The sequence below is a fragment of the Blochmannia endosymbiont of Camponotus pudorosus genome, assembly GCF_059934925.1.
This window is the reverse complement of sequence record NZ_CP011793.1, coordinates 230,686-461,371: the sequence shown is the minus strand read 5'-3', so window position 1 is coordinate 461,371 and position 230,686 is coordinate 230,686. Positions and strand designations below refer to the sequence as shown.

Here is a 230,686-nt window from a genome sequence, read left to right as displayed (position 1 = left end):
GTTATATCGGCAATACATTTTTCTAAAATAATTTTAATGATATTTATTAAAAAAGATTGTGCTAATTCAATGATATCATTTAGATTTGAAAAAGCAATTTCTGGCTCTAACATCCAAAATTCTGATAAATGTCGATTAGTATCGGAATGTTCTGCTCGAAATGTTGGTCCAAAAGTATAAACTTTAGACAATGCACAAGCATGAGTTTCTATATTTAATTGACCAGATACTGTCAAAAAGGCTTTTTTTCCAAAAAAAAATTGTTTCAAATTTTTATTTGAAGCAGAAGAATGATTAGGTTTTTTTTCATCATCTAAGGCCTCTGAAACACAAAACATTCTACTATTTCCTTCTGTATCTAATGAAGTAATTATTGGAGTAGGTATCCATAAAAATTCTTTTTTATGCATAAAATTATGAATAGATTGAAATAAAATATGTCTAATACGTGTAATAGATCCAAAAATGTGTGTTCTTGCTCTTAAATGCGCAAAATTCCTTAAATGTTGCATAGAGTGTTTTTTAGGTGCGATGGGATAAGTATCAGGTTGATCTATCCATCCTAATACTGCTATATGTGAGGCAATAAGCTCTATATTTTGTTTATTGCCAATAGATTTTACTATTTTACCACAAACCATTATAGAACAGCCACTAGTTAAATGTAATATTTCTTTTTTATAATTATGTAAGTTTTCTCCAGCAATTACTTGTAAAGTGTCTAAACAAGATCCGTCATTCAAGTTAAGAAAAGAAATTTTAGATTTAGAATGTCGTTGAGTTCGAATCCAACCACATACAGTAATTTTAGTATTTTCTGGAACAAGTTGTTGTAATATATTTGAAATAGATGTTTTTTTCATAAGAATTCCTATGTATTTGGTATTATAACTATCTTACTAAGATGTGATATAAAATTATATAGTTTAAAAAATAATATTATTAATTTTTTGTTATAAAAATTGCATATAAAATAATTCAATGATTATTTTATATGCAAAATATTGAGTGTTATGTACTAAAAGTTGCAATGTTTTTGAATAATCCAACTTTTAAATCAGTTGCAGTGTAAATTATTTTTTTGTCACATAAAACTTCTCCATCTGCCATTCCCATAATTAATGTTCTATTGATAATTTTTCGGAAATGAATAAAGTAGGTAACTTTTTTTGATGTTGGTAAAATTTGTCCAGTAAATTTTACTTCTTTTACTCCTAAAGCACGTCCTTTACCTTCTCCTCCCATCCAACCTAAATAGAATCCTACTAATTGCCACATTGCATCTAATCCTAAACATCCTGGCATAACAGGATCATTAATGAAATGACAATTAAAAAACCACATGTCTGATCGAATATCTAATTCTGCTGATACAAAACCTTTATTATAATTTCCTCCATTTGTAGTCATTTTTGTTATTCGATCTAACATTAGCATATTAGGAGCAGGTAATACTGGTCCTTTATTTCCGAATAGCTTGCCTTGACTTGAATTTAATAAATCTTCTTTTGTATAAAATTTACGTTTATTTAACATATAAACATTTGTCCTATTGAATATGGCATTTAAATTGTTTTTCATTTTTAATGATTTTAAATAAAATAGTTCTTATATTATTTTGAATGATTATAAATTAATGAATATTTTTATATAAAACTATATATATTTTTATTATTTGTGATAAATATTATTTTTTAAAATTAAATAGTGCTTTATAAACAATAATAGTTAAGATATTAAATTTAATCGAATAAAATTAAGTGTATAATACGAAAATTGTTTTATATGATTTATTAAATATTTGTAAAGATATAAAATTAATTTCTTAATCGGGGAGATTTTAATTGTAGTCTAATAGATTCAGAAAGATCATCTAAGGTAGATTGTTCTGGATGTATAGGAGTATCTTCATAACTTAGTTGAACTTCTGATAAATAAGTATGAATGGGTTTACCATCTTCATCTTCCATGACTACATGATACCATGGGAATTTTCTTAAAGAATCATCTCCAGTAATTTCATCTAAAGTTGGTTTTTCTAAAGAATATTCTGGATCTACATCTATTATTACTCCTAAATATCCTAATAGTTTATGTCGAACTTGTTGTCCTATTCCGAATTTACTAAAAACCATTGTAACATACTCCGATATTACTAATCATATAATTATTATAAATATGGGATAATTATTGTAAAATCAAGAGTTAATGAATAGATAAATTCTTTATAATTATAATTTTTATAGATTAAAGAAAAAATTAGAAAGTATTACATTGATAGTATTATAAACATTTTTTAGGTTTTGGAAGACCAGAAATTTTTGAAATTTGTTGAATAACAGATTTTTTGGGAAATAATTGAATTAAGTATCTACTATTTCCTTTTTTTTGGCCGTATTTTAATGTTATTATATTAATAATTGTTTGAATTTTTGGTAACATTTTGTATTCCTTATAAAACATTCGTACAAAATGAATGATTTCCCAATGTATTTTGTGTAGTGTAATTTTTTCTGAATCAGCCAATTTAGTAGCTACTGTTATGTTCCAATCTTCAAAATTTGTTAAATATCCTTCTAGATCGGTATTAATATTGAGTTGGTTTTTTTTCATAAATAAATTGTTAAATAAAAAAACAATTGAAATGATTTTAAATAATTATTATTATAATATAGTTCATGATACAATGTATACATTATAATATATATTTTTGTATTTTATAAAAATTTAAATTCTGAAATACATCTATTCATAAAAGATTCATTTTTGGAGGAGTGGCCGAGTGGATGAAGGTGCTGGTCTTGAAAACCGGTAATGTGTATAACATTCTAGAGTTCGAATCTCTACTCCTCCAAAAATGAATCTTTTATGAATAGATGTATTATAATGTTTTATACTATGTGTTATATTTTAAATTAACTGAAAATTCTCATTGGGTCGTATAGGATTCGAACCTATAACCAATTGATTAAGAGTCAACTGCTCTACCAGTTAAGCTAACGACCCATATTTTATTAGTAAACTGAAGTGAATAAAATATATAAAACAATTCTTCTGAGTTCCCAAATAAAAGGTTTTGAGTATTTTAAAATTATGTATAATAACTATTAGTTTATTTATAATCAAATATTATAAATATAGAAAATTAATGTTTATTATATATGATATTTTAAAATATTGTAAATTTTCTAATGTGCCAATGTTTTTAACGTTGTTAAGATTAATTATGGTACCATGTTTTACAATAGTATTTTATTTGCCAGTATATTGGGGACCAATGCTTTGTGCTATTATATTTTTTATTGCTGCTGTTACAGATTGGTTTGATGGATTTTTAGCGAGACGATGGAAACAAACTAGTAAATTTGGTAAATTTTTAGATCCGGTAGCGGATAAAATTATGATTGTTACGGCATGCATTTTGGTATCTGAATATTTTCATGTATGGTGGATAACTTTGCCTATATCTACTATGATTATTAGAGAAATTATTATTTCAGCATTACGAGAGTGGATAGCTAAAATTTATAATTTTCAAGATCTTTCTGTTTATTGGTTAAGTAAAATAAAAACTTTTATACAAATGTCTTCATTACTTGCGTTATTATGTAGATTTAATGAATGGACGGTGATAATAGGAATAATAGCTTTATATATTGCAGTGTTATTGACATTGTGGTCAATGTGTTATTATTTATATATTGCGTGTAGTATGATTATGAAATTATAATTTTAATTTAAGTATTATTAATTATTTTTTGATATTTAGAATTTTAAATAAAAAAATATTAATAAAAATTGATAAAGTTTTTTGAGTTATAACTATTTATAGTCATTAAGGCGCGTTGACAGAGTGGTGATGTAGCGGACTGCAAATCCGTTTAGCTCGGTTCAAGTCCGAGACGCGCCTGTTTTGTGAATGATTATTTAATGTACTAATTAGAGTTAGTATGTATTATATTTATTTTAATGAATAACGCCCGGGTGGTGGAATAGGTAGACACAAGGGACTTAAAATCCCTCGGCTTTGTGCTGTACGAGTTCAAATCTCGTCCCGGGTATTATAGATATAATCTTATATGAACTTATTAATATATATTAAATATGTTTTATTTTATATTATTCTTAATAATTGATTATTAAGTTTTAAAGGAAGAAGTTACAATTTAATAAATTATTATTGTAAATTGTAAAGAAACTCAGACATTATTATTTAATAGTTATTGGGTGATAACAATTGGCACTCCTAAGCGTTCTTCTGTAATTTGATTAACTTTTGAAAAATTGATGTTTTTAGAATTTTGATTTATTAGTGAATATGTATATGATTTTAAGTTATGTGTATTTATTATATTATTTGTTTTATTGCTGGTTTTTTTAGTAAACAAAGGAGTATGTATTTCTAAATATTGAATTCCATTTGAATCAATAGCCGTTTTTACTGGTTCGTTTATAAATTCTACTCTAGTTCCAATTGGAACTAGAGTATATAGGGTTTTTATATCTTCTATTCTCAGTCTGATACATCCTCTTGTTACTCTTAATCCAATTCCAAGATTTGTGTTTGATCCGTGTATTGCATAACTATTTCCTAAATATAGAGCGTAAGATCCAAGAGGATTATTAGGACCAGATAAAACCATTGTTGGCAATATTTCAGCATGCTTTATGTATTCATCACGCATATTTTGAGTTGGTATCCAGATAGGGTTTTTTTTTTACATTTTACTGACGTTATCCATTTCGATGGGGTTTCATGATCAATAGTACCAATAGATATAGGGAACACCATAACAATATTATTATTTTTCATATTGGTATAGTAATATAATCTCATTTCAGCACTATTTATAATAATTCCTGTGTGAAGAGTATTTGGTAAAATAAGTTTTTTAGGAATAAGAATTGATTGTCCTGGGTCTGGTAAATATAAATCAATAGTAGGATTAGCAGCTAATATATTACGTAAACCTATTTTAAATTTTTCAGCGAAATATTCTAAAGAGTGTGTATTATGTTTAGGGATAATATATTTTAAGTTCTCCCCAATAATTTTATTATTGTCAGATAAAAAATAAATATCTGCAAAAACATAACAAAAATTCATGCTTATAATAATATATATTAGTATTTTCAATGATTTATTCTCTGATCAAATCTCGTATTAGCAAAAAAATTTAAGCAGAATAACGTTTATTTTAAAATTGTTATATATTTAAAACTAAGTATATCATAATAATGGGAAACAAAATTTATAATTAAATCAATTTAATTATAAAAATGATTTTTTATTATTTAATGGTGTTAATCAAAACGATTTTTCTAAAACGAAAAATAGATTGAAATGTATTTATTTGAAATTTTTATTTTAAATTTATATAAGTAATGTATTAAATTATATTTATGTAAGTGATTTTTATAAAATTTACATGAGAATTTTTTATTTGTAAGTAAAAATTAAATATATGTCTAATAGTTTTTTAAATTGTTAATAATATTTTATAAAATACTTATAGTCTTTTATTAAGGAAAGATTTTTTTAATTTACTTATTTTCCAAAAATGTTAATTGTTATAATTTTTTATATTCTAGTTTAATAGAAGTTTTTATTTTTATATTGATTGTTCTCTTCTTTTAAATTTTTTTTCGATTGATGTGCAGGTTTTTTTATATTTACAATAGAAAAATTATCAATAGAATGGTTTATATTATTTTTAGTACGTTTTGAAAAATATATATTACTATATATATTTTTTTCATAATATAAATTTGATGAATCCCGATAACTATAATTATTTTTGTTGTTTTTGTAGTTAATGTTGGAATTGTTTTTTTTTCTATTATTTATATTGCGTTTATTCTCCATGCAAGTATTATATTGAAATAATTTTTTAGGATTTTTATTATATTTGATATCTTTTTTTTTGTTAAAATAAAAAATATATTTTTTGAAAAATGAATGAAAGTTAATTATTTTAATTATTTTTATAATATTTTTGCTAAATTTTAATTGTAATAGATGATTTAAAAAATATAATATTTTTTGATAATATTTAACTAAATATGTTGTAATGTATGTTATTTGCATTAATTTCTTTTGATTGATGGCAATATCATAGTTTTTTATAGTAGCACTTCCTTCAAAGGAAGTTAAGTTATTATTTTGATACGTTGCTAATAAATAGCTTGGTTTGTTGTTATTATTATTTATTTCTCCTTTACGTATACGACGTACCTCATAATTTGGTGTCTTCATTTGTTCATGTGGCACTATAATTGCTCGTACTCCTGTTTGGCGTTGTTCGATATTACTAATAGCTTTTCTTTTTTCGTTAAGTAAATATGATGCAATAGCTACTGGAACAATTGCATGTACTTCACAAGTATTTTCTTTTAATGCTTCTTCTTCAATGACACGTAAAATAGATAACGAAAGTGACGCATTATCTCGAATACTGCCTGTTCCACTGCAGCGAGGACAAACATGATGACTAGATTCATCCAATGAAGGTCTTAATCGTTGTCTAGATAGTTCCAATAATCCAAATTTAGAAATACGACCGACTTGAATGCGCGCTCTGTCTTGCCGAACTACTGTACGAAGAGTATTTTCAATTTCTCGTTGATGGCGATTTGATATCATGTCTATGAAGTCTATTACTACCAATCCACCTATATCTCGAAGACGTAATTGTCGAGCTATTTCATCTGTTGCTTCTAAATTTGTATTAAAAGCTGTATCTTCAATATCGATACCTTTTGTAGATCGAGAGGAATTAATATCAATCGCTGTTAATGCTTCAGTAGTATCAATTACAATCGACCCTCCAGATGGTAAACGTACTTCATGTTGAAATGCAGATTCAATTTGAGATTCAATTTGATAATGACTAAACAAAGGAATATCTCCATTATATAATTTAATTTTTTTTACAAAATCCGGTTTACCTAAAGAGGTAATGTGTTCTTTTGCTATATTTAAGATATTTGGATTATCAATTAAAATTTCTCCTATATCTGGTCGTAAATAATCTCGAAATGCTCTAACAATTACATTGCTATCTTGATGGATTAGAAACGGAGCTAATCGAGCAGATGCAGTATTTTTGATAGTTTTCCAGTGTTGTAATCGAGAAGTTAAATCCCACTCTAATGCTTCTGTAGATTTTCCAACTCCAGCTGTACGGATAATTAAACTCATACCTTCTGGCAATTCTAATGAGGATAAAGTTTCTTTTAATTCTATTCGATCATTTCCTTCAATTCTTCGTGAAATACCTCCAGCTTTAGGGTTATTTGGCATTAAAACTAAATAGCTTCCGGCTAAACTAATAAAAGTAGTTAGTGCAGCACCTTTATTTCCTCTTTCTTCTTTACTTATTTGTACAATTAATTCTTGCCCTTCTCGTAATGTATCTTTAGCGTTGGATTTATTTTGCAAACATGATGACGAAAGAAAATATTCTCGAGCAATTTCTTTCATCGGTAAAAATCCGTGTCGTTCTGATCCGTAATCTACAAATACTGCTTCCAAACTGGGTTCTATTCGAATAATTTTTCCTTTATAAATGTTAGATTTTTTTTGGGCATGTCCGATTATTTCAATATCTAAATCATATAAACGTTGCCCATCTACCAATGCTACTCGAAGTTCTTCTTTTTGAGTAGCGTTAATTAGCATTCTTTTCATTATAATTTACTCAATGTTAATATTATTTTATATTTTGTAATATAAATATATTTTTTAAAACTTAAGTATGTTTTAAAAATTAATATTTTTGTAATATTGTAAATAATAAAATTTATTATTAATTTAGTAATTTTAATTATTATTTTTATTTTATATCATTAATATATTATTGTTTTTTATTTCGATTTATTTTTTAGTTAAAAATAACGTTTTAAATATCAAATGTATTATATTTCAGCATAACTATATGGTGGTTGAATTGTATTATATAGTTAAAATATATTGCGCTATTATAATAATATTTATGAAATATTGAGTATATTTTTGTATTAAGATATTGTGATTAATTTAAGGTTTTTATTAATTATAATGTTTATAATTAATAGCTTTATTATATTAAAACAATTCACGAATTACTATTCTCTCATAAAAGAAAATAATATTATTTATATGTATTTTGAATTTTTGAAAATTTTTTAGAGAAAAATAATTGATAATATTGCTAGTATATGTGCTTTTAATAATATGAAACTCATGATATATTTTTCATATTGCATATGTAAATTCAATATTAATCCTAAAGATAAAAGTAAATTAATATCAATAAATCACTAATATATTTAAAAAATATCTAATTAAATGTAATTAATATAATTAAATTTTTTATATGTTTAGATATATAAATCTTTGTAGGAATATAATTCTATATTTATTATAATAAAGCTTCAATATTATGATTAAACAGCAAGTTTTATTAATATCATTAATTTTTTAGTTAATGTATTTAAAAATTTTAAAATCAGGCATATTTAAAATTCTATCAATTATTAGAGACAGATATTAGCATCTTTTATATTGTTGATATAAATAGGTAGTTAATTTTTAAAACATTTCAATGAAATTATTATTCATATAATATGAATTATGAACGATGAAATTTATTGTAGAGTTATAGTAAATTTTTTATTTTATTATTAGTTACATTAATTTTTTTAATCTACAGAGTAATATATAAAATATAGTTATCATGTTTTGGTTGTTTAGTATGTCTATTTATTATATATTATTACAACAAATAATATATAATAATTTTAAAAATAATTTTTTAGTATCTAAGCATTAGAAAATACTTTTATATGTTTCGTTCATTTACATGTATTTTCGATACTGTATCAGTTATAGCTAAGAAAACATTATTAATATAATAATACAAAAAAAAGAGTAATTATATATTTTAATTTGTAATTATGAAAGTTATAACTTTCATATTAAAAGTGATAATTGTTGTAATAATCAATTATATATATAAAATTTAGTTTTATTTATAAAATTATTTTATTTAATATCGGTTAAGTTTTAGTAGTTTGTTGTGAATTTGATGTATTTAGTACAAAAATATTTATTTTTGATTATAAAATAATGTTTCATTACTTTTAATAAGAAATATCAAAAAAAATTAAAAGAGGTGTATTATGGCAGTTCAACAGAATAAATCCACTCGCTCTAAACGAGGTATGCGTCGTTCTCATCATGCTTTGAAATTAGCAAATCTATCAATAGATCAAATATCTAAAGAAATTCATCGTCGGCATCATGTCACTGACAGTGGTTTTTATAAAGGATTAAAAGTGATTAAAAAATTAACTTCACATAACATATAGTTTTGAAAAATTTAGTTCTTGCTTTAGATGCGATGGGTGGGGATTTTGGTCCGGAGGTGACTGTACCTGCTTCTTTGAGGGCTTTGAATTTATATCCAAAACTTAAGCTGTTGTTGGTTGGTAATCCTAATAAAATTAAGCTTGTTTTAAAAAAAAATAACATTAAATATGTTGACAGATTAATTATAGTGCCCTCAAAATCTGTAATTAACGACAATGACAGACCATCTCAAGCTATCAGAGTAAGTAAAGATACATCAATGCGAGTTGCATTGGAATTGATTAAGTCAGGTCATGCTCAAGCTTGTGTTAGCGCAGGAAATACTGGCGCTCTTATGGGATTAGCAAAATTAGTTCTGAAATCTATTCATGGAATAGATCGACCTGCTTTAACAGCATTTTTGCCAAATCAAAATAAAGGAAAGACGGTAATTTTGGATTTAGGCGCTAATATTTTATGTAATGACTTGATGTTAGTGCAGTTTGCTATTATGGGAACAGTATTATCAGAACAAATTATAGGAATAAATAATCCTAAAGTAGCTTTATTAAATATAGGGTCAGAAGAGTCTAAGGGTTTAGATAATATTCGTCAGGCATCAAAAATATTGCATACTATTTCCTCAATTCAGTATATTGGTTATATTGAAGCTAATGATTTATTAATGGGGAAAACAGATGTTTTAGTTTGTGATGGGTTTTCTGGAAATATTACGTTGAAAACTATGGAGGGAGTTATAAGAGTTATTTTGTCTTTACTTCAAAAGTCAGAAGGAAAAAATAAGATATATTGTTATTTTATTAAAAATATCAAATATTGGTTTAGTAAAATTCTTTTTAAAAGATTTATTCAATTAAATCCAGATCAATATAATGGAGCGTATTTGGTAGGATTGCGTAGCACGGTAATAAAGAGTCATGGGGGGGCTAATCAGTATGCATTTGCTAAAGCCATAATTCAAGCTATTCATGCAGTGGAAAGAAAAATACCAGAAAAAATTGCTGATCGATTAAGTAAGATGATTTTATCTCAAAATAATTAGCACTGATAATATATTATATGTTTACTAGAATTTTTGGAACAGGTAGTTATTTGCCTGAACATATTAGATCGAATATTGTATTAGAAAAAATGGTAGATACTTCAAATGAATGGATTATAGCTCGTACTGGTATTCAGGAACGTCGTATATCTAATTCTTATGAAACTGTTGCTAAAATGGGTTATTTTGCATCTAAACAGGCGTTAGATATGTCGAATATTCACCCTAGTAAAATAGGTGTGATTATTGTTGCGACAACATCTTCGAGTCATGCGTTTCCTAGTTCAGCTTGCCAAATTCAACGTGATTTAAATATACGAGATACTATTGCTTTTGATTTAGCAGCAGCTTGTTCTGGTTTTATATATGCATTAAATGTAGCAGATCAATATATTAAGAATGGTACTGTTGAATACGCCCTAATTGTGGGATCAGATATTTTAAGTCACTCTTTAAATCCTAAAGATCGAGGTACACTAATCTTATTTGGAGATGGAGCTGGAGCAGTAATATTAGGTCGTTCAAATGATCCAGGGATTATTTCTACGCATTTACATGCTAATGGTAAACATGGAGATTTATTAACTTTGCCAAATTGTAACAGATGTTTAAATTCTTGTTCATCTATTTATTTAACAATGTCTGGTAATAAAGTATTTAAAATGGCTATTTCTATATTAACACATGCTGTCCAAGAATCTTTAAGAGCAAATAATTTACATCAAGATGAGTTAGATTGGTTAATACCTCATCAAGCCAATTTAAGAATTATTTCTGCTGCTGCTAAACGATTAAATATAGATATGAAAAAAATAATAATTACTCTTGATAAACATGGGAATACTTCAGCAGCTTCTATTCCTTTAGCGTTAGACGAAGCTGTTCGAGATGGACGTATTAAATTGAACCAATTATTATTATTGGAAGCATTTGGTGCAGGATTTACTTGGGGGTCGGTTTTATTACGTTTATAAATAATATATTGAAAAGGAATATATATATGAATATTTTAAATAAAACTTTAGCTGTAATGTTTCCTGGTCAATCATCGCAACATTTAGGTATGTTATCAGATTTTGCTATTCGTTATAAATTAGTAAAAAATATTTTTTCTGATGTGTCTGAGATTTTGAATTATAATATCTGGAAATTAATACAATGCGGACCTATCGATGAATTGAATAAGACATATTACGCTCAGCCAGCTATTTTAACAGCTTCAGTAATTATTTGGAAAATTTGGAGAGACCAAGGAGGTCAAATTCCAAATATTATGGCTGGTCATAGTTTAGGAGAATATTCTGCGTTAGTATGTGCAGAAAGCATAGATTTATTATCTGCAGTGAAATTAGTAATGCTTCGAGGTAAATTGATGCAAGAAGTGTCTCCACCTGGATATGGAGCGATGTCTGTCATTATTGGATTAAATGATGATGTTGTGATGAAGTTGTGTAAAATAACTACTGAATCTTTGTGTAATCAAATTGTATCTCCTTCTGGGTTTAATGCTTCTGGAAATATAGTTATTTCAGGTCATATAAAGGCGGTAGAGAAAGTAAATTTGCTTTGTAAAAACGCAGGAGCAAAGTATGTTGCATTTCTTCCAATTAGTGTGCCATCACATTGTGTTATAATGAAACCAATAATTGATGAATTTAGGAAAGCTTTAGAAAAAGTGAGAATTTATTCTCCTAAAATACCAATAATAAATAATACTGATGTATCTATTGAAATGGATCCATTAGCTATTCGTGATGCATTAATACGTCAATTATATACTCCGGTACGTTGGAGAGAAATTGTTCATAAAATTATTAATGACAATATTAAAATTTTTTTAGAAATGGGCCCTGGCAAAGTATTAACTCAATTAATACATAGATCTATGTATGATAATGTACTTAGTTTGTCAATAAATGATACTAATGGATTAATAACTGCAATAGATACATGCTCGAAAAATTAATTATACATTCATAATAATGAGTTTTATAACGGGAATATGTGAATAAAATGATTTTTACAAAAAAAAATGTTTTAGTAACTGGAGCTAGAAGAGGTATTGGAAAAGTTATTGCTGAATTATTTATAAGTTATGGAGCTACAGTAATAGGCACTGCAACTGATGAATATGGTGTAAAAGATATTAATACGTATTTGGGTAACAAGGGAAAAGGTATTTGTTTAAATGTTATTGAACAACATTCAATTAACTTTTGTTTGCAGACAATACGTAAGGAATTTGGTAATGTAGATATATTAATAAATAATGCTGGTATTACAAAAGATAAAATTTTAGTATATATGCAAGATGATGAGTGGCAGTCAGTAATAGATGTTAATTTAAATGCAGTATATCGAATGTCTAAAGCAGTAATAAGATCGATGATTAAAAGTCATTATGGTAGGATTATTAATATAGGTTCTGTAGTAAGCATGACAGGAAATATTGGTCAAGTAAATTATTCAGCAGCTAAATCAGGTTTAATTGGGTTTACAAAATCATTAGCTAGGGAAGTAGCATCTTGGGGAATTACTGTAAATTTAGTGACACCTGGGTTTATACATACTGATATGACAAAAAATTTGACTGATAAACAAAAAGAGAATATTTTATCTAACATTCCTGCTCATCGATTTGGAGAGCCTAAAGATATAGCAAATGCAGTAGTGTTTCTTGCTTCTGATGATTCTAGTTATATTACTGGTCAAACTATTCACGTAAATGGAGGAATGTATATGGGGTAAAATAGATTATTATTGATATATAATATTGCTGCGTAATAAATTAATAATAATATTTGGTTTATTGTTAATAGTCTTTGTTAAGAATAAGAAGCGGATAATTTAGTTATTTTTTGTTTTTAGTTAATTTGTTTGATATATGACTGTGATATAATTTAATAGGATAATTAGTATGAGTACTGTTGCTGAAAAAGTGAAAGCTATAATTGTTGAACAATTGGGAATAAAAAAAGAAGAAGTAGTTAATCATGCTTCATTTATTGAAGATTTAGGAGCAGATTCATTGGATACTGTAGAATTGGTAATGGCATTAGAGGAAGAGTTTAATATAGAAATTCCAGATGAAGAAGCAGAAAAAATTACTACTGTTCAATCAGCTATAGATTTTATTAATCTTAATAAAAATAAGATAATTTAATGAAACTACAAATTTTAATGTATTATATATAATAATATATTACTTTATTTTTAATAAAAATAACTGTGTGTATTTGAATGAATTAGTTATTTATTTTTTTAAAAAATTAAAGACATAAATATTTTTGAATTTTTTATTATTTTGTATGTTTAGTGCCATTAAAATATTAATCTGTATTTTTATTTGATACTTATTTTGCAATAAAAGGACATTTTAATGATGTGTTTATATTAGATGATATTAAAGTAGGTGTATTGTTTTATGTCTGATATTTACTTTTATATTAATATTGTATATTTATTAAAATAATGTATTGGGTTAATGGAAGTTTAAAGAAAAATATATCGTTAGATAATCGTGCTTTGCATTTTGGAGATGGTTTTTTTACAACTTCCAAGATTCAAAATGGAAAAGTAAAGTGGCTTAATTACCATATGGATAGGTTAATTTTATCAGCTCGACGATTAATGTTTAATAACATAGATTTTAATCTTTTATATACAGAAATTTTGAAAATAGCTTCTTACAGAACGCAAGGAATAATAAAAGTTATTATAAGCCGAATGAATCATGATAGAAAAATTCATGGATATAGATTTGATGATAAATCAGAAATCTTACGTATTATTCGTGTTGTTCCATTTCCTAAATATTATAAGAAATTATATGATTCCGGTGTGTGTTTAAAAATCAGCTCGATACGATTAGCTCGTAATTCGATATTTTCTGGAATTAAACACTTAAATCGTTTAGAGCAAGTCTTAATTTCATCAGAAATATATAATAATAAACCAAGGGTTGATGAAGCTTTAGTGTTAGATACTGAAAATAATATTATTGAATGTTGTAATTCTAATATTTTTTGGCGTAAAAAAGATAAAGTGTTTACTCCTTGTTTGTATCATTCTGGAGTAAATGGGATAATTAGGCAATTAATATTAAAATTATTACCTAAATTGGGTTATTTTGTGCGAGAAGTAATGGTAGGAATAGAGCATTTAAAAGAAATGGATGAAATTTTTATTACTAATTCTTTATTACCAATAGCTTCTGTTAATACTATTAATAATTATTGTTATTCAGATAAAACATTATTAAATTTGTTAAAACTTCATATAGTAAATTAATTATTTTATGATATTTCAGTTGAATGTTTTTCATATAAGTATTAATAATAAATTAATGATATTTATTGCATGAATATTTTGAAAAGGTTTTTATATACTAAATTATTTTTGTATAATCAATTAGTTATAAAGTGTATGTTAAAACATTTAAATTTAAAGAGATTCTTTATTTTATAAAGTTATAATAATTATGAATTTTTGATTTGATATAATATGAATAGTAAATTTATTGTGGTTGAAGGATTAGATGGATCAGGGAAGACTACTATTGTTGCTAAATTAGTTAAATACTTTAATGATCATTATAATATTATTGATGTTATCACTACACATGAACCAGGAGGTACGAAAGTTTCAGATACATTACGATCATTAATTAAAGATAATGCTATAAATGAATCTATTACTAATATTTCAGAAGTGTTGATGTTATATGCTGCTCGTTCTCAATTATTAGAAAATATTATAAAACCAGCTTTGATTGAAGGAAATTGGGTTATTGGAGATAGATGTGATTTGTCTTCTTTTGCATATCAAGGTGGAGGTCGTGGGGTTGATGAACTTTTATTACGTTCTTTATCTCAAAGTGTAATAGATAGCAATTTTTTATCTCCAAAGTTAATATTTTATCTTGACATTACTCCAGAAGTTGGTTTTTTACGTATAAAAAAAAGAGACAAATTAGATCGTATTGAATTGGAATCTCTAAATTTTTTTCATAAAGTGCGTGATTATTACAAAAGAGCTGCTGCTGTTCAAAAAAATATTATTACAATTAATGCTAATCAAAGTTTAGAAACAGTATTTAAGTCTGTTTGTCAGTATTTAGATATATGGCTAGTCGATTCTCGACATCATTTAATATGATTATATTAAATTATCCATGGTTAAAAAACACTTATTATCAAATTTTAAATGCTTATTGTTTTGGAAAAGGACATCATGCATTACTATTTAGCAGTAAATGGAATAATGGAGAAGATATATTAATTGATTGTCTTGCTCGTTGGTTAATTTGCAAAAATCCTCATAATATGAAGTTTTGTGGTGTTTGTCATCATTGTCATTTAATGAATATTAATCAATACCCTAATTATTATCGATTATATTTAAAAAATAATTCTCAATCTATAAATACAAATTTAATAAAAATTTGTATAAATTCTCTTTATAAATATACTACATATAGTGGGGTAAAAATTATTTTTATAAAATACATAGAACATTTAAATGATGAATCTATACATTTGCTTCTTAAGGTTATAGAAGCACCTCCTTTAAATACTTATTTTATTTTAAAGACTAGAGAATACATGCATATCGCTTTAACTATAAGAAGTCGATGTATAAAATGGTTCGTTTATCCGCCTGAAGAAAAATTAGGATTAGAGTGGTTAATAAAACATCAAAAAGTAAGTAATAATAATGATATCGTATCAATTAAAACTGCATTAAGATTGAATTATGGATCCCCTATATTAGCAGAACGCATGTTGAAATTAAATATATGGAATTGCCGTTTAGAATTATGTAGAATTCTTGATAGTGTTGTTATTAAAAACAAAAATTTTTTACAACTTTTGTCACCTTTAAGTATAGAAGGGTATATAGATATTTCTGTGTGTTGGTTAATCACTTTACTTTTAGATTCATTAAAACGACAACAAGATATTAAAGAGAGGTTTTTTATAAATCTAGATCAATTACCATTAATTTGTACTATATCTATGAAGTGGAATAAATGCTATTTGCTTGATCAATTAACACAATGGTTAACCTTATTTTATTATTTTAAAAAATTTGATAATATTAACCATAAATTGTTGTTAACTTGTCGTTTATTAGACTGGGAACAGGGTAGAACAGAGCCTCATCCCCAATTATGGAGTGTGTAACATTATGTTTTTGATTGATTCTCATTGTCATCTTAATAAATTAAACTATACAAATATTCATCAGGATGTAACAGATGTTTTAAATAAAGCGTATCAAAAAGGAATAAAATTAGTTTTATCAGTGAGCACTGATTTAAAGGATTATGAAGGTATGACGGAATTGATTGGGTTTAGAAAAGATGTTGTATTTTCTTGTGGAGTTCATCCACTTAATATATGTAATGTCACTAATAAAATAGATTTTAATAAATTATATAGTTATGCTTCTAGTACGAATGTAGTAGCTGTTGGAGAAACTGGATTAGATTATTATAAAATGAATAATAGAAATGTACAAAAAGAAATATTTTGTCAACATATAGATATTGCTAAGAATTTAAATAAACCTCTTATTATACATAGTCGTAATGCTATTGAAGATATTTTAATTTTATTAAATAAAGAAGGTGCTGATAAATGTAAAGGAGTACTTCATTGTTTTTGTGAAGATACATATGTTGCTAAAATTTTGCTAAACATGAATTTTTATATATCTTTTTCTGGAATGATAACATTTAAAGATTTTGATAATTTTAAAAAGGTTATTCGATATGTACCAAAAGATAGAATGTTATTAGAAACAGATTCCCCTTATCTTACTCCTGTTCCACATAGAGGTCAAGAAAATCAACCTGCTTATGTATATGATATTGCTAAATATATTTCCAATATCAAAAAAATCACTTTAGACGAGATAGCGTCTATTACTACATCGAATTTTTGTAAATTATTTCGAATTACATTATGACATATATAATAATACAATTAAATTTTAGTACTAAATTGTATATAATTCATTGTTATTATATATAAGTGATTGTATTCCATAAAGGAAATCAATGAAAAAAAAGAACCCATTTATAGATATTATTCAAAAGAACATTAAAGTTGATCTTATATATCAGGATGATTTAGTTACTGCATTTTATGATTTATATCCACAAGCTCCTGTGCATATTTTGATCGTTCCAAATATATTAATTCCAACTGTTAATGATGTTACAGATAAACATGAAGTGACGTTAGGTAGATTATTTTTAGTGGCGTCAAAAATAGCAATACAAAAAAATATAGATATTTCAGGATATAGGTTAATAGTGAACTGTAACAAAAATGCTGGTCAGGAAATTTATCATTTACATATGCATTTGTTAGGGGGTAAATTACTTGGCCCTTTATTACATAAAGATTATTAATATAAATAATTTTTATATTGTGTTTCGTATAGTAATTATTAATTATGGATGCAGATGGGGTTATTTTTTGTAATATTTTATTAAAAATAAATTTAAAAGGATATTATAGAAATTTTATAACGATATGTTATTTAACACATGGGAAAAAATATTGGGGTTATCGTTGTTTTAATTTTTTTGGTTGATCTAAGTGTATGTATTAATAATATATTCACTGAAACTGTTACCGAAATATTAGCAGAGGAGTTGTTTAGTAACATTTCTGATAATACAGGAATAATAAATTGGAATATTGTTTTATATACAATGTTGCAAGATGTGTTTTTTTTTCAAAAAAATATTCCTGCACATAGTTCTGTTTTAGTAAATATTATTAAAAATAATAGTAGTAATCATGCATTGCAAACGACAAAAATTACAAATATTTTAATTGACTTAATTTTAAAAAATAGTAATACATATACTGTTATAAGTTTAGATGAATTACATCATATATACCGAGAATTAGAAATTTCTTCTGAAGATATCTTTAATTCTTATGAATATTCATTAAAAATAGCACATTATCTAAAGGCTGATTATATAATTTATGGTAATATTTATGGAGATTTAAAAGAACTTAGTATAGAATTGCAATTATTAACATCCAGCACTGGTGAAATTATATGTGTCATTAATAAAACATTAAATGATAGATATAGTTGTTTTTAATATATCATAAATATTAATTTATTATATTTTTTATAATAAATTAAATAATTGTGATTCTAAAAATCTCATAAAATTGAATACTTTGGTATCTTTATGTTATTAGAATGATTTTTTAACATTAGATAATTTTAAATGAAAATACTATGAATACTTCAATAATATGGTTTATTGCATTACGGTATATATGTGGAAAAACAATAAGCCAGTTTAGTCAATTCATTTATTGGGTTTCTAGTATTTTTATCATGTTAAGTTTAACAGTAATGATCACAATATTGTCCGTAATGAATGGATTTGAATATGAATTAAAAAAAAATATTTTATATTTTACTCCTCATATTTTAATTACTTCTACTAAAGGATATATGCATATAAAAAATATTCCTAATTTTTTATTTCATGAGATGTCAAATAATATAGAATATTTTAAACCATTAGTTATTTCTAATATAATATTACAAAGTTTTAAAGATATATCGTTAGGAGTAATGTTAGGAGTTGACCCTAATCATTTTGAACCGTTATCTAAATACTTAATTCATAATAACATAAATAAATTAGTTGCTGGGAAGTACAATATTATTATTGGATCGGAATTGGCTCAGAAATTGTCAGTTAAAATAAATGATCAAATTCGTGTTATTGTTCCATCTATTACACAACTTACTCCTGTTGGATATTTTCCTAGTCAACGATTATTCACAATATCAGACATTTATTTTGCCAACAACGAAGAATTTAGTTCTCCTAAAGTATTAATGCATAAAGATGATGCAGCGGCTTTAATGAATTATCCTGATCAATGTATTACAGGATGGAGAATATGGGTATATGAACCATGTAAACTTGATAAATTTAATCGTTTAAATATTCCTAAAGATTGGATTTGGATAGATTGGCGTGAATATAATGGATCATTATTTCAAGCTATAAAGATGGAAAAAAATGTAATGTCTTTTTTATTCATTTTAATAACAATTGTAGCTGGATGTAATATTGTTTCATTTTTGATTTTATTAATAACAGAAAAACAAAAAGAAATAGCAATATTACGAACATATGGATTTAATCGCAGTCAAGTTTTGGTATTGTTTGTCATACAAGGTATGAGTAATAGTATTATAGGAATAATATTAGGCATTGGTATGGGAGTATTATTTGCTAAAAGTTTAAATCCAATATTATCTTTTTTTGATGTTTTCCAAAAAATACATTTTCCTATAGAAATACAGTATATTCAAATATTCAGTATAAGTATAATAATTTATATTTTGATTATATTGATAATATTATTTCCTGCTTGGAAAATATCGTCTATTCATTCAATTCAGGTGTTACGTCATGATTAAAAGGGATTATAGTATTGCTTCTTCACTATTATTAAATTGTACGCAGTTAGTCAAATATTATGAATTTTCTAACTTTTCAATAAAAGTATTAAATAGTATTACTATTACTGTTAAATATAATGAAATTATTGCTATAATAGGTGAATCTGGATCAGGAAAGAGCACTTTATTACATTTAATGGGAGGCTTAGATAAACCTAATTCAGGTGATGTTTTTTTTGAAGGGAGTGCGTTAAATAAATTATCTGATAAAGATTGTTCGTTTATACGGAATAAACGTATGGGATTTATATATCAGTTTCATCATTTATTATCAGATTTTTCTGTTTTAGAAAATGTTGCAATGCCGTTGTTGATTGGAGGAATGAAATTAAATATAGCTAAAAAAAAAGCTCAATTTTTATTAGAATTAGTTGGATTACATGATCGTCATAATCATTATCCTTATGAATTATCTGGAGGAGAAAGTCAAAGAGTTGCAATAATACGATCTGTTATTAATAGCCCTGTTTTGGTTTTAGCAGATGAGCCTACTGGAAATTTAGATCAAAAAAATTCGGATAAGTTTTTTAATTTATTAAAAAAATTGAATTTAAATTATAAAACAACTTTTATTATAGCGACTCATGACTTAAATTTAGCTCGGAAATGCCATAAAATCTATATAATAGCAAACGGAGTATTAAAACAATATATAAAATGATTTTTTGTTTTTGGCAATATATTTAAGCATATGTTATTTTCTGTAAGAATTGCATTACGTTTTTATCAAAATTTTAAACAAAATATTTTAGCTTGTTTGGTATCTTTGATTTCTATTATTATCATTACTATAAGCATTGCTATATCTATAATTGTTTTAAGTATAATCAACGGTTTTGAATATGAATTAAGTAGGCGTGTTTTATCAATTATTCCACATGGAGAAATTGTTTCAGTAAACGATAGTCCGTTTATAGAGTGGAGGGAAATATTAGCGCATATAATAACAATACCTAATGTAATTAATGTAAACCCTTATATTCGACTTTCTGGAATTATTGAGTTTCGTAATAAATGGCACCTAGTTTATATAAAAAGTATAAATTTGGTGGATAATATAAATGTGTATAATCATAAATTTACTTATTTTATAGAAAAAAATTCTTGGAAATATTTTTGTGAAAATAAAAATCAAATTATTATAGGACAAGGAGTATCAAATGAACTCAATATTAAAGCAGGTGATTGGATTACTGTGTTATTAGCTGATAACTTTAATTTAAGTAATAAGAAATTAGTATTTCCACCTAAGAAAATGAGTTTACAAGTATCTGGAGTATTAAAATTACACAGCCAATTAGATAATAATCTTGCTCTTATATCTTTGTTAGATGCTCAGAATTATTGTAATAATAGATTGGATGTAGATGGAATAGAATTTTCAGTAAATAATGTGTTTCGGGTAAAAGAAATCATAAAAAATATGAAATCTTTAATAAATAAAAATATAAAAATATATAATTGGATGGATATGTATGGTTATATTTATCATGATATTCAAATAATTCGTGTAATTATATATTTATCCATAATGTTAATTATAGGGATTTCTTGTTTTAGTATAATTACTATATTTATTTTATTAATAAAACATAAAAATTATGATATTGCTGTATTAAGAGCATTAGGAGTTCGAACTGTTTTGATTCAATATATATTTTTATGGTATGGATTTATTATTTATTGTATTTCTAGTGTTTTTGGAGTTATATTGGGAATATTAATTTCTGTAAATTTGAATAAAATTAGTGCTAAATGTGCTGATTTATTTAATATTAATATTGATTCTAAGTCGGTTTATTTTATTGATTTTTTACCAATGAGACTTCATATATTAGATATATGTTTGATATTAGGTATAGCATTATTATCAGGGTTGTTAATTAGTTGGTATGGATCATTAAAAGCAAGAAAGATTAATTTATCTCAAGTGCTAAAATAGTCGAAATAAAAAATTATATAAATTTTTTTCAAGAAAGTTTTTTCAATTGTTATTGTCATGTTATTTATGATTGAAATAATATTGTTTTAATTTTTATTCTATTTTTTCTATATCTGATGCTAAATTAGGTGCCAATCCAATATAATCGGATGGAGTAATTTTTTGAAGTTTTATTTTTTCTGTTATTGGTAATGGTAATGATTCAATAAATATTTTTATTGTATCAGCATTTATATTTGTATTAAAGATAAAATCTTTTGTACGTTCATATGCATTATGAATATTATATTTTCTCATTATTGTTTGTAATGCTTCACCTAATATTACCCAATTTTTGTTTAGGTCTTGAGATAAGTATGTATTATTAATTTCTAATTTTTCTATTCCTTGTAATGCATTTTGATAAGCAATTAGTGCATATCCTACAGCTACTCCTAAATTTCTTAAAACAGTAGAGTCACTTAAGTCCCGTTGCCAACGAGATATAGGTAATTTTACAGAAAAATGTTTTAAGAGGGCATTAGATAAACCTAAATTTCCTTCAGAATTTTCAAAATTTATGGGATTAATTTTATGAGGCATAGTGGATGAACCGATTTCAGTATTTTTATATTTTTGAGTAAAATAATTTAAAGAAATATATCCCCATACATTTTGATTAAAGTTTATTAAAATAGTATTAAAACGGGCAATACAATCAGATATCTCGGCAATATAGTCATGTGGTTCTATTTGTGTTGTATATGGATTCCATGACATTCCTAAAGATGTAACAAATTCTTCATCAAATCGTCTCCAATTTATATGTGGATATGCTATAACATGAGCATTATAATTTCCTACTGCTCCATTTATTTTGCCTAAAACTTTAATTGATTGTAATTGATGATATTGTCGAATTAATCGATATGCTGTATTAGCCATTTCTTTTCCCATAGTGGATGGGCTAGCTGGTTGTCCATGTGTTCTAGAGAGTATTGGAATATCTTTATAATAAATACTTAATTGTTTTATTGAATTAATAATTTTTTTCCATATTGGTAATATAATTGTATTTTTAGTGCGAATTAACATTAATCCATATGCAAGATTATTAATATCTTCTGATGTACAAGCAAAATGAATAAATTCATTTACCTTTTTTTTTAATCTTGGAAACTCATTAATTTTTTTTTTTAAAAAATATTCTATAGATTTTAAATCATGATGTGTAGTTTTTTCTATTTTTTTTATATTTTCTGCATCTGTAATACTAAAGTTAATAATTAAATTGTTTAAAAAATTACGTTCAATGTCAGTAAATATAGGAACTTCTATAATTTCTTTCGTATTCGATATTTTTTGTAACCATAAAATTTCGATTTTCACTCGAGATTTTAATAATCCAAATTCACTAAAAATTTTTTTTAGTGGATGAGTAAGATCATAATAACGTCCATCAATTGGAGATATTGCAGTTAAAGGAGAATATTTTATCATTGATATACCTATTATTTTATTAAAAATTAAAATTAGTGCTAATTTATATACTATTCAATGATTAATTAATATTAATCATTGAATATATGTGTACGCATTAAAGGAAATCTTTTTGTAATTATTCCTCCTCCTAAGCAACGTTCTTTTAAATAAAATACTGCTGATTGTCCAGGAGTAATTGCTGTCATGGGATATTTTAAAATAATTTTTAAAATATTTTTTGATATAGGATATATACAGCATTTTGCATCTGGTTGACGATGTCTAGTTTTAACAAGACATCGTAAAGGTGATGTCAATATATCTTCTTCTATCCAAAATACTTGTTGTACAATAAATTGATTGGACATAAGGCATGGATGATTAATTCCTTGAGCTACAATTAATAAATTACTTTTAATTTTTTTTTCGACTACATACCATGGTTTTCCATTATTATTTTTTATTCCTCCTATATTTAATCCTTTTCTTTGTCCTATTGTATAAAATGGAACACCTTGATGTGTCCCAATTTTATATCCATCTATATTTACTATAGGTCCTGATTGTGTTGATATGTAATTACTAAGAAATTTTTTGAAATTACGTTTTCCAATAAAGCAAATGCCCATTGAATCTTTTTTATCAGCTGTAATTAAATTTAATTGTTTGGCAATATTTCTAACCTTTAATTTTGTGAAGTTTCCTACAGGAAATAAACAATGTTTAAGCTGTTGTTGAGTAAGAGTATATAAAAAATAACTCTGATCTTTATTAAGATCAATTCCTCTCATCAAGCTAATTTTTTTGTTAAAACGCACACAACGTACGTAATGTCCAGTTGCTATAAAATCCGCCTTTAAATCTTCCAGTGCAAATTCTAAGAAATATTTAAATTTAATTTCTTTGTTGCATAAAACATCTGGGTTCGGTGTAAGCCCAATATTATATGAGTTTAAAAATATTTTAAATACATTATTCCAATATTCTTGTGAAAAATTTACGGTGTGTAAGGGGATTTTTAGAGTATTGCAAACAGATGTTGCATCTAACAAGTCAAATTTTGCTGCGCAATACTCTTGAGAATCATCATGTTCCCAGTTTTTCATAAATAATCCTTCAACTGTATATCCTTTTTTTTTTAATAACCAAGCTGATACTGATGAATCTACGCCTCCGGATATGGCTACAATAACTTTCTTCATAGAATGTACAAAATATTATAGTTTTTTAAATAGCTAATTGACAAGATTTAGAATACTTTACATTTATATGTTATAACATTTAAATATTTTTAAATGACTTATCATTAACGATATTAATCATATTTTAATATATTAAAATTTATTATATGTATTTATATCGTTTACATAAAATCCTGTATAGTATAATAAAATTATTTGTTTGGCAAGGATGATATAAAATTATCAATGTATTTTAGTGATTATAATAAATATTTTTAGATTTTTTATATTATAGTTGAATGAATTATAAATAAGTATTTAAAATATATTATTTTATTATTTAATTAGTTTCTGTAATTATCAAAATTGTTAAAAATTTATTTTTAGATATTTATTATATTATTTTTAATTGTTATTTATTATGTAAATATAAAATTAGTTTTTTATTGTATAGAAAATGATAAAATAAAACATTAATTAAGATTTTTGATTTTAGCATTATATTATGTGAATTGATTAATTATATTACTTCTGTAGTAAAATTATTGTTGATGATAATCATTTAATTAGAATTTTAAATATATATATGTAAAGATGAAATCATATTTAGTATATTTTATTATTTTGATAAAAATGACTGGTTGTATAATTAAATCAAATTATATTTACAATAGTAAAGGTACTTTATCTATGTTAAATCAAAAAGACAATTATTCTTATACAAAAAAACAAATGCACTCACCAGAAATATATGATGTACATATAAATCATTATTCTAAGTCTTATGGGGTAGATGCATCATTAATAAAAGCTATTATTCAAGTAGAATCTAATTACAATCCAAATGTTATTAGTAAATCTAATGCCGTTGGATTGATGCAAATTAAAGCTGATACTGCTGGTAAAGATGCATATCGTTTAAAAGGCTGGACTGGACAACCTAGTACTTTAGAATTAAAAAATGCAATTATCAATATTGAATTAGGTACTGCTTATTTATTTATACTACAAACTCAATTAGAAGGTATAGTGAATTTGAAAACTAGGCAGTACGCTATGATAGTAGCATATGTAAATGGCCTAGGAGCATTGTTAAAACTTTTTTCTAAAGTAGATAAAGTTCAAGCTATAAAAAACATTAATAAACTTAATCCAAAACAGTTTTGTCAATATATTCAATATCATCATCCTTCTGATCAAGCTTACCGTTATTTACTCAAAGTTAATTCTGTTTATATTTTACATGATAAAAGTTGCGCTAAAAATTAAGATATTCTAGAATATTGTAATCAATGGAGTAGATATATAAATAGATTTAAACTTTAAGAATGAATTAGTGAAAAATTTATATATGTGTTAATAAACATGATAAGTTTTATGTGATAATTAGTTTTTGATTTATAGCAAATGGATATTTTTGATATTACAAGAACACATGTTTAAATTGGTTTGTAAATATAATAAAGCGAAATCATTAAATTCAAATTCTGATATAATTGGAAAAGTACAAATATCACATGGGTTTATTTCTTTAAAACAATACAATTTGATATTGTTAGTTTGATTATATAAGTATATAAAACCTATAGTAAATATAAAGAATAATGTAATTATTAAAGTAATAATATATTTGATGTAAGTTTTAGTGTGTAGTGTGTTAATAGAATTATGTGATGTTATATTATTGTTGTTATTAATATTAGAAATATCATAATGAGCTGATTGCTTTGTAGAAAGATGGTTATTTTCTGTTTTATCTTGTATTTTTTGTATTATTAGTTTACTATTTAATTTTAATCCACGCTTAGGGATAGTTAAAATAGAAGACGAATCTAAACCAAAAGAAACTAAATTTTTTCTTATTAGACTAATTTGTTGATTTAGATTGCCATGTGATGGTTCTAGACCATACGTTTTCCAAACAATTGTAAATAAATGTTCTCGGGTTACTGGAAATCCAGTATTACGATTTTTAATCAATTCTTCTAAAATTCGACCAGCAGAATTAGATAATTTTATTAAATTAGTATCATCATGAGTTGATTTTAATATATATTCTGCGGTATCAAAAATTACATTTGAATGAATAATATATTTCATTTAAAGATTCTCATATTACATATAAATAAGTAAATTTATGTATATGTATATATAACGCATTTGTATTGCTATTTTTAACAATATAGATACATAAAATTATATTTAATATTTGATAAATAAAAAATCAATTAAAAGGATACAATAAGATATTTTAAAAATCTAGTATATATCGCATTTTTTGAAAAAATTTATGAATATATGATATCTACGATATAGATCACAAGATGATCTTTTCATAAAATGAATATTATGATATAATAATTACCGTAAAATTAATAACAATACTTTATGTTTTTAAATTTTAATAGATTATTATATATAATTTAATGATCGTAATCGTACAAAAAAAGAATATGTAATGGTATTTAAATATAGATCTGGTTATTTTTTAAAAGAAATAATTCGTTTTATTTTATGTTTTATTATAATATGCGCGTTTATTTTATATTTAATTAATGATGCTGATAGTAATGATAAATTAAATGGTTCATCTAAAACTGATTTGTTTTCTATATCTAATGAAAATAAATTGTCTTTATTCTCGGAATTAGAAAGAAATAATGATAAAATAATTACTGTTACTGCTGATATAAATACCCCATTTATTTCTTCTTCTGTATCTGATTCTATAAAATTGTCACAATATTCTTCATGTATAAGTGATTCTGTAGATTATTTAAAAAATATTCCAGGATTTTCTATAATTCGTAATGGAGGAACTAATAATAATTTTATATTTAGAGGTATAATTGGATCTAAAATACGAGTGTTAACAGATACTAATGAAATAGTTGGTGCGTGTTGCTCTCGTATGGATCCTTCTACTGCTTATATTGATCCAGAAACTTTTGATATTTTAAATATTACTAAAGGACCTCAAACAGTATTATGGGGACCAGTGAGTGCAGGAGGGATACTACGATTTCAACGTTATCACCCTCATTTTAATTCATCACAAATTAAAACACGTAGTAATGTAATAATTGGATCAAATGATAGTGTATATAGAAATATAGATAGTATATTTGGAAATCAATATGGTTATGTCAGATTGATAGGTAATTGTAATTATTCTAGTGATTATTACGATGGTAATAATTTTCAGGTTCATTCTTCTTGGTATAAATGGAATGCAGATACTGTTTTATCATTGAATTTGAGATCTAACACATTTTTAGATATTAATTTAGGACAGGGAAATGCTAATGTAGATTATTTAAATAAAGGTATGGATGGGTTATGTTTTGCTAGAGAAAGTTATGGATTAAAAATAGAAACTTCAGATATTAGTGATATTTTAAATACGATAGAAATTCAATCTTGGCACCATCATATACATCATATTATGGTTGATTCTACTTGTTCTAAGATAAAGAATTTATCAATGTTAACAACATCCGTTACAAAAAAATATTGTTGCTGTAACATTGACGAATCTAATACTGGCATTAATGATGTAGAACGATCTGTATGGGGATCTCGTGGTCTTGTTACATGTCAATGGAGGAATTTTCAATCTTATAGCGGTATTGATATTCAAATCAATCAACATAAAAAAAATAATAAATTTTGTTGTGATTCACAAATAGATAATTATTCTTTAGATACAGGAATATTTAATGAATTTGTTTTGTATATGTTATCAAGTAAAAAAATTATTGGAGGAATTAGAATAGAACATAGCATTATGGATGTATATGATAAGTATAATCGTGTATTTTATAAAAATAATATTACATATCCTGCTGGTTTTATACGATATGAAAGTATTGTACGTCCTTCGTTATTGTATTATCTTGGCGTAGGTATATGTCAACGTCTTCCTGATTATTGGGAAATTTTATTAAATAAATTTAATGCAAATGATATAGAAGAGAAGAATTTGGTTTTTTTTCAATTGAAACCTGAAAAAACTTTACAAATGGATATAGGTGCTCATTTTCAAAAGTCAAAAATAAATGGATGGGTAACATCTTATGTTGGACATATAAAAGATTTTATTTATTATAATTATCATAACAATGATAGTGATATTATGTCAATTTCAAGGAATATAAATAACGTAAATGCTAATATATGCGGCGCTGAAATGGGATTAAGTTGTAAATTTAATGATTATTGGTATGGAGAAAGTAATGTATCATGGTCTTGGGGAATTAATTCAGATAATAATCGTATATTATCAACAATACCTCCTTTAGAAGGCAAACTTACATGTCAATTTAAAAAACAAAATTATAATTTAGGAATATCATGGAGATTAGTGTCTTCATCGAGATATATAGAAAGGTTTTTCCCTATTTTTTGTTATTTACCTCATAATTTTTTATCAAATAATCACATCAATACATCGAATACTGCTGGTTTTGGAGTATTGTCTGCATATTTATCATGGAAGATATCTAATTATTGCACATATAGTATTGGTGTTGATAATTTATTTAATAAAGTTTATAGGGAACATGTAATCAATACAATAAATAATTGTAATCTTTTTAAAGAAAATTATGAAAAACCCGTTTATGAACCAGGTCGAACTTGGTGGATTAAAACAGAAATTGTATTATAAAATAAGTTAACCATTATCTGCTACGAAAAGTAATACGTCCTTTACTTAAATCGTATGGAGTTAATTCTACAGTAACTTTATCTCCAGTGAGAATTCTAATGTAATTTTTTCTAATTTTCCCAGAAATATGCGCCATAACTATATGACCATTTTCTAAGCGTACTCTAAACATGGTATTAGGTAAAGTATCTAATACAGTACCGTTCATTTCAATATTGTCTTCTTTTATCATAGAATTATTCTCATTGTAATAGTAAAAATTATTATGCGGCATAACTATATAATTTAGTGATTATGCATTTTCTGTATAGAAAAAATAAATTTTTTTATTTCAAAATTTATTTTGATTCAATTAGATTAATGAGTTTGTGTAGTAGACAAAAATTTTTCTGCATCTATCGCAGCCATGCATCCTGTTCCTGCAGCAGTAATTGCTTGTCGATAAGTATAATCCATGACGTCCCCTGCTGCAAATATACCAGATACGGAGGTAGCAGTAGAGCTTCCATTGCTATTATTTTTAGGATTTACGCAAATATATCCGTTATTATTTAATGATAATTGATGACTAAAAATATCGGTATTTGGTCGATATCCAATTGCAACAAATACTCCTTTCAAATTAAGGGTATATTTTTGTAGAAGCATTGTATTTTTTATAAGTAATCCGGTCACTCCTAAATCATCACCTAATATTTCTTTTACAATACAGTTAGTATGTAATATAATGTTTTGTGTTTGTACTTTTTCCATTAATCTATCAATTAGTATTTTTTCTGCTGTAAATTGAGAACGTCTGTGTATCAGATGTACCGTACTAGCGATATTTGATAAGTATAAACTCTCTTCTACTGCAGTATTACCTCCTCCAATTACTGCGACAACTTCTTTATTAAAAAAAAATCCATCACAAGTAGCGCATGAGGATACACCTTTGCCTTTATATTTTTTTTCAGAAGGTATATCTAAATTTCTAGCAGACCCTCCGGTGCTTATGATTAAAGCGTTACATGTATATTGATTTATGTTGCCATATAATACAAAAGGATATTGTTTAAAATTGACTTTAATGATATTATCGTTGATAATTTTAGTATTGAATTTTATTGCATGAACTTTCATGCGGTTCATAAGGTCTGGTCCTGTTAAATTCTCTGGTGTTCCAGGCCAATTTTCTATGTTCAAGGTAGAACTTAATTGTCCACCTATTTCTAATCCTGAAATTAATACAGGATTTAAGTTGGCACGAGCGGAATAAATTGCTGCTGTGTATCCAGCTGGTCCAGAACCTAATATAAGTAATTTACAATGTTTAATTTTATTATTATGCATAATAGATATATTCCTTTTTGATCTTTTTTTTTATTTATTTAATTATAAATTTATATTTTAGTATAACATTAGTATGTATATAAAATATATTTTATGTGGTTAAATATTTTTTGTTATTATATATAATATAAGTTTTATAATAAAAAACATAATTTTAAAAATTATAGTTCGTATACTAACTACAATACTTAAATATAAATGAAATATAATATATTTCATTTATATTTAAGTATTGTAGTTATTAGTTTTAATATAGTATTAAGTAAGTTTGTTTTTAAAAATTTTACGTCAGATTTAATTAAAAATAATTTTAATGATTAGTTTGATATTAATATATATTATTTTAAGTGTTATATTTTTGTATATAACGATCATATTATTTAGTTTTGATCCATCAGATCCTAGTTGGCTGCAGTCTGTCGATTGTAATGAATTAATTTGTAATAATGTAGGAGGTATATTAGGCGCTCAAATTTCTGATTTTTTATTTTTTATATTTGGTATAGTAGCTTATGTTATTCCATTATTTATTTTATTTAATTTATGGAAAATTTTCTTCAGAACTAATAAAATCACGGTTTTTACGTTTCTTTTAGAATTAATATTAATATTCATATTTTTACCAATATGTTGTGCATTGGCTGCATTTATTATTGATGATATTTTTTATTTTCCGCCTGGAGGGCTTTTAGGTAGTATATTATTTGATATTCTTATAGTTCCTCAATATTTTTCATATTGTGTTATTTCTAGTTTATGTTTAATAAGTGTAATTGGTTATATATATTTTTTTAATCAATATTTTTTGGATTTAATAAAAATAATGTATAAAAAAATAGTATATATTATTTTTATTAAATTTACAGATTATATAAGTAATTGGAATAATAATGTGCAACAGGCATTTTTTCATTCTCATATATTTCAGTATATTTTTTTAATAAAAAAATATACTGTATATGCAAGATTTTTTAGTAAAAAAAATAAAATCAATCAATTACACAATAAACGTTATAATACAAATATTAATTCTGTTCAAGTAATGAACTCATTAATACCTAAAAATAATATTTCGGTTTCTTCTGTAGTTAACGATTCATTTTTAGATTGGAATAGATCAAATAAAAAATCTCAAAATATAGTTTCAGTTTCATATAAGTTCAGTCAAGCTTTATCTTTAGTAAATATTAATCAAGACAAACAACAGCATTTTACTCATACTATTAAATGTATAGATACAATTAATAGTATCAGTAATAACCATAAAAATTTAGATACTAAAATCAACGAATTCTCAAAAAAAATTGTTCATAAAAACGATTATATGTCATCTAATAGAGGTATAAATAAAGAACTAAATTTTTTAGGGTTAGATTGCCACAAATCAAATAATAATTTGCATAATTATCATGATTTTGAAAAAATGCAGTCTATTAATCCAAATTTAAACAAATACTTTTCACCTAAAACTAAAGTTATTCATTCTAATAATACTATAGGTACTAAAAAATATAGTAGTAATACATATTTAGTTTTACCTGATATAAATTTTTTAATATCCAATCCTGAAAAGAAATCGGTCAATTATTCTAAATTTACAAAAAATGCTAAATTAATAGAAGAAAAATTATTAGAGTATCGTATCAAAGCGAAGGTGGTAAAAATTACTTCAGGTCCAATAGTTACTTTTTTTGAATTAAATTTATCTTCTGGAATAAAATCATCTAAAATTTCTAGCTTATCGCGTGATTTAGCTCGCTCTTTATCTGTAAATTCTGTTCGGGTAGTAGAAATAATTCCGGGTACACCATATGTTGGATTGGAAATTCCTAATATTAATCGAGATGTAGTATATTTAAAGGAGATAATTAGCTCAAGTAGCTTTCGCAATATGAATTCTCCATTAGCATTAGCATTAGGAAAGGATATTTTTGGTCATTCTGTGATTGCAGATTTAAGAAATATGCCTCATTTATTAGTTGCAGGAACTACTGGTTCTGGAAAATCTATAGGAATTAATTCAATGATTATCAGTATATTATATAAATCTACCCCAAAAGAAGTACGTTTTATTATGATCGATCCTAAAATTTTGGAATTATCAGTATACTCAAATATTCCGCATCTTTTAAAAGAAGTAGTTACAGATATGCAAGATGTTAGATCTGTATTACAGTGGTGTATCGAAGAAATGGAACGTCGATATAAAATAATGTCTATACTTGGTGTTCGAAATTTAGAAAATTATAATTATCAAATAAAAAAAATTATTTCCACATCCCACCTTATTAAAAATAATATATTTTTATTTAAAACAACTGAAAAACTTCCTTATATTGTGATTATTATAGATGAATTGTCTGATTTAATAATGACTGATAAAAAAGTAGAAATATTAATTACTAGATTAACTCAAAAAGCACGTGCAGCTGGAATTCATTTAATCTTATCTACACAAAGACCTTCGGTAGATGTAATAACTGGATTAATTAAAGCAAATATTCCAGCTCGGGTAGCTTTTACTGTATCTAGCAAAATAGATTCTCGTACTATCCTTGGACAGTCCGGAGCTGAATCTTTATTAGGAATGGGAGATATGTTATACTTACCTGCTAATTCTTCTATGTTAATTAGAGTGCATGGAGCGTATGTACAAGATGAAGAAATATATGCAGTTGTTAAATTTTGGAAAACTAAGAAAAATGATTACCTTGTATGAATTATATTTAATATTTTTATTTAAAATTACAATGGAATTTCAAAATTTGGTGTGTTTTTAAGTATACATGGTGGTTTTTGTGAATAAAAAATATTTTTATATTATTCAATTATTAATATATATTTCTTTTTTTCATGTTTTTGTATTGCAGTTAGCGCAAACTGAAATTGAATCACCATCCTCTATTCTACAGAACAGATTAAGTTTAATAAATAATTTGTATGTTCGTTTCGTTCAAAAAGTTTATTCTGTTGATTGCAAATCAAATATACATATATCGAAAGGTGAGTTGTGGATAAAGCGACCCAAATTGTTTCATTGGCATTTTAATAATCCTGATGAGTGTTTTTTAATTTCTGATGGTCAGACGATTTGGTTTTATATACCTAAACTTAATCAAGTTACAGCATATTGTTTAGAAGATCAAATTTCTGGTAATATCTTTTTAGAGTTATTGTTAAATATTAATTCCTTTGTGTATTATGATTATACTATCATTCAAAAAAAAGATTGGTTTTTTTTAACTCCAGTTATAAATAATTCTTTTAATTTAAAGAAGTATAAAATACAAATTACTAAGGATGGAATAATTAATCAAATTGATATTTTGGAAGAAAATGGACAACATATCAGTTATTATTTATCCGATCAGTGCATTGAATCGATTAGTTTAGATAAGTTTAAATTTTTTATTTCTAAAGATATTCAATTAGATGATCAAAGAAGATAAAGTTTATATTTTATTATATTAGAAATAATATTAGAATATAGTATATATATTTTATATAAAATTAATTATTATACAACTATTTATCATAGTGTATGGAAATATTACACATTAAATTTTTATTAAACTTAAAGTTTATTTATGAAAGAATAAATTTATTATTATATATTCTTTATTTTTATACCAATTATGGTATCCTGTATAGGTTTAAGTGTATATTTAAATTTGAATTAAGTAATCAAGGTAAAATTTTAAAAGTTATTAAATTACATAAAAATATTTTATGTAAAACAGTGAGTGTGATTTAGTAATAAAAAATGTTATTAATTTTAAGTGTGTATATTAATATATGAAGAGTGTTTTGCATTAAGAGTAAAATTATATATTTATTTAGATTAGTATTTATTAATTAATAATGATTAATTATAGTTTAAACATAAAAGAAGTTTCTTAATTTTAGTAATTATATATTATTAGTATTATATAGTATAAAATAATTTTTATATATGTTAGATCCGAAATTGTTGTATAAAAATACAGATTGGGTTTTCGAGAAGTTAGCTCGAAAACAATTTTTGTTGGATATAGAAAAATTGAAGCAACAAAATGATTTACGTAAGGTTTTACAAAAAAAAATAGAGAAAATACAAACTGATAAAAAGATCATTTCTAAAATTATTGGAGAAGTTAAAAGTCAAGAAAAAGATGCTCAATCTTTATGTAAAAAAGTTGATTTGTTAAATGCCGATTTAATATTAATTAAATCAAAAATGAGAGTTTTAAAAGAAAAAATAAAAAAATATCAATTGTCTTTACCTAATATTCCTGATGATAGTATTCCTAATGGTTCAACAGATCAGGATAACGTGGAAGTTATGCGTTGGGGTAATTTATATCATCATGATTTTAATTTACTTGATCATATAACATTAGGAAAATTAATTGGAGAAATAGATTTATCTAGCGCATCAAAAATTACTGGCAGCCGTTTTTTTGTATTAAAGGGAAAAATAGCGCGTTTATATAGAGCTTTATCTCAATTTATGATAGATACACATATTAAAAATCATGGATATGAGGAGTATTATGTTCCTTATTTAGTAAATGTAGAATCTTTATATGGTTCAGGTCAGCTACCTAAATTTGATAAAGATTTATTTCATATGAAGTCAAAGTCTATTACTAACAATAATTGTAATAAAATTAAGGATAAATTATATACATTAATACCTACAGGAGAAGTTCCGTTAATTAATTTAATGAGAGATATCGTTATTAATGAGGATAAATTACCTATTAAAATAGTGGCAAATACTCCATGTTTTCGATCAGAAGCTGGAACATATGGATATAGTACACATGGATTGATTCGTACTCATCAGTTTGATAAAATTGAATTAGTACAAGCAGTGCATCCAAATCAATCTACTCAAGCGTTAGAAGAAATTACTAATCATTCAGAACAAGTATTACAACTGCTTGAATTGCCTTATAGAAAAATGTTATTGTGCGCAGGTAATGTTAGTTTTGCATCATGTAAAACATATGATTTAGAAGTTTGGTTACCAGCTCATAATACTTATTGTGAAATTGCTTCTTGTTCGAATGTAACAGATTTTCAAGCACGTCGTATAAAAGCTCGATTTAGAAATAAAACCCACAGGAAAACGACTTTATTGCATACATTAAATGCATCTGGAGTAGCTGTAGGTAGAGCGTTAGTAGCAATTTTAGAAAATTTTCAGTTAAAAAATAGATGTATTAAAATACCTTCAGTATTGCATTCATATATGAATGGAGTTACTCATATTTATTATTAATAATAGTTTATTTTATAAATTTTATACTTTTAAATAACTAAGAGAGAGTTATACGATGTCGTTATTTATAGTAGTAAATAAAAAATTAAACATGTATTTTATTTATTTTTTAAAAAACATAAATAATTTTATTTTGAAAAAGAAAAATAAAATTATTATTTGTTGATTTAATTATATATTGGTGTTCTTAATTATTAAGATTATTAAAACAATCATATGAAAAAAAAATTTAATTTTAGTGCAGGTCCGTCAATGTTACCAGAACCGGTATTAAATCAAATAAAAGAGGAGTTACTTAATTGGAATAATCTTGGAATATCAGTCATGGAGATTAGTCATCGTAGTACTGAATTTATGGAATTAGCACAAGTAGCACAGAATAATTTAAGAATAATTCTTAATATACCTAGTAGTTATGTTGTTCTTTTTTGTCAGGGAGGAGCTCGTGCTCAGTTTTCAGCAATTCCTATGAATTTATTAAAAAAATCTACAGACAGTATTGACTATATAAATACAGGTTATTGGGGATATAGCGCAGCAATAGAAGCTCAAAAGTATTGTAATACTAATATCATAGATGTTCTTGATAAAAATTCTGATAAACAGTGTGTTATTCTCCCTATTAGTAAATGGAATATTTCTACAAGTAATTCTTATGTTCATTATTGTCCTAATGAAACAATTTCTGGAATATTTATTAAAGATATTCCAGATTTTTTTGGAAAAAAGATAGTAATTGCTGATTGTTCTTCAATGTTATTGTCATGTCCTATAGATATTAGTCGTTTTGGAATAATTTATGCATCAGCTCAAAAAAATATTGGTATTTCTGGTTTAACGGTAGTTATTATTCGAAAAGATTTAATTCAAAATACTGTTTTTAGTTATCAACAAATACCAACTATTTTAAATTATCAAGTTCTTTTGAAAAATAATTCAATGTTTAATACTCCAGTAACTATATCTTGGTATATAGCGAATTTAGTTTTTGAATGGATAAAAGAATTAGGAGGACTAGAAAAAATTAATGAACTTAATACAATAAAATCGACTTTATTGTATAGAGCTATAGATAGTAGCAATTTTTATCATAACAATATTAGTCATAAGTATCGATCTAAAATGAATATCCCCTTTTTTTTAAAAAAAGAAAAATTAAATCATTTATTTTTAGAAGAATCTAAATCTTTTGGATTATATGGATTAAAAGGACATAAAATTTGTGGAGGGATGCGAGCGTCTCTATACAATGCTATGCCATTAGAAGGGGTATATAATTTAATTGAGTTTATGAATTTTTTTGAAAAAAAATATAATTGAAATAATAAAGAAGTATTGTAATAATAAGTTCATTTAATAAAATTGATAAAAATTTATTTTTCAATAAAATAATTTAAGTTAATTTATCATATAAAGTTAATAAAAAATGAATAATTTTATTAAATTAAATCCCATAAAAAAAATAAATGGTACTATATGTCTTCCTGGATCAAAAAGTATCTCTAATAGAGCATTACTATTAGCAGCTCAATCTGTTGGAACCACTCGATTAATTAATTTACTTGATAGTGATGATATTCGGTATATGTTAAATGCATTATATATTTTAGGGATAAAATATCGGTTATCTACTGATCGTAAAATTTGTGAAATTGACGGAATAGGTGGTCCATTACAATTACAAAATAAACATAACAATAATCAGTTAACTTTATTTTTGGGTAATGCTGGAACTGTTGTTAGACCTCTTGTTGCGGCGTTATCTATAAAACCACAAAATATTATCGTGACTGGAGATATTCGGATGCGAGAAAGACCTATTCATCATTTAATAGATGCTTTACGGCAAGGGGGAGGAAAAATAGATTATATACAAAAAAATTATTATATCCCGGTTCATTTAAATGGTGGTTATTATGGCGGAGAAATTGTTCTTCAAGGAAATATTTCAAGTCAATTTTTATCTGCTATATTAATGATGACTCCGTTGGCTCCAAACAATACATGTATTAAAGTTGATGGGGTATTAGTATCTAAACCATATATCGATATGACTTTATCAGTCATGAAAACTTTTGGTATTACTATACAACATCAAGATTATCGAGTTTTTTATTGTGAAGGAAATAGAATATATCAATCTCCAAAAGAGTATATAATTGAAGGCGATGCATCTAGTGCTTCTTATTTTTTAGCAGCAGCAGCTATTAAAGGTGGTACTATAAAAGTTCTAGGAATAAATAAATATAGTAAGCAAGGAGATATTTATTTTGCTGATGTATTAAAAAAAATGGGAGCTCTTGTTTATTGGGGAAATAATTATATAGAATGCACTCGAGGAGTAACTTTAAATTCCATTGATATTGATGTTAATCATATACCTGATTCAGCAATGACTCTTGCTGTAGTTGCATTGTTCTCTGCAAATAAAAAAATTCCTATGATATTACGTAATATTTATAATTGGAGAGTTAAAGAGAGTGATCGGTTATATGCGATGACTACTGAATTAAGAAAAGTAGGAGCAAAAGTAATAGAAGGTTATGATTACTTGTACGTTTTTGCTCCACAGAAAATACAATCAGCTTACATTAATACTTATCATGATCATCGTATAGCAATGTGTTTTTCTTTAATTGCTTTGTCTGGTGTGCCAGTAACTATTGATGATCCTAAATGTGTTTGTAAGACTTTTCCAGATTTTTTTCATCAATTTTTTAGTGTTAGTAATATAAAATAAATTTTTTTGTTATACGGTCAAATAAGGTTATTGAATTTATTTTATCATACTTAGTCAGTAATATATTAATATATTTATTTTAAGTGATTGAATGAACAATAGTACTAAAAATATTGAAATAATTCCTGTGATTACTATTGATGGTCCTAATGGAACAGGAAAATCAACATTGTCTAGAAAATTGGCAAGTACTTTAGGATGGAATTTATTAGATTCTGGGATAATTTATAGAATTTTAGCATTAGAAGCTTTAGATAAAAATATAAACATAAATGATGAAATAAAATTAACTATGCTTGTTTCTTGCATACAGGTTGATTTTTTAAAAGAAAAAGATCAATTTGTTGTGTTATTTAATAAAAAAGAAATAAAAACAAATATTTATGAAGAAATTATAGGAAACTTTGCTTCGAAAATTGCGTTATTTCCAAAAGTTCGTTCTGCTTTGTTAGCTTATCAACGTAAGTATTGTATGTTGCCGGGCTTGATTGCTGATGGTAGAGACATGGGAACAATCGTTTTTCCTAATGCAATAGCGAAAATATTTCTTTATGCTTCTATGCAAGAAAGAGAACGAAGACGGTTAGAACAGTTGCAGAAAATAAATTTTAATGTTAATTTTAATTGTATTTTATCTAAAATAAGAGAACGCAATAATAGAGATTATAATCGAAAGATTGCTCCACTGATTCCATCAGTTGATTCATTAATATTAGATTCAACAGGATTATCTGAAAATGAAGTTAAAAACAAAGCGTTATTATATATAAATAAAAAATTAGAACGCCGTTAATTAACAAATAAGCTAAAAATCATGCATAATCACGGATTGATCATGAAAAAATTATTTAAGCTGCATCAGATACGGATTTTTGATGGGTATTATTAAAAATGAAGATGAAATAATGATAGAATCTTTTGCTCAATTATTTAAAGAATCTTTGAAAAAAATTAAAACTCAACCTGGTTCTGTTATACAAGGAATTGTTGTATCTATATTTAAAGATGTAGTTTTGGTAGATGCTGGTTTAAAATCTGAATCTGCTATACCTATTGATCAATTTTATAATGCTCAGGGAAAGTTAGAAATAGAAATTGGAGATCCTGTTGATGTAGTATTAGATGCAATAGAGGATGGGTTTGGTGAGACCATATTATCTAGGGAAAAGGCAAAGCGTAGGGAATCTTGGTTATATTTAGAAAAAGCATATAAAGATGTTACTACAGTTACGGGTATTGTTAATGGAAAAGTAAAAGGAGGATTTACTGTTGAACTTAATGGAATACGTGCTTTTTTGCCTGGTTCTTTAGTAGATATTAGACCAATTAAAGAGATTATAGATTTAGAAGGCCAAACATGTGAATTTAAAGTGATAAAATTAGATCATAAGCGTAATAATGTAGTAGTTTCTCGTAGAGCTGCTATTGAATCTGAAAATAGCGCTGAGCGTGATCAATTATTGAATAAACTGCACGAAGGAATAGTGTTAAAAGGGTTAGTAAAAAATTTAACAGATTACGGAGCTTTTATTGATTTAGGAGGAATTGATGGATTATTACATATTACTGATATTTCGTGGAAAAGAGTTAAACATCCAAGTGATATAATTAATATAGGAGATTCTGTTACTGTAAAGGTATTAAAATTTGATAAAGAGCGTATTAGAGTATCGTTGGGATTGAAACAATTACAGGATGATCCATGGATATCTGTAGCTCAAAATTATAAAGAAGGAGATAAATTAGTAGGAAAAGTAACTAATTTAACTGATTATGGGTGTTTTATTGAAATTAATGGAGGTATAGAAGGATTAGTGCATATTTCTGAAATGGATTGGACCAATAAAAATATCCAGCCTTCTAAAGTAGTATCAATAGGAGATTCAGTTGAAGTTATAGTATTAGATATAGATAAAGATAGAAGAAGAATATCATTAGGATTAAAGCAATGCAAAATTAATCCTTGGAAAAAATTTTCAGAAATGCATACTCGAGGAGATCGGGTTTCAGGAAAAATTAAATCAATAACTGATTTTGGTATTTTTATTGGATTAGAAGGAGGAATTGATGGATTGGTACATCTTTCAGATATTTCTTGGCATATGTCTTATGAGGAATCTATAAATAAATACAAAAAAGGAGATGAAATTGAAGCTATAGTTCTTCAAGTAGATACAGATCGAGAGCGTATTTCTTTGAGTATAAAACAATTGACAGAAGATCCCTTAAATGTTTTTTTGTCTATCCATAAAAAAGACAGTGTTGTTTCTGGGAAGATTATTTCTGTGGATAGTATTAAAAAAAATGTAGTTGTTGAATTGGATGATACTGGATCTGTGATTGGTCATTTAAATTTTGAAGATCATTTACATAATGAATCTAATTTATTAACGAAAAAACAATCATCTTTGATAAAATTTTCCTCCTTAAAGGTAGGTAGTAATATACAAGCAAAATTAGATAGTATAGATAGAAAAAACAGAATAATTAATTTAACTGCATATTATATTCATGAAACTCAAAAAAAATCTGAAATTAATACAACAAATAATGAAAAATTAGAAAAAGATAAAAATAGTTTTTCCAGCGTTATGATTGAAGCATTTAAAGCAGCTACTAAACATGATTGATCTTTGATTGTTTTTTGTATTGTAGTTATGATGTTAGTTGTATATAACTTGCATATTAGATAACTTATTTTTAATATTTGAATCACATGATAGTTTATATTAAATACTTATAAATAAGTATTTAATATATAGGTTGATTTTAATAAATGTATTTTTATGCATATAAAGTAATAATATTCTTAAAAATAGTTATTTTATAAATTATTTTTTAATTTGTTTATATTTTTATAATTTTTTGTATACACGATATTATTCTGATTTTTTTGTTAAAAATAGATTTTTAAATAAGTAATGTATTTGTATCAAATACTTATTGCAATAGTACATAGCGTTATCATTATTAAATGTTATAATAGAATTTTATAATTAAGTTAGATTAATTTTATATATTACAATTATTGTTATACATGATAATATAAATTATTTAATTAATGAGTATGTTGTTTATATGACACTAATGTACAAAAAATTGTAATTCAGGTGTATAAATGTATTACTATAATAATGGTTGTTCATCAACTTGGCAAACTTTTCGTCGTCTTTGGCCTGTGATTTTTCCTTTTAAAATAGGATTAATTGCGGCATCAATTACTTTAGTTATAAATGCAATGAGTGATGCTTTGATGTTAGCTTTATTAAAACCATTATTGGATGATGGGTTTGGTAAAGCTAATAAAGATATATTTGTATGGATGTCATTAGCTTTAGTAGGTTTAATGAGTATTCGTGGGCTAAGTGGATTTATATCAACTTATTGTATATCTTGGGTATCTGGGAAAGTAGTAATGAAAATCAGACGACTTTTATTTAAGCATGTTATGAATATGCCAGTTTCATTTTTTGTAAAACAATCTACTGCTACTTTAGTATCTCGTATTACTTACGATGCAGATCAAGTTGCTTCCTCTTCTTCTGGAGCTTTAATTACCGTTATTCGAGAAGGAGCATCTGTTGTCGGATTATGTGTTGTGATGTTTTATTATAGTTGGCAATTATCGTTAATTTTAATTGTGATTATGCCAATAATATCTTTTAGTATTAAATTAGTGTTTAATAAATTCTTGGAGATTAGCAAAAAAATTCAAAATTCTATGGGTCAAATTGCCAATAGAGTTGAACAAATGCTTAAAGGTCATAAGGAAATATTAATATTTGGAGGGCAAAATATTGAGCAAGAACGGTTTAATTATTTAAGTAATCAAATGAGACAATATAGCATGAAAATGGTGCAAATCTCATCTATTTTTGAGCCATTAATTCAATTTGTTGCATCTTTAGCATTAGCTTGTGTATTATATATTGCTAGCATTCCTAGAATTATGGAAATTCTTAGCGCAGGGACAATTACTGTTATTTTTTCTTCTATGATAGCCTTAATGAGACCTCTTAAATCTTTAACTAATGTTAGCGCCCAGTTTCAAAAAGGAATGGCAGCTTGTCAAACTTTATTTTCTATTTTGGATTTAAAAACGGAAAAAAATGTAGGCACTTTGAATACTCATAGAGTAAAAGGTAATTTGATTTTTGATAATGTTACTTTTTTTTATCCTGAAAGCAATACACCTTCTTTATTAAATATTAATTTAAATATTGAACCAGGAAAAACTATAGCATTAGTTGGTAGATCTGGATCTGGAAAATCTACTATTGTTAATTTATTAACTCGATTTTATAATGTTTATCAAGGTCGAATATTACTAGATGGTTTTAATTTAAATGATTATACGCTTTCTTCTTTACGTGATCAAGTAGCTGTAGTTACTCAAAATGTATATTTATTTAATGATACTATTGCTAATAATATTGCATATGCTCGGGAAAATTTTTATTCAAGAGACTCTATTGAAACAGCAGCTCAAATGGCATACGCTATGGACTTTATTTCTGAAATGAAACACGGATTAGATACTATCGTAGGAGAAAATGGGATATTGTTATCTAGTGGACAACGTCAACGTATTGCTATTGCTCGTGCATTATTAAGAGATTGTCCAATTTTAATTTTAGACGAAGCTACTTCTGCTTTAGATCCTGAATCCGAGCATATTATTCATAAATCCCTTAACATATTTAAAAAAAATGAAACTTTATTAATTATTATAGCACATAGATTATCTACTATTGAAAAAGCAGATAAAATTTTAGTTGTTGAAAATGGTTGTATCGTAGAACAAGGAATACATATAGACTTATTAAGCCTACAAGGGGTTTATGCACAATTGTATAAATTGCAGTTTTCTTAATGTTTTTTAGAATTTGGTTTAGTTCATTATCATTATATTTTTTATTTTTATTACCATTATCTTGGATATATGGTTTGTTTAGTGTTTTAAATCGTATCAGTTATCAATATGGTTGGCGTAAAGTATATAAATTTAAAGTACCAGTAGTAGTAATAGGAAATTTAACTATAGGAGGAAATGGAAAAACACCAATGGTGTTGTGGTTAATAAAGCAATTAGTGACTCGTGGTTGGAAAGTTGGAGTAGTGTCTAGAGGATATGGAGGGCAATCTCATAGGTATCCAATTATAGTTAATGAGTTTATTAGTAGTGATGAGTGTGGTGATGAACCAATGTTAATTTGGAGACGTACTGGAGTGTTAGTTGCTGTCTCTCCTAAAAGACCGGATGCTGTATCTGCTTTATTAAAAATACAACCTACATTAAATATTATAATTAGTGATGATGGATTGCAACATTATGCACTTTTTAGAGATATAGAATGGGTAATTATTAATAATACTTTTCGATTTGGAAATGGATATTGGTTGCCTGCAGGACCCATGCGAGAAAGAGCAGATAGACTGAATACAGTACAAGCAGTTATTATAAATGGAGGAATGAAAAATAATAATTGCATAAAATCTGGAGAGATATTAATGCAACTACATCCTGTTGCAGTAATAAATATTTTAACTGGAGAAAAAAAATCTATTAAATCTGTAAAAAATGTTGTAGCTATGGCAGGAATTGGATATCCTAATCAATTTTTTGATACATTAAAAAAAAATGGAATCATTCCTATTAAAACTATTCCATTTTCTGATCATCATAAATATTCTGAACAAATGTTGACTGCTCTTGTTGCATATAATGAAATATTATTAATGACTGAAAAAGATGCTGTAAAATGTTTAAATTTTGCTCAAAAAAATTGGTGGTATGTGCATATAGATGTGGAAATAAATTCTTTAGATACTAAAAAATTATTATATAATGTAGAAGATAAAATTAAACAGTTTAATAGAAAATAAAAAATTTTGATATTTTTATTTTTGGTTTCGTTGAAATTTTTAATAATTAATAATTAAATTAAGTATGTATAAATTATTTAATACAATAGAGTTATTGCAGGTTATTGCATGTCCTATTTGTCGATCAAAATTATCTATAAACTTAAAAAAAAATAAATTAATTTGTTGGGCTGATGGTGTTTATTTTCCAATTAGAGAAGGAATTCCAGTCCTTTTAAAGAATTCAGCTAATAAAATAAATAAAAATTGTGAGTATTAAATGAATTTCATAATTATAATACCAGCTCGATTTTTTTCATCGCGTTTTCCTGGAAAGTTATTAGCTGATATTCAAGGAAAACCTATGATTATTCGAGTTATAGAAAGGGCTTTAACTAGTAAGGCAACTAAAATAATTGTAGCAACTGATCATATTTTAATTCTACAAGCAATTGAATCAGAGTACTTTTTGTTAAAAGATAAAGTTGAAGTGTGTTTAACTAAGTCTACACATCAATCTGGTACAGAACGTTTACTAGAAGTAGTTAACTTATATAAATTTAAAAGTAATCAAATTATTGTACATCTTCAAGGTGATGAACCTTTGATTGTATCTTCTATGATTCATCAAGTAGTTAAATCTATATATTCATCATCTAATAATAATATTAGAGTAGCAACTTTAGCTGTACCTATACAATCTTATGAAGAAGCTATAAATAGTAACATTGTTAAAGTAGTAATTAATATGTATAATAATGCTCTTTATTTTTCTAGATCTATTATTCCTTGGATTAAAATTAATGATTATTCATCAAGAAAGATAATTAATTCATTATGGTTAAAGCATATTGGAATTTATGCATATCGAGTTGATTTTCTTTATCAATATTCAAAATGGAATAAGAGCCCTTTGGAAGAATTTGAAAATCTTGAACAATTACGAGTTTTGTGGATTGGAGAGACCATACATGTATCTATAATTAATAATTGCACATCAAATATTATTAGTGTAGATACTGTAGAGTCGTTAAAATATGTAAATAAATTATTTTTTAAAAGTAAATTTTAATAAAATAGATAATACGTCTTTAATAAAGTAATTTTTAAAAATTATTTATAATTTTATTTCGTTATTAATTGTTATTTAGATTTTACAATAATTATTGGTGATTATAATATGAATCAAAAATTGCGTTTGATTGTAGGAATATCAGGAGCATCTGGAGGTATTTATGGCATAAAAACATTGTTTATATTAAAACAGTGTAATATAGAATCTCATCTTGTATTAACTCGTAACGCTTTAATTACCTTGCGTTATGAGATGAACATTACTAGACAAGAAATACAAAAATTAGCAGATTTTGTGTATTTTTCTCAAGATATTGGTGCAGCTATATCAAGTGGATCTTATAAAACTTTGGGAATGTTGATAGCACCTTGTTCTGTTAAGACTATGTCAGAAATTCAATCAGGAATAACATCTTCTTTAATTAGTCGAGCGGCAGATGTAGTATTAAAAGAAAATAGGAAATTAGTTTTAGTAATTAGAGAAACTCCATTGCACTTAGGACATTTGCGAACTATGGTTAAACTTTCTGAAATTGGAGCAATAATTATGCCTCCAATTCCTGCGTATTATACTCACCCAAAGACTATAGATGATATTATTTCTTATAGTGTGAAAAGAGCTATAAATTTATTTGATATTTATAATGATGATTTTGAAAGTAATCATACTTGGTCAGGAATGAATAAAAATATTTTTCATGACAAATGAAAATATAATAAATACATTTAAAATTATGTAGTGTTATTAAAATGAATGTGGATATAAATTAGTATTTGTTAGATTTAGAACTAAAATTATCAGAACTATCATCAGTTTCTGAAGCATCTTCATCGATAGAAGAATTTGATGATGCAATGTGTAGTTTATTAAATATTTTTTCTATTTCATTTACACATTTACTTTTTTTACGTTCTCGTATAGAATGTTCTAATTTTTTAATATATTCATCCGTATTAGTTGATGAGAATTTAGATTGTTTGTGTATAGGTATAAGGTAAGATAAACTTTTATTTATATTACACGATTTCGATTTATTATAATTTGATTCATCTTGTGGACACAAATTACTACTAGTTGATGGATTTCTAATATCAATCTCTTCAGATTGGTCATTTCTGTTTTTGTTTAAATTTTTGTTAAACTGAATTTCCTTTTCTTTTGATAAAGGATTATTATGTTGTTCTATTGTTGTAATATAAGGTTTAAGCAACATTGGAGGTGGAGGAGGAGGTAAAAAATCGATATTTTCTTTTTTTTCCTCCTCTTGTTGATTAAGATCTGTTTTGTTTGAAATAGTAATGGGTTGAGGATCAATTTGTTGTGGATATTTTTTTTTAGAATAGTTGATGATTTGACTATTATCAGTTATTTGATCATTTGTTGTGTAAATTAATTGAAGAGTATTATCTGATAGTTCTGGTGGATTATTTATAGAATCAGATAAATGAGTTTGTTGAGTATTACTAACAATATTTGAAAATAATTGATTATTTATTTGAATATTTGATAATTGTTTTTGAATGTAATTATTGGTTAGAATACGTATTTTTTGTTTAGTAGTATAAATTGATGAATTATTTGTATTATTGTGAATATTTGATTGAGAAAATAAAATATACATTTCTTCTTCTGAAAGAATTTTAGGAAACGAAATTGCATATATATTATTCTTTATATGTAACATTCGACCTCCTTGATTATAAAAATTTTTAATATCCCACTTTATATTTGATTCGTTATTTCCCGTTATTTTAATTAATTTTATTTCTCCAGGATATCCAGTAATTTCCTGAACAGATTGGGATAAATCAATAATATTACAATTATTAGATGGATTAATAGCAAGATGTGTGAAAGAAGGTATAAGAGGTTCTATAATAGTATTTAAGTTATTTGAAATTGATGATGATTTACTATAATGATGTTGTTTGTTATTAATCTGGTGTTTCAATGATATATTAAATTGATAGTTTAATGATATTGTACAAACAGTATTATGATATTTTTTATGTATGAATAAATTATTAATGCTAATATCAAATAAAGGAATAGGTGTATAAATAAAATTTATATATGTAATATAATTATTATTATTAATTTTATTTAATAATTCATCACTTTTTTTTTCGTAAAAAAATTTTTCTAATTTTATTTGACTTTTTAATTCTGAAATGTATGGAAATTTATTTTCTATGCATATTTGGTATCCAGCTTTCGGGTATATATAATTAGTGTAATAATAAAACGGAGAACAAGAATTGTTAATATTGCTAATGTTATAATAACTTTTAAATAAAAAGATTAGATTATTGTACCAGTATTCTCCTCCTAAATTTAAAGCATAAAGTTGTTTATTTCTATTTAATATAGGATAATGGATAAAAGAGTTATATCCGAAAACATGTTTATTGTTATGGATATGTCTTTTACCAATTCCTAAAATTAAAATTTTCTTTGATAAAAAATTTTTTACTCCTGTCTGAATAAACAATAATGTTTTTTCATATGCAAAATCCCATAAATGTTCATGAATTACATGAAATATATTCATTGAATCGTTTGTAAATTGTATTTTAAATTTACTATTATTTTTAGAGTAATAGTAAAGAGGTAAAATTTTATAGTTGCATTGAAGTATATTTATAGTTTTATTTTTATGTGCACAACTCATTATAAAATTATTATAGTTGTGAATATTATTAGGATATTTATTGATATTAGTAGAGTATATAGATTTTTTTAAAAATGTTATTTCTTTATTTAAATTATTAAGATGATAATTTACATCAGTAAATACAGTATAATCAATAAAATTATTGTGTATGTTTATTTTATTTGCATTGCATATTTCTATAATAGCTGAAGATATAGCAAAAATGTATATATAAAATTTCATATAAAATTATTTTTAAATAAATATTTTAATTTTCTGATAGTCTATTTTATAATATATTATTATATTAATAATAAGAATTCATATTATCAAAACATAATTTAATATTTTATAACCATGAAAAAATGTATTAATTCTCTTCAAACGTCTTTAAAATCTCATAATAATTTATGGGGATTTCAAACACAACTTTCATTAAAATATTTTAATATTTCTTCAGAAAAAATTCCTTTGGAATTAATCCAAGCTTTAGCTTTAATTAAACGTGCTTCTGCACAAGTAAATTTTGATTTAAAACTGCTTGATTTTAACAGATCTGAAGCAATTATTAAAGCAGCAGATGAAGTATTATCTGGAATTCATGAGAATGAATTTCCATTATCAGTATGGCAAACTGGTTCTGGTACTCAGAGTAACATGAACATAAATGAAGTTTTATCTAATAGAGCTACTGCACTACTACAAAAAAAATTAGGAAATAAACAAAAGTTACTAATACATCCAAATGATCATGTTAATAAAAGTCAAAGTTCTAATGATGTATTTCCTAGTGCTATGCATATAGCAACGGTTATCAGCTTAAAGGAAAAGTTAATACCTGCAATAAAGATATTACAAACAACTTTGTCGAAAAAATCGATTCAGTTTCATAATCTTATTAAGATTGGTCGTACTCATCTTCAAGATGCTATTCCACTTACTTTAGGGCAAGAAATTTCTGGATGGGATTTTATGTTAAGAAACAACCTAAAACATATTGAATTACATATTCCTTGTTTAAGTAAATTAGCATTAGGAGGAACAGCAGTAGGCACAGGATTTGGAGCACATTCAGAATATGCTGAACGTGTTGCTCTTGAATTATCTCAATTAATTAATCATACCTTTACAAGCGCTCCAAATAAATTTGAATCTTTATCTACATGTGATTCATTAGTTCGTAGTCATGGAGCATTAAAAGGATTAGCAGTATCTATGATGAAAATTGCAAATGATATACGTTTATTAGCTTCTGGCCCCAGATGTGGAATTGGAGAATTAATTATTCCTGCTAATGAGCCTGGGAGTTCGATGATGCCTGGTAAGATTAATCCTACTCAATGTGAATCTATGACTATGTTATGTTGTCAAGTAATGGGTAATGATGTGAGTGTAGGAATGGGAGGAGCGTCTGGAAATTTAGAATTAAATGTTTATAAACCATTAATTATTTATAATGTTTTACAATCAATACGATTACTTTCTGATGGTATGAAAAATTTTCATGATTATTGTATTAAAGGTTTGCGTCCAAATGTAAAAAGAATAAAAGAACTGTTAGATAAATCATTAATGCTAGTAACAGCACTAAGTTTACATATTGGGTACGAAAAATCGGCTCAAATTGCTAAAGAGGCTGAATTAACAGGAGTAACTTTAAAAAAATCGGCTATAAAATCAGGCTATGTTACTGAAGAACAATTTAATGAGTGGGTTTGTCCTGAAAATATGATTCATCCTATTGATTTGTAAGTTTTATGATAAAATATTATTTTTTTATTATATTATAATGACACAATATTCTATTAATATAAAATGAATCGTGTTAAACGTTATCAGATTTTATGTAAATTACGAGATTATAATTCTGATGTTTTTCGGACTACCGAATTGATATATCATTCGCCATTTGAATTACTTATTGCGGTTCTTTTATCAGCAAAAACAAGGGATGCACAAGTTAATAAAGTAACTAGTAGTTTGTTTAAAGTTGCTAGAACTCCTCAATCTATGTTATTTCTTGGGGTTTGCGGAATTAAATACTACATTAAATCTATTGGATTATTTAATTCTAAAGCAATAAATATAATAAAAACTTGCCAATTATTAATAGAAAAATATGATAATGTTTTACCAGAAAGTCGTGAAGAATTAGAATCATTACCAGGAGTAGGTCGAAAAACTGCTAATATTATTTTAAATATAATTTTCGGATGGTCTACTATTGCGGTAGATACGCATGTGTTTAGATTATGTAATAGAAGTAGATTTGCAGTTGGCAACAATGTCATTGCTGTGGAACGTAAATTAATGTCAGTTGTTCCACAAAAATTTAAAAAAAATTGTCACTTATGGTTAATGCGACATGGTAGATATACGTGCCATGCTAAAACCCCTCGTTGTCACAGTTGTATTATCAAAAATTTATGTGAATTTGATATGAAAAATATAAATAATACTTAATTTTTTATTAACAATTTAGAAGAATCTATTTATAATTATTGATTATAATTATAAATAATTTTGAAAATTTATTTCCATTGAATTAAACAGTAGTGTTTTTTCCCTTTTTTTAACAAAGTATAATGATTAAATAATCTGTCATTATTAGTAAAAATGTATTTAGTATTCAATTGTTTAATTTTATTAATTGTAATAGCATGTGATTCGATAAGATATCGAGCTTGAGATCTAGAAGTGGCTAGTTTTGATTCTACCAGTGCTTGTTGTAATGTAATATTTTCTTTAAATATAATAGTAGGAATTCCATCTTTAGCTAATTGATGAAAATCGTTTAAACTTAAATCGAGTGAATTATCATAAAAAAGGTTTTGCGTAATACGTTGTGCAGATTTTAATCCATTTTTCCCATGTACTAAATTAGTAATTTTTTCTGCTAGTATAACTTTGGATGCAGGGATAGTATTATTAATATTGTTTATATTTTTTTCAAAAAAATTAATTTGTTCTATATCAATATTAGTGAAAATTTTCAGAAAATAAGATACTTGTTTATCATCAGTATTTATCCAATATTGATAGAATTTATATGGACTGGTTTTATTTGGATCTATCCAAATTGTATTTTTTTCTGTTTTTCCGAATTTTATGTTATTTGTAGTTGTTAATAAAGGCACTGTAATACCATAAGTTGTTTTTTTATACATACGTTTAATTAAATCAATACCAGATACAATATTTCCCCATTGATCTGAACCTCCAACTTGTAATATTACGCCATAATTTTTATATAAATACGAGAAATCATAACTTTGCATTAAATTATATGAAAATTCAGTATAAGAAATTCCATGATTATCTTTTTGTAATCGTTTTTTTATAATATCTTTGCGTATCATTTTGTTTACTGAAAAAAATTTTCCTATATTCCTTAAGAAAGTTAAAATATTTATAGAAGAAAACCATGTGTAATTATTGATAATACGTGCTTTTCTGAAATTTTTTTCATTATCACATTCAATAAATGAAGCAATTTGAGATTTAATTTTTTCAATCCATTTTTGAGTCATGTGTATTGAATGTAATTGCCGTTCTAAATTTTTAAAACTAGGATCTCCGATTAATCCTGTAGCTCCTCCTAATAATATTATTGGTTTATGTCCAAAAGTTTGAAATTTTCTTAAACATAATAGAGGAATTAAATGTCCAATATGTAAACTGTCAGAAGTAGGATCAAATCCACAGTATAATGTTATTAATTGTGATTGTAATATTGAATTTAATACGTGCTTATTGCTAATTTGTGCTATAAATCCTCGTTTATATAAATGATTTATAACATTAACATTAGCGATTGAATTATGAGCATTCATTATTTATTCCATACAAAAATTTAATAAAACAAAATTGCATATTATATAGTACATTGTTCTAGAGAATACTTAGAATATTATTCTATTATAATAATAATTTATTTTAAGGAGATAGTCGGTGAATATGCCATTTTTTTTTATGTCTTATATATATAAAACGATCATGTAATCGATATGATCCTCCTTGCCAAAATTCAATACTGTTAATTTTGATTTTATATCCTCCCCAAAATTTAGGAAAAGGAACAGTTTTATTTAAGTATTTTTTTTTTAATTTTAAAAATTTATTTTCAAATATACTTCTTGAAGAAATAACAGAGGATTGTTTAGATGCCCAGGTACTAATTTGATTATTTTTAGGTCTTGTATAGAAATATTCTGAAACTTTAATTGCTGGAAGTTGATTAACATTACCTGTGACAATAACTTGTCTATCTATTATATTCCAAGGAAAGCATAAACTTATTTTAGCATTATTAATTAAGTGTATAGATTTATGACTTTTTAAATTAGTAAAAAACATCATCGTCTTATTATTAAAAGATTTCAATAATACTAATCGTTGAAATGGTTGCCCTGTATGATCTACTGTTGCAACACACATTGCGTTTGGATCAGGTATTTTTTTTAAATAAGCTTCATATAGCCATTTAGAGAATAAATGCATAGGATTTTTTGTTAAATTTGATTTATGTAGTTTTCCTGAATTATATTCTCTTCTTATATGAGAAATTTTAAATAAATTAATTATCATTGTTAATACTATCTTATATATTCTATATATACAATATTCTCTTTATTGAGAATAATATCGCATTAATTATAACATACGTAGTAATATGATAAAATTATTGATACATTAAAATTGTAATTAATTTTGTTTAAGTATATTGTTGACATGTTATATATTTATTATTTTATATGATATATCGTATTGTTGATGATTTAGTATCGCAAATAAATAATGAAAATAGTGTATTTTTAATGAATTACAAAAATAATTAGGAGTTATTGTATAAATTTATTATGTTTTTTTCTAATTTAAATAAAATATTGTTGAGTTTCTGTATTTCTTCATGACTAAATCCATTGAAAACTTCAACTCGGGTTGTATCAATAACTTGATTTACTTTTACAATGATAGGTTTAGCATCGGGGGTTAATGTAATACGTTTTGCTCTTCGATCATTAGGACATATATTTCTTACAATCAATCCTTTCAACTCGAGTTGATCTAATGTTCTGACTAAAGATGGTTGTTCAATTCCTATAGCTTTTGCCAGTTGAATTTGAGATTGATCTGGAGGTAGTTGATATATATTGTATAATGTAATCCAGTGTGTTTGTGTAAGTTTTAATGGTTTTAATCGATAATCAATTAATGTACGCCACATTTTAACAAGACGAGCTAAATTTGATCCTAATGATGATTCCAATCTATTCTCTCCTTTCTTATAATGACTTTAATTGCTTATTAAATAATTTTTGATTATTTTATTTGTTAATGTAGATATATTTAAAAATATTTATTTAAAACAAATATTTTTAAATATGATTAAATTATACGTATTATATATATGGTATAACTTATAAAATATAATTATAACATATATTTATTATTATAAATAATTATTTTAAATTTAGATAGTATTAGTATTAATATATAAAAATTAATTATTTAGAATAAAATAAAAATATTTATTATTAATAAATAATAATATGTTTAAAAATAAAATTTTAATTATTTTATATATTTTATAAGCTTTAGAGTATGATAATAATGAGTTTTATAAAAGAATTAGTTGTTATAATAAAATAAGCGATATTAATAGTTTTGTTGTAATATAAATAAGTAAGAATTTTAATTAAAATAAAAAAATTGTGTATGGCCAATATATGATATACGATATATGATATATGATCAATAAAGACAATAAAAATAATAGTTTAAAAGCAAGGTTTAGAGGATTTTATCCTGTTGTTATTGATGTAGAAACAGCAGGTTTAAATGCGAATACAGATGCTTTGTTAGAAATTGCAGTAATTACTTTAAAAATGGATGCAGATGGCTGGTTATGTATAGATAATTCTCTTCATTTTAATATTCAATCTTTTCCTGGAGCCAACTTGCATCCTGCAGCATTGGCTCTTAATAAAATTGATCCAAATAATCCTATGCGTTCTGCAGTTACAGAGCAAAAAGCTTTAAACGAAATTTTTAAAATGGTGCATATAGGCATTAAAACACATAAATGTCATAGAGCTATAATAGTAGCACATAACGCTTATTTTGATCATAGTTTTGTGATGGCTGCAATAGATCGTATTAGTAATACTTGTACTCAAGTCAATCCATTTCATCCATTTGTTACATTTGATACTGCTGCTTTAAGTGGATTGGTGTTTGGTCAAACAGTGTTAGCTAAAGCTTGTAAATGTGCAGGAATTGTTTTTGATCGAAGTAAAGCTCATTCTGCATTATATGATACTGAAAAAACTGCTATATTATTTTGTGAATTAGTAAATATTTGGAAAAGATTAGGAGGATGGCCACTACCAAGAGTTCATGTAGATCAAGGTAGTGACATATTTAAATAATAATTATATATAATTTTGTTTATTTTCTCTAATTTGGTTAGATTAGATTATGTTTTATTTTCACTGGATCAATAATTTTCTTTAAACTGCCGTTTTTATGCATATCAGAGATAATATCAAATCCTCCTATTAATTTTTCTTCTATCCATAATTGCGGAAAAGTTGGCCAATTAGAAAAGCTTGGTAAAGTTGATCGAATATCTGCATGTACTAACACATCTATATAAGTGAAAGATTTTATATAAATAGATAATATCTGAGAAGCTTTTGAAGAAAATCCACATTTAAATATGTGTGGGGTTCCTTTCATATATAAGAGAATTGGATATTTTTTAATTTGTTGTTCTATTTTTATTATTGTATCGTTCATTGTTATATTTCCAATTATGTTATGTTTAATATATGTTAGTTATAAATCTACAATTAATTAATTTGTATTATAATATTTGTTATTTTTTTGGATAGTTTTTGTTGATTTTTTGTTTAAGATAGTTATCAAAAAACATTTTTTCTGCAATATTAGAGATAGTTTTAGTCATAAAATCAATTTCAATATTTACTATATTTCCTATTTTCTTTATTCCAAGTGTGGTATGATTTATAGTATATGGAGTTAAACAAATACGTATATAATCATTTAATACTTTATTAATTGTTAAACTTACTCCTTCTATACCAATAGATCCTCGTTGTATTATATATTTTTGAAGGTGATTATTATTTAATTTTATCCATATTATTTTATTTTTTTTGGAGTTAATTACCTTTTTTATTTCTCCTGTACCATCAATATGTCCAGTCATTAAATGACCTCCAATTTTTTCATTATAACGTATTGATTCTTCTATATTAATTAAATTTCCTATTTCTAATGTATTCATATTAGTTAGTTTTAATGTATCATGTATTAAGTGAAAACTAATTAAATTTTGATTAATATCAATTACTGTTAAACAACATCCATTATTGGAAATAGAAGAACCAATTGTTACATTGAAAAGAGGATTTATAGGAAATCGAACTATGTATCTTGTGAAATGAGTTGCTTTATAAATTTTATGTACAGGAACTACAGTTTGTATAATACCTGAAAACATATTTTTTAAGTTTATTTTACATTAGTTAGTAAAATTGATACATGCTGTAGTGTAACAGATTTTTTTTATTAAATAAAATTAATTTTTTTGTTATTATGATATAGAATTATTAATTTTATTAAATATAAGAACAATTAATTTATTATTATGTATTTATTTTGGTATTTAATATAGTACAATATTATATTATGTGATATAATTTCGGGCTGAGCTATAATATTTTTTATTAATAAAATGTATATTATTGTATTGTTATACATGCGTTCTTAGCTCAGGTGGATAGAGCGCTACCGTGACATGGTAGAGGTCGATGGTTCGAGTCCATTAGAACGCATATAATAGAATAAAAATTGCAGTATTATGTAGTAAATATTTAAATTAAAAAATTAGCAACTTTATGTTTTTAATTTATTTATTAAATGAACTTTATATAGGTTAAATAAGTTTAATTTTTATTGTTTTTGGAGATAAATTAAAGATGAATAATAAAATATTAATGTATTCCATAATGACTTTCAGTTGTGTATTTCTAGTTAATTGTGCAAGTACTACTAAAGTAACAGAATTATCTTCAGAAATACAGGAATTAAGCACTAAAATTGATCAGATTAATACTAATATTAGTGTTTTAAAACCAGAAGTAGAACAAGCTAAAAATGAAGCATATAAAGCTAATAAGCGTCTTGATAACCAAATATCTATTTATCGTAAGTAAGGAGAATTTTTTTCAAAATATATTTTTATATCATTGTATTTGAATAATTTTATTTATGATAAATAATTATTTATTTAAATTATTTTGTTAGTTTTTATGCTGTTGTTTGGCAATGATAATAATATGTCATTAGATTGATTTCGAATGAAAATTAGTATAGAGTTTATTCCTTGTGATCTGGACATAGTTAAGTGTTGATTTAATTTTAATTGATTAAATATAGGTTCTATATCAAAATCTAAAATAGATGTAATACTTAGATTTTGATATAGAATGAATATTATTGCAATAATTCCTTTAACTATAGCGGAGTTACTGTCTCCATAAAATTTTACGGTAGGGGGTTCATTTTTATTAAAAATATTTTGATTATTGATACTGTCAAAAATTGGAACTAGAACGATCCAAGTATCACTTTGACAGTTTTTGATTAGATATTTTTCCTTTCGAAATTTTTTAGGGAATGTTGGTAACATTTTTCCTAGATCTATGAGATACAGATATTTCTCTTCCCAATTACTACAACTGCAAAAATTTTTTAATAAAAAGTCTATTGTAGGTAACATACTAAATTAGTATTAATAATAGAATATAAATGATAAAATTAATAAATACAATAACAATCCTTCCTTATTTATTACTGACATACTAGTAGATTTTGTATACAAACTAAGCCGTTTATGAATCGATCTATATCTGCTTTATTAGTATACATGGCAAAAGATGCTCTACACATGCCAGATACTTTAAAATGATTCATTAATGGAATAGCGCAATGATGTCCTGTTCTAATGGCAATACCATATTGATTTAACAATGTACCTATATCGTAAGAATTATTTGATTTAACATTAAAAGCCATGATGCTTGATTTATTATTTTTATTATATAAAATTACATGTAAATTTTTTTTTAATAAAGTTTTTATTGCATAAGACATTAATTGATTTTCGTGTTTAAAAATATTTTCTATACCTATAGAATTAATGTATTTAATGGCACTACCTAAAGCTACAATTCCACTAACATTAGAAGAACCTGATTCAAATTTCCAAGGAGAATCAATAAACGTAGGATTTTGGGTTAAACTAACACTTTTAACTATTCCTCCTCCTACAATCCATGGATTCATTTTTTTTAATAATTTTTCTTTTCCGTACATTACTCCAATGCCAGATGGAGCATATACTTTGTGTCCAGAAAATACGTAAAAATCACAATTTAATTTTTGAACATCTACTACTTGATGGGCAATTCCTTGAGCTCCATCTATTAATATTATTGCATTACTTTTTTCACGAGCAATATTAATTATTTCAGTTAATGGATTAATTATTCCTAAAACGTTAGACATATGTGATATCGATAACAATCGAGTACGGTTATTTATTAATTTTGATAATTTAGATAAATCTAGAGATCCATCACATAATAATGGTATGTAATTTAATGTAATCTTCTTTTTTTTTGATAAAACTTGCCAAGGTAAAATATTAGAATGATGTTCCATTTCGCTTATTATAATATTATCTCCATAATTTATAAAATTATCTCCCCAGCTATTAGCAATTAAATTAATAGCATCAGTTGTACCTTTTACAAAAACTATTTCTTCTGATTTAGATGCATTAATAAAACTTGCTATATATGCTCGAGTTTTCTCCATATTATCAGTTGATAAAATACTTAAATCGTGTACACTTCTATGAGCAGAAGAGCATTCATGTTTATAATAATGAGCTTGTGTATTAATAACAATATTAGGTTTTTGGGTAGTAGCAGCGTTATCTAAATAAGTTAATGGGTGTTGATTAATTAGACTATTTAATATAGGAAAATTTGATCTTATTTTTTCTATGGGGTAATCGATAGTCATATTAAATTCCTGATAAAACATGATGAATTTTGTTTATTATTATATCTCTTAATAATGAATTTTTAATTTCTTTTGTAACGTTTATAGTAAATGAATAAATTAACATATTAATTGCATCTTTTTTTGGAATACCGCGTGTATTTAGATAAAAAATATGAGCTATATCAACATAACCTATAGTTGCGCCATGACCGCATTGAACAGAATCAGAATAAATTTCAAGTTTCGGTGTACTATATATCGATGCAGATTTATCTAATAGTAAATTATTATTAGTCATTTTGCTATCAGTTTTTATAGAATTTTTATTAACTTTAATTAAACCATGAAATATTCCGGTACTATTTTTACCTGATATTATTTTATGTAATTGTTTACTTGTTGCATAATTTAAATTGTTGTGTTCTAAATATGTTTGTATATTGCCAATTTTTTTATTTAATAAAATGGTTAAACTATTTAAAGATAAAGATGATTGTGTATGATTTATTTTAGAATTTATTTGATGAGATAAAAATTTAGGACTTATAATAATAAAAGTTTTACTATTTGCATGAGAAAATTTATTGAGATTAATGTCCTGATTCGATATATGGTAGCTAGAGTTATTTTCAAATATTAATTTAGTATGATCAAATTGAGATTGTTTTCCTATAGAGAAATAGGTTCGAGTTCCACAAAAATAACTGTATTCATTTCCATTAATAAAGTGTTCTATGACAGATGTGTTGGTATTTTGCTCTGTTTCTAAATAATGATAAGAATTTGATAAAACTAATTGATTAGGAATTTTAGATCCTAAGTTAATGTACAATAAGTACAGTGGTTTTTTTGTTGTTGTTGATTTAGGTAATTTTATATGTATAATAACGTCACTTAAACATTCAGTTAAATATGAGAACATTGTTGGGTAAATAGGAGGATTAGATATATTATATTTATTAGAATTTTGATAAATGCTTAATATCCATGGATCAATTTTTTTGTCACTTAATTTAAAAGAAAATTGTCCATTAATAAATACTAATTGATAGCAATCTATAGGTAATTTAATAGAGTTATATATGGGAATATCTATCTGAGGATTTGTATTAAATATAAAATCATATTGCAATAGCTCGTCAAAAAAATTATAATTCTTAAGATTATACAGGTCATCTATTGATTTGTATTTTTCTACGCACTTCCAATATTTATTATCTAAATCAGAAAGACAGTTATTACGTTGTTGTTTAAATAATTGACGCCATTGATATAGTACTTGTGTTTTACTATCATTAACATACCCAACCATAACCTTTTTCCTCAAGTTGTTTAACTAATGTAAAGTCTCCAGATTTCACAATATGACCTTTATGTAAAATATGTACATAATCAGGTTTGATATATTCTAAAATTCTTTCATAATGCGTAATAATAATAAATGCTCGTGTTTTATTACGTAATAAATTAAGTCCATTATAAACAATTTTTATAGCATCAATATCTAATCCAGAGTCAGTTTCATCTAAAATACATAATGTGGGTTCTAACATCATCATTTGTAATATATCATTTCTTTTTTTTTCTCCCCCTGAAAATCCAACATTTACTGATCTAGATAATAAATCTTCGGGCATTTTTAATAATTTCATTTTTTCTTTAACAGAATTAAGAAATTGAAAACGTTCTATAGTAGGTTGTTTTCTATATTTTCGTAATGCATTAACAGCACTATATAAAAATAATTGATTACTGATTCCTGGAATTTCTACTGGATATTGAAAAGCTACAAAAATCCCTTCTCCAGCCCGTTCTTCTGGTTTTAATAAAAGTAAGTTTTTTTCTTTAAATAGTATTTTTCCTTCAGTAACGATATAATTTGGTTGACCAGATATAACAGATGATAATGTACTTTTTCCTGATCCATTGGGTCCCATAATTACATGTATTTCTCCAAAATTGATTTCTAGATTTAGTTTATTTAAAATACATGTTTTTTTAATATTGACATTTAAGTTTTGTATTGATAATAGCACTTCTTTATTCCTTGTATATTTATTGAATTTTATTTTATAAAGGTATGTGTTATTTTTGATTTAAAATCTATTTTATCCTACACTATGTTCTAAAGTTATTTCTAATAGCTTTCGTGCTTCTACAGAAAATTCTAAAGGTAATTCGGAAAGTATATCTTTACAAAATCCGTTAACAATCATGGAAATAGCATCATCTTCAGCAATTCCACGTTGTCTGCAATAAAATAATTGATTATCACTAATTTTTGAAGTTGTTGCTTCATGTTCCAATTGAGCAGTGTTATTATGTGATTCAATACTCGGAAAAGTGTGAGATCCACATTTATTTCCAATGAGCATGGAATCACATTGAGTAAAGTTTCTTGAATTAAAAGCTGTTGGTAAGATTTTAACTAATCCTCGGTAAGTATTTTGGCTATTACCTATAGAAATTCCTTTTGAAATTATGGTAGAACGAGTATTTTTTCCTAAGTGAATCATTTTTGTTCCAGTATCAGCTTGTTGAAAACCATTAGTTACAGCAACTGAAAAAAATTCTCCAACGGAATTGTTTCCTTTAAGAATAATACTTGGATATTTCCATGTTATTGCAGATCCTGATTCAGATTGAGTCCAAGACATTTTAGAATTTTCTTCAGCACATAATGCTCGTTTGGTAACGAAATTTAAAATACCGTTTTTGGTGTTTTGTGAATTTCCAGAAAACCAATTTTGTACTGTTGAATACTTTACTTGAGCATTTTTTAAAACAATTACTTCTACAACAGCGGCATGAAGTTGATAATTATTGTGAGCTGGAGCTGAACATCCTTCAATATAACTGACATAGCTTCCTGTATCTGCAATTAGGATTGTTCGTTCAAATTGTCCGGTAATTTTAGAATTGATTCGAAAATATGTAGATAACTCCATAGGACACTGTACATTTTTGGGGATATATACAAAAGTTCCATCAGACATAACTGCTGCATTTAATGCAGCAAAAAAATTATCTTTAAAAGACACTACTGATCCTAAATATTTTTGTACTAAATCTGGGTAGTCATGAATGGCAGCATTCAAAGAACAAAAAATTATTCCTTTTTTTAAAAGAGTATCTCGAAATGTTGTGGATACAGAAACAGAATCAAAAATTGCATCAATCGCAACTTTTCCTTCATCATTAATTGGTATTCCCAATTTATTAAATGTTTGTTCTACTTCTTTATTTAAATATTTAGATTTTTTGTTCTTTGAATGATTTTTTTGTTTAAATTGATCGTTTGTTGTGCAAATAGGAGCAGAATAATAACTGTAAGAATTGTAATCTAAATTATCGTAATGTCCTTTTAACCAATGTGGTTCTTTCATATTTTTCCATGCATGAAATCCTGATAATCTAAACTTTAACATCCATTCTGGTTCTAATCTTTTTTTGGAGATAGCTCGAATTATATTTTCATTAATCCCCGTATCAAATTCTTCGCTTTTTAATTTTGTAAAAAATCCTTCTTTATATATATTATTTTCACGTTTTAATTTTTGATTGATATTCTGTATATTAGAAGAACATTTATTTGACATAATTATTATACCTATTTATATACTAAAACTTTCTCCACATCCGCAATAAAATTGAACTTTAGGATTATTAAATTTGAACGAATAATTTAATCCATCTTTAATATAATCTAATTCTGTTCCATCAATAATAGGCATGATGTTTATTGGAATAAATATTTTAGCTCCATTACGTTCATAAATTATAGTATCTTTTTCTGGAGAAAATACTTTGTTTAATTGGTAAGTTAATCCAGCACATCCTGATTTTTTAATGCTTATTTTTAACCCTAAAACATTTGATTCTTTATTTATTAATTTTAGAATTTGTTTTATTGCAGAATCTGTTAATTTAATTCCTTTCCAGCAAATAGATGTGTTAGATTTAGAAAATTTATTATATACCATAGTGTCTGTCATTATACCCACCTATTTTAATTAATTAAATTTAATTCATGTAAAAAATTATAGTTAATATTTATGTATAAAGATATTTTTATTAATTAAATTATATAATATTTTTTTAAATTTTATGAATGTTACAAAAATAAATAATTTTATATGTATTGTGAACAATTATATTATACAATTAAACAACAAAAATTAATCATACTTGAAATATATTATATATATTTTTACAAAATTCTAAATTATATATTTTTAATTAATATATTAATTATTGTATTATTATCCAATAATAGTGGCTAAGATATCATGTCATATTTATTTTTATTATTTGATATTTTAGTGATGTTAATATCTTGTATTAATTAAATAATACTATTTATTAACCAACATTTCACTTCTTCTAATTCTTTTAATTGAGTCCAATTTTTTATCCATTCTGTGCAACAATTTTTTATATTTACAATGTTGTAAGGTATTCCTATTAATTTTTTTGCTAATTCTTCTAGTGGATCTGGATCTAAACTATCAGTAAAAATATGAGTTCGCTTAATTATTCCATTTTCAATATCAAAATGTAATTCTACTCCACCCCAGACAAATCTATTATCCAATTGATGAGTAAATAATGGGGTATTACCAAAATTCCAATCCCAACTACGTTGTTTATTTAATTGCTTAGAAAAATCTATTATATGATTAAAATCATTTATAGAGATTATTTCTGGTTGTAGTGCAGTCGTTTTATAGTATTTAAAAAAAGATTTTTGTATGGTGTGACAAACCTCTTCATGGTTAATATTTAGCCTTAATTCGTTTAGGTTGATTATTCTTGATTTTATAGAAGAAATACCTTTACTTTTTAATTTTTTAGAATCTGGATTTAAATAATAAGTTAATTTATTAAGATTTACATTTAAAAGTAAAGTACCATGATGTAATTGACGATCAATGGTTTTACGATATGCAGATCCACTAATTTTGTGTTGTCCTTTTTTTGTATTTACAGTAATATCATTTCTTCCGGAAATCATAGCTTTAATTCCTAAATTATTTAATCCGTCTAAAATAATATCAAAGGATATGTTCGTATTGTAATTAGGTTGAGTAGACATAAAAGTAAAACAAGTATTACCTAAATCATGAAATACAGCTCCTCCACCGCTATATCTTCGAGCTAATTTAATTCCATCTCGAGTCATGCGTCGGGTATTACATTCTTTCCATGCATTTTGAGCTCTGCCGATAACTACTGCATTTTGATTTCTCCAAAAAAATAATATAGATTGATTTTGATCCATATTTTGAAATATATATTCTTCTAAAGATAGGTTGAACCATGGATTATAAGAGTTAGAAATTAACAATCGTAAAGATGGCATAATTGTTCCTATGTTTATTGATATATTATTTTTTAAATAATATATAAAGTATTTTTCTTGATATAAGTAAAGTTTAAATTATTATATTGCATAATGAATGAAATTTTAAGTAATTATATTTAATATTATGTAGTTTTTTGAAATTTTATCTATCAAAAAGTAAAAATATGGTATTATCAAATAATATTATAAATTAATCAGTAAAGTATTTTAAAAATAAATTTTTATCTTAAAATAATGTGAAAATGTTTTTTTAATGTCATAATGCATGTATTCAATATTTCTTTAATTTCATGTTCTTGTAATGTGTGTGTGTTACTTTGTAAGGTTAATTTAATAGTAAAGCTTTTAAATCCTGGAGGAATATTTTTTCCTGTATATAAATCAATTAATTTTATAAAAATTAATTGATTTATATTTAATTTTTTTAATTCATCAATGATAGCTGATGCAGTAATATGTATGGGCAAAATTATAGAAATATCTCGATAATTTTTAGGAAATTTAGAAATGGTAGTAATTTTAATTAATTTGGGAGTAGAAATTGCATGCCAAAATAATTCAAACATTAATATATTTAGGCGTAAACCTAATTGCATGCGTATTAAAGGATGAATCATGCCTATATATCCAATAAATGTATTATTACAATATATTTCAGCTCTTTGTCCAGGATGTAATGCAGGATGTGTACAATTTTTAAATATAATTTTATTATGTTTATGAATAATATTTAATACGGATTCTATATCTCCTTTAATATTATAAAAATCGATTAAAGATGTTTTAGAGATATCCCAGTGTTCGTTATTCTTATATTCAGCTCTTACTCCAGATAACATGAATTGATGAGAAACCTGATTATTATTGTTTTTCTTTGGTATAAAACATATACCGCTTTCAAATAATTGAATATTTTTTTGTTGTCTATTTTGATTGTATAAAATAGTTTTAATAAGTCCAGTCCATAAAGATAACCTCATAACAGACATTTCTTGATTGAGAGGATTGATTAATGTTAACGGAGTAGTGTATTGAGAATGTATTAATTTTTGAATTTTAGGATCTACGAAGCTATACGTAATTATTTCTTGATATCCTCGATCTATTAATACAATTTTAGATTTGGATAATGAAATCATTTTGTTTGTAAGTTGAGTATTTAAAGGTTTTGAAATTAATGTTGTTTTAATTTCAGCCTGTGGAATTTTATTATATCCATATATACGTATAATTTCTGATATTAAATTTTCTTCTATATTTATATCAAAACGCCAAGTTGGAATTGATACAATCCATAAATTATTTTTTATGTTTATTGTAAATCCAAGATTTTTTAAAATATTTAAGATTTCTTGAGTTTTTATATGGAATCCAAGTAGAGATCTTAATTTATCAAGATGTAATTGAATTGTTTTGATTTTAGGTAAAAAATTTTTATTAATAATTTTTATAGTTGGTCCTGCATATCCATTACAGTTTTTTATTAATAATTTTGTAAAATAGTTTAATACTAATTCAGATATATTTAAATCTACTCCTCGTTCATATTGAGTAGTATAAAAATGATGGGAATTATATAGTTTAGATTGTTTTGCAATTATTAGTGGATCAAAAAAAGAAATTTGTATAAATATATCTTGAGTTTTTAAAGAAATATTTGACTCATTTTTTATTTCAAGGCCGGCAATAGCTAATGGTTTGTTATCATCAGAAATAATTAATGTATTTGGAAATAGTTGTAAATTAGTATTATTTTCAGATAATGCTAATTTTTCACCTGGTTTAGATAATCTCACAAAAATTTTATTTTTATTAATCTTTTTATAGTCATAAATATGTATTGGATAACCTAATTCGAGTGCAACATAATTTGTAATATCTGCAACTATATTTGTTAAATTTATTCCACAACGACGTAATTTCTCTTGTATTTTTAAAGGGGTAGGAGTGTGTATATTAATATTTTTTATGATTTTTCCTAAAAATTTTGGACAATATCTGGGTTCTTTAATAAAAATAGGAATAGAATCTTTAATGGTGGAAGTAATTGCATTTATTGTAATTTTTTTTAATTTTAATTTGTTTATAGCAGCTATTTCTCTAGAAAGACCTATTATGTTTAAACAATCTCCTCGATTAGGAGTGATATCAATATCAATTATTTTGTCATTTAAATTTAAATAATTATAGAAATTATATCCTATAGGTGCGTTATCAGGTAATATAATAATATCTTTTTTATTATTATGTAATCCTAGTATTGAGAAAGTACATAAAATACCTTCTGATTTTTCATCTTTTATAATAATTGGACCCACTGTTTGTCCATCAGGTAATATTGCTCCTATATTTGCTATAACTATTTTTTTTATTTTTTGGTAGTTAATATTATGATAAGAAATAATATTAATTAATCTTTTACTTCCGTTATTAACTGTAATAATCCATACTTCTTTAAGTTGAGGATGTGTTTTAAAACTTATAATTTCTGCAATAACTACTCCATAAAATTTCTTTAAAATAATAGATTTAGATTCTTTTACATTAAATCCAGACATGGTTAATTGATTTATTAATTCATTATGAGTAACGGGTGGATTTATCCATTCTCGTAACCATAGCTCACTATACTTCATAATACAAAATTACCTTATTAATACGCACAAATCGTATTGAAACATTAAAATTGATTAAGAAACTGTAGGTCATTTTCAAAAAGAATTCGAATATCAGTAATATGATATAATAGCATTGCTAATCGCTCTATTCCTATTCCAAAAGCAAGTCCAGAAAATTTTTTTGAATTAATACCTACATTATGTAATACTTTTGGGTGTATCATGCCACAACCTAATAATTCTATCCACTTAGCTTCAGATTGTTTTGTTTGTATATTTTCTAGCATGTCTATTTCTGCAGATGGTTCAGTAAAAGGAAAATAGGAAGGTCTAAAACGTAAAGTGATATTTTTTTCAAAAAAATTATGTAAAAAATCGTATAATATTTTTTTTAAATGCATTAAATTTAAATTAGAGTCAACTATGAAACCTTCTATTTGATGAAACATAGGAGTATGTTTTTTATCGTAATCTTTTCTATATACTTTTCCAATAGAAATAATACGTGTTGGAGGAGTTACATGAATCATAGAACGTATTTGAATTCCGGAAGTATGCGTTCTAAGTAATTGTTTTTTGTTAAACCAAAAGGTATCACTTTGATTTCTAGATGGATGATTATCAGGAATATTTAAGGCATCAAAATTAAAATAATTATTTTCAATTTCTGGCCCATATACTTCTGTAAATCCTAAATGATTGAAATATGTTTGTATACGTTCTATAACGTTAGTTATAGGATGAAACGCACCTATTTCTGATTGAAATCCAGGTAAAGTAACATCTAATGTTTTTGTATTTAAAGATCTTTTTATAATTTCTGATTCTATTTTTTTTTTCTGTTGTATAAATAAATTATATATATCTTTTTTAGTTTGGTTTATAGATGCTCCTAAGATTGGCTTCATAGTGTATTTTGTAGAATTCAGTAATTTAAGTTGCTGATTTATATGTCCATTTTTTCCTAAAAAGGAAATACGTACTGATTCTAAATCATTCATATTATTAGATTTCATTAATTCTTTTTTTGCTTGTTTTATTAAATTTTCTAATATATTTTTCATTGTTTTGAAAAAGTGCACTCTAATATTTATAGAGTTTAAATTATAATTATTGATGTTAATTATAATATTATAATTTTATGTAATTTTAGTAGAATTTTTTATATTATTTAAGTAAAGTGTAGAATTATTTATAATATTAGAAAAACCTATTTTATCTGATTGAGCTAGTTTGGCTAGTATTTTTCTATTAATATTAATAGAGGATTTATGTAAATTATTCATTAAAATATTATAAGTTATACCATATTGACGAGATGCTGCGTTAATTTTATTAATCCATAATCTTCTAAATAGACGTTTTTTTTGACGACGATCCCGATAAGCGTATTGTCCAGATTTTACAACTGATTGATAAGCTACACGATACGCACGAGATCGAGCACCGTAATATCCAGAAGATTTCTTTAAAATTTTTTTATGTCGATTATGAGCTGTAACGCTATTCTTTACACGCGTCATCATATGTTGACTTCCTTACTTAATATAATAATCTATTATGTTGATTGTATATGTTTTATTAAAGTATATAATGATTTCTTATGTATAAGGTAATATTTTTGTAATTTTTTTCATATATATTGAAGATAGTATAGATTTATGTCGTAAATGGCGTTTGTATTTCGTAGATTTTTTTGTTAAAATGTGCCTAGAGTAGGCATGTTTGTATTTATATTTGCCTGAAGATGTTTTCCTGAATCTTTTGCTAGCGCTTTTTAACGTTTTAATTTTAGGCATATATTCCTTTAATAAATTAAAAATTAATTCATTATTTATTTTCTTATGGATTTAAAAATTTTTTACTTTTGGTTGTCATCATTGTTGATATCTTTAGAACAATTAGATTTATTGATAGTTTTTTTAGGAACTAAAATCATAGTCATTTGTCGTCCTTCAATTTTATTTGGAAAAGATTCAATTGTTATTAATTCATTTAATTCATTTCGTATCCTGTGCAATATCTTCACTCCAAGATGATGGTGAATTAGTTCGCTACCTCGAAAACGTAAAGTAATTTTAATTTTACATCCTTCATTTAAAAATTTAATTATGTTACGTAATTTTGTTTGATAATCTCCTTCTTCAGTAGTTGGTCTAAATTTTATTTCTTTAATATGAATTATTTTTTGTTTTTTCTTCTGCTCTTTTGTAGATTTACTTTTTTCATATAAAAATTTTCCGTAATCCATAATTTTACATACTGGAGGATCAGAATTTGGGCTGATTTCTACTAAATCTAAACCGATTTCTTCAGCTAGTTTGATTGCTTCGTTAAAATCAACAATTCCAATTTGTTTTCCATCTACTCCAGTTAATCGGGTTTTTATTAAAGTAATTTCTTTGTTAATACGATGTAATCGAAATGATGGCATCTTTTTACCAATTTTAATAATCTTTATTCCTCCAATTGATTAAAGTTATAAGTATTAATTTCTTGCTTTATTTTTTTTATAAACATATCTATTTTGTAGTGTTTAATTGTTTTACCTCGGAAGGTACGTATAGATATTGTACCTTGATTTACTTCAGAATTACCACATATTATCATATAAGGTATTCTATGAATGGTATGTAATCGTATTTTAAATCCTATTTTTTCATTTCTTAAATCTATTTTTACCCTAAAATTTTCTAATTTTAGTTGATTTGCTATATTAGTTACATATACAGATTGTTCAGAAGTAACATTCATTAAAACGACTTGTGTAGGAGCTAACCATGTTGGTAAAAAACCTAAGTATTCCTCAGTAATTAGACCAATAAACCTTTCTATAGAACCTAAAATAGCCCTATGAATCATCACAGGAACTTGATATTTGTTATTGTTATCTATATATCGAGCTTTTAGTAACCTAGGTAGAGAAAAATCTAATTGTATTGTACCGCATTGCCAAGCTCTCTTAAAAGAATCAAGTAAAATAAATTCTATTTTCGGGCCGTAAAAAGCTCCATCTTGAGGTTGATATGTAAATTCTATATTATTTTTTTGCAGAACATTAGATAAATATTGTTCTGTAATATCCCATATTGAATCCTCTCCAATTCTTTTTTTTGGACGAGTAGATAATTTAACTATAATTTTTTTAAAACCAAATTCATTATAAACATCGTACATCATTTTTATACAATGTGTTAATTCGCTTGATATTTGCGTATCAGAACAAAAAATATGCGCATCATCTTGTGTGAATTCTCGTATTCTCATAAGTCCATGTAATGATCCAGAGGGTTCGTTTCTATGACAATGTCCAAATTCTGCCATACGTAATGGTAAATCTTTGTATGATTTCATGCCATGATTAAAAATTTGAATATGTCCAGGGCAATTCATAGGCTTAATACAATACATGCGATTCTCTGAAGAAGTAGTAAATATATGTTGATAATAATTATCCCAGTGTCCTGTGTTTTTCCATAGTTTTTGGTCAATCATGATTGGACTTTTAACTTCTTGGTATTGATATTGTTGAAGTTTTTTTCTGATAAAATTTTTTAATTCTTGAAAAATAATCCATCCATTTTTATGCCAAAATATCATTCCTGGAGCATTATCTTGCGTATGAAATAAATCCAATTGATTTGAGAAATTACGATGGTCTTTTTTTTGATGTTGCTGAGATAAATTATTCATAATAACGATTTATATTAATTCTTACTTAATTTTTTAATTTTTATTAGTTAGGTTATCGTATATGTATTATAGTATTTCATTAATACTTATTGTAACCTATCAAATTCATAAATCCTATATAATTCGAAACATTGATAAAAATTAGTATTAAAATATTAGTCAATTATTTTACCAATCATATATTTAAATATTACGGCTTTCTTTTTTGTTTAGATATAAAATTTAATTTCTTTTACTATAAATCAAATTAGATTTTCATGCAGCTTTATTATTATAAAAAACTAATGTTTTTAATTTATTATATACTGTACATGTAAAAATGGATAATTTTTTATAATTGTCTTCAATAATATCATACTTAACATTTATTATTATAGTTTTTAAAACAAAATTTAAAAATGATTAATGTTTGTATATAATATATAAGATATATAAGTAATAAATATATTAAAAATTTGATATATATAACATATTAAACTTATGGATATAAATTATCGGTTGTTTTTTTATTATATTTAGTTATAACATTTAAGAAAATTATTATTAAGTATAATAGACATGAATTCAGTTCTAAATAGAATTAAATTTAAGTTTTAGACAAAAAATGTGTTTAATTGTATTAAATGATTTTTTAACAAATAGAATTAGAGTTGTTATTTTTATTTAAAAAGATTTAATTAATGTATCAATAGCTTTGATTTGTTTTAAAAAGTATTCTAATTTTATTAAAGGCAATGCAGAATATCCATCACACTTAGCTATTCTGGGATCAGGATGAGCTTCTAAAAATATTCCAGCTATTCCTACAGCTGTACTTGCTCTAGCTAGATCGAATATTTGATTTCCTTTTCCTCCGGAAATAGAACTTGAAGGAGTACGAGTTTGTAGAGAATGTGTAACATCTACAATAATTGGACATCCTCCTGAAATATTGCGCATTAAATTTAGCCCTAATATATCTACTATTAAATCAGTATATCCAAAACAAGTGCCTCGTTCACATAATATTATATTATGATTTTTAAAAAAACGAAATTTATCAATAATAAATTGAGTTTGAATTGGATGCATATATTGAGGTTTTTTTATATTTACCACTAATCCAGTTTGTGCTATTGTTTTAATTAAATCTGTTTGTCGTGCTAAAAAAGCTGGTAATTGTATTACATCAACTACTTCTGATATAGCTTTGACCTGATTAATTTCATGAACATCTGTCATGAGTTTTATATTGAATGTTTTTTTTAATTTTTGAAATAAGTGTAATCCTTTTTCTAATCCTGGTCCCCGATAAGAATGAATAGAAGTTCTGTTTGATTTATCAAAAGATGCTTTAAATATGTAGGGGATATTTAATTTATTAGTGACAGAAACATAATGATCACAAACTTTCATGATAGTATCATAATCTTCAAAAACGTTCATCCCACCAAATAACACAAATGGTAAGTTATTTGAAATCTGTATATTTCCTATATTAATGATTATATTATTCATATTATAAATAATTTTTAATAATATTAATTGTTCTTAAATAAATTATCTTATTTTTCATACGAAGTAGTGTTTATAGAATTACATTAATTAAATTATTTTAATAATTATTATTGACTATTAGGTATATATAAAACAATTTTTTTAAAAAATTGTTTTATATATTTTTGTTTACTATTATTAATAATATATGTATTAAAATTAATATATAGGCTTCCATTGGCCATAAGTTACTCGTTCATAGTTACGATAATCACATTGAGTACAAATGTTACTAAATTGATATTTTTTTAATAAATTTCTTACTTGTTTTCCTTGATTCCATCCATGTTCTAAAAATATCCATCCATGTGGTAATAAATAATATTTAGAATATTGACAAATTAATTTTAAATTTGCTAACCCTGATTGTGTTGATATTAATGCATTTTTAGGTTCAAAATATATATCTTTAGATAACCAACGTAAATCTTTTTTACTGATATAAGGAGGATTACTAACGATAAGGTTAAACTTATTTGTTTTTTTTAAATATTTAAACCAATTTCCATATATAAATTTTACATGTTTAAGATTAAGTAATAATTTATTTTGATGGGCTAAACTTAGTGATCGTTTTTGTTGATCTAATCCTATAATTTCCCAATTTGGCCGTTCTGATGCAAGAGCTAAAGCTATCGTACCTACTCCAGTTCCTAGATCTAAAACTTTTAATTTATTAGTATTAGAATTTAAATTTAGTACTTGTTCTACTAAACATTCAGTATCTGGTCTAGGAATAAAAACTCCTGGTAATATTTTAAAATTTAAAGACCAAAATTCTTTTGATCCAATGATGTATGCAATAGGTTCTCCTTGTACTCTTCTATTAATTAGAAATTCTAATTTTTTTATTTGGTTATGATCCAGATAGGTTTTTCCAGATGTTAACAATTGAACTTTAGATTTTTTAATTACTTTTTTTAAAATAATTTCTGCGTCTACTTTTGGGCTGAGTGAATTATTTAATTTTAAACTTGCTAAATTTAGCCATCGATCCCAAGTTATCATTATAATGTTACCAATTGATTAATTAATTCGGAATGATGTTGTTGTATAATAGATTTTATTAAAATATCTAATGCACCATCCATAATATCATTCAATTTATATGATGTAAAATTAATACGATGATCTGTAATGCGACCTTGTTGAAAATTATATGTGCGTATTCGATCAGAACGATCTCCAGTGCCTATTAAGTTGCGTCTAATGTTTGATTCTTCTATCTTTCTACGTTTAATATTCATCGTATATAATTTAGAACGTAACACTGACAATGCTTTAGCTTTGTTTTTATGTTGAGATCGTTCATCTTGACATTCTACAGATAATCCGCTGGGTATATGAGTAATACGAATTGCTGAATCAGTTGTATTGACATGTTGACCTCCAGCTCCAGATGCACGAAAAGTATCAATTCTTAAATCATTTGGATTAACTTCAGGTAATTTAATATCAGGTATTTTAGGAATGACAGCTACTGTACAAGTAGAAGTATGAATACGTCCTTGCGATTCAGTATATGGGACTCTTTGCACTCGATGTCCTCCAGATTCAAATTTTAATTGACTATACGCTTTATTATTAGCAATTTGCGCAATGATTTCTTTGTAACCTCCGTGCTCTCCATATGTAGAATGGATGATTTCTATAGACCATCGTTGTGTTTCTGCGTAACGCGTGTACATTCGAAATAATTCTCCTGTGAATATAGCAGCTTCTTTTCCACCTGTGCCAGCTCGTAATTCAATAAAGCAACCATATTTATCATTAGGATCTGTTGGTAATAATAGTATTTCTATTTTTTTTTCAAGGTCATTTTGAATTATTTTTAATTTTTGTAATTCATCTAAAACGAGATCACGTATATCTACATCAGAAATCATTTCTTGTGTATGAAGAATAGTTTGCCGTAATTTTAACCATTCTTCAAAGTGAGTGACTATATTTAAAAGATAAACATGCTCTTGAGACACAGATCGTAAATACTTTTTATTTTGAATATTATTAGAGCGTTTAAATGATTGTTTTAGTTTATAGAAACGTTTTTGTAAAATAGTTAATTTATTTATTATAACAGTATGTAACATATATGTTTATATGTATTTTGAAAGTTTTTTATATATTATATAAGCCTTATAATATATTTAAAATATTCGATATTGTCTATACTATTTAAAATAGTATCAATTATTATTAGTAATGAATATATATTTAATCAATGGTTAAATATTTTTAGTACTGATATATTCATTGTTTAATAAAATATAATTATTATTTTGCATAAAAGTTACTTTATATCGTGATATGATGTAAATATAAAATTAATATTAAAATAATTATGATTATGATTTTTTATTTTGTTGTTTAGTTAATGATATTTTTAATTTGCAGTAAATAACTAACTTTGTGTTTAATCATTAACTATTAGTTAATAAAATCTAATTATGTTTCTTAATTTATATAAAAATGTAGATATTAATGTTTTATTTTATTCAAATTTTTTACATAGTAAATAAAGAGTCATTGTATAGTGTCTATTAATAGAACTATTATGTGATCGTAATAAATATTTATGGCATTAAAGTGATTAATTAATGCACTACAGTGTATATTATCGATTATTAAATATTATTTTTTTTACATGTACTGCGTGTGTGTATAATTATTTTTTTGATAAAGAAAAATCAATAAATTCTTGGAATACTCATCAACGATTGGTTTCTAAAATATTACATTATCAAATTCAAGGTAATATTATTTATACAATTCATTCGGAACAAAAAATGTATTTAAATTTTTTGTGGACTCAAATCGATAATAATAATTGCTACATTAAATTATCTAATATTTTTGGTTTAACTGTTATTTCTATTTCTTTAAAGAATGGAATAATACATGTTAAACCAAACTTCATGTTTCAACATGAAAAATTAAAAGAACAAATACAAAAATGGTTAATAAACACTAATTTATTTTCAAAACAATTACAACAATGGATTATAGGTTTACCTGGATATCATACAACATATCATTTAAACATTATGGGTATTTTATCTGATGTACATTATAATTATAATAATGAAGACATATTTATTTTTTATCAATTTTATTATACTGATAGAATGCCAAGATTACCTAAAATCTTAGAAATACATTATAAAGAATATTTTGTTAAATTATGTATAAATAATTGGAGTATTTAGAAATGTGTCAATGGATAGTATCTCCAGGTAAACTTAATTTATTTTTATATATTACTGGTTGTCGTTTAGATGGATATCATTACTTACAAACATTATTTCAGTTATTAGATTATGGAGATAAAATGAAATTTTTTATTACAAAAACTGGACAAATTCGATTATTTAATATAAATAACGTTGTTTTATCTAAAAATAATTTAATTGTACAAGCTGCTAAGTTGTTAAGTGATTTTTGTTACAAATTATATCAAAAGAAGAGACTAGGAGTAGACATTATTTTAAATAAAAAATTACCTATAGGTTCTGGATTAGGTGGAGGATCTTCAAATGCTGCTACTACGTTATTAATTCTGAATCAAAAATGGAAATGTTTTTTAAAGAAAGATATACTTATGGATTTAGGGTTGAAGTTAGGCGCTGATATTCCAGTATTTATTAATGGATATACATCTATCGGAGAGGGTATTGGAGATAAATTAATATCAATATTTTTGCCTGAACGATGGTACTTAATCATAATACCTTCTATTAGTATAAATACGTCTTGGGTTTTTAATGCATATAAATCTTCGTGTAATTGTTATTCTCCATATCGTTCAATAAAAACATTATTAAATACTCCGTTTTCTAATGATTTAGAACCAATTGTAAAAAACGTGTTTCCTGAAATAAAAAAATATTTTCATTATTTATCAAATGATATATTAGTGCGTTTAACAGGGACAGGATCTTGTATTTTTTCTGAATTTCATGATAAAAGTTTAGCTTATCAAATACAAAAATGTTTACCAAATTGGATGCAGAGTATTGTTGTTCGAGGAATTTATATATCTTCTGTGCATCAAGCTTTATTTAAAGAATAATATTAAAGAATAAATTATATTTTTATGATAAGTTAGATTACTGATATAATTTTAAATAAATATTACTATTTAATTAATAAAAGATTTTATATATGAAATTATTTACTGGAAATGCTGTACCTGAGTTAGCTCAACGTATTGCTAGTAGATTATACACTACTCTTGGAAAAGCTGATGTAGGTAGATTTAGTGATGGAGAAGTAAGCGTGCAAATTAATGAAAATGTACGTGGAGGAGATATTTTTGTCATTCAATCTACTTGCGCTCCTACAAATGATAATCTTATGGAATTAATTGTAATGGTAGATGCATTAAGGCGAGCATCTGCAGCTAGAATTACTGCTGTAATTCCTTATTTTGGGTATGCTCGGCAAGACAGACGAGTTCGATCTGCTAGAGTACCAATTACTTCAAGAGTTGTAGCAAATTTTTTATCTAGTGTTGGAGTTGATCGTATTTTAACGGTAGATTTGCATGCCGAGCAAATACAAGGATTTTTTGATGTTCCAGTAGATAATGTATTTGGTAGTCCTATTTTGTTAGAAGATATGTTTCAGCAAAATTTTAATAATCCTATAGTTGTATCTCCAGATATTGGAGGTGTAGTACGAGCTCGAGCAATTGCTAAGTTACTTAATGATACTGATATGGCTATAATAGATAAAAGAAGATCTAGAGCTAATATTTCTCAAATTATGCATATTATCGGGGACGTATGTAATCGCGATTGTATTTTAGTAGATGACATGATTGATACTGGAGGGACATTATGCAAAGCAGCAGATGTTTTAAAAGAAAGAGGAGCAGGCCGAATTTTTGCATATGCTACTCATCCTATTTTTTCTGGAAAGGCTTATGAAAACATACAAAAATCTATGATAGATGAAATTATTATTTGTGATACTATTCCATTAAAATTAACAATACAATCATTACCTAATATACGTACTTTAACTTTATCAGGGATGCTTGCAGAAACAATTCGACGAATTAGTAGTGAAGAATCAATTTCTGCTATGTTTGAATATTAAAAGTATATATTTATTGTTTGTATTACTATGTAAGTATATATAATATTGTTTTATATAATTAAATGTTACATTACTATAGTAATTATTATTGGCAGTAAGATCAGAATAGTAATTTTTTATAATGTAATTTTTATTATTTTATATAGTATAAAATATGACAATCAAACTTATTGTGGGTATAGGAAATATTGGACTTGAATATATTAATACAAGACATAATATTGGTCATTATTATGTCTATATGTTAGCAAATAAATATAAAGTTATATTAAAACAAGATAAGTTTTTATCTGGATTTATCGGATCATTTAAAATATTTAATTATGCAACAACAGTACGATTATTGATTCCTGATGCTTATATTAATAAAAGTGGATTATCAGTGTATAAATGTATGAGGTTATATCACTTATCTTTAAAAGAAATATTAGTAGTACATGATGATTTAGATTTACTTCCTGGTACAATAAGAATTAAATTAGGGAATAAATCATATGAAAGTCATAACGGGATTCAAGATATTATTAATAAATTTAATAATAAATATGATTTTTATCGTTTGCGTATAGGAATTGGTCGTCCTGATAATAAAAATGAAGTTATAAATTTTGTGTTGAGTTCTCCATCTATTTATGAAAAAAGAAAAATTGATTTTATTATAAATAAATCAATGTTATGCATTGAAGATATCGTAGGAAATAATTTTGCTAAAGTGATGAATCAACTACATTCTGTTTCTTTTATTAAATAAATAATATTTTAAAAACACTAAATTAGTATTTAGTTATTATAGTTAAAAACAGTAAGTTAATTTGTTAATGAATTATGAATATATTTAGTTTGTATATAATTATAAGATTTTTTGTCAAATGAAGATTAATTGTGGTATTATTGGATTACCTAATGTAGGTAAATCTACTTTATTTAAGTGTTTAACTAATATTGCTGTTAAGATAGCTAATTTTCCTTTTTGTACTATTAAGCCTAATGTTGCTACAGTAAATATTCCTGATTTTCGTTTATGTAAATTAAATAGCATAATAAACGCTCATGAAATTATTTATGAAACTGTGGAATTTGTTGATATAGCTGGTTTGATGCAAGGTGCTGCGCAAGGTACAGGATTAGGAATAAAGATTTTAAATGATGTTCAATCTATAAAGGTATTGTGTCATGTAGTACGTTGTTTTGATGACAATGTTATTTTTCATATTAAAAATAACATAGATCCTTGTAGAGATGTTAGTATTTTAAATACTGAATTAATTTTATTTGATATAGATAAATGTGAAAAAAATATTGATTGTATAAAAAAAAGACATCAAATTATTGGATCTGTAGCAAATAATTATGATCAACAGTTACATATACTAAAACAATGTTTAAATTATTTGTATGAAGGCATACTTTTACGAAATGTGCAATGGTCTCAAATAGAGAAGAATAATATTCAAAAATTTAATTTTTTAACTTTTAAACCAGTTTTTTATATTGCAAATATTCATAGTAAAAATACAAGCAATATTTATTTTCAGAAATTAAAAACATTTATTATGGCAGAGAAAAATAATTCTCCAGTTATTTCATATTGTTTAGTTGATTGTAATAAATATATTTTAAATAATAATAATCGATATGATAATTCTTCTATGTTATTAACTACTGTTATTGGCCATATGTTATCTTTGTTACAATTAAGTACGTTTTTTACTGTAAATTCTAAAATAATTCGAGCATGGATTTATGAAAATGGTTCAACAGCATTTGATGTAGCTCATAAAGTACATAGTGATTTTGAAAAAGGTTTTATTCGAGCACAAGTAATAAAATTTAATGACTTTCTTAAAAATAAGGGAGAATTTGGAGCAAAAAAAAATGGTAAAATTCGTAATGAAAGTAGGACTTATTTTATACAGGATGGGGATATTATTAAATTTTTATTCCGAGTATAGTACACCTACAACATCATACTTAATGTTGTAGGTGTACTATACTCGGAATAAAAATTTAATAAACTAACGTCTGTTTCCAAAAATACGAATCATCATTAAAAATAAATTAATGAAATCTAAATATAAAGTTAATGCTCCAATAATTGAACATTTACGAAATTGTTCTTGATCCTCTATAGACAAAGAAGACCCAATAGATTTAATTTTTTGCATATCATATGCAGTTAATCCTACAAATACTAACACTCCAATATAAGTCACTATCCATGTAATAGTTGTATTTTTTAACCAAAAATTTATGACAGATGCTAACATAAGTCCAATTAATGCCATAAATAACAAATTTCCAAAACTACTTAAATCTTTTTTAGTAGTATATCCATATAATGTCATTGCTCCAAACATTCCAGATGTTACTACAAAAGTACTAGATATAGAAGATGTTGTATATAGCACAAAGATACTAGATAAAGTTAATCCAGTTAATACTGAGTATAACATAAATAAAGTAGTTGCCATAGATCCACTAAGCTTTGTTACCATTCCAGATAAAACAAATACTAATGCTAATTGACTAATTACTAATCCAAAAAATACTATTTGATTAGAAAATAAAATTTGAAGAACTACAGGACTTCTAGAAGTATACCATGCAACAAATGCAGTTAATAACAAACCACAAGACATCCATCCAAACACCTGAGATATAAATGGCTGTATTACAGCATTATCTCGATCAGATAATATACCCTGAAAACGGGAAAATCGATCCATACTAATCACCTTTTAGAAATTAAAATAAAAACTTCTAAATATTATAAAAGAAACAATTATTTTTATCAACAAAATGTTATATATATATAACATTTTGTTGATAAAAATAATTGTTTCTTTTATAATATTATTATAGTTTTATTGCATAAAAAATTAATTAACTTAATATTTTAAGATAAATAATAATGTTTTATAGGTTGAAAATTATTATTGAACTCATATATTAATGGAATACCTGTAGGTATTTCGATTTTAAATATTTCAGATTCATTTAAACAATCTAAAAATTTTATTATTGCTCTTATTGAATTACCGTGAGCTACAATAATTATCGAATTATTATTTTTAATATTAGGAAAAATAGTTTTTTCCCAATATGGAATAACTCTTTTTGAAGTTAATTCTAAACTTTCCCCGTTAGGTAAATTATAAGCGCCCATCATATTGTAAGGAATATCATTTATGCCAGTAAAGACATTTTTTTTATTTATTGTTGTATCTTCTTCACTTGGAGGAATAGTCTTAAAACTACGTCTCCATTTTTGAACAACTTCATAACCGTATATTTTTATAACTTCATCTTTATTTAAACCTTGTAAGGACCCATAATGACGTTCATTTAATTTCCAAGATTTTTTTATCGGTAACCACGCTTGATTTAATTGATCTAAAATTATCCATAAAGTATGTATTGCTCTTTTTAAAACAGAGGTATATCCGTAATTAAAAATAAAATTATTTTTTTTCAGTAATTCTCCCGCTCTTTGTGCTTCAAAATAACCTTTTTTTGACAAATCAACATCAACCCAACCAGTAAATTTATTTTCTTTATTCCATTTACTTTCTCCATGTCTTATAAATACTACCTGAATTATATTCATATTTATGATACACTCATTAATTTATTTAAAAACATCGTATGTTTCATATTATAATCATAATTAAGACAAATAAATATTAATTATTAATAATTTATTTTTTTAAAAAATAAATTATTAAAATATTTTAATATTCTGTATAATATATATGTTATCACAATATTGCAAAAAACGAATTATTTACACTATCTTTCATACATAATATTTATTATATATACAATATGCATCCAAAAATAATACAAACTGTTTATGTAGCTAGCCCTGACAGCCATCAAATTTATGTTTGGAGATTGGATGAATCTAAAGAATCATTAGAGCTAATTCAAATAATCTCCACTTGTGGGCAAGCTCAACCTATGGTCATTCATCCTAATTATCAATTTTTGTACGTCGGAGTACGCCCCAATTTTAGTATTCATATTTATTATATTAATCCAGAAGGATTATTAAATAAAATAAAAACCGTTAAAATTTTAAATAGTCCTACTTATATTACTATTAATGTTCAACAAGACAGTACATTTTTGTATTATGCATCTTACAATTATAACGCTGTTGGTGTTATTTCTATTGATAGTTTTGGAGTAACTAATGCTTGTATTGTTCAAACTATAGAAAATTTATTAGGCTGCCATTCAGTTAACATAGATAAAACAAAAAAAATACTCTGGGTACCATGTTTACGAGAAAATTTAATTAGATTATTTGATATAAATAAATATAACGGAAAATTAATACCATACCATTTAAAATATATTACAACCAAAATAGATTCTGGTCCTCGTCATATGGTTTTTCATAAATCTGAAAACTATGCATATGTAATTAATGAACTTAATGGAACAATTAATGTATTATCATATAGTATAGAAAAAAAATATTCATATATTATACAGACAATAGAAATATTGCCTACTACTCATAGTGTAAATATAAAAAAATTTTGGGCATCAGATATACATATAACTCCCGATAATAATTGGATATATTGTTCTGATAGATTTAATAATACTATCAGTTATTTTAAAATACTTCCAAAAACAAAAACATTAAAGTTAATAGGATATAGATATACTGAAGCACAACCGCGCGGATTTTCAATAGATATTACAGGGAATTTTTTAATTGTTGCTGGACAAAAATCTCACCATATTTCTTTATATCGAATTAATTCAAAAAATGGACAATTAGATTTTATTTCACGCCATCAATCAGGTAAAGGGCCGATGTGGATTAATATTATATCTTCACAAAAATAAATTCATATAAAGATAATATTTATTACAATAATATTTACTAACAAACAGTTTTATTTAGTTTTTTAATTTATTAAAGATGATTATTTATAATTATTTATTATTTTGCAAACGTATTAATCGTTTTTGGGCTTGTTTAGCAGCATCGCTATTAGGATATAACTTTCCTAATTGTCTATATATTATTTTAGATTTATCTATTTGATTAGTTTCTTGCATAATTATTCCTATTTTTAGTAATGCATCAGATGCTTTTGAAGACTTAGGATAATTTTTTACAACTAATGCAAAATGATAAGAAGCATCATCTTTACTACCTTTATTATAATATAATTGTCCTAACCAATAATGTGCATTTGGTTGATAATCAGATTTTGGATAATTTTTTATAAAACTTTGAAATGCTTGAATGGCTTGATTATATTGTTTTTTTTCTAAAACTAGTGACACCGCTGATTTATAGTCATAATCTATATTATTTGATAATTGTTTTGTATTAATTATATTTTTACTAAAATTTGACTCTAAATCTTTTGTTGTGTTAGAATTTTTTTGTTTCACCAAATTATTTTGGTATAATTCTTCGTATATTTTTTTATAGAATTCTTTTTGATCTTTTGTTATACTCTTCATGCAATGTTGAATATCTTGAATATTATTACGCAATTTATCAATATCTTGCTGAGTTTCTGATAATTGCTGTTGTAATTGAATTAAACATTGGCTATGTGCATCTAATATCTGATTTAATTCTTTTATTTTTTGATGGAGATCAATTTTATGATATGTTGTTTTTGCATGAACAACATGTATCCCATCATTAAAAAAAACGGTATTTGAAATTAAAATGATACTGATTATATAAATAAACAAAGAAAATATAATAAATTTTATTATGTGATACATATATATTATTGATACAATAATACACCTCGTCTGTTTTTAGAATATGATTCTTCAGTATGACCAAAGGAAACAGGTTTTTCTTTACCATAAGAAATAATATTTATTTGATTAGATAGGGCTCCTTTACTTTGTAAATATTTCTTTATAGTATATGCTCGTCGTTCTCCTAAACCAATATTATATTCTGGAGTACCTCGTTCATCTGTATGACCTTCTATAGTAATTTTACATAAAGAATTATTACGTAAGAAAGATGCATGCATGTCTAAAATATTAAAAAAAATAGGAAGAATATAATATTGATCTAATGGAAAATAAATTATATTTTTGGATTGGAGTTGCTGTATTTTATTAAATTGATTAGATTTTTCCATAGTATTGAGAATACTATTTGTATCTAGTCTATCTAAATAATCTATGTTATCGATATATTTTGGATTATTAATAATATGTCTACAAGAGATACACAAAGATATTATTGTACTAATAATAAACATATATACATATAATATAAAAGTAGATCGATTAATTTTCATTTAAACACCTAACCTAATAAATTCTTATAATATTTATACAGAACATTTATAGTTAATGAGCAGTAAAATTTTATATTAAAACCACCATAATTATTATATATATTTTATTTTTTTGAGCAAGATAATGATGATGACCAAACAGGAAATTTAATGTTACCTAATGAACCTTTTAAATGAGCCTTAAAACGACCATCAGCAGATATTAATTCTAAAATAGATTTATTATTGTCATTGTTAATGGTAGAGTTAAATGTTGATTTTTTAGAAAAAGCGCTGTATATAATCATAATTCCGTTTGGAGATAAACTAGGTGTATCTGATAAAAATGAATCTTTGGTTAGTATTTCCTCTTGTTCAGTTAATAAATTTAATTTCGATATACTTTGTTGTCCTTTATATCTATTTACCATAATTATGAAAGTTCCATCTGTGCTAATATTTGGTCTTTGATTACTTCCCGGTAGCCAAGACAATCTTTGAATATCAGAAGTATTATTAATATTGATTTTATATATCTGAGGGGTACCACCTTGATCAGAAGTATAAGCTAAATTTATGTTATCTGGAAACCAACTAGGTTCTGTGTTATTATGTCTGTTTGAAGTTACTTGATAAATTTTACCAGATGATAAATGCATTACATATAAATTTAAACTTCCTGTTTTTGATAAACTAAACGCTAATTTTTTACCATCTGGAGAAAATGCTGGAGATCCATTATGATTAGGAAATTTAACAATATGATTTACTAATCCAGTATTTAAAGTTTGTACTACAAGTTCTGAACATCCAGAAGAAAAAGTAACATAAGCAATTTTTTCTCCATCTGGAGTCCAAGTTGGAGACATTAATGGCTCTGTTGATCGGCAGATAGAGATTTGATTATATCCGTCATAATCAGCAACATATAATTCATAAGGATATTTAGCATTATGTATATATGATATGTATGCAATACGAGTACAAAATACACCTCGTATTCCAGTTAATTTTTCAAAAATTTCATTACTTATAGTATGAGCAGTATAACGTACATATTGTTTTTTCACTAAATATTGATTTTCTAAAATTACTAATGCAGGATTACTAGAGGTATCTATTAATTGATATGTGATAAAATAATTATCATCATTATCTATATTAACTGATCCTAATACAATTGTGTTAATACCTAATTTTTCCCAAAAAATTGGAACTATATCAGAAAGTTTTGAGGGTTGATGTGGTAAATATGAAATAGGTAAAGTATTAAATTTTCCACTATTACGCAAATCAGCAGAAATGATTGATCCAATATCTTCTATATCTAGGTTATTTAATGATGAATTATTTTGATCATGAGCAATGATAGAAAATGGTATGACAGCGATAGGATGAGCAGTATCTATTCCATGTGTGATTTCGATTCTCATATCTGCTATTATAAATAGTGGCAAACTCCACAGAATGGATAGTATAAAAAATCTTGAATACATTTATTTTAATAAAAATTTTTTAAATTTTTCTATTGATACATGTTAAGTAATATAACAATTATGTATCTTTTGATAAAGAAATTTTTAATACTATTTAATAAATTATATTATTTTAAATATTACATGAATGGTCTTGATCATGACTATTTATTATGGAGAAAAACTTAAAACTATATTTTTAAAAATATGATAAACATAAATATTTGGAGGTTTAGGAAAATTTGTTAATTTCACTGCAATTGTTGCAGCTTGAGATAGTGCCCAATCACCAGAAATAGCAGTTACTGATATTAATTTTCCATTAATATCTAATTGTATTTTTAGATCACATTTCTTTCCTGAATAATCAGATGAATTATAAAATTTTTGTTGAATAGATTGAATGATTGAATTTTTATATAAATTAATTTCGTTAGTTTCAGTATCATTAGAATTAGTTTTTTTTATAAATAATGGGTTAAGATTTTTATGATTTTTTATACAATTAGTATTATCGATAAGTACATTTAATAAATTTTCTATTTTTTTTAAATCGGAATTAGTAGTGTTACATAACTTAGGATATATTGAATTTTTTGTCATATCTGAATATTGCTTTTTCAGTATAGGAGTAGTATGAGTTGATTGTTTTTCTGATGGAGCAATATGATTAGAAGCAGTAGTATTTGTAATTTTGAATCGATCTGATTGTTCTGTATGTTTCTTCTTCAGTATAGGAGTAGTATGAGTTGATTGTTTTTCTGATGGAGCAGTATGATTAGAAGCAGTAGTATTTGTAATTTTGAATCGATCTGATTGTTCTGTATGTTTCTTCTTCAGTATAGGAGTAGTATGAGTTGATTGTTTTTCTGATGGAGCAGTATGATTAGAAGCAGTAGTATTTGTAATTTTGAATCGATCTGATTGTTCTGTATGTTTCTTCTTCAGTATAGGAGTAGTATGAGTTGATTGTTTTTCTGATGGAGCAGTATGATTAGAAGCAGTAGTATTTGTAATTTTGAATCGATCTGATTGTTCTGTATGTTTCTTCTTCAGTATAGGAGTAGTATGAGTTGATTGTTTTTCTGATGGAGCAGTATGATTAGAAGCAGTAGTATTTATAGTTTTGAATTGATCTGATTGTTCTGTATGTTTCTTCTTCAGTATAGGAGTAGTATGAGTTGATTGTTTTTCTGATGGAGCAGTATGATTAGAAGCAGTAGTATTTGTAATTTTGAATCGATCTGATTGTTCTGTATGTTTCTTCTTCAGTATAGGAGTAGTATGAGTTGATTGTTTTTCTGATGGAGCAGTATGATTAGAAGCAGTAGTATTTATAGTTTTGAATTGATCTGATTGTTCTGTATATTGATGATAATCATGATTACTAATCATGTGATAGTTATTTTTTTCAGAAGATATTTTAAAAACGGTAGAAATATGATTTTTTTTTGTATTAAAAAACATCCAATTAAATAATAGTATAACAATAATTATATGCATGATAATTGAAATAAAGATGGCATATTTAATATTTATATGAGATTTTTTACTATAATTGGTATTATATGTGATCATAGGCATGTTACATGTCGTTTAATGAATAGGATTAGTAATCATTCCTACAGAAGATATTCCTTTATCACTTAATAAAGTTAATATTTGAATTATTTCATTATATTTTGTGTAGGCTGAAGCAGCTATGAACCCTATCGTGTCTGGATTTTGTTGAACAATATTATTTATCTCTAATGATAAATTATGTAAATCAATATTATTTATATATTTATTATAAAATTTAAAATTGTATAATCCTGTTTCTAAGATTTCTATAGTTATTGCGCATTTATTATTGTGGTTGGTAATATCAACTGTATTAGTGCTATTTGGTAAATTCACTTGAAATCCTTGTATTAATTGAAATGGTATCATCATAAAAATAATTAACAAAATTAATAAAATATCTAAAAATGGTACGATATTAATTTCAGATTGAATTTTAAATCTCTGGTTCTTTTTTCGATAATGATACATACTGCTTGTCCTTATTCATTTCAATGGAATCAGAGTGTAAAAATACTTGATGATATAATATTGCAACAAATTCTTCTATAAAGTTATAATAACTTTGATTAAGATCATTAATTTGTATTGTTAAGTAATTAAAAGCCATAACAGCTGGGATGGCTACAAATAAACCTATCGCTGTAGAAATTAATGCTTCTGCTATTCCAGGAGCAATAATTTGCATATGAGTGCCCACCATATGATCAGCAGTAGTAGTTATTTTTCCTAATTCTAAAAAAACATGTATTATTCCTAACACGGTTCCAAATAATCCAATATATGGACTAATAGATCCAATCGTTCCAATTAGAGGAATATATTGCTCCAGTACTTCTAATTCAACATTCATCGTGCTGCGCATAATCCGAAATACCCTATTACTTACCGTTTCAGGTAAGCAATTTTTTATATGATATAATCTAGAAAATTCTTTAAAACCTACACAAAAGATATGTTCAGAACTATTAAGGTGACTTCGTCTATTAGATATTTCTTTATATAAATGAGATAATTTTATTCCAGACCAAAATTTTTCTTCAAATAATTTTAGTCTATTTTGCTCTATTTTTAAAATAAAAACACGATGAAAGATTATACTCCATGATATGACAGAAAATATAATTAGTAAAATTACAGTGATTTTTACTAAAATATTAGTTTTTAAAAATAGAGCAAGTATATTCATACTAAGTATTGTTAATTATATCAAAAATTATTTTTCATTAATTTATTATCAAATATTTAGGTATTAACATTATTTATTTTTTAGATTATTATTTGTTAAAATCTTTTTGGCCATGTCTCCAATAGTTACAAAATTTTCAGCAACATATACTCCGACTTTTGATAAAGCTATGCATTTTTCATATACACTAGTTCCTTTTCCTGAAATAATAGCTCCAGCATGTCCCATACGTTTTCCTTTAGGAGCTGAAGATCCTGCTATATATGCTATGATTGGTTTTTTTATATATTTTTTTATATAAGTTGCAGCTTGCTCTTCCGATGTTCCTCCAATTTCTCCAATCATTATTATTAGTTTTGTTTTAGGATCTTGTTCAAATAAGAACAAAATATCAATGAAATTAGATCCTAATATCGGATCTCCTCCAATACCTACACAAGTAGATTGTCCTAATCCAGAATCTGTTATTTGTTTTACTACTTCGTAGGTTAAAGTTCCGGATCTAGACACAATTCCGATATTACCAGGTTTATGAATATAATCAGGCATAATACCAATTTTACACTGTCCTGGAGTAATTACTCCAGGACAGTTTGGTCCAATTAAAGTACATATATTCTGTTTTTTTAATTTTTGTTTAATTATTAACATATCCAATATTGGAATTCCTTCTGTGATACAAATGATCAAATTAATTTTAGAATATATAGCTTCTAAGATAGCATCTTTACAAAAAGGAGCTGGTACATAAATAACAGAAGCAACAGCTTTGGTACAATTTATTGCTTCATCAACAGTATCAAATACTGGAAGACCAAGATGAATAGATCCTCCCTTTCCAGGAGTAACTCCTCCAACTATTTTTGTTCCATATAGCAATGCTTGTTGAGAATGAAAACTAGCTTTTTTTCCAGTAAATCCTTGACAAATTACTGTAGTGTTTTGATTAATTAGAATAGACATATTTATTTTACTAACTTTATAGTTTGACGTATTGCATCTAATAAATTGTTGATGACAAAAACGTTTAGTTTTTTATTATTTATTAACTTTTTTTGGCCTAAAATAGCATTATTACCTTCTAACCGAACTACAATAGGCACATTATTAATATCTTGTTGAGATAAAACATCAATAATTCCTTCTGCAACTAAATTACAACATACGATACCACCAAAAATGTTGATAAATATCGCTTTTACTGATGTATTTTTTAAAATTATAGTTAATGTTTCTATGATTAAATTTTTATTTATATCACCACCTATGTCTAAAAAATTAGCTGGATTTCCTCCTAATGATTTCATTAAATCCATAGTAGCCATTGCCAAACCAGCTCCATTCACCATACATCCTATATTTCCTTGTAAAGAAATATAATTAATTCCAATTTTTTCATTATTAATAGAAGAAATAAACTTATTACCTTCTGATGTATTTTTATTTAAACATAAATTTAAAAGATCTGATTGTCTAAATAATGCATTACTATCTATGCTAATTTTAGCATCTAAACAAATTAAATCTTGATTTTTATTTATAATAAATGGATTTATTTCTAATAAAGTTAAATCTTTTTTTAGAAACATTTGAATAATATTCATATAAATTTTAACAAATTTATTAATTTGCATTCCTGTAAAGCCTAATTTATTTGCTAATATACGTCCTTGATATTCATATGCCCCGACTACAGGATCTATCACAATTTTAAAAATCAAATTAGGTGATTTATTAGCCAAATTTTCAATATTTATACCTCCTTTACTAGAAACCATACATAAAATTTGAGATGAATCTCTATCAATCAACACACTAAAGTAAAATTCATTAATAACTTCAACCACTGGTTCTATTAAAATAGCATAAACTATTTCCCCTTCTGTAGTTGTTTGATATGTAATAAGTCGTTTCCCAAGCCACAGTTGAGCAAAAGACTGTATCTCATCTAATGAATATACAATTTTTACTCCTCCAGATTTTCCTCGTCCTCCTGAGTATATTTGACATTTTACTATCCACGGAGGACCATCTGTTATAATAGATGATGTACAATATTTAATTTCTGCTATACTAAAAAAAACATAATTTTTTAAGACAGGTATTTTAAACTGGGTAAATATTTTTTTTGCTTGATATTCGTATAAGTTCATCATAATAATTTATTATAGTGTATTATTTGCAGTTAAATATTATATAGAAAGTATATAATATTTTTTATTTGTATAACACATTAATATAGAACCATATTTGTTTATTCATATTTTAAATATCTAATAATAAGCGTATTGGATCTTCTATTAACTCTTTTACTGTTTTTAAAAAATTTATTGAATCTTTTCCATCTATTAATCTATGGTCATATGACAGGGCTAAATACATCATCGGCAAAATCACCATTTCTCCATTTATAGCTGTTGGTCGTTCTTTGATGGCATGAATTCCAAGAATAGCACTTTGAGGAGGATTAATAATAGGAGTAGACATCAAAGAACCAAACACTCCTCCATTCGTAATAGTAAAATTTCCTCCAGTTAATTCTTCTAAAGTTAATTTTCCTTGTTTCCCTTGTTCAGAAAAAAATTTAATTTTTTTTTCAATATCAGAAAAACTTAATTTATTTACATCTCTTAATACTGGTGTAATTAATCCACGTTCTGTAGAAACTGCAATACTTATGTCAATATAATTATGATATATTATTTCTTCTCCATTAATAAAAGCATTAATTTCAGGAAATCGTCGTAACCCTTCTAGTACTGATTTTACAAAAAAAGACATAAATCCTAATTTAATACCGTGTCGTTCTTTAAATAATGTTTTGTATTTATTACGTAATGATATAACAGGTTGCATATTTACTTCATTAAATGTAGTAAGCATAGCTGTAGAATTTGTCACATATAATAGACGTTCTGAAATTTTTTTTCGTAAACGATTCATTATTACTTTAATTTCTTTTCTATCATTAGTAATATGGTTCATGTTATTGTTCTGAACAATATTATGATGATGCATCTTTCTTTTAGATGTAGCATCAGTAGTAAAATTAGTCTTCTGTGCTGATTGGATTTTTATATATTTTTCTATATCTTGTTTAGTGATTCGTCCTTTTATACCAGTTCCTTCTATATTGTTTATATTTAAATTATATTCAGTGATTAATTTTCTAATGGAAGGACTTAATAAAATAGTATTATCATCTTTTTTATTGTGCATATATTTATAATCGTTAGAAATATCAGTATCATTTGGATCTTTAAATTTTTTATTATGATTTTCATTTAAAATTATTGGATTATAATTTGATTTATCAACAGTTATATTGTCGATTAATTTTAAATGGCCTAAAATTTGACCAGACTTAACAACAGATCCTTCTTTTTCTAATATTGCTTCTAATATCCCGTTTTGAGATGCTGGCACTTCTAGCATAATTTTATCTGTTTCAATTTCAAGCAATATTTCATCTTGTTGAATATTATCTCCTTCCTTTTTATGCCAAACAGCGACAGTAGCGTCTTCAACTGATTCAGGTAAATTAGGAACTAAAATTTTTAAATTATTATTACTACTATTGCTCATTTTTCATCCTTTTATTATTCATTTAAGCCTAAGGCAACACTAATTATTTTTTTTTGTTGTAATTGATGTATGGAAAAATATCCTGAAGCAGGTGAAGCTGATTCATCTCGTCCTACATAATTTAATGTAATATTAGCATCAATACATGATGTATTAATACATTTGTAAAAACAACTCTGTATATAATGCCAAGCTCCTTGATTTTTAGGTTCTTCTTGACACCAAACAAATTCTTTTACATGATTATATGATTGTTTTAAAATCATTGCTACATCAGAATATGGAAAAGGATATAATTGTTCAATACGTACTATTGCTGTAGTATACAAGTGTGCTTTATTTCGACTATTTAACAAATCATAATATATTTTTCCTGTACATATAATAACTTTATTTACTTGATTCAATATACAACAATTGTTCGTTTCGTTAAAGATAGTATTAAAAGATCCATATACTAAATCATCTATTGTAGAAGTTGCCATAGTATGTCTTAATAGGGATTTTGGGGATACTATAATTAGTGGTTTTTGTATAACATTTCTTACTTGTTGTAATAAGACATGATAGATTTGTGCTGGAGTAGAAGGCACGCAGATTCGAATATTATTTTCAGCACATAATTGTAAATATCTCTCTATACGACATGAAGAATGTTCTGGACCTTGACCTTCATATCCATGAGGTAATAGCATAATTAATCCGCATAATTGATTCCATTTTTGTTCACCAGAACTAATGAATTGATCAATGACTACTTGTGCTCCATTAGAAAAATCGCCAAATTGAGCCTCCCAAATAACTAAAGTATTTTTAAAAGCGATAGTAGAATATCCATATTCAAACGCTAAAGCTGATTCTTCAGATAATACTGAATCCCATACTAAAAATGATCCTTGTTTTTTTTTAATATGCATTAATGGCACATATAATGATCCATGGTCTTGATCATATATTACTGCATGTCTATGAAAAAATGTTCCTCGAGCTACATCTTCTCCTGATAATCTAATAGAATAACCTTTTTCTAATAATACTGCATATGCTAAACATTCAGCTCCTCCCCAATCGAATAATCGTTGTTCTAATGCCATTTCAACACGTTCGTTATAAATTTTTTTTACTCTTTCATGCATCTTAAAATTAACTGGAATGTTACTAATTCGACATGCTAAATCTTGTAAGTATTGTTTGTTTATTTGTTGATCGAAATTAAAACAATTTGATTTATGTTGAGGATTATTATTACAATGATATGTAGAACGTATATTTATGAGTTTACAGAATTCAAGTACACAGTGTTCAGATTCTAATTTTGAACGATATGATTGAATAATATCTTGCACTTTATTTATATCTACTATTATTTTATTTTTATGTAAAAATTTAGAATAAATATCAACAACTGTAGGATGTTTATGAATGTTTTGATACATTATAGGTTGAGTAACACTAGGTTCATCTGCTTCATTATGTCCATGTCTTCGATAACAAACTAAATCAATAATTATATCTTGTTTAAATTTATATCTAAATTTTAGTGCCAATCGAGTAACAAAAATAACTGCATTAACATCGTCAGCATTAACGTGGAGAATAGGAGCTTGTATCATTTTTGCAATATCAGTGCAATATGGGGTAGATCTAAGATCATGGATATTAGATGTAGTAAACCCAATTTGATTATTAATTACAATATGAATTGTTCCTCCAATTCCATAAGCTCTAGTATTAGCCATATTAAATGATTCTTGAACTACTCCTTGAGCGCTAATCGCAGCATCTCCATGTATTACAACTGGCAATATTTGGCTATTTTGTGATTTAGAATCGCCATTTTCAGTAGATTGTTGAATGTTATAATGAGATAATTGATCTATTCTTGCGCGTGTAGCACCCATTACAATTGGAGTAACAATTTCTAAATGTGATGGATTAGGAAATAAAAACAAACTCATATTTCGTCCATTCACAACAATATTTGAATATAAACTTTGATGGTATTTTACATCTCCACTTTTATCGTATTCACAATTTTTACCATAAAATTCTTCAATTAAATCATGAGGATTTTTCCCTAATACATTAATTAATACATTTAATCGACCTCTATGAGCCATGCCCAGAAATATTTCTTGAATTTCATGATATTCAGAAGAATAGCGTATTATTTCCTTCAACATAGGAATTAACACATCTCCTCCCTCTAAAGAAAACCTTTTTACTCCAGGAAATTTTATTCCTAAATAATGTTCTAATCTATTTGCTGAAATAATTTCAGTAAGAAATTGTTTTTGAGCTAAATTACTCAAATTAATAGATATATTTGTGGTAGATTCAATTTGTTTTTGAATCCATAAAATTATATCGGGATTTAAAATATGCATATATTCTATCCCAACAGTTTTACAATAAATTGTTTTAAAAAATTGATATATATCCTCTATAGTCATTAAACCTTTTGAAATTCCTAAAAGATTGGTATCGATTAATCGATACCAATCTTCATGCACAAATTTATAATGCTCTAATTCTAGAAGTTCATTTTTATTCTTATTTACAAATAAACCTAGCGGATCTATTTTTGCATATTGATGCCCATATACTCTGAAAGAATTAATTAACTGTAATATTTTCACAAAAACATTATCATCTTTATTTGATGATACTGAATCTATAATTTTTTTTTCTTTAACTTCAACATTCAATTCATTACTTAATTTTAAATTTTGAGGAATACGATTCAAATATTTTTTTTCACAAATCAATTCCTGAAATACATTATTCCAGCTAGGATCTACATTGTCAGGATTCTCTAAAAAAATTTTATAAATTTGTTCAATATATGATTGATTATTTTTAATTAAAAAAGAAGATCTTATTAATTTTTTAAATTCATCACTATCCATGGAACAATCCTGTTCATAAGTGTATGTATGACTAATAGTCATACATTAATTTTATAAATAATTATTATATATTATATATTATAATATATAATATATAATATACGAGTTTTGTATTGATCTTAATTAAAGAATTATTGCTTAATAATATTTTTAACTAACATACGTTTAATATTTCCTATAGCTTGAGCTGGATTTAATTTTTTAGGGCACGCGCTAACGCAATTCATAATATTATGACATTTAAAAACACTAAAATTATCATTGATATCTTCTAATCGCTCTTTACTATTAGTATCTCTGGTATCTACTAAAAAACGATACAATGTTAATAATCCAGCAGGACCAATAAATTTATCTGAATTCCACCAAAAAGAAGGACAAAAACTAGAACAACACGCACATAATATGCATTCATAAGATCCATCTAATTTAGCTCTATCTTCTGGAGATTGTAAATATTCATGGGATAATTGATTAATATTATTATTTATTAAATAAGGTTTTATTTTTTCATATTGTAAATAAAACTGATGCATATCTACTACTAAATCCCGGATTACTGGAAATCCAGGTAATGGTCTTATAGAAATTATTTTTTTTCGTGTTTTCTTAATTAAATTGGGTAATGAAGTGATGCATGCTAAACTGTTTATTCCGTTTATATTCATTCCATCTGACCCGCATACTCCTTCTCTACAAGATTTACGAAATGTTAAAGTAGGATCTTGTTCTTTTAATTGTATTAAAGCATCTAATAATGTCATTTTATGTATTTTTGATAAATTGATATAATATTCTTGCATATAAGAAGATCGATCAATTTCAGGACAAAAACGATAAATTAAAAATTTAACTTTCATATTTTTCTCTATTTTAATAAACGCGAGTCTTTGGTAAAAAAGCAGATCTAAATTTTGGGTTCATATTCACGTTTCTACGAATCATAATTTTATCTTTTGGTAAAAATAACGTATGACATAGCCAATTTTTATCATCTCTAAAAGGAAAATCGTATCTGCTATGTGCTCCTCTGCTTTCTTTTCTAAAAATAGCAGACATTGCAGTTACATAAGCAATTTCTAATAAATTTTCTAACTCTAAGCACTCAATACGTTGCGTGTTAAATGTAAGTGTTTTATCTTGTAATACAACATTATCTAATCGTTTTTTTATTTCTTTTAATTCTTCTAATCCTTTCAGCATTGTTTTTTCTTCTCTAAAAATTGCAAAATTATTTTGCATGCACCACTGCAAATCCTTTCTTATTGTAACAGGATTTTCTTTATTCAATGTTAATTGATTGTGATTATTATTCCACTTAGTATAACGAAACAAAGATGACTCTATATCAGAAGTAGTGGCATCTCTTGCAGGAGGCCATTCTTCTTCCAAAAGATATTTATGTATGTGCAATCCTACAGAATGTCCAAATACTATTAAATCTAATAAAGAATTTCCACCTAATCTATTAGCTCCATGTACCGATACACAGGCAGTTTCTCCAACTGCAAATAAACCAGGAACTATTTTATCATTGTATTTTTCTTTTTTGTTGCTATTGTTTACGGTGATGACTTGTCCATGGATATTCGTTGGAATGCCTCCCATCATATAATGACAAGTTGGAAAAACTGGGATTAATTCTTTTACAGGATCAATATTAGCAAAAGTTCGAACTAATTCTAAAATCCCTGGTAGACGTAACTCTAATAATTCTTTTCCTAAATGATCTAATTTTAACTTAACATGCGGCCCATAATATACGTCTGAATAGCCTCGACCTTCTTTAATTTCAATAATAATTGCTCTAGATACTACATCTCGTCCAGCTAAATCTTTAGAATTTGGAGCATATCTTTCCATGAATTTTTCACCATTTGAGTTTAATAAATATCCTCCTTCTCCTCTACATCCTTCACTTACCAAAATACCAATGCCAGCTATTCCAGTTGGATGAAATTGCCACATTTCCATATCTTGTACTGGAAAACCAGCTCGTAATACCATTCCAATTCCATCTCCTGTATTAATATAAGCATTAGTAGTGGATTGATAAACACGACCAGCTCCTCCAGTAGCAATCACTGTAGCTCGAGCTTTAAAATATATTAATTCTCCAGTTTCAATAGAAAAAGCAATACAACCTAACACTCTGTCGTCTTGATTTTTTACTAAATCTAATACATACCATTCTGAAAATACAATAGTTTTATTTTTTAAATTTTGTTGATATAAAGTATGCAGCAATGCGTGTCCAGTTCTGTCAGCAGATGCAGCAGTACGAGAAGCTTGTTTTTTTCCATAAGATAAAGTTTGCCCACCAAACGGTCTCTGATAAATACGTCCATTCTTTAACCTAGAAAACGGTAATCCCATTCGTTCTAGTTCTAAAACAGCTTTTGGACCTGTTTTACACATATATTCAATAGCATCTTGATCTCCTATATAATCAGAACCTTTAACTGTATCGTACATATGCCATTCCCAATGATCTTCATGTTGATTTCCAAGAGCTACTGTAATACCTCCTTGAGCAGATACTGTGTGTGATCGTGTTGGAAATACTTTAGAAATTAAAGCACAAGAAAATCCCATTCTAGAAATATATGAAGCAACTCGCATTCCGGCTCCTCCAGCACCTATAATAACAGAAAAAAATTCTTTTATTGGTAAATGATTATAATACAACATATCTATATACCCCAAATAACTATTATTCCCAATAATAAATATATATACACTACAAAGCTAATTAAGCGTATTCCTAATTGTTTCAATTTAACTGATTGAATATAATCTTCTAATACATGCTTTATGCCAATCCAAATATGTTTTAAAAGAAACAATAAAGTTATACTATTAAATATTCGAATTTTATTGCTATAAAAAAAATTGCACCATTTTTCATAAGATACAGCATAATTGTTAGATAAAATAAAATTTAATATACATAACATGTATATCATCATTAAAATAGCAGATAATCGTACTATTAACCACTCATACACTCCATGATGTGTTGATAAATTTAATTTTTTTATGAAGTTCATCATATATTTATGCCTATATAAATAGATAAAAAAATGACTAATAAAAATACAATAATTACACTAATTTTTCCTATCAACAAAGTCTGCCTAAGATATCCAAAATCCATTAACATTTGTCGTATTCCAAAAATTATATGATGACTTAATGCGATAGCTATACTCCATTTTAAGAATTGAAAAAAATAATTATCTGTTAATAAATAATTACTAATTTTATAAAAATTATCTTCGGAAGATAACGATTCTCTTAATATCCATAACATCGGACCAATCATTACAAATAGAAAGATTCCAGAAATTCTATGAAGAATCGAAGCTATTGCAGTAATGGGAAATTTTATAGTTCTTATATCTAACTGTATAAATTTTGAATTATTATTCATCATATATGCTCTTTTTAAAAATTGTTAACGAATATTTAAAGAATTCTAACGATATTAAACAATAATATGATTATGTATCATTCATGCTAAATGCAATCATTTCACCGTACGTTATACTAAATTTACAACATTTTTAACATATATAGAACAATTTTAATAAAACGTTATAACAAATAACAAAACTATATGTCATGTGATGTTTTGCTTATTATTAATAGATTAATAATTATACTTATAAAGTATACATGATTTTTAATCAGAAAAATACTTATTATAAAATGTTATAAAAGTATATCTCCTTTAAAGATATATTATTCGCTAATCAGAGTGATATTTTATTAAGATTATTAGAAATTAAGCTGATACTTTGTTCGTGCAACTAATCTATATTATTAATTATATGATAAATTTTTTTATTGTTTTATTAATTAAATAAATTTATATATATAATGCCATACTATCATGTATCATATATATGAATTAAAATTTTTTGTATTTAATTATATCAATAATGATAAAATATATCACGTATTATGTTAATTTTTAAATTTTTGAATATTAATAATCTATTTAAATAATAATATCAAACAGGTAATTCTTAGTGTAATCAAGTGTATATTTTATAATATTTTTATCAAAAGTTGATTAAAACTTTTAAAATGTATATCTTCTGAAAATATATAACTTATCAAGATAATAATTTTAATAAAATTGTTTCTGGAATATATTAGTAATGTTATGTTTTTATTTATCAGATGTTTTAATAGCATGTTAAAAATTTTAGTATTTTTTACAGAAAAATATTTATACATGAATTTGAATGAAGTACACTATATAAAAATTGATTGTTATATTATAAGAATAAAAAAATATAATATAATCAAATCAATTTTAGAAATATAAATATCATATATTGGCTACATGATAATTAAGTCAAAAGGAATTACGGTAATCAACTAATAACATAGGATTAAAATATGAAAAACACATCAATAGGTATTTTTTTTGGTAGTGATACTGGTAATACTGAAAAACTTGCTAATATGATTCAAAAGAAATTAGGAAAAGATTTATCAAATGTTTTTGATATTGCTGACAGTTCTAAAAAAGATATAGAAACTTATGATCAATTAATATTTGGTATTCCTACTTGGTATTATGGAGAACCTCAATGTGATTGGGATTCATTTTTACCTGAGTTTAAAAATATTAATTTTATTGGAAAAAAAGTAGCAATTTTTGGATGCGGAGACCAAGAAGATTATTCAGAATATTTTTGTGATGCTATGAGTATTTTATACGAAATTGTTACAAAAAATGGAGCAAATATAGTTGGGTTATGGCCTAACTCAGGTTATCATTTTGATATGTCAAAAAGTATCATTGATAATAATCAATTTGTTGGTTTAGCAATAGATGAAGATAGGCAACCAGAATTGACTGAAATTCGAGTAAAAAATTGGGTTTCTAAAATTTGCTTAGAGATGAAAATGTAATATAATTAGTAAATTATATTTGTAATTACAAGTTAATTTCTTATTGAAGCTCTTTTTAAACTCACAATTCTATTAAAAACTAAATCAATAGGTTGTTTGCTATACTTATAATCTAAAATAAAATAACCTTCTCGTTCAAATTGATATGGACCAGGATTATTGAAAAAAAATACATTCGATTCAACCAATCCGCTTAAAATTATTAAGGAATTAGGATTAATGATGTCTAATAAGTTTTTTGAAGAAGCAGGATTCGAATGAGTAAATAATTTTTCATATAAACGAAATTTTGCTGGTATACTGTTCGTTGAAGATACCCAATGAATCACCCCTTGAACCTTTTTTTGATTTATAGGATTTTTGTTTAAGGTATGTGGATTGAAACTACAATATATAGTCAAAATATTACCATGTATATCTTTTTTAACATGATTAGCAATGATAACATAAGCATATCTTAAACGGATTTCTTTTCCTATAGTCAATTTAGGAAAATTATGATGCGGTGGTTCTTCATAAAAATCAGAACGATCAATAAAAATTTCTTTAGTAAAAATTATAGAACGAGTCCCCATGCTTTGATCCTTAGGATGGTTAGGAACAATAATATTTTCTGTATATCCGTCTGGCAAATTACTTATAATAATTTTTATAGGGTTAATTACTGCCATTAATCTAGGTGCTACTTTGTTTAGATCATTGCGAACACACGATTCTAATACTGATAATTCCATTTGACTATCTTGCTTACTAACTCCAATACATTTGCAAAATTCACGAATTGATTGAGCTGTATATCCTCTACGTCGTAATCCAGAAATAGTAAGTAAACGAGGATCATCCCATCCATCTACTATATTATTTTTAACTAAAATGCTTAATTTTCGCTTAGAAGTTACTACATATTTTAAATTAAGTCGAGAAAATTCATATTGTTTTGGTCGTTGAGTAATGCGAATATTTTTCAATATCCAGTTATATAAACGACGATTTTCTTGAAATTCTAAGGTACATAATGAGTGCGTAATACCTTCTATTGCATCTGAAATACAATGACTAAAATCATATGTTGGATAAATGCACCATTTTTTACCAATACGATGATGTGAAGTATATTTTACTCGATATAATACTGGATCCCTCATTATCAAAGAAGCATCGGACATATCTATTTTTGCTCTTAAACATACTTTACCTTCTTGAAATTTTCCATTACGCATTTCAGCAAAATAAATTAGATTTTCTTTAATACTTCGACATCTATATGGACTATTTGTACCAATTTTTGTTAATGTCCCTCGATATTGTTTAATTTCATATATAGATAATTCATCAACATATGCTAATCCTTTTTGAATCAACTCTACAGCATATTTGTATAATTGTTCAAAATAATCTGAAGTATAACTTACTTTATCATTCCATGTAAAACCAAGCCATTTAATATCATACTTAATAGCGTTCACGTATTCTTTGTGTTCTTTTTCTGGGTTTGTATCGTCGAATCTTAAGTTACATTTTCCATTATAATTTTGAGCGATACTAAAATTTAAACAAATAGACTTCGCATGTCCAATATGTAAGTAACCATTTGGTTCTGGAGGAAATCTTGTATGTATTTTAGTATATTTTTTGGATTTTAAATCTTTATCAATAATATTACATATAAAATTAGGTTTATAATACATGCTACTTTTTAATATTTAAGAAAAATTTAATATATATTTTATGTATTATTTAATAAATATACAATAGAATTGTAATACAATAAAACAATTAATATTAATTAGTAACAAATCACAATAAATGTTAAAAATGAATTAAATATTTTTAATTTTTTAAAATATTGTAATTATTATTATATTCGATATAATTAGATTTAATTTCATTCTTTCTTTACAAGATACAAATAATTAATTTTAATTTGGTATTTTAAAATTAATTTTTTTTATACTCTAGTTATCATATGTATTTATAAATGAATATGAGATTATTAGAACATAGAAAAATTAAGTAATAGATATTCATTAAAATTTTATATTAACTATAAATATTATTTCATGGTAATATATCATTTACATTATATTAAATATTGAAAATTTTTTATATTTATTTTATTAATAACTTTTAACTTGTAATTTTAATTGTCAATAAAGATTATTCATGAGAGTTATATTTTTAAATAATTCAAATCAAATTGCCCAATGGGTTTCACATTACATAGTTTGGAAAATAAATTCTTTTCATCCTACTGAAATAAATCCGTTCATATTAGGATTACCAACAGGAAGTACTCCAATAAAAACGTATAAAAATCTTATAAAACTATATCAAAATGGACAAGTGAGTTTTAAGCACATAATAGTGTTTATGATGGATGAATATCTTGGGTTATCTCAAGAGGATAAAGGAAGTTACTATAAGTTTATACATAAAAATTTTATTAATCACATTGATATTAAAAAAGAAAATGTAAATTTTTTAAATGGAAATGCTGATGATTTAAATGTTGAATGCGAGAGATATGAAAAGAAAATTAAATCATATGGGAATGTTCATTTATTTATAGGAGGTGTCGGTAGTGATGGACATCTTGCTTTTAATGAACCTGGATCTTCTTTAAATTCAAGAACTCGAATTAAAAATTTAAGTAAAGAAACACGATTATCAAACTCTAAATTTTTTAATAATAACATTGATTTCGTTCCAAAATTTGCATTAACTATTGGATTAGCCACATTACTTGAATCTCAGGAAATAATAATAATAGCTACAGGACGAGATAAAGCAGTTGCAGTACAAGCTGCAATTGAAGGAAGTATTAATCACATGTGGACTATAAGTTGCTTACAATTACATCCAAAATCTATATTAATATGCGATGATTTGTCAACTATGGAACTTAAAATCAAGACTGTTAAGTATTTTCAAGAATTAGAAACACATAATTCAGCTGTTTTTAATTATTAAACTTTATTTCATAATTATAATAATTATTATAACATGTATGCTTTAATTAATAGTAAGATATATACTGGATATAGTATATTGAATGATCACGCTCTTATTATATCTAATGGACATATTAAAGAAATTTGTCCAATTAATTATTTACCCGATAACATAAAAACTTATAATTTGTTGGGGCTGATTATGTCTCCTGGATTCATAGATTTACAGCTTAATGGATGTGGTGGCGTACAATTTAATGATGATATACAATCAATATCTATGAAAACATTAGAAATCATGAAAATTACTAATAGGCGATTTGGTTGCACTAGTTTTTTACCAACATTGATTACTAGTAATGATTTGTTGATAAAAAAATCTGTTGAAGTAATACGTATGTTTTTAAATCAAAATAAAAACCAAGTTTTAGGTTTGCATTTAGAAGGTCCTTTTCTTAATCCTAAAAGAAAAGGAATACATAATTCTAATTTAATTAGAATACCAACAAAAGAAATAATAAACTATTTATGTAATAATAGTAGTATTATAAAAAAAATTACTTTAGCTCCTGAAAAATTAGATTGTGTGGTGATTGAAAAATTACAAAAATCAGGGATATGCGTATCTATTGGACATTCCAATGCTACTTATTATGAATCTAAACTTAGTTTTTCATTCGGAGTATCTTGTGGAACTCATTTGTTCAATGCCATGCCTCCGATATATGCTCGAGAACCAGGAGTTATTGGAGCTATTTTTGATGCTCCAAAAATTTATTGTAGCATCATAGCGGATGGTATACATGTACATTGGAATAATATAAAATATGCCAAGCAAATAAAAAAAGATTATTTAATTTTAGTAACTGATGGAACTAGTCCTTCTGGAGCAGAATATATTACTGATTTTATTTTCTCTGGTGAAATTATATTTCATCGTAATAATATGTGTATAAATAGTCGTGGTGTGCTTAGTGGATCTAGTTTGACAATGATTCAAGCTATACAAAATAGTGTAAAACATGCTAATATTCCTTTAGACGAAGCGTTGCGTATGGCCACTTTATATCCAGCTCGAGCTATAGGAGTAGATGGTAATTTAGGTAGTATAGAGAAAAATAAGATTGCTAATCTAGCTATTTTTAATAAACAATATCAAATAAAAAAAACTATCGTGAATGGAGAAATATACACAATTTCTAATTAAGTAGTAAAACAGAGAAGAATTAATAGTATTTTATATTACAATCTAGTTAATCGTATTTTTATTTACCGTTTTTAAATAAATGTGATTGTATTAGTGAAATCAGTTTACACAAAAATTAGTTTTGAATTTAATTAAATAATTTTTATTTAGAAACTAAAAATTTATTTTATAACTATTATTATATAGTAATAATGTGTTGGCTACGTAGCTCAGTTGGTTAGAGCGCAGCACTCATAATGCTGAGGGCACAGGTTCAAATCCTGTCGTAGCTATTGTTTTTATTATTTATTTAATTTTTAGATAAAATTTATATAAGAAGCAATTAAAAATTTTATTTATTTTATATGATCTATAATTTACATAAATTAACTATTTTATATAATAAAACATACGGGAGTGGCGAAATAGGCAGACGCTCCAGATTTAGGTTCTGGGACCATCAGGTGTGCGAGTTCAAATCTCGTCTCCCGTATTGTTATTTTTAGACATATAAATTAAGTAAAATGTATTTTTAAACACAAAACAACTTATAATTTATATACAACATACAATGGGGTATAGCCAAGAGGAAAGGCAACGGGTTTTGATCCCGTCATTCCCAGGTTCGAATCCTGGTACCCCAGTTTTTAAATGTTAGGAATAAATCACTAAATCATACTAGTATATGTACGGCATTCTAAAAATTTAATCACGCTAAATTTTAATGAATTATCAAATTACTTAATAAAATTTAACGTACCTACTGCATATTTTAATATCTTTTTCTTTATGAAAGGTATTTTTTCTATTGCCATAAAAGTTATATTTCTTGTGATTTTTAATGGTATAAAATTATTATGAAATATTATATATAACCAATGTATACTATTTTGCATTAAATAAACATCAATTTTTCGGTATTTTTGATAAGATTGTAATATAGTATTTAAAACATATCCATCTTTTTTGAAATCAATTATCTGAATGATTAATTCAGATAATTTTATAACATCTCGAATACCTAAATTGATTCCCTGTCCAGCTAAAGGATGAATTGTATGTGCTGCATCTCCAATCAGAACTCCTCCTGCAAAAATAGAACAATTTGCTTGATGACTATGCAATGGAATTGTACATATATTATGTAATGAAAAATCTCCTAATTGCTTATAAAAATTATCTTTTATTTTTTTTTCTAAAATTAATTTGGGTAAACATTTTAGTTGACGAATATATTTGCTTGTGTCAAACCACATCAATGATCCCCAACAATCATATAAAGGTAAAAAACCTATAGGTCCTCTGGGAGTAAAAACTTGCCAAATTGTTCCTTTTTTAGAATATTTCGTTTTAATAGTTAATAACATGCAATATTGATCATATACATATTCTGTGATTCCAATACCTATTTTTTTGCGAATTTGGGAATTTACCCCATCAGCTCCTATTAATAATCTGCTATTTATTACAACACCATCATTTAAAGTACATTGCCAATATTTACCATCATACTTTAAAGTAGTTAGTATAGATGAATAATACAATGTTATTTTTGAAGAATCTATCAGTCCTTTCCATAAAGCTAATTTCAATCGATTATTTTCAATAATATACCCCATTTCAGACAGACCTATAGAATTGGCATGAAATGTTACCATAGATACAGGCCATTCCCATACTTTTAAACAATGATATGATGTACGAAACTTTGAAGGAATATCTTTCCAAATATTAATTTTTCTAAAAAATTCTACTGAAGCATAATTAATTGCAGAAACTCGAACATCTGGTACACTACTGCTATTTTCTGTCAAAATTAAATTATTATCATTCACTACAGCAATTGTCATTCCAGATTGTGCTAAACGTAATGCTAAAGATGATCCTATAATACCAGCTCCAAATATTAATATATCATAAAATGATTTGTTATTCATATTATTTTATCTATAATTTTATATTCTATATATTAAAACAGTACGGTATAAGACTACAAACATTTTTCCAAAAATACACGAATTTTAATAAAATTTGTAGTAGAATTTGTCTTTAATATTAAAATTGTTATATTTATAATATAAAATATGTTTATAATATGTATCAATAATATTAACAATATATAATACTTATACTGTATATGTTATGTTAAAAATCATTATCTTTTATAATTATTTTATTAATATGGTTATAATAAATTTTAATTAATAATGTTATAATGATATATAACACATATTACATTAAATATGATTTAAATTTATAAATTTTATTATAAATATTAGTTTTGATAATTTTAATTAATTTATAAGAATAAGGAAATAATATTTGAATGTAAAAACTACAGAAATTGCCCTAACACCAATAAACAATAACAGATTAAATAGTTTATGTGGACCTTTTAATGATAATTTAAAACAATTTGAACATCAGCTGAAAATTAATATTAATAGACACAATAATATTTTTAAGTTAACAGGATTGTCTTTATCAATAGATATTGCTATTAAAGCTTTAATATCTTTATATAAAAATACAACATCTGTACATGGAATAATTAATGACATTAATCCAGCACAAGTATCATTCGCCATTCAGTATATTCAAGAGTTAATAAAACAACCAAATTTTTTGAACAATGTGAAAAATAATTTTATTTCAATACAAATGCAAATTATATTAAAACATAGAACTATTAGACCTCGTACTATAAATCAGGCTCGATATATTGCTAATATCTTTAACCATGATGTTACATTTGGAATAGGACCTTCAGGTACAGGAAAAACATATTTAGCAATAGCTATTGCAATTGATTTATTAGAACGTAAAAAAAACCAACATATTATTCTAAGTAGACCTGCTATTGAAGCAGGAGAAAAATTAGGTTTTTTGCCTGGAAATTTTAATCAAAAAACAGATCCTTATATACAACCATTGTATGATGCATTAAATGATGTATTAGGATATAAACAAATGGAACAACTTATACAAAATAATATGATTGAAGTAATCCCATTAGCGTATATGCGTGGACGAACATTAAATAACGCTATTGTTATTTTAGATGAAAGCCAAAACACAACTATTACACAAATGAAAATGTTTTTAACTCGAATCGGATATAATTCTAAAGCAATTATTACTGGCGATATTACTCAAGTTGATTTACCATCACATCAAGAATCCGGGTTAGCACACGCTATTAAAATATTATCTATAATTAAAGATATTAGTTTTAACTTTTTTGATAAAACAGATTCGGTTCGTCATGCAATAGTTACTAAAATTATAGATGCATATGAATCTTGTGAATTAATATAAATTCTATATATTAAAGTGTAAGGATATCATTTAACAATGAGTAATAAAATTAATCTTCATTTACAAATAGCATGCATAAATTTATACGGTATACCTAATGAACACACAATTAGGAATTGGATAAAAAAAATTTTTTTTGTGTATAAAAAAAAAATAGAGTTAACTATTCGAATAGTAGATACACAAGAAATGTTATTTTTAAATTGGTATTATGCAGGCAAAAAATATCCAACAAATGTTTTATCTTTTCCTTTTAAAGTTCCATCAGGAATACCATCTACATTATTAGGAGATATTATCATTTGTAAACAAATTGTAGAATACGAATCGAAACAATATAATGTATCTTCTATTATACATTGGGCTCATATGATTATTCACGGATCATTACATTTATTGGGATATAATCATATTTTAAATGAAGATGCTGAATTAATGTATAAAATGGAATTAAATATGATCCAAAAATTTGGATATCAAACGTGTTGTTTTCTTAATTAAAAGCATTTTTATACTAAATAAGTGTATATAATAATATTATGAATAACCATGTGGAGGAAAGTACTAATTTAATTCGAAAAAAAAATTTTTTTACCATAATATTGCGTCATTTATTTCGAGATAATTTTAAAAATAGAAATGATTTATTAAATTTAATTCGTGATTTTGAAGAAAATTCTTTAATTGATGCGGACACAAAAAACATGTTAGAAGGAGTAATGGAAATTGTTGAACAAAAAGTTAGAGATATTATGGTGCCTAGATCTCAAATTATCTTTTTAAAAAATACACAATCTTGGGATGAACAATTATCCATTATCATTAAATCTGCTCATTCTAGATTTCCAGTATTACATGGAAATTTAGATCAAATTAAAGGTATTCTTATCGCTAAAGATTTATTGCCTTTTATGCTGAACAAATCTCAATCATGTGATATTGATCAAATGTTACGTCCAGCTATGGTAGTACCAGAAAATAAAGGTGTTGATAGAATGTTAAAAGAATTTCGAGCAAAACGATGTCATATGGCAATTATAATTGATGAATTTGGCAGTATGTCTGGTATTATTACAATTGAAGATATATTAGAATTAATTGTAGGTGAAATTGAAGATGAATATGATAATGAAAATTCTTGTAATATTTATCAAATAAATGACCATACTTTTTTAGTAAAAGCATTAACTTCTATTAATGATTTTAACAAAATGTTTAACTCACATTTTTACAATGAAGAAATAGATACTATAGGAGGATTTATCATGCAATCTTTTGGACATTTACCTACAAATGGAGAATCTATTAATATTTCTGGTTATACTTTTAAAGTTACTATTACTAATAATCATCGTATTATCCAATTACTAGTACAAATTCCTAACAATACATTATATTTATCTAATAAATAAAAAATTTTACTGATATGTATTCAATATTGTGATGTCAAATTTTAAGAATCAATATGCGCAATTAATATTAGCGCTGACGTTTGGCATGTGTGGTATATTAGCATTTTCTCCATATGATTTTTGGCCAGCTAGTATTATTTCTTTAACTGGATTGTTCGTAATCATTTTAAATGTTTCATGTAAACAAGCAGTATGGAATTCATTATTATGGGGGTTAGGTTTTTTTGGAGCTGGATTGTATTGGATTTATATTGGCATTTCTCAATATTTTAATATTAACGAAATTATAAGTGTTTTATTAATTTTTATATTAATAATATACTTAACTATTTTTCCAGTATTATTTGCTATGTTTTTTATAATATTACAATCATTTCCAATTAAATGGAATATATTAAGTATTTTTGTATCAATACTATGGTCTATTGTTGAGCGTTTTAGAGGAAATATCTGTAGTGGATTTCCTTGGTTACAATTTGGCTATACCCAAATTGACGGACCAATGAAAGGGATAGCACCTATTTTAGGAGTGGAAGGTATAACATTTATTTTAGTATTTATTAGTATCTTATTTGCATTAAGCATAAAAACAATACAATTATTTCCATTTTTTTTATCTCTAATTATATTAGTATTGCTATATCCATTAACATGGGTTAAATGGTATCACTTAGAGCCTGATCGAATTACTACTATTTCTTTAATTCAAGGTAATATTGATCCATATTTAGAATACAATTTCAATCATATTGAATTAGTATTGCAAACATATTTACAACATACTTTACCTTTGATTGGAAAAACAAAAATTGTTATATGGCCCGAATCAGCTATTCTTGGTCATGAATTATTTCATAATAAATTTTTAACATTATTAGACAGCCAATTAAGAGAACATAATACTTGTTTAATTACTGGAATTATCAATAGCAAATTTTCTACTAAAAAAAATAAGTATCATCATTATAATAGTATTATTGTGTTAGGAAATACTACGCCTTATACGTATTTACACAATAATAGATATAATAAGCATCATTTAGTTTTATGCGCTGAAAGATTTCCGTTACAATATTTTTTTGAACCTTTATTTCAATATTTTAAAATACCTATTGCTTTTATGAAAAGTGGTTGTTATTTACAACCACAATTAAATGCTATGAATATAAAAATCACTGCTGCTATCTGTTATGAAATAATTTTAGGTAATCAAATACGTGATAATTTTAAAATTAATAGCGATTTTTTATTGACTATTGCTAATGATGCATGGTTTGGGCATTCTATCGGACCTTGGCAACATTTTCAAATGGCGCGCATGAGAGCAATGGAACTAGGAAGACCCATGTTGTTTTGTACAAATAGTGGTATCACTGCTATCATTTACGCGGATGGATCTATCCAATCACAAATCCCTCAGTTTATTTCTACTACACTTACTGAAAATGTAATTCCAACCACAGGTCTCACTCCATATGTTCAGTTTGGGTCATGGTGGTTATTTATAATAATTATAATAATATGTATTATATATCCATTATTGCTAATTAGTAATATGTTTCTTAAACAATTTTATAACTATAATCGAAAACATAATTAAAAATCGACAATTATATTTAATTAATCTATATTGAAATATTGTTTCGTATATTAAAAAAAAATATAATTAATACTATTAAGAATTTGTTATTGTTTTTAGAAAAAATATTAAATTTAATACAATTAAAGTTATGGAAAAATTTTATTCTCCTAATCATATAGAACATATAATTCAAAAATATTGGTATGAACGCCAAATATTTTCAGTTAAAGAAGACAAAAAAAAACAAAAATATTACTGTTTATCTATGATTCCTTATCCATCTGGAAAATTACATATGGGTCATGTTAGAAATTACACTATTGGAGATGTAATTTCTAGATACCAGCGTATGCTTGGTAAGAATGTACTGCAACCAATGGGATGGGATGCTTTCGGATTACCCGCAGAGCAAGCTGCAATAATAAATAATACAGACCCATCAGAATGGACATATTCCAATATTTCTTATATGAAAAACCAATTAAGATCATTAGGTTTTGCTTATGATTGGAATAGGGAAATTATTACTTGTAAACCTCAATATTATAAATGGGAACAGTGGTTTTTTAATTATCTATATAAAAAAGGATTAGTTTATAAAAAAACAACAGTAGTAAATTGGTGTTCGTATCATAAAACAGTTCTAGCAAATGAACAAGTTATTAATAATAGTTGTTGGCGCTGTCAGAACCCAATACAGTATAAAAAAATGCCACAATGGTTTATGAAAATTACTCATTATGCAGAAGAATTATTAGAAAGATTGGATCAATTAAAATATTGGCCTAATCAAGTTAAAGTTATGCAACGAAATTGGATTGGACGATCTTCAGGAGTTAATGTTATTTTTAAAATCATGAATAGTACAAAAACCATTACTGTCCATTTAACTAGATTAGATATTTTTATGGGAATTACTTACTTAGCATTATCAACAGATAATCCTATATCCTTAATGATAGCGCAAACTGATTCAGAAGTAAACAGTTTTATTAATATTTATAATGTGAATTTAATACAATTTTATAAAAAAGATTATTTTAATAAAAATAAAAAAGGTATATTTACTCATATTTATGCAATTCATCCAATTAATAATAATAAATTGCCAATTTGGATAGTAAATTTTGTAATTCCTGTAGAAATTGATGGAATAGGAGCAATCGCAGCATGTCCTGCTCATAACCAACAAGATTGGGAATTTGCTCATCAATATCATTTACCAATAAAACCTGTTATTAAATATATGGATAATAAATTGCCTAATATTCGAACTAAAGCAATGGTTAACTTAGGAATACTATTTAATTCTGGTGATTTCGATGGATTAACTTCTAATATTGCTTCTAGTATTATTACTCAAGTATTACTTGATAATAAGTTAGCTAATTTAAAAATATTATATCGTCTAAAGGATTGGAGTATATCACGCCAACGTTATTGGGGTGTGCCAGTACCAATGATAACTTTAAAAAATGGAATGATTGAACCTGTTCCTTTAAATGAATTACCAGTAACTTTCCCTAAAAAATTATATTTATCTTATTATGGTACTAATAATTCTGCAGAATTAAATATAAATAATTGGATGAAAATTACATATAAAAATCAAAACGCTATTAGAGATATTGATACCTTTGATACATTTGTAGAATCGTCTTGGTATTACGCGCGTTATACTTGTCCTAAATATCACAAAGGAATGTTAGATTCTAGTGCTGCTAATTATTGGTTACCAATTGATCAATATATAGGAGGTATTGAGCACTCTACTATGCATTTAATATATTTTCGTTTTTACCATAAATTAATGAGAGATGCAGGTCTAATAAATTCACATGAACCAGCAATACGACTATTATGTCAAGGAATGATATTATCAGAAGCATTTTATTATATAGCAAGTAATGGTCAAAAAATATGGGTATCTCCTGCTAATGTAACAGTTACTCGAAATAATACAGGTCATATAATAAAATCTGTCGATGTAGATGGTAATAATTTAATTTATGCTGGAATGTGTAAAATGTCTAAATCTAAAAACAATGGCATTGATCCAAACTCAATGATTCAAAAATATGGTGCAGATGCTGTTCGTTTCTTTATAATGTTTGCAGCTCCAGTTCATTCTGCATTAGAATGGAAAGAATCCGGAATCGAAGGGGCTTATCGATTTCTTAAACGATTATGGCATATAACTTATCAACATGTTAAATTAGGACTGATTGACAGTGAACTTCATTTTTGCAAACTCAGTAATAAAAATAAATTTACTAGACATTTAGTACATGCAACCATAGTAAAAGTTACTGATGATATTGATCGAAGACAATCCTTTAATACTGCCTTATCAGCTATCATGCAATTAGTTAATCATTTAAAAAATGTTTCTCAAATCAGTATTCAAGATAGAATAGTTTTAGAAGAAGCACTTTCCGTAACAATACGATTATTATATCCATTTACTCCTCATATTAGTTTTGCTTTATGGAAATCATTAGGAAATGTAGAAAACATTGATTGTGCTCCATGGCCAATATTTGATGATAAAGCAATACAGGATGAAAATGTACTGATTATTGTACAAATTAATGGTAAAAAAAAGACAAGTATTATTATTTCAAAAAATAGTGATAAAGATACAATTTATAAAATGGCAGAACAATCAATTAATCTATATAAAAATTTTACAAAAAAACAAGTATATAAAATTATATATATTCCTAATAAAGTAATTAATTTTCTTATAAAATAAATATCAATGTTTTTAATAAAAAATCTTTTATTTTTTTTAAAAATAGATATTTATATATTATTAATATTATTTTCAGGATGTAATTATCAATTAATTTCTACAAATACGTATGATATATGTAATGCAAACAACTTTGAAATTGATAAAAACAAACGATTGACAATTTTGCTAAAAAGTTCTGATCCATTTAATTCAATTATTCGATATATAAAACAAGAATTGTATATAAATAATATAGATACTATTGACAATATATATGATAATACTACTTTCATAAATAAAAATTACACATCACATGTACCCAGTTTAAATATTATGCACATTTCAAAAAAACATATGACTGTTTCTGTATTTCCAAATGGGATAGAATCTGAATATCAAATAATTTTAAAAATACAAGCCGAATTTTTTATTCCTCATCAAGTTAATTATTATCCTGTTTTGATTCAAACATATAGAAACTTTATAAAAAATCCAGAAAAAGCTTTATCTAATTTAATACAAGAAAATGAAATACTAGAAGAAATGTATCAAGATGTAGCATATAAACTAACAAAACAATTTATTAATTGTATTAGTAAACATAAACAATAATAAAATATTTGTATTAAATATTTATATAAATTAATTAATTTTTAAAAACTGTATGATTTGGATATATCCGGAACAAATATCTGAAAAATTAAATAAAAACAATAATCGTATATATATATTATGTGGAGATGACTTATGTTTATTACAAGATAGTCATTTATACATTTTAAATACAATCAAAAAATCAAACAATTTAGAACATTTTCAAGTTAGATTAAACACACATTTCAATTGGAATGAAATCTTTGAATTATGCAAAATAACTGATTTATTTTCAAAACTAAAAGTATTATCAATACTTTTTTCTAAAAATTACCCTGTTTCTTATTTTGAAAAAAATAGTTCAATTTTGTTATCATTAATTCATGATAATCTAATATTAATTCTAATTATATACACATCTAATCAGATCATTCAACATAATAATATATGGGTGAACTTTTTTAAGAAAAAAAGCTTATTGATAAACTGTACTACACTAAAATATTCAAGACTATTGACATGGGTACAAAATCAATCTAAAAACATGAACTTAATTATAGAAAATTTAGCGTGTCAATTATTATGCTATTATTATGAAGGCAACACTATTTTATTAAAACAAACATTAAAACATCTATCTCTAATTTTTCCTGACGGAAATTTAACTTTTGATCGAATTAAAAATATTACGGTAGATTCATCTTGTTTTAATTATAATCATTGGCTAGAATCGGTATTAATAGGTAAAAAAAAACGTGCAAATCGGATTTTAACACAATTAGATCAAATGCATATTGATTTAAAAGTATTATTACATAAAATTCAACATGAAATATTAATAATAATTCAGATTAAACATGATATTAAAATACAGGGAAATATATTACCTATATTATTTAATAAATATAAGATATATACTCAATATCATCGTGTACTTTTATCAAAGGCAATTCATAGATTGAATTTCATTCAACTACATAAAGCTATATCATTATTAACGCAAATGGAACTAAGATATCATCAAAATTATACAGAAGTTTCTAAAATAAATTTTGAATTATTAATAGAAATATTATGTTATAAATACAATAACATGATTTAACTAAGAATCAGATATTTGATAATAATTTAATCTTTTGATTATAATAGTAATAAAAATATGATGTATTATATCTATATATAGATATAATTATGTGATCTTTTTGAATTACGTAAATTAATAAACATTTAATAATAAAAATTATATTATAATGATATCGCTATGATTATATCAAAAAGTTATACAAATATTTTAAAAGGAATGTTGAAATTTGAAATTTGAAATATTAAAACAATTTGTGATTAATTGTATTAATGATTTAAAAGGTCAAGATATTATTTGTTTAGAGATAAATACTAACAAATATAAATATAGTATTACAAATTTAATGATTTTATGCACTGGCCAATCCAGACATCATGTTATTTCTATTGCTCATAATATAGTAAAACAATGTCGTAACATAGGCCTTCAAAAATCTTACAGAATAGAAGGTATAGAGTTTGGAGAATGGGTTTTAGTTGATTTAAATGATATAATAATACATATTATGAAAAATGAAACTCGAAAATTATATGAATTAGAAAAATTATGGATTTAGTATTATATTTTTAAAAATAATGAAAAATCAACATACATCTAAATTTTAATATATACAATTAAATATTCTTTACAAATATATTATTTGATAATACATAACAATTTTGAATGAAATCTCATAAATTTCAAATTTTTTCTGATCATTCAGCTAAATTACTATTCATACAACGAATAATAGTTGCATTTAGTATTATTATAATAATAGTTAGTATTCTATTCATTCATTTATATAATATACAAATAGTACAATTTCATATATATACAATGCGCTCTAATGAAAATCGAATTAAAATAATACCTATTTCTCCAAAAAGAGGTATTATTTATGATCGTAACGGAATAGCATTAGCGATGAACCGTACTGTGTATTATTTAGAAATAACTTTAGAACATATTTTAGATTTAAATAAAACTCTTCACGAATTACAATCTTTACTACAATTGAGTGCTGAAGACATTAATAAATTTAAAAAAGAATGTAAACGTTATCCCCAATTCATACCAATCCCTATTAAAATTAAATTAACAGAAGAACAACGAGCTCGATTTGCTGTAAATCAATTTCGATTTAATGGAGTAACAATAAAACGATATCAACTTCGTTATTATCCATATGGATCTATATTCACTCATGTTATCGGATATGTTAGCAAGATTAATAAATCAGACATACAACAATTACATAAAAACGGTACATATTCAAAATATATAGCAACTCAAAATATTGGAAAATTAGGTATTGAACGTTATTATGAAAATATTTTACATGGTACTCCAGGATATGGAGCAGTAGAAGTAAATAATCGTGGAAAAATTGTTCGAAAATTATATGAAAAACAACCAATACCAGGAAAAGATATTTTATTAACTTTAGATGCACATTTACAACAATATATTACTAAATTATTAGTAGGTAGCCGATCTTCTGTAATAGTAATTGATCCTAGAAATGGCGGAATTCAAGCGTTAGTTTCTCATCCTAGCTATGATCCAAATTTATTTGTCAATGGTATTTCTAAATCAGAATATTATCTTTTACTAAAAAATCATGATTGTCCTTTACTAAATCGTGCTACTCAAGGTGTATATCCTCCAGCATCTACTGTAAAACCATATATCTCAGTATCTGCATTAATTTTAGGAGTTATAAACAAAAATTTTTCTTTTTTTGATCCAGGTTGGTGGAAATTACCTGGTTCTGAAAAACGATTTAGAGACTGGAAACGATGGGGACATGGTGAACTAAATATCACTAAAGCTTTAGAAGAATCTTCTGATACATTTTTTTATCAAATTGCTTATAAAATGGGGATAGATAATTTATCAGAATGGATGACAAAATTTGGATATGGAAAATATACAGGAATCGATTTATTTGAAGAATTAACAGGAGTTATGCCTAATAGAGATTGGAAAATAAAAAGATTTAAAATACCTTGGTACCAAGGAGATACAATATCTGTAGGAATTGGTCAAGGATACTGGACTGCTACTCCAATTCAAATGTCTAAAGCTTTAATAACTTTGATTAATGATGGCAATGTTCGTGTACCTCATTTATTGAATCGTATATTATTGAATAGAAATTATTCTATTTCATATAATCAAATTGAACATAATCAAGTAGGAGATCCTACATCAAATGTATGGAAAATAGCCAAAGATGGAATGTTTGGAGCAGCTAATCGTCCTAATGGGACTGTAAGAAATAGTTTTTTTAATGCTTCATATAAAGCAGCAGCAAAATCTGGTACAGCACAATTATTTAGATTAAAAAATCATCAAAATTATGATCCTAATAAAATTTCTAAATATCTTAAAGACCATAAATTAATGACAGCTTTCGCTCCCTATGATAAGCCTACTGTGGCTATAGTCATCATTTTAGAAAATGGAGGAGTGGATATGCCTATTGGAACAATCACTAGAAAAATATTTGATTATATTTTATTATAAAAATTTTAATATTTTACTTTGTATTAATAAACAATCATTTTCATAATGAATCAAAATATTTACAGAAAAAATATCTCTTTTAAAACATTTCATATAGATTTAATATTATTCTCATTAATTTTTTGTATTTTATTATGCAGTATTTTTATCACATGGAGTGCAAGCGGACAAAATATAGAAATAATTCATCAAAAAATAATTCAGATTATAATTGGATTTATAATAATGTTTTCATTAGCACAAATACCGCCGAAAGTGTATGAAATATATGCGCCATATATATACAATATATGTCTTATTCTACTTATTTTAGTGAATATTACAGGACATGTTAGTAAAGGAGCTCAACGTTGGTTAGATGTAGGGTTAATGAAATTTCAGCCTTCAGAAATATCTAAATTTTCTGTTCTGCTAGTAACAACGTATTACTTAAATAAAGGCCAATATCCTCCTTCTATTAAAATAATTTTTATAATATTACTACTAACTATTATTCCTACTGTTTTTATATTATTACAACCAGATTTAGGTACTGCTATTTTAACAGCTAGCTCTGGACTATTTGTGTTATTTTTATCTGGGATCAGTTGGAAATTAATAATAATTATATTACTAACAATTTTAGCATGTATTCCTATATTATGGTTTTGTTTTATGCATCCATATCAAAAAATTAGAATATCTATGTTATGGAACCCAGAAACTGATCCTCTAGGATCAGGATATCATATTATTCAATCAAAAATTGCTATTGGTTCAGGAGGTTTAACTGGAAAAGGATGGTTGCACGGTACTCAATCTCAATTAGAATTTTTGCCTGAACGTCATACTGATTTTATTTTTTCAGTAATTGGAGAAGAATTTGGATTTATAGGAATATCTATATTATTTATATTATATTTAAGTATAATATTAAGAGGGTTTATTATTGCAATTAATGTGCAACATATGTTTGGACGAATAATAATAGGTAGTTTCATGTTGATGTTATTTCTAACTATTTTTATGAACGTAGGAATGGTCACTGGTATATTGCCAATAGTGGGGATACCTTTGCCTTTAATGAGTTTTGGAGGATCTTCTTTACTAGTGCTAATGGCAGAATTTGGATGTATCATGTCTATACATAGCCATCGAAAAATGCTGTCAAAAACCTTATAAAAGTTATCAGGAATATATATGATTTTTACAAAATGATTTAATTTTATTAAAAATATTAAAGATAAATGATACTATTGTTTTGTGTTTCATGTACTACCATTTTTATATAATGAATAATATTAATTATTTAAATTAATGAATAGTCCTATTATTTTTATAATAGCAAAGTAATTTTCATTTTTTTTGATAATTATCATTTCTAAAATTTTGAATATATAATACAGAAAACACTCCTAAAATTAATAAAGTCATTCCTAATAAAATTAACGGAGATGGCCATAATTGACGATATATAAAAGCATATACCAAACCTGCTATTGTTTCGAATACAATTACAGATCCAATCAAAGTAGTTGGTAATCTTTGACTTGCTTCATTCCAAAAAAAAGTTCCTAACCAAGAACAACAAAAACCAATTAAAATCATTAAAAAAATAAAAAAAAATGGACGAGGACCTAATGGTAATACAAATTCATCTTTTGTATAGTATGAATATAAACATATAATAAAATATGCAAAACATGATAATGGTAAAGTTACTATTCCTTGAGCATTAGCCCAAGTAACAGGCTTATTATTTGGATGAGTCTTTAACCAATAAGCATTCCTTAATGCATACCATGACCAACATATCACAGAAATTACTGCTAAAACCACCCCAAATATATATTCTAAAGAATTATATTTAATGAGACATTCAGATTTTAATTCAGCAATATTAACACATAACAATCCTATTCCAATTAATATAACAGGCATGATAACAATAGAAAATTTATATAATTTTTTATTATTTTTTTTTTGATGATTATTAGCAACAATATATGATTTTATTGTAATCATTATAGGTAACGTTCCAATAATAGCTGTTGAAATAGGCGCTCCTATTCGTTGAATAGCACTAGCTAAGCAAGTATAATATATTAAATGCCCAGCTATTACTAATTTAGTAGCTTCTATCCAATCTGTTAGTAATAATTTGCATAAATGTTTTCTATTAATCCATGATAATGGTAATGAAATTAACCCAAATGCTATATAACGACCTGAAGCTTGTAATATTCCAGGATATTCCGGTACCAACAGTGGACCTATAAAAATTAAACCCCACAATGATCCTGATATTACAGCGCAAACGATTCCTAAAATCATTATAATTATACTACTATACTATAGTGATATAATAAAATATCTAATATATAGTTACCATTACTTAATTAAAGTAACAATTTTAAAAATTATTTATTATATATACTTTATTTTTTAAAAATCAATATAAATCTAAAAATTACTTGTTAAGAACAATTTGACTATTATTTATATGTATAAATAATAGTAAATAAATGCGCTCTATAGGATTCGAACCTATAACTTACGGCTTAGAAGGCCGTTACTCTATCCTTTTGAGTTAAGAGCGCACGCATACATATTATATATTTCTATTAATTTATTATATAACATTTTTAATTCTACTGTTTATATATTACATAATATAATTGTTATAAGTATATAAATACGTTTTTCAAATTAAGTATATAATATATACATATTTTATATGTCATATATCACTGTACTCTATTATACAGGTGTGTTATTAAAAAAATGAATGCTAAATTAATCGACGGTAAATATGTTGCTGAAAAAATTAAACAAAATATTGCTAAACAAGTTTATGAAAATATAAATATGGGAAAACGAGCACCAGGATTAGCAATGCTTTTAATTGGAAATGACCCGATTTCTAAAATTTATGTAACTCATAAAGAAAAAGCATGCAAACAAGTTGGATTTATATCTTTTCTTTATATATTACCTATAACAGCCACTGAAAAAGAAGTATTACAACTCATTAAAACTCTTAATAATGATTATCGTATAGATGGCATTCTAATTCAACTCCCATTACCAAAAAAGTTAAATGATATTAAAATTTTAGAACACATCATTCCTGATAAAGATGTAGACGGATTTCATCCATATAATATAGGTCGATTATGTCAGCGATCTCCTATATTACGACCTTGCACTTCAAAAGGTATCATGACACTATTACAACGATATAATATAGATATGTTTATTTTAGATGCAGTAATAGTTGGCGCATCAAATATTGTTGGCAGACCCATGATGATGGAATTGTTATTGGCAGGATGTACTGTATCTATAACACATAAATTCACACAAAATTTAGAATTGTACATTAAAAATGCTGATTTATTAATTGTCGCAATTGGTAAAGCTAATTTTATCCCTGGAAATTGGATAAAAAAAGGAGCTATAGTGATTGACGTGGGTATCAATAGATTAGATGATGGAAGTATAGTAGGAGATGTACACTTTCCTAGTGCTTATGAACGGGCAGCATATATTACTCCTGTCCCGGGTGGTGTTGGGCCAATGACAGTAGCTACTTTAATTCAAAATACTTTGCAAGCTTATTATAATCATTTATGAATTTTTATCTTATTTATATATAACTAAAATTATAATAAATTAAATTAATTATTAATTAATTTATTAAAATAATACCTATTTTTATTCTTTTTTAAACCAATGATATCTCCAGTTAGTTGTTCCATCGCATTTATCTTCTAATGTTATTCCTATAGTATTTAATTGTGTACGTATTTTATCTGCTAATTTCCATTCTTTTTTTTTACGAGCCTTTTCTCTTATTTGAATTAACTTCTGAATATTTTTCATATCAATAATACTATTATTTCTTGAAGATTGGTATTTCAAATAAATTTCTGGATCTTGATATAATATTCCTAAAATATTTGCACAATATTTTAATTGTGCTGCTAATCTTTGTGCGTGTGCATAACAATTTTTATTCTTTAATTTATTTAATTCATGTGCCATTTCAAAAAGTATTGAATAAACTTCAGGAGTATTAAAATCATCATTCATTTTTTCAATAAATCTTGATATAAAATATTTTTCTTTATCATTGGTAGATTGAATTATTGGATTAACTCCTTGCAAGGAAATATAAAGACGTTCTAATGATAACTGTGCACTCTTCATACTATTATCATTATATTGTAATTGACGTCTGTAATGCGCTGATAATAAAAAATATCGTACAGTTTCAGGATCATATTTTTTCAAAATTTCACGTATAGTAAAAAAATTGTTTAATGATTTTGACATTTTTTCATGCCCTAATGATAATAAACCGACATGCATCCATATATTTGCATAAGAATTAGGATTAATATTATAAGCACAAGCAGATTGAGCTATTTCATTCTCATGATGTGGAAAAATTAAATCCGATCCTCCTCCATGAATATCTATACTCTTCCCAAAAATATCATGACTCATAGCAGAACATTCAATATGCCATCCTGGCCTTCCTTTACCCCAAGGAGCTATCCAGTATGGTTCCATAAATTTAGAAGATTTCCATAGTACAAAATCTTCAGAATTTTTTTTAATTATATTATCATCTGCACATATATTATCGAATTTAATTATTTTTTTTCTATGAGATAGAATTCCATAATTATTAGTAGAATTTATTGAAAACATTACATCACCGTTAAATGTAATATATGCGTATTTTTTCTTTATAAGCAAATGAATGAAATCAATAATTTTATCAATATAATCTGTTACTTTCGGTTCATATTTAGGTCTTAATATATGTAAAGCATCTAAATCTATATACATTTCTTGAATCATACGATTTGTTAATTGTATAATAGTTTCGTGATTTTTAAAGGCTTGATTTATAATTTTATCATCTATATCTGTAATATTGCGAGTATATTCAACTTGATATCCACAATAATTTAAATAACGTACTATCATATCAAATACTACAAATGTTCTAGCATGCCCCAAATGACATAAATCATACACAGTAATACCACAAACATATAATTTTATTTTATTAAAACTAATTGGTTTTAAAATTTCTTTTTTTTTTGTTAAAGTATTAAAAATTTTTAACATAATATTTGTCCATTACTTATAATTTATAAAAATAAAATATCTTATATTATATATAACAATATAATAATGTCATTAATAATATAATATTCAATTAATACTGATAACAGTTAATATATTTTTATATAAGTATATAAATAAACAATAATATATAGACTAATGTAGCTAATAATTTACATCAGTTTAACTTAACCATATAATATAATATTGTTTTAATTTGCAATAAAGAGGGTATTATTACATGTTATCTATTTATAATTTTAAAAAAAGTATGTGTATTATTAAGTAATATGTCAATATTATTGATTGCAGATGTTCATTTGTGTAACGAAAAACCGAAAATTCTTAATGGATTTTTAAATTTTTTACATACTCACGCTACTACAGCACAAGCTCTATATATTTTAGGAGATTTATTTGAAATATGGTTAGGTGATGATCATCAAAATTTAATGTATGCAGATATTGCTAAGAGTTTACAATCATTAAACAAAAAAAAAATTCCATGTTATTTTATTAGAGGTAATCGAGATTTTTTGTTAGGGAAAAAGTATGCTAATTCTTGTGGAATGATTTTACTACCAGATAATCAAATATTAAAATTACCATCAGGTAATAATATAGTTATGTTACATGGAGATAGTTTATGTATATATGATAAATCATATCAACGATTAAAAATGTTTTTGTATAATCGTATAATTCAAAGGTTATTTTTATCTTTGCCTTTATCTTTACGTTTGTGGATTTTTAAAATTGCACGTTCTTATTGCACAAAATATAAACAACACAAATCTAAAAAAAAATTAAATGTTAGCACTCAAAAAGTAATAGATATTTTAATTCAAAACCAAGCACAAATTATGATTCATGGACATACACATCAACCAACTATTCATAATATTTATTTATCTACAGGAAAAAAAAATGGAATTTTATTAAAGCGGATAGTGTTAGGTTGCTGGAATCAATATGGATCAGCAATAAAAATAGATGATAAAAATGGTAAAATAACCTTAATGTGCTTTCCTTTGGATCATTAAAAACTATTTTAAACATTAGTTATATTTAAAATATGTAGCATTTTATATATCGAAATTACTAATATTTTTATTAATCTCTATAAAAAATATCATTAATTCTTATTTAATTTTAAATTAAATAAGAATTAATGATATTGATTAATTCTTTATAGACTGTCCTAATATCTTGATTACTATTAATAATAAAATAATTCATATTGTTTTTTTTTGCTTGTTCTTGATAATACTCTGAAAGTGGAGCAGTATACTTATAATATTCTATTAATCGTTGACGTATTATTTCTTTATTATCATCTTTCCGAACAATTAATTTTTCTCCGGTAAAATCATCTAATCCGGGACGTTTAGGAGGATTATATTTATAATGGTATATTCTACCTGATGGCAAATGAATTTGTCTTCCTGTTACTCGATCAATAATTGCAGAATCTGTCATATGAAATTCTATTACAAAATCGATATAAATATTATTTTGCTGTATTGCTATAGCCTGATTTATTGTTCTAGGAAATCCATCAATTATAAAACCATTTTGACAATCTTTATTTCGTATACGATTAAAAATTAATTTGCTCATTAATTTATCACTTACTAATTTTCCAGAATCTATTACATTCTTAGTATTAGAAAGTATTGAATCTAATTTAAATACATTACATACAAATGATTGTCTTAATATTTCTCCTGAAGAAATATTAGGTATTTTATATAAATTTGCAATTAAATGAGCTTGAGTTCCCTTACCAGACCCAGGAGGACCAAAAAATATAATACGTATCATGATAATTCATCTAAATATGTTTATTAATATTTTTAATAATTTCTATGAAATTATTAATCTTTATAATTTTAATCATTTTAAAATTTAATCCTATTTATATTAAATAAAACTATATTAACTAATAACTAAACGTGTAAACTTGAATAACATTTCAAATAATCACAATTGAATGTCTTAAAAAATTTGAATATCTTCTTCATGAAAATTAGCATCAAAAGAAGATTGAATTATTTTTACATATGGATCAGTTAAAATGTTTTGTTTTAGTTGATTGATTTTATTTATATATAATGAACATAAATACTCTATTGGTGTTTTTTTTAAAAAATCATTATCTGTTGTTATAGATAATTGCATTGGTATTTTAAAAATATTATTTAATTCTGTTTGTATGAAATTATGTAAATCTTTAGAATATAAATATTGAAAACAAGTTAATAAATGTAATCGAATTTTATTACCATCAAATATTTCTCTCCAAGAGCTTAAAAGTAACTGTTTAGCTTCTAATAGAGATAACTGATATATCTGTAATATCCATGGATCAAATTTTACCGCTTGTTGAAATATGTCTTGTATAATAGTGTTTACAGGATTTTTAAAATTTGAATGTAGTCTATAATTTATAGTAGTCGAATTGTCGTTAAATGTCTCAGATATCACTTGTGTTAGTAAATTTTTATTATTTTTTTTTTATATTCTCAGAATCATGTGTAAAAACTTTTATATTAATATTAGAAAATCGTTTTAATATATTTTCTAGTTTTTTCTGAGATTCAACATTTTTATTTAATTCAGATTTAATTTTAATGGATTTATCATAATTTTTATGATAATCAATTAGTTTCGATCGAGCTTTTAATATCTTAGAAGCAGTACTAGAAGAAATTGCTGGTTTAGGAATAACTTTATTATCAGAAATTTCAGTAGTAGAATGATAATGAGATTTATTATTCATACTATCAGAATTATCATGTATCATTTTTTTCAGATTTATATCAAATATTTTAGAATTATCATCATATTTCATTTTTTTTGAATCTATAATATTTTCATTTGCATTACAATCATCAGAAATTGATGGTTTGTTCAGATTAATTTTATCATTAATTGTTATTAATGAATTTAAATGAGTTTTCACTTTTTTTATAGAATGTGTATGATGATTTAAATTATCTGAAAATTTACTAATATCATTTTTATTATTTTTTTTTGATTTTATATTAATTGGAGAAAAAGCTAATGCCCTTAAAACAGTCATTTCTGTTCCTATGCGATAACTAGGTGCATATGGTAATTCTTTTCGACCTAATAAAAAAATTTGATAATATAATTGTACAGTTTCAGGAGATATATGATTACTTAAACTACGCATTCGACTATTAATATTATTTGATTCATTATTATTATATTGTTGCATAGAAAATGAAGCAAATTGATTAATTGCTATTTTTTGAAGAATAGTTAATATTTCAGAAAAAAAATAATCCCAATTTATCCCTAAATTTGAATATTGATCAATTTTATCCATTAAATTATTTATATTACCATAAATTAAATCTTCAATTAAAGATACAGAGCTATCTATATTCAAAATTCCAAGCATATTATTAATAATATCGGTAGTAACACTATTACGATTTCCTAAAATAATTGCTTGCTCTAATAAATTCAAAGCATCTCTCATACTGCCTTTTGCTGAATAAGCTAATAATTCTAATGCGTGTATATCAATAGTAATGTTTTCCTTACCACAAATATACTGAAGTTGTGTCTTAATTTGAGAAATATTTAAAGGTTTTAAATAAAACTGCAAACATCTAGACAATATAGTTTCTGGTAACTTTTGATAGTCAGTAGTGACTAAAATAAATTTTACATGGTGAGGAGGTTCTTCTAGTGTTTTAAGTAATGCATTAAAACTATGTCTGGATAACATATGTACTTCATCAATTAAATACACTTTAAATTGACTTTGAGATGGAGTATATTGTACATCATCTAAAAATTCTCGGGTTTCTTCTACCTTAGATCTAGAAGCTGCATCTATTTCAATAAAATCAATAAAACATCCTGATTCAATGTTCAAGCAATTTTTACATTGACCGCATACATCACTAAATTCAGTTTGAAGTTTACAATTTAATCCTTTTGCAAATAATCGAGCTATAGTAGTTTTTCCAGATCCTCTTGTTCCAGATAATATATAAGCATGATGAATCCTATTTAACTTAAAACTACTTATCATTGCTTTAGTAATATGCGATTGGCCTACCACTTCTGAAAATTTCTTAGGTCTCCATTTTAACGCGAGTACTTTATAAATCATAAAAATTTTCTATAAAATTACTTAATATATGTAAATTATTAATTAATATAAAAATCAAAAATAATATCTTTTTTATTCAGAAAATGCAACTAAACTATAAGAATTAACCCCAATATTTTTTAACAATAATTTGCCTCCTAAATACTCTAAATTTATTATAAATGCAGCATTATGCACTTCTCCTCCTAATCGTCTAATTAATTTTACGGTTGCTTCAATTGTACCCCCAGTGGCAAGTAAATCATCTACGATCAAAACTTTATCTCCTGGTACAATAGAATCTTTATGTATTTCTAAACATCCTGTCCCATATTCTAAAATATATTTTTCATTGATAGTATTACGTGGCAATTTCCCTGCTCTACGTACTGGAATAAAGCCTAATTTTAATATTAAAGCCAAAGGTGCTCCAAATAAAAATCCTCGAGCTTCTATTCCTATTACTTTAGTTAATTGATAATTTTTGTAATGATGAGCTAAAAGAGTAATGCTTGTAGAATATGCATGATGATTTTCAAGTAATGTACTGATATCCCTAAATACAATTCCTTTTTTTGGGTAATTTGGAATAAATTTGATATTATTTTTAATTAACATTAATTGCTGACTTTTAATATTTATCATACCTGTTATCCAATATTTCAAATAATGAGACACAACAAAATTTGTTATATTAAATTACTCAAAATTTTTTAGATATGTATTTCTATAGATATATAGTAGGTCATTATGTTATCTTATATTTTAATATTTTTATATGTATAAAATATATATTATTACAGTATAATAAATTTAAATATTATTAAATTTACTACTATTAATAATAAAGCTTATAAATGAATTCTTAAAAATACTTGCAATATTTTTATAATTATAAGATTAATTTTAGTAATTGACTGATTAAACATTAATAATAACAAAATATTACTTAAAAACAAAAAAAAGACGCTTATTCATTACAGTTTTATTAAAATCTCCAAAATTATTAACAAACAAAATGTTTGTAATTATTAACTTATTCTTAACACTTGGGTTTTAAAAAGAATTTTGTAAGGCTAACCTTAATACTTCATCTATCTGTTTGACTGGATAAATATTTAAATTATTCACAACAACAGCAGGCATATCTTCCAAATCTCGCTTATTTTCATAGGGAATTACAACAGTTTTAATTCCTCCTCTATGCGCTGCTAATAATTTTTCTTTTAAACCTCCAATTGGCAAAACTTGACCTCTTAAAGTAATTTCTCCAGTCATTGCTACACTTGCTTTAACAGAATTCCCGGTTAAACAAGATACTAAAGCGGTGCACATGGCAATTCCAGCACTGGGTCCATCTTTAGGAGTAGCTCCTTCCGGAACATGGACATGAATATCTTTTTTTTCATAAAAATCGGTATTAATTCCTAATTTATCTGCTCGAGCACGCACTACAGTCAAAGCTGCTTGAATAGATTCTTGCATTACCTCTCCTAAAGATCCAGTATAAGTTAACTTTCCTTTTCCAGGAACACAAACTGTCTCAATAGTTAAAAGATCTCCTCCAACTTCAGTCCAAGCTAATCCAGTCGCTTGCCCTATTCTGTTTTCTTGATCAGCTTGAACGCAATCATAACGTTGTATTCCTAAAAAATCTTTTAAATTTTTATCGTCAATAGTGACACAAGTAATATGTTTATTCATTAATACATTTTTTACTGTTTTTCGACACAATTTAGCAATTTCTCTCTCTAAATTGCGTACTCCAGCTTCTCTAGTATAATAACGGATAATACCGATTAAAGCACTATCTTGAATTATTAATTCTCCTGGCTTTAAAGCATTACGTTCTATTTGTTTAGATAATAAATGTTGACGAGCTATATTAAATTTTTCTTCTTCAGTATATCCAGATAATTTAATTACTTCCATTCGATCTAACAAAGGATTAGGAATATTCATAGAATTGGAAGTGGCTACAAACATGACATCAGATAAATCATAATCTACTTCCAAATAATGATCGTTAAAAGCAATATTTTGCTCTGGATCTAACACTTCTAATAAAGCAGATGCAGGATCCCCACGCATATCAAAAGACATTTTATCAATTTCATCTAACAAAAATAAAGGATTCTTAACTCCAACTTTTGACATTTTTTGTATTAATTTTCCAGGCATAGATCCAATATAAGTTCTTCTATGTCCTCTAATTTCTGCTTCATCTCTCATTCCTCCTAAAGCCATACGTATATATTTACGTCCTGTGGCTTTAGCTATAGATTTTCCAAGAGATGTTTTTCCGACTCCTGGAGGACCTACTAAACATAAAATAGGTCCTCTAATTTTATTTATTCTATTTTGAACAGCTAAATACTCTAATATACGATCTTTAACTCGTTTTAACCCATAATGATCTTTATCCAAACTTTCTTGTGCTTTTACAAGATCCTTCTTCATTTTACTTTTAGCATGCCAAGGTACTGATAATACCCAATCAATATATCCTCGGACTACCGTTGCTTCTGAAGACATAGGAGGCATCATTTTTAATTTCTGAAATTCTGATTCTATTTTATTCCGAGTTTCTTTAGGCATTTTAGATGATTCTATTCGTCTTTTTATAGATTCATTTTCATCAATAATATTATCCATATCTCCTAATTCTTTTTGAATAGCTTTTATTTGTTCATTTAAATAATATTCTCGTTGACTTTTCTCCATTTGTTTTTTAACTCGATTGCGAATACGTTTTTCTATTTGTAACAATTCCATTTCAGATTCCATAACTGCTATTAAATATTCCAAACGTTCAGTAATATTGGACATTTCCAATATTGATTGCTTATCATTTAATTTTAGAGGTATATGAGCAGCAACAGTATCTGCTAAACGATCAGCATCATTAATATTATTTAAAGATGTTAATACTTCAGGAGGAATTTTTTTATTAAGTTTAATATATCCTTCAAATTGATGAATGACAGCTCTTATTAGTACTTCTTTTTCTTTTTCATTTAGTTCTATAATTTCAAAATTATCTGCATTAGCTTTAAAATAATTACCAACATCTACTAATTCAATAATACGAGCTCTCATCAATCCTTCCATTAATACCTTAACTGTTCCATCCGGTAATTTTAACATCTGTAATATCATAGATACTGTCCCAACTAAAAACAGATCATTAATACCAGGTTCATCATTAGACGCTTCTTTTTGAGCTACTAACATAACCTTCTTATCCCCATTCATCGCATATTCCAGACATTTTATTGATTTTTCACGACCAACAAACAAAGGAATTACCATATGTGGATAAACTACCACATCACGCAACGGTAACACAGGAATATCTATATGCGTAGATTGCTTAGTATTCATAGAGCAGCTATCCTTTTTAATTTGCGTGAGCAAATTATAAAAATTCAAATACTATTTATTTAGTTGCATTGTGTTTAATTACCAGATATTTAACATATGGGGACATATTAATTATATTCAACTTTTAGTCTCAACTAAAAACAAAATAAAACACACAGCATTATATTATAATAATATAATGCTGTGTGTTTTATTTTATATAATTTTTATTCTTTTAAATTAATTATTATATAAATGGTAAAAATTATTTTTTAAATATCCGCTAAATAAATTTATAAAACATTTTCTATATGTGCTTAATCAATAAATTCGAAAGATTTTTTAATTCTATTTAAATTAAATTCCTGCTATTTTCATAGAATGAATTAATACAGATCCGCAATGAATACTACTTCGAGTTTCAATATCATTACTAATAGCATGAATATTTGAAAACATTTCTCGCAAATTACCGGAAATAGTAACCTCGTTCACTGGATATTGAATTTCACCTTGATTTACCCAAAAACCAGAAACTCCTCTTGAATAATCTCCAGTAACTATATTTACTCCCTGTCCCATAATATTAGTTACAATTAATCCACAATCCATGTTTTTTATTAGTTCTGTAAAAGTAATATTTTGACAAATAACATACCAATTATATATTCCTCCAGAATTTCCAGTGCTTTTTAATCCAAGTTTATGTGCAGAATAAGTATTCAATAACCAACTATTTAAAATACCATTCTTCACAATCAATTTATTTAATGTTTGTACCCCTTCATCATCAAACGGCGCAGAACCTAATTCTTGATAAACATGAGGAATTTCTTTAATAAAAAACCAATCAGGAAAAATTTTTTTTCCTAAATCATTTAATAAAAAAGTTGATTTTTTATAAATATTATTACCATTAATAGCATCAGAAAAATGTTTAAACAAACTTACAGCCACTTCCGAAACAAATAAAACTGGAGATTCTGTTGTATTTATTTTTCTTGAATTTAAATGAGTTAATACCCGTCGAGCACATTCTTCCCCTACCCATTCTGGTGAATGTAGTTTTTCAAAAACTCTACTTAATGTATATGCATACTCTTGTTCCATAGATCCATTACTTTCAGCAATTACATTACAGGATAAAAAATATTGACTACTACTATAACTACTCAACATACCATGACTATTACCACAAACTACGGTAGTAATATGATTACTAAATTTGCCTCCTTCTGTACAAACGATTCTTCGATCATATTTTAAAGCCGTTTTTTCTGCTCTAGATGCAAGCTGAATATTTGATTTAACATCAAAAGCAATCGGATGACATAAATCTAAATCTTTAGGATAAAATGCTAATAATTCTTTATCTGGAATCCTAGAATATAAATCTACAGAGGCACAACAAGCGATATTAACTGCAGCATTAACTAAATTTATTATAGATTGATCATTCAAATTATTTGAAAAGACAGTTCCTTTTTTATGTTTTAAAAATACAGTAATTTTTAATATCTCATTATTATCAAATTCTATGTTCTCAACCTCTCCATAACGAGTACTTACATTAATTCCAGTGGTTTTAACTATAGATACTTCTGATTCTTCAGAGCATTGATTTGTCAATTGTAGAGCTCGATTAGCTATTTTTTTTAAAAAAAAATCATTCTGTTCTATATCATTCATTAAACTCATATCGACCTCTCATTACTATAATGAATAAACTATAAAAGTTGTTATATACAAAACAAAAAAATTCAACAAAATTAGGATGAATGAAGTATTTGTTTTCATCGATAACACTGTTTTGCTAATAAAAAACGAACAATTAAAGAGAATTTAAAAAATTAAATTGTCCCTCCTACAGTAATCTTATTTAACTTTATAGTAGGCTGACCTACACTAACCGGAATATGTTGTCCATTTTTTATGCATATGCCTATACCTGAATCCATAGATAAGTCATTACCTATCATAGAAATATTTCTCATTATTTCAATTCCTGATCCAATCAAAGTAGCACCTTTTATAGGATTACCAATCCGACCTTTTTCTATTAAAAAAGCTTCAGAAGTAGAAAAAACAAATTTTCCTGAAGTGATATCTACTTGTCCTCCTCCAAAATTTGTAGCATATACCCCATAATCAATACTACTAATAATTTCTTCTGGCGTTGATTTACCAGGAAGCATATAAGTATTAGTCATGCGTGGCATAGGTAAAGTTGCATAAGATTCTCTTCTTCCATTCCCTGTAGAACATACTTCCATAAATTTAGCATTTAACTTATCTTGCATATACCCCTGCAACACACCATCTTTAATTAAAATATTATACTGGCCAGGTACCCCTTCATCATCAATCACTAATGATCCTCTAGATAATTCAAAAGTAGCATCATCTACTATAGTGCATAATTCAGAAGCTACTTTTTTACCAATTTTCTGAGAAAAGACAGAACTTCCTTTTCTGTTGAAATCTGCCTCTAATCCATGTCCTACTGCCTCATGTATCAATATTCCTGGCCATCCTGGACCCAATACTACTGCCATGGTCCCAGCAGGAGCTGATATGGATTGAAGATTCATTAAACCCATTTTAACAGCACTTTTAGTCCAATAATCAATGCAAGATTCTCCTTGAACAATATTTTTTAAAAAATAATCATATCCACTTCTTCCACCTCCTCCACTATAACCTTGTTCTATTCTTCCATTATTTTCTACTTGAACCAATATAGACAATCGAATTAATGGTCGTATATCTGCGCTTAAAGTTCCATCAGTAGCAATAATCAAAACTTGCTCATATGTCCCTGATAAATTTGCTTGTACTGCTTTAACATACGAATGCTCACTTCGAGCAATTTTATCTACTCTCATTAATAAATCAATTTTTTCTTCATTAGACATATTAGATAATGGATTTATATTTAAATATGTATTTTTTTTTGCTTTTGTATTAGAAAAAAATGTTCCTGTTCGTTTATTATTGCAAACCACTACATTTTTACAATTATTAGAATTTGTAATATCGATAGCATCACGCATACTACATGTTAAAGAATCTAAAGTTAATTTATTAGTATAAGAAAATCCCGTTTGCTCTCCTATTACTACACGTATTCCAACTCCTTGAGTTATATTATAAGATCCAGATTTAATGATCTTATCTTCTAAAATCCAATTTTCACGGAAACATAATTGAAAATATAAATCTGAATAATCTATACTAATACCATCTGTCATTCCTAATAAATATAAAAGATCATCAATCTTTAATTTGTTAGGAACTAAAATTTGTTGACTAACAAATTCTATACTATTCATAATACCTCTGTTTTATTGGAATAAATAACATAATAATGTTCTGTCAGATTAATCCTAGCACAATACGTACATTATAATAGTGTATAACTATAAATAACACAACTAATTTTCTGTAAAACCAGTTAATTATATTTGTAAACTCTAATAACTCAATTACTTATCATGATAATTTAATTAGTATTAAAATATTTTATTTAATGTAAAACACAATATATTACTTAAATATACTATCAATATATACTTAATTTTTTAGTATAATAATTATTTTTAATTTTTACTTAAAAACGATATATTTTACGCATTAAAAATACTATAATTGGCCATATTATAAAATCTAAAATACAATTCCAAAAAATTTCTGGAGAATACGAAATTTTAATTATTAAAAACTTTATTAAAAATTTAATGCTTTGATTTATTAAAGAAAAAAACAATACCAAAAAAGATTGTTGCCATACAGACATATGACGTAATATGTATGATTTTCGTACAACTAAATAACTAATTATGCTAAAGGATAAAGCATGTGTTCCTATGGTAGAAAAAAATATACAATCTGTTAATATTCCTAATATAAACCCAGTACCTATATTCATTTTATTTGGAAATATAATAATCCAATAAATTAATAGCATCAGAATCCAAGTGGGTTGACAACTCCATGTTGTTATAAACAACATTATACACTGCAGCATTATTGCAATAATAAAAGAACAATAAATTTTCCATATTTTACATTTACATAAATAAAAACTATTCATTATACATTTTTAATTAAATAAAATTTAATAATTATATATTAAATATAATATACTAATGTTAGATATATCTCATATATAGTTATATGAATAAATCCACTAAATTTTATTATAAAGATTTACAATAACAACTATTCCCAGAATAACATGGCATAACGCAAATGTTGAAAATTAACTACAGGTTTAGCTCGAATAACAGTGCAATCTTGTTCTAAATCAAATTTTATATTAGAAACTTGTGCTACTGGACATCCTTCTGGAAAACAACCATCTAATCCAGATGTAATCAATATATCACCAATGCATATATCAGCAGAATTCCCGGAATATTCTGCATATAAATCAGAATGAGGTCCATGGCCCATTAATATCATATGAACGTTATTACTATTATGACGTTTTAACCGTACAGATAAAGCATGCTTAGGATCAAAAATTAATAAAACTCGACTACTAGTATTATTAACTGAAATTACTTGGCCTATTACTCCTAAATCAGAAATAACAGGTTGGCCAATATATATATTTTTATTTATGCCTTGATTAATTATTGCTTGTGTATTATTAGGTTCTGCATTCAAAAAAATTATTTTAGTAATTAATTTACGTTTCTCCTGATACACAGGAGAATTAAGTAATGCATGCAATTTGCAATTTTCTTGTTTATACCAATCCATCAATAATAATTCACTGTTTTTCAGGAACAATTCTTTTTTTAATTTATCATTTTCTGCAATTAATTCTTTATATTCTATCAATGCTTTTATTATAAAATGCAGTATATAAGTTGGTTTATCACATAAATAATAAAATAAATAAATATAATTTGTTATATAATTTCTAAATGATAAAAAAACATTAAATTTATTATCAGTAATTACCATTGTGACTGATGTTAATATCGCTATAACTAAACGTAATTCTAAATAAGGAATCTTCTTAACGATTTTACTATAAAACACAACACCATACCTATAATGATATAATTCCTGTTAATTCAAAAATTATATATACATATATAAAACATTATAAATATTACAACTAAATAAAAATTATTAAATAATTTTTATTCTTCACTCAATAAATCTTTACCATGAAGATCTATCATATCTAGCGCTTTACCTCCTCCACGAGCAACACAAGTTAAAGGATCTTCTGCTATAACTACAGGAATACTAGTTTCTTTAAGTAATAATCGATCAATATTTTTTAATAATGCTCCTCCTCCAGTTAATACCATTCCATATTCAGAAATATCAGAAGCCAATTCCGGAGGACATTGTTCCAAAGCGGCCATGACAGCGCTAACAATACCGGTTAATGGTTCCTGTAATGCTTCTAAAATTTCATGATTATTTAATGTAAAACTTTTTGGTATGCCTTCTGCCAAATTTCGTCCACGCACTTCTATTTCCCGAAGTTCTTCATCTAAATAAGCAGATCCTATAGTATGTTTTATTCTTTCTGAAGTTACTTCTCCGATTAAAGATCCATAATGACGACGCACATAACTAATTATTGATTCATCAAAACGATCTCCACCAATTCTTACAGAAGATGAATATACAACCCCATTTAATGAAATTACAGCAACTTCAGTAGTACCTCCTCCAATATCTACTACCATAGATCCAGTGGCTTCAGACACTGGAAGACCAGCTCCTATAGCTGCTGCCATAGGTTCTTCTATTAAAAAAACTTCACGAGCTCCTGCTCCCTGTGCAGATTCACGAATTGCTCTACGTTCAACTTGAGTTGCGCCAACTGGAACACATACCAGTACTCTTGGGCTAGGTCGCATAAAACTGTTACTATGCACTTTCTTTATGAAATGTTGTAACATTTTTTCAGTAACAAAAAAATCAGCAATTACTCCATCTTTCATAGGGCGTATAGCGACTATATTGCCTGGAGTACGGCCTAACATTTGTTTTGCTGCATAACCAACAGCTGCTACACTTTTTGGAATTCCTCCACGATCTTGACGAATAGCAACAACAGAAGGCTCATTTAACACAATTCCTTGCCCCTTTAAATAAATCAGAGTGTTTGCTGTTCCTAAATCAATAGATAAATCACTTGAGAAAATACCTCTAAATTTTTTAAACATATCTATATTAAAAAATATCGTCGACTTTAATAAAATTAAACAATTATAAAATAATTCTTATATCAAATATCTCAACTTATATGTACCCCATTACTCTTTCATTACAAAGAAAAGCTCTATATTTTATATACTTATATTATTTTATTTTATATAAATAAAATAATATATTATAAACATATATTTACCAAAAACTAATATCTTTATATACTACTATATTAATTATTTTATATTAAAAAACGCATTTACTAAAGTAAATATAAAAATATATATGCGTATATTTCTTTCATATCAATTTTATGATACCATATTTCAGTTTAGAATTTATAAAATATTTAATTTAGATACTATGTTTAAATTACTATTAATAAATGGTCCTAATTTAAATTTATTAGGAATACGAGAACCAAACGTGTATGGATATAGCAGTTTATCTAAAATCGTATCAAATTTAAATAAAACTGCTCGATCTTTAGGGATGATCCTAAATCATTTTCAATCTAATGCAGAACATAAATTAATTGACTGTATACATGATAATTATAAAAACATAGATTTTATAATTATTAATCCAGCTGCTTTTACTCATACTAGTATAGCATTAAGAGATGCATTATTATCTGTAAATATCGCTTTTATTGAAATTCATCTCTCTAATATATATAAAAGAGAAAAATTTAGACAACATTCTTACTTATCTGATATTGCTATTGGAGTTATTTGTGGTTTTGGAGAATCAGGATACCAATTTTCTTTACATATGGCACATCAATATTTATCTAATCGATAATAAAATTAAATATATTAAATGGTAAGTTTATAATCATGGATATTCGTAAAATAAAAAAATTAATAGAATTAGTAGAGTCATCTAATATTTCTACACTAGAAATCACTGAAGGAAAAAAAACAATACGTATCATTCGATCTGAACATAAAATATCTTCAAAACCTGATTTCATTTCTACTACAAAAAAAACAGAGATGTTATCTAACACGATAAACAAAGAAAATTACCATGAATTCTTAAATACAAATGATACATATATAGTACGATCTCCCATGGTAGGTATATTTTATAGAGCATCTACTCCGCATGATAAACCATTCGTACTTACTGGACAATCAGTTGAAATAGGAGATACATTATGTATTATTGAAGCTATGAAAGTAATGAATCAAATTCAATCCGAAAAGTCAGGTATAATACATACTATTTTAGTAGATGATGGGAAACCAGTAGAATTTGAAGAACCCTTATTAATAATAAACATAACATAGGGAACATAATAAAACACATGTTAAATAAAATTGTTATTGCAAATAGAGGAGAAATAGCATTACGTATTTTACGTTCTTGTAAAGAATTGAAAATCAAAACAGTAGCTGTACATTCTACTATAGATAGAGATTTAAAACATGTTCTTTTATCTGATGAAACTGTTTGTATAGGACTGCCTTCTATAACTGATAGTTATTTAAATATTCCTGCTATTATTTCTGCAGCAGAAATAACAGGATCTACAGGAATACATCCTGGCTATGGATTTCTATCAGAAAATGCAGATTTTGCAGAACAAGTTGAGCGTTCTGGATTTATTTTTATAGGTCCTAGTCCGGAAACTATTCGGCTTATGAGCAATAAAATTTCTGCTATTTCTATTATGAAAAAAGTAGGAGTTAAATCTGTTCCAGGACAAAACTATAAAATAAATGAAAAAATAAATCAAATCTCTTGTATTGATGTCAATAATATAAACATTGATTATCCGGTTATTATTAAATCAGCATATGGAGCCGGAGGATTAGGAATGTGTATTGTTAAAAAAAAATCAGATTTACAAAATGCAATAAAAATGGTAAAGATGGAATCTAAAAAAATATTTAATAACGACTCTATTTATATAGAAAAATATTTAGAGAATCCAAGACATATAGAAATACAAATTTTATCTGATGGAAAAGGAAATGCTGTTTATTTAACAGAACGAGATTGTTCTATACAAAGGAGGCATCAAAAAATAATTGAAGAAACTCCTGCATCAAATATTTCTCCAGAAATGAGAATATTCATAGGAGAACGATGTGTACAGGTGTGTCGAGAAATTGGATATAGAGGTGTAGGTACATTTGAATTCCTATACGAAAATGGTAATTTTTATTTTATTGAAATGAACACACGTATTCAAGTAGAACACCCCATTACTGAAATGATTACTGGTATTGATTTAGTTCAGAATCAGTTAACAATTGCTTCTGGATATCCATTAAGTATTAAACAAAATGAAATCAATACTATAGGACATTCCATAGAATGTCGTATTAATGCAGAAGATCCTTATACTTATATTCCTAGTTCGGGACGAATCACTCGATTTCATCCTCCTGGTGGATTAGGAGTACGTTGGGAATCACATATTTATTCTGGATACTTAGTTCCATCTCATTATGATTCAATGATAGGAAAATTGATTTCTTTTGGAAAAACACGAGAAATTGCTATAATTCGTATGAAAAATGCTTTATTAGAACTAATTATCGAAGGCATCAAAACTAATATTGAATTACATCTAAAAATTATAACCGATGCATCTTTTATAAGAGGTGAAGATATTAATATTCATTACTTAGAAAAAAAAATTAATACCCATAATCAAGAATCTTAAAAGTTATTTCATAGCTGTGCCTTATATTAAAAAAAATTAAACATAACATAAATCATAAAATAAAATATATTAACTTTTTATTCATAACATAATTATTATTGAATTCTATAATAAAATCATCATTTACTTGTCTTAATAAAATTAAGTATATCTATTAAAAATTTTGGAAAACTTATACAAAATTTTTTCTATGATTTTTTATAATATTTGGTAAATATTCTAAACTTTCAACTACATAATCTGTAATTAATGATAATTCTTCTGTTATTTTATTATTATTTTTGCTTCTAATTAACACTTTTGTCCCTACCTGTGCTAATGTTCCTGCTAACATATCATATTTTGAATCTCCTATCATATAAGATTGACTCATATTAATATGAAAATATCTTTCTGCACTTATTAACATGCCTGGATTAGGTTTTCGACAAAAACAAGATCGTTTAAATTTTTTAATTTTTCCTTGTATATGATGAGGACAATAATAAACTGCGTTAATATGTACAGAATATAATTTTAAATAATGAACCATCCATTCAGTTAAATACAAAAACTGTTTTTCAGTAAAAAAACCTCGAGCAATTCCAGATTGATTAGTAACTATAATTAAAATAAAACCCATATCTTGTAGTTCTAATAATGTTTTTATCACATTATTAATAAAAAAAAATTATTAATTTTATAAACATAATTGTTATTAATATTCATAGTTCCATCTCGATCCAAAAATACAGCATTTTTAATGTACATAATTACTATCACTTCTGTAAGTAAAATGATTGAATATTAATTTTAAATATATTATCAAATAAGATAATAACACAAATTAAAATAAAATATTATAATGCTATTTTAAAGTATCTATAATAAAATAGTTACATAAAAATAAATATTAACATTATTCTATTAATAGAATATCTATTTTATATAGGTTACAATTAATGCGAGCTACTCAATATTTATTAACTACTCTTAAAGAAAAACCTAAAAGCTGCGAAACAATTAGTCATCAATTAATGTTAAGATCTGGAATGATTCGTCAAATATCATCTGGATTATATACATGGCTTCCTATTGGATTGCGTGTATTAAGAAAAGTAGAAAATATTGTTCGAGATGCAATGAACAATATTGGTTTTATTGAAATATTAATGCCTATGACTCAGCCAGCAAAACTATGGAAGCAAAGTGGACGTTGGGTAGAATATGGACCAGAATTATTGCGTTTTAAAAACCGCACCAATCAAGAATTTATACTAGGACCAACTCATGAAGAAATTATTTCTGATCTTATCTGCAAGGAAATTACATCTTACAAACAATTTCCTATAAAAGTATACCAAATACATACTAAATATAGAGACGAAATTCGTCCAAGTTTTGGCGCTATACGAGCTAAAGAATTTATTATGAAAGATGCTTATTCTTTCCATATTAATCATCAATCCTTACAAGATACATATGACAAAATATATCATCAATATCATACTATTTTTAACCGTATTGGATTAAATTTTCATGTTAACCAAGCTGATCCTGGAAATACAGGAGGTACATTATCACATGAATTTCAATCGTATTTTTCTAATCATAATAATAAAAAGAATCATATTTCTATAATATCATATCATAATCAATCAAATAATTTATTAAAATATAATAATATATTTAATAGAATACAATTAACAACAAAACTTCCTAATAAAATAATAAAATCAGTAGAAATGTCACTACAACATAATGTTATATCATCAATTTTAAAATTTCCAAACCAATTTCAATTACCTATTAATAAAACTATAAAAATAATTATTGTTAAATCTAATAAAAAATATAGAAATAATTTATATAATTTCTTAGGATTAGTAATCCGATCTGATCATCAATTAGATAGTTTAAAACTTTCGATGATTCCAGAAATTCTTTTTCCAATATCTATTTTAAACACACAAGAAATTGAAAAAATTATCAAAGTAAAACCAATTTTGTTAAATTTTATCAATTTATCTATACCTTTAATTATCGATTATAATGTAGCAACTATGAATGATTTTATTATTGAATCTAATATTGAAGGAAAATATTTTTTCGGAGTAAATTGGAATCGAGATTTACCCTTGCCTAAAGTAGCAGATTTATATAAATTGCAATATAACAATTATATTAAAAATGAAAAAGATGAATCATGTATTCAAAATAAAATAGAAATAGGGCATATTTTTCAATTAGGAAATAAATATTCTCGAAGTATACATAATTGTATTCAAAAACATAAAAAATATAATATTAACATCACAATGGGCTGTTATGGAATAGGAATTACCCGTATTATTCCAGCAATTATTGAGCAAAGCTATGATCAATATGGGATCATTTGGCCTGATGCAATTGCTCCTTTTAAATTAGCTATTATACCAATTAATATGTATCGTTCCGTAAATGTAAAAAATACTACTGAAAAATTATATACTCAATTTTTATCTATAATAGGGCCTGATGTATTTATGTATGACCGTAAAGAAAATCCTGGAGTTATGTTTGCTGATATAGATTTAATTGGAATACCTCATGTTCTTGTTATTAGTGATCATAATTTGGAAAATAAAGAAATAGAATATAAACATCGAAAAACTAGAACAACGATAAAAATTAAACTTAATATGGTAATACAATTTTTAACAAAAAAATTAATACATAATTGATATATCTACATATATAGATATATATTAATTAATTTAAATAGTATTACTATCCGCTATACATTTTATTTTAAAATACTATAAGTAATACCTTTAAAAAAATTATATCTTAAATCATCTTGTATCCAAATTACTTGTTGTACGATAATTGTGTCGTTATTCTTTTTCATCTTACTTCCAAATTTTTCTATGCTTCCATCCTGTGTAATAAATATACCTATTGCTGATATTAAGATATCATCATAGAATAATAATGGTATTCGACTACGCAACCATGGGGGTATGTTGTATTCTTGCCAAATTTTTTTTAACAATCTTCCTCGATTTCTGTTAACAATATACAATAATCCAGAAATATTACCGAATCTAATAAATACTTTTTCATTAATTTTTGGAGCACGTATAAAACAATTTGTTAAAACTTTAGTATTTTTTTTAAAATTATTCAATAAGAAAGTAGATAATATATCTACACTATTATTTATATTCATTTTTTTTTGATAAAAATATAAATTTTTTGTATAAAATTGATGAAATACTAATAATCCTAAATTACAAGGTAACATCATAATTCTATTTGATGGATTCCAAGTTAATTTGGGTATATTTATAGAAAATTTCATATCAACAGGTAAAATATATAGTTTTTTCCTAAAACGACTACATATATGTTTTTTCCCTAAATGTAATATAGGTTTAGCATCTGATTTACTTAATGCAACTTCAGTCCAAATACAATTTAATAACCGATAAGATGGCATATTTAGGTAAAAATTACTTAACCAATAACGTAATAATGCTTGTCTTTTCGCATGACTGTATTTTAATAAAGGAAAAAAAAATAATGCACCATCTACATCGATTAATTTATTTAAAGATTCTAATAATAATTCATGTAATAAATTTTCTTGATCTCTACATAATTGAGCAGTGCGTGTTACTACTTTACTTAAAGAAGGCCATCTTTTTTTCAATAGTGGTATAATTTTTATACGTAAAAAATTACGATCAAAACGAGTATTTATATTTGTATCGTCATTAACCCATATCAATTTTCTTCTATAAGCATATTCTTCTAATTGTATTCGAGAACATCCTAATAAAGGACGCAACAACTTATATTCATAATTATTATTTTTGTTTTTTAAATAAATATCTTTTCCTATGCCAGACAATCCAGAAGGACCACTGCCTCTTTTTAAGGCCAATAATACAGTTTCTAACTGATCATCCATATGATGAGCAGTTAATAATATCTCTCTTGTATTTACATTTAAATAATTGCATAATGCTTGATAACGGAATTTTCGTGCTAATGATTCAACATTACTTAATCTATTTTTATGCAAATCACAACATTGAATATAAAGCACATCAAAAGGTATTCCACGAATTTTACATTGATAAGCACAATGACTAGCCCAATCATTAGCTTTATCGCTTAATCCATGATGTACATACACAGCTCGTAGAAATAATGGAAATTTTATTGATCTCATCCATATCTGAACATTTTTTGACAAAGTTGTTAATATATCTAAAAGTACTGTAGAATCTAATCCTCCACTATAAGATAACAATAAATGGTGATATTTAAAAATACAACAAGCCACTTGATCATATAAATACTTGTCTTTTAATGAAAGATTAAGTGTTGAAATCAAGGTATCAATATTTCTTAACATTTTTATAAAAAATTATTACATAATTTATCATGACGCTATATTTCATGAATTTCTTAATTAATATCAATAAAATAAAAAATTATGTTAATAATATCCAAAATTCATCAATTTTTGATATCTCTTACTCAAAAGTTTTTTCCATTTTAAAGAATCTAATTCAATTAAATCTAATAATAATTGTTTTTTCACAGACAAAGATATAGTTAATATATCTCGATGAGCTCCTCCTAGTGGCTCAGAAATAACATTATCGATAAGTTTTAATTTTTTTAATTTATAAGAAGTAATGCCCATTGCTTCTGCAGCAATAGGAGCTTTTTTAGAATTTTTCCATAAAATAGATGCACAACCTTCTGGAGAAATTACAGAATATATACTATATTCTAACATATTAATTTTATCTCCTATGCCAATAGCTAAAGCTCCTCCTGATCCTCCTTCTCCAATAACAGTACAAATGATAGGTATTTTTAATGTACCCATGATGCACAAATTTTTAGCAATTGCTGTTGATTGTCCTCGTTTTTCAGCTCCTATTCCAGGATAAGCTCCTGGTGTATCTATAAAAGTGATTAACGGCATATTAAATCTTTCTGCCAATTTCATTAACCGTAACGCTTTTCGATATCCTTCTGGAGCAGGCATTCCAAAATTACGCTTAATTTTATCTTGAATATTCCGACCTTTCTGATGTCCGATAATCATAACTGGTCTAGATTCCAATCTTGCTATTCCTCCCACAATAGCTTTATCGTCTCCATATATTCGATCTCCAGATAACTCATCAAAATCATCAAAAATATATTCTATATAATCTAAAGTATGTGGTCGATATGGATGTCGAGCTAATTGTGTAATTTGCCACGAATTTAAATTAGAAAAAATTTTTTGTATTGTTTCTGCATGATTTTTCTTAAGATTATTTATTTCTTTATAAATACTGTCTGGTAATTTTTCATCTTGATACACTAATTTATTTAAAGAGTTAATTTTAGATTCTATATCCAAAATTGGTTTCTCAAAATCAAGAAAATTTAAATCCATAATACCCCTATTACTTCAATTAATGCAATTCTAATTTAACTTGATCATATCCAACCAAGTTACGTAAAGTAATTAATAATTGATCAGTTAAAATGATGTTCCATTTTTGATGACAATGTAACGTAATTTGTATTCCATTAATTTGATATAAAAAATATACAGGTATATTACCAGATTGATTTTTTTTTAAAAAATTATAAATATCATGTAATAGTTTTTCACTACAATGTTCCCGATCCAATATAATAGACAAATTACGAACATAGCGTTTACGAAGATCATTAATATCCTGTACTTCTAATACAATTAATTTACAAACATCACGAATAACATCATAATTAAAAATACCATTAACACAAATCAAATGATTTTCTTTTAAACAATATTGATATCTTTTAAGTAATTTTGAAAATACAATTATTTCTATATAATTATATTGATCTTCTAGTACACCAAATAATGTATAATTACCTTTTTTACTTAGTTTTATACGAATAGATACAAGTAATCCAAAAACATAAACCATTTTTTCATTTTTTTTTAATAAAACATCTTTTATTTCATTTATATTAGGAACATATTGTTTAATTTCATTAACATAATGATTAACAGGATGATTAGTTAAATATAATCCTAAAGTTTCTTTTTCTTTTTCTAATAAAGTTTGGTTATTCCATTTTGTATCTACAGTACAATTTATATTTAACATATTATATTTAGTGACATGAGTGTTTGTATATTTTTCAAACATGTCTGTTTGTTTGCTATTTTTTCTTTTAATATATTGAGTTGCATTATTTATTGTTTCCTTTAATATAAACATTAATTTAGATCGATGTATCCCAAATGAATCAAATGATCCAGAAAAAATTAATTTTTCGATCATACGAAAATTTATTTTTAAATTATCAGTTCGAACACAAAAATCAAATAATCCCTTAAATTTTCCATTTCGATCACGAGACTCGACAATTAAATCTATTGTAGCCTTTCCTATTCCTTTAATTGCTCCAATTCCATAAACAATTTCTTTTTTCTTATTTACGTAAAAATAATACTGACTATTATTAATATCTGGAGGTAAAATTTTTAACCCCATTCTTCTACATTCATTTAATAAAATGATTATTTTATCTAAATTATCCATATCAGCGCTTAATGTAGATGCCATGAATTCAGCAGAATAATGAGTTTTTAACCATAATGTTTGGTATGATATTAATGCGTAAGCAGCAGAATGAGATTTATTAAAACCATAACCTGCAAATTTTTCCATAAGACTAAAAATTTTTTTAGATAATATTTCATTTATACCATTACGAACTGCACCATTAATAAAAATTGAACGTTGTTTTATCATATCTTCAGGTTTCTTTTTACCAATAGCCCGCCTTAGTATATCTGCTTTTCCAAGAGTATATCCAGACAAAATTTGAGCAATTTGCATTACTTGTTCTTGATATAAAATAATTCCATAAGTTGATTCTAATATAGGACGCAAAGATTTATGTTCCCATCGAGAATCAGGATAATAGATAGCTTCATACCCATGTTTTCGATTAATAAAATTATCTACCATGCCTGATTGCAAAGGGCCTGGTCGAAATAACGCGATTAATGCTATTAAATCTTCAAAACAATCTGGTTTTAATCGTTTAATTAATACTTTTATCCCGCGAGATTCTAACTGAAATATACCAGTAGTTTCTGATGTTTGTAATAAATGAAAACTTTTCTGATCATTTAATGGTATTGTATTAATATCAATAATATCTAATTTAGATTGAAGTCTGAGATTATTAATCATCTTTAAAGATCGATCAATTATCGTTAAAGTACGTAGTCCAAGGAAATCAAATTTTATCAACCCAATCTGCTCTATATCATTTTTATCAAATTGAGTCATAGGATGAGTATGATCATTATCATAATATAAAGGAGAAAAATCAGTAATTTTATTAGGAGCTATTACTACTCCTCCTGCATGCTTACTAATATTTCTAATAATACCTTCTAATTGAGAAGATAAATCGACTAATTTTTTTACTTCTAAATTATTATTATACATTAGTTTCAACTGAGTAACTGTAGAACAGGCTTGGTTTAATGTTATACCTATTTTAGTGGGAATTAATTTAGCTATATTATTAACAAAAACATAAGGATAGCCTAATGCCCTGCCTACATCTCGGATAACTGCTTTAGCCGCCATGGTGCCAAATGTAATAATTTGTGCTACAGCATATGTACCATAAGTTTGTACAACATGATCAATAACTAAATCCCGATGTTCCATACAAAAATCAATATCTAAATCTGGCATAGATATACGTTCTGGATTTAAAAAACGTTCAAATAACAAATCAAACTTTATGGGATCAAGTTCAGTGATTTTTAATACATAAGCTACTAATGAACTAGCCCCAGAACCCCTACCAGGACCCACTGGAATTTTATTGCTCTTAGCCCACTGAATAAACTCCATGACAATTAAAAAATATCCAGGAAACCCCATTTGATTAATTACATTTAATTCATGAGTTAATCTTATATCATATGATTTTCTATTAATATTACGATCTTTAACATTAGGAAATAAATTTAATAAACGATTTTCTAATCCTTTTTTAGCACATTTAATAAAAAAATCTTTAGTAGACATAGAACCTGTAGGAAATTTTGGTAAAAAAGATCCGTGTAAATTAATTACACAATTACATCTTTGAGCAATTTCTACAGTATTTATTAAAGATTCTGGTATATCTTTAAATAAAATGCACATATCCTGTGCACTTTTCATGAATTGTTGTGAACTATATTTACTCAATTTTTGAATTTTATTCACAATCACCCCTTTGGAAATAGCAACTCGAATCTCATGTGCTGAAAAATCGGCTTTATCGATAAATCGTACATCATTAGTAGCTACTACTGGCAATCCTTTAATTTTTGATAATTCTATCGCCAATTGCAAATACAATTCTTCATGTATCCGATCAGTCCGAATTAGTTCAATATAATATCTATTAGGAAAATATTTATTATAAAAAGATAAACGTTCATTTATTTGATTCTTTTTATCTTTTAATAAAAATTTTCCAATATCTCCATTACGACCTCCAGAAAGTAAAATTAAACCTTCATTATATTTTTTTAACCAAGACATTTGAATTATAGGAATAACATCAGTATTAGATTTATGCTTATACGCTTTTGAAATTAATTGAATTAAATTTTGATAACCTTGATTATTAATAACTAAACATGTTAGTTGATTAAAATTAATACTATTTAATGATGTATCTTGGATAAAAAAATCAGACCCAATAATTGGTTTTACACCTAATTTATAGGAATAATTATAAAATTTAATAAGACCAAATAAATTAGTAAAATCAGTAAGTGCTAATGCAGGCATGTTTAAAGAGACAGCTTTTTCAACCAACTCATTTATTTTAGCAATACCATCAATCATAGAATAATCACTATGTGTATGTAAATGAATAAATGCAGGATACATTATAAATAATGCTCAAAATATATTAATTGTTCAATATCAATAAACATGTTTACAAACACTCTCAATCTAAGATTATTAAAGATAAATATTATTTTTAATCATATATTTGATAGGAGAAAATGATTTTCGATGATGTATTATCGGTCCGTAAGAATATAATTGTTTTAAATGAAATTTTGTAGGATATCCTTTATTTTGATTAAAGCCATATTTTGGATATTGCATATTTAATATCTTCATATCTTGATCCCGTGTAACTTTTGCTATAATAGATGCAGCGCTAATTACTGGTATATAAAGATCACCTTTTACGAAACACTGACAAAATATATTTTTAAAATATGGTGTTTTATTTCCATCTACAAGAATTAAATCAGGAATAATGGATAAATTAAAAACTGCACGTTTCATTGCTAATAATCTGGCTTGTAAAATATTTAAATCATCAATTTCTGAAACAGAAACTACACCTATACTCCAATTTAATGCGTGTTTCTTAATTTCTGTATATAACTGAAATCTTTTTTTACTATTTATCATTTTAGAATCGGTTAAACCAATAATATTAATTTTTCTTTGATCAAATGGAGGGAATATTACTGCTGCTGCCACAACCGAACCTACTAGAGATCCACATCCTGCTTCATCTACTCCAGCAATTAACATGGATTTGTTAATTTTAATAATTGATAGTTTTGTATTGCACATTATTTAATATATATACCATTAAATTTTTATAAATTTTAAAATTTCATGAGTTGCTTTTTCATCTGCATTTAATTTAATAGATTGATGTATCTGATAAAAAATTTTTTTTAATTTTAAACGCTGTATTTTATTATAATTTAATAAAGTTAATAAAGCCATAGATAAATTTTCAGGACTACATTCTTTTTGAATAAATTCTGGTACTATTTTTTTCCCAGCTATTAAATTTGGTAAAGATATCCAAGGTATTTTTATTAAATTTTTAACACACATAAAAGTTACAGGATTCATGCGATAAGCTACTACCATAGGACATTTTGCTAACATACACTCTAATGTCGCTGTTCCAGATGTTACTAAAGCTACATCAGCTGCAATCATTATTTCCCATGCCTTTTGAGTATTTAGAATTTTTATTTGCATTGAAATAGATGAAGATAATTTAATAAACCGATCAATTAATTTTTGATCATGTAATGGTACTAATATTTCAAGATTAGATACATGATTGTTTAATAATTTAACACATGATAAAAAATTTTTAGTTAACATTTGAATTTCTTTCATTCTGCTTCCAGGTAACATTGCTAAATAAAGTTTATTACCAGAAACAGAAATACCTAATTTTTGGCGAATTTTTTTTTTATTAGGATTTAATGGGATTAAATCAGCTAAAGTATGTCCAACAAATTGACACGGTACATTAAAATAATTATAAATTGACTTTTCGAAAGGAAAAAGTAATAAAACACTATGAGTAGCTTTTTTTAAATAAAAAATACGATTGATCCTCCATGCCCATATTGAAGGACTTACGTAATGGATCGTATAAATGCCTTTCTTTTTTAAACTATACTCTAAAGAAATATTAAAATCTGGAAAATCAATACCAATAAAAATATCTAAATTTAATTTTATAAATCGACTAATTAAATCCCTTCTAATATTTATTAATTTAGGTAGTTTAAAAATTATATCAGTGATACCCATTACTGATAACTCTTCAGTCATATACCAACATTCCATGTTTTCTGAACGCATACGTACACCACCTATACCAAAAAAATATACATTTTTTAAATGTCTTTTTAATGATTTTATTAAACCAACTCCCAAAATATCTCCAGAATTTTCTCCCGCTACCATACCAATTAAAATAGAACGATGATTAATCATAAAATTAACGAATAATTCCTCGTTGAGATCTAGTTAAAAAACTAATAAATTTATTAATAATAGGATATTCTACGGACAACAATTTCAAAGCTGTTTTTGCTTCTTCAATAGTTTTATTACTACGATAAAGAATTTTATAAGCATTTCTAATTGCATGAATAGAAGATCGACTAAATCCTTTTCGTTTTAATCCTTCAATATTTAAACCAAAAGGAGTCGCATGATTTCCTTGAGCTATTATAAATGGAGGAATATCTTGTACTACTCCGGAACACCCTCCAATCATAACGTATGCACCAATTAAACAAAACTGATGAATAGCGGTCATACCTCCTATAATAACGTGATCATCCACTGTGACATGACCTCCTAATGTAACATTATTAGCCATTATGCAATTATTGCCAATTATACAATCATGAGCAATATGAACATTAATCATAAATAAATTACCATTCCCTATTGTAGTAACTCCACCTCCTTGTATAGTACCTCGATGAATAGTAACGTTTTCTCTAATTTGATTAAAATTCCCAATCTCTATTTTAGTAGGTTCTCTTGAATATTTCAAATCTTGATTGATTTCTCCTAAAGAAGCAAATTGATAAACTTGATTATCTTCTCCGATTTGAGTAATACCATCAACCACAATATGCGATTTCAATATAGTTCGAGCTCCTATTTCAACATGATTGCCAATAAAACAAAACGGCCCAACGTATACATTATTATAAATTTTTGCTCCTTTTTCTATTATAGATGATGGATGGACAATAGCAGATGAATTAATCATTAACTTAAATTTCCTTACGACGAGCACACATCATTGATGCTTCACATGCCATTTTCTCGTTTACTGTTGCTACTCCTTTAAACCGAGCAATTCCACATCTTTCTTTAATGAATTCAACATTCAATATCATCTGATCCCCAGGTTGAACTGGTTTTTTAAAACGAGCTTCATCTATAGCCGCAAAATAATATAATTCTCCAGGTTTTAATTTTCCTGTGCTTTTAAATGCTAAAATTCCCGTAGCTTGAGCCATAGCTTCTAAAATTAAAACTCCTGGGAAAATAGGTTTTCCTGGAAAATGACCTTGAAAAAAAGGCTCATTAAATGAAACATTTTTCAATGCTTTTAAAAATTTTCCTTTTTTAAAATGAATTACTCGATCTATTAATAAAAATGGAAAACGATGTGGTAAAAGCTTTAAGATCTCTTCTATAGATAATACGCTGCTAGTATTAGTAACCAAAATTTTTATTCCTAATTGAAAATAAAATTTATTAATAGAATTAATCCAACTGAACTAAAAACAGAAAGAAAATAAATTATCCCCATCATTCTATAACAATGAAAATAATTTATTCTCCTTTCTATTTGTTTTATACGTTTATTTATTTTAATAATACCCATAACTAACGTGGTAGTTCTTCTCCAAATAAAGTTAGGTTGAGCAGGGATTCCAGAGGAATATATTCCAGGCTGTAAAATAGATCTCATTACCATGCTCATTCCAGTAATCACTGCATTATCACAAATACTAATATGACCATTAATTACACTTGCTCCTCCAATCATACAGTGATTTCCAATAACCACACTACCAGCAATAATCACTCCTCCTGCTATAGCTGTATATTCACCAATAACAACATTATGAGCAATTTGACATTGATTATCAATAATCACTCCATTTTTAATATGAGTATCATCTAATGCTCCTCGATCAATAGTAGTACATGACCCAATTTCTACATAATTTTCAATTTTAACTCGTCCTATTTGAGGAATTTTTATCCATGTACCATTTCTTTTAATATATCCAAATCCGTCAGATCCAACAATTGATCCAGATTGTATTATACAATACTTTCCAATTTCTACTTTACAATGTACGATAACATTAGGACATAAACAAGTGCCAATACCAATTTTAACATTTTTTCCTATAAAACAGCCAGATCCAACTTTTACCTCATCTTCTAATATAGTTCCAGATTGTATAATAACATTATTTCCAATTTCTATGTTTTTACCTAATATAGTGTGAGTATCTATAATTGCACTACATGAAATATTAGAACGCAATTTATTAGAATGGTGATTATTTAAAATTTTAGCTATCTTAATATAAGTTAAGATAGGATCTCGCACTACCAACGCAGAAATTGAATGGCAAAACTTTAAATTCTCCTCAGATAAAATAACAGCAGATGCAGAACAAAAACTTAATTGATTTCGATAACGTAAATCTTTCAAAAACGTAATGTGTCCTAATTGTGCTTTTGCTATAGATGATACTTGAGTAATATAAACATCTCCATTTCCATGAAGTTTAGCTCCTACCTTTTGAGCTAACTCAAATAACCGTATTTTACTGCAAGACATCCAATATATTACCTATTTAACCAACTTGTTTAATAACAGAATTAGTAATATCTTTAATACCAGAACTAAAATATACTACTGAACTAGTATCAATAACTATATCATAACTTTCCTTTTTAGCTATATTTTTAACTACAGTAAAAATCACATCAAGAATTTTATCTCTTTCTTCTGTTTGTCTAGAATGATTATCCTGTTGAAATACTTTAGCTTTATTAGAAAAAAGTTCTCTTTGAGCGATCAAGGATTTTTCTAATGTATTGCGATCATTTTCTTCCATTGTAGCTCCATCTCTTTGTAATGTTTGCATTTTAATTTGTAAATCATGTTCCATCATCTCTAATTCTGAGGCTCGATCTTTAAATTCATATTCTAATTTTTTAATACTTTCTGCACGTTGAGAAGATTGCTGAAATATATGAGCAATATTAACTACTGCTATTTTATTTGCAGCATTGACATAATTAATTTGAATTAACCAAATAATTATTCCTAATATATACATGTGATTTTTCACTATAAACCTCTCAGTTACATTAATATAATTAAACATTCTGTATTACATTTGTCGTTTTCTTAAAATTAAATTTTAATTAAACTTACCAATTTTTCCCAATAGTAAATTGAAAAAGTTCTTCTATATCCCCTGGGTATTTTTGAATTAATTTTGAATAAGAAAAAACTATAGGACCACCAATTGGAGATAACCATTTTAAAGACAATCCACTAGATATTCGTATATGACCGAAAACACTATAATCTAAAATACCGGCAGATTTAGTATCCTTTGTATTTTCCCAATATGTATCCCATACTGTTCCAGCATCTAAAAACAAAGCAATCCGAGCTGTATTAAAATATTGAGTATTATTTATCCATGATATTGGAGTAATTAATTCATTTTTTATAAATACTACTGCATTTCCTCCCACAGTATCTTGAGAATTTTTTATTGAACGCTTAGAGCAACTTGCATTAAAATTATCACATTGATAATACGCGGCTTTAGGTCCAATACTATTTAATCGAAATCCACGTACAGTACTTATACCTCCTATATAAAAATTATCATAAAAAGGACTTTCCTCTTTTTGTTTGTATAAATTTCCAGAATAACCAGAACATATAGTGCTCATTACTATCCAATTTATATTATTATTTAATGGATAATAATAACTACTATTTATCATTATTTTATAATACTTATTATTAGATCCAGGAAGTGTTAACTTACACGTAAAATTTACACTAGAACCACACTCAGGAAAATATGTATTATTTAAATTATTAAACGATTGTCCCAAAACTATTAATAAATCATTAGTATAAAAATTAATATTATTAATACTAATGTCAGAGAATTTGTTATTAATAATCTCAGGATTTATACCTATAGAATTCAAGTAACGCCATATTGCTACCTGAGGGGCTATTTTATTTAAATGGTTTGATATGTAATTTAATCCTATACTACAAGAATTGTTTGCATCAAATGGATATAAGTAGTCAATATTAATTCCATAACTTTTCATTTTATAATTAGACAAATTTATCTTATCAGAAAAAAAATTATTATAAAATATTTTTCCAGAAATGTTATCTCGTTTAATTTTAAAATATCTTTTTAACATTGATATATCAATATAGCTTTGATAGTAATTTTTAATTGCTGTCACGGATATAGAATTTCCAGTACCTAAAAAATTATCCTGATGAATTCCAGATTGAATATTTAAACCGCTTTCTGTTCCTAATCCAACGCTAATATTTAAATTGCCAGTATTACGTTCTTCAACTCTATAGATTAAATTAATTTGATCAAATATATTAGGTATTGGCTCAATATCTACATCTACTTTTTTAAACCAACCAAGATTTCTTAATTGTTCTTTATCTTTTAATACACAAATGTAATCTATCGGAAATAGTTCTTCTTGTTGAATTTCTCTTCTGATAATCGAATCTTTAGTTAAATTATTTCCTTCACAACGTACTTCTCGAACATAAAAACGGTTTCCTACATTTATATATAAATGTAATTTTACAGTTTTATTTTCTTCATTAAAATCTTGTTCTATTAATATATCAGGTTGAATATATCCATATTTTCCAAGAATATATTTTATATTATACTCTATTTCTTCAATTTTATTATTACTATACGATTCTCCATATGAAACTTGTAAATAATTTTTTATATTTGGAATATGATTCAACACATTTCCATGTAACACTAAAGAATCAAAAAAATATTTAGATCCTTCAAAAATACGTAAATTAACTTCAACTTTATTTTTATCTGTTGTTAAATTTACATGAATATCATTAATATAAAATTTCGCATAGCCATGATTTAAATAAAAAATACGCAATTTTTCCAAACCATAAAAAATTTTTTGTTTTTCATATTGATTATTTTTATATAAAAAATTGTTCTGCCAACTTTTTTGATATAATTGACTTTGTTTAATCAATTTTTTTTGAGAAAAAAATTGATTTCCAAAAATATTAATGTTACTAATTTTAGCAGTTTTTCCCTCAAATAATCTCACTTCTATGTCTATACAATTGTTAGGTAAAATTACGGAATTGATGTTAACTGTAGCATTAAATTTACCAATGCTATGCAGCATATCCTTCAATTCCTTAGTTGCTTCAAAAATAGAATAATTATTTAATGGTTCTCCAGTTTTAATTTTCTTAGCTTCTAAAATACTTTGTATCATTTCTGTTTTAATTGCTTTATTTCCATTAAATATAATCTCATTAATAATAGGGTTTTCTTCTACTATTATTGTAACAATTCCATCATTATCATTAGATATAGAAATTTCTTCAAAATACCCAGTAGAAAATAATATTTTTATAGTATTAGCCATATCATTGTCTTTGATAATATTACCAACTTTAAATGGCAGTTTGTGTAATACAATATCTAAAGAAACGCGATTCAATCCAATAAAACAAATTTTATTTACAGTAAAATTAGCACTATACGTTATATCGCTCATAAATAACAAAAATACTATAATCACTTTTTTCATAATATTATTATCGTACAACTAAATATGTTTATTACGCGCTTACATATTACTAAACAATATCATTATATAAAGCTATTATAGTAACAAATATTAATATCATTACACTAATGATATAACTAATGTTTTGTATCAGTTTAGACAATGGAGCACCTTTTATTTTTTCAACTAATAATAGACATAACTGCCCCCCATCCAATACCGGGAAAGGAAATAAATTAATAATACCCAAATTAATACTAACCACAGCTAAAAACATCAAATAATAACAAAATCCAGAACACATTGATCGTAATGCCTCTTGAGCTATTGCAACTGGACCGTGCAAGTTAGTTATTTTAATTTTTCCCAAAATCAACTGAAACAATGAATTAACTGTAAAAAAAGTTAATTTTTTAGTCTTATTCCAAGCCTGAAAAATCGAATCATATAATCCATACTTTTTAATTTCTAAATGTTGAGCATTTATAATAGAATTGCTTCTTAAAAAGAAATAAGTGTTATCTTTAACAGCGCTAGAATTAATCAAATTTTTATCACCCAATATCGCATATAGATATAATAAATGTTTATTTCTTTCTATAACTACCTGAAATGTTTGTTCTGAATTATTTTTTATAGTTTGGGTAAATAAACCCCAATTATATATTGGTTGTTTATTAATCAATAAGATTTTATCATCAATTTTTAATAAATTTTGTTTATTAACACAATATAACTCCGAATCTGAATCAATTGTAGTCATATATAAAATATCAGGGAAAATACCTAACGTTACTAATGGATCATGAGAATCGTTAATAATAGATTGATCATTCCAATTGACAGGTAAATGCACGGTATATGTTTTAAGGGAGTCATTTTCATTATTTAATTGTACAGTAATGAGAATTTTTTCTTTATTTATGTTATTTAAAATCTCAAAACGTGTAGATTCCCAATCAGAAACTTTAGTATTATTTATATATTTAATTTCTGATTTCACTGGTATTCCAGATTGATCAATAATAGAATGAGGTAAAATATAATTAATTATAGGTTTATAAGTAGATAAACCTATAATATTTACTAATGTAAATAATAATATAGCAAATATAAAATTAAAAACAGGACCTGCAACTACTATAACACTACGTTTCCAAATATGTTTAGAGCAAAACGAATGATTTTCAACAACGATGTTTTCTATGATAGAATCACGAGATTTTTTAATAATTTGATCAGAAGGTGCGTCAAATAATTTTATATAACCTCCTAACGGAATTGCAGAAATGATATACTTAGTGCCATTTGAACATGTCCAATTCCACAAAACTGGACCAAATCCAATAGAAAACAGCTCTACTTTTACTTTAAAAAATCGTGCTGCTAAAAAATGCCCATACTCATGTATTGTAATTAATATGCTTATTGTAATAATAAACGCTATTAAATTCCATAAATAATGCAATAAAATCGCCATACTTATTCCATCTCTTATTTTAAAATAATATTAGTATGTGTTAATAATAAAAAAAAAGTAGTAAAAATAGGAATAGCAGCAAGCAAACTATCTATTCGGTCTAAAAATCCTCCATGACCTGGTATTAAATTACTTACATCTTTCATTCCAGATAATCGTTTAAACATACTTTCAGTTAAATCACCTATTATAGAAAATAAAATAGTACTTATAAAACAAGCTAATATTATATAAAAACTATAATAGTCGGTACTTATTATAATGTATCGACTAAGTATCCAAGCTATTCCTGTTGAAGTTAATATACCCCCAATACATCCTTCCCAAGTTTTTTGTGGAGACACATATGGCAACAATTTATACCTTCCTATCATACGGCCAATAAGATATGCAGTAGAATCATTAATCCAAACTAGTACTAAGACATACAATAACCATAATTTTCCATTTATATTATGATTAAAAAAATTAAATCTATACAATATTAATATTCCTAAAAAAAAAGGCAAAATCATGAATATTCCAAATAAAAAACGCAATACATTAAACTTATCCCAACAAATAGGAAAATAAGGATAAAGTATTACTAAAATTAACATAAAAATCCACCATAACATAATCAAAGTAAAGAAACCAAATAAAATAAACCAAAAATTATTAAGATATGAGTAATTTGATGTGACCAAAGTCATAATAATATATAACAAAATACACATAATCCCCATCCATCCATAATATATTTTCAAAGAAAAATTCATTAAGTTTCCCCATTCCCATGAACTAATTAAACACATAATAAATAATAATAATAAAAATTGTGTCGTAGATGAAAAAAATAATGCAAAAATAATAACAGGAATTAATACAAGAATACTAATTATACGATTATATAACATAGCATATACTCCTTATAGTATATGTTATTTTTTAAAAATACCTTTTACATATTAGAAATTAATTATATAAAAGTACTATCTCCAAAACGTCTCTCTCGCTTCATAAAAGCATGTAATGCGTCTTTAAAAACTACATCATTAAAATCAGGCCATAATATATCTGTAAAAAATAACTCAGCATATGCTATTTGCCATAATAAAAAATTACTAATACGATGTTCACCTCCAGTTCTAATGACTAAATCTACTGGAACCAAATCGTGCATACAAATATATTGGCGTAATAAATTTTCATTGATATGATATGGATTTAAAATTCCTTTCTGTACTTGTATAGCAATCTTCTTTACTCCTTGAATAATATCCCATCTTCCTCCATAATTTACAGCAATATTTAAATTTAAACCATTATTATTAGCAGTTAATTGTTCAGCATTGAATATACTATTTTGTAGTTCCTTATTAAATCGATTAATATCTCCAATAATTTTTAATTTAATATTATATTTATGAAGATTATATATTTCACTGTCTAATGCGTACGCAAATAATTGCATTAAAGAATCTATTTCTGAGTTAGGACGTTTCCAATTTTCACTACTAAAAGCATATAATGTGAGCGCATCAAAATGATAATGAATAGAAAAACGAACAGCCCGACGAGCAGCATAAAACCCTGCTTGATGACCAATAATACGTAATCTTCCTCTAATTCTAGCCCATCGACCATTACCATCCATTATGATAGCAACATGTCTCGGTAATAAATTATAGGAAAGATATCGTAAACTATTTTTATATTGATGTGAAATACACATTTATGTATTTTACAAATTAAATATGTTAACTATATAAATATATATAATTAAAAATAATTATTTTGCCATATAATATTAAATTCCTTTATAATAAAAAAATCAATAATAGTTCTTTTATATCTTTCACAGTAACTCAAAAAATTCAATTTATATTAAAATTTAGTATAACAAAATACACTTCGTATCAAAAAATATTACATATCATGCATTATATATTGTATCGTTGTTTTTTTTGCTAATTGATTAATATTTAAAATATCATCTATATTTTTAGGTGTATCTAAATTTAATGTATTTAATATATGATCAATAATCTTCGGTATATCAGTAAAAGAAATCATTTTACATAAAAACGATTCTACAGCTACCTCATTTGCTGCATTTAAAATAATTATTGAAGATTGACTATTATTACTTATACTTGCATCTATTGCTAATTTTAGACAAGGATAATTTGAACTATCTAATTCATTACAATATAATTTATTATAAAAACATGTATTATGATCATAATGAATTTTTTTTGAAGATATATTATCTAAAGCAATTCTATTAGGGTAAGCCATAGCATACGCAATCGGAATTTTCATATCAGGAAAAGATAAATGAGCTAAAATACTGCCATCAATATAATGAACCATAGAATGAATAACAGATTGAGGATGTAGCAAAATTTTTATTTCATTAGGATTAGCATTGAATAGATACCGAGCTTCTATATATTCTAGTCCTTTATTCATCATAGTTGCAGAATCTACTGAAATTTTTCGACCCATAACCCAATTTGGGTGAACACAAGCCTGTTCTGGAGTTATCGTAGACAATTGTGCCATAGGCATTCCTAAAAATGCACCTCCAGAAGCTGTTAAAATAATACGATAAATACCATATTCGGATAAAGAAGATAACCGACCTAAATTTTTTTGACAAATTTCCGGTAAATTCTGGAAAACTGCATTATGCTCGCTATCTATAGGTAAAATTTTAGCATTACATTTATGCACTTCTTCCATAAATAATTTACCACCGACAACTAATGTTTCTTTATTTGCCAATAAAATTTTTTTTCCGGCTTTTACAGCAGAAAAAGTAGGCTGTAATCCTGCTATTCCTACTATAGCAGACATCACCATATCTATATCGTCAAGCGCTGCTAACGCACACGCATTTTTAATCCCAGATAATACTTTAATATGATTTTTCCCAAATCTAAGTAAATTACTTTTTAATTGTTTTGCTGCATCTTCACATATCATACATGCATATTCAGGAGATAGCATTAAACACTGTTTTGTCATGATAGTAACATTATTTTTAGCTACTAAAGCTCGAGCAGAAAATTTATCTGTATGATTTTGAATCACAGAAATGGTTTTTTGACCAATAGATCCAGTACTACCCAAAATTGTTAAATATTTCATATATATTAATAAAATCTATTAATTAATTTAAATAAATACAACATTGTTATATAAACAATTATTTTGTCTATAGAAATAAAAAATCCATATTTAAAATTTCATTAACTCTAATTCTTTTTCTTTTAAAATTAAATTAATTTCTTTGATCCAAAAATTAGTTAATTCCTGTACTTCATTATGAAAAAAACGCTCATTATCTTCATTAATTTCTTTATTTTTAAGAAAAATTTTTATATTATCATTAGCAACACGACGTATATTTCTAATAGATATTTTACTTTTTTCTGCTTCAATTCGCAGCATTTTTATTAAAGTTCGACGCCTTTCTTCAGTTAACGCAGGTAATGTTATTCGGATAGTATTACCATGAGAAATAGGTGTACATCCTAAATTTGAGGTTAAAATAGCTTTTTCTATTGTTTTAATCATATTAACATCAAAAACATTAATAGCTAATGTTCTAGATTGTTCTACTACAGCATTTGTCAATTGAGACAAAGGTACAACTGATCCATAATATTCAATTGTAATAAAATTTAGCATATTTGGAGAAATACGACCTACATGAATTTTATTTATATTTATTTTGAAGTTATCAATGCATCTTTTCATTTGAATTTTTAAATCCTCCTGAATTTTAAAAATTTTACTCATCATGTTATACCCCTCTAATATATGATAATCAAAATAAATAAATTATTTAAAAACATTAAATAACAATACATAAGACGTATGTATTGTTATTTAGTAATTAAAGTTCCCTCTTTATATCCCATTAGTATTCTTTTTAAAGCACCTATTTTATTTATATTAAATACATGTATCGGAAGATTATGATCCCTAGCTAAAGTAAATGCTGTTAAATCCATAATTTTCAACTCACGCTTCAACACATCTTTGTAACTCAATTGCTTATATAGTATGGCATCATTAGGATATTGATCAGGATCATCAGAAAACACGCCATCAACTTTAGTAGCTTTAAGTATTGCATCTGCTCCAATTTCAATTCCTCGTAAACAAGCAGCAGAATCAGTTGTAAAAAATGGATTTCCAGTACCTGCTCCAAAAATTACTACTCTATTACTAGATAATAAATCAATCGCTTTCATCCAATTATAATGATCACATACTCCTTGCAATGGAATAGCCGACATCAATTGAGAATCTACATACACACCATTCAAAGCATTATGTATAGCTAATCCATTTATGATAGTAGACAACATTCCAATATGATCACTAATAACTTTATTTATACCAGATTTAACTAAATTAATACCCCTAAAAAAATTTCCACCACCTATCACAATTCCTATTTGAACTCCTATATTTATTAATTCTTTAATTTCTGAAGCCATACGATTTAATATAATGAAGTCTATTCCAAATTTTTTAGTTCCTTGCAAAGCTTCTCCACTTATTTTAATCATAATACGTCGATATACTGGACTCATATGACTGATCATTAAATATATTCCTTGTAAAAAATACTAGAAGTATAATAATTAATTAAAAATTAACTATTATATCCTATTTCCAATCGGATGAAATTTTTAATTTTAATGTAATTCTCATCCAATATACTTTCAACTGTTTTATTAGTATCCATAATAAAATTTTGTTTCGTTAATACAATTTCACTTATAAATTTATTTACACGTCCTGTAGCAATTTTTTCTAAAATTTTCTGTGATTTAACAGATTCTGATTCTCTTGCTAAATCCATTTGAATATGATGCTCTTTAAGTATAATCTTTTCAGGAACATCATTAACATAAATATATTTAGGATTACTAGCCGCAATATGCATAGCAATGTATTTTGCAAAAAGTTTATTTATTCTTTTTTCAAATACAATATCTACTATGACACCAATTTTTGAATTATGTACATAAGCACTTAAAAAATTCCCTGTTAATACAACAAATTTGTTAATTTTAACATTTTCTCCAACACTATTCATTAAAATGGAATGTTGATCTTTAAATCTAGTTCGTAAAAAATTAATATTTGTTATTGATTCATCTAATGCAGTATTAATAATAGTATTAACAAATTCTTGAAACAAATTATTTCGAGCCACAAAATCAGTTTCACAATTTACCTCAACCATTAATCCTGTTTTATTATTAGATGCAATTTTTACTGCAATTAATCCTGATACAGTTAATCGATTTGATTTAATAACATCAGTTTTTAATCCAGATTTTCTTAAATTATCAATAGCTAATTCAATATTTCCATTTGATTTAATTAATGCGTGCTTACATTTCATAATACTAACATTAGTACGTCTACGTAATTCTTTGATAAGATCATTATTTATAATGTTCATGTTGTTTCCTTGAGTTATATTGCTGAATATATAATATATGCAATATACTTATAATTAATATATAATTTTAAACTAATTCCTTATTAAGATTATCTGGATATATAACATTAGATATGATATTTAGATATAAATTAATAGCTCGAGTAGCATCATCATTTCCTGGAATAATAAAATCTACTCTATCTGGATTAGAATTAGTATCAACTATAGAAAAAACTGGAATTTTCAGGCTATTTGCTTCTTTTATAGCAATATGCTCGTGGATTGCTCCTATTGTAAAAATTGCATCTGGTAACCCTCCCATATTCTTAATTCCTCCTAAACTATTTTCTAAACTACTTAATTCATGATTTAGAATTGAAGCTTCTTTTTTAGTTAATTTTTTAAAAGTACCATCTTGAGATTGATTTTCTAAATCTTTTAATCGTTTTATCGATTGACGTACAGTTTTCCAATTAGTTAACATACCTCCAAGCCAACGATGATTTACAAAAAATTGCCCACAAATCAATGCAGTACTTTTTATCGATTCTCGAGCTGCGCGTTTAGTTCCTATGAATAAAATTTTACCTTTTGATGCTGCAATTTTTTTTAACTCAATTAAAGCGTTATTAAACATTATTATAGTTTTATCTAAATCAATAATATGTACTTTATTTTGTACTCCAAAAATAAAAGGTTTCATTTTTGGATTCCAATAACGAGTCTGATGACCAAAATGTACCCCTGCCTGTAGCATTTCATATATGGAAAGTTTTTCTATCATAGATTTACCCTATTTAATTTAATTAAAATATTTATTAAATGAATTACTATATTTTCATTTTTAAATAAATAAAAATACACTATACTACGTTATAACTTGTTATGACTATATCGTATTTTAAATTTTATAAAATTATCAACTTTAAAAATAAAATTTTTAATATATAGACAATATACATTGATTTTATTAGAATCAATGTATATTATTAAACTACATAAAATGTATTAGTTTTTTGTTAATTATAATTATTATTTGTACAAATAATAATTATAATTAATATATAGAAACACATAAACACAAGTTGTATTATAAATATTAATTAATAATTTAATTACATATACTTATGAACATTTCTATTAAAACATCCCAAGATATAGAAAAAATGAGAGTAGCTGGTCGTTTAGCAGCAGAAGTATTAGAGATGATTGAGCCGTATATTTCTCCAGGAATTAGTACAGAAAAAATTAACAATATTTGCCATAATTACATCACTAAAGTACAAAAAGCCATTGCTGCACCTCTTGGCTATAATGGATTTCCAAAATCTATTTGCACATCAATCAATGATATAGTTTGTCATGGTATTCCTAATTGTTCTCAAATACTGAAAGATGGAGATATCATTAACATAGACGTAACTATTATCAAACAAGGATTTCACGCAGATACTTCAAAAATGTTTATAGTAGGTACTGCAAATCAATTGAGTAATTGTCTGTGTCAGATTACTCAAAAAAGCCTGTATGCAGCAATTAATATAATTAAACCAGGAATTAGATTAAAAAGAATTGGTCAAACCATACAAGAGATTGTTGATAAAAAAAATTTTTCTATAGTTAAAGAATATTGTGGACATGGAATTGGTAAATTATTTCATGAACCCCCTCATGTTCTTAATTATAATGCTGATGATGAAGGTATAATATTAAAATCAGGAATGGTATTTACTATTGAGCCTATGGTAAATACAGGAAAACGTTATGTTTATACTGAAGATGATGGATGGACAGTAAGAACACAAGATGGTAGTTTATCTGCACAATATGAACATACCGTTCTTATTACTGACACTGGATGTGAAGTGTTAACAAAAAGAATTAATGAAACTCTTCCATATTATAACCATATCATTAATTCTAAATAATACAGACAAAATACAATTTTTATATTATGAACGAAAAAAACATACACTTTCTAAAAGAAATTATTGAAAATGCTTTTACACAAAAAGAATATATATTAAAACACAATGTAGATCCTGTTTTGCGCAATGCTATACATAGCACAATTGATAACTTAGATAAAGGAATTTTCCGTATTTCTGAAAAAATCAACAATAAATGGATCACTTATCAATGGTTAAAAAAAGCAATAATATTATTTTTTAAAATTACAGATAATAAATTAATGACATGGGGTAACGCAAAATTTTTTGATAAATGTCCAATAAAATTTGAAAAATGGAGTGAAAAAAATTTTAATGAGAAAAAATTAAGAATAGTTCCACCTGCTACTATACGATATGGAGCGTATATATCTAATAATACAGTGATTATGCCTTCGTATGTTAACATTGGAGCATATATTGATACAGGAGCAATGATTGATACTTGGGCTACTATAGGATCTTGTGCTCAAATAGGGAAGTATACCCATATATCAGGAGGAGCAGGAATAGGAGGAGTATTAGAGCCTATTCAATCTAATCCTACTATCATTGAGGATAATTGTTTCATTGGAGCTAGATCTGAAATAGTGGAAGGAATTGTAGTAGAAGAAGGTTCTGTAATTGCTATGGGAGTTTTTATTGGACAAAGCACTAAAATATATGACCGAGATACTAAAAAAATACATTATGGATATATTCCAGCTGGTTCAGTTGTGATTCCTGGTAGTATCTCAGATTCAAGTAATGAAATTAATACGTATTGCGCAGTAATAACAAAAAAAGTAGATTCCAAAACCAAAGATAAAACTAAAATTAATGATTTATTACGTGAACCATAATTAACGAAACACTTTTCCATAAAATTAACGAACATTAATTATATTCATTTTATACATCCTAATTGCCGTATTATTAATAGCTGCATAATTTTATGCAAGATTTAAACATATTGTATTTACCTTTAAATAGCATTAGATTAATTGAAGCATCAGCTGGAACTGGTAAAACATATAATTTAATAATCATTTATCTTAGACTATTGTTAAATTTACATAATATTCAATCAAATTGTACAGTTCCACTGACAGTCAAAGAAATTCTTGTTGTAACTTTTACTAAAAGTGCAACATATGATTTAAGAGAACGTATTAAGAAAAGTATTCAACAATTTCGATGGGATTGTATTAATAAATATAGTAATGATTATACCTTTTCAAAATTATTACTACAAATACATAATATGGATCTTGCCATTCATTTATTATGTATAGCAGAAAAAGAAATACATCAAGCATCAATTTTTACTATTCATGGATTTTGTCAAAAAATACTAACAGAAAATACCATAGAATTAAATATTCCATTTAACACATCTATTATAGAAAATGAATTTATATTATATCGTCAAATATGTTACGACTTTTGGAGACGTTATTTTTATGAATTACCACTTAATATAACTAGTTTTATTCAAGAATTTTGGAATAATCCAGAAGAATTATTACAAGATGTATATCCATATATAGTATATAATAAAAAATTTAAAATACTGAATTTTAAATTTTTTACTCAACCAAACAAACATATTTCTATATATTATAATCAAATACTTATTTATATAAATAATATAAAAACACAATGGTCAGAAACACAAAATAAAATAATTAGTACCATTAACAATAATAATTGTATCAACAAAAAAATATATAACAAAAAAAATTTAATAACATGGATAAAAATAATTGAACAATGGAGTAAACAACCAACATGTAATCATATAATCCCTCATATTTTAAAGCGTTTCAGATCATCTATACTGAATACAAATACAAATCTCAAAAATTTTTGCGTTTTTTATTTATTTAATTCAATAGAACAATTATATCAAAAACTATCATCATTCAAATTCTTAATATTAAATACAGTTATAAATGATATTCACAACAATTTACGTGTGGGTATCACTTCAAAATCTCAAATAACTTTTGATAATATTATTACAATTTTGTTAAATAACGGTATTGAAAATAAACATAAAAAATTAACTAAAAAAATACTAAAATACTATCCAGTTACAATAATAGATGAATTTCAAGATACTGATTTAAATCAGTATAAAATTTTTTATGCATTATATTCCGATAGATCTGAAAAAAATGGTTTAATCTTAATAGGAGATCCTAAACAAGCAATTTATAGTTTTCGAGGGGCTGATGTATCTACATATATGAAAATACGTCGCAATTTATCTTATAAATATAATCTAAATATTAATTGGCGTTCATCCCCCGGAATGATTAACGCTGTCAATAAATTATTTCAGTCTACTACTAATAACAATCCTTTTATATTTAAGGATATTCCGTTTATTGAATCAAAATCTGCTTACAAAAATAATATGCATCAACTCATAATAAATAATAAACCTCAATCATCTATGTGTTTTTGGTTATATATAAATAAATGTGTTACTAAAAACGATTATAAAACTATAATGGCAAAAGAATGTGCTATAACTTTAAACAAATTTATATATCATATAAAAAATAAATCAATTTGGTTAAAAACTAATAGTTCCAGAAAAATATTGCAAATATCAGATATTACTATTTTAGTACGCGATTATTTAGAAGCTACTTTAATAAGATTAGAATTATTAAAAATTAATATATCTACTATATTTTTATCTACTCGAAAAAATATTTTTGAAACTATAGAATCCTATGAATTACTGTTATTATTAAGAGCTATTTTATTTCCAAAACAAGAAACCATTTATCCTGCTCTTACAACTATTTTTTTTGGATTAAATTCATTATATATAAATAATATTTACAATAACACACTAAAATGGGATCAAATAATTGATGAATTTTCTAAATATTATTTTATTTGGAAAAATAATAATATATTATCTATGATTCAAAAAATAATTTTTAATTATAAAATTCCCGAAAAATTGCTATCTACACCATCAGGAAAGTGCAGTTTAATCAATATTTTACATTTAGGAGAATTATTAAATAATGTTTCTAAACAGTTTAATACTGAATATGAATTAATAATATGGTTAGAATTAAAAATAAATCAACCTCTAAACCGACATGAAAAAAAATCTGTTAATTATATGATACGATCTAATATAGATGATCGCAATTGTGTAAAAATAAGCACGATACATAAATCCAAAGGATTAGAATTCCCATTAACATTACTGCCATTTGCAGCAAGCTTTAATCTTAATAAGAAAAAAACTTTTACTACTCAATTAGAAGAATATCAATTAAACCTGAAAAATAATCATAATTTATTAAAATATAACACAAATTTATTAGATATAAATCGTTTGTCAGAAGACTTAAGATTATTATATGTAGCTATAACACGTAGTATTTACCACTGTTCTATAGGTATAGCTCCTTTAATACATAAATACAATAAAAATACATCCAATAAACCTACAGATTTACATCGAAGTGCTTTAGGATATTTAATTCAAAACAATACACCTGATACTGCAAAATCACTACAAAAATATTTACAAAAACTTAGTGTTCGATCTAACGGAGATATTTCTCTTCGTATAGTTTCCAAAAATACAACTCAAAAAAATACATTTAACACAACAATACAATCTACTACAAAACCACAATTACATTTATTTTCTAAAATATGGAAACCTTCACCAGTACAAATTTACAATAATTCATGGCAAATCACAAGTTATAGTCATTTAAAATCTATTAATAATAACGTTGACAATATTAACTATTCTACATTATTACATTTAAACTCGCAGGAATTACATAAAATTAATTTAAATTCTAATTTTACAGAAAAAAAAAATACTCAATTAAATTTACCAACAGTTCATACCTTTCCTAAAGGAAAAATATATGGAGTTTTTTTTCATGATCTTTTAAAAGTATTAATTTTTAAAAAAACCATAGATACACAATGGATTCAAATACAAATGGCAAGATATAATATTCATTCAAATTGGAAAACACTAATTCAACAATGGATTTACACCATTATAAATACTCCAATTAATGAACAAAATTTAACTCTTGCAAAAATTCGTTCTTTAAATAAACAAACTGAAATGAAATTTAATTTATCTATTGATAATGATTTAACATCTCAAAAATTAAATTCTTTATGTCAATACTATGATCAATTATCTTGCAGATCTTCTGTAATCAATTTTCCAGATATTACTGGAATGTTAAAAGGATTTATTGATTTAGTGTTTTATTGGAACAATAAATATTATTTATTAGATTATAAAACTAATTGGTTAGGAACAAATAATTCTTTCTACAATCGTTCCTCTATAGAATCAGCTATCATTAAATATCGTTACGAATTACAATATCAACTTTATACTATAGCCATACATAAATTTTTAAAACATAAAATAATTTTGTATGATTACGAACAACATTTTGGAGGAATTTATTATTTATTCATAAGAGGAATGGATGGTATATCATACAAAAATGGTATTTTTTTTCATCGTCCATCTTGGAAATTTATACAAAAACTAAATAATCTTATTTCTTAAAATTAATAATTGTGAAATTTTCTTGTCATAATAATACTACAAACAATTAAATAGATAAATCCCCAAAATTATTATTGCACATAATAATTTTAAGTTATCAAAATCACAACAAATTACACAAAAATTTTACATATTGTTGATACTCAAAATTTAAATTAATTAAAAATTATATTTTAAACACATTATTACATAATATTATTTAAATTGTATAAAAAACATAAACTAACTATATAAAACATGGAAAAAAAATTATCTAAATATAAATTGAACGCAAATTTATGTAATAATGCTTTAGATCTTCAATTTGCTAAAACACTAGTTGCATCAGTATTCAATTCTAAAAATTACCAAAATTATAATGATAATATTAAAAATATAAAAAAAATAATACTAATGTTAGCTAGCGCATGTTTAAGCGCACATGTTAGACTAGGGCATACTTGTCTACCTATACATATACTCGCTTCTAATAAATTATATCAATGCTATCATTCATTGTTAAACTTCGAAATTTTAAAAAAAATAAAAAAATTATCAGTAGATGATTGGCAAGAAATTTTACTATCTTTATCTGCAGTAGGAAATGGGTCGTATACCTCTCCTTTAGTATTAGATAATAATCGTTTATATTTATATCGAATGTGGCAAGATGAATGTACGATAGCTAAATTTTTTAACAATTCTTATAATGATTTTAACAAACATTCTTCTACCAAAATAATAAATATTATACAACAATTATTTCCTGAAACTTCTTATGCTCAACAACAAATCAATTGGCATAAAATAGCTACCGTCCTTAGTTTTATAAATTCTAGAATATTAATTTCTGGAGGTCCTGGTACTGGAAAAACATCAACTATAGCTACAATAATTACAGCACTATTATTATACGACAATAACTTACGTATAAAAATGATTGCTCCAACAGGAAAAGCAGCAAACATTTTAACCTTTTCTTGTTATAGTAAATTAAATAGTTTTAATCAATCAAACAACATTTGTAAACACATATTAAAATTAAAAGCCACCACCTTACACAATTTAATCAATAATGCTTCTGATCAACAAAAAGAAAATCAATATAATAATACTTTGAATGCAGATTACATAATTATTGATGAATCTTCTATGCTAAGTTCATCTATGTTATCTCAATTAATTGAAATTTTACCTACACATGTAAAAGTTATTTTTTCAGGAGACCATCATCAATTATATTCAATAGAACCTGGATCTGTTTTTAAAGATATATGTCAATTTTCTAACATTCAATATTCTGCCAAACTTCAAAAAAAACTCATGAAATTTACTCAATATTCCTCTGCTATTTTCACTGTTAAACATTCTAATAGTACAAAATATTCCTACAGTAATAATATTTCTGATGGAATATGTATTCTGAATACAAACTATAGATTCGATAAAAATTCTGGGATAGGACAAATAGCAGCTGCTGTAAACCTAGGTGATTATGAACAAACATTATCTATACTTAATTCAAAAAAATATACTGACTTATCTTATATATATCTTAAAAATGAAAAAGATTATATTAATATGATTATAAATTGTGCCAAAGAATATTATCATTACCTAAACAAAATACAATGTAAAAAAATATCTATAGTAAATATCTTAAAAATATTTGATAATTATAGAATATTATGTGCGTTCAGACATGGACTATTTGGATCAATAAGATTAAATTATTATATTGAACAGTTTCTTTATCAAAAGAAATTGATAATACAAAATAATTCGGGTAATTATATAGGAAAACCTATAATTATTCTACATAACGAACCATCACTAGAATTATGTAATGGAGATACTGGAATTTTATTACCTGATACACATCAAGATCGTTTATCTGCTTATTTTCTTCTACCAAACAATAAAATTAAAATTGTACAAACTAATCAATTACCAGATTATGAAACATGTTTTGCAATTACTATACATAAATCTCAAGGATCTTCATTTAAAAAAATTGCTATCATATTACCTAACATACCTACGATAATCTTAACAAAAGAACTACTTTATACTGCTATTACTAGAGCTCAACAACAACTTATTTTATATGCAACAAATGACGTATTAATACACACCATTAATTCCATTACCCAACGTTACAGCGGATTATTTGATAGAATAAAAAATAATACTTATTCATCTCCTAATTTACCTTAAAACTTCATTTAACAAAATTATAATTCAAAAATTATTTTGCTAAATATTAAAAAATTTTAATTAAACTCATTACATCCCAATATTCTATATTTCATAACATTAAAAAAATAATATTTTGCGTTATCAATAATTATTTGTATATGATTTTCCTTTAAATCAAATGGAATAAGTTTTCTTAAATAAAAATCATGACTTTCTCCAATACCATGAAAAGATTCATTGAAAATATTATTGCCCTGCCACACTTGTATTAATTTTTGTCGAGCTTTCTTTTGTGTAATCTGATCTGAATAAATAACTTTATCATTCCAATTAAACATATAGTTCATCCAAGTACCTCCAGATTTATATAATAATATCAAAGGAATATTTATTCCGGAGCAATAACCTGTAATTAAAGGATATAACAACTCTTTTGCTTGTATTTTATTAAAATAAGGAAAATGCCATATACTATTAATACCAAATAATCTACTATCTCCATTGCCTCCTGAAGCACAATATACCAAATGTTCTATCCACATTAAAAAACAATCCTGCATAGAAAGTTTAGAAGATTTCCAACGTATTAATCCATTTATCGGAACTGAACTTAATTTACCAGTCAAGACAACATTTTGAAATTCTAAAAAAACATTTAAATCAAGTACTGTATTAGAATTGGGTAAATAATATTTTTTAATTTGATCTGCTAAAATACTCATTTGTTCAACTTGCTTTATCCAATACAATTTGCTAAATGATTCACGAGGAAATATACCAGATGCATAAATTTCATCATACAATACATTAATATCTTTTTTATATATTAAATAATTAAGTAACTTAGTATTAATTTTAAACCTACATAATGCATCTACAGAAAAAACTTCATCATTAAATAATTTATTATACTTATATTGATAAAAATATACATGTAAACGTTTTTGAAACCACATACGCACTGGATGTTTATAGAAATTAAACAAATCACTAACTAACATTGTAGATATACTAATATATGGTAATGAACTAATAAAATTAAAATCAGTTAATAACATATCTGAATTTCCATCAATATTAGCAGCACATATCCATTCATCAGCAAAACTAGGCGTTTTAGAATTTAAAGTAAAATTAATAAAACTAAATGGCATTTGACTATAAGTATAAAATAAATGCTTTTGTATACATTTAATATTATCTTGCACATTTAAATCTTGATTTTCTATTAAACAAAAATTTTGAGCAATATATTCTACAAGCTCACCAATTAATATTGATGGATGATTACTAATACTTACTCCATCGATAAATTGATTTACAAAACTAAAATATATTCGAATTTTAGGTAATAAAAATAACAATAAAAATATATAATAATCATTTTCTTGTCGTATATTATCATCTCCACATCTTATTTCTTTTCGCATCAAGTTGAAATCATATAAAAATTGATATCTAGGATAAACATCAGAATTCATACCTATAAGACATAAAATTTTACAAGGAATAAAACATATAGGGGTAATATTACAAAAATTTATAACATTTGGCAAAAATTGAGAACTCATATTTTGAGTTTCTAATTTATGGATTAATTTATCTCTTAATATACTAATATGAACAGTATTAGAATATCCCAATTTTACACCTATTTCTAAAATATTAATCCAATGAGTTTTTAGCACAAATAAAGCTCTATTATCTTTTGTATCTAACTTATTAACACAAAAAAAATCATTAATCATTTCTTGAAAATTTAATAACCAATATTTTAACGTATAAGAATAATTTAAACGATTCCTCCATTTTTTTAATGTTTCTAAAAATTTTACTAATCCTGTAATAATATCTATACATTCTTTATGTATATAATCATATGGAAAAATATTTTCCCATAATCCACTATTACTCTTACTTTTTATTGCATAACCCAACAATATTCTTTTTAATCCAAAGTACCAAGTATTCTGATCAGTAATTGGCATATTCAAATTTTTAATAGTATTTTCATCTAAACCCCATCTAATTCCAGATTCTTGCACCCATAAACGCAATATATTTATTTCTTCATCATTAATATTAAATTTAGAAGCGATTGATGATACTGATAAAAGTGATAAAATTTCTTCAGCAGTAAAACGACTATTTGATAAATCTAATATACTTAAAATACTAGATACAATTGGATGAATACTATAATTACTATTATTAGAAATAGAAAATGGTAATTTTCTATTAAATACATTATCAAAAACAGTTTTAATTTCTGAAATATAATCATTAATGTTAGGCGCCATTACCACTATATCACCAGGTAATAAATTTGGATCATTAGATAACATTAATAATAAATTATTATGCAAAACTTCTATTTCTCGTTGAATATTGTAACATTTATGAAAAGTGATAGATTGATCTAATGGATTTAAGATATATTTTTGAAAAATTTTTCTTTTTATTAAAACAGAAGACAACTGTTTTGTATTATCTAAATGTTTATTTTGAAATTCTAAAATATTTCTTTGTAAAATATGCAATATAGAATTTGTTTGAGGATATCTAAAAGCCTTAATTTCAAACAGTGGCTGCAATTTACATAATAGAGATAATGTATCTTTACCAATTTTTCCCCAAGAATTCAACAAATGAGGTTTTAATTGTTTGCAAATATTATTGTTATCAAATCGATTATCATCATAAATGAAATTATTCTTCAAAAACTTAGATACATCATAACATTGTTTTTGATTCCAACTATTTTCGCACGGACTAATAATCCATAAATAAATATCAATTCGATTACTCAATAATTTTAATATTCTCCAATATATCAATGGAATAGAAGTAATACCATAAATAAAAATTCTATTAGGTAATTTGTTCCAATTGATATTATTAAAATTTTTCTCCAAAAATAACATACAATGATATACAGAATTAAATTTTTGTAATTTTTGCTGTATATCATTTAAAAAGACACGCCATACCTCTGATTGCCAAATCTGATGCTCTTTATCATCTAAATTATCTATTAATTTTTTAGATTTCCATATATCTAACCAATCCGGTCGATATATTAAATATTCTGAAAATAAATTAACCAACTTTTCAGAAAGCTGACTAAGTTTTTTTTGATGAATATCAAAACTCAAATATTTTTGAATAATAGAACATTGTGTATTCGAATATAATTTAGGCAAAATTTCCATAAACTTCCAATACATGGAATCATCACAAAAACTACTAATTATCACATTATTTTTATTAGATAAAATATCTACAGAAATTTTCTGTATAAAAGCTCGTATATTAATAAATTTTATATTTGCTGCAATCCCGAAATTATTTGTTAATTCTTTTTCTATCCATTGTGCTGTAATTTTATGTTCTGTTAATATAATTTCAGGGTTTAAAGGATTAGATGATTGATAATACGACATTATATCAGTTACAAATTTCATAAATAACTCTATACAATTAGAATGATAAATCGTAAACATAATTTCATGAACAAATAAGAAAACTAAAAATTACTTATAAACACATCCTTTTATATAGCAAGGAATATATTTCTATTTATTTAGAATTCATAATAAATATACTCATATAATCATTTGTGCAAATATACAAGTTATAATATTAAAAGAATACAAAGAAATAATAATATCTATCTTACATTGCATTGTTACAAACCAATTAATTCATAATAATTAAAATACTTATACTAAATTCTATAAAAATTTATTTAAAAAAATTTTTATAAGAAGCAAATATAATTATTCCTCCAAATAAGATCATAGGTAAAGACAAAATTTGCCCTAAAGTAACAATATCACCAATATATCCTATATGACTATCAGGTTGACGAAAAGATTCTACAATTAATCGAAATAATCCATATAAAATTAAAAATAACCCCGATATACTACCAACAGGTCTCGATTTAGAAATATATAACCAAATAAAAATGAATAAAATTATACCTTCCAAAATCATTTCATATAATTGAGAAGGATGTCTAGGTAGAGCTCCATAGTAATTAAACAATAAACTCCATTCTGGATGATTTCTTAGCTCTATTAAATCTTGATAAAAAGAATTACTAAATAACATAGCCCAAGGCACATCAGTAGTTACACGTCCCCATAATTCTCCGTTAATAAAATTACCTAATCTCCCCAAACCTAAACCAAACGGAACTGCGGGTACTATAAAATCAGATACTCGAAAAAATGATTGCTTTTTACAATACGAAAACCATTTTACTGATATTATTACACCTAATAGCCCACCATGAAAAGACATGCCACCTTCCCAAACTTTTAAGATCCATAACATATTTTGATAATAAAAAAAAGGCCATTGATAAAATAATACATATCCAACTCGACCTCCTATTAAAACCCCTAAACAATTTAAACATAATAAATACTCTATTTCTTTTTTATTACAAAAAAAAGTATTTAGAGGATACTTAGGGTGAGTTAACAACCATACAGCAAACATAAACCCTAACACATACATCATCCCATACCAATACAACGAAATTGGCCCTATTCTAAGCATAATAGGATCAAAGTTTGGAGTATAAAAACATTGCATATTAATAAATATATTAGTAATAAAATATATTCATTATATTCATTTAACTATTAAAATAAAATATGGATATTCAAAAAAAATAAAAATTACTAATGTTAAACTTTTATAAAACAAAATAACCTATCAAATTATTAAGATAAAATAGATTTAACAAATTCTTTCATAACTTTTCTATATACATGTTTTTTAAAAAAAACTACCCTACGTATTGGATACCATAAACTAACCCACTTCCAAGAATCAAATGTATCACTACCCCCTTGTTGCATATTAATTTTAGTATCTTTAGATAACAACTTTAATAAAAACCATTTTTGTTTTTGCCCAAAACACACAGGTTGGATTTTCCATCGTATTAATGAAGTAGGTAATCTATAACTTATCCAACAACGAGTAGCTGATAATATACACACATCATAATAATTTAACCCTATTTCTTCAAATAATTCCCTATACATCGCTTGTTCTGGAGTTTCCCCAACATCAATTCCTCCTTGAGGAAATTGCCAAGAACGTTGCTTATGTCTTTTTCCCAAAAATACTTGTCCATATGCATTGCATAATACTATTCCTACATTTAATCGATACCCATTACTATCAATCACTACTCCATTACCTCAATTTTTTAAAATCTAATAATAAACTTTAATTCATATACTATTAACAAACAATGCTTTTGTTATTATCGAATTAATACTAATAATTTTAGTATTTAAATTTTATATAAAAATCAATTTTTACTTTCAAACAAAACAACAGCATAACAATTTATATTTAACATAAATATAGTTTTTTAAAATATCTTTATTACTTTATAAATTTTATTTTAAAATTTCTAAAGAAAATAGCTCTTCTAATTTTTGTTTTCGTCTAATTTCTATAAATTTACCATTTTCTAATAAAATTTCCGGTAATAATGGACGAGTGTTATAATTTGAAGACATTGAAGCTCCATATGCTCCAGTATCATGAAAAATCAGATAATCTCCAACCTTAGCCGAAGAAGGCAATTTTCTAGATAAAACCTCTCCATTTGCTCCTTGAGTAAAAATATCTCCTGATTCACATAAAGGACCTCCTATTACTACATCACTAAATTCTTCTTGAGATATTATAGTATTTTTATCGTTATCTGCTCCAGGAATTAATGAAATATGATGATAACTACCATATAAAACAGGACGCATTAAATCATTATATCCAGCATCTATTAATACAAAACGTCGAGTCCCCATGCTCTTTACTGCACGAATTTGAGCAATCAATATTCCTGATTCAGCCACAAGAAACCGACCAGGTTCAATTTCTAAATTTACTGCGTGATTTAAATATTTACTAATATATTTTCTTGCATTATTCCAAATATTAAAATAATTATTTATATTAATAATTTCATCATTAAATTTATATGGTACCGTTAATCCTCCTCCAGAAGAAATAACTTGCAAATCTATTTTATATTTTAAAATCTGTTCTATCATAACACTTGATACTTTAGATAAATGACTATAATGAACTCCAGATCCAATATGCATATGCAATCCAATTAATTGCAGATTATATCTACGGATATAAAATAAAGCCATAGGTATATCTTCATGCCAAATTCCATGTTTACTGTTTTCTCCTCCCGTATTAGTTTTATTATTATGGCCATAACCAAATCCTGGATTTATACGTATCCACACTTCATGTCCAGGAGATCTTGATCCTAATTGAATTATCATATCAAGAGATCCTATATTAACAGGAATATTTAATTCCAATATTCTTAACAAAGTTTCTTCTTCTAAAATATCTGCAGTAAAAACAATTTCAGATTTTTTTTTACCAAACTCAAAACCAGCTAATAATGCACGCTCTATTTCCCCTAATGAAACAGCATCAATTTTGACCCCATTATTATTCATAAGTTTTAAAATATGAATATTAGAACAAGATTTTTGGGCAAAACGTATAATATCAAATTGTTTCAATTGAGTAATACGATTAACAATAATTGATGCATCATATACCCATACGGGTCCTTTATATTTTTGATATAATTTCTTCAAATTACTGTAATTTTGAACACGCAACAATTCATTAATAACATTTGGAGACATAATAAATTTTATATATTTAAAATATTATTAATACTAAAAAATTAAAAAACTAAAATAAAACATCACATATATTTATCTTTAATTAATCATATTGCCAATAAACTAAATTAATATAAAATATAAATATTCTTTATATTAAAAATAATAATTGATAATACAACAACCATACTATATGTACTATATTTATCTTGGACGTAAAGTAGGAAATAAAATCACATCACGAATATTATGTTGATTAGTTAATAACATTACTAACCGATCGATACCTATTCCTATTCCCGCAGTAGGAGGTAAACCATACTCCAATGCAGTTATATAATCTGCATCATAACAATTAAAAATGTTTATATCATTATCTATTATATTCTCATCATTATTAACTAACTTTTTTTGTATTTGTTGTAAAAATCTATCCTTTTGATCATCTGGATCATTTAATTCTGAAAAACCATTGCCTATTTCACATCCAGCAATAAATAATTCAAAACGATCAGCAACTTTTGGATTATTATCACTACACCGTGCTAATGGAGATAATTCTGTTGGATAATGAGTAATGAAAGTCGGTTGAATAATTTTTTTAGATATTATTTCCTCAAAAAGAACCATATGTAACTTTTCTAATGACCAATCTTTATCAAATTGAATTCGAAATTTTTTCAAAATATCAACAATAGTTGATTTATGATGTATATTTTTTGATTCAACTTCTGGTAAATGATACGTAATAGCCTCTTTTATAGTCATTTGTATAAAGGGTTCTTTAAAATTTAAATTATATTCACCATATTTAACAATATTATTTTTTAATACTTTTTTTACTAATTCTGTAAATAACTTTTGAGTAAAACATATCATATCTTGATAATCAGAATAAGCCATATAAATTTCCATCATAGTAAATTCAGGATTATGATATGGGGATATACTCTCATTTCTAAAATTACGATTTATTTCAAATATTTTATCAAAACCACCTACTATTAATTTTTTTAAATATAATTCTGGAGCAATACGAAGATACATATTCATTTTTAATTTATTATGATAAGTTATAAAAGGACGAGCTATTGCTCCACCCGGAATTGTATGCATCATTGGTGTTTCTACCTCAATAAAACCATTTTTCTGCATAAATTGTCGTATTTTATATATAATTAAAGAACGTTTTTTAAATATTTTAAAAGATTGTTCATTGGACATTAGATCTACATATCTTTGACGATATTTTATTTCTAAATTATTTAAACCATGAAATTTACTTGGTAACGGATGCAAAGCTTTAGAAAGAAGAATAATACTATAACAACGTATAGATAATTCTCCAGTACGAGTTTTAAATAGTATACCTTGTGCTCCAATTATATCTCCTAAATCCCATTGTTTTAAATCATTTTCATATATTTGCTTAAATTCTAATGAATCAATGGTTATATATAATTGAATACAACAATCTCCATCCCTTAACACGATAAAAGATGCTTTTCCCATAATTCGTCGAGCTATTATACGACCTGCAATTTTTACTTCCAAATCAAGAATAGTTAAATCCTCTTTAGTCTTATGAGCATACTTTTTATGTAACTGATTAGAAGTATAATTACGACGAAATTTATTAGGAAATGCAATACCCACTTTTCGTATTTTCAACAACTTTTTTTTACGAATTAAAAATTCATCATTATTATAGTTTAATTCTTTTTTATGCAAATAATTTTTTAAATCAATATGCTTAGACATTATATAATCTTGTTTAATTTTTTTATACTCATTTTTAAAAAATCATCCAAATCTCCATTTAGCACAGCTTTAATATTACGTTTTTCTAAACCTGTTCTTAAATCTTTAATCCTAGAATCATCTAAAATATAAGATCGTATTTGGTTGCCCCATGTAATATCTAATTTTTCACTTTCCCTCATTTTGCTCTCAATTTTTTTTTTTTGTAATTCCAAATTATATAATTTTGCCTTAAGCTGCTTAATTGCTTGATTTTTATTTTTATGTTGAGACCGATCATTTTGACATTGAGTTACAATATTCGTTGGAATATGAGTAATTCGAACTGCAGATTCTGTTCTATTAACATGTTGACCTCCAGCTCCAGAAGCTCTATATACATCAATACGCAAATCTTCTGATTTAATATCAATATTGATATTTTCATCTAATTCTGGATACACAAAAACCGAAGCAAAAGATGTATGCCTTTTCCCACCAGAATCAAAAGGACTCTTACGCACTAATCTATGAACACCAGACTCTGTTTTTAACCATCCATATGCATAAGGTCCTACTATTTTAACAGTAGCAGATTTTATTCCTGAAAATTCCCCTACAATTTCTGTAGTAATTTTAGCATAAAAACCTTTATTATTTAACCATTTTAAATACATACGCAATAACATATTTGCCCAATCTTGAGCTTCTACTCCTCCAGATCCTGATTGAATATCTATATAACAACTGCTATCATCATATTTGTTAGAAAACATTTGATACACTTCTAAATGAACAAACGCATCTTCTAACTCAATTAGTTGATTATAAATTTCTTCAATTAACGAATCTCCATCTTTTGTTAATTCAATTAAATCATTTAAATCTGTCAAATTTTTAAAAATCCTATCTATTAATTGTATTAATGAATCTAAAGAAAAAATTTTTTTATTTAAAATTTTTGCTTTATCCAAATTTTTCCACGTACTAACAGATTCTAATTTAATTTTCATACTTTTCAACAATTTCTTTTTATTATCATAGTCAAAAATTATCTTTAAAAACACGTATTTTATCTAAAGCTTTTTTAATTTTTTGTTGAGTTATATCAAAATTAACAATCATTTTTATCTTGGTCCTTATAAAAATAAATTATTTTTATATATAAATTTATATAAAGTATCTTTTTTTTTATACAATATTAATGCAATGTACATTACATTTGTTTATAATATATAGAGTTATATTTATCGATAATAACACAATGAACTTGTAAAAAATATTATAATTAATTTCTAATAAATTTAAAAATGTTACCTAATGTAATTTTTCCTAAAAAGTTATCAATGCCTTCTTCAACATTACCTTTAACCATAATATCTTTAGAAAATTGGATACTAATAAAATTACATGGAACAGATTCTATACAATATTTACACAATCAGTTTACTTGTGATATTAAAAATTTAAATAAAAATAAATATATTTTTTCCGCTCATTGTAATGCCCAAGGAAAAATGATTACTAATATGTATGTATTTTATTCAAAAGAAAATGAATTAGTATTCATTGAGCCTAAAAATATATGCCACAAACAAATTGAATTCATGAAAAAATATGCAATATTTTCAGATGTAACTATCACACCAAACTATAATATAATTCTTATCGGAATAGCTGGATCAAATACAAAAAAATATTTAAATACATTTTTTAAAATACTTCCAGATCAAAAAAACACAATAGTACATTATGAAGGAATTAGCTTACTTTATTTTCCTTTACCACAAGAAAGATTTTTATTAATTATTGAAGATAATTTGTTATTTACTTCTTTACTGAAAAAAGCTAATTCGTTATCTGCTCAATATAATAATTATTATCAATGGATGTCTTTAGATATTGAAGCAGGATACCCATATATTGATTGTACAACAAGTGAATGTTTTTTTCCTCAATCAGCCAATATGGACCTATTAGGAGGAATTAGTTTTAGTAAAGGTTGTTATCTAGGTCAAGAATTAATTGCACGAATCCAACATTATAAACTAAATAAACAGACATTACGTAAATTAACAGGAACTATAAACTGGAATAAACATAATCGATTACCTATTATAGGTGATCATTTAGTAATTCAAATGAAAAATAAACACCGTAAACAGGTAGGAACCGTACTACAATCCTGTCAAATAGAAAAAAATAACTTTTGGATACAAGCAGTACTACATAATAAACCAATACTAAACAATAATCAATTATATATTCAAACTTCCCAATGTTCTTATGATTTAATTCTAAATATAATTTAAAAAATTATATTTAGAATTAAAATATAATTAAAATTTATATAAATATTAATAGCATTAAATTAATTATTTAAAAAATAGGAATAGAAATTTTATTCATCCTATAATATATACTAATATATATTTATTTTCACTAAAATATTTTTTAATTACATAATTATGTATAATTACAGTCTAAACGAAAACAATCTACCATATATTTATTGATGTCTTATAATCTTTCGAAATTATTAAATAATATAATACTGCATCTACAAATTTTTATTTATATTTTAAAATAAAAAATAACTATTTAATAAAAATCAATGAATATTTCATAAAAATGTAAAATATTAAATCTGTACTAAAAAAATTATATAGCTTTCATTACATTTACTTTAAATATATTTATTCTCATGTATCAAAAAATTTAATTAGATTAATATTAACAATGCATTTATAAATATTTATAAATGCACAAAAAATTAATAACAAAAAACAGAAACAAATGCAAATTTCTGGTTATTATATATACTAATAAATCTATTATCTACAATATAATAAAAATTAATTTGTGTTCCAAAATAATGCTTTTTTTACAACATAATTCTTTAAAAAAGAACTATGTTCAATACAAAATAATCCAAAATTTCTAGCAATAATTAACGGTAAATAGTGATTTCCAAATAAATTAATTAAACTATCTGTTACCGCAATAGTTTTAAGTTGATCGGAACGTCTACATTTTTGATATAAATTAAGCACAGAATCATCTCCAATATCTATATTATTTAGTAATGCTTGATAAATAATTTTAGATAAAACCATTATATCCCGAATACCAATATTAAGCCCTTGTCCTGCTATAGGATGTAATTTTTGAGCTGAATTTCCAACTAATGCTAATCTGTAAGCAATATGATTTTTTGAATATATTAACCAAAGATCATGAAAATATCGTTTTTTTATATGTAAAATTTTACCTAATTTCCATCCAAACATTTTTTGTAATATTTTAGAAAATTTATCATTTTTATACTGTAAAATTTCTGGGTTTCTTTTTTTTGATATACACCAAATAATAAAACTGACATTACTATTAATCATGGGTAAAAACACTAAAGGGCCTAAAGTAGTAAATCTTTCAAATGCTTGACCATTATGAGATACAGCAGTAGTTACCTCTGTTACTACTGCTGTTTGATGATAATCTTGCTTAAATTGTTGAATACCATAATAATTAACTAGATTTGAACAAGACCCATCCGCTGCAACTATTAATTTTGAAATTATTTGCTCTCCATTATTTAAAAAAACAATATTATATGATTTTTTTTGTACAATACGTTGTATTGTGCTGTTACAATACACAGTAACGCCAGGTTGTTGATATAGAATATCATACAATTGTTTTATAATAGGAAACAATTGTATGATATACCCTAATTCTGCTAAATGATAATCCTGAGCATGAAGAAACACTGTACTAAATCTGCTGTATTCGCTAATTTCTATTGTATCTACAACAGAAGAATAAGATGATAAAACAGAAGCAATAGTTTCAATTTTAGTTAACTCAAAATATGCTCCTCTAGATAATGCAATAGCACCAGGATTCTTTTCAAAAAATTTATTTTTACAAAGATAAAATGAATTTTGCTCTATTAATGAAATTTTTAAATTTCCTTGAGTTAAGTTAGACAATTTTAATGCTAAAATTAATCCTACTATTCCACCACCATTTATTACAATAGACATTGTATAATATTAATTACCAAAATACAAAATAGATATATATTATATGTATAGTAATATAGTTGTATTCAATTACTATTACTTAATATATAAAAAATTAATATCTTTTTTAAAATTCTCATTTTCGTTAATTTTTTAATTTAAATTATATTTCATATAATAATTCTCGAAATAAATGTAGTATTGAAAATATCAAGTATTAGAATTTTACTCTTATAATTACTTAAAATATAAATAAATAACAAATTTCATTTTATAACAATATTTGAAAAACTATCATAAACTTTAACACATAAGCAACTATAATAAATCAGCAATAAAATACATTTACTCTATTTGTTTATCTTGCATTTTAATAAAAAAATCAATTAATTTATATTTATAAATTTTATAATAACCACTATAATATTAAGTGTGTTTATTATTTCATACAAAATACATAATATATTTAATAAGAAAAGTCACAAATAAATAATAAAACAAAAAAAGTTATCTACAATAATACACATAATTAATTTTAATAAATTAATATACACAAACAAAAATAAATAATAACAAAAATTGGAGTTATCATATATGTCTGAAAAACCAATAGATATTCAAATTTTTGGACGAACATTAAGAATAAATTGCCCTTCTCATCAAAAAGACGCTTTAAACAAAGCAGTAAAAGATTTAACTCAACGTTTACATGATTTAAAAATTAAAACAAAAGTAACTAATTCTGAACAATTAATATTTATAACTGCTCTAAATATTTGTCATGAATTAACTCAAGAAAAATTAAAAACAATCAAATATGCATCAAATGTTAAACAACATTTATTAATAGCACAACAAACTATTGAACAAGCTTTAACAACACATGATTCTCTGACAGAGAATTCTAATTTAACTTTGGAATATTCTAAACATACTTAAAAATTTAATAACTTAAGTCATTATCCTTAAACTGTATCAATAAATAATACTATCATTATTAAATAAATGACAATATATAATACAAGTACACTAAAAACATCAACACAAATAAAAAAAAAATCCGCACATATATGCGTTCATTAAGACATACCTTAAGTTTTTCAGAAAAACATGTAGCAGCTCAATTAATAACCAATAAAATTATAAATTTAAGTTCTATATATCAAGCTACCAATATAGCAATTTTTATTTCAACCGACGGAGAAATACATACCGATTTACTTATTAAAACTTTATTGCTCATGAAAAAAATAATATATCTACCAGTATTACCAGATATACACATACAACCTCAATGTTTATCATTCGTACAATATACCTTATCCACACCTCTTATTCGTAATCGATTAAATGTATACGAACCAAAATATAAAAATAACAATATTTATACAATCCCTATACAATTGTTAGATATCTTATTCATTCCGCTAGTCGCATTTGATCAACAAAAAAATAGATTAGGTATGGGTGGAGGATTTTACGATAGAACATTGCAATATTGGCAGCATCAAATGAAAAATTGTGTATACGTAGGATTAGGATACGATTTTCAAAAAATCCCAAATCACTTCTTACCTATAGAGCAATGGGATGTAAAATTATCTACAATTATTACTCCATCTTTTTTATATTAAAACAATTTATAATAGCACTCTATTCACAATAAAGATAATAAAATAATCCATTTAAATTATATAAAAATAACTAATGCATCAAAACTTAACCAAACTTAAATAAATATCATTTAATACTATCAAATTAAAATACCACCAATTAATAAAAAATTTTATAATCTTTTTTATTTCATTTACACAACGATAACTGATTTGAATTAGTATTTAATACTTTTATTCCATATTTACCGCTAATCAACACAACATCTGCTTTTCTATGAGCAAAAATACCCACACTCACCACTCCAGGAATATTATTAATTCTTTCTTCTAATAAAGAAGCATTAATTATATTCATATTATATACATCTAAAATATCATTGCCATTATCAGTAATTACACCATAACGATACTCTGGTAATCCACCTAAACGAATCAATTCTTTAGCCACTAAGGTACGAGCCATTGGAATTACTTCCACTGGCAAGGGTCCACGACCTAATATATTTACTTGTTTACTGCTATCAATAATACAAATAAATTTTTTTGAGGCAAAAGCAAGAATTTTTTCCTGAGTTAACGCACCACCACCTCCTTTAATCATTTGCATATGTTCATCAATTTCATCTGCACTATCAACATAAACATCAAGATTATCTATATGATTAAAGTCATATATTGGAATTCCTACTTCTTTTAACTGCATTGATGAATGTTTTGAACTAGATACTACTCCGACTACTTTTTCTTTTATACTACCCAAAGCTTTAATGAAATATGAAATAGTGGATCCTGTTCCTATACCTATAATAGTATTAAATTTAATATATTTTAATGCTGCCCATCCTACTGCTTCTTTTAATTTGTCTTGTTCCATATGATTCTTATTGTGTTCAATAAATATTTAGATTTACTAAAAATCGATCAATTTAACAAAAATAAACTTAAATTATAAAATAATTCTTATAAAAAAAACAATATTACATCAATCAATTAATTATATTTATATAGCACTTCATAGTATTTATTGAAATCTTCTTTATATAAAAGAACTATAATTAACTTATACATAAACAATATATAATCTTCCAAATTAATTATATTATTCAATATATTTTATTGTAAATACCTACAAAACATTAGTTGAATTTAATATAAAAAATATTTTTTCTAAATATTTAATCATTGATTTTTGGCTTTCTCGAATCCATATTCTGGGATCATAAAATTTTTTATTTGGAAAATTATCGTCATTTGGATTACCTAATTGAGTTTGAAGAAAATTTTTATTTTTTTTATAATACTTTAAAACTCCTTCCCAAGAAGCCCACTGTACATCAGTATCAAAATTAATCTTTACTACTCCATATGAAATTGCTTTTTTAATTTCCTCTTCAGTTGAGCCAGAACCTCCGTGAAATACTAAATTTAAAAAATTTTTAGACAATCCAAACTTGCTAGAAATATATTTTTGAGATTTTTCTAAAATTTTTGGATCTAATCGTACATTTCCAGGTTGATACACCCCATGAACATTACCGAATGATGCAGCTATCATAAATCTAGGGCTAATCACATGCAATTTTTCGTAAGCATAAGCTACATCTTCTGGGGTAGTATATAAAAAAGAATGATCTAAATCATTATTATTAATACCATCTTCTTCTCCACCAGTGCAGCCTAACTCTATTTCTAAAGTCATATTTAATTTATCCATACGATTTAAATATTGTGAACTAATTTTGATATTTTCTTCCAAAGGTTCTAAAGATAAATCAATCATATGTGAAGAAAACAATGGATTCCCAGTCATAGCAAAATGCTTTTCACTAAAATCTAATAAAGCATCAATCCAAGGCAAAAATTTTTTAGTACAATGATCAGTATGTAAAATAACTGGAATACCATAATGAACAGACATATGATTTACATATAAACCACCTGCAATAGCTCCTAAAACTGATGCTGAACAATTTTCATTATTTAATCCGTACCCTGCCATAAATGCTGATCCTTTATTTGAAAATTGCAAAATAATTGGAGATTTCATATTAGAAGCAGCTTCTAAAGCTGCATTAATCGAATCTATTCCTATACAATTTACCGCAGGTAATGCAAAATTATTTTTTTTTGCTAAATCAAATAATTTTTGCATATCATTACCAAAAATTACTCCAGGTTTTATAAATTTGAAAATACTAGTCATTTACACATCACTTTATATTTTAAATTAAATAATTCATATTTATAACACAACAAAATGACATATTTCAGCATAGTAAAACACTTATTTTAAATACATCTGTTATAATATACTTCATATGTTCTATTCATTATTATATCATGCTAATTTTTTGATGATCTTCTAAAGCTTTTATAGATGGGAGAGTTTTTCCTTCGATAAATTCTAAAAAAGCACCACCACCAGTAGAAATGTAAGATATTTGATCAGCAATACCAAACAAATCAATGGCCATTAAAGTATCACCACCACCAACAATAGAAAAAGCATCACTATTAGCAATAGCTCTAGATATCATTTCCGTTCCTTTTCTAAAATTTGGAAATTCAAACACTCCAAGAGGACCATTCCATAAAATAGTTTTAGCGCAACCTAAAATTTTTAATATTCGACAAATAGAATCATCACCTAAATCTAAAATTTGTTCATCATCCTTAATATCAACTACATCTTTTATAATAGACTGAGCAGTTTCAGAAAATTCAGAGCTCACTCTAACATCAGTAAGAATAGGAATATCACAATTCTTCAAAAGATTTTTGGCAGTAGGTATAAGCTCTGTTTCATACAAAGATTTACCTACTTTTTTACCTTGAGCAGCTAAAAAAGTATTTGCAATACCTCCTCCTACAATTAAGTAATCTGCTATTTTTGATAATGATTCTAATACAGTTAATTTAGTAGATACTTTAGATCCCCCAACCACCGCAACCATTGGTCTAACAGGATGAGATAAAGCTTGATGTAAAGCTTTTAATTCCTGTTCTAATAATAAACCAGAACAAGCTACTTTAACAAATTTACTAATTCCATGAGTAGAAGATTGTATACGATGAGCACTACCAAAAGCATCCATAACAAATATATCACATAATGCTGCATATTTTTTCGATAAAACTTCATCATCCTTTTTTTCTCCTTTATTAAACCTAACATTTTCCAAAATTAACAATTCATCTGAATCCCAATGAATGCCATCTAAATAATCTTTAACTAAACGTACTCCTTTAATCTGATGATTTAGATAATATTTAAAGTAATCAACCACTGGTTGCAAAGAGAAATTAGGATCATACTCTCCTTCTACAGGTCTGCCTAAATGAGAAGTCACCATAACTTGTTTACTTTTAGTCAAAGCTAATTGAATTGTTGGTAATGATGAGTGAATTCTTCTACTAGAAGTAATCACCCCATTTTTTACAGGTACATTTAAATCAGAACGAATCAAGATTCTTTTATTAAATAAATTCACATCATTTATTGTAATCATAACTATGATTTACCTCTTTATATTACAATATATATCTATATCTAAATTATTTTATGAAAACTAATCAAATTAACGTTTTATTAATACTGTAATAACAAAACTTTATCAATTGTCTGATACAGCATTCTAAATAAATATATAAATAAAATAGAAATGTATAATTATTTTTCATTCTAATTATACAAAAACTAAATGATCAATATTAACATATTTATACAGAAGAGTTATGATTATAAATCTATATATACCATCTTTTTATTATTCCTATATCTGTAATACTTACAACAAAAATTAGATATTATTTTCATGAAATAATTTCATCTCAACTATTTGAATATCATTATATGATAAAAATATTATACTCATGTTATTATTCACAACAATGGTTAGCTTGTATATACAACATCTCTAAACCTAATGTAGCTGCAGCTAAAGCGGTAATTTGAGAACAATCATATGCAGGAGCTACTTCTACTATATCCATGCCAATAATGTTTAATTTATACAAACCTCGTATTAATTTTAAAGCGTACGATGAAGTTAATCCTCCAATCACAGGGGTTCCAGTACCAGGAGCTACTGATGGATCTAAACAATCTATATCAAAACTCAAATACACCGGAACATTTTGAACAGTAGATATTATTTTATTTACTATAATATTTGTATCTACTGAATTAACAAATTCTGCATTTAATATTGTAAAACCATAATTTTGACTACATTCAGTACGAATTCCAATTTGAATTGAAAAATTAGGATCAATTAATCCTTCATTTAATGCATATAACATAACAGCTCCATGATCATACTGACTGCAATAGCTATAACAATCTGTATGAGCATCAAAATGGACAATAGCTATTTTTTTTCTAAAAAAATTTGAGTAAGCACGCAATGCAGGCAATGTAATATAATGATCTCCCCCTAATAAAAATACCTTCTTTCCAACATTTAATAAATCTGCAATATGTTTTTGCAAACTAATCGTAAAATCCTGTATGTTTCCAATACTATATACTAAATCACCACAATCAATAATTTTAAATTTTTCTCGTATATTAAAATTCCAAGGCCAACGATGTTTTTCCCAAACCAAATTTATAGATGCTTGCCGAATAGCACTTGGACCAAATCTACTTCCTGATCTTCCAGAAGTAGCCATATCAAAAGGAACTCCAGTAATTACCCAATCACTCCGATTATTATATGGATTTAATTCTAAAGGTAATCTCAAAAATCCAAAAGCATTCGAAAATATAGAATTATCATTTTTATAAAAAAAATCACTCATATATTCTTTTTGTTATTAAAATAAATAATTTAATTAACCAATATTATACTTAAAATAATTCTTTAAATGTATTAATTAATATGTACTAAATTTTAAAAAGTACTTTACAATTGTTTATTATGACTAAACAATTGTAATAAATTATTTCATGAAATTTTCGATATTATATATAATATATGATACTATAATTATCGTTATTATATATAATATCTTTATATAAAAAACACAAATAATAGCCCTGCTTTTATTGATCACATCTATATATGCTAAAATGAATCAACATTTTTTTACATCAGAATCAGTATCAAAAGGTCATCCAGATAAAATTGCAGATCAAATATCTGATGCAGTATTAGATTCTATTTTAACACAAGACCTAAAAGCTCATGTTGCATGTGAAACTTATATTAAAACAAATATAGTAATAGTAGGAGGAGAAATCACTACAACTGCTTTAGTAAATATAGAAAATATTGTTAAAAAAACTATTCGAGATATCGGCTATATTAGTTTAGATATGGGTCTAGATGCAAATTCTTGTTCAATATTGAGTATAATAAATCAACAATCATCAGAAATTCAAAATAGCATTAAAAATTTATGTTTCAATCAAAAAACAAAACAAGGAGCAGGAGATCAAGGTTCAATTTTTGGGTATGCAACAAATGAAACTGATGTTTTAATGCCAGCTCCCATTACTTATGCTCACCGTTTAATAAAAAAACAATCAGAAGTAAGAAAAAATAAAATTTTACCTTGGTTAGGTTTAGATGCAAAAAGCCAAATAACCTTTGCTTATGAAAATAATAAAATTATAGGAATTAGCGCAGTTGTATTATCTACGCAACATAACCATCGTATCAAATTAATAGATCTACAAGAAGCTGTTATGGAAGAAATCATTAAACCAGTATTACCTAAAAAATGGATATCCAAACAAACTAAATTTTTTATTAATCCTGGAGGTAGTTTTATAATAGGAGGTCCAATTGTTGATTGTGGATTAACTGGAAGAAAAATAATTGTAGATACATATGGAGGAATGGCTAGACATGGTGGAGGAGCTCTATCTGGTAAAGATCCATCCAAAGTAGATCGCTCTGCTGCTTATGCAGCAAGATATGCTGCAAAAAATATTGTAGCTGCAGGATTAGCAGAACGTTGTGAAATACAAGTATCTTATGCTATTGGAGTTGAAACTCCAATAGCATTTAATATTGATACTTTTGGTACAGAAAAAGTTTTACATACAACTTTAGTAGAATTAATAAATCATTTTTTTGATTTTAGCCCACACGGATTAATAACTATGTTGAACTTACTTCAACCAATTTACAAAGATACAGCTGTCTATGGACATTTTGGACGAGACAAATTTCCTTGGGAAAAAACTGATAAAAAAGATCTACTTAAAGATGCAACCGGGATAAAATAAATATTATTTCAAGTAATATGAACAATTAAGATCTTAATATTATAAAAAATACATGTATGCAAACTTCATTATTAGTTTATTTTACAACTTAAAAAAAATATACAATAAATAACTTTTATAATTGATAGATACTATGATTAAAATTATACTTTAATAATACTTAAAATAACCATCAATTGTATATTTAATTTAGATATTTATTAATGATATTTTATTAATTTTAATTAACAACTAAATCAAAAAATTTATGACTAATAATAACATAACCAACTTGCAAAATTATTTTTTAATTGCAATGCCTACATTACAAGATCCGTTATTCAAAAAATCAGTTGTATATATATGTGAACATAACAACACTGGAGCTATGGGGATAATAATCAATAAACCACTCAAAAAATGTACCCTAGAAACTATACTAAATAATTTAAATATTGTAACTAATCAACGCAATTCAATAATCCAATTAAATCTTCCAGTATTTTTAGGCGGACCATTATTAGATGATCGTGGATTTATTTTACATACTCCTAAATCAGGATTTAATTCTAGCGTCAATATTTCCGATCAAGCTATGATCACTACATCTAAAGATATATTAGAAACTTTTGGTACACCTGATCAACCAAAAAATATTTTAGTTGCTTTAGGTTATTCGGGTTGGGCTAAAGGACAATTAGAACAAGAATTAATAGAAAATTCTTGGCTTACAGTACCAGCAGACGAAACTATTTTATTTCATACTCCTGTTATGCATAGATGGAATGCTGCAGCAAAAATACTAGGTATAAATATGTATAATATTATTAATCATATAGGTCATGCTTAATGTTGATAACAGGAATAATTATGGCTTTTGATTTTGGTACCAAAAATATTGGAGTTGCTGTAGGTCAAAAATTTACTCGCACAACTCAATCGCTGAATGTATTGCACTCAATCTCTGGTATTCCAGATTGGAAAAATATTGAACTTATATATAATGAATGGAAACCCTCAAGATTAATAGTAGGATTACCTTTACAAATAGATGGAAGTGAACAATACATTACTACTTTATCAAAAAAATTTGCTATACAGTTAAAAAAACGATTTAATACTAGTGTAGAAATGCATGATGAACGTTTTACAACTGTTGAAGCTCGATCAAGATTCTATTATTATCAATATAATCATAAATTTTTAACAAAAATAAAAAAAACACATATCGATTCAGTAGCTGCGGAAATAATTTTACAAAGTTGGTTAAATACTGATCATTAATTATAATGAATTAATGAAATTATATTTCATATAAAATATAAATAAACATATAACTTTATTATTTAAATAAATATATAACCATATAAATTAAAAATGAATTTAATTCAAAAACAACTACAACAAATACGTAATAAAATACATATCACTGCACATAATATCAACCGTAATCCACAAAATATTAAATTAATTGCGGTAACCAAAAATCAATCAATTGACAATATAAAAAAAACTATATCTTATGGACAGAAAGACTTTGGTGAAAATTATGTTCAAGAAGCCTTAAAAAAAATACATTGGATACAAAAAAATATCAAAGATAAAAAAATTACTTGGCATTTTATTGGATCAATTCAATCTAATAAAAGTCGATTAATTGCTGAAAATTTTGATTGGTGTCATACTATAAGCAACGAAAAATCAATATATTATTTAAACAAACAAAGACCAAAAATACTAAATCAACTAAATGTATTAATTCAAATTAATACTAGCAATAATCATAATAAATCAGGAATAATTACAATAGATCAAATGATTAAATTAGCATCAATTATTAATCAATGTTCAAAATTAAAATTAAAAGGAATAATGGCTATGTCTACTCCAAAATTAGAATTTAAACAACAAATATTACAATTTAAAAAAATATATACTTTTTTTACTCAATTAAAAGACATCTATTCATATGTAGATACATTATCGTTAGGTATGAGTAAGGATATGACAGCCGCTATTTATTCAGGAAGTAATTTATTAAGAATTGGAACTGCTATTTTTGGTAAAAGATCAAATAAACATCATTATTTTACTTAATGAAATTTTTTATTCTTATAAAATTGAATATTTAAAATTTTTATTTTACACATTGTATAATTATTTAAGTAATAATTTAATCTTATTGATTCCGTTGAACAAATATATATATTCATATATATATTATATTTAACAATATAATTATATACAATTATCATGACGTACGCATTAGAAAGTAGCTCTATTTTTACAGCAAAAATATTATTATGGCATAATAATATTAAATTACCTTATTTACCTTGGCAATTAAATAAAACCATATACAAAATATGGATATCTGAAGTTATGTTACAACAAACTCAAGTTGCTACCGTTATTCCATATTATGAAAAATTTATCGAAAAATTCCCAACAATCTTTCAATTAGCAAAAGCTGATTTAAATGAAATATTGCATATATGGAGTGGATTAGGATACTATAAACGCGCAATTAATCTTTATAAAACTGCTCAACTTATCATTAATCAATATGATGGAAAATTTCCTCAAGATTTTAATACACTTTTATCCTTTCCAGGAATCGGAAAATCTACTGCTGGAGCTATATTGTCTTTAGCTCTTAATAAAAGCTATCCTATTCTTGATGGAAATATAAAACGGATATTAATTCGATACTACTCTTTAGAATTTTCTACACTTAAACAAACCCAAATAAACAAAAATTTATGGAATTTAATTGAAACATTAATCCCATCTAATAAAGAAATTGCTCACTTCAATCAAGCTATAATGAATTTAGGTCGATTAATATGTACTTATAAAAACCCAAAATGTAATGTATGTCCTATAAATAATAATTGTCAATCCTTTTTAAAAAATAAAACTAATTATCACCAACACCCACAAAAACCATATCAAAAAAAATATAAACAAAATATTTGGTGGATAATTTTGTTATTTACATATACCCACACAGTATATTTAATAAAACGCTCAAAAACAAGTTTATGGAATGGATTATTTTGCTTTCCTGAATTTCATGATATAAACTCACTAAAATCGTGGCTATACAAACATAATATTCACAATAACAAATGTAATGTTATCGATATAGTACAACATTATGTCAGTAATATCATATTAAAAATTCAACCAATACTAATTAATATTAATACAATAATAATATTTAACGAAGAAGAAAATATTTGGTATAATATACATGAACCACAATCTATTGGATTACCTAAACCAGTAATTATGTTGCTACAGCAACTATGATATTATCAAAAATAAAAAAATAACCAAATTATAAATATAAATTAATTAAAACAAAATGACTAGAATTATTTATTGTGTATTTTTAAAAAAATACTCTGAAGGACTAGACGCTTTTTATTTTCCAGGAGAATTAGGAAAGCGAATCTATAACAACATTTCTCAAGAAGCATGGAAACAATGGCAAAACCAACAAACAATTTTAATTAATGAAAATAAATTAAATATGATTCGTGTTACAGATCGAATCTTTTTGCAAAAAAAAATGGAAGAATTTTTATTTAAAAAATCTTAATTTAAAAATATTAAGAAATGTATAAATATTAAATTAATTAAAAACAAACATATACATCAGTAACACAATGCTTTTTACCACTTATACTCTACAACAAATAATACATAACTATTAATTATTCATAAAATAACAATGGCTTTACTTTTTTGGCAACTACCTGAGAATTAATTACTATTTTTTTCACTTTATTTTGTGAGGATGGTATATCATACATCGTATCTAACAATATATTTTCTAAAACTGATCTCAAACCTCGAGCTCCAGATTTTTTAGCAATTGCATATTTTGCTATAGTACTTAACGAAGATTTAGAAAATTCTAATTTTACTTCATCTAAATTAAATAAAATTGTATATTGTTTTATTAAAGCATTTTTTGGATCCTGTAAAATTCTAACTAATTCACATTCTGTCAATTCATTTAGAACAGAAATTATAGGAAATCTACCTATAAATTCTGGTATTAATCCAAATTTAATTAAATCTTCAGGTTCTATTTCATTAAGAAATGAATACTCAAAATTTGTATCCATATTTATTCTTGGTAACGTATGAAATCCAATAGTACGTTTTTTAGATAAACGTTGTTCAATTATTTTATTCAAACCAAAAAAAGATCCTCCACAAATAAATAAAATATTAGAAGTATTTACTTTAATAAACTCCTGTTGTGGATGTTTTCGACCTCCTTTTGGAGGAATAGCAGCTATAGTTCCTTCAATTAATTTTAGCAAAGCTTGCTGAACTCCTTCTCCAGATACATCTCGAGTGATAGAAATATTTTCAGATTTTTTAGCAATTTTATCTATTTCATCGATATAAATAATGCCACTTTGAGCTTTATGAACATCATAATCACATCCATGTAACAATTTTTGAATTACATTCTCTACATCTTCTCCAACATATCCAGCTTCAGTTAATGTGGTAGCATCAGATATAGCAAATGGTACATTAAGAAATCGAGCTAACGTTTCTGCTAATAGTGTTTTACCGCTTCCAGTAGGCCCAATTAATAAAATGTTACTCTTAAATAATTCTGTATTATTTCTATTATAATTAGTATTATCGTTATTATTTAAAATACCTTGATATTTTAATCGTTTAAAATGATTATATATTGCAACTGATAATGTTTTCTTAGCACACTCTTGACCAACAACATAATTACTTAAATAATGATTTATATCATGAGGAGTGGGAAATTTTTTTAAATTTTCATTATACTCGATAACTTTATCCGATTGTAACTCTCGATCGATAATGTTATTACATAAATCAATACATACATTGCAAATGGACGCTGATTCTCCACTAATTAATTTCAATACCTGTAATTGATTTTTTCCACAAAACGAACAATATAACACTTTTTTTGAATGATGATTATGATTATCATGCATATTATATTACCTATTATTAACTATAAATCTATCAACTACATACAATCAATAGTATTATTATTTAACACATAAACTTATTAATAATAACAAACCTTATTATTATCTATAACCAAATAAATCTGCATATATACCAATACATATTAAATAAAAAATAATATAATATTAAATTCGTTTATTTAATACAAAATCTATCAATCCATAATCCATAGCTTCATTAGCAGATAAAAAGCAATCTCGTTCCATATCTTTTATAATTACATCAATAGACTTTCCCGTATGTTTTGCCATCAACTTATTTATATTGTTTTTAACTTGCAATATTTCCTTAGTATGAATAGCAATATCAGTAGCTTGTCCTCGAAAATAACCTAATGGTTGATGAATCATTACCCGAGCATTCGGTAAGCAAAATCGCTTCCCTTTAGCTCCAGCGGCTAACAAAAAAGCTCCCATTGAAGCTGCATGACCTATACAATAAGTACTAACATCGGGTTTTATAAATTGCATAGTATCATAAATAGACATTCCTGCAGTTATTAATCCTCCTGGAGAATTAATATATAAATGAATATCTTTTTCTGGATCTTCTGATTCTAAAAACATCATTTGAGCAACAATAGAATTAGCTATATGATTCTCTATGACATCAGTCACAAAAATAATTCGCTCTTTTAATAACAAAGAATAAATATCATATGAACGCTCCCCTCGAGCAGTTTGCTCAATAACTATAGGAATTATTCCTGTGTTATAACAACAAAAATTATTTCGAATAGTATTATCATATACCCACTGCATTTTCTGCATATTTTCTCCAAAAAAATTAATATTATCGCAATCTTACTCAAAAAATATAAAAATTACTGATATATTGATACATTTTATTAATATTATTATGTGAAAATTACTTTTCTAAGAAAAACAAATATTTATTTATAATTCAATTATTATTTCTATTGAAAAATAGCATATCACATACGAAATACAAATTTGTTCCGTATCTAATTAATTAGATACGGAACATCGAATAATATCGATTCTTCTTTACCATATTAACTTGTTTAATATGATTTATTTTTACTTATAATATATGTATACATATATTATAAGAATATCATTTTTTGAAACTATATGTTCTTCTTTATTTTTATTATTATATATTGCTTTTTTTGCTTTTCTTCAATAAAAAATTTACTTGTAAAATAATAATAATAATTTTATTAAAAATCATTAAATTCAATCATAATATGTAGAATTTTTATACTATCATAAAATTAAATAGTTTAATTTAAATTATTTAATATATTACACGTGGTATAATATATAAGAAATAAAGATATTTAACTCTATTTATCATTAAAAATAGTATTAATAATATTTTTATTTTTCAATTCATTCATGCAAGTTGTTAGAACAATACTTTACATTTTTTATAATCCGTAGCATAAAAAATAGAACTATACTTAAATTTTTATACAATATTTTCATATATTAAACAAACATTCTAACGTATATGTACACATACATATACAATATTGCCACTTATTTACAAAATAAAAAATTTGTAGTAAAATAAGTAATAAGATTTTTCAAAAACCATATATTATATGAAATTGATTACAAATAAATATATAAAAAAATATATATTTTTTTTATTATATAGTTTAACAATTTTATTAAATGGATGTGATAATGTAATTTTAATGAACCCTAAAGGATCTATAGGCATAGAAGAACGATATTTAATACTCGTTGCTTTTGGAATGATGCTTATTATAGTCATTCCAGTGATAATAATGACTTTTCTGTTTTCCATAAGATATAGATCTACAAATAATAATCACATTCAATATAAACCCAATTGGACTAAATCTAAAAAAATAGAATTAATAATATGGATTGTTCCAATAATAATTATTATTTTATTAAGTATATTAACATGGAATTCAACACATAAATTAGATCCAAAAAATTCTATTTATTCAGATTCAAAAACAGTAGTTAACTCTATTATTGTGAATGTCATTGCTTTAGATTGGAAATGGCTTTTTATTTATCCTCAGTACAATATAGCAGTAGTAAATGAACTTGTTTTCCCAGCAAACATACCAGTACACTTTAATATTACTTCCAATTCAGTAATGAATTCTTTTTTTATTCCTCAGTTAGGCAGCCAAATTTATGCAATGGCTGGTATGCATACACAATTAAATTTAATTGCTAATGAACCTGGAAAATATAAGGGAATTTCTTCAAATTTTAGTGGACAAGGGTTTTCAGGAATGAAATTCATAGTCATTGCGACAAATGATGAAAAAGAATTTAACCAATGGATACAAAAAGCGAAAAAGTCTATCTACCATCTTGATAACATGAATACTTATGAGGAATTAGCAAAACCTAGTACATTTGATCCTATAACTTATTTTTCTAATGTTCAACCTAATTTATTTTATCGAGTTATCGATAAATTTATAAATCGAAGATAAAAGAATATAATTCTAATGATAACAAATAAATAACCTGAATTAATTATAAATCTCTTTTGAAATGAAAGGCACATATAATGCTTGGAAAATTAACAATACACTCTATTCCGTATCATGATCCAATTATTATGTCAACAATAGTTGTAGTTTTTATTATAGGAATTCTAACAATAAGCACTATTACCTACTACAATAAATGGGCGTATTTATGGAATGAATGGTTCACTTCTGTAGATCATAAAAAAATCGGTATAATGTATATTATCGTATCATGTATTATGTTTTTAAGAGGTTTTGCCGATGCAATTATGATGCGTACACAACAAGCACTTTCAGCTATTGGATCTACAGAATTTCTTTCTGTGCATCATTATGATCAAGTAGTTACAGCTCACGGAGTAATCATGATTATATTTATGGCTACTCCATTTGTAATAGGATTAATGAATTTAATAGTGCCGTTACAAATTGGAGCAAGAGATGTAGCTTTTCCATTCTTAAATTCTTTAAGTTTTTGGCTATTCATGGTTGGCGTTATATTAATTAATTTATCTTTAGGAATAGGCGAGTTTGCTCAAACTGGATGGGCAGCATATCCTCCTTTATCAAGTAAAGAATATAGTCCTGGAGTTGGAGTAGATTATTGGATATGGAGTATTCAAATTTCTGGAATTGGAACTACTTTAACTGGTATAAACTTTTTTACTACAATTTTATATATGAGAGCTCCAGGAATGTCTATGATGAAAATTCCAGTTTTCACCTGGACAGCACTATGCACAAATGCATTAATTATTGCAGCATTTCCTATTCTTACTGTAACAATTACATTATTAACTTTAGATCGATATTTAGGAACTCACTTTTTTACCAATGATCTAGGTGGCAATATGATGATGTATATTAATTTATTTTGGGCATGGGGTCATCCTGAAGTATACATTTTAGCATTACCTGCATTCGGAATATTTTCAGAAATAGTTTCTACTTTTTCTCAAAAAAAAATATTTGGATACACTTCTTTAGTCTGGGCCACCATTGCTATTACTGCTTTGTCTTTTTGCGTGTGGCTTCATCATTTTTTTACTATGGGGGCAGGATCTAATGTAAATGCATTTTTTGGAATTATGACTATGATCATTGCAATTCCCACAGGAGTAAAAGTTTTTAATTGGTTATTTACCATGTATCAAGGAAAAATTATTTTCCACTCACCAATGTTATGGGCAGTAGGATTTATTATTACTTTTTCAATAGGGGGAATGACCGGAGTATTATTAGCTGTACCTGGAATTGACTTTGTATTGCATAATAGCTTATTTTTAGTTGCACATTTTCATAATGTCATTATTGGTGGAGTTTTATTTGGATGTTTCGCGGGAGTTTCATATTGGTTTCCTAAAGCTTTTGGTTATATTCTAAATGAAAATTGGGGAAAATGTGCTTTCTGGCTCTGGATAATTGGTTTTTATACAGCATTTATGCCATTATACATTTTAGGATTTATGGGTATGACTCGACGTTTAAGTCAAAATATAGACACTTCATTTTCACCAATGCTAGTAACAGCAGCAATAGGTACATTCTTGATTGGATTGGGAATAATATGTCAATGTATACAAATATTCATTAGCATTTTTAATCGAGATAAATACCAACATTCTAATTACAATAATGCAAACCCATGGAATGGATACACACTAGAATGGTCTACTTCTTCTCCTCCTCCTTGCTATAACTTTGCGAATGTTCCAGTTATTACTGATGATCAAAATGTATATTGGTACGTAAAAAATAGAGACAATATTAATTTGTTACACAGAAAAAAACCATATGCACCTATTCATATGCCAAAAAATACACATGATGGAATACTAATTGCTTTTTTTAGTCTAATGCTAGGATTCAGCATGATTTGGTATATATGGTGGTTATCTATAATAAGTTTTTTTGGAATAATAATAATATGGATAACACGCACATTTAATAATGATACTGAATATTATATACCATCAGATATAATTAAAAAAATTGAATATGCACATAACAAATCAATCATATCAAAAAATGAATATAGATAAAAAAATAATATTTGGCTTTTGGTTATATATAATGAGTGACTGTATCTTATTTGCTAGTTTGTTTTCTATGCATATAGTATTGAGCAATCATTTAAATATAATGATATCTACTGAAGATATTAAAAACATTTTTAATTTAAATTTCGTTTTTATAGAAACGTTATTTTTATTATTGAGCAGCCTTACTTGCAGTAAAAGTATGGTTTATATGATAGATAAAAAATACTTATACAAATCAACACAATGGATATGTATAACTGCATTATTAGGACTATGTTTCATTATAATGGAAATTTATGAATTCTATCATTTAATACAAAATGGATATACTTTGACATATAATGCATTTTTTTCGTCTTTTTTTGTGTTAATAGGAACACACGGAATACATGTAATAGCAGGATTAATTTGGATTATTATTATGATTATACATCTGAATTTAACAGGGCTTACACAAACTAATCTAATTCGATTAAAATGCCTAAATCTATTTTGGCATTTCTTAGATATTGTATGGATATGTGTATTTACTGTAGTATATCTGATAGGGGTTCTGTAATTATATGAATAACGGTAATTTAAATACTTCATATTTAACTGGATTTTTATTATCCTTAATTTTAACAATTATTCCTTTTTATCTCATAAAATATGTTATTTTTAAAAAAATAACATTACTTATTATAATTATATCTTGTGCATTGATTCAAATTTATATCCATCTAATCTATTTTTTACATTTAAGAAATACATCTAATCAAGTATGGACTATTATATCTTTGATCTTTACAATATTTATTTTATTTATCCTTGTATTAGGAAGCGTATGGATTATGACACATTTACATCATAATCTAATGATGTAAATGTTAAACATTATAATTGAGTATATATAATATTATGATAATCCAATATTATTTTTCTTTAATAAAACCAGGAATTGTAATAGGAAATATAATGTCTTCCGTGGGTGGTTTTTTAATGGCATCTCAAGGAGAAATTAATTATATTATATTAATCAATATGATTACTGGATTAACTTTAATTATCTCCTCTAGTTGTGTGTTCAATAATGTTATTGATCGAGATATTGATGCTATTATGATTAGAACCAAAGCTAGAATATTAGCACAGAAAAACAAAACACTTTCTATAAGAAAGTGCATATATTATGCAATAATATTAAACATTTCAGGATTTTTATTATTAGGAATCATAAAAAACTTATATACAATATTTTTATCAGCAATAGGTTTTTTAGTATATGTCGTAGTATACAGTTTATATATGAAACGTACATCAATTTATGGGATGATAATAGGCAGTGTATCTGGAGCAATGCCTCCAGTAATTGGGTATTGTACTGTAATTAATCAATTCGATTTCGGAGCTTTAATATTATTAATGCTCTTTAGTTTTTGGCAAATTCCTCATTCTTATTCTATTACCATTTTTAGATATTATGATTATAAAACAGCTTTAATTCCAACCTTTTTTGAAAAAAAGGGAATTGACTGCACCAGAATACATATGATTATATGTATTCTGGGATTTTATGTCTCTACGATATTTTTGACTATTCAAGGTTATGCCAGTTATGTATTTCTATATATTATCAGTATACTTAATTTATTTTGGTTATACACAGGATGGTATAAATATAAACAAATAAATAATGAACTTTTATGGGCAAAAAAGATGTTTATTTTATCTATTATTATTATTACATCTGTAAATTTAATGTTATCTTTAGATGCAAATTTTATTCGTAATATGTTATAAAAACATAACATATTAAAATTACAATATAATAATTTAATTACAGTCATAAAAAATAATAAAAAATTATATCCACAATTAATCAATCATAAATATAATGTTTCATAATATTAAAGTAACTAGTAATGAATTACGTTTAGTGTGTGTATTAAGTTTAATATTTGCATTACGTATGTCAGGAGTTTTTATGGTATTACCAATACTACCTATTTATGCAATATCTTTAAATGGATCTTATGAGTACTTAATAGGCATTTCAATTGGAATATACGGCATTACTCAAATAATTTTTCAATTACCTTTTGGTTTGATGTCTGATAAAATTGGAAGGAAGCCCGTTATTATTATTGGATTAATAATGTCTGCTTTAGGAAGTGAAATAGCTGCAGTAACAAATGAAATTTGGGGATTAATCATTGGTCGAGCATTGCAAGGTACAGGTGCAATAGGAAGCGTTCTTATAACCTTATTATTAGAATCAATACAAGAACGCAATAGAACTCAAGCTATGGCAATCCTTGGAATAAGTTTTGGTGTAACTTTTACAATTTCTATAATTATAGGACCATTTATTGCAAATAAATTTGGATTAAATGGGTTATTTCAAATTATTACTTTAATAACAGTATTTACTATAATACTGGTTTATTTTTTAATACCAAAAAAACTACCTTCTCCTAATTCAATCAAAAATATGAATTTAACAGATATATTAAATAATATTAAAATTATTATTATTCATCCAGAATTATTAAAACTAAATTTTCATATTTTCTCTTTACATACTGTTTTAATATTGAATTTTATTATTTGGCCCAAAATCCTGACTACACTAGGATATGCATCCACAACATATCATACAATATATTCTATTATCATATTAATTTCTATATTAATATTATTACCATATATTTTTTATATCAACACAAATAAAAATAAAAAAAATATATTAACTATTTCTATAATTATAGTATTTTTATCTGAATTCATCATATTTATTGGTATAAAAAATATATGGCTGACTCTAATTGGAATGCAATTATTTTTTATAGCATTTAATTTAATAGAATCAATTTTACCTGATTTAATTAGTAGACAATCTCCTTCCAATTTTAAAGGAACTGCTATTAGCATTTATTCAATTGGACAATTTTTAGGAGTTGGACTAGGCGGGATTACAGGTGGTATGTTATTAGAAATACAAGAAGGAACACAATTGATTTTACTATTGATATTAGTCATAATGTTCACTAATATTACAATAAATAATAAATGTCATTAAAACTAAAAATAACATTAAACAATTATTATTTACTAATAAATAATTATCAATAATGTATTTTTAGGTAAGTTTAATTGCAAACATTATTTTCATTAATACTTCTTTTCATATGAAAAGTCATCTAATTACTTATCATGCACAACAGAGGAATGGCGATATACTTTTACATTTCGAAACCCTTGCTGATATAAATGTATTGCTTGCAGATAACTCATTACTCCTTGATCACAATATAGTATGTATATCTTATTTTGATCCAAATGCGGAAATTGATCCATTAATTTATAAAAAGGTATTTTTTTTATTTTTGTATTAAATGGAATGTGAATAGGATTTTTATTCTGATCATATTCTGATCTAATATCTAATATTATATCTCGAGAGTTTAATTTAGTTTGCATATCAATTTTCACAACATGCTGATTATCTATAAACTTTAGAATATTATTTACATTTATTATATGAGATTTAGATATTGCCTGATCCAATATGGAAAAATTGAAATTATTTTCTTCTAATTCAATATATTTTTTTTTTACTTGTATACAAGACTTTCTTGCAATCATACCACAATATTCTGGAATAGTTCTAGAAAGTGCTTCTGTTCCAATTTTACGAGCTAAATTAATGATTGACTCCTTATCATATACAATTAAAGGCCTCAACACTATACAATCAGAAGATACAGAATTATTAATTACCACTAAATTATCTAAAGTTTGGCTAGAAACTTGACCTAATGATTCGCCTGTAATCAATGCTTTAATTTTATAACGAGCAGCCAAATAAGACGCAGCCCTCATCATCATTCGTTTTAATATAATCCCTACATAATTACTCTTTATCTTTATAAATATTTCTTTAACTACTATTGAAAAATCAACAGAAATTAATTTCACTTTATGTGAACAACTAAATTTACTCCATAAATGATATATAACTTTATATACTTCGACAGCATGTGTTATATCATCCATTAAATTAAAAAAACAATAATGCACCTTACAACCTCTTCGAATAACCATATAACTAGAAACAGCAGAATCAAATCCTCCGGAAATTAAAGATAAAGATTCTCGTTGAGTGCCAACAGGAAAACCTCCTAATCCTTCAAAACGTTCAAGAATTATAAACAAACAATCATTTTTAATATTTAAATGTATAATTATCTCAGGATCAACTAAATTAACGCGAATATTATTTATATTACAACATAATTTATTTCCTATATAGCGTTCAATATCCTGAGAAGTTACTACATGGATACCGCGACGTTTTACCCGAACACAAAAAGTTTTTCCTAACAATTGAGTATAATATTTTGTGTTCTTAATTTGAATATAAATATCCTCTAAAGAGTTTATAATACTATCTTGAACTAATAAAATATGATGAATTCCAGGAATATTAATCAATATTTTAGTAATATCTAAATAATTATTATAGTTAGGTATTATCTCAATATTATCCCAATGCCTAATTAATACAACTAATAAATTGTATTGTCTTAAAGTATTTCTAATATTTTTCACAAGCATTTTTATAAAAAAAACTCGTACTGATCGACTTTTAATAATAATCTCTGGAACGAACCTGACAATAATTTTCATAACTATTTATAATTATTGAATCTATGATACATATCAGTATGTTTTAAATTTTAATTATATACACTTATTTTATTATTTATGTTTGCTATAATTATTATTTATCATTATAAATACTGAATAATAATAAACATAATAGCTTATCGAATCATAAAAAATAATAATCTTGTTTTAAAAAATCTTTATTTATGATATAAACCAATTATTTTTAAATAACAAACAAAATAAAATAAACATAATTAATATTATAATTATTAAATATATAAAACATTATTGTTAATAAAATATCAAATAGTATTTAATATTTTATTATTATTTAAATTTAATTTGATTTAATTTTACCCAAAAACTGTATAAAATTTATCTTAATTATAAAATTAAAACATAAATGAAATATATTATATACAGCAAACTAACAAAAATACATAATATATTTTATAATCATTTTTATATAAGCTACAATATTTAAAAATGTAAACGTAAAATAATAAGATAAAAATCATTTAATTATATTAAAAATAAAAAAATATAAAATTGAACCTTAACACTGCATATCTATCTAACACAGTTAATTATAATACTATTTATATAGTATGCAACTTAGTCTCATATTAAATATATTAATGAATATAGATATAATATGAACGTTTTTTCAAATTCATGTAATATATCTTAAACAAAGATAGCAAAATAAAGAATTTTTATTAGATTAAATGAGAATAATGTACACATGATGAATCATGATTCTAACACATACTCTATACTAGAGTTAATCAATACTCCTGACGAATTACGTCAACTACCTGAAAATAAATTGGAAAAATTATGTGATGAATTAAGGCAATTTCTATTAACTAGTGTTAGTAAATCTAGTGGACATTTTGCATCTGGATTAGGAGCAATTGAACTGACAGTAGCATTACATTATGTATATAATACTCCATTTGATCATCTCATTTGGGATGTAGGACACCAAGCATATCCTCATAAAATATTAACTGGCCGAAAAAAAAATATTAATAGTATTCGAAAACGTAATGGACTACATCCATTTCCATGCAGAGATGAAAGTAAATATGATATATTATCAGTAGGACATTCTTCTACTTCAATTAGTGCAGGATTAGGATTAGCCATAGCTGCAGAACGTGAAATGCTAAATAGACATACAGTATGTATAATAGGAGATGGAGCATTAACTGCAGGTATGGCATTCGAAGCAATTAATCATGCAGGAACAACTAAGTCTACTAATTTATTAATTATTCTCAATGATAATGATATGTCTATTTCAGAGAATGTAGGAGCATTAAACACTAGTTACTATACTAAAAAAAAAACATATTTAAATATTATATCGAATATTAAAATATTATTAAAAAATATTTTTTTAGATAAAAATATCCATGATACTATTGCTATGAAATTATTTAAAAATCTTGGTTTCAATTGCATTGGACCTATAGATGGACATGATATATTCAAATTAATACGTAATTTAAAATATATACGCAATACAAAAAAAGGGCTTCAATTTTTACATATCATTACTAAAAAAGGTTATGGATATAAACCAGCGGAAAAAGATCCGATAAAATGGCATGCAGTACCTAAATTTGATCCAATCAGTGGAGTATTACCTAACAAATACAAAAAAAATATTACTTATTCTGAAGTATTTGGGGAATGGTTATGTCAAATTGCAATGAAAGATAATAAAATTATAGGAATCACTCCAGCTATGAGAGAAGGTTCTGGAATGAATAAATTTTCTAAAAAATACCCAAAACAATATTTTGATGTTGCTATCGCTGAGCAACATGCTGTAACTTTTGCAGCTGGATTAGCTATAGCTGGATATAAACCTGTAGTTGCTATTTATTCAACATTTTTACAAAGAGCTTATGATCAATTCATTCATGACATCGCTATTCAAAAATTACCAGTATTATTTGCTGTAGATAGAGGAGGAATTGTTGGCGAAGATGGACAAACACATCAAGGAGCTTTTGATTTATCATATTTACGTTGTATTCCCAATGTAATTATTATGGCGCCAAGCGATATATATGAATTTAAATTAATGTTAAATACTGGATATTTATATAAATATGGACCCAGTGTTGTACGGTATCCTAAAGGATATACCAAAAATAAAAATGATAATAGTACATCTTCTAATAATAAAACTCCTAAAACATTAGGTTCTCTACCATTAAGTAAAGGAATGGTACATCATTATGGACATCGTATTGCTATTCTTAATTTTGGAACTTTATTAAAATCTGCATATAATGTGGCATTACGATTAAATGCCACATTAGTAGATATGAGATTTATCAAACCTTTAGATGAGATATTAATAAAAAATCTTGCAAAAAATCATCAAGCTTTAATTACTTTAGAAGAAAATTCGGTTATAGGAGGAGCAGGAAGCGGAGTTAATGAATTACTTACACAAAATAATAAATTATTACTGCCTATTCTTAATATTGGATTACCCGATTTTTTTATTCCACAAGGATCCCGAGAAGAAATCTTATCAGAATTAGGATTAGATAGCTCTGGAATCTATAAAAAAATTATTAATTGGACAATACAATAATGTCTTAATATAATTATATATACGGCATGATGATCATGCTTTTACTAATTATCAGCAACAATTACTTCATAATAAATAAGCTTATGGAAATATTTGCATCAAAAATAAAATAATATGAATAGATATAAATCCAGCTAATATATCGTCCAAAACAATACCAAAACCACCTTTTACCGTTCGATCAAACCAAGAAATCGGCCATGGTTTTATTATATCAAATAATCTAAATAACAAAAATGAAATCATTATCCATATCCAATTATATAACGGCACCACAATTAACGTAATCCACATTCCAATAAATTCGTCCCATATAATTGATTTATGATCATGAACCTTAATAAATTTAGCGATTTTACCACAAAAATATATTCCAAATATTACTCCTAATATTAAAAAAATAAAATACACTTGATAAGAAAAAAAATATATTATTCCCCACCAAATAGGAATTGCTAATAAAGATCCTATTGTTCCGCTAATAGGAATAACATAAGATACTCTACCTAATCCCAATCCTGTTGCTAAAAAATACCACACTTTTAATATCATATATTAACAATTCTATTCAATACTGTAAATATTAATTATATAATCATAATTTTATAAAAAATTAATTCTTTAATTTTATTTGAAATAATATTCATTCAGTTACTCTAAATAATCTTTTTGTTACTATTGTATTTAATACTCCATTAACAAATTTATGACTTTTTTCAGACCCAAAAATCTTTGCTAATTCTATAGCTTCATCTATAACAACTTTATACGGCACATCATAACGCCGAGTTAATTCAAATAATGCAATTAATAACACTGAATATTCTACATAACCTATTTTTTTTAAATCTCTAGATAAATAAGGAATCATCAATTTATCTAATTCTACAATACAATCCATTACTCCTATATATAATTCTCGAAAATAAGAAATATCAAAATTTTTAATATTTTGTATAGAAACAACATAATTTTCTATTTCTGTAAAATTATTTTTAGACAATTGCCAAGAATATAATGCTTGTAAAGTACATAAACGAGCAAGACGTCTAGTTATAAACTTCACCTAGTTCCTCTTTTTATTATTGTTTTAATAAATATTCTTAACAAATTATTTATTATTACCTATTAATTTCAATATATTAATCATCTCTAAAACTGCTAAAGCGGCTTCAGCCCCTTTATTATTATTTTTAATTCCTGATCGCTCTATAGCTTGTCTTATATTATCAGTAATAAGTAAACCTACTCCTATTGGGAGTACATTTGTAACAGAAATATTAATTAATTGGGAATAACATGATTTAGAAATAAATTGAAAATGATCAGTTTCTCCACGTATAACTGTTCCTAATGCTATGAAAGCATCATATTTATTATTTTTTTTTCTTTTATTATTACTATTATTATCAACAAAAGTAGTATCATTATTAGCATCCACTAAAGCTTTTATTGTTAATGGTAATTCATATGCTCCAGGAACCCAAATTATGGTAATATTTTGATCTTTTACATGGCCAATTCTTTTAAAAACATCTATAGCTCCATTCAATAAATTATTATTAATAACACGATTAAACCTAGCAACAATAACAGCTAATTTTACTGAATTATTTGTAGTACCACATTCAATAATATTCATATATTAATTTCACCATGTATAATAACAATTTATATAAAAATACTATTTATTATAGTGTAAGATTAATTTTTATATTTATTGTCAAAAAAAAAAATTCTTAGAATATTTAAATTATATAATAATATTTGGTTTTAATATTAATCTAATATCTGGACCAACATGTTTCATATCAATTAACTCAAAAGTTTTAATATCTTTTAATTTGTTAATATTTGGCAACCAGCATAAAGGTCTTGCGTTAGACCCCAAAAATTTCATAGATTGATACAAAACAATCTCATCTACTAATCCTATATCTAATAAAGATCCAGAAAGTGTTGGTCCAGATTCTACCCATATATTGTTAATTTGCCGATAACATGCTAAATACTGCATTAACTCTTTTAAATCAATTTGATACGAACCAGATTGATTAATAATTGGAGAAATTAACAACTGTTCTACTGATTTAGGCCAACTTAAATTATCTTTTTTTATTCTAGCCAATATTACCCTTCCTTCGTTTTTTATAAAACGATGATCAGGCACAATACGATTAGCACTATCTATAATTACGCGTAATGGATATCTAATTTTACTACTATTACTATATATATTTTTTATCTCTTCTGAAAAACACGACCACCGTACATTTAATTTAGGATTATCCATTAACACAGTTGAAGCAGTAGAAAGAATTACATCACTTTCAGCTCTAAAACATTGTACATCTTGTCTTGATTGTACAGAAGTAATCCATTTACTTTCTCCAGAAGACATAGCAACTCTACCATCTAAAGATGATGCTAATTTTAATTGAATCCAAGGCATGCCTGTACGTACACGTTTAATGAATCCTTTATTTATTGATTCAGCTTCTGATAACATAATACTATGATTTACTAAAATACCTGCTTGTTCCAACAAGTGTATTCCACGACCTGTTAAATCAGGATTAGGATCTAACATAGCTATAACAATGCGTTTAATTCCTGATTTAATCAATGCTGTAGTGCATGGAGGAGTACGTCCATAATGACTACATGGTTCCAATGTGATATACACAGTAGCATCTCTTGCAGCATCTCCAGCAATTTTTAATGCGTTTATTTCAGCATGATTTTCCCCAGCACGCATATGATATCCCTCTCCTACAATATAATTATTTTTCACAATAACGCATCCCACATTAGGATTAGGCATAGTAGTAAACCGACCTTTTCGTGCTAATTGAAATGCTCTAGATAAATATATTGTATCTTCATGAATAATATTAATCATTATTATATCATAATTAATTAGTTTGTTATTTATATATATTTACTTTATTTTACTAAAAAATTAAATACATCTTTAATACATTTAATATCTTAATTACATAAATTAAATATGCTTACTCTTTATATAATAAAGATATCCTTTTGATTCAAACATACATAATAGTCTCTGTATGATTTATCTTAAATATAACCTTTAATCAATATTAATTAATAAATATATTCTCTTTAAATCTAAAAGCTAAAAATGAAGCTACATATATAGAAGAAATAGTCCCTATTATCACTCCAAATAACAAAGTTATAGAAAATGCATATAGTACAGTTCCTCCAAAAATTAATAACATTAATAATACCATAATAGTTGTTATTGAGGTAATAATCGTTCTATTTAATACCTGAGTTAATGAAAGATTAAATATTTCATAAGAACATAATTTATTAGGCGTGTAATTAAAATTTTCTCTAATCCTATCAAAAATAACGATTTTATCATTCAAAGAATATCCCATTGCTGATATCAATGCAGTAATAGTTATAGAATTAATTTCTATATAAAATACGGATAACATTCCTAAAATAATTACCATATCATAAACTAAAGTAATAAAAGTTGCTATTGATAATTTCAATTCAAATCGACATGTTATATATAAAAAAATACATATAAATACCATTACAAAAGCAATTATTGTTGTTTTTATTAAATTTGTACTAGAATTTGGTCCAATCCAATTTATTTGTTGAACATTAAATTGATGAGTAATAGAACTATTTAAAACATTTAAAACCTCCTTTTCAACTTGCTGATTAAAATAATTAATACCATCAATTAAAGGTAATCGTATAATTAACTCATTTATGTTATTAGAATATTGTACCGAAAATTTCTTAAATCCAAATTTAACAAAAGCATTTCGTATTTTATCTATTTCAAAATCTTTATCCGAAATTACTTCAATTAAAATTCCTCCAGTAAAATCTAATCCCCAATTAAAACCATAAAATATCACAAATATAAATGATATAACACATAACAATATAAACAAAAACAACACATTACGTCCATACCAAATAAAATCATGCACTCTATAAACAGCGCCATTTCTCATTTTAATATTCTTATCTCAACACGTATTTTAATTTTCAAATTAAATAGAAAGTTTTTTCATATATTTTTTTTTTCCATAAATTAAATTAACAAAGGCTCGTGTTCCTATAATAGATGTAAACATGGAGGTGCCTACTCCAATAATAGTAATTACAGCAAAATCTTGAATAAAACCAATATTACATATATATAATATAATAGAAATAATAATAGTGGTAACATTAGAATCAATAATACTAGCAAATGCCTTTCGATATCCCACATATATCGAATATTGCATAGGTTTTCCTTGTTTTATCTCTTCTTTAATACGCTCATTTATTAATACATTTGAATCAATAGCAACTGCTAAAGTTAATATAATACCTGCTATACTAGTCATAGTTAATACAATTCCTGGAATCAATGACATTAAACTAATTATAAGTATTAAATTTATAAGCAATGCAATTCCAGCAATCACTCCAAAAAAATGGTACCATAAAATCATAAAACATATTGAAACTAATATACCTAAAGTACATGCTGTTATACCTTGAATAATATTTATTTTACCAAGAGTAGGACCAATAACTCTTTCTTCTTCAATGTAAACAGGTGCTACTAATGACCCCATACTCAATAATGATGATAAATGACGAGCTTCATTTACATTATTAATTCCAACAATACAAAAATTATGAGACAATTGAGATTGTATAGTAGCTAAATTAATAACTTTATCATATCTATATAAAATAGAATGACCTTGAACATCTTTTTTTCCAGTATCTCTATATTCTACAAATAAAGTAGCTATAACTTTTCCAATGTTATCTTGAGTAAATTTAGAAATAATTTCACTTCCTAAATTATCTAAAAATATATTCACTTGAGGTCGATGATATTCATCAAAATTTAAATTTGCGCCAATAATATGATCTCCAGTTAAAATAACTGTTTTATATAATGTTACTATATTTCCATTATTATCTAATTTTAATTCAGAATCCTCTGGAATTAAATTATTATGAATTTGAAATTGATTTATTTTAGTATTAACTAAACGAAACTCAAGACTTACGGTATTACCAATAATTTTTTTAATTTTATCAGAATTTTGAATCCCTGGTAGCTCTACAGAAATAAAATCAGACCCATAACGATGTATTAAGGGTTCAGCGATTTGTAATTGATTTATACGATGACGTAAAATATTAGAATTTTGTTTCATCGCATATTCACTTATTGTATGAATATATTCTTTTGAAAAAGCAACATGTGTTGCACATTCTTCTTGAGCATAAAAAATTAATTCTGAATATTCCTTAGACAAAAATGATACTGCTTTATTTCTATCGACAAAATTTTCAAAAACAACTTTTATATTATAATCATTTATTTTACATATTTTTAAACAAGGAATATTATTCCTACATAAAGCAATTTTTAAAACATTTATATAATGATCTTGTAATTTATCCAACATAGTTTGAATACTTACTCGAATAATTAAATATAATCCTCCTTTTAGATCTAATCCTAATTTTACTGGTTTTGCTCCAATTAAAAACAACCAATTTGGCATATCTAGTATTTTTGAATAAGATACTAAAAAATTTTCAGAAAAAACAGAAGACAATATTTTATATGCCTGACATTGATCTAATTCAGAAAAAAAATGTATTTGAATTTTTTCATTACTAAAAAAAATAGATTTATTGATTATTTTTTCTTTTTGCAAAATTTGTAAAATATTATACTGTGATATATCACTAATATTATGGGTATTTAAATTATTTTTATTAGCAATACATACTATATAACTTTCTTGATATAAATTTGGTAATGCATATATACACCCTAAAATTAATATTAGAAAAACTATTATATACTTCCATGTAGGATAAAAATTCATCACAAAATTCTATTTTGAACAAAATGATATATAAAAATCATAATGATTTTACAGTACCTTTAGGTAAAATAGCAGTAATACAATCTTTTTTAATCAATACTTCATTATTAGTATTATTATTTTTGAAATTTAATGTAATAAAAATATATCCAGTATCTGTTACTTTCAGTACTCGACCTACCAATCCTCCGTTAGTTAAAATTTCATCTCCTTTAGAAATAGAATTTAATAATTCCTTATGATCTCTATTTCGTTTTTGTTGCGGTCTAAAAACTAGAAAATAAAATATTAAAGCAAATAATAATAACATTATTATTAAAGAATAAGAATTGTTTTGATTTGGAATTTCACCATTTGCCCAAACGTTACTAATTAACCAACTCATGTACACTTTCCTTTATAAATATTCACTTAATTATCAATTTTATAATAAATATTTGCCATAATTAATAATGAGTAATAATATTAATTCAACGATAAAATAAACCAATAAATTTTTCTAATTCTTTGTTTTTTATTGATTGACGTAAATCCTCCATTAAACGCTGATAAAACCTTAAGTTATGAATAGTATTTAATCGCATCCCAAGAGTCTCTCGACATTTATCTAAATAATGTAAATATGATCGACTATAATTTTGGCAAGTATAACAATCACAATTCTTTTCTATCGGAGATAAATCTGTTTTATATTGAGAATTACGAATACGAATTACTCCATTATGAACAAATAAATATCCATTTCTTGCGTTTCTAGTAGGAATAACACAATCAAACATATCAATTCCACGGGATACAGCTTCTACCAAATCTTTTGGTTTGCCAATTCCCATTAAATAACGAGGTTTATTTTTAGGGAGAATTTTACATACACTAGAAACAACATTATACATTTTTTGTCTAGGTTCACCCACTGCTAATCCACCTATAGCATATCCATCAAAATTAATATCTATTAAATTCTTAACTGATTCTTCACGTAATTCTTCATACACTCCACCTTGCACAATGCCAAATAACATATTCATATTTTTTAGTTTATCAAAATGATAACGGCTACGTTCTGCCCAATTTAAAGATATATTTATCGAATTTTTTATATAATCCCAAGTATTAGGATATACAGCACACTCATCAAATATTAAGACTATATCAGAACCTAAATCGGTCTGAATTTCTATTGATTTTTCTGGAGTTAAAAAAACAGATGATCCATTAACAGGATCCTTAAAATATACACCTTCTTTTGTTATTGTTCTTAATTTATTTAAACTAAATACCTGAAATCCTCCAGAATCTGTAATAATAGGACCATTCCATCGCATAAATTTATGCAAATTACCATGCAACTTAATAATACTTTGACCAGGTCTTAACCATAGATGAAAAGTATTACTTAAAATTATTTGTGCTCCACTTTCTCTTATTTCTTGAGGAGTTATCGTTTTTATAACTCCATAAGTTCCTACAGGGATAAAAGCAGGAGTTTCTATTATGCCATGTTTACAAATTAATTTTCCAAAACGAGCATGACCATCCGTTTGAAATAATTGGAATATCATTTTTATTATCCTAATTTAAAATTCTATTAAAATAATTAATATATTGCATATGTAACACATAAATTTAAATAAAATACTTAAATAATAATTTAAATACTATATATAATTAGTATTATCATGAATAAATATAAAATTTCCTATAACTAAAAATCTGTAAGTAAATTAATAATTGTATAATATTCATAAAAATACTTTAATATCCTACAATAATATTATATCTAATAATACTTAATATTAATTCTAATAAATAAAAAATTAATAATCACAATATTAAAAAAATTTAAAGATAATAAAAAATTAAAAAATCTTAAATAGTTAAAAATAATATAATAATTATATTCTTAAAAGAAACACATATTAATTCTATTTTGAATAATCTTACAAAAAAAATCACTATTTCTCGCTAGTATTTAATCATTTTTTTACTTTTATGATTTTAAATAATCTTTACTTTATTTTAAAATACTCGCCAATAAATTTTTTATCTATAAACAATATAATATTTAATCTAATACAAATAAACTGTAAAAAATTTTACACCCTATACAAAACTAATACAAATATACTTTTATGACTAATGTAATATTTGTAATACATTAGTAAGATGTCACAAATACAATCTTTTATATTGGTGTGTAATTGCTAATATAAATAATATTACTGAAATGATTTTAACGATTAAAATAAATTCTAAAAAATTTATAACAACAATTACTACATGATATAATATACATATATCAATATATTTATTTTTTCTTACATTTATTTTAATTCTGATTCTATTATTTCATAAACTTTATATAAATAGGAATGTTATTAAAATCCAACTATTAACAAATATCCCACTTTATTAAATACCTACATATCTATGCAATCATTTAAATCCAAATATTTATTAAATTTCAACAAATTTTCATAAAAATAATTCATTTAAACACAATATTTAATATTTACTATTAATAATTAAAAAATTTACTTCAAATTTCCTATTTTATATTACATTTTCATCTTTCAACCAATCTAATATTACTTATGGCTAATAAATACTTAGTAAATACATTACATGTATTTTAAAATAAAAAATTATAAATTATTTATAGAAAATATAATGTTACACTTATATATAAAATTTAATATATCCATATTATAGACATTATAATAATAAAATCAATTAAACAAAAATAGTAAAAAATAAATAAAATTTGCATCAAAATAATTTAATTAGTACAATTCATGATATTAAAAATAATTTTTATATTTTTATAAAAATATAAAAGAATTTCTAAAAAATCACATAAAGGAAAATATTATGTTAGTTAGCCATAACGCTCCTGATTTCACCGCACCTGCAATATTAGGTAACGGCAAAATAATTGACGATTTTAATTTATATAAATATATTAAAGATAAAAAAGCTATAGTGTTTTTTTGGCCGATGGATTTCACTTTTGTTTGTCCATCAGAACTTATTGCTTGTGATAAACGTTATTTTGAATTTCAAAAAAAAGAAGTAGAAGTTATCGGAATCTCCGTAGATTCTGTGTTTGTACATAATGCTTGGAGACAATTACCAATAAATAAAGGAGGTATTGGATTTGTACAATACCCCATGGTATCTGATATAAAAAGAGAAATAATTAAAAAATATAAAATAGAACATTTCAAGACAGGAGTAGCTTTACGAGCCTCCTTCTTAATAGACGCATCAGGTATAATACGACATCAAGTTGTAAATGATTTACCATTTGGTAGGAATTTTGATGAAATGATTAGAATGGTCGATGCTTTAAAATTTAATGAAACTAATGGACTTCTGTGTCCTGCTCAATGGAATAGAAATAAAGCAGGATTAAACGCTTCTCAAGAAAGCGTAAAAGAATATCTTTCCAACAATCTATCCCAATTATAATAATTGGGATAGATTGTTGGAAAATAAATCCACCATTAATTAATGGTGGATTTATTTTTATATTTCATTAAAAACTAAAATGTATAGTAACATTCACTTTAGTGTGTTTAAAAATATATATGACTCATAGTACTACACTAAAATGATTTTTTAAAAATTATGCATAAATTATAACTATTTATATGCCGATATAGCTCTAATTGGAAGAGCAACGCATTCGTAATGCGAAGGATATAGGTTCGAGCCCTATTATCGGCATATAAATATTTTCTTTTGTTAAAATAAAAAAATCAATTGTTCTTTAATGAACCGGTTAACATTTCTTTTTCTATTATTAAAATAAGGACATGAATAATTTTCATATGAATTTCTTGAACATAATCTAAATGAATTGAAAATGGTGCGCAAATTTCCACATCAATATAACTGGAAAAATTATTTTTTATATTATTCTCCCTAGTTAAAAAAATTATCTTCATTCCCATAATATGAGCCTCTTTTATAGCTCCTAAAATATTAATGGATTTCCCAGAACTAGAAATCGCTAATAGTACATCTTTTTTATTTCCTACAGATTTAATATAACGAGAAAAAATACTTTCATATCCAAAATCATTACCTACACATGATAAATACGATGGATCAGATATAGCAATTGCTGGATATCCAATTCTATTTTTACGATAACGACCAGTCAATTCTTCTGCGAAATGCATGGCATGACAAAGTGACCCTCCATTTCCACAAGACAATACTTTTCCTCCTATTTTAAATGTATTAGCAATTAATTTTGCAGCAATTGATATCAAATCAACATAATTTCTCTTTTTAGAAAACATTTTCATTATTTTTATAATTTCATTAAACTCATTACAAATTAAATTTGTATACATAACTTTTTCCTAAAATCTACAAAAATCTGCATCAATATATAAATATATACGTACTACTCAATATTCTAAGTTTTTTCTTATTTTTATAATAAGAATAATATAAATATAATAATATTTTTTAATATATTATTTATAAATATAATATTTAATTATATTGTTTCCATAAACATCTTCCACTCAATTTTTTCATGCAATCCAAATATCTTGTATGATTTATCTTCTCTTCTTGAGTAGCAAAAATAATTTTTAATAATCTTTTCTGTGAATTTACATTATATGAATGTTGTGTATCATGAATATTGGATTTGTTTTCACTAACACTTACAATTTCATTTGTTAATTCCATTTCTGTTTGACCTCCAGTCATGGCTAAAAATACATAAGATAAAATCTGTGCATCAATCAATGCATTGTGTAAATTACGCTTACTAATATCAATGGAATAACGTTCACATAAAGCATCTAAACTATTCCGTTGACCTGGAAATAAATCACGAGCTAATTTTAAACTATCAATAATAGTACAATAATATTCTATAGATTTATAATTCAAATTTGCTTTCTTTAATTCAAAATTTAAAAAACCTACATCAAATGATGCGTTGTGAATAACTAAATTGCTTCCTTTAACAAACGATAAAAATTTCTCTGAAATATCTGCAAAAACTGGTTTATTTTTCAAAAACTGATCACTAATTCCATGTATTTTAAAAGCTTCAGAATCAACAGTTCTATTAGGATTTAAATAAACATGAAAAGTATTTTTAGTTAAATGGCGATTTATTAATTCTACTGCTCCAATTTCAATAATTTTATGCCCTTCATAATGAATTCCAAATTTATTCATACCAGTAGTTTCAGTATCTAAAACAATATATCTTGTGATGTTAATATTCATAATTTTTAACTTTTAGATCACGATTATTTACTTGAATTACACTATAATACATCGAATATGTATAAACAAATAGAAATTTTTACTGACGGATCATGCCTTGGGAATCCAGGACCTGGAGGTTGTGCTGCTATATTATGCTATAAACAATATAAAAAAGAATTTAGCGCAGGATATTACTTTACTACCAATAACCGCATGGAATTAATGGCAGCAATTATTGCTTTAGAATCGCTTAAAAATCCCTGTCAAGTAACTCTATACAGTGACAGCCAATATTTATTAACTGGAATTACCCAATGGATCCATACTTGGAAAAAACACCAATGGAAAACTGCTGAAGAAAAATTAATAAAAAATATAGATTTATGGCGTCGTTTAGATATAGCAATACGCTCTCATATTATAAAAAATTGGCATTGGCTCAAAAGCCATGCAGGACACCCAAATAATGAGCGATGTGACCAATTAGCTCGAGAAGCTGCTAAACACCCTTCAAATAAAGATTACAATAATAACACAATAATATTGTACAATAATTACTTACTTATTAAATAATAAAAATATGATTTTTATTTATAAAAATTATAAAATGTAAAATATTACTATTAAATATAATACAATAAATAATAAATGAAAATTTACCCATAAAGTATAATTATACAATAAATAATTTAATTAAAATTAAAATAGATGATTTTTTGCAATTAGCACTATAATGAATATTATTAAAATCTTAACTTCAACAACTAATTACATCTGGATAATATATAATCAGAAAAATGAATGCATAATAATTGATCCGGGAGAATCTTTAAAAGTATTAAAAACACTTGACAAATTACAACTTACTTTAAAAGCTATATTATTAACTCACCACCACACTGATCATACTAATGGTATACATGATTTAATAAAATATTTTCCAAACGTTGTAATATACAGTAGTGCTGCAGATATTCAAAATAAAAACGTTAAAATAATCATAGTATCGGATGGAGATGAATTTTTTTTATTAAATAAAAAAATTAAAGTAATTGGTTTGCCAGGACACACATTAAATCATGTTGGGTTTTACTACAATTCTTGGCTATTTACTGGTGATACTTTATTTTCTGCAGGTTGTGGTAAAGTTCAAATTGGATTAATTCAACATATGTATCAATCTTTTTTAAAAATCCAAAATTTTCCAAACAATACTAAAATCTATAGTGGACATGAATATACTTTACCAAATCTTAATTTTGCACTTTCTATATTACCAAAAGATCTACATATAACTAATTATTATAAAAAAGTTATTACACTACATGCGTGTAAAAAAACACCTGCTCCTACTCTATTGTCATCAGAATTAAAAATTAATATTTTTTTTCGTTGCAATAGCATAGATTTAAAACACGCACTAAATTGCTTTCCAAAAATAGGAGAAGAATGGAAAGTTTTTAAAGAATTAAGAAAAAGAAAAGACTTATACAAATTTACCTTATAAATATCTATATTTTCTAGATTATTTTGTACATTATTAACGTACAAACAAACCAAAAACTTGGCAGCCCCCTACTCTCACATGAGGATTCCTCACACTACCATCGGTACTACGACATTTAACTTCTGAGTTCGGAATGGAATCAGGTGGTACTATCGCGCTGATGCCACCAAGTTTAAAAATATATTAATATTTTATAAATACAGCATACTAGCCACAATAAAGTTAAATTATCTTATTTATTATATAAAAAGTCAAACAATTAATTTCTGATAAATTGATATTCAAATTGCAATTTAATAATAACAACAAACAGAAATTTTTTATTTATGATACTCATGTATGTAATACTGATTTTAAATGACGAATTACTGGATTCACGGAAGGAAATACATTATGCCACAAATAAAATGAATATGCTGCTTGCTCTACTAACATACCCAATCCATCTGAACAATAATTTGAACCATGTTTCTTACACCACGATATAAATACAGTATCTTGGTTTTGATAAAATAAATCATAACATTTAGTAAAATAATGAATCAAAAATGATGGTATATTAGGAATAACATTATTCATGCTACTAGAAGTAGCGTTTATAATAAGATTATATTTCTTTTTATTAGATATATATCGTAGTCTATTAATATCAATATAAGATATATTTTGACATCCTATACTATGATAATAATGAACTAATTTTTGAGCATTTAATAAAGTTCTATTTACTACATTCAAATAACATCTCTTAATATTTAATAAAACAGGAATAATACCTTTTGCTGCTCCTCCAGACCCAATTAATAAAATATATACCCTCTTATCAGAAGGATTTTTATTTTTTTCGTTGAAATCAACTATTGTATTATTTGTATTAATCCAACCTAAACGCTTTAAATCACTAATAAACCCTATTCCATCCGTATTATCTCCTAACAAAGAATTATCATGTCTTTTTTTTATAGTATTCACTGCATTAGCCATAAGAGCACGATCAGTCAACTGATCACATAAAAAAACAGCATATTCTTTAAAAGGAACAGTAATATTTGCCCCTAATCCTCCCGTATTAAAAAAATTTTGCACAATGACACTAAAATTTTTTATTGGAGATACTAATATTAAATCATACTTATTAGAAATTCCTATTTCATTTGCAAATAAAGAATAAATTTCTGATGATTTACTATGTTTAATTGGATTGCCAAAAACAGCAAAAGCACTCAATATATGTATACCTCCACATATAAAATTATTTGCGAATAACTCTTCCAGTAATAGCGTCTCGAATTTCTGATGGATAAGGAAGTCCTAATACGTTTTCATTCATTATAGGTAAATCATTATAATACTTTCCTAATTGACTATAAACTTCTGAAATAGTTCTAGTAGGTGGACATCCTGATAAATTTGCACTAGTAGATACTAACGGTTTTCCAAAAGCTAAACAAAGATGCCGTATCGGTTCAAAATTACTTACCCGAACTGCTATTGAAGAAAATTTACCTGTTAACCAAATTGAAGTACCAGATCGAACTGGAAATACCCATGTTACTGGTCCTGGCCAAGTAGAAAAAATATTTAACAGCTGCGTATTACTCAGTAAACGATCATCAACATATTTCAGAAGTTGTGTATAATTCGCAGCCACTAAAATTAAACCTTTTTTCCACGATCGACGTTTCATATTTAACAAAGCAAAAATTGCACTTTTACTATCAGGATTACATCCTAATCCAAACACTGATTCTGTTGGATATACTATTACCTTATTTTGATGTAACCAAATAACCAAATCTTTAATATTAAATTTAATGACAGTATTGATCATTATTTTTAAGCATGATATAGTATAATTAATATTATTGTATAAATAACATGAAATAAATATATTAAACAATTAATATATTAATATGTCAACATATAATAATCTTATACTATTAAGTTAACTAAAATTTATTAAAAATAAAAACATATGTATGAACTTATAGAAAATTAATTAATATGTAATTAAATATCTCAAAGTTTCATATAAAAACATTATTGTATTTTCTTATATTATTAACCGAAAATTGACCAATATAATTGTTATTAAAGTTTTGTGTCTTAATTAACAATAATAATGAATGCTATGGCTATATTGGAAATATTACATTATCCGGATCAAAGACTTAGAAAAATTGCAAGCTCTGTTTCTACAATATCCGAAAATACAAAAAAAATAATACACAATATGTTTGATACTATGTATTTTCAAGAAGGCATTGGATTAGCAGCAACACAAGTCAATATTAATCAACAAATAATTGTTATTGATTTACATCATGATATTAAACAGCGCTTAGTGTTTATTAATCCTCTTATTATAAAAAAAACAGGAGTTATTAATACTATAGAAGGATGTTTATCTATTCCAAAAATAAGAGAATCTATTCCAAGAGCGAAAAAAATAATAGTTAAATCTTTAGATCAAAATGGAAATACATTTGAAATAGAAGCAACTGATTTATTGTCAGTTTGTATTCAACATGAAATAGATCATTTATTAGGAAAATTATTTATTGATTATTTATCTCCACTTAAAATTAAACGAATTAATAAAAAAATTCAAAAATGGACCAAATTCTCTTTAAATAAAAAATAACCTTTTCATTTTCATCATTAACTATATTTACTATATACAATTTATGAATTTTCAATTACAACGAATATTACGTATTATTTTTTTTGGAACAGGAAAATTTGCTGCATACCATTTATATGTGCTAATAAACTGTTCAGCACATAAAATAATTGCAATCTTTACTCAAGAACAAGAAACTCAAAAAAATTTTCATAAAAACATACACCATCTCTCCATTAATAAAATAGCACAAAAATATAATTTATGTCTGTTTAAATCAAACACTTTAAATATTATTAACATATCCAATATTATTAAACTTTTTAACATAGATATAATAATAGTTGTATCATACGGATTAATTTTAAGTAAAGACATATTAAATATCCCAAAATTAGGATGCATCAACGTACATGGTTCATTACTACCACGTTGGAGAGGTCCTGCTCCCATTCAAAGAGCTTTAGAATATGGAGACACCATTACAGGAATATCTATTATACAAATAGATTCCGGAATAGATACTGGTAATATTTTATATAGTAAGTCCTGTCAAATTTTAAAAAAAGATACCAGTTATACTCTTTCTAAAAAATTAGCTACTATAGGATCTATAGCCTTATTACAAACACTCGAAAAAATAATTTCAAAAACATGTAAAAGTACACCTCAAAATTCATTATATGCAACTTATGCATATAAACTAAACAAATTAGAAGCACGTATTAATTGGAACAACTCAGCAATAGAATTAGAAAGACGCATTCGAGCTTTTAATCCATGGCCTATAAGTTACTTTCAATTAAAGAAATGCTACATTAAAGTATGGAATGCTGAAATAATTAATGACTATTCCATTATTATAAATAGAAATTATTATTCATTCAATAATGATCCACATTCATACCTCCACCCTCCTGGAACTATACTTGCAATTGATTCTAAAGGAATTTATGTTGCTACTGGAGCTGGTATAATTATACTTACTACATTACAGATACCAGGCAAGAAAAAAACTACTGTTAAATTTCTTATGAATTCCTATTCATCATGGTTTCCTATTCATTCTATTTTAAAATAGCAAAATAATATAAAAAACTTTAAAAAATCTAACACTAAATAATATATTAATATATTATTTAGTGTTAGATTTAAACATATTAGATCTATCAACAAATTCGATATATGCCATAGGAGCATTATCTCCCTTTCTAAATCCACATTTCAATATACGAGTATATCCACCAGATCTATTCAAAAAATGAGGACTAATTTTAGTAAATAATTGGGTAACAATATCATTGTTTCTAATTTGAGAAAAAATTAATCGCCTATTTGAAACAGTATCTATTTTTCCTTTAGTAATCATTGGTTCAATAACTTGTCGTAATACTTTAGCTTTAGCTAAAGTAGTTTTTATTATTTGGTGCATAATTAACGAAATTACCATATTTCTAAGCATCGCTTTACGATGAGAACTGTTTTTATTTAATTTTAAAACTTTTTTTCGATGTTTCATAATAAATATCTTAACTATAAATAACATAATAAAAAAATTAAATACATCATTATTATTACTAATCAATAAAATTTTTTGGAGGCCAATTTTCCAAAGACATACCTAACGATAACCCTCTAGCTGCTAATACATCTTTTATTTCAGTCAAAGACTTTTTTCCTAAATTAGGAGTTTTCAATAATTCTATTTCTGTTTTTTGTACTAAATCTCCTATATAATGAATAGACTCAGCTTTTAAACAATTAGCAGAACGTACAGTTAATTCTAAATCATCAACAAGACGTAACAAAGCAGGATCGAATTCAGGTTTCTCTTCTTTAATTTCAGGCTGATGCACATCACGTAAATCAATAAATGCAGATAATTGATCCGATAAAATAGTTGCAGCGCGTTTAATAGCTTCTTCTGGATCTATAGTGCCATTTGTTTCCATATCAATAATGAGTTTATCTAAATCTGTACGTTTTTCAACCCTTGCTGCTTCTACAGTATATGATACTCTTTCTATAGGACTATAACATGCATCTAACATTAACCGACCTATTGGTACTGTTGTCTGTTGATCATCAGAAATAACAATAGAATTAGATTTAGAGAAAGCTGGCACATAACCTATACCACGCTGAACCTTAATACACATATTCAGCATTACATGTGCATCTGTTATAAAACAAATAAGATGTTCTGGGTTAACTATTTTAACAATACTACTCTCGCATATTATATCACTTGCAGTTACTGGACCAACTCCAGATTTTTTTAAAGTTAAATTTATACTATCTTTACCTTCAATATGAATTGCTAATGTTTTTAAATTGAGTAAAATTTCTAAAACATCTTCTTGAATCCCTTCTTTTGTTCCATACTCATGTAACACTCCATCAATTTCAACCTCTGTTACTGCACATCCAGGCATTGAAGACAACAAAATACGACGCAACGCATTTCCTAATGTATGCCCAAAACCCCTTTCCAAAGGCTCTAAAGTAATTTTAGCATGTACTTCAGAAATTTTTTCTATATTTATTAATTTTGGTTTTAAAAACTCCTTTTCAGAACTCTGCATAACTACCTCTCTGCAACACAGTATTGGTTCAATCTATTTGGAATATAATTCAACAATTAAATGTTCATCAATATTTGCAGATAACTCACTGCGATCAGGTTGTCTTTTAAATAAACCTTTTAACTTTATAGCATCAGTTTCGACCCATAATACGCGTTCGCGTTGCTGTTCAGCAATTTCTAAAGCAGCGTGAATCCTAGATTGATTTTTAGACCGATCATGTATTTGAATAACAGTATTTGAAATCACTTGATAGGATGGAATATTAACAAGACGATTATTCACCAAAACAGACTTATGACTAACTAATTGCCTTGATTCAGCTCTAGTCGAACCAAATCCCATTCGGTACACAACGTTATCCAATCTACTTTCTAATAATTGTAATAAAATTTCACCAGTATTTCCTTTAGTACGAGCAGCCTTTTTATAATAATTAATAAACTGACGTTCTAGTATACCATATATACGTTTAACCTTTTGTTTTTCTCTAAGTTGTATGCCATAATCAGAAAATCTAGATTTACGAATACTATGTTGTCCTGGAGAATGTTCAAATTTACACTTAGAATCAATAGATCTAATTCCAGATTTTAAAAAAAGATCTGTATTTTCCCGACGACTCAATTTCAACTTAGGTCCTAAATATTTTGCCATATATCATCCTTTTTATTATCAATAATATTGTTTATTACATCGTCTTCAAACACGACGTTTTTTAGAAGGCCTACAACCATTATGAGGAATAGGAGTAACATCGGTAATACTAATTATATTAAATCCTGATGCATTTAATGCTCGAACTGCAGATTCCCTTCCCGGACCAGGACCTTTTACCATAACTTCTAAGTTTTTTATGCCATACTCTTGCACAGTCTCAGCACATCGTTCTACTGCTATTTGAGCAGCAAATGGTGTGGATTTTCTAGATCCTCGAAAACCAGATCCACCAGAAGTAGCCCATCCTAAAGTATTTCCTTGGCGATCACTAATTGTAACAATGGTATTGTTAAAAGATGCATGGATATGCGCAATACCATCCGTAATTTGTTTTTTTACTCGTTTACGTACTCTAAGAGAGGATGATTTAATCATTTTTTAAAATTTCATTTCCATTTCGTTTTTTATTATTGCTGATATATCAAATAAACGTATTATTAAATACTACTTTATTTATTTATAATTTTTTTTGGTCCCTTACGAGTTCTTGCATTCGTTCTAGTTCTTTGTCCTCTAACTGGTAAATTCCTACGATGACGCAAGCCTCTATAAGTACCCAAATCAATTAATCTTTTAATATTCAAATTTATTTCACGACGTAAATCCCCCTCTATAACATATTTAGAAATTTCATCACGTAATTTATCAATATATTCTATAGATAATTTATTAATCTTAACATGACAGTCTATTCCAACGTTCAAACAAATTTCTCGAGCTCGAGACCTACCAATACCATATATAGACATCAAAGCAATCATAGCATGTTTACGATCAGGAACATTCACTCCAACTATACGTACCACTATTTAAACTCCCATTAAATAAAATTTCTCATTATAATATGAGCAGTATTATATTTATCATTTTCAGTTAACTTAACCTTGTCGTTGTTTATGTTTCGGAATAACACGACAAATTACACGAACTACATTTCGTCTCTTCACAATAATGCAATGTCTACATAATCTTTTCACTGATGCTCGAACTTTCATTCAAAATTACCATACATATCATATGTGTGTACAAATTATTTTAATATTAAAACAACACAACAATTTAATTAATTATAATACTTTAAATTAGCTTTTTTTAATACAGATTCATATTGACTAGACATTAATAATGTTTGTATTTGAGCCATAAAATCCATAATAACCACTACTACTATTAGCAAAGAAGTTCCTCCAAAATAAAATGGAACTTTCACAGCAATTCTCATAAACTCTGGAACTAAACAAATAAAAGTAACATACACTGCACCAATACAAGTTAAACGTACTATAATTTTATTAATATATTTTGCAGTTTGTTCTCCAGGTCGAATTCCAGGAACGAAAGCTCCTGATTTTTTCAAATTATCAGCAGTTTCACTAGGATTAAATACTAAAGATGTATAAAAAAAACAAAAAAACATTATAGCTAATGAGTATATTATAACATATAGCAACTGACCAGGTTGCAACCACATAGCAATCATAGTCAACCAATAACAATTACTTAATCCACCACAAAACCAAGATATAATGGTACTTGGAAATAAAATTACACTTGAAGCAAAAATAGCAGGAATAACTCCAGCCATATTTACTTTAAAAGGTAAATGGGTACTATTTTGTGTTGAATAAATTCTACGACCTTGCTGACGTTTAGGTTTAGCATAATGCACTAAAATTTTACGTTGACCTTTTTCCATAAATACCACAAAAAATGTAATACTAAATATTAAACAAATTATTAAAATTAATACAAAAAAATGCAATTCATTTTGTCTAACTTGCTCTATAGTATGTCCTATAGCCGAAGGTAATCCAGCCACAATCCCAGAAAAGATAATAATAGATATTCCATTACCTATTCCTCGGTTAGTAATTTGATCTCCAAGCCACATCAAAAAAACAGTTCCAGACACAAGACTAACAACTGCTATAAAATAAAAAGTAAATCCTGGATTTATCACTAACCCTGCAATATTAGGAAGACCAATCACTATACCTATAGATTGAAATATGCTTAATATTAAAGTTCCATACCTAATATACTGATTAATTATTCGTCTCCCGCTTTCCCCTTCTTTTTTAATTTCTATCAGTGTAGGATGCACTGCAGTCAATAATTGTATAATAATTGATGCTGAAATATACGGCATAATTCCTAAACTAAAAATAGACGCTCGACTCAAAGAACCTCCAGAAAACATATTTAACATTTCTATAATAGTTCCCTGTTGTTCTTTCAAAATTTTTGATAATATAATTAAATCCACTCCAGGAATTGGAATAAAAGATCCTATCCTAAAAATAACAAGGGCTCCAATTACAAACAACACTCTTCGTTTTAAATCGTATAACCCTCCTTTTATACTCTGAAAATCAGATGATATAGAACGACGATGTTTATCAATTATTCCCATAATCATGATGATTTAATAACTCTCCTCTTTTTCAATTTTTCCACCTGCATCTTGTATAGCTTCTTTAACTCCCTTACTCACTTGAATATTTTTAATAACAATAGATCGATTGATACTTCCAAACATAATGATTTTAACAAATCTGATTTTATTTCCAACAATATTATATTTTTTTAAAACATTTAAATCTATCACATCTTCTGAAATATGAGATAAATCCAATAATTTAATTGATTTAGTCATTATACGTTTTCTTGATTTAAATCCAAACTTTGGTAATCGCCTATATAAAGCGGTCTGTCCTCCTTCAAAACCAATCCTAATTTTACCTCCAGAACGAGATTTTTGACCTTTATGACCTCTACCTCCAGTTTTACCTAATCCCGATCCTATACCTCGTCCTACACGTTTTCTCAAACATTTAGATCCATTAGAAGACTTAATAGTATTAAGCCTCAATAAAATTCCAGAATCATCATTCATTTTCTATTTTTACCATATAACAAATGACATTAATCATGCCACGAATAGATGGAGTATCTATTTTTCTGACAGTATCTCCAATATGACGTAATCCCAATCCACGCAATGTTGATTTATGTTTCAACATACATCCAATAGCGCTTTTAATCTGAGTAATCTTAATCATTTTTTATTCTTATTTCGTTTGTCATGAAAACAATTAAAAATATATTCAACAGATTTCCCTCGTTTTTTAGCTATCATTTCTGGAGATTTCATAGTTTTTAAAGCACTCATAGTAGCACGAACAATATTAATAGGATTAGTAGATCCATAAGCTTTTGCTAAAACATTATGTATTCCTACTACCTCTAAAATAGCACGCATAGCTCCTCCTGCTATAATTCCAGTCCCTTCAGAAGCGGGTTGCATATAGACACGAGCTCCTGTATATACTCCAATTACTGCATGCTGTAATGTTCTTCCAGTACGTAAAGGTATATCAATCATATCATGCCGAGCTTTTTCCATAGCTTTTTGAATAGCTGAAGGAACCTCTCGAGATTTTCCATAACCAAACCCTACTTTTCCATTAGAATCACCAACGACTGTTAAAGCTGCAAAACTAAATATACGACCCCCCTTGACAGTTTTAGACACTCGATTTACTGTAATTAATTTTTCTTGCAATTCACCAATATTAGCACTCTGCTTAATATATCTAACCATAATGACATTCACATTTTTAAAATTTTAGACCAAATTGACGAGCACAATCAGCTAAAGCCTGAACCCGTCCATGATACTTGTATCCTGATCGATCAAAAGATATATTAGTAATACCTTTTTTTAAAGCTCTTTCAGCAATTATTTTTCCTACTAAAGATGCAGCTATCTTATTTCCTGTTACTTCTAATTGAGCTGAAATTGTTTTTTCAACAGTAGAAGCTGAAACCAATACATCACAATTATCCTTTGAAAAAATTTGAGCATAAATATGTTTAGAACTTCTATATACTACTAATCTAAACACATCTAATTTAACTAATTTCTTTCTGATTTTTTTTGCTCTTTTAATTCTAGAAATCTGTTTATCATTCTTCATATCATATATACTTTCAATATCATTTTCAATTATCTTTTTTTAGAATCTTTATTATGTATTAATTCATTCATATAACGAATCCCCTTTCCTTTAAATGGCTCTGGTGGTTTGATTGCTCTTAAATCTGCTGCAACTTGACCAATAAGCTGTTTACTTGAACTAGTTAAAACAATTTCTGTTTGGTTTATACATTGAGCATGAACCCCTAAGGGTAATACATAATAAACAGGATGTGATAATCCTACTGCCAAATTAAGAATATTTTCGTTTATAGACGCTTTATATCCTATTCCTACCAATTGTAATTTCTTAATAAAACCCAAAGTAACTCCTTTAATTATACCATTAATCAAAGAACTAGTTGTTCCAATTAAAGCTTTATTATTAAGATGATTACATGCTGAATATATAACAAGATTATTTACATTATTAATCTTTACATAAACATACTGATGTAATTTATAGCATATTTTTCCCAAAACACCTTCAATAACAACATAATGATTTTTTAATTGTATACTTATCGATTCAGGAATAACAACAATTTTATTATAATTATTTTTTAATTTCATAAGTATCGTATCTCAACAATCATTAACTACATTATGATACATAACAAATTATCTCTCCTCCAATATTCAGCTGCTTTGCTTTTTTATCAGTCATAACACCTTTATTAGTAGAAATAATCACCACTCCCATCCCAGACATAACTTGAGGTAATTTTTTTCTATTTTTATATATTCGCAATCCAGGTCGGCTTACACGTTTAATATTATCAATAACTGGATTATTACGTTGATAATATTTTAAAAATATTTCCAATACAGGTTTTATCCCATCGTGAACATAATATTTTCTCAGAAATCCCTCTTCTGTTAATACTTTAATAATAGCCACCTTCATTATAGATGATGAAAGACAAATTTTATCTTTCTTAGCAATTTGCGCATTACGTATAGCAGTTAACATCTCTGAAATAGGATCTTGCATACTCATTTTATATCACTCTCAAATTCTAATAATAAAATACTTATTTTTATCTTTATATACTAAAAACAATATTACCAGCTAGACTTCCTTAAACCAGGAATTTCACCCTTCATAGCAGCTTCACGTACTTTTATTCGACTTAATCCAAATTTCCTTAAAAAAGCATGAGGTCGACCAGTTTGTTTACAACGATTGCGTAATCTAGATGGACTAGAATCTCTGGGTAAAGTTTGCAACTTTAACATAGCATTCCATCTATCCTCATTAGTAGAATTACGGCTAATAACAAGTTTTTTCAACAAAAGACGTTGAGAATAATACTTATTAATTAATTTTAAACGCTTCTTTTCTCGTGCTTTTACAGATTCCTTAGGCATTATACGATTAACACTCCTCTTTATTTAGATAAATAAAACAATCAACTCTTATTTTTAAATGGAAATCGAAGAGCAGTTAATAAAGCAAACCCTTCTTTATCAGAAAGAGCACTAGTAGTAATAGTAATATTCATTCCTCTAATACTATCAACAGTATCATAATTAATTTCTGGGAAAATAATCTGCTCTCGTATTCCCATGCTATAATTTCCATGTCCATCAAATGATTTTACTGACAACCCTCTAAAATCTCGAATACGAGGTATAGAAATAACAATTAATCTTTCTAAAAATTCCCACATACGCATCCTTCGTAAGGTCACTTTACATCCTATTGATTGCCCTTGCCTGATTTTAAAACTGGAAATAGATTTTTTAGCTTTAGTAACAACTGGTTTCTGACCTGAAATCACTTTTAAATCTTCTATTGATTTT

206 protein-coding genes, 10 tRNA genes, 1 rRNA gene and 2 pseudogenes (2 of these 219 running past the window's edge) are annotated in these 230,686 nt (G+C 25.5%); 92 read left to right on the top strand and 127 right to left on the bottom strand.

What is annotated here, in order from left to right:
- The 4 genes from asnS to Bpudo544_RS02105 all read right to left on the bottom strand — a co-directional run.
- A protein-coding gene (gene asnS / locus Bpudo544_RS02120; RefSeq protein WP_500825114.1) for an asparagine--tRNA ligase crosses the window boundary here: on the bottom strand, positions 1-863 show its 5' portion. Its footprint begins 547 nt before the window's first position; only the first 863 of its 1,410 coding nucleotides appear in the window; its start codon is at positions 861-863; its stop codon lies beyond the left edge, outside the window.
- 148 nt (positions 864-1,011) lie between these two features.
- Positions 1,012-1,536 carry a bifunctional 3-hydroxydecanoyl-ACP dehydratase/trans-2-decenoyl-ACP isomerase gene (gene fabA / locus Bpudo544_RS02115; protein ID WP_500825113.1) on the bottom strand — a complete coding sequence of 175 codons (525 nt, stop codon included), beginning with the start codon at positions 1,534-1,536 and terminating at the stop codon, positions 1,012-1,014.
- A 281-nt stretch (positions 1,537-1,817) separates the two neighbouring features.
- Positions 1,818-2,135, bottom strand: coding sequence for a heat shock protein HspQ (hspQ, locus tag Bpudo544_RS02110; protein ID WP_500825111.1), 318 nt, complete (start codon positions 2,133-2,135; stop codon positions 1,818-1,820).
- A 148-nt stretch (positions 2,136-2,283) separates the two neighbouring features.
- The gene (locus Bpudo544_RS02105; protein ID WP_500825110.1) at positions 2,284-2,613 is read right to left on the bottom strand and encodes a TusE/DsrC/DsvC family sulfur relay protein; all 330 of its coding nucleotides are present in this window, start codon (positions 2,611-2,613) and stop codon (positions 2,284-2,286) included.
- A gap of 155 nt (positions 2,614-2,768) precedes the next feature.
- Here Bpudo544_RS02105 and Bpudo544_RS02100 point away from each other — a divergent pair.
- A tRNA-Ser gene (locus Bpudo544_RS02100) sits at positions 2,769-2,854 on the top strand.
- A 79-nt stretch (positions 2,855-2,933) separates the two neighbouring features.
- Here the strand turns inward: Bpudo544_RS02100 and Bpudo544_RS02095 are convergent.
- Positions 2,934-3,006, bottom strand: a tRNA-Lys gene (locus Bpudo544_RS02095).
- A gap of 142 nt (positions 3,007-3,148) precedes the next feature.
- Between Bpudo544_RS02095 and pgsA the strand changes: the two genes are divergently transcribed.
- From pgsA to Bpudo544_RS02080, 3 genes are all read left to right on the top strand, one after another.
- Positions 3,149-3,730, top strand: coding sequence for a CDP-diacylglycerol--glycerol-3-phosphate 3-phosphatidyltransferase (gene pgsA, locus Bpudo544_RS02090; RefSeq protein WP_500825108.1), 582 nt, complete (start codon positions 3,149-3,151; stop codon positions 3,728-3,730).
- Positions 3,731-3,839: 109 nt separating this feature from the next.
- Positions 3,840-3,910 (top strand) — tRNA-Cys (locus Bpudo544_RS02085).
- A gap of 68 nt (positions 3,911-3,978) precedes the next feature.
- Positions 3,979-4,061, top strand: a tRNA-Leu gene (locus Bpudo544_RS02080).
- A 159-nt stretch (positions 4,062-4,220) separates the two neighbouring features.
- On the opposite strand, the gene Bpudo544_RS02075 is transcribed toward Bpudo544_RS02080, so the two are convergent.
- From Bpudo544_RS02075 to rne, 3 genes are all read right to left on the bottom strand, one after another.
- Positions 4,221-4,685 carry a L,D-transpeptidase family protein gene (locus Bpudo544_RS02075; RefSeq protein ID WP_500825106.1) on the bottom strand — a complete coding sequence of 155 codons (465 nt, stop codon included), beginning with the start codon at positions 4,683-4,685 and terminating at the stop codon, positions 4,221-4,223.
- Positions 4,667-5,107 carry a L,D-transpeptidase family protein gene (locus tag Bpudo544_RS02070; RefSeq protein WP_500825105.1) on the bottom strand — a complete coding sequence of 147 codons (441 nt, stop codon included), beginning with the start codon at positions 5,105-5,107 and terminating at the stop codon, positions 4,667-4,669. Before Bpudo544_RS02070 ends, Bpudo544_RS02075 begins: the two co-directional genes overlap by 19 nt.
- Positions 5,108-5,593: 486 nt before the next feature.
- Positions 5,594-7,690 (bottom strand): ribonuclease E, encoded by a 2,097-nt coding sequence (gene rne / locus Bpudo544_RS02065; RefSeq protein WP_500825103.1) that lies wholly within the window; start codon positions 7,688-7,690, stop codon positions 5,594-5,596.
- A 1,472-nt stretch (positions 7,691-9,162) separates the two neighbouring features.
- On the opposite strand from rne, the gene rpmF reads away from it, so the two are divergent.
- The 15 genes from rpmF to Bpudo544_RS01990 all read left to right on the top strand — a co-directional run bounded on the left by rpmF (position 9,163) and on the right by Bpudo544_RS01990 (position 21,858).
- Positions 9,163-9,351 (top strand): 50S ribosomal protein L32, encoded by a 189-nt coding sequence (gene rpmF, locus Bpudo544_RS02060; protein ID WP_500825102.1) that lies wholly within the window; start codon positions 9,163-9,165, stop codon positions 9,349-9,351.
- Positions 9,352-9,353: 2 nt separating this feature from the next.
- Positions 9,354-10,394 (top strand): phosphate acyltransferase PlsX, encoded by a 1,041-nt coding sequence (gene plsX, locus Bpudo544_RS02055; RefSeq protein ID WP_500825100.1) that lies wholly within the window; start codon positions 9,354-9,356, stop codon positions 10,392-10,394.
- Between the two features lie 17 nt (positions 10,395-10,411).
- Positions 10,412-11,368 (top strand): beta-ketoacyl-ACP synthase III, encoded by a 957-nt coding sequence (locus tag Bpudo544_RS02050; RefSeq protein ID WP_500825099.1) that lies wholly within the window; start codon positions 10,412-10,414, stop codon positions 11,366-11,368.
- A gap of 26 nt (positions 11,369-11,394) precedes the next feature.
- The gene (fabD, locus tag Bpudo544_RS02045) at positions 11,395-12,360 is read left to right on the top strand and encodes an ACP S-malonyltransferase (RefSeq protein WP_500825097.1); all 966 of its coding nucleotides are present in this window, start codon (positions 11,395-11,397) and stop codon (positions 12,358-12,360) included.
- Positions 12,361-12,407: 47 nt separating this feature from the next.
- Positions 12,408-13,142 carry a 3-oxoacyl-ACP reductase FabG gene (gene fabG, locus Bpudo544_RS02040; RefSeq protein ID WP_500825095.1) on the top strand — a complete coding sequence of 245 codons (735 nt, stop codon included), beginning with the start codon at positions 12,408-12,410 and terminating at the stop codon, positions 13,140-13,142.
- 169 nt (positions 13,143-13,311) lie between these two features.
- Positions 13,312-13,557, top strand: a complete 246-nt coding sequence (acpP, locus tag Bpudo544_RS02035; protein WP_500825094.1) for an acyl carrier protein — start codon at positions 13,312-13,314, stop codon at positions 13,555-13,557.
- A 308-nt stretch (positions 13,558-13,865) separates the two neighbouring features.
- Positions 13,866-14,684, top strand: a complete 819-nt coding sequence (gene pabC / locus Bpudo544_RS02030; protein ID WP_500825093.1) for an aminodeoxychorismate lyase — start codon at positions 13,866-13,868, stop codon at positions 14,682-14,684.
- Between the two features lie 213 nt (positions 14,685-14,897).
- Complete coding sequence (tmk, locus tag Bpudo544_RS02025; protein WP_500825091.1) at positions 14,898-15,551, top strand: dTMP kinase; 654 nt, start codon at positions 14,898-14,900, stop codon at positions 15,549-15,551.
- Positions 15,518-16,579, top strand: a complete 1,062-nt coding sequence (locus tag Bpudo544_RS02020; RefSeq protein WP_500825090.1) for a DNA polymerase III delta subunit-related protein — start codon at positions 15,518-15,520, stop codon at positions 16,577-16,579. The genes tmk and Bpudo544_RS02020 overlap by 34 nt, the downstream gene beginning before the upstream one ends.
- A 4-nt stretch (positions 16,580-16,583) precedes the next feature.
- Positions 16,584-17,366 (top strand): YchF/TatD family DNA exonuclease, encoded by a 783-nt coding sequence (locus Bpudo544_RS02015; protein WP_500825088.1) that lies wholly within the window; start codon positions 16,584-16,586, stop codon positions 17,364-17,366.
- 91 nt (positions 17,367-17,457) lie between these two features.
- The gene (locus Bpudo544_RS02010; protein WP_500825087.1) at positions 17,458-17,814 is read left to right on the top strand and encodes an HIT domain-containing protein; all 357 of its coding nucleotides are present in this window, start codon (positions 17,458-17,460) and stop codon (positions 17,812-17,814) included.
- Between the two features lie 138 nt (positions 17,815-17,952).
- Positions 17,953-18,525: an LpoB-related protein gene (locus Bpudo544_RS02005; protein ID WP_500825085.1), complete on the top strand. Its 573-nt coding sequence runs from the start codon at positions 17,953-17,955 to the stop codon at positions 18,523-18,525.
- A gap of 143 nt (positions 18,526-18,668) precedes the next feature.
- Entirely contained in the window at positions 18,669-19,874 is a 1,206-nt protein-coding gene (locus Bpudo544_RS02000; RefSeq protein WP_500825083.1) for an FtsX-like permease family protein, read from the top strand.
- 13 nt (positions 19,875-19,887) lie between these two features.
- Positions 19,888-20,577, top strand: coding sequence for an ABC transporter ATP-binding protein (locus Bpudo544_RS01995; protein WP_500825641.1), 690 nt, complete (start codon positions 19,888-19,890; stop codon positions 20,575-20,577).
- A 30-nt stretch (positions 20,578-20,607) separates the two neighbouring features.
- The gene (locus Bpudo544_RS01990; protein ID WP_500825082.1) at positions 20,608-21,858 is read left to right on the top strand and encodes an FtsX-like permease family protein; all 1,251 of its coding nucleotides are present in this window, start codon (positions 20,608-20,610) and stop codon (positions 21,856-21,858) included.
- Positions 21,859-21,951: 93 nt separating this feature from the next.
- Here the strand turns inward: Bpudo544_RS01990 and purB are convergent, their stop codons facing one another.
- Positions 21,952-23,334 carry an adenylosuccinate lyase gene (gene purB, locus Bpudo544_RS01985; protein ID WP_500825640.1) on the bottom strand — a complete coding sequence of 461 codons (1,383 nt, stop codon included), beginning with the start codon at positions 23,332-23,334 and terminating at the stop codon, positions 21,952-21,954.
- A gap of 74 nt (positions 23,335-23,408) precedes the next feature.
- Positions 23,409-24,521: a tRNA 2-thiouridine(34) synthase MnmA gene (mnmA, locus tag Bpudo544_RS01980; protein WP_500825080.1), complete on the bottom strand. Its 1,113-nt coding sequence runs from the start codon at positions 24,519-24,521 to the stop codon at positions 23,409-23,411.
- A gap of 573 nt (positions 24,522-25,094) precedes the next feature.
- Between mnmA and Bpudo544_RS01975 the strand changes: the two genes are divergently transcribed.
- Positions 25,095-25,769: a transglycosylase SLT domain-containing protein gene (locus tag Bpudo544_RS01975; RefSeq protein ID WP_500825078.1), complete on the top strand. Its 675-nt coding sequence runs from the start codon at positions 25,095-25,097 to the stop codon at positions 25,767-25,769.
- Between the two features lie 129 nt (positions 25,770-25,898).
- Here Bpudo544_RS01975 and Bpudo544_RS01970 read toward each other — a convergent pair whose 3' ends face one another.
- Entirely contained in the window at positions 25,899-26,600 is a 702-nt protein-coding gene (locus tag Bpudo544_RS01970) for a winged helix-turn-helix domain-containing protein (RefSeq protein WP_500825077.1), read from the bottom strand.
- 358 nt (positions 26,601-26,958) lie between these two features.
- Here Bpudo544_RS01970 and Bpudo544_RS01965 point away from each other — a divergent pair, with 358 nt between their 5' ends.
- A complete protein-coding gene (locus Bpudo544_RS01965) occupies positions 26,959-29,169 on the top strand; it encodes a TonB-dependent receptor domain-containing protein (protein WP_500825076.1) in 2,211 nt (736 codons plus the stop codon).
- 13 nt (positions 29,170-29,182) lie between these two features.
- On the opposite strand, the gene infA is transcribed toward Bpudo544_RS01965, so the two are convergent.
- Positions 29,183-29,401 carry a translation initiation factor IF-1 gene (gene infA / locus Bpudo544_RS01960; protein ID WP_500825074.1) on the bottom strand — a complete coding sequence of 73 codons (219 nt, stop codon included), beginning with the start codon at positions 29,399-29,401 and terminating at the stop codon, positions 29,183-29,185.
- A 125-nt stretch (positions 29,402-29,526) separates the two neighbouring features.
- On the bottom strand, positions 29,527-30,501 hold the full coding sequence (gene trxB / locus Bpudo544_RS01955) for a thioredoxin-disulfide reductase (protein WP_500825072.1): 975 nt from the start codon (positions 30,499-30,501) through the stop codon (positions 29,527-29,529).
- A 313-nt stretch (positions 30,502-30,814) separates the two neighbouring features.
- Here trxB and Bpudo544_RS01950 point away from each other — a divergent pair, with 313 nt between their 5' ends.
- The 12 genes from Bpudo544_RS01950 to Bpudo544_RS01895 all read left to right on the top strand — a co-directional run bounded on the left by Bpudo544_RS01950 (position 30,815) and on the right by Bpudo544_RS01895 (position 46,155).
- Positions 30,815-33,220 (top strand): DNA translocase FtsK, encoded by a 2,406-nt coding sequence (locus Bpudo544_RS01950; RefSeq protein WP_500825071.1) that lies wholly within the window; start codon positions 30,815-30,817, stop codon positions 33,218-33,220.
- A 67-nt stretch (positions 33,221-33,287) separates the two neighbouring features.
- Entirely contained in the window at positions 33,288-33,950 is a 663-nt protein-coding gene (gene lolA / locus Bpudo544_RS01945; protein ID WP_500825070.1) for an outer membrane lipoprotein periplasmic chaperone LolA, read from the top strand.
- Positions 33,951-34,453: 503 nt separating this feature from the next.
- On the top strand, positions 34,454-35,767 hold the full coding sequence (gene serS / locus Bpudo544_RS01940) for a serine--tRNA ligase (RefSeq protein ID WP_500825068.1): 1,314 nt from the start codon (positions 34,454-34,456) through the stop codon (positions 35,765-35,767).
- Positions 35,768-35,983: 216 nt separating this feature from the next.
- Positions 35,984-37,087, top strand: coding sequence for a 3-phosphoserine/phosphohydroxythreonine transaminase (gene serC, locus Bpudo544_RS01935; protein ID WP_500825067.1), 1,104 nt, complete (start codon positions 35,984-35,986; stop codon positions 37,085-37,087).
- Between the two features lie 106 nt (positions 37,088-37,193).
- Positions 37,194-38,507 (top strand): 3-phosphoshikimate 1-carboxyvinyltransferase, encoded by a 1,314-nt coding sequence (gene aroA / locus Bpudo544_RS01930; RefSeq protein ID WP_500825065.1) that lies wholly within the window; start codon positions 37,194-37,196, stop codon positions 38,505-38,507.
- Between the two features lie 91 nt (positions 38,508-38,598).
- Complete coding sequence (gene cmk / locus Bpudo544_RS01925; RefSeq protein WP_500825063.1) at positions 38,599-39,300, top strand: (d)CMP kinase; 702 nt, start codon at positions 38,599-38,601, stop codon at positions 39,298-39,300.
- A 112-nt stretch (positions 39,301-39,412) separates the two neighbouring features.
- Positions 39,413-41,137, top strand: a complete 1,725-nt coding sequence (gene rpsA, locus Bpudo544_RS01920) for a 30S ribosomal protein S1 (protein WP_500825638.1) — start codon at positions 39,413-39,415, stop codon at positions 41,135-41,137.
- Positions 41,138-41,625: 488 nt separating this feature from the next.
- Positions 41,626-43,380: a lipid A ABC transporter ATP-binding protein/permease MsbA gene (gene msbA, locus Bpudo544_RS01915; RefSeq protein ID WP_500825061.1), complete on the top strand. Its 1,755-nt coding sequence runs from the start codon at positions 41,626-41,628 to the stop codon at positions 43,378-43,380.
- Positions 43,380-44,393: a tetraacyldisaccharide 4'-kinase gene (gene lpxK / locus Bpudo544_RS01910; RefSeq protein WP_500825060.1), complete on the top strand. Its 1,014-nt coding sequence runs from the start codon at positions 43,380-43,382 to the stop codon at positions 44,391-44,393. Before msbA ends, lpxK begins: the two co-directional genes overlap by 1 nt.
- A gap of 64 nt (positions 44,394-44,457) precedes the next feature.
- Positions 44,458-44,652 carry a Trm112 family protein gene (locus Bpudo544_RS01905; protein WP_500825059.1) on the top strand — a complete coding sequence of 65 codons (195 nt, stop codon included), beginning with the start codon at positions 44,458-44,460 and terminating at the stop codon, positions 44,650-44,652.
- Entirely contained in the window at positions 44,653-45,444 is a 792-nt protein-coding gene (gene kdsB, locus Bpudo544_RS01900) for a 3-deoxy-manno-octulosonate cytidylyltransferase (protein ID WP_500825057.1), read from the top strand. It abuts the gene before it with no gap.
- Between the two features lie 108 nt (positions 45,445-45,552).
- Positions 45,553-46,155: a UbiX family flavin prenyltransferase gene (locus Bpudo544_RS01895; RefSeq protein WP_500825055.1), complete on the top strand. Its 603-nt coding sequence runs from the start codon at positions 45,553-45,555 to the stop codon at positions 46,153-46,155.
- Positions 46,156-46,213: 58 nt separating this feature from the next.
- On the opposite strand, the gene Bpudo544_RS01890 is transcribed toward Bpudo544_RS01895, so the two are convergent.
- Positions 46,214-48,343, bottom strand: a complete 2,130-nt coding sequence (locus tag Bpudo544_RS01890; protein ID WP_500825054.1) for an inverse autotransporter beta domain-containing protein — start codon at positions 48,341-48,343, stop codon at positions 46,214-46,216.
- Positions 48,344-48,457: 114 nt separating this feature from the next.
- Here Bpudo544_RS01890 and fumC point away from each other — a divergent pair, with 114 nt between their 5' ends.
- Complete coding sequence (fumC, locus tag Bpudo544_RS01885; RefSeq protein WP_500825052.1) at positions 48,458-49,852, top strand: class II fumarate hydratase; 1,395 nt, start codon at positions 48,458-48,460, stop codon at positions 49,850-49,852.
- A 63-nt stretch (positions 49,853-49,915) separates the two neighbouring features.
- Positions 49,916-50,563 carry an endonuclease III gene (nth, locus tag Bpudo544_RS01880; RefSeq protein ID WP_500825051.1) on the top strand — a complete coding sequence of 216 codons (648 nt, stop codon included), beginning with the start codon at positions 49,916-49,918 and terminating at the stop codon, positions 50,561-50,563.
- Between the two features lie 68 nt (positions 50,564-50,631).
- Here nth and tyrS read toward each other — a convergent pair whose 3' ends face one another.
- From tyrS to slyA, 3 genes are all read right to left on the bottom strand, one after another.
- On the bottom strand, positions 50,632-51,915 hold the full coding sequence (gene tyrS / locus Bpudo544_RS01875; RefSeq protein ID WP_500825637.1) for a tyrosine--tRNA ligase: 1,284 nt from the start codon (positions 51,913-51,915) through the stop codon (positions 50,632-50,634).
- 121 nt (positions 51,916-52,036) lie between these two features.
- The gene (gene pdxH, locus Bpudo544_RS01870) at positions 52,037-52,687 is read right to left on the bottom strand and encodes a pyridoxamine 5'-phosphate oxidase (protein ID WP_500825049.1); all 651 of its coding nucleotides are present in this window, start codon (positions 52,685-52,687) and stop codon (positions 52,037-52,039) included.
- A 247-nt stretch (positions 52,688-52,934) separates the two neighbouring features.
- Positions 52,935-53,369 (bottom strand): transcriptional regulator SlyA, encoded by a 435-nt coding sequence (gene slyA / locus Bpudo544_RS01865; protein ID WP_500825047.1) that lies wholly within the window; start codon positions 53,367-53,369, stop codon positions 52,935-52,937.
- Between the two features lie 481 nt (positions 53,370-53,850).
- On the opposite strand from slyA, the gene rnt reads away from it, so the two are divergent.
- The gene (gene rnt / locus Bpudo544_RS01860; protein WP_500825046.1) at positions 53,851-54,531 is read left to right on the top strand and encodes a ribonuclease T; all 681 of its coding nucleotides are present in this window, start codon (positions 53,851-53,853) and stop codon (positions 54,529-54,531) included.
- A 37-nt stretch (positions 54,532-54,568) separates the two neighbouring features.
- On the opposite strand, the gene grxD is transcribed toward rnt, so the two are convergent.
- Together grxD and Bpudo544_RS01850 are read right to left on the bottom strand one after the other, a co-directional pair.
- Positions 54,569-54,901 carry a Grx4 family monothiol glutaredoxin gene (grxD, locus tag Bpudo544_RS01855; protein WP_500825044.1) on the bottom strand — a complete coding sequence of 111 codons (333 nt, stop codon included), beginning with the start codon at positions 54,899-54,901 and terminating at the stop codon, positions 54,569-54,571.
- Between the two features lie 79 nt (positions 54,902-54,980).
- Positions 54,981-55,628, bottom strand: a complete 648-nt coding sequence (locus tag Bpudo544_RS01850; RefSeq protein ID WP_500825043.1) for a riboflavin synthase subunit alpha — start codon at positions 55,626-55,628, stop codon at positions 54,981-54,983.
- Between the two features lie 260 nt (positions 55,629-55,888).
- On the opposite strand from Bpudo544_RS01850, the gene Bpudo544_RS01845 reads away from it, so the two are divergent.
- Both Bpudo544_RS01845 and Bpudo544_RS01840 read left to right on the top strand, forming a co-directional pair.
- Positions 55,889-55,962: transfer RNA gene (locus tag Bpudo544_RS01845), tRNA-Val, on the top strand.
- A 144-nt stretch (positions 55,963-56,106) separates the two neighbouring features.
- Positions 56,107-56,343 carry an LPP leucine zipper domain-containing protein gene (locus tag Bpudo544_RS01840; protein ID WP_500825042.1) on the top strand — a complete coding sequence of 79 codons (237 nt, stop codon included), beginning with the start codon at positions 56,107-56,109 and terminating at the stop codon, positions 56,341-56,343.
- 74 nt (positions 56,344-56,417) lie between these two features.
- On the opposite strand, the gene Bpudo544_RS01835 is transcribed toward Bpudo544_RS01840, so the two are convergent.
- From Bpudo544_RS01835 to prfA, 16 genes and pseudogenes are all read right to left on the bottom strand, one after another.
- On the bottom strand, positions 56,418-56,909 hold the full coding sequence (locus Bpudo544_RS01835; RefSeq protein ID WP_500825041.1) for a SufE family protein: 492 nt from the start codon (positions 56,907-56,909) through the stop codon (positions 56,418-56,420).
- Positions 56,910-56,980: 71 nt separating this feature from the next.
- The gene (locus Bpudo544_RS01830; RefSeq protein ID WP_500825039.1) at positions 56,981-58,240 is read right to left on the bottom strand and encodes a SufS family cysteine desulfurase; all 1,260 of its coding nucleotides are present in this window, start codon (positions 58,238-58,240) and stop codon (positions 56,981-56,983) included.
- Positions 58,221-59,513 carry a SufD family Fe-S cluster assembly protein gene (locus Bpudo544_RS01825; protein ID WP_500825037.1) on the bottom strand — a complete coding sequence of 431 codons (1,293 nt, stop codon included), beginning with the start codon at positions 59,511-59,513 and terminating at the stop codon, positions 58,221-58,223. Before Bpudo544_RS01825 ends, Bpudo544_RS01830 begins: the two co-directional genes overlap by 20 nt.
- Positions 59,497-60,237 carry a Fe-S cluster assembly ATPase SufC gene (gene sufC / locus Bpudo544_RS01820; RefSeq protein ID WP_500825036.1) on the bottom strand — a complete coding sequence of 247 codons (741 nt, stop codon included), beginning with the start codon at positions 60,235-60,237 and terminating at the stop codon, positions 59,497-59,499. Before sufC ends, Bpudo544_RS01825 begins: the two co-directional genes overlap by 17 nt.
- A gap of 72 nt (positions 60,238-60,309) precedes the next feature.
- Positions 60,310-61,800, bottom strand: a complete 1,491-nt coding sequence (gene sufB, locus Bpudo544_RS01815; RefSeq protein ID WP_500825034.1) for a Fe-S cluster assembly protein SufB — start codon at positions 61,798-61,800, stop codon at positions 60,310-60,312.
- Positions 61,801-61,815: 15 nt separating this feature from the next.
- Positions 61,816-62,196 carry an iron-sulfur cluster assembly accessory protein gene (locus Bpudo544_RS01810; RefSeq protein ID WP_500825033.1) on the bottom strand — a complete coding sequence of 127 codons (381 nt, stop codon included), beginning with the start codon at positions 62,194-62,196 and terminating at the stop codon, positions 61,816-61,818.
- 350 nt (positions 62,197-62,546) lie between these two features.
- Entirely contained in the window at positions 62,547-63,563 is a 1,017-nt protein-coding gene (gene lplA / locus Bpudo544_RS01805; protein ID WP_500825031.1) for a lipoate--protein ligase, read from the bottom strand.
- A 224-nt stretch (positions 63,564-63,787) separates the two neighbouring features.
- Complete coding sequence (gene pheT / locus Bpudo544_RS01800; protein WP_500825029.1) at positions 63,788-66,202, bottom strand: phenylalanine--tRNA ligase subunit beta; 2,415 nt, start codon at positions 66,200-66,202, stop codon at positions 63,788-63,790.
- 44 nt (positions 66,203-66,246) lie between these two features.
- Positions 66,247-67,248 (bottom strand): phenylalanine--tRNA ligase subunit alpha, encoded by a 1,002-nt coding sequence (gene pheS / locus Bpudo544_RS01795; RefSeq protein WP_500825028.1) that lies wholly within the window; start codon positions 67,246-67,248, stop codon positions 66,247-66,249.
- A gap of 75 nt (positions 67,249-67,323) precedes the next feature.
- A complete protein-coding gene (rplT, locus tag Bpudo544_RS01790) occupies positions 67,324-67,707 on the bottom strand; it encodes a 50S ribosomal protein L20 (RefSeq protein WP_500825636.1) in 384 nt (127 codons plus the stop codon).
- Positions 67,708-67,785: 78 nt separating this feature from the next.
- Complete coding sequence (gene rpmI / locus Bpudo544_RS01785; protein ID WP_500825026.1) at positions 67,786-67,983, bottom strand: 50S ribosomal protein L35; 198 nt, start codon at positions 67,981-67,983, stop codon at positions 67,786-67,788.
- A 62-nt stretch (positions 67,984-68,045) separates the two neighbouring features.
- Entirely contained in the window at positions 68,046-68,636 is a 591-nt protein-coding gene (infC, locus tag Bpudo544_RS01780; protein WP_500825634.1) for a translation initiation factor IF-3, read from the bottom strand.
- Between the two features lie 5 nt (positions 68,637-68,641).
- Positions 68,642-69,862 (bottom strand): annotated as a pseudogene (gene thrS, locus Bpudo544_RS01775) (threonine--tRNA ligase); the annotation flags it as partial.
- 678 nt (positions 69,863-70,540) lie between these two features.
- Positions 70,541-71,374, bottom strand: coding sequence for a 3-deoxy-8-phosphooctulonate synthase (kdsA, locus tag Bpudo544_RS01770; protein WP_500825025.1), 834 nt, complete (start codon positions 71,372-71,374; stop codon positions 70,541-70,543).
- A gap of 198 nt (positions 71,375-71,572) precedes the next feature.
- Entirely contained in the window at positions 71,573-72,421 is an 849-nt protein-coding gene (gene prmC / locus Bpudo544_RS01765) for a peptide chain release factor N(5)-glutamine methyltransferase (protein WP_500825023.1), read from the bottom strand.
- Positions 72,421-73,503, bottom strand: a complete 1,083-nt coding sequence (gene prfA / locus Bpudo544_RS01760; RefSeq protein WP_500825021.1) for a peptide chain release factor 1 — start codon at positions 73,501-73,503, stop codon at positions 72,421-72,423. Before prfA ends, prmC begins: the two co-directional genes overlap by 1 nt.
- A gap of 507 nt (positions 73,504-74,010) precedes the next feature.
- Here prfA and lolB point away from each other — a divergent pair.
- The 5 genes from lolB to ychF all read left to right on the top strand — a co-directional run bounded on the left by lolB (position 74,011) and on the right by ychF (position 78,465).
- Positions 74,011-74,619, top strand: coding sequence for a lipoprotein insertase outer membrane protein LolB (gene lolB / locus Bpudo544_RS01755; RefSeq protein WP_500825020.1), 609 nt, complete (start codon positions 74,011-74,013; stop codon positions 74,617-74,619).
- Between the two features lie 2 nt (positions 74,620-74,621).
- On the top strand, positions 74,622-75,482 hold the full coding sequence (ispE, locus tag Bpudo544_RS01750; protein ID WP_500825018.1) for a 4-(cytidine 5'-diphospho)-2-C-methyl-D-erythritol kinase: 861 nt from the start codon (positions 74,622-74,624) through the stop codon (positions 75,480-75,482).
- A gap of 92 nt (positions 75,483-75,574) precedes the next feature.
- Entirely contained in the window at positions 75,575-76,513 is a 939-nt protein-coding gene (locus Bpudo544_RS01745) for a ribose-phosphate pyrophosphokinase (protein WP_500825016.1), read from the top strand.
- Positions 76,514-76,667: 154 nt separating this feature from the next.
- The gene (pth, locus tag Bpudo544_RS01740) at positions 76,668-77,264 is read left to right on the top strand and encodes an aminoacyl-tRNA hydrolase (protein ID WP_500825014.1); all 597 of its coding nucleotides are present in this window, start codon (positions 76,668-76,670) and stop codon (positions 77,262-77,264) included.
- Positions 77,265-77,382: 118 nt separating this feature from the next.
- Entirely contained in the window at positions 77,383-78,465 is a 1,083-nt protein-coding gene (gene ychF / locus Bpudo544_RS01735; RefSeq protein ID WP_500825013.1) for a redox-regulated ATPase YchF, read from the top strand.
- Between the two features lie 63 nt (positions 78,466-78,528).
- On the opposite strand, the gene Bpudo544_RS01730 is transcribed toward ychF, so the two are convergent.
- Positions 78,529-79,239 carry a Bax inhibitor-1/YccA family protein gene (locus Bpudo544_RS01730; protein ID WP_500825011.1) on the bottom strand — a complete coding sequence of 237 codons (711 nt, stop codon included), beginning with the start codon at positions 79,237-79,239 and terminating at the stop codon, positions 78,529-78,531.
- A 170-nt stretch (positions 79,240-79,409) separates the two neighbouring features.
- Positions 79,410-80,120 carry a 2,3-diphosphoglycerate-dependent phosphoglycerate mutase gene (gpmA, locus tag Bpudo544_RS01725; protein ID WP_500825010.1) on the bottom strand — a complete coding sequence of 237 codons (711 nt, stop codon included), beginning with the start codon at positions 80,118-80,120 and terminating at the stop codon, positions 79,410-79,412.
- A 218-nt stretch (positions 80,121-80,338) separates the two neighbouring features.
- Between gpmA and pgl the strand changes: the two genes are divergently transcribed.
- Complete coding sequence (pgl, locus tag Bpudo544_RS01720; protein ID WP_500825008.1) at positions 80,339-81,376, top strand: 6-phosphogluconolactonase; 1,038 nt, start codon at positions 80,339-80,341, stop codon at positions 81,374-81,376.
- 90 nt (positions 81,377-81,466) lie between these two features.
- Here the strand turns inward: pgl and ybgF are convergent, their stop codons facing one another.
- The 14 genes from ybgF to sdhC all read right to left on the bottom strand — a co-directional run bounded on the left by ybgF (position 81,467) and on the right by sdhC (position 96,951).
- Positions 81,467-82,279, bottom strand: coding sequence for a tol-pal system protein YbgF (gene ybgF, locus Bpudo544_RS01715; protein ID WP_500825007.1), 813 nt, complete (start codon positions 82,277-82,279; stop codon positions 81,467-81,469).
- Positions 82,280-82,284: 5 nt separating this feature from the next.
- Positions 82,285-82,815 (bottom strand): peptidoglycan-associated lipoprotein Pal, encoded by a 531-nt coding sequence (pal, locus tag Bpudo544_RS01710; RefSeq protein WP_500825005.1) that lies wholly within the window; start codon positions 82,813-82,815, stop codon positions 82,285-82,287.
- Positions 82,816-82,919: 104 nt separating this feature from the next.
- On the bottom strand, positions 82,920-84,290 hold the full coding sequence (gene tolB / locus Bpudo544_RS01705; RefSeq protein WP_500825004.1) for a Tol-Pal system beta propeller repeat protein TolB: 1,371 nt from the start codon (positions 84,288-84,290) through the stop codon (positions 82,920-82,922).
- 150 nt (positions 84,291-84,440) lie between these two features.
- Positions 84,441-85,736 (bottom strand): cell envelope integrity protein TolA, encoded by a 1,296-nt coding sequence (tolA, locus tag Bpudo544_RS01700; protein WP_500825003.1) that lies wholly within the window; start codon positions 85,734-85,736, stop codon positions 84,441-84,443.
- A 129-nt stretch (positions 85,737-85,865) separates the two neighbouring features.
- Positions 85,866-86,303, bottom strand: a complete 438-nt coding sequence (locus Bpudo544_RS01695; RefSeq protein WP_500825001.1) for a biopolymer transporter ExbD — start codon at positions 86,301-86,303, stop codon at positions 85,866-85,868.
- Entirely contained in the window at positions 86,269-87,021 is a 753-nt protein-coding gene (gene tolQ, locus Bpudo544_RS01690) for a protein TolQ (protein WP_500825000.1), read from the bottom strand. The genes Bpudo544_RS01695 and tolQ overlap by 35 nt, the downstream gene beginning before the upstream one ends.
- Before the next feature lie 69 nt (positions 87,022-87,090).
- A complete protein-coding gene (sucD, locus tag Bpudo544_RS01685) occupies positions 87,091-87,984 on the bottom strand; it encodes a succinate--CoA ligase subunit alpha (protein WP_500824998.1) in 894 nt (297 codons plus the stop codon).
- 2 nt (positions 87,985-87,986) lie between these two features.
- Positions 87,987-89,177, bottom strand: a complete 1,191-nt coding sequence (sucC, locus tag Bpudo544_RS01680) for an ADP-forming succinate--CoA ligase subunit beta (protein ID WP_500824996.1) — start codon at positions 89,175-89,177, stop codon at positions 87,987-87,989.
- Positions 89,178-89,286: 109 nt separating this feature from the next.
- Entirely contained in the window at positions 89,287-90,606 is a 1,320-nt protein-coding gene (gene odhB, locus Bpudo544_RS01675) for a 2-oxoglutarate dehydrogenase complex dihydrolipoyllysine-residue succinyltransferase (RefSeq protein ID WP_500824995.1), read from the bottom strand.
- 14 nt (positions 90,607-90,620) lie between these two features.
- Entirely contained in the window at positions 90,621-93,515 is a 2,895-nt protein-coding gene (locus Bpudo544_RS01670; RefSeq protein WP_500825633.1) for a 2-oxoglutarate dehydrogenase E1 component, read from the bottom strand.
- 131 nt (positions 93,516-93,646) lie between these two features.
- Complete coding sequence (locus Bpudo544_RS01665; RefSeq protein ID WP_500824993.1) at positions 93,647-94,375, bottom strand: succinate dehydrogenase iron-sulfur subunit; 729 nt, start codon at positions 94,373-94,375, stop codon at positions 93,647-93,649.
- A 13-nt stretch (positions 94,376-94,388) separates the two neighbouring features.
- Complete coding sequence (gene sdhA, locus Bpudo544_RS01660) at positions 94,389-96,206, bottom strand: succinate dehydrogenase flavoprotein subunit (protein WP_500824992.1); 1,818 nt, start codon at positions 96,204-96,206, stop codon at positions 94,389-94,391.
- Between the two features lie 2 nt (positions 96,207-96,208).
- Complete coding sequence (gene sdhD, locus Bpudo544_RS01655; RefSeq protein ID WP_500824990.1) at positions 96,209-96,568, bottom strand: succinate dehydrogenase, hydrophobic membrane anchor protein; 360 nt, start codon at positions 96,566-96,568, stop codon at positions 96,209-96,211.
- Complete coding sequence (gene sdhC / locus Bpudo544_RS01650) at positions 96,565-96,951, bottom strand: succinate dehydrogenase, cytochrome b556 subunit (protein ID WP_500824989.1); 387 nt, start codon at positions 96,949-96,951, stop codon at positions 96,565-96,567. The genes sdhD and sdhC overlap by 4 nt, the downstream gene beginning before the upstream one ends.
- Positions 96,952-97,925: 974 nt before the next feature.
- On the opposite strand from sdhC, the gene fldA reads away from it, so the two are divergent.
- On the top strand, positions 97,926-98,444 hold the full coding sequence (fldA, locus tag Bpudo544_RS01645) for a flavodoxin FldA (protein ID WP_500824987.1): 519 nt from the start codon (positions 97,926-97,928) through the stop codon (positions 98,442-98,444).
- Between the two features lie 32 nt (positions 98,445-98,476).
- Here fldA and glnS read toward each other — a convergent pair whose 3' ends face one another.
- The gene (gene glnS / locus Bpudo544_RS01640; RefSeq protein WP_500824986.1) at positions 98,477-100,132 is read right to left on the bottom strand and encodes a glutamine--tRNA ligase; all 1,656 of its coding nucleotides are present in this window, start codon (positions 100,130-100,132) and stop codon (positions 98,477-98,479) included.
- A 475-nt stretch (positions 100,133-100,607) separates the two neighbouring features.
- On the opposite strand from glnS, the gene nagB reads away from it, so the two are divergent.
- The 5 genes from nagB to Bpudo544_RS01615 all read left to right on the top strand — a co-directional run bounded on the left by nagB (position 100,608) and on the right by Bpudo544_RS01615 (position 103,225).
- Positions 100,608-101,414, top strand: coding sequence for a glucosamine-6-phosphate deaminase (nagB, locus tag Bpudo544_RS01635; protein ID WP_500824985.1), 807 nt, complete (start codon positions 100,608-100,610; stop codon positions 101,412-101,414).
- Positions 101,415-101,447: 33 nt separating this feature from the next.
- A complete protein-coding gene (gene nagA, locus Bpudo544_RS01630) occupies positions 101,448-102,602 on the top strand; it encodes an N-acetylglucosamine-6-phosphate deacetylase (RefSeq protein ID WP_500824983.1) in 1,155 nt (384 codons plus the stop codon).
- A 198-nt stretch (positions 102,603-102,800) separates the two neighbouring features.
- Positions 102,801-102,874 (top strand) — tRNA-Met (locus Bpudo544_RS01625).
- 118 nt (positions 102,875-102,992) lie between these two features.
- A tRNA-Leu gene (locus tag Bpudo544_RS01620) sits at positions 102,993-103,074 on the top strand.
- A 79-nt stretch (positions 103,075-103,153) separates the two neighbouring features.
- A tRNA-Gln gene (locus Bpudo544_RS01615) sits at positions 103,154-103,225 on the top strand.
- Between the two features lie 93 nt (positions 103,226-103,318).
- Here Bpudo544_RS01615 and Bpudo544_RS01610 read toward each other — a convergent pair.
- A complete protein-coding gene (locus Bpudo544_RS01610) occupies positions 103,319-104,518 on the bottom strand; it encodes an FAD-dependent monooxygenase (protein WP_500824982.1) in 1,200 nt (399 codons plus the stop codon).
- Positions 104,519-104,903: 385 nt separating this feature from the next.
- On the opposite strand from Bpudo544_RS01610, the gene Bpudo544_RS01605 reads away from it, so the two are divergent.
- The 10 genes from Bpudo544_RS01605 to rodA all read left to right on the top strand — a co-directional run bounded on the left by Bpudo544_RS01605 (position 104,904) and on the right by rodA (position 116,980).
- The gene (locus tag Bpudo544_RS01605) at positions 104,904-105,899 is read left to right on the top strand and encodes a PhoH family protein (protein ID WP_500824980.1); all 996 of its coding nucleotides are present in this window, start codon (positions 104,904-104,906) and stop codon (positions 105,897-105,899) included.
- A gap of 36 nt (positions 105,900-105,935) precedes the next feature.
- Entirely contained in the window at positions 105,936-106,400 is a 465-nt protein-coding gene (gene ybeY / locus Bpudo544_RS01600) for an rRNA maturation RNase YbeY (protein WP_500824979.1), read from the top strand.
- 35 nt (positions 106,401-106,435) lie between these two features.
- A complete protein-coding gene (corC, locus tag Bpudo544_RS01595; protein WP_500825632.1) occupies positions 106,436-107,311 on the top strand; it encodes a CNNM family magnesium/cobalt transport protein CorC in 876 nt (291 codons plus the stop codon).
- A 31-nt stretch (positions 107,312-107,342) separates the two neighbouring features.
- Positions 107,343-108,911: an apolipoprotein N-acyltransferase gene (gene lnt / locus Bpudo544_RS01590; RefSeq protein ID WP_500825599.1), complete on the top strand. Its 1,569-nt coding sequence runs from the start codon at positions 107,343-107,345 to the stop codon at positions 108,909-108,911.
- 130 nt (positions 108,912-109,041) lie between these two features.
- Entirely contained in the window at positions 109,042-111,648 is a 2,607-nt protein-coding gene (gene leuS / locus Bpudo544_RS01585) for a leucine--tRNA ligase (protein ID WP_500825598.1), read from the top strand.
- A 6-nt stretch (positions 111,649-111,654) separates the two neighbouring features.
- Positions 111,655-112,242 (top strand): LPS-assembly lipoprotein LptE, encoded by a 588-nt coding sequence (locus tag Bpudo544_RS01580; RefSeq protein WP_500825597.1) that lies wholly within the window; start codon positions 111,655-111,657, stop codon positions 112,240-112,242.
- A 52-nt stretch (positions 112,243-112,294) separates the two neighbouring features.
- Complete coding sequence (holA, locus tag Bpudo544_RS01575; protein ID WP_500825595.1) at positions 112,295-113,326, top strand: DNA polymerase III subunit delta; 1,032 nt, start codon at positions 112,295-112,297, stop codon at positions 113,324-113,326.
- Positions 113,327-113,534: 208 nt separating this feature from the next.
- A complete protein-coding gene (rsfS, locus tag Bpudo544_RS01570) occupies positions 113,535-113,864 on the top strand; it encodes a ribosome silencing factor (protein ID WP_500825594.1) in 330 nt (109 codons plus the stop codon).
- A gap of 107 nt (positions 113,865-113,971) precedes the next feature.
- Complete coding sequence (gene mrdA, locus Bpudo544_RS01565; protein ID WP_500825593.1) at positions 113,972-115,819, top strand: peptidoglycan DD-transpeptidase MrdA; 1,848 nt, start codon at positions 113,972-113,974, stop codon at positions 115,817-115,819.
- Positions 115,820-115,864: 45 nt separating this feature from the next.
- Positions 115,865-116,980 (top strand): rod shape-determining protein RodA, encoded by a 1,116-nt coding sequence (gene rodA / locus Bpudo544_RS01560; protein ID WP_500825592.1) that lies wholly within the window; start codon positions 115,865-115,867, stop codon positions 116,978-116,980.
- 174 nt (positions 116,981-117,154) lie between these two features.
- On the opposite strand, the gene Bpudo544_RS01555 is transcribed toward rodA, so the two are convergent.
- Both Bpudo544_RS01555 and Bpudo544_RS01550 read right to left on the bottom strand, forming a co-directional pair.
- Complete coding sequence (locus tag Bpudo544_RS01555; RefSeq protein WP_500825590.1) at positions 117,155-118,132, bottom strand: DMT family transporter; 978 nt, start codon at positions 118,130-118,132, stop codon at positions 117,155-117,157.
- 192 nt (positions 118,133-118,324) lie between these two features.
- Positions 118,325-118,398: transfer RNA gene (locus tag Bpudo544_RS01550), tRNA-Arg, on the bottom strand.
- A gap of 184 nt (positions 118,399-118,582) precedes the next feature.
- On the opposite strand from Bpudo544_RS01550, the gene folD reads away from it, so the two are divergent.
- The gene (gene folD / locus Bpudo544_RS01545) at positions 118,583-119,434 is read left to right on the top strand and encodes a bifunctional methylenetetrahydrofolate dehydrogenase/methenyltetrahydrofolate cyclohydrolase FolD (protein WP_500825589.1); all 852 of its coding nucleotides are present in this window, start codon (positions 118,583-118,585) and stop codon (positions 119,432-119,434) included.
- A gap of 81 nt (positions 119,435-119,515) precedes the next feature.
- On the opposite strand, the gene cysS is transcribed toward folD, so the two are convergent.
- Positions 119,516-120,943, bottom strand: a complete 1,428-nt coding sequence (gene cysS / locus Bpudo544_RS01540) for a cysteine--tRNA ligase (RefSeq protein ID WP_500825587.1) — start codon at positions 120,941-120,943, stop codon at positions 119,516-119,518.
- A gap of 287 nt (positions 120,944-121,230) precedes the next feature.
- Here cysS and Bpudo544_RS01535 point away from each other — a divergent pair, with 287 nt between their 5' ends.
- A complete protein-coding gene (locus Bpudo544_RS01535; RefSeq protein ID WP_500825585.1) occupies positions 121,231-121,983 on the top strand; it encodes a UDP-2,3-diacylglucosamine diphosphatase in 753 nt (250 codons plus the stop codon).
- A gap of 109 nt (positions 121,984-122,092) precedes the next feature.
- Here Bpudo544_RS01535 and Bpudo544_RS01530 read toward each other — a convergent pair whose 3' ends face one another.
- From Bpudo544_RS01530 to Bpudo544_RS01485, 10 genes are all read right to left on the bottom strand, one after another.
- A complete protein-coding gene (locus tag Bpudo544_RS01530) occupies positions 122,093-122,764 on the bottom strand; it encodes an adenylate kinase family protein (protein WP_500825583.1) in 672 nt (223 codons plus the stop codon).
- 174 nt (positions 122,765-122,938) lie between these two features.
- Complete coding sequence (locus tag Bpudo544_RS01525) at positions 122,939-123,427, bottom strand: DNA polymerase III subunit gamma/tau C-terminal domain-containing protein (RefSeq protein WP_500825582.1); 489 nt, start codon at positions 123,425-123,427, stop codon at positions 122,939-122,941.
- Between the two features lie 19 nt (positions 123,428-123,446).
- Entirely contained in the window at positions 123,447-125,093 is a 1,647-nt protein-coding gene (dnaX, locus tag Bpudo544_RS01520) for a DNA polymerase III subunit gamma/tau (RefSeq protein WP_500825581.1), read from the bottom strand.
- 72 nt (positions 125,094-125,165) lie between these two features.
- The gene (gene apt, locus Bpudo544_RS01515) at positions 125,166-125,717 is read right to left on the bottom strand and encodes an adenine phosphoribosyltransferase (protein ID WP_500825580.1); all 552 of its coding nucleotides are present in this window, start codon (positions 125,715-125,717) and stop codon (positions 125,166-125,168) included.
- Between the two features lie 411 nt (positions 125,718-126,128).
- Entirely contained in the window at positions 126,129-128,456 is a 2,328-nt protein-coding gene (gene lon / locus Bpudo544_RS01510; protein ID WP_500825579.1) for an endopeptidase La, read from the bottom strand.
- A 336-nt stretch (positions 128,457-128,792) separates the two neighbouring features.
- Positions 128,793-130,133, bottom strand: a complete 1,341-nt coding sequence (pmbA, locus tag Bpudo544_RS01505; protein WP_500825578.1) for a metalloprotease PmbA — start codon at positions 130,131-130,133, stop codon at positions 128,793-128,795.
- 152 nt (positions 130,134-130,285) lie between these two features.
- Positions 130,286-131,767 carry a metalloprotease TldD gene (tldD, locus tag Bpudo544_RS01500; RefSeq protein WP_500825577.1) on the bottom strand — a complete coding sequence of 494 codons (1,482 nt, stop codon included), beginning with the start codon at positions 131,765-131,767 and terminating at the stop codon, positions 130,286-130,288.
- Between the two features lie 278 nt (positions 131,768-132,045).
- The gene (gene mreD / locus Bpudo544_RS01495; RefSeq protein WP_500825576.1) at positions 132,046-132,528 is read right to left on the bottom strand and encodes a rod shape-determining protein MreD; all 483 of its coding nucleotides are present in this window, start codon (positions 132,526-132,528) and stop codon (positions 132,046-132,048) included.
- 128 nt (positions 132,529-132,656) lie between these two features.
- The gene (gene mreC, locus Bpudo544_RS01490) at positions 132,657-133,487 is read right to left on the bottom strand and encodes a rod shape-determining protein MreC (RefSeq protein WP_500825575.1); all 831 of its coding nucleotides are present in this window, start codon (positions 133,485-133,487) and stop codon (positions 132,657-132,659) included.
- Positions 133,488-133,591: 104 nt separating this feature from the next.
- On the bottom strand, positions 133,592-134,635 hold the full coding sequence (locus Bpudo544_RS01485) for a rod shape-determining protein (protein WP_500825574.1): 1,044 nt from the start codon (positions 134,633-134,635) through the stop codon (positions 133,592-133,594).
- Between the two features lie 346 nt (positions 134,636-134,981).
- On the opposite strand from Bpudo544_RS01485, the gene aroQ reads away from it, so the two are divergent.
- From aroQ to accC, 3 genes are read left to right on the top strand one after another with little or no spacing between them, the layout of a single operon-like run.
- Positions 134,982-135,422, top strand: a complete 441-nt coding sequence (aroQ, locus tag Bpudo544_RS01480; RefSeq protein ID WP_500825573.1) for a type II 3-dehydroquinate dehydratase — start codon at positions 134,982-134,984, stop codon at positions 135,420-135,422.
- A gap of 35 nt (positions 135,423-135,457) precedes the next feature.
- Complete coding sequence (gene accB, locus Bpudo544_RS01475; RefSeq protein WP_500825572.1) at positions 135,458-135,913, top strand: acetyl-CoA carboxylase biotin carboxyl carrier protein; 456 nt, start codon at positions 135,458-135,460, stop codon at positions 135,911-135,913.
- A gap of 17 nt (positions 135,914-135,930) precedes the next feature.
- Positions 135,931-137,298 carry an acetyl-CoA carboxylase biotin carboxylase subunit gene (gene accC / locus Bpudo544_RS01470; protein ID WP_500825571.1) on the top strand — a complete coding sequence of 456 codons (1,368 nt, stop codon included), beginning with the start codon at positions 135,931-135,933 and terminating at the stop codon, positions 137,296-137,298.
- 172 nt (positions 137,299-137,470) lie between these two features.
- On the opposite strand, the pseudogene gmhB reads toward accC, so the two are convergent.
- A pseudogene (gene gmhB, locus Bpudo544_RS01465) lies at positions 137,471-138,048 on the bottom strand (D-glycero-beta-D-manno-heptose 1,7-bisphosphate 7-phosphatase).
- Positions 138,049-138,239: 191 nt separating this feature from the next.
- On the opposite strand from gmhB, the gene Bpudo544_RS01460 reads away from it, so the two are divergent.
- Complete coding sequence (locus tag Bpudo544_RS01460) at positions 138,240-140,000, top strand: proline--tRNA ligase (RefSeq protein ID WP_500825570.1); 1,761 nt, start codon at positions 138,240-138,242, stop codon at positions 139,998-140,000.
- A 62-nt stretch (positions 140,001-140,062) separates the two neighbouring features.
- On the opposite strand, the gene tilS is transcribed toward Bpudo544_RS01460, so the two are convergent.
- The 18 genes from tilS to rpsB all read right to left on the bottom strand — a co-directional run bounded on the left by tilS (position 140,063) and on the right by rpsB (position 161,264).
- A complete protein-coding gene (gene tilS / locus Bpudo544_RS01455) occupies positions 140,063-141,682 on the bottom strand; it encodes a tRNA lysidine(34) synthetase TilS (protein ID WP_500825569.1) in 1,620 nt (539 codons plus the stop codon).
- An 84-nt stretch (positions 141,683-141,766) separates the two neighbouring features.
- Positions 141,767-142,726, bottom strand: a complete 960-nt coding sequence (gene accA / locus Bpudo544_RS01450) for an acetyl-CoA carboxylase carboxyl transferase subunit alpha (RefSeq protein WP_500825568.1) — start codon at positions 142,724-142,726, stop codon at positions 141,767-141,769.
- A gap of 19 nt (positions 142,727-142,745) precedes the next feature.
- On the bottom strand, positions 142,746-146,249 hold the full coding sequence (gene dnaE, locus Bpudo544_RS01445; RefSeq protein ID WP_500825631.1) for a DNA polymerase III subunit alpha: 3,504 nt from the start codon (positions 146,247-146,249) through the stop codon (positions 142,746-142,748).
- Between the two features lie 72 nt (positions 146,250-146,321).
- A complete protein-coding gene (rnhB, locus tag Bpudo544_RS01440; protein WP_500825567.1) occupies positions 146,322-146,954 on the bottom strand; it encodes a ribonuclease HII in 633 nt (210 codons plus the stop codon).
- An 18-nt stretch (positions 146,955-146,972) separates the two neighbouring features.
- A complete protein-coding gene (gene lpxB / locus Bpudo544_RS01435; protein WP_500825566.1) occupies positions 146,973-148,130 on the bottom strand; it encodes a lipid-A-disaccharide synthase in 1,158 nt (385 codons plus the stop codon).
- Between the two features lie 4 nt (positions 148,131-148,134).
- Positions 148,135-148,923 carry an acyl-ACP--UDP-N-acetylglucosamine O-acyltransferase gene (lpxA, locus tag Bpudo544_RS01430; protein WP_500825565.1) on the bottom strand — a complete coding sequence of 263 codons (789 nt, stop codon included), beginning with the start codon at positions 148,921-148,923 and terminating at the stop codon, positions 148,135-148,137.
- 4 nt (positions 148,924-148,927) lie between these two features.
- Positions 148,928-149,386 (bottom strand): 3-hydroxyacyl-ACP dehydratase FabZ, encoded by a 459-nt coding sequence (fabZ, locus tag Bpudo544_RS01425; protein WP_500825564.1) that lies wholly within the window; start codon positions 149,384-149,386, stop codon positions 148,928-148,930.
- Positions 149,387-149,397: 11 nt separating this feature from the next.
- Entirely contained in the window at positions 149,398-150,522 is a 1,125-nt protein-coding gene (gene lpxD, locus Bpudo544_RS01420) for a UDP-3-O-(3-hydroxymyristoyl)glucosamine N-acyltransferase (protein WP_500825563.1), read from the bottom strand.
- Between the two features lie 16 nt (positions 150,523-150,538).
- Complete coding sequence (locus tag Bpudo544_RS01415) at positions 150,539-151,039, bottom strand: OmpH family outer membrane protein (RefSeq protein ID WP_500825629.1); 501 nt, start codon at positions 151,037-151,039, stop codon at positions 150,539-150,541.
- An 82-nt stretch (positions 151,040-151,121) separates the two neighbouring features.
- The gene (gene bamA / locus Bpudo544_RS01410) at positions 151,122-153,533 is read right to left on the bottom strand and encodes an outer membrane protein assembly factor BamA (RefSeq protein ID WP_500825562.1); all 2,412 of its coding nucleotides are present in this window, start codon (positions 153,531-153,533) and stop codon (positions 151,122-151,124) included.
- A gap of 82 nt (positions 153,534-153,615) precedes the next feature.
- The gene (gene rseP, locus Bpudo544_RS01405; protein ID WP_500825561.1) at positions 153,616-155,025 is read right to left on the bottom strand and encodes an RIP metalloprotease RseP; all 1,410 of its coding nucleotides are present in this window, start codon (positions 155,023-155,025) and stop codon (positions 153,616-153,618) included.
- Positions 155,026-155,039: 14 nt separating this feature from the next.
- Positions 155,040-155,921: a phosphatidate cytidylyltransferase gene (locus Bpudo544_RS01400; protein ID WP_500825560.1), complete on the bottom strand. Its 882-nt coding sequence runs from the start codon at positions 155,919-155,921 to the stop codon at positions 155,040-155,042.
- Between the two features lie 62 nt (positions 155,922-155,983).
- A complete protein-coding gene (uppS, locus tag Bpudo544_RS01395; RefSeq protein WP_500825559.1) occupies positions 155,984-156,739 on the bottom strand; it encodes a polyprenyl diphosphate synthase in 756 nt (251 codons plus the stop codon).
- A 194-nt stretch (positions 156,740-156,933) separates the two neighbouring features.
- Positions 156,934-158,160 (bottom strand): 1-deoxy-D-xylulose-5-phosphate reductoisomerase, encoded by a 1,227-nt coding sequence (ispC, locus tag Bpudo544_RS01390; RefSeq protein WP_500825558.1) that lies wholly within the window; start codon positions 158,158-158,160, stop codon positions 156,934-156,936.
- Positions 158,161-158,250: 90 nt separating this feature from the next.
- Positions 158,251-158,817: a ribosome recycling factor gene (gene frr / locus Bpudo544_RS01385; RefSeq protein WP_500825557.1), complete on the bottom strand. Its 567-nt coding sequence runs from the start codon at positions 158,815-158,817 to the stop codon at positions 158,251-158,253.
- A gap of 83 nt (positions 158,818-158,900) precedes the next feature.
- Positions 158,901-159,629 carry a UMP kinase gene (pyrH, locus tag Bpudo544_RS01380; RefSeq protein WP_500825556.1) on the bottom strand — a complete coding sequence of 243 codons (729 nt, stop codon included), beginning with the start codon at positions 159,627-159,629 and terminating at the stop codon, positions 158,901-158,903.
- A 50-nt stretch (positions 159,630-159,679) separates the two neighbouring features.
- On the bottom strand, positions 159,680-160,498 hold the full coding sequence (tsf, locus tag Bpudo544_RS01375) for a translation elongation factor Ts (protein ID WP_500825555.1): 819 nt from the start codon (positions 160,496-160,498) through the stop codon (positions 159,680-159,682).
- 67 nt (positions 160,499-160,565) lie between these two features.
- Entirely contained in the window at positions 160,566-161,264 is a 699-nt protein-coding gene (rpsB, locus tag Bpudo544_RS01370; RefSeq protein WP_500825554.1) for a 30S ribosomal protein S2, read from the bottom strand.
- Between the two features lie 343 nt (positions 161,265-161,607).
- Here rpsB and map point away from each other — a divergent pair, with 343 nt between their 5' ends.
- The 4 genes from map (at position 161,608) to recD (ending at position 169,195) form a co-directional block, all read left to right on the top strand.
- Positions 161,608-162,408, top strand: coding sequence for a type I methionyl aminopeptidase (gene map, locus Bpudo544_RS01365; protein ID WP_500825553.1), 801 nt, complete (start codon positions 161,608-161,610; stop codon positions 162,406-162,408).
- Positions 162,409-162,449: 41 nt separating this feature from the next.
- The gene (gene dapD, locus Bpudo544_RS01360) at positions 162,450-163,271 is read left to right on the top strand and encodes a 2,3,4,5-tetrahydropyridine-2,6-dicarboxylate N-succinyltransferase (protein ID WP_500825628.1); all 822 of its coding nucleotides are present in this window, start codon (positions 162,450-162,452) and stop codon (positions 163,269-163,271) included.
- 92 nt (positions 163,272-163,363) lie between these two features.
- A complete protein-coding gene (recB, locus tag Bpudo544_RS01355) occupies positions 163,364-166,999 on the top strand; it encodes an exodeoxyribonuclease V subunit beta (RefSeq protein ID WP_500825552.1) in 3,636 nt (1,211 codons plus the stop codon).
- Between the two features lie 237 nt (positions 167,000-167,236).
- The gene (gene recD / locus Bpudo544_RS01350; RefSeq protein ID WP_500825551.1) at positions 167,237-169,195 is read left to right on the top strand and encodes an exodeoxyribonuclease V subunit alpha; all 1,959 of its coding nucleotides are present in this window, start codon (positions 167,237-167,239) and stop codon (positions 169,193-169,195) included.
- Between the two features lie 56 nt (positions 169,196-169,251).
- Here the strand turns inward: recD and recC are convergent, their stop codons facing one another.
- From recC to prfB, 6 genes are all read right to left on the bottom strand, one after another.
- A complete protein-coding gene (gene recC, locus Bpudo544_RS01345) occupies positions 169,252-172,680 on the bottom strand; it encodes an exodeoxyribonuclease V subunit gamma (RefSeq protein WP_500825550.1) in 3,429 nt (1,142 codons plus the stop codon).
- 241 nt (positions 172,681-172,921) lie between these two features.
- On the bottom strand, positions 172,922-173,782 hold the full coding sequence (gene lgt, locus Bpudo544_RS01340; RefSeq protein WP_500825549.1) for a prolipoprotein diacylglyceryl transferase: 861 nt from the start codon (positions 173,780-173,782) through the stop codon (positions 172,922-172,924).
- A gap of 131 nt (positions 173,783-173,913) precedes the next feature.
- Entirely contained in the window at positions 173,914-174,387 is a 474-nt protein-coding gene (gene rppH / locus Bpudo544_RS01335; protein ID WP_500825548.1) for an RNA pyrophosphohydrolase, read from the bottom strand.
- A 216-nt stretch (positions 174,388-174,603) separates the two neighbouring features.
- Positions 174,604-175,887: a diaminopimelate decarboxylase gene (gene lysA / locus Bpudo544_RS01330; RefSeq protein ID WP_500825547.1), complete on the bottom strand. Its 1,284-nt coding sequence runs from the start codon at positions 175,885-175,887 to the stop codon at positions 174,604-174,606.
- Between the two features lie 183 nt (positions 175,888-176,070).
- Complete coding sequence (lysS, locus tag Bpudo544_RS01325) at positions 176,071-177,627, bottom strand: lysine--tRNA ligase (protein ID WP_500825546.1); 1,557 nt, start codon at positions 177,625-177,627, stop codon at positions 176,071-176,073.
- Positions 177,627-178,682 carry a peptide chain release factor 2 gene (gene prfB / locus Bpudo544_RS01320; RefSeq protein ID WP_500825627.1) on the bottom strand — a complete coding sequence of 352 codons (1,056 nt, stop codon included), beginning with the start codon at positions 178,680-178,682 and terminating at the stop codon, positions 177,627-177,629. The genes lysS and prfB overlap by 1 nt, the downstream gene beginning before the upstream one ends.
- A gap of 234 nt (positions 178,683-178,916) precedes the next feature.
- Here prfB and ygfZ point away from each other — a divergent pair, with 234 nt between their 5' ends.
- On the top strand, positions 178,917-179,918 hold the full coding sequence (gene ygfZ / locus Bpudo544_RS01315; protein ID WP_500825545.1) for a tRNA-modifying protein YgfZ: 1,002 nt from the start codon (positions 178,917-178,919) through the stop codon (positions 179,916-179,918).
- Between the two features lie 543 nt (positions 179,919-180,461).
- Here ygfZ and Bpudo544_RS01310 read toward each other — a convergent pair.
- On the bottom strand, positions 180,462-181,652 hold the full coding sequence (locus Bpudo544_RS01310) for an FAD-dependent monooxygenase (protein ID WP_500825544.1): 1,191 nt from the start codon (positions 181,650-181,652) through the stop codon (positions 180,462-180,464).
- A gap of 573 nt (positions 181,653-182,225) precedes the next feature.
- On the opposite strand from Bpudo544_RS01310, the gene zapA reads away from it, so the two are divergent.
- Together zapA and Bpudo544_RS01300 are read left to right on the top strand one after the other, a co-directional pair.
- The gene (zapA, locus tag Bpudo544_RS01305) at positions 182,226-182,570 is read left to right on the top strand and encodes a cell division protein ZapA (RefSeq protein ID WP_500825543.1); all 345 of its coding nucleotides are present in this window, start codon (positions 182,226-182,228) and stop codon (positions 182,568-182,570) included.
- Between the two features lie 98 nt (positions 182,571-182,668).
- Entirely contained in the window at positions 182,669-183,265 is a 597-nt protein-coding gene (locus Bpudo544_RS01300) for a 5-formyltetrahydrofolate cyclo-ligase (RefSeq protein WP_500825625.1), read from the top strand.
- A 169-nt stretch (positions 183,266-183,434) separates the two neighbouring features.
- On the opposite strand, the gene rpiA is transcribed toward Bpudo544_RS01300, so the two are convergent.
- The 4 genes from rpiA to speB form a co-directional block, all read right to left on the bottom strand.
- Positions 183,435-184,121, bottom strand: a complete 687-nt coding sequence (rpiA, locus tag Bpudo544_RS01295) for a ribose-5-phosphate isomerase RpiA (RefSeq protein WP_500825542.1) — start codon at positions 184,119-184,121, stop codon at positions 183,435-183,437.
- A 252-nt stretch (positions 184,122-184,373) separates the two neighbouring features.
- On the bottom strand, positions 184,374-185,450 hold the full coding sequence (gene fbaA, locus Bpudo544_RS01290) for a class II fructose-bisphosphate aldolase (protein ID WP_500825541.1): 1,077 nt from the start codon (positions 185,448-185,450) through the stop codon (positions 184,374-184,376).
- 130 nt (positions 185,451-185,580) lie between these two features.
- A complete protein-coding gene (locus Bpudo544_RS01285) occupies positions 185,581-186,756 on the bottom strand; it encodes a phosphoglycerate kinase (protein WP_500825540.1) in 1,176 nt (391 codons plus the stop codon).
- Between the two features lie 370 nt (positions 186,757-187,126).
- Positions 187,127-188,050: an agmatinase gene (gene speB / locus Bpudo544_RS01280; protein WP_500825539.1), complete on the bottom strand. Its 924-nt coding sequence runs from the start codon at positions 188,048-188,050 to the stop codon at positions 187,127-187,129.
- Positions 188,051-188,321: 271 nt separating this feature from the next.
- Here speB and metK point away from each other — a divergent pair, with 271 nt between their 5' ends.
- The 6 genes from metK to Bpudo544_RS01250 all read left to right on the top strand — a co-directional run bounded on the left by metK (position 188,322) and on the right by Bpudo544_RS01250 (position 193,071).
- Positions 188,322-189,485 (top strand): methionine adenosyltransferase, encoded by a 1,164-nt coding sequence (gene metK, locus Bpudo544_RS01275; RefSeq protein ID WP_500825538.1) that lies wholly within the window; start codon positions 188,322-188,324, stop codon positions 189,483-189,485.
- A gap of 247 nt (positions 189,486-189,732) precedes the next feature.
- Positions 189,733-190,314, top strand: a complete 582-nt coding sequence (locus Bpudo544_RS01270) for a YqgE/AlgH family protein (RefSeq protein ID WP_500825537.1) — start codon at positions 189,733-189,735, stop codon at positions 190,312-190,314.
- On the top strand, positions 190,314-190,748 hold the full coding sequence (gene ruvX, locus Bpudo544_RS01265) for a Holliday junction resolvase RuvX (protein ID WP_500825536.1): 435 nt from the start codon (positions 190,314-190,316) through the stop codon (positions 190,746-190,748). Before Bpudo544_RS01270 ends, ruvX begins: the two co-directional genes overlap by 1 nt.
- Positions 190,749-190,841: 93 nt before the next feature.
- Positions 190,842-191,561 (top strand): YggS family pyridoxal phosphate-dependent enzyme, encoded by a 720-nt coding sequence (locus Bpudo544_RS01260; RefSeq protein ID WP_500825535.1) that lies wholly within the window; start codon positions 190,842-190,844, stop codon positions 191,559-191,561.
- A gap of 156 nt (positions 191,562-191,717) precedes the next feature.
- A complete protein-coding gene (gene mutY / locus Bpudo544_RS01255; RefSeq protein WP_500825534.1) occupies positions 191,718-192,779 on the top strand; it encodes an A/G-specific adenine glycosylase in 1,062 nt (353 codons plus the stop codon).
- Between the two features lie 55 nt (positions 192,780-192,834).
- Positions 192,835-193,071: an oxidative damage protection protein gene (locus Bpudo544_RS01250; protein WP_500825533.1), complete on the top strand. Its 237-nt coding sequence runs from the start codon at positions 192,835-192,837 to the stop codon at positions 193,069-193,071.
- 115 nt (positions 193,072-193,186) lie between these two features.
- On the opposite strand, the gene clpX is transcribed toward Bpudo544_RS01250, so the two are convergent.
- Together clpX and clpP are read right to left on the bottom strand one after the other, a co-directional pair.
- Complete coding sequence (gene clpX / locus Bpudo544_RS01245; protein WP_500825532.1) at positions 193,187-194,473, bottom strand: ATP-dependent Clp protease ATP-binding subunit ClpX; 1,287 nt, start codon at positions 194,471-194,473, stop codon at positions 193,187-193,189.
- 162 nt (positions 194,474-194,635) lie between these two features.
- A complete protein-coding gene (gene clpP, locus Bpudo544_RS01240; RefSeq protein ID WP_500825624.1) occupies positions 194,636-195,271 on the bottom strand; it encodes an ATP-dependent Clp endopeptidase proteolytic subunit ClpP in 636 nt (211 codons plus the stop codon).
- An 809-nt stretch (positions 195,272-196,080) separates the two neighbouring features.
- Between clpP and cyoA the strand changes: the two genes are divergently transcribed.
- The 6 genes from cyoA to Bpudo544_RS01210 all read left to right on the top strand — a co-directional run bounded on the left by cyoA (position 196,081) and on the right by Bpudo544_RS01210 (position 202,104).
- The gene (gene cyoA / locus Bpudo544_RS01235; protein ID WP_500825531.1) at positions 196,081-196,962 is read left to right on the top strand and encodes a ubiquinol oxidase subunit II; all 882 of its coding nucleotides are present in this window, start codon (positions 196,081-196,083) and stop codon (positions 196,960-196,962) included.
- A 77-nt stretch (positions 196,963-197,039) separates the two neighbouring features.
- Positions 197,040-199,043, top strand: a complete 2,004-nt coding sequence (gene cyoB / locus Bpudo544_RS01230; RefSeq protein WP_500825530.1) for a cytochrome o ubiquinol oxidase subunit I — start codon at positions 197,040-197,042, stop codon at positions 199,041-199,043.
- Positions 199,000-199,602 carry a cytochrome o ubiquinol oxidase subunit III gene (gene cyoC, locus Bpudo544_RS01225; protein ID WP_500825529.1) on the top strand — a complete coding sequence of 201 codons (603 nt, stop codon included), beginning with the start codon at positions 199,000-199,002 and terminating at the stop codon, positions 199,600-199,602. The genes cyoB and cyoC overlap by 44 nt, the downstream gene beginning before the upstream one ends.
- 4 nt (positions 199,603-199,606) lie before the next feature.
- Positions 199,607-199,909 (top strand): cytochrome o ubiquinol oxidase subunit IV, encoded by a 303-nt coding sequence (cyoD, locus tag Bpudo544_RS01220; protein WP_500825528.1) that lies wholly within the window; start codon positions 199,607-199,609, stop codon positions 199,907-199,909.
- Positions 199,910-199,946: 37 nt separating this feature from the next.
- On the top strand, positions 199,947-200,825 hold the full coding sequence (gene cyoE / locus Bpudo544_RS01215; RefSeq protein ID WP_500825622.1) for a heme o synthase: 879 nt from the start codon (positions 199,947-199,949) through the stop codon (positions 200,823-200,825).
- Positions 200,826-200,919: 94 nt separating this feature from the next.
- Positions 200,920-202,104 carry an MFS transporter gene (locus Bpudo544_RS01210; protein WP_500825527.1) on the top strand — a complete coding sequence of 395 codons (1,185 nt, stop codon included), beginning with the start codon at positions 200,920-200,922 and terminating at the stop codon, positions 202,102-202,104.
- A 125-nt stretch (positions 202,105-202,229) separates the two neighbouring features.
- On the opposite strand, the gene thiI is transcribed toward Bpudo544_RS01210, so the two are convergent.
- Positions 202,230-203,714, bottom strand: a complete 1,485-nt coding sequence (thiI, locus tag Bpudo544_RS01205) for a tRNA uracil 4-sulfurtransferase ThiI (protein ID WP_500825526.1) — start codon at positions 203,712-203,714, stop codon at positions 202,230-202,232.
- Between the two features lie 730 nt (positions 203,715-204,444).
- On the opposite strand from thiI, the gene dxs reads away from it, so the two are divergent.
- Positions 204,445-206,316: a 1-deoxy-D-xylulose-5-phosphate synthase gene (gene dxs / locus Bpudo544_RS01200; RefSeq protein ID WP_500825621.1), complete on the top strand. Its 1,872-nt coding sequence runs from the start codon at positions 204,445-204,447 to the stop codon at positions 206,314-206,316.
- Between the two features lie 81 nt (positions 206,317-206,397).
- Here the strand turns inward: dxs and Bpudo544_RS01195 are convergent, their stop codons facing one another.
- The 8 genes from Bpudo544_RS01195 to tgt form a co-directional block, all read right to left on the bottom strand.
- On the bottom strand, positions 206,398-206,868 hold the full coding sequence (locus Bpudo544_RS01195) for a phosphatidylglycerophosphatase A family protein (RefSeq protein WP_500825525.1): 471 nt from the start codon (positions 206,866-206,868) through the stop codon (positions 206,398-206,400).
- Positions 206,869-206,959: 91 nt separating this feature from the next.
- Complete coding sequence (gene nusB / locus Bpudo544_RS01190; protein WP_500825524.1) at positions 206,960-207,382, bottom strand: transcription antitermination factor NusB; 423 nt, start codon at positions 207,380-207,382, stop codon at positions 206,960-206,962.
- A 45-nt stretch (positions 207,383-207,427) separates the two neighbouring features.
- A complete protein-coding gene (gene ribH / locus Bpudo544_RS01185; protein ID WP_500825523.1) occupies positions 207,428-207,958 on the bottom strand; it encodes a 6,7-dimethyl-8-ribityllumazine synthase in 531 nt (176 codons plus the stop codon).
- A gap of 111 nt (positions 207,959-208,069) precedes the next feature.
- Entirely contained in the window at positions 208,070-209,218 is a 1,149-nt protein-coding gene (gene ribD, locus Bpudo544_RS01180) for a bifunctional diaminohydroxyphosphoribosylaminopyrimidine deaminase/5-amino-6-(5-phosphoribosylamino)uracil reductase RibD (RefSeq protein WP_500825522.1), read from the bottom strand.
- Between the two features lie 202 nt (positions 209,219-209,420).
- Entirely contained in the window at positions 209,421-210,326 is a 906-nt protein-coding gene (gene secF / locus Bpudo544_RS01175; protein ID WP_500825521.1) for a protein translocase subunit SecF, read from the bottom strand.
- A gap of 39 nt (positions 210,327-210,365) precedes the next feature.
- Positions 210,366-212,222 carry a protein translocase subunit SecD gene (secD, locus tag Bpudo544_RS01170; RefSeq protein WP_500825520.1) on the bottom strand — a complete coding sequence of 619 codons (1,857 nt, stop codon included), beginning with the start codon at positions 212,220-212,222 and terminating at the stop codon, positions 210,366-210,368.
- A gap of 37 nt (positions 212,223-212,259) precedes the next feature.
- Positions 212,260-212,607, bottom strand: a complete 348-nt coding sequence (yajC, locus tag Bpudo544_RS01165) for a preprotein translocase subunit YajC (protein WP_500825519.1) — start codon at positions 212,605-212,607, stop codon at positions 212,260-212,262.
- An 85-nt stretch (positions 212,608-212,692) separates the two neighbouring features.
- The gene (gene tgt, locus Bpudo544_RS01160) at positions 212,693-213,784 is read right to left on the bottom strand and encodes a tRNA guanosine(34) transglycosylase Tgt (RefSeq protein ID WP_500825518.1); all 1,092 of its coding nucleotides are present in this window, start codon (positions 213,782-213,784) and stop codon (positions 212,693-212,695) included.
- 1,306 nt (positions 213,785-215,090) lie between these two features.
- On the opposite strand from tgt, the gene Bpudo544_RS01155 reads away from it, so the two are divergent.
- Positions 215,091-215,693 (top strand): peroxiredoxin C, encoded by a 603-nt coding sequence (locus Bpudo544_RS01155; protein ID WP_500825620.1) that lies wholly within the window; start codon positions 215,091-215,093, stop codon positions 215,691-215,693.
- A 184-nt stretch (positions 215,694-215,877) separates the two neighbouring features.
- Positions 215,878-215,951, top strand: a tRNA-Thr gene (locus Bpudo544_RS01150).
- A 32-nt stretch (positions 215,952-215,983) separates the two neighbouring features.
- On the opposite strand, the gene lpcA is transcribed toward Bpudo544_RS01150, so the two are convergent.
- Together lpcA and dnaQ are read right to left on the bottom strand one after the other, a co-directional pair.
- Positions 215,984-216,586: a D-sedoheptulose 7-phosphate isomerase gene (gene lpcA, locus Bpudo544_RS01145; protein ID WP_500825517.1), complete on the bottom strand. Its 603-nt coding sequence runs from the start codon at positions 216,584-216,586 to the stop codon at positions 215,984-215,986.
- A 145-nt stretch (positions 216,587-216,731) separates the two neighbouring features.
- Positions 216,732-217,484: a DNA polymerase III subunit epsilon gene (gene dnaQ / locus Bpudo544_RS01140; RefSeq protein WP_500825516.1), complete on the bottom strand. Its 753-nt coding sequence runs from the start codon at positions 217,482-217,484 to the stop codon at positions 216,732-216,734.
- 57 nt (positions 217,485-217,541) lie between these two features.
- Between dnaQ and rnhA the strand changes: the two genes are divergently transcribed.
- Together rnhA and gloB are read left to right on the top strand one after the other, a co-directional pair.
- Positions 217,542-218,039 carry a ribonuclease HI gene (gene rnhA / locus Bpudo544_RS01135; RefSeq protein ID WP_500825515.1) on the top strand — a complete coding sequence of 166 codons (498 nt, stop codon included), beginning with the start codon at positions 217,542-217,544 and terminating at the stop codon, positions 218,037-218,039.
- Between the two features lie 160 nt (positions 218,040-218,199).
- A complete protein-coding gene (gene gloB / locus Bpudo544_RS01130; protein ID WP_500825514.1) occupies positions 218,200-218,973 on the top strand; it encodes a hydroxyacylglutathione hydrolase in 774 nt (257 codons plus the stop codon).
- 55 nt (positions 218,974-219,028) lie between these two features.
- Here gloB and rrf read toward each other — a convergent pair.
- From rrf to tsaC, 3 genes are all read right to left on the bottom strand, one after another.
- A 5S ribosomal RNA gene (gene rrf, locus Bpudo544_RS01125) occupies positions 219,029-219,144 on the bottom strand.
- Between the two features lie 162 nt (positions 219,145-219,306).
- Positions 219,307-220,200 carry a shikimate dehydrogenase gene (aroE, locus tag Bpudo544_RS01120; RefSeq protein ID WP_500825513.1) on the bottom strand — a complete coding sequence of 298 codons (894 nt, stop codon included), beginning with the start codon at positions 220,198-220,200 and terminating at the stop codon, positions 219,307-219,309.
- 25 nt (positions 220,201-220,225) lie between these two features.
- Positions 220,226-220,804: an L-threonylcarbamoyladenylate synthase type 1 TsaC gene (gene tsaC / locus Bpudo544_RS01115; protein WP_500825512.1), complete on the bottom strand. Its 579-nt coding sequence runs from the start codon at positions 220,802-220,804 to the stop codon at positions 220,226-220,228.
- A gap of 300 nt (positions 220,805-221,104) precedes the next feature.
- Between tsaC and def the strand changes: the two genes are divergently transcribed.
- Entirely contained in the window at positions 221,105-221,617 is a 513-nt protein-coding gene (gene def / locus Bpudo544_RS01110; protein WP_500825618.1) for a peptide deformylase, read from the top strand.
- 43 nt (positions 221,618-221,660) lie between these two features.
- On the top strand, positions 221,661-222,677 hold the full coding sequence (gene fmt, locus Bpudo544_RS01105; RefSeq protein ID WP_500825511.1) for a methionyl-tRNA formyltransferase: 1,017 nt from the start codon (positions 221,661-221,663) through the stop codon (positions 222,675-222,677).
- Between the two features lie 54 nt (positions 222,678-222,731).
- Here the strand turns inward: fmt and rplQ are convergent, their stop codons facing one another.
- The 15 genes from rplQ to rplE form a co-directional block, all read right to left on the bottom strand.
- The gene (gene rplQ / locus Bpudo544_RS01100) at positions 222,732-223,115 is read right to left on the bottom strand and encodes a 50S ribosomal protein L17 (protein ID WP_500825510.1); all 384 of its coding nucleotides are present in this window, start codon (positions 223,113-223,115) and stop codon (positions 222,732-222,734) included.
- A gap of 58 nt (positions 223,116-223,173) precedes the next feature.
- Entirely contained in the window at positions 223,174-224,181 is a 1,008-nt protein-coding gene (locus Bpudo544_RS01095; protein WP_500825509.1) for a DNA-directed RNA polymerase subunit alpha, read from the bottom strand.
- Between the two features lie 33 nt (positions 224,182-224,214).
- Entirely contained in the window at positions 224,215-224,838 is a 624-nt protein-coding gene (gene rpsD / locus Bpudo544_RS01090) for a 30S ribosomal protein S4 (protein WP_500825508.1), read from the bottom strand.
- 45 nt (positions 224,839-224,883) lie between these two features.
- The gene (gene rpsK / locus Bpudo544_RS01085) at positions 224,884-225,276 is read right to left on the bottom strand and encodes a 30S ribosomal protein S11 (protein ID WP_500825507.1); all 393 of its coding nucleotides are present in this window, start codon (positions 225,274-225,276) and stop codon (positions 224,884-224,886) included.
- 74 nt (positions 225,277-225,350) lie between these two features.
- A complete protein-coding gene (gene rpsM / locus Bpudo544_RS01080) occupies positions 225,351-225,707 on the bottom strand; it encodes a 30S ribosomal protein S13 (RefSeq protein ID WP_500825506.1) in 357 nt (118 codons plus the stop codon).
- A 72-nt stretch (positions 225,708-225,779) separates the two neighbouring features.
- The gene (rpmJ, locus tag Bpudo544_RS01075) at positions 225,780-225,896 is read right to left on the bottom strand and encodes a 50S ribosomal protein L36 (protein WP_500825505.1); all 117 of its coding nucleotides are present in this window, start codon (positions 225,894-225,896) and stop codon (positions 225,780-225,782) included.
- A gap of 68 nt (positions 225,897-225,964) precedes the next feature.
- Positions 225,965-227,314, bottom strand: coding sequence for a preprotein translocase subunit SecY (gene secY / locus Bpudo544_RS01070; protein WP_500825617.1), 1,350 nt, complete (start codon positions 227,312-227,314; stop codon positions 225,965-225,967).
- Positions 227,315-227,326: 12 nt separating this feature from the next.
- Positions 227,327-227,773 (bottom strand): 50S ribosomal protein L15, encoded by a 447-nt coding sequence (rplO, locus tag Bpudo544_RS01065; protein WP_500825616.1) that lies wholly within the window; start codon positions 227,771-227,773, stop codon positions 227,327-227,329.
- 16 nt (positions 227,774-227,789) lie between these two features.
- Positions 227,790-227,963: a 50S ribosomal protein L30 gene (rpmD, locus tag Bpudo544_RS01060; protein ID WP_500825504.1), complete on the bottom strand. Its 174-nt coding sequence runs from the start codon at positions 227,961-227,963 to the stop codon at positions 227,790-227,792.
- Entirely contained in the window at positions 227,960-228,505 is a 546-nt protein-coding gene (gene rpsE / locus Bpudo544_RS01055; protein WP_500825503.1) for a 30S ribosomal protein S5, read from the bottom strand. The genes rpmD and rpsE overlap by 4 nt, the downstream gene beginning before the upstream one ends.
- A 16-nt stretch (positions 228,506-228,521) precedes the next feature.
- A complete protein-coding gene (gene rplR / locus Bpudo544_RS01050; protein ID WP_500825502.1) occupies positions 228,522-228,881 on the bottom strand; it encodes a 50S ribosomal protein L18 in 360 nt (119 codons plus the stop codon).
- A gap of 29 nt (positions 228,882-228,910) precedes the next feature.
- Entirely contained in the window at positions 228,911-229,453 is a 543-nt protein-coding gene (gene rplF / locus Bpudo544_RS01045) for a 50S ribosomal protein L6 (protein WP_500825501.1), read from the bottom strand.
- 31 nt (positions 229,454-229,484) lie between these two features.
- A complete protein-coding gene (gene rpsH / locus Bpudo544_RS01040; protein ID WP_500825500.1) occupies positions 229,485-229,880 on the bottom strand; it encodes a 30S ribosomal protein S8 in 396 nt (131 codons plus the stop codon).
- Between the two features lie 65 nt (positions 229,881-229,945).
- A complete protein-coding gene (gene rpsN / locus Bpudo544_RS01035; RefSeq protein ID WP_500825499.1) occupies positions 229,946-230,251 on the bottom strand; it encodes a 30S ribosomal protein S14 in 306 nt (101 codons plus the stop codon).
- A 41-nt stretch (positions 230,252-230,292) separates the two neighbouring features.
- On the bottom strand, positions 230,293-230,686 hold the 3' portion of the coding sequence (rplE, locus tag Bpudo544_RS01030) for a 50S ribosomal protein L5 (RefSeq protein ID WP_500825498.1). Its footprint extends 152 nt past the window's final position; 394 of the gene's 546 nt are visible here — the last part of the coding sequence; the start codon falls outside the window, past its right edge; its stop codon occupies positions 230,293-230,295.

Excerpts from the sequence above, each read along its gene's own strand:
- fabA (WP_500825113.1), bottom strand. The coding sequence starts at position 1,536 with ATGTTAAATAAACGTAAATTTTATACAAAAGAAGATTTATTAAATTCA.
- hspQ (WP_500825111.1), bottom strand. The coding sequence starts at position 2,135 with ATGGTTTTTAGTAAATTCGGAATAGGACAACAAGTTCGACATAAACTA.
- Bpudo544_RS02105 (WP_500825110.1), bottom strand. The coding sequence starts at position 2,613 with ATGAAAAAAAACCAACTCAATATTAATACCGATCTAGAAGGATATTTA.
- pgsA (WP_500825108.1), top strand. The coding sequence starts at position 3,149 with ATGTTTATTATATATGATATTTTAAAATATTGTAAATTTTCTAATGTG.
- Bpudo544_RS02075 (WP_500825106.1), bottom strand. The coding sequence starts at position 4,685 with ATGCGTGATGAATACATAAAGCATGCTGAAATATTGCCAACAATGGTT.
- Bpudo544_RS02070 (WP_500825105.1), bottom strand. The coding sequence starts at position 5,107 with ATGAATTTTTGTTATGTTTTTGCAGATATTTATTTTTTATCTGACAAT.
- rne (WP_500825103.1), bottom strand. The coding sequence starts at position 7,690 with ATGAAAAGAATGCTAATTAACGCTACTCAAAAAGAAGAACTTCGAGTA.
- rpmF (WP_500825102.1), top strand. The coding sequence starts at position 9,163 with ATGGCAGTTCAACAGAATAAATCCACTCGCTCTAAACGAGGTATGCGT.
- Bpudo544_RS02050 (WP_500825099.1), top strand. The coding sequence starts at position 10,412 with ATGTTTACTAGAATTTTTGGAACAGGTAGTTATTTGCCTGAACATATT.
- fabD (WP_500825097.1), top strand. The coding sequence starts at position 11,395 with ATGAATATTTTAAATAAAACTTTAGCTGTAATGTTTCCTGGTCAATCA.
- fabG (WP_500825095.1), top strand. The coding sequence starts at position 12,408 with ATGATTTTTACAAAAAAAAATGTTTTAGTAACTGGAGCTAGAAGAGGT.
- acpP (WP_500825094.1), top strand. The coding sequence starts at position 13,312 with ATGAGTACTGTTGCTGAAAAAGTGAAAGCTATAATTGTTGAACAATTG.
- pabC (WP_500825093.1), top strand. The coding sequence starts at position 13,866 with ATGTATTGGGTTAATGGAAGTTTAAAGAAAAATATATCGTTAGATAAT.
- tmk (WP_500825091.1), top strand. The coding sequence starts at position 14,898 with ATGAATAGTAAATTTATTGTGGTTGAAGGATTAGATGGATCAGGGAAG.
- Bpudo544_RS02020 (WP_500825090.1), top strand. The coding sequence starts at position 15,518 with ATGGCTAGTCGATTCTCGACATCATTTAATATGATTATATTAAATTAT.
- Bpudo544_RS02015 (WP_500825088.1), top strand. The coding sequence starts at position 16,584 with ATGTTTTTGATTGATTCTCATTGTCATCTTAATAAATTAAACTATACA.
- Bpudo544_RS02010 (WP_500825087.1), top strand. The coding sequence starts at position 17,458 with ATGAAAAAAAAGAACCCATTTATAGATATTATTCAAAAGAACATTAAA.
- Bpudo544_RS02005 (WP_500825085.1), top strand. The coding sequence starts at position 17,953 with ATGGGAAAAAATATTGGGGTTATCGTTGTTTTAATTTTTTTGGTTGAT.
- Bpudo544_RS02000 (WP_500825083.1), top strand. The coding sequence starts at position 18,669 with ATGAATACTTCAATAATATGGTTTATTGCATTACGGTATATATGTGGA.
- Bpudo544_RS01990 (WP_500825082.1), top strand. The coding sequence starts at position 20,608 with ATGTTATTTTCTGTAAGAATTGCATTACGTTTTTATCAAAATTTTAAA.
- mnmA (WP_500825080.1), bottom strand. The coding sequence starts at position 24,521 with ATGAAGAAAGTTATTGTAGCCATATCCGGAGGCGTAGATTCATCAGTA.
- Bpudo544_RS01975 (WP_500825078.1), top strand. The coding sequence starts at position 25,095 with ATGAAATCATATTTAGTATATTTTATTATTTTGATAAAAATGACTGGT.
- Bpudo544_RS01970 (WP_500825077.1), bottom strand. The coding sequence starts at position 26,600 with ATGAAATATATTATTCATTCAAATGTAATTTTTGATACCGCAGAATAT.
- Bpudo544_RS01965 (WP_500825076.1), top strand. The coding sequence starts at position 26,959 with ATGGTATTTAAATATAGATCTGGTTATTTTTTAAAAGAAATAATTCGT.
- infA (WP_500825074.1), bottom strand. The coding sequence starts at position 29,401 with ATGATAAAAGAAGACAATATTGAAATGAACGGTACTGTATTAGATACT.
- trxB (WP_500825072.1), bottom strand. The coding sequence starts at position 30,501 with ATGCATAATAATAAAATTAAACATTGTAAATTACTTATATTAGGTTCT.
- Bpudo544_RS01950 (WP_500825071.1), top strand. The coding sequence starts at position 30,815 with ATGATTAGTTTGATATTAATATATATTATTTTAAGTGTTATATTTTTG.
- lolA (WP_500825070.1), top strand. The coding sequence starts at position 33,288 with ATGGTGGTTTTTGTGAATAAAAAATATTTTTATATTATTCAATTATTA.
- serS (WP_500825068.1), top strand. The coding sequence starts at position 34,454 with ATGTTAGATCCGAAATTGTTGTATAAAAATACAGATTGGGTTTTCGAG.
- serC (WP_500825067.1), top strand. The coding sequence starts at position 35,984 with ATGAAAAAAAAATTTAATTTTAGTGCAGGTCCGTCAATGTTACCAGAA.
- aroA (WP_500825065.1), top strand. The coding sequence starts at position 37,194 with ATGAATAATTTTATTAAATTAAATCCCATAAAAAAAATAAATGGTACT.
- cmk (WP_500825063.1), top strand. The coding sequence starts at position 38,599 with ATGAACAATAGTACTAAAAATATTGAAATAATTCCTGTGATTACTATT.
- rpsA (WP_500825638.1), top strand. The coding sequence starts at position 39,413 with ATGATAGAATCTTTTGCTCAATTATTTAAAGAATCTTTGAAAAAAATT.
- msbA (WP_500825061.1), top strand. The coding sequence starts at position 41,626 with ATGTATTACTATAATAATGGTTGTTCATCAACTTGGCAAACTTTTCGT.
- lpxK (WP_500825060.1), top strand. The coding sequence starts at position 43,380 with ATGTTTTTTAGAATTTGGTTTAGTTCATTATCATTATATTTTTTATTT.
- Bpudo544_RS01905 (WP_500825059.1), top strand. The coding sequence starts at position 44,458 with ATGTATAAATTATTTAATACAATAGAGTTATTGCAGGTTATTGCATGT.
- kdsB (WP_500825057.1), top strand. The coding sequence starts at position 44,653 with ATGAATTTCATAATTATAATACCAGCTCGATTTTTTTCATCGCGTTTT.
- Bpudo544_RS01895 (WP_500825055.1), top strand. The coding sequence starts at position 45,553 with ATGAATCAAAAATTGCGTTTGATTGTAGGAATATCAGGAGCATCTGGA.
- Bpudo544_RS01890 (WP_500825054.1), bottom strand. The coding sequence starts at position 48,343 with ATGAAATTTTATATATACATTTTTGCTATATCTTCAGCTATTATAGAA.
- fumC (WP_500825052.1), top strand. The coding sequence starts at position 48,458 with ATGAAAAAATGTATTAATTCTCTTCAAACGTCTTTAAAATCTCATAAT.
- nth (WP_500825051.1), top strand. The coding sequence starts at position 49,916 with ATGAATCGTGTTAAACGTTATCAGATTTTATGTAAATTACGAGATTAT.
- pdxH (WP_500825049.1), bottom strand. The coding sequence starts at position 52,687 with ATGATAATTAATTTATTTAAAATTTCTCATATAAGAAGAGAATATAAT.
- rnt (WP_500825046.1), top strand. The coding sequence starts at position 53,851 with ATGATCAATAAAGACAATAAAAATAATAGTTTAAAAGCAAGGTTTAGA.
- grxD (WP_500825044.1), bottom strand. The coding sequence starts at position 54,901 with ATGAACGATACAATAATAAAAATAGAACAACAAATTAAAAAATATCCA.
- Bpudo544_RS01850 (WP_500825043.1), bottom strand. The coding sequence starts at position 55,628 with ATGTTTTCAGGTATTATACAAACTGTAGTTCCTGTACATAAAATTTAT.
- Bpudo544_RS01840 (WP_500825042.1), top strand. The coding sequence starts at position 56,107 with ATGAATAATAAAATATTAATGTATTCCATAATGACTTTCAGTTGTGTA.
- Bpudo544_RS01835 (WP_500825041.1), bottom strand. The coding sequence starts at position 56,909 with ATGTTACCTACAATAGACTTTTTATTAAAAAATTTTTGCAGTTGTAGT.
- Bpudo544_RS01830 (WP_500825039.1), bottom strand. The coding sequence starts at position 58,240 with ATGTTTTATCAGGAATTTAATATGACTATCGATTACCCCATAGAAAAA.
- Bpudo544_RS01825 (WP_500825037.1), bottom strand. The coding sequence starts at position 59,513 with ATGGTTGGGTATGTTAATGATAGTAAAACACAAGTACTATATCAATGG.
- sufB (WP_500825034.1), bottom strand. The coding sequence starts at position 61,800 with ATGTCAAATAAATGTTCTTCTAATATACAGAATATCAATCAAAAATTA.
- Bpudo544_RS01810 (WP_500825033.1), bottom strand. The coding sequence starts at position 62,196 with ATGACAGACACTATGGTATATAATAAATTTTCTAAATCTAACACATCT.
- lplA (WP_500825031.1), bottom strand. The coding sequence starts at position 63,563 with ATGCCATCTTTACGATTGTTAATTTCTAACTCTTATAATCCATGGTTC.
- pheT (WP_500825029.1), bottom strand. The coding sequence starts at position 66,202 with ATGAAGTATAGTGAGCTATGGTTACGAGAATGGATAAATCCACCCGTT.
- pheS (WP_500825028.1), bottom strand. The coding sequence starts at position 67,248 with ATGAAAAATATATTAGAAAATTTAATAAAACAAGCAAAAAAAGAATTA.
- rplT (WP_500825636.1), bottom strand. The coding sequence starts at position 67,707 with ATGACGCGTGTAAAGAATAGCGTTACAGCTCATAATCGACATAAAAAA.
- rpmI (WP_500825026.1), bottom strand. The coding sequence starts at position 67,983 with ATGCCTAAAATTAAAACGTTAAAAAGCGCTAGCAAAAGATTCAGGAAA.
- kdsA (WP_500825025.1), bottom strand. The coding sequence starts at position 71,374 with ATGAATAATATAATCATTAATATAGGAAATATACAGATTTCAAATAAC.
- prmC (WP_500825023.1), bottom strand. The coding sequence starts at position 72,421 with ATGATAACTTGGGATCGATGGCTAAATTTAGCAAGTTTAAAATTAAAT.
- prfA (WP_500825021.1), bottom strand. The coding sequence starts at position 73,503 with ATGTTACATACTGTTATAATAAATAAATTAACTATTTTACAAAAACGT.
- lolB (WP_500825020.1), top strand. The coding sequence starts at position 74,011 with ATGCACTACAGTGTATATTATCGATTATTAAATATTATTTTTTTTACA.
- ispE (WP_500825018.1), top strand. The coding sequence starts at position 74,622 with ATGTGTCAATGGATAGTATCTCCAGGTAAACTTAATTTATTTTTATAT.
- Bpudo544_RS01745 (WP_500825016.1), top strand. The coding sequence starts at position 75,575 with ATGAAATTATTTACTGGAAATGCTGTACCTGAGTTAGCTCAACGTATT.
- pth (WP_500825014.1), top strand. The coding sequence starts at position 76,668 with ATGACAATCAAACTTATTGTGGGTATAGGAAATATTGGACTTGAATAT.
- ychF (WP_500825013.1), top strand. The coding sequence starts at position 77,383 with ATGAAGATTAATTGTGGTATTATTGGATTACCTAATGTAGGTAAATCT.
- Bpudo544_RS01730 (WP_500825011.1), bottom strand. The coding sequence starts at position 79,239 with ATGGATCGATTTTCCCGTTTTCAGGGTATATTATCTGATCGAGATAAT.
- gpmA (WP_500825010.1), bottom strand. The coding sequence starts at position 80,120 with ATGAATATAATTCAGGTAGTATTTATAAGACATGGAGAAAGTAAATGG.
- pgl (WP_500825008.1), top strand. The coding sequence starts at position 80,339 with ATGCATCCAAAAATAATACAAACTGTTTATGTAGCTAGCCCTGACAGC.
- ybgF (WP_500825007.1), bottom strand. The coding sequence starts at position 82,279 with ATGTATCACATAATAAAATTTATTATATTTTCTTTGTTTATTTATATA.
- pal (WP_500825005.1), bottom strand. The coding sequence starts at position 82,815 with ATGAAAATTAATCGATCTACTTTTATATTATATGTATATATGTTTATT.
- tolB (WP_500825004.1), bottom strand. The coding sequence starts at position 84,290 with ATGTATTCAAGATTTTTTATACTATCCATTCTGTGGAGTTTGCCACTA.
- tolA (WP_500825003.1), bottom strand. The coding sequence starts at position 85,736 with ATGTTTTTTAATACAAAAAAAAATCATATTTCTACCGTTTTTAAAATA.
- Bpudo544_RS01695 (WP_500825001.1), bottom strand. The coding sequence starts at position 86,303 with ATGTATCATTATCGAAAAAAGAACCAGAGATTTAAAATTCAATCTGAA.
- tolQ (WP_500825000.1), bottom strand. The coding sequence starts at position 87,021 with ATGAATATACTTGCTCTATTTTTAAAAACTAATATTTTAGTAAAAATC.
- sucD (WP_500824998.1), bottom strand. The coding sequence starts at position 87,984 with ATGTCTATTCTAATTAATCAAAACACTACAGTAATTTGTCAAGGATTT.
- sucC (WP_500824996.1), bottom strand. The coding sequence starts at position 89,177 with ATGATGAACTTATACGAATATCAAGCAAAAAAAATATTTACCCAGTTT.
- odhB (WP_500824995.1), bottom strand. The coding sequence starts at position 90,606 with ATGAGCAATAGTAGTAATAATAATTTAAAAATTTTAGTTCCTAATTTA.
- Bpudo544_RS01670 (WP_500825633.1), bottom strand. The coding sequence starts at position 93,515 with ATGGATAGTGATGAATTTAAAAAATTAATAAGATCTTCTTTTTTAATT.
- Bpudo544_RS01665 (WP_500824993.1), bottom strand. The coding sequence starts at position 94,375 with ATGAAAGTTAAATTTTTAATTTATCGTTTTTGTCCTGAAATTGATCGA.
- sdhA (WP_500824992.1), bottom strand. The coding sequence starts at position 96,206 with ATGTTGTATTATAATCATTTACCAATAAAAGAATTTTTTTCTGTTATT.
- sdhD (WP_500824990.1), bottom strand. The coding sequence starts at position 96,568 with ATGATGAACTTCATAAAAAAATTAAATTTATCAACACATCATGGAGTG.
- sdhC (WP_500824989.1), bottom strand. The coding sequence starts at position 96,951 with ATGATGAATAATAATTCAAAATTTATACAGTTAGATATAAGAACTATA.
- fldA (WP_500824987.1), top strand. The coding sequence starts at position 97,926 with ATGAAAAACACATCAATAGGTATTTTTTTTGGTAGTGATACTGGTAAT.
- glnS (WP_500824986.1), bottom strand. The coding sequence starts at position 100,132 with ATGTATTATAAACCTAATTTTATATGTAATATTATTGATAAAGATTTA.
- nagB (WP_500824985.1), top strand. The coding sequence starts at position 100,608 with ATGAGAGTTATATTTTTAAATAATTCAAATCAAATTGCCCAATGGGTT.
- nagA (WP_500824983.1), top strand. The coding sequence starts at position 101,448 with ATGTATGCTTTAATTAATAGTAAGATATATACTGGATATAGTATATTG.
- Bpudo544_RS01610 (WP_500824982.1), bottom strand. The coding sequence starts at position 104,518 with ATGAATAACAAATCATTTTATGATATATTAATATTTGGAGCTGGTATT.
- ybeY (WP_500824979.1), top strand. The coding sequence starts at position 105,936 with ATGAGTAATAAAATTAATCTTCATTTACAAATAGCATGCATAAATTTA.
- lnt (WP_500825599.1), top strand. The coding sequence starts at position 107,343 with ATGTCAAATTTTAAGAATCAATATGCGCAATTAATATTAGCGCTGACG.
- leuS (WP_500825598.1), top strand. The coding sequence starts at position 109,042 with ATGGAAAAATTTTATTCTCCTAATCATATAGAACATATAATTCAAAAA.
- Bpudo544_RS01580 (WP_500825597.1), top strand. The coding sequence starts at position 111,655 with ATGTTTTTAATAAAAAATCTTTTATTTTTTTTAAAAATAGATATTTAT.
- holA (WP_500825595.1), top strand. The coding sequence starts at position 112,295 with ATGATTTGGATATATCCGGAACAAATATCTGAAAAATTAAATAAAAAC.
- mrdA (WP_500825593.1), top strand. The coding sequence starts at position 113,972 with ATGAAATCTCATAAATTTCAAATTTTTTCTGATCATTCAGCTAAATTA.
- rodA (WP_500825592.1), top strand. The coding sequence starts at position 115,865 with ATGAATCAAAATATTTACAGAAAAAATATCTCTTTTAAAACATTTCAT.
- Bpudo544_RS01555 (WP_500825590.1), bottom strand. The coding sequence starts at position 118,132 with ATGATTTTAGGAATCGTTTGCGCTGTAATATCAGGATCATTGTGGGGT.
- folD (WP_500825589.1), top strand. The coding sequence starts at position 118,583 with ATGAATGCTAAATTAATCGACGGTAAATATGTTGCTGAAAAAATTAAA.
- cysS (WP_500825587.1), bottom strand. The coding sequence starts at position 120,943 with ATGTTAAAAATTTTTAATACTTTAACAAAAAAAAAAGAAATTTTAAAA.
- Bpudo544_RS01535 (WP_500825585.1), top strand. The coding sequence starts at position 121,231 with ATGTCAATATTATTGATTGCAGATGTTCATTTGTGTAACGAAAAACCG.
- Bpudo544_RS01530 (WP_500825583.1), bottom strand. The coding sequence starts at position 122,764 with ATGATACGTATTATATTTTTTGGTCCTCCTGGGTCTGGTAAGGGAACT.
- dnaX (WP_500825581.1), bottom strand. The coding sequence starts at position 125,093 with ATGATTTATAAAGTACTCGCGTTAAAATGGAGACCTAAGAAATTTTCA.
- apt (WP_500825580.1), bottom strand. The coding sequence starts at position 125,717 with ATGATAAATATTAAAAGTCAGCAATTAATGTTAATTAAAAATAATATC.
- lon (WP_500825579.1), bottom strand. The coding sequence starts at position 128,456 with ATGAATACTAAGCAATCTACGCATATAGATATTCCTGTGTTACCGTTG.
- pmbA (WP_500825578.1), bottom strand. The coding sequence starts at position 130,133 with ATGAGTTTAATGAATGATATAGAACAGAATGATTTTTTTTTAAAAAAA.
- tldD (WP_500825577.1), bottom strand. The coding sequence starts at position 131,767 with ATGAATAGTATAGAATTTGTTAGTCAACAAATTTTAGTTCCTAACAAA.
- mreD (WP_500825576.1), bottom strand. The coding sequence starts at position 132,528 with ATGAATAGTTTTTATTTATGTAAATGTAAAATATGGAAAATTTATTGT.
- Bpudo544_RS01485 (WP_500825574.1), bottom strand. The coding sequence starts at position 134,635 with ATGTTTAAAAAATTTAGAGGTATTTTCTCAAGTGATTTATCTATTGAT.
- aroQ (WP_500825573.1), top strand. The coding sequence starts at position 134,982 with ATGTTTAAATTACTATTAATAAATGGTCCTAATTTAAATTTATTAGGA.
- accB (WP_500825572.1), top strand. The coding sequence starts at position 135,458 with ATGGATATTCGTAAAATAAAAAAATTAATAGAATTAGTAGAGTCATCT.
- accC (WP_500825571.1), top strand. The coding sequence starts at position 135,931 with ATGTTAAATAAAATTGTTATTGCAAATAGAGGAGAAATAGCATTACGT.
- Bpudo544_RS01460 (WP_500825570.1), top strand. The coding sequence starts at position 138,240 with ATGCGAGCTACTCAATATTTATTAACTACTCTTAAAGAAAAACCTAAA.
- tilS (WP_500825569.1), bottom strand. The coding sequence starts at position 141,682 with ATGTTAAGAAATATTGATACCTTGATTTCAACACTTAATCTTTCATTA.
- accA (WP_500825568.1), bottom strand. The coding sequence starts at position 142,726 with ATGGATTTAAATTTTCTTGATTTTGAGAAACCAATTTTGGATATAGAA.
- rnhB (WP_500825567.1), bottom strand. The coding sequence starts at position 146,954 with ATGTGCAATACAAAACTATCAATTATTAAAATTAACAAATCCATGTTA.
- lpxB (WP_500825566.1), bottom strand. The coding sequence starts at position 148,130 with ATGATTAATCATCGTTCTATTTTAATTGGTATGGTAGCGGGAGAAAAT.
- lpxA (WP_500825565.1), bottom strand. The coding sequence starts at position 148,923 with ATGATTAATTCATCTGCTATTGTCCATCCATCATCTATAATAGAAAAA.
- lpxD (WP_500825563.1), bottom strand. The coding sequence starts at position 150,522 with ATGTCTTGCAGTAAAATACGGTTATTTGAGTTAGCTCAAAAGGTAGGA.
- bamA (WP_500825562.1), bottom strand. The coding sequence starts at position 153,533 with ATGAGCGATATAACGTATAGTGCTAATTTTACTGTAAATAAAATTTGT.
- rseP (WP_500825561.1), bottom strand. The coding sequence starts at position 155,025 with ATGGCGATTTTATTGCATTATTTATGGAATTTAATAGCGTTTATTATT.
- Bpudo544_RS01400 (WP_500825560.1), bottom strand. The coding sequence starts at position 155,921 with ATGTTATATAATCGTATAATTAGTATTCTTGTATTAATTCCTGTTATT.
- uppS (WP_500825559.1), bottom strand. The coding sequence starts at position 156,739 with ATGTGTATTTCACATCAATATAAAAATAGTTTACGATATCTTTCCTAT.
- ispC (WP_500825558.1), bottom strand. The coding sequence starts at position 158,160 with ATGAAATATTTAACAATTTTGGGTAGTACTGGATCTATTGGTCAAAAA.
- frr (WP_500825557.1), bottom strand. The coding sequence starts at position 158,817 with ATGATGAGTAAAATTTTTAAAATTCAGGAGGATTTAAAAATTCAAATG.
- pyrH (WP_500825556.1), bottom strand. The coding sequence starts at position 159,629 with ATGATCAGTCATATGAGTCCAGTATATCGACGTATTATGATTAAAATA.
- tsf (WP_500825555.1), bottom strand. The coding sequence starts at position 160,498 with ATGAACATTATAAATAATGATCTTATCAAAGAATTACGTAGACGTACT.
- rpsB (WP_500825554.1), bottom strand. The coding sequence starts at position 161,264 with ATGATAGAAAAACTTTCCATATATGAAATGCTACAGGCAGGGGTACAT.
- map (WP_500825553.1), top strand. The coding sequence starts at position 161,608 with ATGAACATTTCTATTAAAACATCCCAAGATATAGAAAAAATGAGAGTA.
- recB (WP_500825552.1), top strand. The coding sequence starts at position 163,364 with ATGCAAGATTTAAACATATTGTATTTACCTTTAAATAGCATTAGATTA.
- recD (WP_500825551.1), top strand. The coding sequence starts at position 167,237 with ATGGAAAAAAAATTATCTAAATATAAATTGAACGCAAATTTATGTAAT.
- recC (WP_500825550.1), bottom strand. The coding sequence starts at position 172,680 with ATGTTTACGATTTATCATTCTAATTGTATAGAGTTATTTATGAAATTT.
- lgt (WP_500825549.1), bottom strand. The coding sequence starts at position 173,782 with ATGCAATGTTTTTATACTCCAAACTTTGATCCTATTATGCTTAGAATA.
- lysA (WP_500825547.1), bottom strand. The coding sequence starts at position 175,887 with ATGTCTCCAAATGTTATTAATGAATTGTTGCGTGTTCAAAATTACAGT.
- lysS (WP_500825546.1), bottom strand. The coding sequence starts at position 177,627 with ATGTCTAAGCATATTGATTTAAAAAATTATTTGCATAAAAAAGAATTA.
- ygfZ (WP_500825545.1), top strand. The coding sequence starts at position 178,917 with ATGTTACCTAATGTAATTTTTCCTAAAAAGTTATCAATGCCTTCTTCA.
- Bpudo544_RS01310 (WP_500825544.1), bottom strand. The coding sequence starts at position 181,652 with ATGTCTATTGTAATAAATGGTGGTGGAATAGTAGGATTAATTTTAGCA.
- zapA (WP_500825543.1), top strand. The coding sequence starts at position 182,226 with ATGTCTGAAAAACCAATAGATATTCAAATTTTTGGACGAACATTAAGA.
- rpiA (WP_500825542.1), bottom strand. The coding sequence starts at position 184,121 with ATGGAACAAGACAAATTAAAAGAAGCAGTAGGATGGGCAGCATTAAAA.
- fbaA (WP_500825541.1), bottom strand. The coding sequence starts at position 185,450 with ATGACTAGTATTTTCAAATTTATAAAACCTGGAGTAATTTTTGGTAAT.
- Bpudo544_RS01285 (WP_500825540.1), bottom strand. The coding sequence starts at position 186,756 with ATGATTACAATAAATGATGTGAATTTATTTAATAAAAGAATCTTGATT.
- speB (WP_500825539.1), bottom strand. The coding sequence starts at position 188,050 with ATGAGTGATTTTTTTTATAAAAATGATAATTCTATATTTTCGAATGCT.
- metK (WP_500825538.1), top strand. The coding sequence starts at position 188,322 with ATGAATCAACATTTTTTTACATCAGAATCAGTATCAAAAGGTCATCCA.
- Bpudo544_RS01270 (WP_500825537.1), top strand. The coding sequence starts at position 189,733 with ATGACTAATAATAACATAACCAACTTGCAAAATTATTTTTTAATTGCA.
- ruvX (WP_500825536.1), top strand. The coding sequence starts at position 190,314 with ATGTTGATAACAGGAATAATTATGGCTTTTGATTTTGGTACCAAAAAT.
- Bpudo544_RS01260 (WP_500825535.1), top strand. The coding sequence starts at position 190,842 with ATGAATTTAATTCAAAAACAACTACAACAAATACGTAATAAAATACAT.
- mutY (WP_500825534.1), top strand. The coding sequence starts at position 191,718 with ATGACGTACGCATTAGAAAGTAGCTCTATTTTTACAGCAAAAATATTA.
- Bpudo544_RS01250 (WP_500825533.1), top strand. The coding sequence starts at position 192,835 with ATGACTAGAATTATTTATTGTGTATTTTTAAAAAAATACTCTGAAGGA.
- clpX (WP_500825532.1), bottom strand. The coding sequence starts at position 194,473 with ATGCATGATAATCATAATCATCATTCAAAAAAAGTGTTATATTGTTCG.
- clpP (WP_500825624.1), bottom strand. The coding sequence starts at position 195,271 with ATGCAGTGGGTATATGATAATACTATTCGAAATAATTTTTGTTGTTAT.
- cyoA (WP_500825531.1), top strand. The coding sequence starts at position 196,081 with ATGAAATTGATTACAAATAAATATATAAAAAAATATATATTTTTTTTA.
- cyoB (WP_500825530.1), top strand. The coding sequence starts at position 197,040 with ATGCTTGGAAAATTAACAATACACTCTATTCCGTATCATGATCCAATT.
- cyoC (WP_500825529.1), top strand. The coding sequence starts at position 199,000 with ATGCACATAACAAATCAATCATATCAAAAAATGAATATAGATAAAAAA.
- cyoD (WP_500825528.1), top strand. The coding sequence starts at position 199,607 with ATGAATAACGGTAATTTAAATACTTCATATTTAACTGGATTTTTATTA.
- Bpudo544_RS01210 (WP_500825527.1), top strand. The coding sequence starts at position 200,920 with ATGTTTCATAATATTAAAGTAACTAGTAATGAATTACGTTTAGTGTGT.
- thiI (WP_500825526.1), bottom strand. The coding sequence starts at position 203,714 with ATGAAAATTATTGTCAGGTTCGTTCCAGAGATTATTATTAAAAGTCGA.
- dxs (WP_500825621.1), top strand. The coding sequence starts at position 204,445 with ATGAATCATGATTCTAACACATACTCTATACTAGAGTTAATCAATACT.
- Bpudo544_RS01195 (WP_500825525.1), bottom strand. The coding sequence starts at position 206,868 with ATGATATTAAAAGTGTGGTATTTTTTAGCAACAGGATTGGGATTAGGT.
- ribH (WP_500825523.1), bottom strand. The coding sequence starts at position 207,958 with ATGAATATTATTGAATGTGGTACTACAAATAATTCAGTAAAATTAGCT.
- ribD (WP_500825522.1), bottom strand. The coding sequence starts at position 209,218 with ATGATTAATATTATTCATGAAGATACAATATATTTATCTAGAGCATTT.
- secF (WP_500825521.1), bottom strand. The coding sequence starts at position 210,326 with ATGAGAAATGGCGCTGTTTATAGAGTGCATGATTTTATTTGGTATGGA.
- secD (WP_500825520.1), bottom strand. The coding sequence starts at position 212,222 with ATGAATTTTTATCCTACATGGAAGTATATAATAGTTTTTCTAATATTA.
- yajC (WP_500825519.1), bottom strand. The coding sequence starts at position 212,607 with ATGAGTTGGTTAATTAGTAACGTTTGGGCAAATGGTGAAATTCCAAAT.
- tgt (WP_500825518.1), bottom strand. The coding sequence starts at position 213,784 with ATGATATTCCAATTATTTCAAACGGATGGTCATGCTCGTTTTGGAAAA.
- lpcA (WP_500825517.1), bottom strand. The coding sequence starts at position 216,586 with ATGTATACAAATTTAATTTGTAATGAGTTTAATGAAATTATAAAAATA.
- dnaQ (WP_500825516.1), bottom strand. The coding sequence starts at position 217,484 with ATGAATATTAACATCACAAGATATATTGTTTTAGATACTGAAACTACT.
- rnhA (WP_500825515.1), top strand. The coding sequence starts at position 217,542 with ATGTATAAACAAATAGAAATTTTTACTGACGGATCATGCCTTGGGAAT.
- gloB (WP_500825514.1), top strand. The coding sequence starts at position 218,200 with ATGAATATTATTAAAATCTTAACTTCAACAACTAATTACATCTGGATA.
- tsaC (WP_500825512.1), bottom strand. The coding sequence starts at position 220,804 with ATGATCAATACTGTCATTAAATTTAATATTAAAGATTTGGTTATTTGG.
- def (WP_500825618.1), top strand. The coding sequence starts at position 221,105 with ATGGCTATATTGGAAATATTACATTATCCGGATCAAAGACTTAGAAAA.
- fmt (WP_500825511.1), top strand. The coding sequence starts at position 221,661 with ATGAATTTTCAATTACAACGAATATTACGTATTATTTTTTTTGGAACA.
- rplQ (WP_500825510.1), bottom strand. The coding sequence starts at position 223,115 with ATGAAACATCGAAAAAAAGTTTTAAAATTAAATAAAAACAGTTCTCAT.
- Bpudo544_RS01095 (WP_500825509.1), bottom strand. The coding sequence starts at position 224,181 with ATGCAGAGTTCTGAAAAGGAGTTTTTAAAACCAAAATTAATAAATATA.
- rpsD (WP_500825508.1), bottom strand. The coding sequence starts at position 224,838 with ATGGCAAAATATTTAGGACCTAAGTTGAAATTGAGTCGTCGGGAAAAT.
- rpsK (WP_500825507.1), bottom strand. The coding sequence starts at position 225,276 with ATGATTAAATCATCCTCTCTTAGAGTACGTAAACGAGTAAAAAAACAA.
- rpmJ (WP_500825505.1), bottom strand. The coding sequence starts at position 225,896 with ATGAAAGTTCGAGCATCAGTGAAAAGATTATGTAGACATTGCATTATT.
- secY (WP_500825617.1), bottom strand. The coding sequence starts at position 227,314 with ATGGGAATAATTGATAAACATCGTCGTTCTATATCATCTGATTTTCAG.
- rpmD (WP_500825504.1), bottom strand. The coding sequence starts at position 227,963 with ATGATTAAGATTACTCAGATTAAAAGCGCTATTGGATGTATGTTGAAA.
- rpsE (WP_500825503.1), bottom strand. The coding sequence starts at position 228,505 with ATGGTTAGATATATTAAGCAGAGTGCTAATATTGGTGAATTGCAAGAA.
- rplR (WP_500825502.1), bottom strand. The coding sequence starts at position 228,881 with ATGAAGAATGATAAACAGATTTCTAGAATTAAAAGAGCAAAAAAAATC.
- rplF (WP_500825501.1), bottom strand. The coding sequence starts at position 229,453 with ATGAAATTAAAAAATAATTATAATAAAATTGTTGTTATTCCTGAATCG.
- rpsH (WP_500825500.1), bottom strand. The coding sequence starts at position 229,880 with ATGAGTATGCAAGATCCTATTTCAGAGATGTTAACTGCTATACGTAAT.
- rpsN (WP_500825499.1), bottom strand. The coding sequence starts at position 230,251 with ATGCCTAAGGAATCTGTAAAAGCACGAGAAAAGAAGCGTTTAAAATTA.